At 74.2% G+C, this 199,594-nt stretch carries 154 protein-coding genes, 2 pseudogenes and 3 riboswitches; of the genes and pseudogenes, 73 read left to right on the top strand and 83 right to left on the bottom strand.

The window, feature by feature from the left end; translation table 11 throughout:
* Both NX801_RS18145 and NX801_RS18140 read left to right on the top strand, forming a co-directional pair.
* The coding region (locus NX801_RS18145) for a tetratricopeptide repeat protein (protein WP_258788798.1) at positions 1–404 on the top strand (404 nt) is incomplete at its 5' end.
* Between the two features lie 76 nt (positions 405–480).
* Positions 481–1,926 (top strand): NB-ARC domain-containing protein, encoded by a 1,446-nt coding sequence (locus NX801_RS18140; protein ID WP_258788797.1) that lies wholly within the window; start codon positions 481–483, stop codon positions 1,924–1,926.
* Between the two features lie 48 nt (positions 1,927–1,974).
* On the opposite strand, the gene NX801_RS18135 is transcribed toward NX801_RS18140, so the two are convergent.
* Positions 1,975–2,319, bottom strand: coding sequence for a hypothetical protein (locus NX801_RS18135; protein WP_258788796.1), 345 nt, complete (start codon positions 2,317–2,319; stop codon positions 1,975–1,977).
* A 248-nt stretch (positions 2,320–2,567) separates the two neighbouring features.
* Here NX801_RS18135 and NX801_RS31020 point away from each other — a divergent pair.
* Positions 2,568–3,632 (top strand): annotated as a pseudogene (locus tag NX801_RS31020) (IS630 family transposase).
* A 154-nt stretch (positions 3,633–3,786) separates the two neighbouring features.
* Here NX801_RS31020 and NX801_RS18120 read toward each other — a convergent pair.
* Positions 3,787–4,860, bottom strand: coding sequence for a hypothetical protein (locus NX801_RS18120; RefSeq protein ID WP_258788794.1), 1,074 nt, complete (start codon positions 4,858–4,860; stop codon positions 3,787–3,789).
* Between the two features lie 868 nt (positions 4,861–5,728).
* Between NX801_RS18120 and NX801_RS18115 the strand changes: the two genes are divergently transcribed.
* The gene (locus NX801_RS18115; RefSeq protein ID WP_428986175.1) at positions 5,729–5,923 is read left to right on the top strand and encodes a hypothetical protein; all 195 of its coding nucleotides are present in this window, start codon (positions 5,729–5,731) and stop codon (positions 5,921–5,923) included.
* A gap of 271 nt (positions 5,924–6,194) precedes the next feature.
* Here NX801_RS18115 and NX801_RS18110 read toward each other — a convergent pair whose 3' ends face one another.
* Positions 6,195–6,686: a DinB family protein gene (locus NX801_RS18110; RefSeq protein ID WP_258788793.1), complete on the bottom strand. Its 492-nt coding sequence runs from the start codon at positions 6,684–6,686 to the stop codon at positions 6,195–6,197.
* A 168-nt stretch (positions 6,687–6,854) separates the two neighbouring features.
* Between NX801_RS18110 and NX801_RS18105 the strand changes: the two genes are divergently transcribed.
* From NX801_RS18105 to NX801_RS18085, 5 genes are all read left to right on the top strand, one after another.
* Positions 6,855–9,578, top strand: coding sequence for a helix-turn-helix transcriptional regulator (locus tag NX801_RS18105; RefSeq protein WP_258788792.1), 2,724 nt, complete (start codon positions 6,855–6,857; stop codon positions 9,576–9,578).
* Between the two features lie 690 nt (positions 9,579–10,268).
* Positions 10,269–11,312: a hypothetical protein gene (locus NX801_RS18100; protein ID WP_258788791.1), complete on the top strand. Its 1,044-nt coding sequence runs from the start codon at positions 10,269–10,271 to the stop codon at positions 11,310–11,312.
* Positions 11,313–11,359: 47 nt separating this feature from the next.
* Complete coding sequence (locus NX801_RS18095; RefSeq protein WP_258788790.1) at positions 11,360–11,878, top strand: nitroreductase family protein; 519 nt, start codon at positions 11,360–11,362, stop codon at positions 11,876–11,878.
* Positions 11,865–12,179, top strand: a complete 315-nt coding sequence (locus tag NX801_RS18090) for a DUF6092 family protein (protein ID WP_258788789.1) — start codon at positions 11,865–11,867, stop codon at positions 12,177–12,179. Before NX801_RS18095 ends, NX801_RS18090 begins: the two co-directional genes overlap by 14 nt.
* A 215-nt stretch (positions 12,180–12,394) precedes the next feature.
* The gene (locus tag NX801_RS18085; RefSeq protein ID WP_258788788.1) at positions 12,395–13,153 is read left to right on the top strand and encodes an alpha/beta fold hydrolase; all 759 of its coding nucleotides are present in this window, start codon (positions 12,395–12,397) and stop codon (positions 13,151–13,153) included.
* Positions 13,154–13,315: 162 nt separating this feature from the next.
* On the opposite strand, the gene NX801_RS18080 is transcribed toward NX801_RS18085, so the two are convergent.
* A complete protein-coding gene (locus NX801_RS18080) occupies positions 13,316–13,702 on the bottom strand; it encodes a peptidase inhibitor family I36 protein (RefSeq protein WP_258788787.1) in 387 nt (128 codons plus the stop codon).
* Positions 13,703–14,070: 368 nt separating this feature from the next.
* On the opposite strand from NX801_RS18080, the gene NX801_RS18075 reads away from it, so the two are divergent.
* On the top strand, positions 14,071–17,445 hold the full coding sequence (locus NX801_RS18075) for an RHS repeat-associated core domain-containing protein (protein ID WP_258788786.1): 3,375 nt from the start codon (positions 14,071–14,073) through the stop codon (positions 17,443–17,445).
* Positions 17,446–17,749: 304 nt separating this feature from the next.
* Here NX801_RS18075 and NX801_RS18070 read toward each other — a convergent pair whose 3' ends face one another.
* The 16 genes from NX801_RS18070 to NX801_RS17990 all read right to left on the bottom strand — a co-directional run bounded on the left by NX801_RS18070 (position 17,750) and on the right by NX801_RS17990 (position 36,206).
* Positions 17,750–18,574, bottom strand: a complete 825-nt coding sequence (locus tag NX801_RS18070) for a polysaccharide deacetylase family protein (protein WP_258788785.1) — start codon at positions 18,572–18,574, stop codon at positions 17,750–17,752.
* 161 nt (positions 18,575–18,735) lie between these two features.
* Positions 18,736–19,074: an STAS domain-containing protein gene (locus NX801_RS18065; RefSeq protein WP_258788784.1), complete on the bottom strand. Its 339-nt coding sequence runs from the start codon at positions 19,072–19,074 to the stop codon at positions 18,736–18,738.
* Positions 19,071–20,366 (bottom strand): PP2C family protein-serine/threonine phosphatase, encoded by a 1,296-nt coding sequence (locus NX801_RS18060; RefSeq protein ID WP_258788783.1) that lies wholly within the window; start codon positions 20,364–20,366, stop codon positions 19,071–19,073. Before NX801_RS18060 ends, NX801_RS18065 begins: the two co-directional genes overlap by 4 nt.
* Complete coding sequence (locus NX801_RS18055; protein WP_258788782.1) at positions 20,366–21,169, bottom strand: alpha/beta fold hydrolase; 804 nt, start codon at positions 21,167–21,169, stop codon at positions 20,366–20,368. The genes NX801_RS18060 and NX801_RS18055 overlap by 1 nt, the downstream gene beginning before the upstream one ends.
* A 163-nt stretch (positions 21,170–21,332) precedes the next feature.
* Positions 21,333–22,985 carry a transposase gene (locus NX801_RS18050; RefSeq protein ID WP_258788781.1) on the bottom strand — a complete coding sequence of 551 codons (1,653 nt, stop codon included), beginning with the start codon at positions 22,983–22,985 and terminating at the stop codon, positions 21,333–21,335.
* Positions 22,982–23,548: a phage tail protein gene (locus NX801_RS18045; protein WP_258788780.1), complete on the bottom strand. Its 567-nt coding sequence runs from the start codon at positions 23,546–23,548 to the stop codon at positions 22,982–22,984. Before NX801_RS18045 ends, NX801_RS18050 begins: the two co-directional genes overlap by 4 nt.
* Positions 23,545–25,503 (bottom strand): putative baseplate assembly protein, encoded by a 1,959-nt coding sequence (locus NX801_RS18040; RefSeq protein WP_258788779.1) that lies wholly within the window; start codon positions 25,501–25,503, stop codon positions 23,545–23,547. The genes NX801_RS18045 and NX801_RS18040 overlap by 4 nt, the downstream gene beginning before the upstream one ends.
* Entirely contained in the window at positions 25,503–25,973 is a 471-nt protein-coding gene (locus tag NX801_RS18035; protein ID WP_258788778.1) for a GPW/gp25 family protein, read from the bottom strand. The genes NX801_RS18040 and NX801_RS18035 overlap by 1 nt, the downstream gene beginning before the upstream one ends.
* Positions 25,974–26,118: 145 nt before the next feature.
* Positions 26,119–28,026: a VgrG-related protein gene (locus tag NX801_RS18030; protein ID WP_258788777.1), complete on the bottom strand. Its 1,908-nt coding sequence runs from the start codon at positions 28,024–28,026 to the stop codon at positions 26,119–26,121.
* On the bottom strand, positions 28,026–28,748 hold the full coding sequence (locus NX801_RS18025; protein ID WP_258788776.1) for a CIS tube protein: 723 nt from the start codon (positions 28,746–28,748) through the stop codon (positions 28,026–28,028). The genes NX801_RS18030 and NX801_RS18025 overlap by 1 nt, the downstream gene beginning before the upstream one ends.
* 84 nt (positions 28,749–28,832) lie before the next feature.
* The gene (locus tag NX801_RS18020) at positions 28,833–29,255 is read right to left on the bottom strand and encodes a phage tail protein (RefSeq protein WP_258788775.1); all 423 of its coding nucleotides are present in this window, start codon (positions 29,253–29,255) and stop codon (positions 28,833–28,835) included.
* A gap of 93 nt (positions 29,256–29,348) precedes the next feature.
* On the bottom strand, positions 29,349–29,822 hold the full coding sequence (locus NX801_RS18015) for an extensin (RefSeq protein ID WP_258788774.1): 474 nt from the start codon (positions 29,820–29,822) through the stop codon (positions 29,349–29,351).
* A 3,546-nt stretch (positions 29,823–33,368) separates the two neighbouring features.
* Positions 33,369–33,527: a DUF6760 family protein gene (locus NX801_RS18005; RefSeq protein ID WP_258788773.1), complete on the bottom strand. Its 159-nt coding sequence runs from the start codon at positions 33,525–33,527 to the stop codon at positions 33,369–33,371.
* Positions 33,524–34,024, bottom strand: a complete 501-nt coding sequence (locus tag NX801_RS18000) for a hypothetical protein (RefSeq protein WP_258788772.1) — start codon at positions 34,022–34,024, stop codon at positions 33,524–33,526. Before NX801_RS18000 ends, NX801_RS18005 begins: the two co-directional genes overlap by 4 nt.
* The gene (locus tag NX801_RS17995; protein ID WP_258788771.1) at positions 34,024–34,470 is read right to left on the bottom strand and encodes a phage tail protein; all 447 of its coding nucleotides are present in this window, start codon (positions 34,468–34,470) and stop codon (positions 34,024–34,026) included. The genes NX801_RS18000 and NX801_RS17995 overlap by 1 nt, the downstream gene beginning before the upstream one ends.
* 134 nt (positions 34,471–34,604) lie before the next feature.
* On the bottom strand, positions 34,605–36,206 hold the full coding sequence (locus tag NX801_RS17990) for a phage tail sheath family protein (RefSeq protein ID WP_258788770.1): 1,602 nt from the start codon (positions 36,204–36,206) through the stop codon (positions 34,605–34,607).
* A 307-nt stretch (positions 36,207–36,513) separates the two neighbouring features.
* Between NX801_RS17990 and NX801_RS17985 the strand changes: the two genes are divergently transcribed.
* Positions 36,514–37,908: an RICIN domain-containing protein gene (locus NX801_RS17985; protein WP_258788769.1), complete on the top strand. Its 1,395-nt coding sequence runs from the start codon at positions 36,514–36,516 to the stop codon at positions 37,906–37,908.
* 80 nt (positions 37,909–37,988) lie between these two features.
* On the opposite strand, the gene NX801_RS17980 is transcribed toward NX801_RS17985, so the two are convergent.
* The 3 genes from NX801_RS17980 to NX801_RS17970 all read right to left on the bottom strand — a co-directional run bounded on the left by NX801_RS17980 (position 37,989) and on the right by NX801_RS17970 (position 41,603).
* On the bottom strand, positions 37,989–40,076 hold the full coding sequence (locus NX801_RS17980) for an ATP-binding protein (protein ID WP_258788768.1): 2,088 nt from the start codon (positions 40,074–40,076) through the stop codon (positions 37,989–37,991).
* On the bottom strand, positions 40,073–40,747 hold the full coding sequence (locus NX801_RS17975) for a Pvc16 family protein (RefSeq protein WP_258788767.1): 675 nt from the start codon (positions 40,745–40,747) through the stop codon (positions 40,073–40,075). Before NX801_RS17975 ends, NX801_RS17980 begins: the two co-directional genes overlap by 4 nt.
* 187 nt (positions 40,748–40,934) lie before the next feature.
* The gene (locus NX801_RS17970) at positions 40,935–41,603 is read right to left on the bottom strand and encodes a helix-turn-helix transcriptional regulator (protein ID WP_258788766.1); all 669 of its coding nucleotides are present in this window, start codon (positions 41,601–41,603) and stop codon (positions 40,935–40,937) included.
* 788 nt (positions 41,604–42,391) lie between these two features.
* Here NX801_RS17970 and NX801_RS17965 point away from each other — a divergent pair.
* Positions 42,392–45,208 carry an AAA family ATPase gene (locus NX801_RS17965; protein WP_258788765.1) on the top strand — a complete coding sequence of 939 codons (2,817 nt, stop codon included), beginning with the start codon at positions 42,392–42,394 and terminating at the stop codon, positions 45,206–45,208.
* A gap of 198 nt (positions 45,209–45,406) precedes the next feature.
* On the opposite strand, the gene NX801_RS17960 is transcribed toward NX801_RS17965, so the two are convergent.
* Entirely contained in the window at positions 45,407–46,228 is an 822-nt protein-coding gene (locus tag NX801_RS17960) for an alpha/beta fold hydrolase (protein ID WP_258788764.1), read from the bottom strand.
* A gap of 100 nt (positions 46,229–46,328) precedes the next feature.
* Entirely contained in the window at positions 46,329–46,595 is a 267-nt protein-coding gene (locus NX801_RS17955) for a flavin reductase family protein (protein WP_428986174.1), read from the bottom strand.
* Between the two features lie 29 nt (positions 46,596–46,624).
* On the opposite strand from NX801_RS17955, the gene NX801_RS17950 reads away from it, so the two are divergent.
* Positions 46,625–46,897, top strand: coding sequence for a hypothetical protein (locus tag NX801_RS17950; protein WP_258788763.1), 273 nt, complete (start codon positions 46,625–46,627; stop codon positions 46,895–46,897).
* A 292-nt stretch (positions 46,898–47,189) separates the two neighbouring features.
* Here the strand turns inward: NX801_RS17950 and NX801_RS17945 are convergent, their stop codons facing one another.
* From NX801_RS17945 to NX801_RS17925, 5 genes are all read right to left on the bottom strand, one after another.
* Positions 47,190–48,305 (bottom strand): response regulator, encoded by a 1,116-nt coding sequence (locus tag NX801_RS17945; RefSeq protein ID WP_258788762.1) that lies wholly within the window; start codon positions 48,303–48,305, stop codon positions 47,190–47,192.
* Positions 48,298–48,528: a hypothetical protein gene (locus NX801_RS17940; RefSeq protein WP_258788761.1), complete on the bottom strand. Its 231-nt coding sequence runs from the start codon at positions 48,526–48,528 to the stop codon at positions 48,298–48,300. The genes NX801_RS17945 and NX801_RS17940 overlap by 8 nt, the downstream gene beginning before the upstream one ends.
* Positions 48,529–48,819: 291 nt before the next feature.
* A complete protein-coding gene (locus NX801_RS17935; protein ID WP_258788760.1) occupies positions 48,820–49,206 on the bottom strand; it encodes a VOC family protein in 387 nt (128 codons plus the stop codon).
* Positions 49,207–49,301: 95 nt separating this feature from the next.
* Positions 49,302–50,066, bottom strand: a complete 765-nt coding sequence (locus NX801_RS17930; RefSeq protein WP_258788759.1) for a transglycosylase SLT domain-containing protein — start codon at positions 50,064–50,066, stop codon at positions 49,302–49,304.
* 3 nt (positions 50,067–50,069) lie between these two features.
* A riboswitch (cyclic di-AMP (ydaO/yuaA leader) is annotated at positions 50,070–50,227 on the bottom strand.
* A 919-nt stretch (positions 50,228–51,146) separates the two neighbouring features.
* The gene (locus NX801_RS17925) at positions 51,147–51,914 is read right to left on the bottom strand and encodes a peptidoglycan recognition protein family protein (RefSeq protein WP_258788758.1); all 768 of its coding nucleotides are present in this window, start codon (positions 51,912–51,914) and stop codon (positions 51,147–51,149) included.
* 356 nt (positions 51,915–52,270) lie between these two features.
* On the opposite strand from NX801_RS17925, the gene NX801_RS17920 reads away from it, so the two are divergent.
* Positions 52,271–53,704 carry a WGR domain-containing protein gene (locus NX801_RS17920; protein WP_258788757.1) on the top strand — a complete coding sequence of 478 codons (1,434 nt, stop codon included), beginning with the start codon at positions 52,271–52,273 and terminating at the stop codon, positions 53,702–53,704.
* Positions 53,701–54,171 carry a hypothetical protein gene (locus NX801_RS17915; protein WP_258788756.1) on the top strand — a complete coding sequence of 157 codons (471 nt, stop codon included), beginning with the start codon at positions 53,701–53,703 and terminating at the stop codon, positions 54,169–54,171. Before NX801_RS17920 ends, NX801_RS17915 begins: the two co-directional genes overlap by 4 nt.
* A 39-nt stretch (positions 54,172–54,210) precedes the next feature.
* Here NX801_RS17915 and NX801_RS17910 read toward each other — a convergent pair whose 3' ends face one another.
* Positions 54,211–54,633: a DUF350 domain-containing protein gene (locus NX801_RS17910; protein WP_258788805.1), complete on the bottom strand. Its 423-nt coding sequence runs from the start codon at positions 54,631–54,633 to the stop codon at positions 54,211–54,213.
* A 258-nt stretch (positions 54,634–54,891) separates the two neighbouring features.
* Here NX801_RS17910 and NX801_RS17905 point away from each other — a divergent pair, with 258 nt between their 5' ends.
* Entirely contained in the window at positions 54,892–55,428 is a 537-nt protein-coding gene (locus NX801_RS17905) for a DoxX family protein (protein ID WP_258788755.1), read from the top strand.
* A 72-nt stretch (positions 55,429–55,500) separates the two neighbouring features.
* Here NX801_RS17905 and NX801_RS17900 read toward each other — a convergent pair whose 3' ends face one another.
* The gene (locus tag NX801_RS17900; RefSeq protein WP_258788754.1) at positions 55,501–55,965 is read right to left on the bottom strand and encodes a hypothetical protein; all 465 of its coding nucleotides are present in this window, start codon (positions 55,963–55,965) and stop codon (positions 55,501–55,503) included.
* Positions 55,966–56,257: 292 nt separating this feature from the next.
* Here NX801_RS17900 and NX801_RS17895 point away from each other — a divergent pair, with 292 nt between their 5' ends.
* Positions 56,258–57,187: an arylamine N-acetyltransferase family protein gene (locus NX801_RS17895; RefSeq protein WP_258788753.1), complete on the top strand. Its 930-nt coding sequence runs from the start codon at positions 56,258–56,260 to the stop codon at positions 57,185–57,187.
* A gap of 21 nt (positions 57,188–57,208) precedes the next feature.
* Here the strand turns inward: NX801_RS17895 and NX801_RS17890 are convergent, their stop codons facing one another.
* Entirely contained in the window at positions 57,209–57,436 is a 228-nt protein-coding gene (locus NX801_RS17890) for a DUF5133 domain-containing protein (protein ID WP_258788752.1), read from the bottom strand.
* Between the two features lie 236 nt (positions 57,437–57,672).
* On the opposite strand from NX801_RS17890, the gene NX801_RS17885 reads away from it, so the two are divergent.
* Positions 57,673–57,864 carry a DUF6381 family protein gene (locus tag NX801_RS17885; protein ID WP_258788751.1) on the top strand — a complete coding sequence of 64 codons (192 nt, stop codon included), beginning with the start codon at positions 57,673–57,675 and terminating at the stop codon, positions 57,862–57,864.
* Between the two features lie 152 nt (positions 57,865–58,016).
* Here NX801_RS17885 and NX801_RS17880 read toward each other — a convergent pair whose 3' ends face one another.
* The 3 genes from NX801_RS17880 to NX801_RS17870 form a co-directional block, all read right to left on the bottom strand.
* Entirely contained in the window at positions 58,017–58,262 is a 246-nt protein-coding gene (locus NX801_RS17880; RefSeq protein WP_258788750.1) for a hypothetical protein, read from the bottom strand.
* Entirely contained in the window at positions 58,259–59,005 is a 747-nt protein-coding gene (locus NX801_RS17875) for a DUF2470 domain-containing protein (RefSeq protein WP_258788749.1), read from the bottom strand. The genes NX801_RS17880 and NX801_RS17875 overlap by 4 nt, the downstream gene beginning before the upstream one ends.
* Before the next feature lie 672 nt (positions 59,006–59,677).
* The gene (locus NX801_RS17870; RefSeq protein ID WP_258788748.1) at positions 59,678–61,519 is read right to left on the bottom strand and encodes a siderophore-interacting protein; all 1,842 of its coding nucleotides are present in this window, start codon (positions 61,517–61,519) and stop codon (positions 59,678–59,680) included.
* A 513-nt stretch (positions 61,520–62,032) separates the two neighbouring features.
* On the opposite strand from NX801_RS17870, the gene NX801_RS17865 reads away from it, so the two are divergent.
* Positions 62,033–63,955, top strand: coding sequence for an ABC transporter ATP-binding protein (locus NX801_RS17865; protein WP_258788747.1), 1,923 nt, complete (start codon positions 62,033–62,035; stop codon positions 63,953–63,955).
* A gap of 226 nt (positions 63,956–64,181) precedes the next feature.
* A complete protein-coding gene (locus tag NX801_RS17860; RefSeq protein ID WP_258788746.1) occupies positions 64,182–65,834 on the top strand; it encodes an ABC transporter ATP-binding protein in 1,653 nt (550 codons plus the stop codon).
* Positions 65,835–66,147: 313 nt separating this feature from the next.
* Here NX801_RS17860 and NX801_RS17855 read toward each other — a convergent pair whose 3' ends face one another.
* Genes NX801_RS17855 through NX801_RS17840 form a run of 4 tightly spaced genes read right to left on the bottom strand, consistent with a single transcriptional unit; the run spans position 66,148 to position 70,353 of the window.
* Positions 66,148–67,203 (bottom strand): ABC transporter substrate-binding protein, encoded by a 1,056-nt coding sequence (locus NX801_RS17855; protein ID WP_258788745.1) that lies wholly within the window; start codon positions 67,201–67,203, stop codon positions 66,148–66,150.
* Positions 67,200–68,069, bottom strand: a complete 870-nt coding sequence (locus tag NX801_RS17850; RefSeq protein WP_258788744.1) for an ABC transporter ATP-binding protein — start codon at positions 68,067–68,069, stop codon at positions 67,200–67,202. The genes NX801_RS17855 and NX801_RS17850 overlap by 4 nt, the downstream gene beginning before the upstream one ends.
* Positions 68,066–69,310, bottom strand: coding sequence for a FecCD family ABC transporter permease (locus NX801_RS17845; protein WP_258788743.1), 1,245 nt, complete (start codon positions 69,308–69,310; stop codon positions 68,066–68,068). Before NX801_RS17845 ends, NX801_RS17850 begins: the two co-directional genes overlap by 4 nt.
* The gene (locus NX801_RS17840; RefSeq protein WP_258788742.1) at positions 69,307–70,353 is read right to left on the bottom strand and encodes a FecCD family ABC transporter permease; all 1,047 of its coding nucleotides are present in this window, start codon (positions 70,351–70,353) and stop codon (positions 69,307–69,309) included. Before NX801_RS17840 ends, NX801_RS17845 begins: the two co-directional genes overlap by 4 nt.
* A 121-nt stretch (positions 70,354–70,474) precedes the next feature.
* Between NX801_RS17840 and NX801_RS17835 the strand changes: the two genes are divergently transcribed.
* Together NX801_RS17835 and NX801_RS17830 are read left to right on the top strand one after the other, a co-directional pair.
* Positions 70,475–71,275, top strand: a complete 801-nt coding sequence (locus NX801_RS17835) for a helix-turn-helix transcriptional regulator (RefSeq protein ID WP_258788741.1) — start codon at positions 70,475–70,477, stop codon at positions 71,273–71,275.
* A gap of 246 nt (positions 71,276–71,521) precedes the next feature.
* Positions 71,522–73,516 (top strand): hypothetical protein, encoded by a 1,995-nt coding sequence (locus tag NX801_RS17830; protein WP_258788740.1) that lies wholly within the window; start codon positions 71,522–71,524, stop codon positions 73,514–73,516.
* Positions 73,517–73,555: 39 nt separating this feature from the next.
* On the opposite strand, the gene NX801_RS17825 is transcribed toward NX801_RS17830, so the two are convergent.
* On the bottom strand, positions 73,556–75,310 hold the full coding sequence (locus NX801_RS17825; RefSeq protein WP_258788739.1) for a translation initiation factor 2: 1,755 nt from the start codon (positions 75,308–75,310) through the stop codon (positions 73,556–73,558).
* 171 nt (positions 75,311–75,481) lie between these two features.
* Here NX801_RS17825 and NX801_RS17820 point away from each other — a divergent pair, with 171 nt between their 5' ends.
* Positions 75,482–75,973, top strand: a complete 492-nt coding sequence (locus NX801_RS17820; RefSeq protein ID WP_258788738.1) for a hypothetical protein — start codon at positions 75,482–75,484, stop codon at positions 75,971–75,973.
* Positions 75,974–76,145: 172 nt separating this feature from the next.
* A complete protein-coding gene (locus NX801_RS17815) occupies positions 76,146–78,317 on the top strand; it encodes a tetratricopeptide repeat protein (RefSeq protein WP_258788737.1) in 2,172 nt (723 codons plus the stop codon).
* Here NX801_RS17815 and NX801_RS17810 read toward each other — a convergent pair.
* Positions 78,298–80,115, bottom strand: a complete 1,818-nt coding sequence (locus NX801_RS17810; protein WP_258788736.1) for a hypothetical protein — start codon at positions 80,113–80,115, stop codon at positions 78,298–78,300. The genes NX801_RS17815 and NX801_RS17810 overlap by 20 nt on opposite strands.
* Before the next feature lie 151 nt (positions 80,116–80,266).
* Here NX801_RS17810 and NX801_RS17805 point away from each other — a divergent pair, with 151 nt between their 5' ends.
* The 3 genes from NX801_RS17805 to NX801_RS17795 are packed head-to-tail and all read left to right on the top strand — an operon-like array spanning position 80,267 to position 84,611.
* Positions 80,267–80,872 (top strand): flavodoxin family protein, encoded by a 606-nt coding sequence (locus NX801_RS17805; RefSeq protein WP_258788735.1) that lies wholly within the window; start codon positions 80,267–80,269, stop codon positions 80,870–80,872.
* A 47-nt stretch (positions 80,873–80,919) separates the two neighbouring features.
* The gene (locus tag NX801_RS17800; RefSeq protein WP_258788734.1) at positions 80,920–83,502 is read left to right on the top strand and encodes a phosphoketolase family protein; all 2,583 of its coding nucleotides are present in this window, start codon (positions 80,920–80,922) and stop codon (positions 83,500–83,502) included.
* On the top strand, positions 83,490–84,611 hold the full coding sequence (locus NX801_RS17795) for an acetate kinase (RefSeq protein WP_258788733.1): 1,122 nt from the start codon (positions 83,490–83,492) through the stop codon (positions 84,609–84,611). Before NX801_RS17800 ends, NX801_RS17795 begins: the two co-directional genes overlap by 13 nt.
* A gap of 216 nt (positions 84,612–84,827) precedes the next feature.
* Here NX801_RS17795 and NX801_RS17790 read toward each other — a convergent pair whose 3' ends face one another.
* Entirely contained in the window at positions 84,828–85,547 is a 720-nt protein-coding gene (locus NX801_RS17790) for a nitroreductase family protein (protein ID WP_258788732.1), read from the bottom strand.
* 92 nt (positions 85,548–85,639) lie between these two features.
* Positions 85,640–86,449, bottom strand: coding sequence for an ABC transporter ATP-binding protein (locus tag NX801_RS17785; protein WP_258788731.1), 810 nt, complete (start codon positions 86,447–86,449; stop codon positions 85,640–85,642).
* Between the two features lie 156 nt (positions 86,450–86,605).
* Here NX801_RS17785 and NX801_RS17780 point away from each other — a divergent pair, with 156 nt between their 5' ends.
* Positions 86,606–87,613 (top strand): ABC transporter substrate-binding protein, encoded by a 1,008-nt coding sequence (locus NX801_RS17780; RefSeq protein WP_258788730.1) that lies wholly within the window; start codon positions 86,606–86,608, stop codon positions 87,611–87,613.
* 206 nt (positions 87,614–87,819) lie between these two features.
* Here the strand turns inward: NX801_RS17780 and NX801_RS17775 are convergent, their stop codons facing one another.
* Positions 87,820–89,004, bottom strand: a complete 1,185-nt coding sequence (locus NX801_RS17775; RefSeq protein ID WP_258788729.1) for a M20 family metallopeptidase — start codon at positions 89,002–89,004, stop codon at positions 87,820–87,822.
* 188 nt (positions 89,005–89,192) lie between these two features.
* On the opposite strand from NX801_RS17775, the gene NX801_RS17770 reads away from it, so the two are divergent.
* The 3 genes from NX801_RS17770 to NX801_RS17760 are packed head-to-tail and all read left to right on the top strand — an operon-like array spanning position 89,193 to position 98,265.
* Positions 89,193–96,587 carry an amino acid adenylation domain-containing protein gene (locus tag NX801_RS17770; RefSeq protein WP_258788728.1) on the top strand — a complete coding sequence of 2,465 codons (7,395 nt, stop codon included), beginning with the start codon at positions 89,193–89,195 and terminating at the stop codon, positions 96,585–96,587.
* 5 nt (positions 96,588–96,592) lie between these two features.
* Positions 96,593–96,805, top strand: coding sequence for an MbtH family protein (locus NX801_RS17765; protein WP_258788727.1), 213 nt, complete (start codon positions 96,593–96,595; stop codon positions 96,803–96,805).
* The gene (locus NX801_RS17760; RefSeq protein ID WP_258788726.1) at positions 96,802–98,265 is read left to right on the top strand and encodes a DHA2 family efflux MFS transporter permease subunit; all 1,464 of its coding nucleotides are present in this window, start codon (positions 96,802–96,804) and stop codon (positions 98,263–98,265) included. Before NX801_RS17765 ends, NX801_RS17760 begins: the two co-directional genes overlap by 4 nt.
* A gap of 140 nt (positions 98,266–98,405) precedes the next feature.
* On the opposite strand, the gene NX801_RS17755 is transcribed toward NX801_RS17760, so the two are convergent.
* The 3 genes from NX801_RS17755 to fhuB form a co-directional block, all read right to left on the bottom strand.
* Positions 98,406–98,972 carry a DUF4291 domain-containing protein gene (locus NX801_RS17755; protein WP_258788725.1) on the bottom strand — a complete coding sequence of 189 codons (567 nt, stop codon included), beginning with the start codon at positions 98,970–98,972 and terminating at the stop codon, positions 98,406–98,408.
* 344 nt (positions 98,973–99,316) lie between these two features.
* Positions 99,317–100,537: an enterochelin esterase gene (gene fes / locus NX801_RS17750; RefSeq protein WP_258788724.1), complete on the bottom strand. Its 1,221-nt coding sequence runs from the start codon at positions 100,535–100,537 to the stop codon at positions 99,317–99,319.
* Positions 100,538–100,856: 319 nt separating this feature from the next.
* Positions 100,857–103,058, bottom strand: coding sequence for a Fe(3+)-hydroxamate ABC transporter permease FhuB (gene fhuB / locus NX801_RS17745; protein WP_428986173.1), 2,202 nt, complete (start codon positions 103,056–103,058; stop codon positions 100,857–100,859).
* A gap of 171 nt (positions 103,059–103,229) precedes the next feature.
* Here fhuB and NX801_RS17740 point away from each other — a divergent pair, with 171 nt between their 5' ends.
* The 6 genes from NX801_RS17740 (at position 103,230) to NX801_RS17715 (ending at position 109,398) form a co-directional block, all read left to right on the top strand.
* Positions 103,230–104,060: a 2,3-dihydro-2,3-dihydroxybenzoate dehydrogenase gene (locus tag NX801_RS17740; protein ID WP_258788722.1), complete on the top strand. Its 831-nt coding sequence runs from the start codon at positions 103,230–103,232 to the stop codon at positions 104,058–104,060.
* A gap of 233 nt (positions 104,061–104,293) precedes the next feature.
* Entirely contained in the window at positions 104,294–105,499 is a 1,206-nt protein-coding gene (gene dhbC, locus NX801_RS17735) for an isochorismate synthase DhbC (RefSeq protein WP_258788721.1), read from the top strand.
* Positions 105,500–105,654: 155 nt separating this feature from the next.
* A complete protein-coding gene (locus NX801_RS17730; protein ID WP_258788804.1) occupies positions 105,655–107,265 on the top strand; it encodes a (2,3-dihydroxybenzoyl)adenylate synthase in 1,611 nt (536 codons plus the stop codon).
* Positions 107,266–107,561: 296 nt separating this feature from the next.
* Positions 107,562–108,194, top strand: coding sequence for an isochorismatase family protein (locus tag NX801_RS17725; RefSeq protein WP_258788720.1), 633 nt, complete (start codon positions 107,562–107,564; stop codon positions 108,192–108,194).
* A 5-nt stretch (positions 108,195–108,199) separates the two neighbouring features.
* Entirely contained in the window at positions 108,200–108,433 is a 234-nt protein-coding gene (locus tag NX801_RS17720; protein WP_258788719.1) for a phosphopantetheine-binding protein, read from the top strand.
* A gap of 230 nt (positions 108,434–108,663) precedes the next feature.
* Positions 108,664–109,398: a 4'-phosphopantetheinyl transferase family protein gene (locus NX801_RS17715; protein ID WP_258788718.1), complete on the top strand. Its 735-nt coding sequence runs from the start codon at positions 108,664–108,666 to the stop codon at positions 109,396–109,398.
* Between the two features lie 367 nt (positions 109,399–109,765).
* Here the strand turns inward: NX801_RS17715 and NX801_RS17710 are convergent, their stop codons facing one another.
* Both NX801_RS17710 and aceA read right to left on the bottom strand, forming a co-directional pair.
* Positions 109,766–111,352: a malate synthase gene (locus NX801_RS17710; RefSeq protein ID WP_258788717.1), complete on the bottom strand. Its 1,587-nt coding sequence runs from the start codon at positions 111,350–111,352 to the stop codon at positions 109,766–109,768.
* 240 nt (positions 111,353–111,592) lie between these two features.
* Positions 111,593–112,882, bottom strand: coding sequence for an isocitrate lyase (gene aceA / locus NX801_RS17705; RefSeq protein WP_258788716.1), 1,290 nt, complete (start codon positions 112,880–112,882; stop codon positions 111,593–111,595).
* Between the two features lie 381 nt (positions 112,883–113,263).
* Here aceA and NX801_RS17700 point away from each other — a divergent pair, with 381 nt between their 5' ends.
* A complete protein-coding gene (locus NX801_RS17700) occupies positions 113,264–114,670 on the top strand; it encodes a short-chain fatty acyl-CoA regulator family protein (RefSeq protein ID WP_258788715.1) in 1,407 nt (468 codons plus the stop codon).
* A gap of 158 nt (positions 114,671–114,828) precedes the next feature.
* Here the strand turns inward: NX801_RS17700 and NX801_RS17695 are convergent, their stop codons facing one another.
* The 8 genes from NX801_RS17695 to tsaD all read right to left on the bottom strand — a co-directional run bounded on the left by NX801_RS17695 (position 114,829) and on the right by tsaD (position 125,602).
* Positions 114,829–115,656 (bottom strand): enoyl-CoA hydratase, encoded by an 828-nt coding sequence (locus tag NX801_RS17695; protein ID WP_258788714.1) that lies wholly within the window; start codon positions 115,654–115,656, stop codon positions 114,829–114,831.
* The gene (mmsB, locus tag NX801_RS17690) at positions 115,653–116,558 is read right to left on the bottom strand and encodes a 3-hydroxyisobutyrate dehydrogenase (protein WP_258788713.1); all 906 of its coding nucleotides are present in this window, start codon (positions 116,556–116,558) and stop codon (positions 115,653–115,655) included. The genes NX801_RS17695 and mmsB overlap by 4 nt, the downstream gene beginning before the upstream one ends.
* Complete coding sequence (locus NX801_RS17685; protein WP_258788712.1) at positions 116,555–117,679, bottom strand: enoyl-CoA hydratase/isomerase family protein; 1,125 nt, start codon at positions 117,677–117,679, stop codon at positions 116,555–116,557. The genes mmsB and NX801_RS17685 overlap by 4 nt, the downstream gene beginning before the upstream one ends.
* Positions 117,676–118,833, bottom strand: coding sequence for an acyl-CoA dehydrogenase family protein (locus NX801_RS17680; RefSeq protein ID WP_258788711.1), 1,158 nt, complete (start codon positions 118,831–118,833; stop codon positions 117,676–117,678). Before NX801_RS17680 ends, NX801_RS17685 begins: the two co-directional genes overlap by 4 nt.
* A gap of 5 nt (positions 118,834–118,838) precedes the next feature.
* Positions 118,839–120,347, bottom strand: coding sequence for a CoA-acylating methylmalonate-semialdehyde dehydrogenase (locus NX801_RS17675; protein WP_258788710.1), 1,509 nt, complete (start codon positions 120,345–120,347; stop codon positions 118,839–118,841).
* Positions 120,348–120,690: 343 nt separating this feature from the next.
* A riboswitch (cobalamin riboswitch) is annotated at positions 120,691–120,873 on the bottom strand.
* A 153-nt stretch (positions 120,874–121,026) separates the two neighbouring features.
* The gene (locus NX801_RS17670) at positions 121,027–121,389 is read right to left on the bottom strand and encodes an antibiotic biosynthesis monooxygenase family protein (protein ID WP_258788709.1); all 363 of its coding nucleotides are present in this window, start codon (positions 121,387–121,389) and stop codon (positions 121,027–121,029) included.
* Positions 121,390–121,696: 307 nt separating this feature from the next.
* Entirely contained in the window at positions 121,697–124,342 is a 2,646-nt protein-coding gene (gene alaS / locus NX801_RS17665; RefSeq protein WP_258788708.1) for an alanine--tRNA ligase, read from the bottom strand.
* A 186-nt stretch (positions 124,343–124,528) separates the two neighbouring features.
* Positions 124,529–125,602, bottom strand: coding sequence for a tRNA (adenosine(37)-N6)-threonylcarbamoyltransferase complex transferase subunit TsaD (gene tsaD, locus NX801_RS17660; protein WP_258788707.1), 1,074 nt, complete (start codon positions 125,600–125,602; stop codon positions 124,529–124,531).
* 216 nt (positions 125,603–125,818) lie between these two features.
* Positions 125,819–126,017, top strand: a riboswitch (cobalamin riboswitch).
* 193 nt (positions 126,018–126,210) lie between these two features.
* On the opposite strand from tsaD, the gene metE reads away from it, so the two are divergent.
* The 6 genes from metE to NX801_RS17630 all read left to right on the top strand — a co-directional run bounded on the left by metE (position 126,211) and on the right by NX801_RS17630 (position 133,392).
* On the top strand, positions 126,211–128,529 hold the full coding sequence (gene metE / locus NX801_RS17655; protein WP_258788706.1) for a 5-methyltetrahydropteroyltriglutamate--homocysteine S-methyltransferase: 2,319 nt from the start codon (positions 126,211–126,213) through the stop codon (positions 128,527–128,529).
* A gap of 336 nt (positions 128,530–128,865) precedes the next feature.
* A complete protein-coding gene (cobF, locus tag NX801_RS17650) occupies positions 128,866–129,717 on the top strand; it encodes a precorrin-6A synthase (deacetylating) (protein ID WP_258788705.1) in 852 nt (283 codons plus the stop codon).
* Between the two features lie 135 nt (positions 129,718–129,852).
* On the top strand, positions 129,853–130,005 hold the full coding sequence (locus NX801_RS17645; protein WP_258788704.1) for a hypothetical protein: 153 nt from the start codon (positions 129,853–129,855) through the stop codon (positions 130,003–130,005).
* Between the two features lie 82 nt (positions 130,006–130,087).
* On the top strand, positions 130,088–131,368 hold the full coding sequence (locus tag NX801_RS17640) for a hypothetical protein (protein ID WP_258788703.1): 1,281 nt from the start codon (positions 130,088–130,090) through the stop codon (positions 131,366–131,368).
* Positions 131,365–131,898: a glycine-rich domain-containing protein gene (locus tag NX801_RS17635; RefSeq protein WP_258788702.1), complete on the top strand. Its 534-nt coding sequence runs from the start codon at positions 131,365–131,367 to the stop codon at positions 131,896–131,898. Before NX801_RS17640 ends, NX801_RS17635 begins: the two co-directional genes overlap by 4 nt.
* 45 nt (positions 131,899–131,943) lie before the next feature.
* Entirely contained in the window at positions 131,944–133,392 is a 1,449-nt protein-coding gene (locus NX801_RS17630) for an MFS transporter (RefSeq protein ID WP_258788701.1), read from the top strand.
* A gap of 270 nt (positions 133,393–133,662) precedes the next feature.
* Here the strand turns inward: NX801_RS17630 and NX801_RS17625 are convergent, their stop codons facing one another.
* Positions 133,663–134,871, bottom strand: coding sequence for an MFS transporter (locus tag NX801_RS17625; RefSeq protein WP_258788700.1), 1,209 nt, complete (start codon positions 134,869–134,871; stop codon positions 133,663–133,665).
* 109 nt (positions 134,872–134,980) lie between these two features.
* Positions 134,981–135,391: a DUF5997 family protein gene (locus NX801_RS17620; RefSeq protein WP_258788699.1), complete on the bottom strand. Its 411-nt coding sequence runs from the start codon at positions 135,389–135,391 to the stop codon at positions 134,981–134,983.
* Positions 135,392–135,491: 100 nt separating this feature from the next.
* On the opposite strand from NX801_RS17620, the gene NX801_RS17615 reads away from it, so the two are divergent.
* The 6 genes from NX801_RS17615 to NX801_RS17590 all read left to right on the top strand — a co-directional run bounded on the left by NX801_RS17615 (position 135,492) and on the right by NX801_RS17590 (position 142,528).
* The gene (locus NX801_RS17615) at positions 135,492–136,346 is read left to right on the top strand and encodes a LysR family substrate-binding domain-containing protein (protein WP_258788698.1); all 855 of its coding nucleotides are present in this window, start codon (positions 135,492–135,494) and stop codon (positions 136,344–136,346) included.
* Between the two features lie 230 nt (positions 136,347–136,576).
* Positions 136,577–137,638, top strand: a complete 1,062-nt coding sequence (locus NX801_RS17610; RefSeq protein WP_258788697.1) for a 3-oxoacyl-ACP synthase III family protein — start codon at positions 136,577–136,579, stop codon at positions 137,636–137,638.
* Complete coding sequence (locus tag NX801_RS17605; RefSeq protein ID WP_258788696.1) at positions 137,635–138,375, top strand: glycosyltransferase family 2 protein; 741 nt, start codon at positions 137,635–137,637, stop codon at positions 138,373–138,375. Before NX801_RS17610 ends, NX801_RS17605 begins: the two co-directional genes overlap by 4 nt.
* Positions 138,376–138,765: 390 nt before the next feature.
* Positions 138,766–140,292, top strand: a complete 1,527-nt coding sequence (locus tag NX801_RS17600; RefSeq protein ID WP_258788695.1) for a class I adenylate-forming enzyme family protein — start codon at positions 138,766–138,768, stop codon at positions 140,290–140,292.
* A complete protein-coding gene (locus tag NX801_RS17595; RefSeq protein WP_258788694.1) occupies positions 140,289–141,596 on the top strand; it encodes a cytochrome P450 in 1,308 nt (435 codons plus the stop codon). Before NX801_RS17600 ends, NX801_RS17595 begins: the two co-directional genes overlap by 4 nt.
* Positions 141,593–142,528: an NAD-dependent epimerase/dehydratase family protein gene (locus tag NX801_RS17590; protein WP_258788693.1), complete on the top strand. Its 936-nt coding sequence runs from the start codon at positions 141,593–141,595 to the stop codon at positions 142,526–142,528. The genes NX801_RS17595 and NX801_RS17590 overlap by 4 nt, the downstream gene beginning before the upstream one ends.
* Here the strand turns inward: NX801_RS17590 and NX801_RS17585 are convergent.
* The 3 genes from NX801_RS17585 to NX801_RS17575 all read right to left on the bottom strand — a co-directional run bounded on the left by NX801_RS17585 (position 142,523) and on the right by NX801_RS17575 (position 146,401).
* Positions 142,523–144,388, bottom strand: coding sequence for an ABC transporter ATP-binding protein (locus tag NX801_RS17585; protein WP_258788692.1), 1,866 nt, complete (start codon positions 144,386–144,388; stop codon positions 142,523–142,525). The genes NX801_RS17590 and NX801_RS17585 overlap by 6 nt on opposite strands.
* A gap of 462 nt (positions 144,389–144,850) precedes the next feature.
* On the bottom strand, positions 144,851–145,297 hold the full coding sequence (locus tag NX801_RS17580; protein ID WP_258788691.1) for a subtilase-type protease inhibitor: 447 nt from the start codon (positions 145,295–145,297) through the stop codon (positions 144,851–144,853).
* A 471-nt stretch (positions 145,298–145,768) separates the two neighbouring features.
* Positions 145,769–146,401, bottom strand: a complete 633-nt coding sequence (locus NX801_RS17575; RefSeq protein WP_258788690.1) for a TetR/AcrR family transcriptional regulator — start codon at positions 146,399–146,401, stop codon at positions 145,769–145,771.
* 139 nt (positions 146,402–146,540) lie between these two features.
* Between NX801_RS17575 and NX801_RS17570 the strand changes: the two genes are divergently transcribed.
* The 7 genes from NX801_RS17570 (at position 146,541) to NX801_RS17535 (ending at position 153,506) form a co-directional block, all read left to right on the top strand.
* The gene (locus NX801_RS17570) at positions 146,541–147,992 is read left to right on the top strand and encodes an amidase (protein WP_258788803.1); all 1,452 of its coding nucleotides are present in this window, start codon (positions 146,541–146,543) and stop codon (positions 147,990–147,992) included.
* A gap of 384 nt (positions 147,993–148,376) precedes the next feature.
* Complete coding sequence (kdpF, locus tag NX801_RS17560; protein WP_258788689.1) at positions 148,377–148,466, top strand: K(+)-transporting ATPase subunit F; 90 nt, start codon at positions 148,377–148,379, stop codon at positions 148,464–148,466.
* Positions 148,467–148,760: 294 nt separating this feature from the next.
* Positions 148,761–148,913, top strand: a complete 153-nt coding sequence (locus NX801_RS17555; RefSeq protein ID WP_258788687.1) for a hypothetical protein — start codon at positions 148,761–148,763, stop codon at positions 148,911–148,913.
* 2 nt (positions 148,914–148,915) lie between these two features.
* Positions 148,916–149,017: a K(+)-transporting ATPase subunit F gene (gene kdpF, locus NX801_RS17550; RefSeq protein ID WP_258788802.1), complete on the top strand. Its 102-nt coding sequence runs from the start codon at positions 148,916–148,918 to the stop codon at positions 149,015–149,017.
* Positions 149,018–149,025: 8 nt separating this feature from the next.
* Positions 149,026–150,690 (top strand): potassium-transporting ATPase subunit KdpA, encoded by a 1,665-nt coding sequence (kdpA, locus tag NX801_RS17545; RefSeq protein ID WP_258788686.1) that lies wholly within the window; start codon positions 149,026–149,028, stop codon positions 150,688–150,690.
* The gene (gene kdpB / locus NX801_RS17540) at positions 150,687–152,828 is read left to right on the top strand and encodes a potassium-transporting ATPase subunit KdpB (RefSeq protein ID WP_258788685.1); all 2,142 of its coding nucleotides are present in this window, start codon (positions 150,687–150,689) and stop codon (positions 152,826–152,828) included. The genes kdpA and kdpB overlap by 4 nt, the downstream gene beginning before the upstream one ends.
* 6 nt (positions 152,829–152,834) lie before the next feature.
* Entirely contained in the window at positions 152,835–153,506 is a 672-nt protein-coding gene (locus tag NX801_RS17535) for a potassium-transporting ATPase subunit C (protein ID WP_258788684.1), read from the top strand.
* 99 nt (positions 153,507–153,605) lie between these two features.
* On the opposite strand, the gene NX801_RS17530 is transcribed toward NX801_RS17535, so the two are convergent.
* Positions 153,606–154,187: a helix-turn-helix domain-containing protein gene (locus NX801_RS17530; RefSeq protein WP_258788683.1), complete on the bottom strand. Its 582-nt coding sequence runs from the start codon at positions 154,185–154,187 to the stop codon at positions 153,606–153,608.
* 178 nt (positions 154,188–154,365) lie between these two features.
* Here NX801_RS17530 and NX801_RS17525 point away from each other — a divergent pair, with 178 nt between their 5' ends.
* Positions 154,366–155,511, top strand: a complete 1,146-nt coding sequence (locus tag NX801_RS17525) for an aryl-sulfate sulfotransferase (RefSeq protein WP_258788682.1) — start codon at positions 154,366–154,368, stop codon at positions 155,509–155,511.
* On the top strand, positions 155,481–156,965 hold the full coding sequence (locus NX801_RS17520; RefSeq protein ID WP_258788681.1) for a uracil-xanthine permease family protein: 1,485 nt from the start codon (positions 155,481–155,483) through the stop codon (positions 156,963–156,965). The genes NX801_RS17525 and NX801_RS17520 overlap by 31 nt, the downstream gene beginning before the upstream one ends.
* Before the next feature lie 60 nt (positions 156,966–157,025).
* Here NX801_RS17520 and NX801_RS17515 read toward each other — a convergent pair whose 3' ends face one another.
* From NX801_RS17515 to NX801_RS17480, 8 genes are all read right to left on the bottom strand, one after another.
* On the bottom strand, positions 157,026–158,198 hold the full coding sequence (locus tag NX801_RS17515) for a 4-hydroxybenzoate 3-monooxygenase (protein ID WP_258788680.1): 1,173 nt from the start codon (positions 158,196–158,198) through the stop codon (positions 157,026–157,028).
* 2 nt (positions 158,199–158,200) lie between these two features.
* The gene (gene pcaDC, locus NX801_RS17510; protein WP_258788679.1) at positions 158,201–159,373 is read right to left on the bottom strand and encodes a bifunctional 3-oxoadipate enol-lactonase/4-carboxymuconolactone decarboxylase PcaDC; all 1,173 of its coding nucleotides are present in this window, start codon (positions 159,371–159,373) and stop codon (positions 158,201–158,203) included.
* On the bottom strand, positions 159,370–160,776 hold the full coding sequence (locus NX801_RS17505) for a lyase family protein (protein WP_258788801.1): 1,407 nt from the start codon (positions 160,774–160,776) through the stop codon (positions 159,370–159,372). Before NX801_RS17505 ends, pcaDC begins: the two co-directional genes overlap by 4 nt.
* Positions 160,777–161,017: 241 nt before the next feature.
* On the bottom strand, positions 161,018–161,632 hold the full coding sequence (gene pcaG / locus NX801_RS17500) for a protocatechuate 3,4-dioxygenase subunit alpha (protein WP_258788678.1): 615 nt from the start codon (positions 161,630–161,632) through the stop codon (positions 161,018–161,020).
* Positions 161,629–162,402 (bottom strand): protocatechuate 3,4-dioxygenase subunit beta, encoded by a 774-nt coding sequence (gene pcaH / locus NX801_RS17495; protein ID WP_258788677.1) that lies wholly within the window; start codon positions 162,400–162,402, stop codon positions 161,629–161,631. The genes pcaG and pcaH overlap by 4 nt, the downstream gene beginning before the upstream one ends.
* 7 nt (positions 162,403–162,409) lie before the next feature.
* Positions 162,410–163,624 (bottom strand): thiolase family protein, encoded by a 1,215-nt coding sequence (locus NX801_RS17490; RefSeq protein ID WP_258788676.1) that lies wholly within the window; start codon positions 163,622–163,624, stop codon positions 162,410–162,412.
* A complete protein-coding gene (locus tag NX801_RS17485) occupies positions 163,621–164,268 on the bottom strand; it encodes a CoA transferase subunit B (protein WP_258788675.1) in 648 nt (215 codons plus the stop codon). Before NX801_RS17485 ends, NX801_RS17490 begins: the two co-directional genes overlap by 4 nt.
* Complete coding sequence (locus NX801_RS17480) at positions 164,268–165,038, bottom strand: CoA transferase subunit A (protein WP_258788674.1); 771 nt, start codon at positions 165,036–165,038, stop codon at positions 164,268–164,270. Before NX801_RS17480 ends, NX801_RS17485 begins: the two co-directional genes overlap by 1 nt.
* 136 nt (positions 165,039–165,174) lie before the next feature.
* Here NX801_RS17480 and NX801_RS17475 point away from each other — a divergent pair, with 136 nt between their 5' ends.
* Positions 165,175–166,830, top strand: coding sequence for an IclR family transcriptional regulator domain-containing protein (locus NX801_RS17475; protein WP_258788673.1), 1,656 nt, complete (start codon positions 165,175–165,177; stop codon positions 166,828–166,830).
* A gap of 50 nt (positions 166,831–166,880) precedes the next feature.
* Here NX801_RS17475 and NX801_RS17470 read toward each other — a convergent pair whose 3' ends face one another.
* Complete coding sequence (locus tag NX801_RS17470) at positions 166,881–167,333, bottom strand: helix-turn-helix domain-containing protein (RefSeq protein WP_258788672.1); 453 nt, start codon at positions 167,331–167,333, stop codon at positions 166,881–166,883.
* Here NX801_RS17470 and NX801_RS17465 point away from each other — a divergent pair.
* A pseudogene (locus NX801_RS17465) lies at positions 167,314–167,916 on the top strand (tyrosine-type recombinase/integrase); the annotation flags it as partial. The gene NX801_RS17470 and the pseudogene NX801_RS17465 sit on opposite strands and share 20 nt — an antisense overlap.
* 255 nt (positions 167,917–168,171) lie before the next feature.
* Here the strand turns inward: NX801_RS17465 and NX801_RS17460 are convergent.
* The 5 genes from NX801_RS17460 to NX801_RS17440 all read right to left on the bottom strand — a co-directional run bounded on the left by NX801_RS17460 (position 168,172) and on the right by NX801_RS17440 (position 176,126).
* Positions 168,172–171,543 carry an NACHT domain-containing protein gene (locus NX801_RS17460; RefSeq protein WP_258788671.1) on the bottom strand — a complete coding sequence of 1,124 codons (3,372 nt, stop codon included), beginning with the start codon at positions 171,541–171,543 and terminating at the stop codon, positions 168,172–168,174.
* Between the two features lie 974 nt (positions 171,544–172,517).
* Positions 172,518–173,759 (bottom strand): hypothetical protein, encoded by a 1,242-nt coding sequence (locus tag NX801_RS17455; RefSeq protein ID WP_258788670.1) that lies wholly within the window; start codon positions 173,757–173,759, stop codon positions 172,518–172,520.
* Between the two features lie 289 nt (positions 173,760–174,048).
* Positions 174,049–174,462, bottom strand: a complete 414-nt coding sequence (locus NX801_RS17450; RefSeq protein ID WP_258788669.1) for a hypothetical protein — start codon at positions 174,460–174,462, stop codon at positions 174,049–174,051.
* Between the two features lie 118 nt (positions 174,463–174,580).
* Positions 174,581–174,994: a hypothetical protein gene (locus NX801_RS17445; protein ID WP_258788668.1), complete on the bottom strand. Its 414-nt coding sequence runs from the start codon at positions 174,992–174,994 to the stop codon at positions 174,581–174,583.
* A gap of 43 nt (positions 174,995–175,037) precedes the next feature.
* A complete protein-coding gene (locus NX801_RS17440) occupies positions 175,038–176,126 on the bottom strand; it encodes a hypothetical protein (protein WP_258788667.1) in 1,089 nt (362 codons plus the stop codon).
* A 223-nt stretch (positions 176,127–176,349) separates the two neighbouring features.
* On the opposite strand from NX801_RS17440, the gene NX801_RS17435 reads away from it, so the two are divergent.
* The 3 genes from NX801_RS17435 (at position 176,350) to panD (ending at position 179,698) form a co-directional block, all read left to right on the top strand.
* The gene (locus NX801_RS17435; RefSeq protein WP_258788666.1) at positions 176,350–176,541 is read left to right on the top strand and encodes a hypothetical protein; all 192 of its coding nucleotides are present in this window, start codon (positions 176,350–176,352) and stop codon (positions 176,539–176,541) included.
* Positions 176,542–178,139: 1,598 nt separating this feature from the next.
* The gene (locus tag NX801_RS17430) at positions 178,140–178,469 is read left to right on the top strand and encodes a hypothetical protein (protein ID WP_258788665.1); all 330 of its coding nucleotides are present in this window, start codon (positions 178,140–178,142) and stop codon (positions 178,467–178,469) included.
* An 800-nt stretch (positions 178,470–179,269) separates the two neighbouring features.
* On the top strand, positions 179,270–179,698 hold the full coding sequence (gene panD, locus NX801_RS17425) for an aspartate 1-decarboxylase (protein WP_258788664.1): 429 nt from the start codon (positions 179,270–179,272) through the stop codon (positions 179,696–179,698).
* 734 nt (positions 179,699–180,432) lie between these two features.
* On the opposite strand, the gene gndA is transcribed toward panD, so the two are convergent.
* Positions 180,433–181,872 carry an NADP-dependent phosphogluconate dehydrogenase gene (gene gndA, locus NX801_RS17420; RefSeq protein ID WP_258788663.1) on the bottom strand — a complete coding sequence of 480 codons (1,440 nt, stop codon included), beginning with the start codon at positions 181,870–181,872 and terminating at the stop codon, positions 180,433–180,435.
* 415 nt (positions 181,873–182,287) lie between these two features.
* Between gndA and NX801_RS17415 the strand changes: the two genes are divergently transcribed.
* The 3 genes from NX801_RS17415 to NX801_RS17405 all read left to right on the top strand — a co-directional run bounded on the left by NX801_RS17415 (position 182,288) and on the right by NX801_RS17405 (position 185,844).
* Complete coding sequence (locus NX801_RS17415; protein ID WP_258788662.1) at positions 182,288–183,619, top strand: transglycosylase family protein; 1,332 nt, start codon at positions 182,288–182,290, stop codon at positions 183,617–183,619.
* A gap of 224 nt (positions 183,620–183,843) precedes the next feature.
* Positions 183,844–185,328, top strand: a complete 1,485-nt coding sequence (locus NX801_RS17410; RefSeq protein WP_258788800.1) for an SDR family NAD(P)-dependent oxidoreductase — start codon at positions 183,844–183,846, stop codon at positions 185,326–185,328.
* 345 nt (positions 185,329–185,673) lie between these two features.
* Entirely contained in the window at positions 185,674–185,844 is a 171-nt protein-coding gene (locus tag NX801_RS17405) for a hypothetical protein (RefSeq protein WP_258788661.1), read from the top strand.
* A gap of 145 nt (positions 185,845–185,989) precedes the next feature.
* On the opposite strand, the gene NX801_RS17400 is transcribed toward NX801_RS17405, so the two are convergent.
* The 3 genes from NX801_RS17400 to NX801_RS17390 all read right to left on the bottom strand — a co-directional run bounded on the left by NX801_RS17400 (position 185,990) and on the right by NX801_RS17390 (position 189,175).
* Positions 185,990–187,444, bottom strand: coding sequence for a lipase maturation factor family protein (locus NX801_RS17400; protein ID WP_428986172.1), 1,455 nt, complete (start codon positions 187,442–187,444; stop codon positions 185,990–185,992).
* 106 nt (positions 187,445–187,550) lie between these two features.
* Positions 187,551–188,183, bottom strand: a complete 633-nt coding sequence (locus NX801_RS17395; RefSeq protein WP_258788660.1) for a DUF1990 domain-containing protein — start codon at positions 188,181–188,183, stop codon at positions 187,551–187,553.
* A 110-nt stretch (positions 188,184–188,293) separates the two neighbouring features.
* The gene (locus NX801_RS17390; protein ID WP_258788659.1) at positions 188,294–189,175 is read right to left on the bottom strand and encodes a YndJ family protein; all 882 of its coding nucleotides are present in this window, start codon (positions 189,173–189,175) and stop codon (positions 188,294–188,296) included.
* 371 nt (positions 189,176–189,546) lie between these two features.
* Here NX801_RS17390 and NX801_RS17385 point away from each other — a divergent pair, with 371 nt between their 5' ends.
* From NX801_RS17385 to NX801_RS17365, 5 genes are all read left to right on the top strand, one after another.
* Positions 189,547–190,809 (top strand): DUF6777 domain-containing protein, encoded by a 1,263-nt coding sequence (locus tag NX801_RS17385; protein ID WP_258788658.1) that lies wholly within the window; start codon positions 189,547–189,549, stop codon positions 190,807–190,809.
* A gap of 329 nt (positions 190,810–191,138) precedes the next feature.
* Positions 191,139–193,226 carry a SpoIIE family protein phosphatase gene (locus NX801_RS17380; protein WP_258788657.1) on the top strand — a complete coding sequence of 696 codons (2,088 nt, stop codon included), beginning with the start codon at positions 191,139–191,141 and terminating at the stop codon, positions 193,224–193,226.
* Positions 193,227–193,527: 301 nt separating this feature from the next.
* Entirely contained in the window at positions 193,528–195,054 is a 1,527-nt protein-coding gene (gene gad / locus NX801_RS17375) for a glutamate decarboxylase (protein ID WP_258788656.1), read from the top strand.
* A 171-nt stretch (positions 195,055–195,225) separates the two neighbouring features.
* Positions 195,226–196,095 carry a class II glutamine amidotransferase gene (locus tag NX801_RS17370; protein ID WP_258788655.1) on the top strand — a complete coding sequence of 290 codons (870 nt, stop codon included), beginning with the start codon at positions 195,226–195,228 and terminating at the stop codon, positions 196,093–196,095.
* A gap of 84 nt (positions 196,096–196,179) precedes the next feature.
* Complete coding sequence (locus NX801_RS17365) at positions 196,180–197,040, top strand: Fpg/Nei family DNA glycosylase (RefSeq protein ID WP_258788654.1); 861 nt, start codon at positions 196,180–196,182, stop codon at positions 197,038–197,040.
* Positions 197,041–197,439: 399 nt separating this feature from the next.
* Here NX801_RS17365 and NX801_RS17360 read toward each other — a convergent pair whose 3' ends face one another.
* Positions 197,440–198,090 (bottom strand): anti-sigma factor, encoded by a 651-nt coding sequence (locus NX801_RS17360; protein ID WP_258788653.1) that lies wholly within the window; start codon positions 198,088–198,090, stop codon positions 197,440–197,442.
* Between the two features lie 124 nt (positions 198,091–198,214).
* Here NX801_RS17360 and NX801_RS17355 point away from each other — a divergent pair, with 124 nt between their 5' ends.
* A complete protein-coding gene (locus NX801_RS17355) occupies positions 198,215–198,991 on the top strand; it encodes a LytR/AlgR family response regulator transcription factor (RefSeq protein ID WP_258788652.1) in 777 nt (258 codons plus the stop codon).
* The last annotated feature ends 603 nt before the right edge of the window (positions 198,992–199,594 follow it).

The following is a 199,594-nucleotide window of genomic DNA, read 5'->3' as shown; positions in this document are numbered from 1 at the left end:
GCAACCTGGCAGCCTCCTACCACGAGACGGGGAGACTCACCGAAGCTCTCACCCTCCGAGAGCACGTTGTAGCCAACTACGAGCGCGTCCTCGGCCCCGACCATCCGAACACCCTGGCGGCGCGGAACAACCTGGCAGCCTCCTACCACGAGACGGGAAGACTCACCGAAGCTCTCACCCTCCGAGAGCACGTTGTAGCCAACTACGAGCACATCCTCGGCCCTCATCACCCGGAATCGCTCAACGCGCGACATGACCTTGCTCTCGCCTACAAGGACAATCAGCAGCACGGCAAGGCAAGAGTACTGGCCGAGCAGTTGCTCGCCGAGCATCAAAGTATCTACGGCCCAGACCATCACCGCACCATGCGAGTCCGCAGTCTCCTCGCCGAGCTGGGAATTTGAGCATGAATGCCCGCCGAACTGAGCGCATCGAAGCGCTCGAGCCCAGCTGTCCCATGTGTATCGCAGGAGCCCGGCTATGACTGCCGACCGCGTTCAGCGGGCGCGGATGTCTGCTCGTAAGGCCAACAAGGTGACGCAGGTCTTTGGCGACCAGTACAACCAGACCGGGGCCGACGACGAGCAGACGATTCCGGAAAAGGTCCAGTGGCCAGTGTGGGTTGGAGGTCTCCCCCATCCGGCCAGCGCCTTTCAGCGCCGTGCCCTAGTGGAGCAGGAGATCATCGGTCCCCATGTCGGGGAATCAGACGACATTCTCTGCCGAGTGTTGGTGGGTGACGGAGGCGTCGGTAAGACTCAACTCGCAGCTTCCATCGCCCGCAATCAACGAGATACCCCTGATGCACAGGGCCGACGTCTCGAGCTGCTTGTCTGGACAGATGCTTCAGATCCTGAACTGATCACGGCTTCCTACGCCCGCGCAGCAAGGAAGCTATGCCTACCCGAGGCGAATGAGTCCGATCACGCAGCAGCGGAGGGATTTCTCCGTTGGTTGCCCACGATGGAACTACGTTGGCTGATCGTCCTCGACAACATCACCGAACTTCGGCACATGGAATCATGGTGGCCGGATGGCCACCACCGTAACGGTACCGTTCTTGCCACCACCCGCCACCGGCACGCTCTCGTGTCGGGAGGCAACCGCCGTTTGGTACCCATCGGTCTGTATGACGACGAGCAGGCCACGGCGTACCTGTACAGGCGGCTCGCCGATGCGCAACGCCCTCGACTCTTCGAACAGAAATCCGCGGTCGAATTGGTTGGGACCCTGGGACATCTTCCACTCGCCTTGAGTCACGCGGCGGCATACATGATCGACAGAGGGTGTGATACTGCCGCCTATCTGCATCTCTTTCGTGACACCCGCAACCAGCTCCCTGATCTCCTTCCGGTCGAGGCTGACACCGATTCCTACGGCCAACCGGTAGCTACCGCGCTGCTTCTGTCCCTCAAATCCTTGGAAGCCCGGGAGGCAAGTGAGGCAGCCGGCGCCCCCGGACTTTCCCGATCCCTGCTTCAGCTGATCGCCCTGATGGACCCCATCGGCCACCCTAAGGACCTGTGGATGACACAACGTGCACTTCTCCACCTTCAGCCCTCGCCTAAGGGATGGCAGCGCCTTTTCATTCGGAGAGCACCGGACGTCGACAGCCAAGCGGTCGAAAACGCACTGGTACAACTACACAACTACGCCCTGATTAATCAAGACACTGCCCAGTCCCCAATCCGCCTGCACGCTCTCACACGACGCGCAATCTTCGACGGCATCAACGCTGGGCAGTTGCCTGTCCTCGCACGTGTCGCGGCCGACGCCATTCTCGACATCTGGCCTCACCCCGAGGAAGGAAACAGCGAACTCGCGACTCTCCTTCGCACGAACGCGGCTTTCCTAATCAAGGAGACTCATCCTCACTTGCTGACCGAACCGCAGCATGGGTGCGTCCGCAAAGTGGGGCGTGAATGACAGGTCAACACTCCGCGGAGACGCTGGCTGGCTCACGTCTCTACATCCTCAGGAGCGGTTGCCTCCGACCTGGTTGATGTTGCCGCCGCCCTTAGCCTTCTGGCGGACGGACGCGGGCGAAGAGCCTGCAGTACCGCCCCGGTTGCCGCCGATCTGCTCGATATCGCCTGTGCCGGTCGTTTCAGCGGACTGGTAGACGTTACCCGAGCCGCCCTGAGCGGCCCACCAGCCGAGCCCCGCCAGAGCACCGGCTGCAAACACACCGGCGACCGGGGCAATCACGTCCCACGGGTCGTCCCCGCCGGGGACAACAAGCGCCCAAGGCACTGCGATGAGGAAGAAGACCAGGACAGAAGCAGCTACTGCCAGGAACCACCGGACGGCTACAGACATGACACGACCCCCGATGCACGTCGTCAGACAGGTTCACGACCAAGATGCCACATATTCGAGGTTTCGGGTGCGAGTCGCAGATCTGGGCGGCACAGCAATAGTCACTCGGTGTGCATCCGGACCCTTCACCAATACGCCCATGGCGGCTTCCATCTGACCTGTCCTCTCCCATGGGGCGTCCTACTGAGGTTGAACTCGTGGTGTCGTAGGGGCTGGTGGGCGGCAGTCTCCTGCGGTATCACCGGGGCATGCGGTATCCACAAGGGGGCGGGCTGACCGCCGAACGGCAGCAGTTCCGCGAGGGGTTACGGCTCCAGGCGGCCGAGCGGTTCGCCGGGGGTGAGGCGAGTTCGGTGATCGCCAAGGACCTTCGCGTCAGAGTTCGGTCGGTGCAGCGGTGGCGGCAGGCGTGGGAGGAGGACGGGCCGCGTGCTCTGCGGTCGCAGGGGCCGGCGTCGCTGCCGAGGCTGAGCGAGAAGCAGTTCGCGCAACTGGAGGCGGAGCTGGCCAGGGGGCCGGCCGCGCACGGCTGGCAGGGCCAGCGCTGGACCCTGAGCCGGGTCAAGACCGTGATCGGCCGGCGCTTCCACCTGACTTACACCATTCAGGGTGTGCGCAAGCTGCTGGTGCGTAACGGCTGGTCCTGCCAGATCCCCGCCCGCCGGGCCCTGGAACGCGACGACGAGGCCGTGGCCGGCTGGGTGAAGGAGACCTGGCCCCGCGCGGAAGACTCGCGGCGGCCTATGGAGCCTGGCTCGTCTTCGAGGACGAAGCCGGCTTCTCCATGACGCCGCCGCAGGCGACGACCTGGTCACAGCGCGGCCGGACCCCGGTGGTGCGGGTCCGCGGCCGCTCCCGCAGGCGCATCTCCATCGCAGCGTTGACCTGCTACAAACCCGGTCACCGCTCGAGGCTGATCTACCGGCCCCGCCGCGACGACGGCAACCGCGGCGGACGCAAGAGTTTCTCCTGGCGCGACTACCGCGACCTGCTGATCGCCGCACACCGGCAGCTCGGCGGCCCGATCGTCCTGGTCTGGGACAATCTCAACGTCCACAAGGCCGCCGGCCTGCGGGAATGGGCGGCCGCCCAGGACTGGCTGACCATCTACTACCTGCCGCCCTACGCACCCGACCTCAACCCCGTCGAAGGTATCTGGTCGCTGCTGCGGCGCGGCCTGGCCCTCCAACGTCGCCTTCAGCACCCCCGAACACCTCGTCCAGACCATCCGACGCGGTCTCCGCCACATCCAGTACCGCAGCCACCTCATAGACGGCTGCCTCACCGAGACAGGACTGACCATCAACCCCTGATCACCGAAGACGCCATCACGAGTTCAACCTCAGTAGGCGCTCTTATCCGCGGGAGGGCGGCTTTTCGCGCGTCCCGGGGCGTGGTGGTCGCAGCTGGGCGGGCCGGCCGCACGGTTGGCCGTCTGCTCGGCTCCCCTGAGTACGTGAGAGGCGGTCATGAGAGGTTGAGCCCCGCGTGGTCCCACTGATCGAGCAACACCTCTGCGGGTAGCGCGCTGCCGTCGGGAGCCAGGCGCTGGACCGGCATGTCGTCGGAGGCGCATGCGAGCAGTTGCTCGGCGACGAGGTGGGGAACGAGTAGCGCTGTGGTGCCGGCCTTCCGGTTGAAGGCCACCTGGTAGGTGGCGATGACCGCTGCTTCCCACAAGGTGAGGGGGTCGCGTTCCCGCTCGCCGTGGTGAGTACGGGGGAGGGCGGGCGCCTTTACCGCCATCAGCTGCCATTGCGTACTGGCGGGGCGGCCGGCTTCTTCGCGTGCCTGGCGGATCCAGTCGGCGGTCAACCGGCGGAACTCGGCGTGAGCCTCGGGCTTCCCTTTACGGCGACGCCCGAAGGTGTCGCTGACGACGGTGTAGACCGAGAAGTCCTGATCTTCCAGGCGGCGCCAGGACCAGATGGCTCGCCGACTCCACTCGTACCACGCGCGCCGGAAGGTCTTCTCCGCCTCCGCTCCCAACCCGGCGAAGCCGGGATCGTCGGAGAACTTCGGCGTGGGCAGGACACGTACGGCAGCCGCCTCCAGCAGGCGGACCGGCTGCACGAGGGTCGCGAAAGCCCGACGCTCCTCGTCGAGGACCGTGGCGAGGCGACTCTGCAGACCATCGGCCCAAGGGGCGAGGAAGGGGTACTGGGACACGGCCTCGTTGCTCCGTGTCAGGTAGGAGTACAGCCGACGCCAGTGCTCGTGACGTCGGGAGCGGAAGTTGCGGGCGCGGTCGTACCGCTCCCATTCCTCGTCGCGCCCGGCCTCGTCGTCTTCTTCCTCCTCGTCGCCGGATTCGGTGGCGCGGGGCGGGTACTCGCCGGCGGCGAGGGCGATGGCGGCGTCACGCTCGGCCTCGAGGTCCTCCTCGTCCTTGGACTCCCGATCGAGCCAGATGGTGAGCGAGTCCACCTCGCTCACAGCGGCGCCGAGCGGCAGGATGAGGCTGTCTGTGGGCAGAGGCCACCGACAGCTCGCGCAGAACTGTTCCACAGCTTCGCCGAATGGGACGTCGATCTGGTCCACAGAGGCGGCTGACCGCAGCGTGCGGCACTCGGGGCTTCCGTGGAGCTTGCCCTTGCCTGTTGCCGAGACGTAGCAGGCAAGGAGTATGTCCCGGGCTGGTCCCAGGGGAACCTCAGGTGTGAAGAGGGAACCGAGCATGACGTGGCGAAGCTCATCGCGAGTCGAGGGCATGTCGGCAGGCTATGCGCGGGCACTGACAGTCCGCCGGTCAATCCGCCCTCTCCACCCTGCAGGACCAGAGATGCCAGAGCGTGCCTCGTCGCCAGGACGGTGATCCTGGGGACCAGTTGGGGACCACACGCTACGCGCGGTGGTGCACTATGCCTGCTTCCACGCACAACTTGCGCCCGGATTAAGTCCGCTATATCCAGAAAATACCCTTGACCCTCACTCCTGGGGGTCAAGGGGTCGCAGGTTCAAATCCTGTCGTCCCGACTTGCGAAGTCGCAGGTCAGGGCCGGTTTCGGAGATATCCGAAACCGGCCTTTGGTCGTTCCTGGGGCCCGTTGGGGGCCGGCGTCCTTGACCGTGGTCAGAGGGTCACGGCGATCGCTCGGCGGCGAGCGCGGTGCGCGGAGATCGCGGCGGCACGCGTCCGCGAGCAGGGCTCCGGATCGGGCCCGGTCATCACGTCGGCGGTGATTCCCCGTGGTCCGCGCCGCCGCCCCGCCACTCGACCAGCTCACGCGCGGCCGGATCGGCCGCCCTGCGGCTCCAGGCCGACCCGCCACCGGAGCTCTGGTGCCGGTGACGGCCGACCCGCCGGAATGGAACCGCGGCACCACCTCGAACACGGTGGTGCTGTCCACGGTGCTCTCCCTCCGGTGACCGTTCCCGGCCGCCCGGTACGGCCAGGAAATGCCCGGCGGTGGCATCGGCCGGGCGATTCCTCCACGGCCGCGACGGGCTCTACCTGGAGGACTGCGACGTCGCCCGCGTTTCCGGCCCCGGCACCCCCATGGAAGACGGCGGCGCGCGCACGTACGCCATCGATCCCGACGAGGCCGCTCGGCTCTGGGACCTGTCCGTCGCCGTGACCGGCGTCCCGCCGATCACCCGATGAACCCGCGCTCAGCAGATCCCGCGCTGCCTCCACTGCGGCACGCGGCACGGTACGAGCCGCTCCTGGGCTCGTCATGGCTGCGCCGAGCCGACCTTCCTGGCGACCCCCCGTCGGGCGCGGAGCGATCCAGGAGCTCATCACGTCGGCCAATGCGACCGTGCCCGACATCAACGTCCGCGTCGTGCACGTCGTAGCGGCTGGACCCAGACCGCCGGTGACGTACCGGAGGTGCTGGTACCGCTCGATCAGCACCTCCTCGATGCGCTCGGGCTCACGTCCGACCGGAGGCGTCGATCTGCTCGCGCAGGATGTCGCCGTGGCCGGCGTGGCGGGCGAACTCCTGGATCATCAGCAGATAGATCCATCGCAGGCTGACGGTGCCGAAGAGGGGGTGGTGCCGGACGGCGTCGAGACCGATGTCCGCGGCGATCGTCCGTGCGCGGTCGCCGGCGCGCTCGAACTCGGCGATCACGTCGGCCACGGTCTCGTCGTCACCGACCTCGAAACTGGCCTCGCCCACCATCGCGCCGTCGCACTCGGCGTCCGGCAGCCCGGCCAGGACTCGCTGGAACCAGTTCCGTTCGGCGAACGCGGCGTGTTTGATCAGCCCGATCGGCGTCGTCACGGAGGGGACGAGACGGCGGCGGGCCTCGGCTTCGGACAGGCCGCGCACCGTGTCGACCAGCTCGGCCCGATGGTGATCGAGCAGGTACTCGAGCAGCTGACGCTCGGAGCCGACGGTGACGCGCGTCGGGTTTTTCATGACTGATGTCCTTTCGCGGACGCGTGGGGGTGCATGGTGCCGATCGACTGGCCGGCGGAGTTCCGGATCGAACGCCGCACGCGGTCGAGCTTGTCCGCGACGCCCGGCAGACTCGCGACGCCCGGCAGATCCGCGACTCCCGGCGGAGCGGATCCCTAGGATGAGCGCATGCAGAAGCCTCGGGTCGGGGACAGGCCGGTTCCGGTGCGGTTCGTCGCCCGGCGTGCGGAACTGCGGCGACTGGAGAGCCTGTTGGTCTCGGCGGCTGCCGGGCGCGGCGGGGCCCTCGTCATGGACGGTGAAGCGGGGATGGGCAAGTCCACGCTCATCGACACCGCGGTGGGACGGCTGGACGGGTTCGAGGTACTGCGGGCCGCCGGCGCGGAGTTCGAGCAAGATCTCCTCTACGCGGTCCTGCATCAGCTGTGCGCACCGGTGCTGGAGTATCGCTCGAGGCTGCCTGAGGTGCAACGGGAAGCTCTGGAAGCCGTCTTCGGCCTCGGCGTACATATATCGCCGGACCCGTTGACTGTCAATCTCGCCGTTCTGGGGTTGCTGAACGAGGCCGCCGGAGAACGACCGGTCTGCTGTGTCGTGGACGATGCCCAGTGGATCGATGAGGCATCGCGGCGAGTGCTGATCTTCGTGGCCCGACGGGTGGCCGGTGACCGGATCGCGATGGTGTTCGCCGCCCGTGATGTCCGTTCCCTGGCGGGCTTCGTCGATCTTCCCCGGCTGACTCTGACGGGTCTGGGGCACGAGGACGCCCGGGCCCTGCTCGACATGACCGCTCATGTCGGCGTGAACGACGAAGTGTTCGACCGGATCTTGGCCGAGGCCCGTGGCAACCCCTTGGCGCTGCACGAGTTCGCCCACGAGGCGGAGCCGTTCGGTGTGACCCGTCCCCGGCGGATTCATGTCAGTGTTCTGGAGGCGCTGGAGCAGCGATTCGCCCAGCGCTTCGGACGATTACCGGACGCCACACGGCTGCTTGTGGTGCTCGCCGCCGCGGAACCGGTCGGCGACCTCGCGCTGCTGCGTCGCGCGGCGCGCCTCCTGGAAGCGGACGCCGCGGGACTCGTACACGCCGAGAACGCCGGGCTCCTGGCTCTCGGCCCCCGGCTGCGCTTTCGCCATCCACTCGTCCGCTCGGTCGTCTACGCGTCGGCCACCTCGGGAACGCGCCGGCAGGTGCACGGTGCGCTCGCGCAGGCGACGGACGCGGAGACCGACCCCGACCGGCGAGCCTGGCACCGGGCTCACGCGGTCGTCGACGCCGATGAACACGTCGCCGCGGAGCTGGAGAACTCGGCCGACCGCGCATACGGCCGGGGCGGATTCGCCGCTGCCGCGGCGTTCATGGAGCGAGCGGGGCAACTGACACCTGCTCACGACCGGAAGGTCGAGCGGCTCCTCGCCGGGGCGAGGCTACGACTGCTGGCAGGGGCTCCGGCCGCCGCCCGTGAGCTTGTCGCCGAGGCGGAGCGCCACCACCTGGGCGCCCGGGCCCGTGCGGCGGCGGACCTGCTGCGAGCCCGGATCGACTTCCAGTTCTCGCACACTCCGGAGGCGACCACCACCCTGGTCGACGTCGTCGGCCGATCGGCGCCTGCCCAGGCCCCGGAGACCTACCTGGAGGCGTTCGCGTCGTTCATGTACAACGAGCACCGGCCGGGCCGTCTCAGGGAACTCGCCCTGCGCATCCGCGAACAGTCGCGGCAGGACACCTCGGTCCGCCCCTGCGAGCTGCTGCTCGACGGCCTGCTCGACCAGACGCTGCTGCCCGCGGCGCGGGCGGTACCGGCGATGCGCGCCGCCGCGAGATCGTGCCGTGCGGCTCCCCGGGCGACAGGCCCGTGGCGGAACCTCCTGTGCCAACTCGTGATCGATCTGCGGGACGACGAGGCGATGGAGGAGATCCCGGACCACCAGGTCGACGTGGCGCGTCGGCAAGGCGCCCTTGCCTCACTGCCGCAAGCGCTGCGCTACCAGGCGATCGCCAGGATCTCGGTCGGTCTGTTCGACGAAGCGACCGCCATGCTCATGGAGGCCCGGCACATCGACGAAGCGGCGGGCACGCCCCCTCTCGTGGGCGCCGAACTCGTGCACGCCGGCTTCCGTGGCGACGTCGACCGGTTCCGTGAGTTGCAGACGCTGCTGGGGCACAGCGGACGACCTTTCGAAATCGCCGGCGAGCACTACGCGAGTGCCGTGCTGAACAACGGACTCGGCAACTACGAGGAAGCGCTGGGCTCCGCACTCGCCGCCCAGCGCCGTCATCAGGCCGGGTCGTACACCATCTGGGCGGTCTACTCCGAACTGGTCGAAGCCGCCGCACGTGCCGGCCGCGGTGAGGAGGCCGCCGCCGCCATGCACCACCTGGAGACACTGGCCCGGGCCAACCCCCTTCCGTGGGCTGTCGCCGAATGGCGGCAGGCCCAGGCGCTGCTCGGGCACGACGCCGACCGGGAGGGCCTGCACCGGGCTGCGATCGACGCCTTCGCCAAGACCCGGGTCCGCGTGCTCCATGCGCGCGCCCGCCTCACCTACGGAGAGTGGCTCCGCCGTGAGAACCGGCGCGCAGAGGCCCGAACCGAGCTCCGGGCCGCGCACGAGATGCTGTCGGGCATGGGTGCCGACGCCTTCGCCGAGCGTGCGGGTCGTGAATTGCGCGCCACCGGTGCTTCGCCGCGTCGACAGGGCGCCGGCCCGAGCAGCGGGCTCACCGCGCAGGAGCGGATCGTCGCGGAGAGAGTCGCCTCCGGAGCGACGTCCAGGGAAGTGGGCGCGATGCTGTTTCTGAGCCCGCGTACGGTCGACACGCATTTGCGTAACGTCTACCGCAAACTGGGCATCTCGTCGCGCCGGGAGCTGCGCGGCATCTCCTGGTGACCGTCCGGCACCGGACTACGTAGCCGTCCCTCTACGTAGTTCCTGCCGACGCGGCGGTGTCCCGCGCCGCGCCATGGTGAGTGTGGCGATCAGAAAGCCGGAGACGAGGGACGAGCGCGACGGAGAGACGATCTCGTGCTCTCGGCCTCCCGTTCACGGCGGGCAGCCGCCCATCGTCTCGCGTACCCGCCCGAAGTCCCGGCCGGGGGCCCTTCCGTGCCGGCTGCTGCCCGGCTGGTCGATCGTCCGGTGCCACCGCCGCCGCGCGATGCGAGAAATCGACGCCACCGCCACCCCCCTTACGGCCCGCTCTCACAGAATGGATGCGTGTGGATGACGTCCCATGAGTTGCCCCGCCGACCGGCCGCCGTCCCCCAGCAGCAAGGACTCCCCGGAGCGGAGTCTTCGGCTGTCGTCGGCGGCCCGGAAAGTTCCCCGCAGGATGTATGGGCCCTTCACCCGGAGAGGAGCGGCACGGGGCAGTACGTGCTACGCCGCCACCGTCCGGAAGCCGGACCGGGCCAGTGCCCGGTGCCCGGAGTGGAAGGTGTCTGGCACAGCGTGCTGCCGGACCATCGGCAACAGACGGACGGCCACGAGGCCGCTCCCTCGCTCGTCCGGCGGGCGGGCCACCGGGCGACGCGGTTGGGTGCCTTCCTCGGTACCGGACGGGTACGGAGCGGGCGAAGCGTGCTCGTTCTGGACAAGGGCGGCAACGGCAGCCAACTGGCGTTCGCCGAGACCCGTTTCGGCGCACGGCGGCACCGTGTGCACATCAGGGGCGTCCGGCAGCTGCAAGGCCGGGTGGAGGACACGTCCGGAGTCAACATAGTCACCGGCGTGTGCTTGTTCAGCACGGGATCGCTTCGCGCGTGGGGCCCGCGAGGCCGCCCGGTGAACCTGCTGGAGAACAAGGCCGCCCACATCGCCGACCGCGTGGACGAGTTCACCGTGGAGGACGACCTCTCGCTGTACGAATACGAGAGCCTGGTGCAGCACGTGGCGGTGACCGCCGACCTCGTGGCCGCACTGCCCGGCTCAGTACCCGTGACCATCACGATCGACATCCCCCGGGTGCAGTATTACCTGTACCTGAACGACCGGCTCCTGAAGCGGCTGGTCTCTCCCGAACTGGCGCAGCGCTGGTACGAGGAGGTCGACACCCGGCATGCGCGTGTCACCGCCCTGTTCCACACCCGCCTGTCCGCCGCTCTGGCCGGAGTCGGCCGTCCCGATGTCCGCGTGCGTCAGGCGGCGGGGCTCGAACCGCTGGCCGGGCCGCTGCGCTCGGCCGTCCGCCACGGCGGGGTTCCCGACCACGAGGAACTCCTGAACCAACTCCTCGCGACCGGCGACCCGGTGTGGCCGCTGGCCGACAAACTGGCTCAGCCCGACAACCACCGTGAACTGGTCCGGACCAGCTACGTCGTCGAGTACCTGCGAGCCGTCGGCCTGCCGGACACGGATGTCCCCGGCCCGGTCGCCGTCGCGATCGACACCTACTTCGAGATGCCCATCCTGAAGAGGGCCCGCCAACTGATCGACGCACTGGGCGGTTCCGCGTCCGCCCGGCCCATCGTCGGCCTCTACCCGGTCGAGGGCCTGCTGCGCCTGGACGACGCCGGCGTTCCCGGCAAGCCGTACGCCTGTGACCGGGGCCGGTACGCCGCGACCGATACCGACGCGCACACCCGGACCGATCTGTTCTCGGTCGTCGACGCACTCCACGCCTGACCGCCGCCCCGGTATCCAGGGCACCGCCCCTTCACTGGAGGATTCTCGTGGATGGAGCAGAAGACCTTCTGCACGTCTTGCGCACCCGTTGTGTGACACGCCGTTTCACCCCGGAACCCATCGACGCCGCCGCCCTGAACGACATGCTGGAGGCGATGCTGACCGCCCCCAGCGCCGGCAACACCCAGGCATGGGCCTACGTAGTGGTACGCCGGCCGGCACCCCTCCGCCGGCTGACCGCCTTCTGCCCGGGCATCCGCAGCACCCCGGCGGTCGCCGTCGTCGCCTGCGTCGATCACGAGCGTCTCGGAGACGATCCCGGCGGCCTGGCTCCGGGAGCCATGTGCATCGCCATGGCCGTGCAGAACCTCCTCCTCGCCGCCCACGCCCTGGGGCTCGGCGGCTGCCCGACAGCGAGCTTCCAGCCCGCCGCCGTGCGCGTACTCCTCGAACTGCCACCCCACCTCGAACCCGTACTGATCGCCACCCTGGGGCACCCGGCGCACGAGCTGCGCCACAGAAACCGCCGTACCGTCGACGAGGTAGTCCACCATGAAACCTGGTAATGACACCAACACCCTGGACCAGCAGCTCATCCACCTGACCGCCTATCTCCTGAGCGCCGGCCACGGACTCATCGGGGAGCCCCGCGAGTACGCTCCCATGCGCTGTGCGGACGGGGCTCGCCGCACCCTGCGCATCCTGGAATCCGTGGGCCCGGTCGACCCACGCCTGATCGCCATGCGAGAGCGCCTGGACAGGCTTCTGTTCACACCGGACCACGAGGGCCACTGGGCGGAGACTCTCGACGAACTGTGCGAACAACTGGCCACCTGCATCTCCACGCCCCCTGAGCCCGCTCCATGACCCCGGGCGTCGAAGTGCTCCCCGAACTGACCCGCTGACCTGGGGGCCTTGGGACACCGAGGCGGCCCTCGCCCGATCACGTGCACCGACCGAGGCGCACGTGATCGGGACCGAGGCCGAGCATGAGTGCCGGAGCGGAGCGGGTGCGACGGAGCCCCGGCTGCCTCGTCACAGCGGCCCGTCGTCTCCCGCTCGGCGCCGCTATGCTCGTCTCCGTGGGCGAGATCGTGGTGGTGCGCGACGGCTCCGGGCCGGAGGTCCTGCTGGTGCACGGCGGCGCCGGCCCGCGGACGACGTGGGGCGCTGTCGCTCCGCTGGCCGACCGGTGGACGCTGGCATACGTCCACCGCCGTGGCTATCCGCCGAGCCCACCACCGCGGCAGGGCCAGGACTTCGAGGCGGACGCCCTGGACCTGGCGCCGCTGCTCGTCGGCCGCCCGCATGTGGTCGCCCACTCCTACGGCGTACTCGGGACGTTGATCGCGGCCGCCGCCGCGCCGGACACGGTGCGTTCGCTCACGTTGATCGAGCCGCCGCTCAACTACCTCGTCCCCGGCGATCCCGAGGTGGCGCGGCTCGAGCGCATCGGTGACGCGGTCCTCACCCACGGGATGGACACGGACCCGGCCGAGCTGCGCTGGTTCCTCCGTCTCGCGGGCGCGCCCATCGGTGACGGACCGCTTCCCGAGGAGGTGATCGCCGGTGTCCGGCGGGCGCACGGTGGCCGGCCGGCCGGCGAGGCGCGTCCACGGCTCGACATGATCCGGGACGCCGGCGTCCCGGTGCTCGTCGCGTCCGGCGGCCACGCGGCCGCGCTGGAGCGGATCTGCGACGCTCTGGCGGCCGCGCTCGGTGGCGAGCGCAGTGTGCATCCGGGCGCCGGCCACTTCGTCGCCGCGGCACCGGGCTTCGCCGCACGGCTGGAGACCTTCCTGCGCGAGAGCGCCACGGGGCGGGGACAGTCCACCAGGTGAGTGGCGCGGCGGAGCGGGAGCTTCTTCGGGGCGCCTCGCCCGCGGCCCGGGCGACCGGGACGGCGCGCCGGGCCCCGGCCGGGCTGGTCCGCTTCCGGCGCCGCCGCCGGGCCGCGCCCACGGGGGGCGGCCCGGCGGCGGGTTGTGAGGAGCGCGTGGCCGTCATGTGCCGGACGGGCACTCCCCGCGCCAGGTCGCCCTGGTGAAGGTCACTCCCTCGGCGAAGTTCATCTTGTAGTCGCCGGGGCCGGGGTTGTAGTGCACGCACTGCTCGTAGGTGTGCCCCTGATAGGTGTAGGTCAGCTGGATGTGGTCGGCGTTGGGATAAGGGATTCCATTGTTGAAGACCGACCGGCCGCTGACGCTTCCGGACCAGTTGCCCTTCGACTTCACCAGGAGTTGGCCGGTCTGGCCCTCGCCCGCGTATATGCAGAAGTACTCCTTGTCGCAGCCGGGAGGATTGGGCTCCGCATGCGCGGTGGGCGCCAGGGTGACGGCACACGTCAGGGCGGTGGAGGCGAGCAGGGGCACGAGAAGGCGCTTGCGCACGGGTACTCCGATCTGGGCGCTGCCGGGCCGGAGCGCCGGTCCGGAGAACGAGGGAGAGGTGTCGAGCCGAGTGAGGGAAGTGCCGGCTCACTCCCACCTGTTGTACCGGCTGGGAGTTTTGGAAGAAGTCGTTCCAACCGCTGAATCCGGCCGTTGTCGGACGGCGTCGGACGGATATCTGCGCACGTCGGCGCGGTCTCGGGAGTGACCAGCAAGAATTCCCCTGGTCGTGTTTGGCTTTCTTTGGTCCGCTTACGGCGTTCGATACGGGGAATGGGCCGCGGTCGCCCGGCGGGTGCATGTCACCTTGAGGGAGCCCGGCGGCCACTGTGGCCGTCGTGGCACCGTGTTCTTCCAGGGGGGAAACCATGTTCCTGCCGCGCGCCGGCACCAGACGCTCGCACTCCGGACGGCACCGGGCCGCCCGCTCCTTCACCGCGGTGTTCGCCGCTCTCGCCCTCGGCGCTGCCACGGCCCCCGCCCTCGCCGCGCCCAGCCCCTCGCCCGCCGGCGGTTCGCACTGGGGTGACCACGGCCGCTCCGCGATGCCCCCGGTCCTGGACGGGACGACCCGGCCGCCCCGCACAGTCCCCTCCACCGCCCCCACGGCCGCCGAACGGGCCTGGTGGCAGCGGGAGTCGGAGCGGCTGCGCGATGCCGGCCGACGCTCCGCGCCCCGACCGCTCGCTCCCACCGCGGGATTCGTGCCGCGCGGGCAGGGCGACGTGCCCTGGCACCGCGTCTTCGGCTTCCGGATGACCGACGCGCTGACCGGCCGGATCGACTATTCCACCGGCAACCTGATGCTCGCCACCACCGACTTCGACGTCGCGGGGGTCGGGCAGAAGCTGCAGCTCAACCGGACGTACAACGCGTTCACCGCGCCGAACGGCCAGGTCAGCCGCCCGTGGTGGCTGAACTGGGAGCGCAACCTCGACGTCTCCGGCGCGAATTCCGTGCTCGATTACGACGACACGGGCGCCACGGTGGAGTTCGGGCGCAAGGCCGACGGTACCTTCACCACTCCGACCGGCTACTCCAAGGACCTGCGCAAGAACGCCGACGGCACCTACACCCTGACCGACCGCGGATCGGGTACGGCCGACACCTACGACGCCGGTGGCCGCCTCACCAAGTCCACCGACCGCAACGGCGGTGTCCTGAGTGTCACCGCGCACCTCGATCCGGCGACGGGCGCCTCGGCGGGCTTCAAGCTGACCGAGACCCGCTCCGGCCGCTGGATCGACCTGACCAAGACCAGTGCGATCCGCTGGAGCGCCAAGGACAGCACCGGCCGCACGGTCACCTACGACCTGAGCGCCGAGCACGGCAACATCACACGCACCACCGACACCACCGGGCAGACCACGGCCTTCGGCTACGACGGCGACGGCCGGGTGGTGAAGGTGACCAGCGCCGAGGGGCGCTCGACCGCGTTCACCTACGACGCCGCCGACCGGATCACCTCCATGCGCCGCTACGCGGAGAACGGCACCGGCGGCAGCGGGCCCACCCACACCTACGCCTACAGCGCCGCCACCCCCGGGGAGCAGGGGACCACGACGGTGACCGACCCGCTCGGCCACAGGACGACGTACGAGCACAACGCCGACGGCGAGATGCTGAAGGTCACCGACCCGCTGGGCCACGCCCGGGCCTCGACCTACCAGAACCACCTGCTGCAGAGCGCCACCGACGCCATGGGCACCGGGAGCGGCGGCTCCGGCGGCAATGTGACCAGCTACGGCTGGGACGACCGCAACAACCCCAAGTCGATGAAGCTGCCCACCGGGGCGACCGCCACGGCCCAGTGGCAGACGGTGGCCGGCGCCGAGCGTCCCCAGACCGACACGGGCGCCGACGGCGAGAAGACCGACTACACCTACGACACGGCCGGCAACACCAAGTCTGTCGCCAGCACCGGCACCGGCGGTGGTACCCGGAACTTCACCTACAACGAGGCCACTCCGCGGTGCGGCGGATTCCAGGGACAGGTGTGCACCGCCACGGACGGGAACGGCAAGAAGACGGAGTTCCACTACGACGGCGCGGGCAACCTGGACAGCGCCGCGCCGCCCGCTCCGCTGGGCAGGACCACCTACACCTACGACGCGCTCGGACGCACCACCAGCACGACCGACGGACGCGGGGTGAAGGTCACCTACACCTACGACCGGCGTGACCGGGTGACCGCGGTGACGGCGACCGGCTCCCCGGACGTCACCTACACCTACGACGGCGACGGCAACCTCGTCGCCCGTACCGACGCCACCGGCACCCAGCGCTATCAGTTCGACGCCCTGAGCCGGGAGACGGTCCGCACCCTCCAGGACGGTTCGCAGACCGTCCTCGCCTACACCGCCGACGGAAACGTCGACACCTACCGCGACCCGGGCGGCACCACGGCCTACGAGTGGGACGCGGCCGACCGGCTGACCCGGCTCACCGGCCCGCAGGGCAAGAAGACCGCCTTCGAGTACGACAACGAGGACCGGCGCACCAAGACCACGTATCCCGGTGGCACCGTGCAGAGCCAGGCGCTGGACGCCTCGGGCCGCCCGCAGGACATCCGGGTCACCGCGCCCTCCGGCGTCGTCCTCAGCCACCTCGCCTACACCTACGGCTACTCCGCCGGCGGCACCGCGACGGACGGCACGAAGATCCGCAGCCGCACCGACGCCCTGACCAAGGTCCGTACCGACTACTCCTACGACGGGGCCGGACGGCTGTCGCTGGCCAGGGAGACCGAGCCGACGGGTGTTCAGAGGTCGTGGCAGTACTGCTTCGACCCGGCCGGCAACCTCACCTCGCGGGGGGACACCCCCGGCTGCCCGGCGTCCACCGCCTACACCTACAACGACGCCTCGCAGCTGACCGCCCGCAACGGCATCACCACCGGATGGTCCTACGACACGGCGGGCAACGAGACCGCGGGCGCACCCACCTCCCAGACCGCCCGCACCAACGAGCAGTACACCGCGTACGGCCAGCTCAAGTCCCTGACCACCGGCGGTACCTCCTATGCCGCGCAGTACGCCAGCACCGACAGCAGCGAGCGCACCCGCCTGGGCGACACCGTCTTCCACAACGGACCCCTCGGGCTGTCCGGCCAGACGACCGGCGGCAAGGACACCGAGTTCATCCGCGAACCGGGCGGTACCCTCAACTCCGTCTCCACCGGCGGCGGCAGCCACTACTACCTCACCGACGCCCTCGGCTCGGTCATCGGCCTGGTCGACGAGTCGGGCAAGCGGGTCAACACCTACCTGTACACCCCCGGCGGTGAGGCCAGGGCCGGCACCGCCGAGACGGTGCCCCAGCCGTTCCGCTTCACGGGCGGCCAGCAGGACCCGACCGGCCTCTACCACTTCGGGGCCCGCTACTACGACCCGCAGACCGTCCGCTTCACCCAGCCCGACCCCTCCGGCCAGGAGGTCAACCCCTACCTCTACGCCGAGGGCGACCCCGTCAACCGCATCGACCCCACCGGATACATCGCCTGGGGCAAATACGCCAAGTCCTGCCTGAAAGGCGCCGGTCAGGGGCTCCTCGTCGGATTCATCACCGGCGCCGCGGCGACGGGAGTGGGCGCGGTCGGGGCGGCCGTCAGCGGCTGCGCCCAGGACGTCGCCGTCGACGTGGTCGAGGACTATGTGAGCCCGAAGCTCGGCAAGACCCTGGACGGGGCAGGAAAGCTGAAGGACATCTACCAGGTCGGCAAGGCAGTGACCAAACTCGTCTGAGCGACCGATGAGAAGCGACCGGGGCGCCCCCACCGCGGGGGCGCCCCCTCGGAAGGGGGCCCACCGTGGTACCAACGATCATCGTGATTCTCGCGGTAGCCGCGCTGGTGTTCTACTCCTGGGCCACCTCGGAGAGTTTCCGCGACTTCTTGCGCCGCCGCAGGCGTCGATAGGCACTCGGCACGTCCCTGGGCCCCACCCGCCTCGCGGGCGGGGCCGCACATGCCAGCGTCCCGCTGCCGGAGGCCCGCTGAGACGCGGACAGCGGCCCGGCGGCGGGCGGGCGGTCGCCGGGCCGGCCGGGTCAGCGTTCCGGAAAGCCGAATTCGCGGCCCTGGTGCTTGAGCCACGGCAGGATCTCGCGCAGGGCCGCCACGGTCTGGCTCCGGTCGCCGCCGGCGTCGTGGAAGAGGACGGTCGGGCCGTTGGACAGCTCGTTCTTGACGGTCCGTACGATGGCGGCCGAGCCGGGCCGCTTGAAGTCCTTGGAGTCCACGTTCCAGCCCAGGGGGCGCATCCCGTGGGCGGCGGCCAACTGGCGGCTGTAGGGGGTGAAGGCGCCGCCGGGAGCGCGGTAGTAGAGCGGCTTGACGCCCCCCGAGGCCTCGGTGATCATGCGCGCGCTCTCCAGGACCTCCTTGGCCTGGTAGTCGCGCGACTTGTGGTCCATCGCCGTGTCGTGGGAGAGGGAGTGGGCGCACAGCAGGTGCCCGGCGGCGACGACGTCCTTGACCAGGCCGGGGTGGGCCTCGGCCTGGGGACCGACCATGCAGAAGGTCGCCTTCACCCCGTTGTCCTTGAGCAGTCGCAGGACTCGCGGGGTCCAGACCGGGTCCGGACCGTCGTCGATGGTGATGTTCACGCCCCGCGCGCCCTTGTCCGAGTCGTGCGAGAGGTCCATGCTGACCAGCGGCGCGGGCAGGCTCGCGTCCGGCCGGGAGGTCTGGCCGGGTATCGGGCGTATCCCGGCCTGGGCGGACGGCTTCCCGGGCGAGCCGGGCGCGGCCGGCGCCGGGCCGGTGTCCCCGGGCCGGGTGCCGCATCCCGTCGCCGCCGCCGTCAGGAAGGCCGCTCCGGTGACGGCCGCCAGTACCCGGCTGTACGCTCCCCCTGCCTTGCTCCACACCATGCCCGCTCGGCTCCTCGTTCTCTGCTGCGTCGTTCGGTCGTCGGGTGAGACGGAATCTTGCAGGCCGAGGTGCCGTTCTTACAGACCTGTGACGAACTTGACGGTACGGAGACGTGCGGGCCGGGGGAAGGCACCGCCTCCCGCCTCGGGGTGAGGCCGGGTCAGGGGCGGGTGGCGGCCCCGCTGTCGGGGTGGATGGCGAAGACCTGGTCCAGGCCGACGACGCGCAGGACGCGCAGGGTGTGGGCGGGTACGGCGGCCAGGGCGATGTCGGCCCGGGCGGCGTGGGCGTGGTTGCGGGCGGCGAGCAGGGCGGTGATGCCGGTGGAGTCGCAGAACTCCATACCGGCGAGGTCGATCACCAGACGCTGCCCCGGCCGGAGGTCCAGGCCGGGCAGCTGGGCGTGCAACTGGGGGGCGTGGGCGTAGTCGAGATCGCCGGCGATCTCCAGGACGGGACCGGTCGGGGCGGTGCGGGTGATGAAGTTCAGCGGGCTCATGAGGGGTTCTTCGTTGCCGGGCCGGGGGCGGGACGGGTGGGGACGCCGAAGGCGAGCAGGGCGGTGTCGTCGTCCAGCCCCTCGCCGAGCTCGTCCAGCAGGCCGGTCAGCGCGAGGACGAGGGCCGGGGCCGGCTCGCCGGCACGGTGTGCGCAGAAGTCGCGCAGGGCCTGGTCTCCGTAGAGGGCGGTGCGGTCCTCGCCGGTACGTGCCTCGGTGAGGCCGTCGGTGTAGAGGAGCAGATTGTCGCCGGGGCCGAGCGTGGTGGCGGCGGCGGTGAAGTGCGGGTCGGGGAGCACGCCGACCAGCAGGCCGCCGGGGGTGGCCAGGAAGTCGGCCTGGCCGTCGGCCCGTACGACGAGCGCCGGGGGATGGCCGCCGGAGGCGAGGCGGACGGCCACCCGCCCGGTGACGGGGTCGGGGTCGAGGACGCCGAAGATCGCGGTGCAGTAGCGGGGGTCGCCGCCGGTGTACCGCTCGTGCAGCACCGTGTTGAGTGTGGACAGCGCCGAGACGGGGTCCGGGTCGTGCAGGGCGGCGGCGCGCAGGGTGTAGCGGGTCAGCGAGGTGAGGGCGGCGGCCTGGGGGCCCTTGCCGCACACATCGCCGAGGAAGAAGGCGAAGCGGGTGCCGTCCAGGGGGAAGACGTCGTAGAAGTCGCCGCCGAGCCGGTCGGGGGAGGCGGTGTGGTAGTGGGCGGCCGTGTCCACCCCGGGGACCGGCGGCAGGGTGGCGGGCAGCAGCGACTGCTGGAGCACGGCGAGAGCGTCCTGCAGCCGGGCGCGGTCGGCCCGCGCCTGCCGGGCGGACTCCTCGGCGGCCTTCCGGCTGCGCAGGAGCTCCTCCTCGTACGCGCGGCGCTCCCGGGCGTCGAAGACGGTGAGGCGGGTCAGCAGCGGCTCGCCGGTGCTGCCGTACTTGACCGCGCCGGAGACCAGGACCGGCATCCGCCCGCCGCCGGGCCGCCTGATCTCCAGGGCGATGCCGTTGATCTCGCCGTGCATCCGCAGCAGCGGCGAGAGGTGCGTCTCGTGGTACAGCCTGCCGCCGACGGTCAGCAGATCGGTGAACCGCTTCCGGCCCACCACCGCCGTCCGCTCAAGGCCCAGCCAGTTCAGCAGCGTGGTGTTGACCTTCGCGACGGTGCCGTCCATCAGCGTCGACAGGTACCCGCAGGGCGCGCTCTCGTACAGCTCCTCCGCGCTGTCCTCCAGCAGCGCGGCGAACGCCGTGTCGGAGGTGTCGCCGCGCTCCGGTTCGTGCGGGTCGGGCCGGTGCCCGGTGCGGCACATCACCGCGACCCGGCCAGGAAGCCGGTGATCGCCGCGTTGGTGGCCTCGGGCGCCGACAGCTGCGGGCAGTGCCCGGTGGCGTCGAGGGTGACCAGCTCCGAGCCGGGGATCGCCCGGTGGACGAAGGCGCCGACCTCGCGGGGAGCGATGAGGTCCTGGGCGCACTCCAGCACCAGCGTCGGCACGGCGACCGTCCTGAGATCGTCGCGCGAGTCCGACAGGAACGTGGTCCGGGCGAAGACGCGTGCCATGTCCGGGTCGGTCGCGCAGAAGCTGCGGGTCAGCTCGTCGCCCAGCTCGGGCCGCTCCGGGTTTCCCATGATCATCGGCGCCATCGCCGCCGACCAGCCCAGGTAGTTCGACTCCAGGGAGTCGAGCAGCTCGTCGATGTCCTCGGCGCTGAACCCGCCCCGGTAGTCCTCGTCGTCGATGTACCGCGGCGACGGGGCGACCATCACCAGCGCCCCGATGCGCTCCGGCGCCGCGGCGGCGGCGAGCACTCCGACCATGGCGCTGACCGAGTGCCCCACGAACACCGCGTCGCGCAGATCGAGCGCCTCGCAGACCTCCACCACGTCCCGCGCGTACCCCTCCAGGGAGGCGTAGCGGTCCTCGCGGAACGCCGACAGGTCCGAGGCGCCCGAGCCGACGTAGTCGAACAGCACCACCCGGTGGTCCTCGGCCAGCGCGGGCACCGTCAGCCGCCACATGTTCTGGTCGCACCCGAACCCGTGTGCCAGCACCACCGCCCGCCCCTGCGGGTTGCCGGTGACCGTGACATTGTTCCTGCGGCGGATGTCCATGTCCGCCATTGTCCCAGGTGCCCCTCGTTTCTCTCGCGGCGCCTCCGTCACCGCCGGGCGCCCGCCGCCCGGCCCGGCGGCGACCCGGCGGGGCGGCGGACTCCGCCGCCCGGCCCCGTCCGGACCGCCGGGCGGCGGCGCGGGCGGGGCGGGCGAGAGCGGGTCAGACGCGGTTGGCGCTGGACGGGCCGAAGAACTCGATCTCCGCGATGGCGACCTGTTTGTCGGCCGAGGTCGCGTAGGCCGATTCGACGGTGAAGCGGACTCTGGTGACCTCGCCGACGGCGAAGGGCCGGCGCTGGCCGCCTGCGCCCTGGTCGAGCACCAGGTCACGGGTCTGGGTCTTCCCGTCCTTGGTGGTGATCGTCGCCTTGACGCGGTGCGGCAGCGCCGATTGGCTCAGCTTGTCGGGGCGGCCGGAGACACCCGGGGTGATGATCACGTCCAGCAGACGGGTGGGCTCGCTGAAGGACGCCTCGATCCACTCGCCCTGGCCGGACTGCGCGACGCCCGGGCCCCACCAGGTGTTGCTCCGGGTGTCGAAGGCGAGCGACGGCTTGTGCCCGGGGAACGAGCGGGAGGCCCGGGAGCCGTCGGGGGCGACCGGGGCGCGTTTGGCGAAGTGGTCGCGGGTGGCCTGGATCCCGTCGGGTACGTAGCGGACGGCGAGCACGACGAGGGTCAGGGCGACCGCCACGCCGATCCAGGTGCCGACCCGGTGGAAGGCACGGCGCAGCGGGGGCCGGTCACCCGCCCAGGGGACGTCCCGGTGCCGGCCGCCGAGGAGACGGCGCCACCAGGGACGGCGGCCGGCGGGCCGCGCGGCCGGGTCCTCGGCGAGCGGCATGGCACAGCGCACACAGAAGTGCCGGTCGGGGTGGTTGGGGGTGGCGCACCAGCGGCAGGGCGGGCCGTCCCCGGTGTCCGGCCGGTGCCCGGGGGCCCGGACCTGCGGCCGTCCGGCGTCGGGACGGCCGGGCAGGACCGGCGCGACGGCCGGGGGCGGCCCCTGGACCCCGGGGTCGGCCACCGGGACCAGCAGGGAACGGGCGCGGTCGGCATCGGCCGTCGGGGAGGCGGGCTCGCCGCCGGTCGCCGGGAGCGGCACGGTGCGGGCGGCGCTGTCCGCGCCGGGGGCGCCGGGGGTGCGCGGCAGCTCGTCGGTGTCCCGGTCGTCGGCGCTTGCCGTACCCCTGGTGTCGGCCCGGTCCGCCGGGCGTGCCGGATCCGGGGCGGCCGGGTGGTCCAGGCGGTCCGGGTAGTCCGGGTGGTCCGGGCGCGACGGCTCGCCGGTGGTCGCCGCACGATCGCTGAAGCCGGAACCCGCGCCCGAGCCGGAGCCCGCGCCGGAACTGGAGCCCGAGCCGAACCCGGCGCCGGAACCCGCGCCCGGGCCGGAGCCCGCGCCGGAACCCGCGCCTGAGCCGAACCCGGCGCCGGAACCCGAGCCGGCAGCGGTGCCGGGCCCGGTGCCGGTGGCCGCCCGGCCGGTACCGCCACCGGCCCGGCCGTCACCGGCCGTATCGGCACCGTACCGGTCACCGGCAGAGGCAGAGGCAGAGGCAGAGGCGGAGGCAGAGGCGGTGGCCGGGGCGGGGCGCCCGTGCGGGGCGGGGGCCGGGCCGCCGCCGGGGGAGCCGGGGCGGTCGAGGGTGTCCCGGGCGGCGTCCCGGCCGGCCGCGCTTCCGGCGGGGGCCGCGGGGCGCGGGGCGCGGGCGCCGGCCGGGTCCCAGCCGAGTACGGCGCCGCAGGCGTCGCAGAAGGACTGGCCCGGTTCCGCGCGGGTTCCGCACTCGGCGCAGTTCTGGCTGGTCATCGCTCCGGGGTCCTTTCGGCGGCGGTCACTTCGACGGTGTAGGGCATATGGGCGGGGCGGGCGGAGGCGACCAGGGCGTCCAGGCGGTGGAGGTCCGCCGGAGCGGGCTCGGGCAGCCGCAGGGAGACATGGAGGCGGGGGCGCGGGGCCCCGGGGAACGGGCCGAGCGGGCGGGCGTTCCAGTCGGCGCCGCCGCTCTCGCTGATCTCGGGCGTGACGCCGAACGCGAGCCGTACCGCCTCGGCGAGGCCCTGCCGGGTGCCGCGCACCCGGTGCAGCCGGGCGGCGGCGGCCACCGCGGCCCGCAGCCGGGGCTCGGGTTCGGTGCCGTCGGTCTCGGCGCCGACCCAGGTGCCGAGCCACTGGGCGAAGTCGGCCGGGGTCAGGGCGGGATCGAAGTAGCTGTCGAGACAGTCGAGCACATTGAGAATGGGGGCGAGCACCTCGTCCAGCCCGGCGACGAAGCGCTGGGCGAGGTCGTCGTCGGCGTAGACGGCGGGGAGCATGGCGCCGATGGGGGCGGAGGAGCCCAGACCGTCGATGGAGCCCCGGTGGCCGGTCATGCGCCGTCCCCGATGACCCGGACCCGGTGGTCGTAGGAGAAGACGAGGGACGGGGGCGCGAGATCGATGCGGTCGGTGGCGTCGCCGCGCTTGCCGGTGAGCGGGTCGGCGGGGTGCAGCACCACCTTGTCGACCAGCTCGACGCCGGGGACGCGCTGCAGTACGGCGAAGACCTCACCGGACTGGACCGGACGCCCGAACGGCCAGCCGCGCCCGTCCGCGCCGCCGGTCAGCGGGTCCAGATGGCGGTAGAGGGCGTCGTGGGCCCGGCGGCGTACCCGGTCGGTGTCGACGCCCCGGAAGGCGTGCACGGTGGCGACGACGGTGACGCCCTGGTAGTAGGGCGGCCCGACGGCGAGACGGGTGCCGATGAGCCGGCGCTCGTCGAGATGGCGGGTGATCCGGGCGAGCAGGGCGTCACCGGGCACCAGCTGTTCGAAGCGGAGCCGGCCGCCTGGGTCGGCGACGGCCTGCGGGACGACCAGCACCCGGACCGCGTAGGCGCCGTGCTCCCCCTCCTCGCCCTCCAGGCAGGTGATCCGGGCGGTCTCCGGCGCGGCCCGGCGGGCGAGCTCCTCGTAGTCGCGCAGGGTGACGGCGCGTTCCTGGGCGCGCAGGGTGATGGGGGCCCGGAGCTTCGCCTCCTCCACCGTCTCGCCGTCCACACCGCCGCGCGCGGCCTCGCGGTTGACGACCTCGGAGACGTACGGGATGGAGGTGCGCAGCACCTGCACGGCGCCCCGCGCCACATTGCCGGCCCGGCCCCCGCCGGTGCGGTAGCGGCGGGCCCGGACGACCGCGCCCTTGGGGGCGACGGAGCCGTACTGGCGCAGGCTGCCGTCGGGTTCGCGGACGGCGGGGCCGAAGGCGATCTCCCCGGTGGTGGCGTCCAGGGTGATGTGGTGGTCGTCGGGGCGGGAGCCCGCGAAGTGCGGGACGACCCGCCAGTCCTGCCAGCCGTCGTGCCCGGCGGTCTGGAGCAGCAGCGGCGGGTCGTCGGCGACGACCGGGGCGTGGGCGAGGCGCAGCCGCTGGCCGGGCAGCCCGGTGGACTCCCCGAGGGCCTCGTCGTACACCGTCTCGGCGTGCACGGCGCCGGTGGTGCCGCCGATGGTGTAGGCCTCGGCGGACCGGATGGTGGGGGAGGTGGTGTAGAAGGGCTGGCCCGGCAGCGGCTCGGTGACCCGGCAGCGCAGCCACCCGGCCTCCTGACCCCCGTTGCGGGACAGCACATGGCCGCCGGGGAGGTGCAGCACGATGTCACCGGGGCGGTTGAGACCGCCGGTGCCGTCGCGGTCGACCTCACAGGGCCGCCAGCCGTCCTCGGTCCACGCCTCCCAGGCGAGCGGGGGCTGCCGGGGGTCGACGCCCACACCGTCGACGCGGCTGTCGAGTTCCAGCGCGAGCGCGCAGTGCGGGGCGGCGGCGGAGAGGCCGAGCAGCATGCAGTCACCGGGCCTGGGTGCCTCCGAGAAGCAGAACAGGTCCTGGCCCTCGGCCAGTTCGGTGGTGCGGTCGGTGACGGGCTCGCCCTGGTGCTGGACCACCAGACGGCTCAGCGAGCACGGGACCACGGTCAGTTCGCGCTCGGTGGCGAAGACGACCGCCTCGTCGCGCTCGGTGCGCAGGGTGGCGACCTCGGTGCCGACCGGCACCGCCACCGGCTCCTCCTGCGGCGCGGACAGCCAGAAGGTGACCTCGGTGCGGGCGGCCGACGGCGGGAAGAGGGTGATCCCGGCGAGATCGAGGAAGGCGAGGTGGTTCTTCTCCGGAACCCGGTTGAGGCGGTAGACGATCTGGTCCGCCATGTGCGCGACCGTCTCCACCAGGGTGACGCCGGGGTCGGAGACATTGTGGTCGGTCCACTCGGGGGCGCGCTGCTGGATGTAGCGCTTGGCGTCGTCGACGAACTGCTGGAAGCGGCGGTCGTCGAGATTGGGGGAGGGCAGGGACATCAGCGTTCGCTTTCGGGGTGGAAGCCCGGGCCGGCCGGGCCACCGGGACCGTCCGAGGAGCCGGGCGGACCGGGCTCCTCGTGAGAGGGGATGACATAGAAGGGGAAGACCAGGCTGCGCGGGTTGTTGGTCCCGCGGATGGCGTAGCGGACGTCGATGTACAGCACACTCCGGTCGGTGCCGGCGGTGACCTCCACGTCCTGGACCTCGATCCGGGGCTCCCAGCGGTCCAGGCTGGACAGGACCTCGTGCTGGATCCGGCCGGCGGTCTCCTCGTTGACCGGCGCGAAGACCAGGTCGTGGATGGCACAGCCGAACTCGGGCCGCATCGGCCGTTCCCCGGGCGCCGTGGCCAGGACGAGCCGGATGGCCTCCTCGACCTCGCGCTCCCCGCTGACCAGGGCGATGCCGCCGGTGGGCCCGATGCGCAGCGGGAACGCCCAGCCGGAGCCGACGAATTGTTCGGCCATCACACAACCACCCCTCGATCAGTGGACACTTGAGCCGGGCAGGGCGTCGTCACGGTTGTTGACACGGTCGCCGTCACGGCCGTCGTCGTGGCTGTTGTCACGGCTGCCGTCAGGGCCGTCGACACGGCTGTTGTCAGGGCTGCTGTCATGGCAGCGGATAGGGCTTGTTGTTGACGAGCACCACGCCCTGGAGCATGAGCGAGGCGGCCCGGATGCCGACATTGGCGGCGGCGGTGAGCTGGATCGTCCCGACCGAATTGATCACGGTGGCGCCCAGCGCCTTGAAGCTGAGCGCGCCCATCGCGTCGACCGAGACGGCGCCGCCGAGCGATCGGAGGTTGACCACCCCGCGGCCCTGGATGTCCAGGAGCCCGCCGCTCTTGATGCTGATCCGGCGCTTGGCGCTGAGGTTGAGGTCGGTGCCCGCGTCGATCGACACCGAGCGGCCGCCCTTGATGGTGACGGCGCCGGCGCTGTCGACGGTGATCTCGGTCCGGGTGCGGTCCAGGTTGACGACGAGCCTGTCGTTGCCGGTGGAGATCCGGACGCCCTGCTTCCGGCGGCCGGTCCGCTGGCTGAGCAGGTCGACACGGTTGCCCTGCCGGTCCGACAGAGTGTGCCGGACGGCCTGCTTCTTCAGCCCGTCGTGCAGCGGCACGTCACCGACCGGGGTCGGTTTGTCGCGGCCGTTGTAGAGCCCGCCGATCACGAACGGATGGTCCAGCGCGCCGCGGTCGAAGCCGACGAGCACCTCGTCCCCGACGTCCATGGGGAAGACGCCGCCACCGCCCTTGCCGCCCAGCTGCACCGTGCGCGTCCAGTCACTGACGTAGGCGTCGTCCAGCCAGGGGAAGTGGAGTTTGACCCGGCCCTGCCGGAGGGGGTCCTGCACATCGGTGACCAGGGCGTTGGCGACGCCGGGCAGCCGGGAACCCGCGCCCTCCCCGCCGCCGCCCGAGGTCAGACCGTACAGCGAACGCCACTGGCGTCCGCTGACGGTCACCCAGGTCTCGTAGTGCTTGCCGTCGCCGAAGACATGCCGGACCGAGGTGGCGGTGTACTTGCCTTCGAAGGGTTTGCCGACATCGGCCAGCGCCACCGGGACACCGGGCCGCAGCCGGGGATTGCCGCGGGCCACGACCTCCAGTTCGGCGAAGGAGGAGGTGATGTCGGCGGCGAGCGCCTCGGCCGCGTGCCGGACCTCGGGCTCCTTGTCGTACGGCGCGTCGGTCTCCACCAGTTTGGCCGCCTTGAACTTCCCGGCGATCTGACCGGGGCTGGTGCCGATGCCGATACCCGGATCGGTGGTGACGGAGTGGATCTGCTTGATCTTCTTCTTGGTGGTGACGTTCCAGCCGCGCGACTCGACCTTGCCCACCTGGTCGGCGGCGGTGACGGCGGCCCGCAGCCGCAGGATGTCGTGGCCGGCCTGAAGGACGAAGGGGCTCGTCTCGCCGTCCGTTTTGGGCGAGGGGGCGCCGGAGGACGGCTTGGGCGCGACGAACTGGAACCGGCCCTTGGCGTCGAGGGACATCACCCGCTGGTTCTCGTCGGCCAGCCGGGCCAGGAAGTCCCAGTCGGTGACATTGGGCTGACTGAGGAACTCGTAGAGCGTGTCGGTCGGTTGGATCCGGCCGAGGGGTACGCCGTCCCGGGCGGCGAGGGTGCGGGCGATGTCGGCGGCCGTCTGGTTCTGGTACGCGGCGACCCGGCGCTGGCGCATCAGGCGGTGGCCGTAGTCGTAGCCGCGGATCACCGTATAGCTGCCGTTGCCGTCGTAGTCGGCCTCCATGCCGGTGACCTCGCCGGTCAGCAGCGGGTCGCCGGTGCCCTCGCCGTCGGCCACCGGGGTCAGCACCACCTCGGTGCCGAACTGCACCCCGAGCTCGCCCAGGACCAGCCGGTAGGGATCGCGGAAGGTGAGCCGGAACGCGGCGGGCACACCGGCCCCCTGGTCGACCCAGCCGTCCACGAGGAGCGGGGCCATCTCGGGCGACAGCCGCGCGCCGCCGATGGTGACCCGGATGATGCTGGAGAACGCGGTCCTCACCATCAGCGGCGCACCTCCTCGGCGGCGGGCATGACCAGTTCGGTGCCGGAGGGCAGCGCGGCCGGGTCGTCGATGCCGTTGGTCTCCGCGATCGCCCGCCAGGCCGTGGCGTCGCCGTACTCCCGCCAGGCCAGCGACTGCAGAGTGTCGCCCGCGACGACCCGGTGGACGCGCTGCGCGGTGAGCGCGCCCGATGTCGGGTTCTGGCGCTTCGTCAGGGAGGGGATCTCGTGCAGCCGCATCTGGCAGGTGGCGCGGATCGGCACACCGGTGGTGCCGAACAGGGTGTAGGAGGCGTCGACGGAGGAGACGTACGCGACGAACCGCGCCGTGGAGAACGAACCCCACTCGAAGACCACCCACGGCGGTGACGGCTGATCGGCGGCGATGCTCTTGGTGGTCGTCTCGCAGCAGCTCAGCAGCGCCTCCACCTTCTTCAGGACCGTGTTGCCGGTCGGCTCGCCGGAGGAGTCGAGAAAGATCTCGACCGTCATCTCACGGGGCTCGGGACCCATGAACTCCGGCTTGGCGCCGTCCCGTACGGCAGGGGTGGTGGTCACCTGCCACTGGGCGCGGCGGCTGATCGAGAGCTGCGCCGGGTTGAAGTCGAAGCCGAATCGCCGGATGAGCCCGCGGGGTGTGGTGCTGGTGCCGACCGGCGGTTCGAGAATGGCGAGGGTGGCGCGCACCAGGCTCTTGCCGGCGCCCTTGTTGCTCTTGGCCATGGGGTCTTCCTCTGCGGGTCCTTGCTTCCTGGAGGCTGCGCGTTCGTTCCGGGGCCGCCGGGTGCGGCGGGCCCGGCGGCTCCGTCAGTCGGTGAAGCCGTGGTGGGCGATCTCCAGGACTTCCGTGGCGACGGCGGGACTTGCCGGGTCGAGCCGCGGCCCCTGCCAGCTGACGGGCAGCACGTCGATCAGTCCCCAGCGGGCGACCTCCGACCCGTCCGCGCGCAGCGCCGCGATCTGCGCGGTGGGCCGCTTGATCCCGGTCTGTACGGAGGAGATCCACTTGGCGACCTTGGTGGTGTCCGGGGTCAGCGGGCGGGTCAGCCGGATGGTGGAGAAGGTGACACGGGTCGGCAGCGCCCAGACGAAGCCGTTGTTGCCGCCCTCCTGCCGGTGCTCGACCTCCACCTGGGACGACAGGCCCTCGCATCCGTTGAAGAAGCCGAGGCTCTCGCCGTCGATGGTGAGGGTGAACCAGATGGTGGAGCCCGGGTCCTGGCGGGGCATCGGGGGTGCGCCTCTCTGTCGTGTCCGTGGTGCCGGCCGCTCCGTTGCGGGGTGGCCGGCCCGTGGTGGGTCGGGTGGGTCGGTGGTGCGCGGTCAGCGGCGCGGGTCGCGGAGCCGGCCGATCCGTTCGCGGTCCAGGCGGAGTTCGGTGCGGAGGAGCCGGGTGACGCGGCCGATGATCCGGTGCGCCAGTTCGTCGAGCTGGAACTCGGTGAGCTCGCGCGGGTCGAACCCGCCGGGGCGGACCGCCGTGTACGCGGGCGGCGGGGCTGCCTCCGCACGCGGCGCCGGGTCGTCCACCGCGTACGGCGGCGGTGGGACACCCGGGGTGTACGGCGGCGGATCACCGGCCGGTGACCCGCCGGGGCCCGGGAGCGGACTGTAGGCGGGGGGCGGGTCGTCCGGCCGGGGGACCGGCGGGTTCTGCTGGCGTTCCAGGATGCCGGCCAGGGTGGCCGCCGTGGCCGAGGCGAGGGCCCCGGTGGTGCGGTGGCGGTCGCGCGTGGGCAGGCGCTGGACGGCGGTTCCGCCGTCGGCGCCCGCCGGCCGCGGGGACGGCGGTGCCACCGGAGCGCCGGGCGGCGAAGGGAGCGGGGGCGGCGACAGGGGCGCCACGGGGAGCCGGGCCTGTCCGGCGGCGGTGGGCGGGGTGGAGCGGTGCAGGGGTACGGGCGGAGCCGGCGCGGGGCGCGTCGCCGGGGCGCGCTGGACCGTGGCGCGGGAGGCGCCGGAGGTGGTGCTACTGGTGTGGATCGGTGCGGGGGCGGCGGGCGGTACGGGAGCCGGTACCGGCGCGGACGCGGGTGCGGCTGCGGGCGGTACGGGAACCGGTGCCGGTGTGAGCACGGGGGCGGTTGCCGAGGGCACGGTGGTGCCGGGCGGGACGGTGGTGCCGGGCGGGCTGGTCGGGTGGGGTACGGGGACGGCCGGCGGTACGGATGCCGGCGCGCTGCGGGTGGCGGCGGCCCGCTGGACCGGCAGGGAGGCAGGGCCCCCGGTACGGCCGGGGCCGCCGCCCGGTCCCGTGGCCCGCCCGGCGAGGGGCGCGGCCCCGGAGGGCGCGGCGGCGAGGGGCGCGCCGAGCGGCGAACGCCGTACGGCACGGGTATCCGGTGCCGGGACAGAGGCGGCCCGCACCGGGCCGGTGGCGACCGGTGCCGGGGCGGCCGGTACCGGGGCGGCGGCGCGGGGCGTGTGAGCCGGTACCGAGCCGGTGGCGTCGGGCACTCTGGGCGGGCCCAGAGGTACGGGCGGGGCCAGAGGTGCGGCCAGGGCCGGAGGTGCGGGCAGGGTCGGAGGTGCGGGCGGGGCCGGCCGGGGTGCGGGGCTCGACGGGGCGGGGGCCCCGAGCCCCGTGCGGGGTGCCGTGGCGCCGCGCCGGCTCCGCTGTACGGGCGCCGGGTCGGGGGACTGCCGGGAAGAGGCCCGAGCGCTCACCGGCCCGGGGGCGGCCGGGAGCGGCCGCCCACCGGGGACGGCACCGTGGCGGGAGGCGGGGGCGGGGCCGGCCGTGGGCGAGCCCGGCGTGGCGGCCGGCTCTTCCGTGGAGCGCCGCACCGGGGCCGGTGCCGGGCGCGGTGGGACGGCGGAGCCGCCGGCGCCCGGGTTCGGAGCCGTACCGGATACCGGGTTCGGAGCCCTACCCGATACCGGGGGAGCCGGAGTGTCCGGCGCGCGGCGCACCGGTGCCGGTGCGGCTGTCGGTCCGAGACGGGGCGCCTCCGGCCGGGGGGAGGCCGTCGACCGCCGCTGGACGGGCGGGGGCGTGCCGGCGGTGCCGGGCGTGCTGTGCACGTCGGTCCGGCCGGAGGCGGGCACCGGCGCGGAAGCGGGACGGGCGTGGTGGTCCGTGCGGCCGGCCGGCGAGGGGGTGGTGCCCGCCGGCCGGGTGGCGCCCGGGGCTTCCCCGGCACCGGTGGAGCCCGGCGCGGGGCCGTCGCGGACGACGCCTCGCCGGTCCGCCGCGGGCGACGGCGGCGGACCGGATGCCGCGCCGGCCCGGTGGCCGCCATGGCCGGCGGTACCGCCGGGCTCCCGCCGGACGGGGGCGCCGCCACCGCTGTCGCCGCCCGGCCGGGGGTCCCCGGCCGGGCGGTCCGGGTGAGCCGGGCGGTCCTGCCGGGGCACCGCTCGCTGCACCGGCCGGCCGGGCGCGGTGTCCCCGCCCGGCGCGGAGGGATACCCGCCCGGAGGCAGCGCCTGGCGGCCCGGGGTTCCGGTCCGCGCGTCGCCGGCGGGGGCGGTGGCGGGGCCGGTCGTGGGGACGGGCGCGGGCGCGGCGGTGTGCGGGGGCGCCGGCCGGGACGCGGGTGCGGTGGCGGGGCCGGGGGCCGGGGAGGCAGGGGCCGGACCGTGCGGGGGCGCCGCTCGCCGGGCCGGGGCAGTGGTCCCCGGGCCCGGGACGGCGTCGGGCCGGGCCACCGCCCGCTGTACCGGGGCGCCGGCCGGCGGGGTGCTGGTCGGGGTGGCACCGGCCGGCGAGGTGCGGCCGGCGGCGGGTGCCGTCCGGGCACTGGGCAGGCCCGGTCCGGGCGCGGTGGACGCGGGCTTGGTCCCCGGGGCCCCGGGGACGGACACCGGGCCGGTGACCGGGTCGGGTGCGGGGCGGCCGGGTGGGGGTGCTGTCCGTCGTGCCGGGGAGCCGGTCGTGGTACGGCTCCCGGGCGTGGTGGTGGCGCGGGTGGCGGGGGGAGCGGGCTGCCGGGCGGGCGCGGGGGACGCCGGCGCGGTGGACGCGGGCTCGGTCCCCGGGGCCCCGGGGACGGACACCGGGCCGGTGACCGGATCGGGTGCGGGGCGGCCGGGCGGGGGTGTTGTCCGTCGTGCCGGGGAGCCGGTCGTGGTACCGCTCCCGGGCGTGGTGGTGGCGCGGGTGGCGGGGGGAGCGGGCTGCCGGGCGGGCGCGGGGGACGCCGGCGCGGTGGACGCGGGCTCGGTCCCCGGGGACCCGGCGACGGGGGCGGGTCCGGGCGGGGAGGGCGTCCGCCGTGCCGGGCGGGGGGCCGTCGGCGTACCGGCAGGAGCTGACCCGGTCCGGGTGCCGGTGGGGCCCGGCCGCCCGGCGGGTGCGGGCGGTGGGAGCTGGGGCGAACGCACCGCGCGCTGGACCGGGGCGCCGGCGGGCGCGGACGTCCGGTCACCGGAGGGACCGTTGCCGGACCCGGCGCCCGGGGGAGGGGAGCCGGGCGCGTCCCGGTCGCCGCCGTCGGCCCGAGGAGCGGCGCCCGGTGAGTCCGGCGGGACCTCCCCGGACCGGCGGGTGGCGGGCAGTGTCCGCCGCCCGCCGGCCACCGGCGCCGCCGGGGCCCTGGTCAGCGAGGGCGCCGACCGCCGCGGGGCGGGCGACGCGGGCGGTACGGGCGCCACCCGGACGCCCCGCCCGGACCCGGACGGTGCGCCCGCCGGCGTACTCACCGGCGGGCGCACCGGTACGGCGGAGGGCACCGGGCGCGCCCGCGGCCCGGACGCGGCCGAGGCGCGGGACGCGGCGGCCGGACCGGGCGTGCCGGAGGTAACGGGCGTGGCCGGGCCGGGCCCGCCGGGGGACGGGGGCGCGGTCGGCGCGGGCGCCGCCGGTATCGCCCGCAGCGGCACCACCGGCAGTCTCCGTTGCACCGGGTCACCGGCGGACGGGGCCGACGGCAGGGCGCGCGCGGGCCGTTCGAGCCCGGTGACCGGCCCGGCCGGCCGGGCCGGCTCGCCGAGCGCCCCGGAGAGCAGGCCGCCGGACACCGCCGGGTCCAGCACCGCCGGCGACGGCGCCCCGGTGAACGACGGGTTCTGCCAGGTCGGCAGCCGTCCGCCGAACCCGGCGTCCGCGACACCCGGGCGGGTGTCGCCCGCCGCCCGGCGGATCGGCGGCAGCCCCGGCCAGCCGGCGACCGCCGGGGACGCGGGCACACCGGTGCCCGCCGCGCCCGGATCCGTACCCCGGTCCGGTGCGGCGACGACAGCTCCGACCACGCTCCCGGTGACGACCGGAGCACCGCCCGGGCCACCGCCCGGGCCACCGCCCGGGCCACCGCCCGGGCCACCGCCCGGGCCACCGCCCGGAACGCCGTTCGTCCGGGTCTCCTCCCGCCGGCTCCGCAGCCGGTCCCAGAATCCCACCGCTCAGCCCTCCGCCGCGCCGCGCGTCACCAGGGACGCGATCCGTTCCGTGTATCGGCGGCGGTCGGGGTGTTCCAGGTCCAGAATCTCCTCCAGGCTCCAGTGGAAGTGGTAGGCGACGTACGCGATCTCCTCGTGCAGCCGGTCGGTCGCGTACGTCACGATTCCCCCAGGCGGCTCCCGCCGAGTTCCACCTCGAACGGCTCCGAGCAGTGCGGGCACCGGACGGCCGCCCGGGTGTGGCCCTCCGCGTTGATCTGGCGGTAGAAGTCCTGGAGGAACGCCAGGTCGGAGGCGAACATGTTCTCCACGATCCCGTCGTGCACCATCGGCAGCGTGCCCAGCCGGGTGATGACCCGGCCGAGCAGCACCACCGACAGATAGGCCGGGTTCTCCTGGACGCGCACATCGCGCAGCGGTACGAGTTCGTCCCGGGCGGTCGACAGGCGCATCACCCCGTCCCGGTGCACCGTGCCCGTGTCGTCGACATAGCCACGTGGCAGTTCGAAGGGGAACTCGGTGCGCAACTGCTCCCGGTGCACCGTCCCGGCCGGTTCCGGCGCGGGGGGTGCGACGGCGGGAGCCGAACGGGGGAAGTCCGCTCCCGCCGCCGCGATCTGGGGGGCCGTGCTCGGTGCTCCGGCAGCCGTACGGCGCATTACTCGATGACCAGTTCTTCGAACACGATGGTGACGGTCTCGGTCAGCGCGGCGGCCTCGCCGGCCTTCACCGTGCTGGTGTCGATCTTGCTGCACCAGGCGTTGCGCAGGTTGTACCGCTTCACCGGGTTGTCCTCGAAGTCCATCACGATGATCGAGGCGTTCTTCCGGGCCGTGGACATCCGGCCGTTGATGGAGTCGTTGATCCACTGGGTGAACGACGCCGACTGGGTCATGCCGCGCACCACGGTGCACTGCCCGTCCTTCTGCGTACCCGGCAGCAGGGCGACCTCGGACTTGCCGGTGGACCCGTTGTTCTGCTGGTACTTGATGACGTCCTGTTCGAGGGTGAGGCCGCTGACCTCGGCGAGGTACTCGACCATCACGCCGTCGATCTGCAGACCGAAATTGTGTGAGGTGAGGGCGTCACCCGGCTGGAGACTCATCTGTTCGCTGTCCTTCGTGATGCTCTGGATGCATGGGGGATTCGGGGAGCTCCGGGAGTTCCCCGGGAGGCCGGGCCGTGATACGGGCCCGGCGACCTACGGACGTCCCGCTGGGTACGGAGGCGAGGTGCGGCCTACTCCTCCAACTCCCCGCTGCCGCTGGAGAACTGGGCCAGCCGGAAGATCACGAACTCGGCGGGCTTGACCGGCGCGATACCGATCTCGCACACCACCCGGCCGAGGTCGACCGACTCCGCCGGGTTCGTCTCCTCGTCGCACTTCACGTAGTACGCCTCCGCCGGGCTCTGGCCGAAGAGCGCGCCGTTGCGCCACTCGGTGACCAGGAACGCCGAGACATTGCGGCGGATACGCGCCCACAGATTGTGGTCGTTGGGCTCGAACACCACCCACTGGGTGCCGATCAGGATCGACTCCTCCAGGTAGTTGAAGTACCGCCGGATGTTCAGGTAGCGCCAGGCCGGGTCGGAGGAGAGGGTGCGGGCACCCCAGACGCGGATGCCCCGGCCGGGGAAGGCGCGGATGCAGTTGACGCCGATGGGGTTGAGCAGGTCCTGCTCGCCCCGGGTGATCTGGATCTCGAGATCGACGGCGCCGCGCACCACCTCGTTGGCGGGGGCCTTGTGCACACCGCGCTCGGTGTCGTTGCGGGCCCAGATGCCGGCGATGTGGCCGCTCGGCGGGACCAGCCGGGACTGGCCGGTGGCCGGGTCGAAGGACTTGATCCAGGGGTAGTACAGAGCCGCGTACTTGGAGTCGTAACCGGCCGTCTCCTGGCGCCAGACCCGGATCTGGCGGGCGTTCTGCCCGGGCGGCGGGTCGATGATGGCGACCCGGTCGCCCATCAGCTCGCAGTGCGCGATCAGGCCGAGCTGCACGGCCTTGACGGCCTCCAGGTCGATCGCGCCGTGCTGATAGGCGGCCATCAGGTCGGGCACCGCGACCATGGAGATCTCGTCGATGGCCTCCAGGCCGCCGAAGCCGGTCCGGTCGGCGGAGTCGCCCAGGTACTGCGCGGGACCCGGGTGCGTGGGCTCCTCCGGCGCGGTGGCCACGGGGGCGACGGGCGCGGCCGGCACGGGCAGCGCCACCGTCTGGTTCTCCGGCCGGGCCAGCTGCGCGGCCGGCGCGGCCTCGGTCACGGAGATGAGCCGGGAGCTCTCCTTGACCTGGGTGACGACAAACGAGCGGTTGCCCTTCTTGGCGCTCACGTCGAAGGTCTCGACCGGCTTGCCGCCGTCCTTGACGATCAGCCGGAACCGCTCGGCGGGGCCCTCCCCCTCGGGGTCGGCGACCTCGACGCTCAGCGGGCCGCTCGTGCCCGCGGCGGTGGCCGTCACGGCGAAGGTACCGAGCTGCACGGGCTCGGCGGCGGGCAGGGCGGCCGGGGCGTTGGTGCCCCGCACCGCAGCCCGGCCGGTGGCCGGACGGCTGTCCCCGCCGACGCCGCCGGCGGAGCCGCCGACCCGGACCACATAGGCGGCCGAGCCGCCGTTGTTGAAGAAGCCGTAGACGGAGTGCGCGAGGTAGTAGCCGTCGGTGAAGTCGCCGAAGGCCGCGACGTACTGCGTCCAGTTGGTCACCAGTACGGGCTCGTTGAGCGGGCCGGTCGGGGCCAGTCCGACGAAGGCGGCCACCGAGGTGCCCACCCCCTCGATGGGACGCGAGCCACTGGCCACCTCCTCGACGTAGACGCCGGGCGACAGATAGGACGGCATGCTCTGCTCTCCTCGGGGTACGAGACAGGACACCGCCCATCCTCGGGCGCGCGCAGGCGTGCCGGAACGGCCGTGAGGGCCGGCGCGGGGGCAGCCGTCGCGGCTCCGCCCCTGCCCTCGGGGGCAACCTCCGGTGCCCGGACGCGCACCCGGGCCCGCCGGGCGCCGCCGTCGTCGCCCCGGCGGCTGGCCACCGCGCCGTACGACCGGGTGCGCCGGGGCAACCGGGTCTGCCCCAGGGGCTCATGACGGGCGGTGGGACCGCCTCTAGCGTGAGGGCGTGAGCCTTTGGACTTCCCTGGAACCCGTGTCGGCAAGCGTTGATCCCGGTAGCGGTACGCGGGTGCGGCTGCGGGTGCGCAACACCGGTGACGTGGTGGACGAGTACCGGTTCGAGCCGGTCGGCGGACTGAGCCCCTGGACGCGGGTGGAGCCGCAGACGCTCCGGCTGTACCCCGGCACCACGGGGACGGTGGAGCTGACGTTCGCGCCGCCCCGCACCCCGGACGCGACGGCGGGACCGAACCCGTACGCGGTGCGGATCACCCCCACCGAGCACCCGGAGGCGGTGACCGTCGCGGAGGGGAACCTCACCATCACGCCGTTCACCGAGGTGCGCGCGGAGCTGGTGCCGGTGACGGTGAAGGGACGGTTCCGGGGGCGGCCCCGGCTCGCGGTGGACAACCTCGGCAACACCAAGGTCACCGCGTCCCTCGGCGGAAGCGACAACGGGGACCACCTCTCGTACGAGATCCGGCCGGCGAACGTGCAGATCGAGCCGGGCCGGGCCGTGTTCGTGGACACCACGGTCAGGCCGCGGCAGATCATCTGGTTCGGATCGAAGGAGGAGCGGCCCTTCACCCTGGCGCTGCGCCGCTCCGGTGCCGAACCCGCGGAGGTGGAGGGCACCTATGTGCAGCGTGGCTTCCTGCCCCGCTGGCTCGCCACCTTCCTCGGGGCCGTCACCGCCCTGGCCATCACCTTCGTGATGCTCTGGATCGCCTACAAGCCGCAGGTCAGGAGCAGTGCCACGGAACTCGTCGAGCAGGTCGGCAGGACCCTCGCCCCCAGTCCGAGCCCCAGCCTCGCACCACAGGCCCCGGCCGGCCCCACCGCGGAGCCCGAGCCCGAGCCGACGAAGAAGGAAGAGCCCGCGGGCGACGACGGTGGCGGTGGTGGTGCTCCCGCACCGTCCTCCGAGCCCTCCGGGGAGCCGGACGTGGTGCCGGCCATGAACGTCCTGCTGCGCAACACCACCACCCGGATGTGCGCCGAACTCCCCGGGCACGAGAAGGGACAGCTCAACGGGCCCGTCCAGCAGGCCAGCTGCCAGGAGACGGGTGACAACCAGCTCTGGAATCTGGACGTGAGGTATCCGGACAAGGGCCCCGGCGGGAAACCGCTCTTCCAGATCCAGAACACCACCGACGAGCTCTGCATGGACCTGCCGGGCGAGGGCAGCCAGCCCATCCGGACGGCCATCTCCGAGTTCACCTGCGAGGGCACGACCGCCGACAACCAGCTCTGGTGGATCGACAAGCAGGAGAGCGGCGCCTACTGGATCCGCAACTACGCCAGCAACAACAAGTGCCTGGACGTGTCCGGTTACAGCACCGGCGGGGTCGGCGCCCGGCTCACCCTCTTCGACTGCAGCCACACCGACGACCAGGAGTGGGAGCTCGTCCACCCGGCGGAGGGCTGACCGGCCGAACGCCCCCGGCGGGTTCGGCGGACCGGCCGAGCGTCAGGGGCCGGCGGCGGACCGGCCGGCCGGGGGCCGGGTCACCAGCGGCCTTCCCCCGGCACCAGCCGGCCCGCCTTGCGGTACTCGCGGCGGGCGCCCTCCAGCAGATCGTCCGCCGTCACCGGGGTCCCGCGCCCGGCGGCCAGGTAGGCGGCGGTGACCACCGCGCTGCGGATCGACCCGCCGGCCAGCTCGAAGTCCCGTGCCAGGATGTCGAACGCGATCCCCTCCGCGGCCGGGACGTGCGCCAGCCCGTGGCGCCAGAGGGCCAGGCGCTGCCCGGCGTCCGGGAACGGGAAGTCGACCACCAGGTCCAGCCGGCGGGTGAACGCCTCGTCGATGTTGGCGCGGAGGTTGGTGGTGAGCAGCGCGATGCCGTCGAAGGACTCCAGCCGCTGGAGCAGATAGGCGCTCTCCATGTTGGCGTACCGGTCGTGCGAGTCCTTCACCTCGGAGCGCTTGCCGAACACGGCGTCGGCCTCGTCGAAGAGGAGCACGGCATCGGTGCGGTCGGCCTCGGTGAAGATCCGCTCCAGGTTCTTCTCGGTCTCCCCGACGTACTTGTCGACCACCGACGACAGCTGGACCACATAGAGGTCGAGGCCCAGATCGGCGGCGACCACCTCGGCCGAGAGGGTCTTGCCGGTGCCCGACTCGCCCGCGAACAGGCCGAGTACGCCCCGGCCGCGCCCGCCACCCGCGCTGAGCCGCCACTCGCCGAGCACCCGGTCGCGGTGGCGGGCCCGCAGGGCGAGTTCGCGCAACTGGACGAGCGGCCCCGCGGGCAGCACCAGGTCCCGCCAGTCCACGGCCGGCCGGATCCGCCGGGCGTGCCGTTCCAGGCCCGAGGCCGACTGGCGGCGCGCGGCGAGCCGGACATGGCCGGCGGTGACCGGGGTCCCGTCGAACGCGGCGAGGGCCCGGGCGGCCCGCGCGGCCCGCTGGATCCGGTCGCCGCCGAGCCGGTAGGGCGCGACGGTGGTGGCCAGGTCGAAGCTGTCGGCGTCCGCGCCCAGGGCGGCCCGCCAGGCGGTCACCCCGCCGGCCTCGCGGCCCGGGGCGTCGAGGATCAGCGGGACGTCCGGGGACCAGCGCGGGTCGTACGGGCGGGGGTCCGTCAGCAGTACGGTCACGTCCGGGGCCGAGACCAGCGCCCGCACCAGCGGACCGGGCTGCTCGGGCAGGCCCGGCACCACGACGGCCCGCCCGCCCAGGCGCGCCTCGCGCAGCAGCTCGGGCACCCGCCCCTCGGGGTCCGGGCAGCAGAGCGCGCCCATGCCCGCCGCGTCCAGGGCGGCGGCGACAGCCGCCGGGCCGTCCCCCTCCCGGGGTTCGCGCAGATAGGCGGTGACCGGGCCGTCCGCCAGCCGGGCGGCCAGCCGGCCCGTGAACTCCCCGGCGCCCGGCCCGGCCGGCACCGGCTCGGGCAGCGGCCGCAGCCGGCCGAGCAGCGCGGCGTCCGGGGTGTCATCGCCCAGCAGATGGCCGATCAGCCGGTCGGGCACGCGCAACGAGCGGGTCAGGAAGGGGCGTTCGGGCTCCTCCACCTCCAGCAGGCCGAGCGCGCGCAGCGGCGCCGAGACATGGAGCCGGGCGCGGGCCGCCGCCGTGTGCGCGGGCACCCCGCACAGCCCGAGGGCCAGCCCGGCGGTGGCCCGGCGCCGGCTCACATCGTCGTTGAGATAGCCGTAGAGCGGTTCGACGGCGCGGTCCACGTCCGGGGCGAGGGCGATCAGCAGGACGGCGGTGTCCAGTCCGGTCAGCCCGGTCCGCGCGGCCAGCCGCGCCAGCCGGTCCCCGGGGCGGTCCGCACCGCCGTCCGGCGCGAACGGCCCGGGGGCGTATCCGTCCGGTGCGAGCGGCCCGGGGTCGTACCCCTCCGGTGCGAGCGGCCCGGCCTGCCAGGTGTCCAGCAGCCGCTGTACCGCCTCCTCGGACAGATACAGACCGCGCAGCGGGTCGTCCGCCGTGGGGTCGGTGGCGGCGCGCCGCTCGACCAGCGCGGCCACCCGCTCCCGCAGTACGGCGAGGCGGGCGAGCAGGCACCCGGCGGGATCCCCGTCCGGGCCGGGTGGCGGCGCGCCGGGGGAGGCGGTGGCCGGCACCTCGGCGTACCGGGCGTTCATCGCGGATCCGGGCGGGTCGCCGCGGCCTCGCGGGCGGCACGGGCGGCCGCCACCTGGTGCGGCCGGTGGGAGCGCCCGGCGGACTCCGGCGGCTCGCCGTCCAGGCCGCGCACCCGGACCGTCGCCCCCTCGGTGACCGGGGGCCCGGCGTCGTACTCCGGGAAGGCGGGGAAGGGCACCGTCAGCACCAGGTCGAGCGCCGGTTTCAGCTCGCCGCCCAGGGCGGACCAGATCTCGGCGAGGGAGCGGGCCTCCGTCTGGATGCCGGCCACCGTCAGCGGCACCGACAGGCCCAGCGCCCGCAGTGGACCGGGGAGTTCGGCCGGTGGCAGCAGTTCGTGGGGCAGCAGCGTCGCCAGTACGGCGGACAGCAACCGGTGTTCGTCCTGCGGGGTCTTCGTCCAGGCCGTCACCAGGTACGACAGCCGGAACCAGCGCGGTGGCCGGCGGCGGCGCACCACGATGTCCCGCTCGTCGAGCACCGGAAGGTGGCCGCGCTGCCGCCGGCCCACGTCCTCCCGGATGTCGTACAGATAGGAGTTGACGGTGGGGGCGTTGCGCCGGGCCGCCCAGTCACGGGTGGGGGCCTCGAAGGACACGGCGATGCCCGAGTCCTTCAGTGCCCCGCCGGTCAGGAGGTTCCTGAGGACCTCGTCCACCTCGTGGATCACGCTCGCGCTCCCGCTCTGCCCTGCCCGTACCGCCGTTCGGCCGGCCCTTCGCCGGCTCTCGCCGCCCGGGCCTGCCGGGAATTCTTCCCCGGGCGCCGTCCCGTCCGCAGGCGGCGCCGGGGACGGCGGCGGGGCAGAGTGCGGTGCCCGCGCGGCCACGGCGGGCCGCCTTCGGCTGCCCGTTCGATCAGATGTAGCCTTCCCGGAGGGCATGGGCCACGGCATGGGCACGGTTGCGCAGATGGAGCCGTGTGGTGAGCCCGTGCATGACGTTCTTGACGGTCCGTTCGGAGTAGGACAGCTTGCGGGCGATCTCCCCGGTGTCGAGCCCCTCGGCGATCAGGCGCAGGACGTCCACCTCACGCGGGGTGAGACCCAGCGAAGGCACGCCGGGGCGGTCCACCGCGCCCCGGTGCATGCTGCCCACCTGGCTGATCAGTCTGCCGAGCAGGTCTCCGGGCAGGTCGCCTTCGCCGCGCGAGGCGGCCAGCACCGCCTGCACCAGCCGGTGGGCGGTGGCCTCGTGGCGCCAGACGATGGCGCCGACACCGCACTCGACCACGCTCAGCAGTTCGTTCTCGCGGATCGCGCCGACCACCAGGACGGCACGCGCGCCCTCGCTGCGCACGACCCGGCGCAGCCGCGTGAGCGCCGTCTCGTCGAGGGCGTTCTCGATGAGCAGCGCGACCGTGCCGGGCCCGGACTGCTCGCGCAGCTCGATCTCCGGATGCCGGCGTAACTGGCTGATCGCGCCCTCGTGGCTGATCGGATCGGGAGCCGTCACCGCCACCGGGACGCGCCGGCCACCGCCGGCCTCTGAAGCGGACGCGATGCCGGTCCTGGCTGAGTCGAGCAACCGTCTTCCCCTGTCCACGAGCCCGCCGTCCGTTCCCGGGCGACGGTGGATGAGCGTTCTCCACCCTCCAGGACCCGCGGGGCCGCGCGCCATCGTGGAGCACCACGAACCACACCACGAAACCGGGCCGGACAACCGCCGCGCCCGGTTCCCGGGGCGCGCGCCCCGGCCGTCCCGCGGGGCCGCGCATGGACCGGCTGGCCCCGGCGCGGTCCCGCGCGGACGCCCCGCGAACAGGGTCGCCCCAGCCGGCACCGTCGTCCTGGCCGGCACCGTTGTCCTGGCCGGCACTGCCGTCCCCACGGGCACTGTCATTCCCGTCGGTACTGTCGTTCCCGCGAGCACCGTTGTCTGCACGGGTACTGCCGTCCCCGCGAGCACCGTCGTCCCCACGGGCACTACCGTCCCCACGGGCACTACCGTCCCCACGGGCACTGCCGTCCCTGCGGGCACCGCCCGGCGACAGCCGGCGCGCACCACCGGCTCCGCCGGTACCGCCACCGGCCCGGGGCACCGCCACGCCCGCGAGACCTCACCCGACGCCCGGCACCACCCGGGCGCGGGCGGCACCCTGGTGCCCGGCACCACTCCGGTCCCGGGCAGGCCCCCGACGGCGAGCGGCGGCCCGGTCCCGGGCGGCACCCCGACGGCCCCGGGCCCCACCGCCCCCACGGGTCCCGCACGGGCACGTCATTCCTTCCCCACGTGGCCCATCTCACCCCCACCTCCATGGGCGATCCCACGTCTCACACGCGGGAAGCACCGACCAGTTGTCGCAGGAGGCACCGATGACCGAACCGCTCCGCGAACGCGACGACGCCCACGCGCTGGTCGCCGCCGAGATCGAGCGCGCCCGGACCGGCACCGGCGGCTTCGTCCTGCTGCGGGGTGCCACCGGCACCGGCCGCACCGCCGTCCTGGAGACCACCGCCCGGCACGCCGGGGACCGCGGGCTGCGGGTGCTGCGGGCGCGCTGCTCGCCCGAGGACACCGGGGTGCCCTTCGCCACGGTGCTCCATCTGCTGGGCCCGGTACCGGAGTTCGCGGACCTGACGCCCGGCGGCGACGACCGCGGCAGCGCCGCCCGGCTGTGGCGGCTGCTGCGCTCGTACGCGGCGGAGGGCCCGCTGCTGGTGGCGGTGGACGACGTCCACCTGGCCGACGGCCCCTCGCGCCGCTGGCTGCTGGAGGCGGCCCGGCGCCTCGACCGACTGCCGGTGCTGCTGGTGGCCACCGAGCGCAGCCAGTACGACATCGAGCCGGGGCCCGCCGGGCTCGCGCAGCCGCTGTCGCCCTCCCTGGTGCGCACCCACACCCTCGCCCCGCTCAGCGACACGGCGGCGGCCGGGTTGGTCCGGACCGCCTTCCCCGCGGCCGGGCCGCGCTGGACGGCGGAGTGCGTCCGTGCGAGCGCGGGCAGCCCGCTCCTGCTGGGCGCCCTCCTCGACGACCTGGGCGGCACCCCGGGAGCCGGCGGCTTCGCGCCGGGCGCCGTGCCGCCGCTGCCCGCCACCTGCGCCGCCCTGTATCCCGGCTCCTATCCGGCGGCCGTCTCCTGGTGGCTGCACAGCGCCGGGCCCGCCACGACCGAGGTGGCCCGGTGCCTGGCGGCCCTGGAGGAGACCTGGGCCCCGGGCCCGGCCGGCGACCCGGTGGACCTCCTGGCCGCGGCGGCCGGCGCCGACCCCGCCCGGATCTCCGGCTGGCTCGCCGCGATGGTCCGGCTCGGCCTGCTGCGCCCCGACTCCGCCGGCCGACTCCGCTACGCCCACCCCCTGTTGCGTGACGCCGTGCTCACCGGTTGGCCCGAGGCACGCCGGCGGGCGGCGCACCGGGCGGCGGCGGAGGCGATGCTGCGCCGGGGCGACCGGGCGGAGGCGGTCGCCCGGCAGCTGCTGCGGACGCCGGCCGTCGGCCTGCCCTGGGCGCTGCGCGCCCTGCGGGACGCGGCGACGGACGCCGTCCACGCCGACCGGCCCGGGGACGCCGCCGGCTATCTGCGCCGGGCGCTGGACGAGCCGCTCCCCGGCGACCTGCGACAGGGACTGCTGACCGAACTGGGGTCCCTGGAGTACGCGTCGGCCGACGCCCCGGCGGCCATCGCCCGGCTGGCCGAGGCGCAGCATCTGTCGGCCGACCCGGGCCACCGGGTGCGTACCGCCGTCGCCCTCGGCACCGCCCTGGCCGGCCTGGGAGAGATCCGTACCGCCATGGAGGTGCTGCGCCGCACGGAGGGCGGGGTGTCCGGCCACCCCGGCCTGGCCCGCACCGTACGCACCGCCACCCTGCTGCTGTCCGACCAGGACCTGGCGACCCGGCAGCAGGTCTACCGGGCGCTGCGCGAGGCCGGGGCGCGCTCCCCGGAGCTGGTGGGCACCGCAGGACAGGCCCTGCTGGTGCGGTACGCGGCCACCGCCGGGCTGATCTCCGCCCGGGAGGCGATGACCCGGGTACGGGACCTGCTCGCCCGGCCCACCGACCCGCTGGCCGAGCCGTTTCTGCTGGGCACGGCCGCCGCGGTCGCCCAGTGGGCCGACGAACTCGACGAGGCGGACCGGCTCGTGGAACGCGGCCTGGCCGGGCAGCACCCCGCGCTGCTCCACCCCATGCACGACGCGCTCCTCAACACCCGGGCCGACATCGCCGGGGCCCGTGGGGCGTACGACCGGCTGCTCGCTCCCGGCCCGGGAGCCGGCGACCCGGCGGACTCCCGCACCGGGCCGTCCAACCGGGACGCCCACACCCTGCTGGCGCTCGTCCGCACCGGCCGCGCCGACGAGGCGCTGCGGTTCGCCGCCGGATTCGACCTGGGCGCGGCACCGGAGAACTGGGAGCTGAACCGCTTTCTCTACGCGCGTGGCGTGCTGCGGTCCGCCACCGGTGATCCGGCGGGCGCGCTGCACGACTTCCTGGAGTGCGGGCGGCGCCAGACCGCCCGCGAGGTGGTCAGCCCCGTCGTCACCCCTTGGCGCACGGCGGTGGCGGAGTGCCGGCTGGCCCTGGGCGGCGGGCGGGAGGCGCTGGACCTGGCGGCGGAGGAGCTGCGGCTGGCCAGGGTCTGGAACACCCCGCGCACGGTGGGCCGCGCCCTGCGGGTGCTCGGCACCGCGACCGGTGGGCGGCGCGGCCTGGAACTGGCCGAGGAGGCCGTAAGGACCCTGCGGAACGGGCCCGACGGCACCGACCGGGAGCTGATCCAGGCGCTGCTGGCACAGGGCCGCCAGCTCATCACCGCCGGGGAACGCGCCCGTGCCCGCGAGTCGCTGCGCGAGGCGGCCGCACTGGCCGAACTCCGGGGCGACCTCCGGTCGTTCGAGCTGGCCGGGGCGGCCCTGCGCGAGGGCGGAGCCCGGAACCCGGTGGCGGTACGCACCGGTTCGGGCTCACTGACCGGCAGCGAGCGCCGGATCGCCGAACTGGCCGCCGACGGCCGGACGAACACCGAGATAGCCGATCTGCTGCATCTGGCCCGGCGCACTGTGGAGACCCACCTGACCAGCACCTACCGGAAGTTGCGGATCAGCCGCCGGACGGAGCTGCCGGGCGCCCTGCGGCGGGACCGGCCCCGGGAGGCGGGCTGCGGCGCCCGGGGCGAGGCGGGGTGAGCGCCACCTTCCGCGCGGGGCGGCCGCCGGCGGCGCTCGGCGCCACACCGGCCGAGCGCGCCGGGCCGTGCCGGTCGGTGACGGCGGGTGACGGCCGTCGGCCTCGCCGCCGGTGAACTCGTCCGTCCGTACGGTCGTTCACCGGGGCGGCCCGGCCGTTCGCGCGACGGCCCGTCGTCCACGGGGCACCCCGGTCGTTCACGGGGCGAGCGGCGCCCCCCAGCCGGGCAGCCCGTCCAGAAAGCCACGGACCGGGGGCGCCATCGTCCGGGCGAGGTCGCCCGGGGTGCGCAGCTCCCGGGAGACGGCGACCGGGGCGAGCCGCCCGTGCGGCAGTGTCTCCGCGACCCGCTCGGCCAGCGCGGTGGGATGCCGGACGTCCGTGCCGGGGACGACGAGCACCGGGGGCACCACCTCCCGCAGCTCCGCCACCCCGCCGAAGGCCCGGTCGCGGCCGATGGCAGCGGCGGCGGCGACACTGGCGGGGTCCGACCGGGGGATGGCGTCCCGTACGGTCGCGCCGACGACCGGCGGGAACAGGTCCAGCAGTGGCGCCCAGGCCGCCTCCAGGCCCTGGCCGAGGGCTCGTTCGGCGAAGGCGTCGAGCAGGGCCGTCTCGGCCTCCTTGCCGTCGTCGTCCTCGATGTCCTCCACCCCGATCAGCACGGCCGCCGCCACCCGCTCCGGGTGATGGAGCGCCGCGCGCAGGGAGATGGTCGAGCCCAGCCCGGTGCCGCCGGCCACCGCCCGGTCCGCGCCCAAGTGGTCGAGCAGGGCCAGCAGATCGCCGGTGTACCGGAGCCAGGTGTGCCGGGCCGGGTCGGCGCAGCGGGAGCGCCCGTACCCGCGGATGTCCGGCAGGGCCACCGTGTACCGGTCGGCCAGCGCCTCGCCGAGCGGCAGCAGACTGTGGTGATCGGGGCCGCCGCCGTGCAGCAGGACGACCAGGGGTCCGCCGGTGCCGAGCAGCGCCCCGGAGAGCGGGGTGCCGTCGGCGGCCTCGAAGGTCAGTCGGTTCATGGCGGTCAAGTGTGCCCGGGAGCACGGTCGGAGTCATCCCCGGTCCGCCGCACGGCGGTCGACCCGGCGGCCGGGCGCCGGAGCCGGCGGTCCGGCGCCGTCACGGCAGCCGCGGGGTCAGTCGTACGGCCTCGGCCCAGCCGCCGTCGTGATGGACCAGCGCCGGCTGGCCGGCCCGGGCGTCGCCGTCGCCCACCTCGCCCACGACCAGCCAGTGGTCGCCCAGCCGCTGCCGGACCCGGACGGCGGCCACCAGCCAGGCCGGCACACTCGTCAGCAGGGGTGCCCCGGAGCCGGGACCGGTGAAGCGGTCGGCGCCGCGCCGGGCGAACAGGGCGGCGAGCCCGGCCTGTTCGGCACCGAGCACATGGACGGCGAAGTGATCGGCTCATCGGGGTGCTGGAGCCGCTCCAGTTCCGCACCATGCTGGCCTTCGTCTCCATCATGATGACCGCCGAGCCCGCCGGCTGGGAGTCGCACCGGATCCTGCGCGACGCCGTGGCCCGCCGCGACGGCGCCGCCGCCTCGGCGGAGATGTCCCGCCACCTCGCGGAGGTGGTGGAAGCCCCGCGGCTGCCGGGCAATGTGGTCTCCTCGACCGCCGGCCGCCCCGCCCGCCGCCCGGTCAGCCGCGGACTCGCCTCCCTCCGCCTGGACGCGAACCCCTGACAACCGGCGGCCCGCCGGCCCGCCGGCTCCCCCCCCGGGGGCCTCCGGGCCGGTGTCCGGCGCGGTGCGCCCGGGCCCGAGCACGGCGGTACCGCTCCGGGCACGGCGGTACGGCCCCGGGCACGGCGGTACCGCTCCGGGCACGGCGGTACGGCCCCGGGCCGGTCACCCGGCGCCGTATCGGAGCCGTACCGGTACAGGCCGGGCCTGCGGTGGTACGCGCCTGACGGCGGTGGACCGCGCCCGTCGGGCGGTCTCCGGTCCCGCCGGGCGGGCAGGGACCGTCCTGGCCTCAGGGACCTTCGTGGCCCCCGCGTGCCCGGCGGCGTTCCAGGTGGATGCCGGTGAACACCGCCACCTTGGCGCGCAGCACCCAGGGATCGACGGGCTTGCCGATGTAGTCGACCGCGCCCGCCGCGTAGCCCCGCGCGGAGTGCTCCGGGTCGGTGCCCATCGCGGTGAGAAAGATGATCGGCACATCACGGGTCCGGCTGCGGCGCTTGATGTGCGCCGCCGTCTCGTAGCCGTCCATGTCCGGCATCTGGACGTCCATGATGATCACGGCGAAGTCGTCCCGGTCCAGCAGGGCCTTCAGCGCCTCCCGCCCCGAGGAGACCGCCACCAGCTCCTGGTCGAGCCCGGCCAGCACCGCCGTCATCGCCAGCAGATTGTCGGCCTGGTCGTCCACGAGCAGGATCCTCGGCAGCCCGGGCGACGCCTCGGGCACGGCGGCCGGTGAGAGCACCCCGCCCTGCCGTACCTCCTCGATCGCCTCCAGCTGGCGTTCCAGCAGCGTGCAGCGGTCCTCCGCCTCGTCCCGCTGCTTCTGCGCCGCCAGCAGGTCCGCCGAGAGCCGGGCCACCTCGCCCTGGAGGGTGTCCCGCTCCCGCAGCAGTTCCGAGATGTCCGGCCGGGCGGCCGCCAGCAGATCGGCCCGCTCCCGCTCGGCGCTCCACTCCGCCTCCAGCTGGCTGAGCCGCACCTCCAGATCGGCGATCCGGTGCTTGCGGTCGAGCAGCGCGTCCTCCAGCACATCGCCCCGGACCGTCGAGCGCCGGGACACCCGGTCCGCGTCCGCGAGCTGGCGCTCCAGCACCTCCACCGCGTGCCGGGACGAGCCGCCGGTGGAGACGGCGGCGCGGTGCAGCGCCCGTACCAGTTCGATCGCGTCGGGGGTAGCCGCGGTCCCGCGGTGTTCCGCGAGGTCGGTGAAGAGATCCGTCACCACCTCCCACGGCGGCACCCTGGTTCCGCCGAGATACCGGGAGAAGGTGCCGGGATCGCGGCTGCGGCGCGCCGCGTACCGGCGCACCGACACCCCCAGGCCGGCGAAGAGTTCACGCAGCGCCTGCGCCAGGGCGCGGCACTCGGGCGGGAGGCCGTCGCCCAGCGGCCGCAGCTCACCCACGCCGCCGCCCGCCCCTGCCGCCGCCCCGGCCCGGGGCACGGGGATCGTCCGCGATCAGCCGGTCGAAGAACGGCACCGCGAGTCCGGCCGCCGCCAGTCCGCACAGAGTGCCCCGGGCCGCGCCCTCGCCGGCCAGCGCGGTGAGCACGCCCGCGCCCACCCCGGCCAGAGCGGCGAGTAAGAGCACCAGCGCGGCGCGCAACGACAGCAGTGAACGGTCCATCACATCCCCTTCGCGGCCCGGCGGACTCGCTCCGGCCGGGACAGGCGGACCCGCCCGGCGAACGCCGGTGAGTGAGGGACAGCATGGAGCCGGAGCGGGGCGTTGCGCCGGGAGAACGGCCGATCGGCAACACCCGGGACCGTTGCCGGGCGCGCCGCACCGGGCGGTGGGAACCGTTCGCGCAGGCCGGGGCGGTCGGCGGGGGAGGGGAGCGGGGTGCCGATGCGGCAACACCCGGGACCGGCCACGAGGGCGGTCCCGGGTGCGGGAGGGGCGGTGGGGGCGGTGGTGTCAGGGGCGGTAGCGAATGGGATGGTCCTCCGGGACCTCCACGACGGCGATGGGCACGCCGTCCGGGTCCGCGATCCACATCTCGATCAGGCCCCAGGGCTCCTTCACCGGCGGCCGCACCACCTCGACCCCCCGGGCGGCCAGCTCCTCATGGGCGGCGGCCGCGTCGGGCACCTGGAGCCAGAGACGGACGGTCGGCGGGGGCGGGGAGTCCGAGCGGCCCGAGAGCTCCAGATAGCCGCCGCCCAGGAAGTACACGGTGCCCCGCTCGGGGCCGGTGCCGAACTCCCGGTAGACACCGAGCCCGAGGGCTTCGCCGTAGAAGGCGCGCGAGCGCTCCGGATCCGTGGGGCGCAACAGGATCCGGCTGCTGAGAACGTTCACCATGCCCGCCACCGTAGACGATGGACGGACCGGGCGGGGGTGCGGCCGGGACGCTTCCCGGCCGCACCCCGGGATGCCGAGGGGTCGGCGGTCCGGAATTAGTACGGACCGTTGACGTTGTCGATGGAGCCGTACCGGTCGGCCGCGTAGTTGCAGGCGGCGACGATGTTGGCGACCGGGTCGTAGCTGTCCAGCGAGGTGCCGGCGACGTGGTACGCCTGGAAGGTCGGGTCGATCACCTGGAGCAGGCCCTTGGACGGGGTGCCGGCCACGGCGTTGGAGTCCCAGTTGTTGATCGCCAGCGGGTTGCCGGAGGACTCCCGCATCACATTGCGGTGGATGCCGTCGTAGCTGCCCGGGATGCCGTTCTTGGCCATGATGTCCAGCGCCTCCTTGATCCAGCCGTCGAGGTCGTTGGTGTACGTCTTCGGAGCGGCGGCGGGGGCGACGGCCGGGAGGGCTCCGGCCGCGGCGCCCTGGGCCACGGCGGGAGTGGCGGTGGTGCGCGCGGAGCGGTCGGCCCGCTCGGCCGCCGGGGCCTTGGCGCCGACGGTCAGCTTCAGGCCCGGCCGGATCAGGCCGGGGTCGGCGCCGACGACCTGCTTGTTGTCCTCGTACAGCTTCTTCCAGCCGCCGCTCACCGCGTGCTCGGTGGCGATCTTCGACAGGGTGTCGCCGGCGACCACGGAGTAGGTGACGGGGGCGGCGGCCCGCACGACGGCGGGCGCCTGCTGCGGCGCGGCGGTGGCCGTGGCGGCACCGATCAGCGGCAGAACGAGGGCGACACCGCCCGTACCGGCGACGAGTGCCCGGCGGACGAGCGGACGGGCGTGGGAACGGCTGTGCTTACCCTGAGCGCGCATGGCGAAATTCCTCTCCGGCGCCTGCGAGGTGAGCTGTCGGGTTCGGACGGGAGATGTCCGGCCGCGCCGTGGCGCGACTTCACCCCGAGCCGTTCCGTGTTCCGGACCGGCGGCCTACCTGGTTCCCCCGCTCCTGCCGCGAAAGTGAGTGGGTGCGGATACCGGGAGGCGGCAGGATTCGGCGTTCCACCCGGAGTGAGGGTGACCGTAGGCGAGCCGAACCGTACGGAACAAGTCCCGAATTGCGGATGTGCCCCCTTTTGGGAGATCAATTCGGGGAATTCCGCAACATCGTTTACCGCCGGTGGCCGTCAACTTTCCTTGCGCGACAACGGAACCGGCCGGTTCCCCGTTTCGGCCGGGGCCGGGCGGCCGAGTGATGGACATCACCGGGGTGCTGATGCCTCGGCGGGCGGTCGCGTCGACCGGCAAATGGGTTGCTGTGCCCACCAAGAGCCTCGTAGCTACCAAAACGGACTAAAAGGGCTTCCCCTTCCATTACCTCCCGCCTGGTGTGATGTTCTTCGCCCGGTTCGGTCGCTTCCTGCCCCGGTGAGGGGATCGTTCCGCGCGTGGACGGCCAACGGCAGTCGAGGGTTGCCCGGCATGTGGCACCCGTCGGGGCGCTGTCGCGGGCGGGCACGGATCCCGGTGGCGGGGAACTCCCGACCGCAGGAACCGGGCGGCGGCCGGGAATTCCGGCGGTCCGGGAATCGGTGCGGGCGGACAAGGCGGCGGACCGGGCCCGGTGAATGATTTCCCGGCGCGTATGGACTTCTGGACGGATGCGAACTTCCGGGCGCGTGCGGACTGGCGGGCGGTACGAACTCACGGGTGGTGCGGAGTCGGGAGTGGTGCGGACTGGCGGGCGGTACGAACTCGCGGATGACGCGAACTCGCGGGCGGTGCGAACCCGCGGGTGTGTGCGGACCGGGGAATTCGGCCCGCCCGCCGGAGTCGGCGTGCCGCACCGGGAAAGGCGCCAGGGAGTATGTGCCCCCCGTGTGCCCGCTGACCATTTCTCAATACCGGTTCGGTACGGCGCGGTTGGTGTCGGCGCCGTACGGAGTGGTTCCGCTCTCAGCGCTTCTGGAGCCGGGCCACCCTGGCGCCGATTCCGGCGAGTTCCGCGTACAGGGCGGCGCCCGGACAGTCCGTGGGATAGCCGTCCCGGTGGCCGCCGATCACCGGGAGGACGGCCGAAGTGCCCTTGGGGTAACGGGCCTCGTCGTTGGTGGAGACCAGCGTGACCGAGCCGCGCGGGTCGGGCCCGTCGGGATCCAACTTCCAGGCGGCGAGCCGGGCGATCGCCTCCAGCGCGGGCGCCGGTACGGTCTCGCCCCGGGTGAAGGTGCCGATGGCCGCGACACCGACCGTGCCCTCGTTGAACCCCTTGGTGTGCGCGCCGATGACCGGCCGGCCGGCACCGCCCGCCCGTCCCTCGTAGATGGTGCCGCAGGAGTCGACGAGGAAGTTGTAGCCGATGTCGTCCCAGTGCCGGCCGTAGGCGTGCCCCGCGTACAGCCCGCGCAGGATCTCCGGAACGGTCGCGCAGTCATAGCCGTTCGGTGTGCTCGTGTGATGGACGACGACCGCCTTCACCTTCGGGGCGTACCGCGCCCCCGGCACGGAGTCCGCGCCCTCCGCCTGCCAGGCCGAACGGGGCACGATCACCGGCCGCTCGACATGGTGACGCGACGGCCGGGGCTGGTGCCCGGCCGCCCGCGACGCCGCCGCGGTGCCCGGTGTGCCGCCGAGCGGGACGAACACCGGACAGGTTCCGCACAGCAGGGCGAGCACCGCCACGGCGACGGCGGTGGGGGACCGGTGCCTCGGCACCTGACGCATGCGGCAACCTCCGGTCGTCGGCCCGTGGCCACGGGACCGTGCCGGCGCGGCGCCGGCCCGCGCCGGGACGGGCTTCTGCCACGAAGGTCCCGGCCCGCCGGAGGCCGTCCGCCGCGCCGCTCCCATCGTGGCGTGCCCGCGCGGGACACGCCCGCCGGACTGCTCCAACCGGCTTTCGTGCCGCGCCCCGCGCCCCGCGTCGCTCCTCGGGGGCGCTGGGCGGTGTTGGGGAGGGTGAGGTGTCGACGGTGTCGTCAGCGTTGCCGGCGTCGGCGGCGTTGTCAGTGGAGTGCTCTACGTTTCTCGCAATGGGACCCGCGAACGAGGGACGGGTCCAGCCCGGGGAGGGGTCTGCCATGACCACGACGTATCTGGAGCTGTCGCAGGACGGCGGCGGTGCGCACAAGTTCTACGAGGTGACGGTCGACGGGACGGTGGTCTCGGTGCGCTACGGGCGCATCGGGGCCGCCGGGCAGCTTCAGACGTCCGCGTTTCCCACCCCCGAGAAGGCCCGGGCCGCCGCCGAGAAGAAGATAGGCGAGAAGGTGCGGAAGGGATACGCGCCGGCCGTCCAGGGACAGCGCGCGCCCCGCTCCGTGACCCGCCGCCAGGTCACCTCGGCGCCGTCCACCGCGCGGGCGGTGGCCCCGGTGCTCTGGCGGTTCCGGACCGGCTCCTCGGCGTTCGGCATCCATGTGGACGAGGACCGCTGCTGGGTGGGCAACCAGACGGGCGATGTCTACACACTGAGCCACCAGGGCGAGGTGCTCGCCCGCTACAACCTGCCGGACGGCGTCAAGTGCCTGGTGGCGGACGACTTCTGGATCTACGCGGGCTGCGACGACGGCCGGGTGTACGACCTGTCCTCCAAACTGCCGTTCGCCGCCTATGAGATCGCCCATGATGTGGACATCTTCTGGCTGGACATCCATGAGGGCGTGCTGCATGTGTCGGACCGCGCCGGCCGGCTGACCGTCATCGACCACGAGGACGAGCACCAGTGGGCGCGTACCGGGCGCGGCGAGCACGCGTGGCTGGTCCGGGCCGACGACCGGGCTGTCTACCACGGCGGCGAACGCGGCGTCACGGCCTACGCCCACGGTTCCGGCGCGGAGCTGTGGCACACCGCCACCCGGGGCGCGGTGCTCTTCGGCTGGCAGGAGGAGGACGCCGTCTACGCGGGTACCGCCAACCGGGTCGTCCAGCGGCTGGCGAAGCGCGACGGCGCGGTGGAGGCGACCTTCACCTGTGACGCGCCGGTCTACTCGTGCGCCACCTCGCCGGGCGGCCGGTTCGTCTTCGCCGGTGACTCGTCGTCCTCGGTGTACTGCTTCGACCGGCACGGCACCCGGCTGTGGAAGCTCGGCACCGGCGGTGGTTCGGCGCTCTCGATGCAGTATCTCGACGAGCGGCTCTACCTGGTCACCACGGACGGCTCGCTGGTCTGTGTGGACGCGAGCGAGCAGGCGATCACCGCCGCCCAGCAGGGTTCGGTGCCGGTGGCCCGGGACGTCAAGCTGGCGGCGGCGCTGCCCACCTACGCCCCCGCCACCACCGCCGCCTCGGTGACCGCGGTGGCGGCGGCCCCGGCGGGCGCGATCGTCGTGGAGTGTGTCCAGGACGCCGGCCGGCTGCGGGTCCGGGTGGTCTCGGAGGGGTACGACCCCACCTGGCGGGTCCAGTTCCCGCGCGCCATCCGGGAGCCGGGCGTCCGGTACGTGGTGGACGCGCTGCACCCGGCGTCGGGCGGCTTCTACCGGGTGCGGGGTGACATCAGGAGGCTCCGATGACCGGCGCCGGGTTCGCCGCCGCCTCCGGGGACGGCCCGCCGCCACCGGACGACCCGGAGGGCCGCCGGGCCGCCGAGGTCCGGGTCGCCTTCGAGGGACTGCTCCAGATCAGGCGGCTGAGCAACACCGGGAGCGGTGACCCGCGCGCCCGGCCGGCCCGCTGGGAGCGGAACCGGCCGGAGCGAGCGGTGGCGCTGGCCCTGGAGGCGGCCGGGACGGCCCCGTCGGCGGTGGACGCCACCGGGGCCCGGACCGCCACCGGCTACCGGGTCGGCCCCGGCGAGCGGCCCGGCGCGGTCCGGGTGGAGTGGCTGGGCCCGCCCGGTTCCGGGGCCGTCGCGGAGGAGGAGGCCAGGCTCACGGAGTGCGCCCGGACACTGGAGCGGCTGGGCTGGGAGGCGCTGCTCTACCGGGGGCCGCGGAAGCGGCGGTTCCTGGAGGTGGAGCCGATGCCCGGCCCGGAGTGAGCGGCCGGGCCCGTCCGGAGGCGCGCCGGGTGGGCCCGGTCAGGCGATCGAGGCGGCGATGATCGCCGACACGGCGATGTTGCAGGAGGCCGTCACCCAGACCGCCGGGTGCGGCTCGGGTTCGACCAGCGTGGCGCCCAGCCGCCCGGGTGTCACCAGATCCACCAGCAGGAACGCCACGGCCATCATGACCAGCCCCAGCACACCGAAGACGGCCGTCGACACCAGGCCCTTGCCGAAGTCGTCGTACGTCGTCCAGATGGAGGTGAAGACGATGCCGCCGATACCCAGCAGCGCCGAGCTGAGCAGAACCGCCGCGTTGCGGTTCCGCTCCTCCCATATCTGCCGGCCGAGCCTGCCGGGCGTCAGCACGTCCACCAGGACCATACCGAGCATCAGCAGGACGACTCCGAGCGCTCCATAGGCGGTGGCGCGGCCAAGTCCGTTGACGATGTCGCTCAGTGAGTCGCTCATGTGAAGTGCCGCTCCAGATATGAGGGTCGGACGATGGCGGTCAAGGAGAGGTAAAAGTAGCGCAGCGCGGACGGCCGGGGGACAGGGGGTACGAGGGAGGGCCGGCGACGGCGGTCCGGGTGGCCCGCGGGGCCGGAGGCGGTGGCCCGGCGTCACCCGGCCGGCGCAGCGGCCTGGTCGCCGGGGCGCGGCCCGCGCAGAGTGGAGGGCGTACATCCGGCCGTACCGTCCGCCGAGGAGCCCGTCATGACCTGCCTCAACCGCCGTGATATCGGACTGCTCGCCCTGCGCGCGGGCACCGGCGCGGTACTCGCCGCGCACGGCACCCAGAAGCTCTTCGGCTGGTTCGGCGGCGGGGGACTGGAGGGCACCGCGCGGGCGATGGAGTCGATGGGATTCCGGCCCGGACGGCAGAGCGCACTGGCCGCCGGGCTGGGCGAGGCGGGCGGCGGCGCGCTGCTCGCCCTGGGGCTGGCGACCCCGGCGGCCGGAGCGGTGGCCGCCGGGGCGATGGCAGGGGCGGTCGCGGTGCACGCGCCCGCCGGGTTCTTCGCCCAGTCCGGGGGCTACGAGTATCCGGCGTTCCTCGGCTTCACCTCCGCCGCCATCGCCCTCACCGGAGCGGGCCGGTACTCGCTGGACCATCTCACCGGCCATCCGCTGGACCAGCGCTGGACGCTGGCGGCGGCCTTCCTCGGCAGCGCGCTCGCCGCGGCGGCCGTGGTGGGCCGGCGCGCCAGGGAGCAGGCCCGGCAGGCCGAGACCGGGACGCCGGGCGCCTGACGGCGCGGTACTCCGGCGAAGACGGACGGGGAGGGACGGGGGAGCACGGGGGTGGGACGGTGACGGCGGCGCTCAGCGCCCGTACGCCTCCTGGCACACCCGGGAGATGGCCGGGTCGGTGATGCCGTGGGAGGCCCGGCAGAGGGCGGCCATGTCGTAGCCCGTGCCGGTGCGCGGGGCCGGCCGGACGGCCGGCGACCGGGGCGGCGGTACGGGCCGTCCCCTCGCCTCCCCCCGCTCCGGCGCCGGACGGCCGGGCGCGGGCGCCACGGCGGTGCGGGCCGGGGCCCGGGGGGTGTCCGCCTCCGCCGGGGGCGGGGGTGGCTTCCGGGCGGCGGGGACGGCCGGTCCGGTGCCGGCCAGCTCCTCGACGGCCGGTGGCTCGACCGGGCGGACGGAGGCGGCTGTTGAGGAGGACGCCCCGCCGGCGGGTGCCACCCGGGGCGGGGCCGGGTGGGGGGCGGGCGCGGAGGGCACGGAGACGCACCCCGTCACTCCGAGCAGACCACCGAGGGCGAAGAAGACGATCCGACGCATGCGCCTACTGTCCCGTCCTGCGGAGGCCGGGGGCGCCAGTGACCCGCCGAGCCACCGGCACGAGTGAACCGGGGGACGCCCCGCGCTGACGCGCCCTTCCGGGCGGCGCGGTGCGCACGGGTGGTCCGGAGCCCCCGGCCCGGAGGAGGACCGGAAGGCCCCGGGCGCACCCGCTGCCCGGGGACCGGGCCGAAAACCAGGACCAGGATGCGGGGCCTGGGGGCCAGGGGACCGGGGAGACGCCGTCCACCTGGGGAACCGTGGTGCGCGGGCCCGGGCATACGGTGGAGCCATGCCCGACAGCACCACCGCCACCACGACAACCACGCCCGCCCCCCACACCTCTCACCCCCCTCTTGACGTGACGGCCTATCTCCGCCGGATCGGCTGGAGCGGTGCGCCACGGCCCGACGTGGCCACCCTGCGAGCCGTCCAGACCGCTCATCTGCTCGCCGTCCCGTTCGAGAACCTGGACGCTCTGCGGGGGATCGCCCCCTCGCTCGCCCTGGCCGACCTGACCGGGAAGCTGCTCGACCGGCCGCGCGGTGGCTACTGCTACGAGCACAACACGCTGTTCGCGGCGGTGCTGGAGGCGATCGGGTTCCGGGTCACCCGGCTGGCCGCCCGGGTGGTGGTGGGCGCGGTCTCCTGGAACAGCCGGCCGCGTACCCATATGGCACTGCTGGTCGAAGTACCGGGAGAGCCGGAGCCCTATCTGGCCGATGTCGGCTTCGGCTCCATCGGCGCGCTGCCCACGGCGGTGCCGCTGGTGCCGGAGACCGAATTCCGTGCCGGGTCCCGGTGCCACCGGCTGGTGCGCGCCCCGCATCCGGGGCCGCTGCCGCTCTGGGTGCTCCAGGCCCGTCACCCCGGCGCCGGGCCGGGCGGGGCGGCCGGTGACTGGGAGGCCCAGTACGTCTTCACCCTGGAGCCCTTCGAGCCCGCCGACTTCGAGGTCATCAACTGGCACATCGCGACCAACCCCCGCTCCCCGTTCACCAGCGCCCTCCATGTCCAGCGCACCCTGACCGCCGAGCACCGCTCGCTGGCCGGCCGCCAATTCCGGGTCACCCGGGCCGACGGCACCGTGACCGAGCGGGAGCTGCCGGACGAGACGGAGGCGCGCCGGGTGCTCGCCGAGGAGTTCGGCATCATCGCACCGGACGGGATGGTGTTGCTGGGCGGCCGGCCGACGACTGAGCTGCCGCCCGCCGGCGACTGACCGGCTGGTGACGCGATGGGGTCAGGCGGGGAGCAGCGAGTCGTCCTCGGGGCGCGCGCCGGGCAGCCGGTGCCGGGCCGCGATGAGCGCGGTGTCGATGTCCCGGGTGCCGGTGGAGACACAGAGGGTGTAGGCGAGGTCGTCCATGCGCCGCTGGACATCGGGGCCGCCTTCCCCGGCGTTGAGCGCCCTCAGCGTCTCGTACTGCTCGATCAGGTTGCTCAGGACCGCGGGGTGGGCCATCAGCACGGCGGGACTCCTTCTACACCTCTGGGCGGCGGGCGCCTCGAACACGGCCTCTCGTACCCCCTGCCTCCCCGGACACTCCTCCGTTCGGGTGAACCGTCGTCCGGGTGGCCGGAAGCGCTCGGTGGCCGGGCGCGGGACGCGGAGAGGGGCACGGCCCGAGGTGCGCCCGCGCGGGCGCACTGCTTCCCTGGTGGGGGTGGGGCCGGTTCATCTCCGTCTGTTGCAGGGAGTACGTGATGAGTACCGCCGATGAGTCGCGCGCACGGGTGCGGCAGATGCGTCAGAAGGCCCAGGACCTGGACCGGGCCGCGGAGGGCGTCGACGATCCCCAGGAGCGGCAGCGCCTGCGGGACAAGGCGCGCAGGCTGCGGGACCAGAGCGAGCAGGAGGCCGGGATGGCCAGCGGGGACATCGACCCGATGGTCTGACCGGCGGTCCGGGTGCCCCCGGGAGAAGCAGTGCGGGCAGGCGAAGGCGGGTGACGGCAGGCGAAAGGGCCGGGCATGGGTGACGGCGAGGGTCACCGGCCGTCCGCCGGGCCGGAGACGGCCCGTCGCCGGCCCGGCGGACGGCACGGCGGTCAGGGGCGGCGGCCGGCGGCCACCGGTCCGGTCGCTGCCGCACGGCGGCCGGACTCCGGGGTGTCCGGGGCTCCGGCGGCGCGGTCGGGCTGCCCGGGCGCCGCGCCGGGACGGGGCGGCGGGGGAGCGGGGGCCGGGGGTGTGTAGAGGGCCCGGGCGGCGTCCGCCGCCCGGATGATCGCCGCCACGTCGACCCCGGAGCGCGCCGGGGCCGGCTCCGTCAGGGTGCGGGGTGCCGTGGTCACGGGCGCGGCGACGAGCGGTGCAGATGCCGGCAGCCGCGCGCGGCGGCGAGCAGCTGCTGGACGCCGTTGCCGACGTGCGCGGCCTCGCGCAGCGGCTTGGGGAAGACCAGCCGGGCGTCGACATGGCCGCGCTGGTACTCGTACCGCAGGGTCAGCCCGTACCGGTCCAGGGCCACCGGCATTGTCCGGGTCGCGTCCTCGGTGACCCGGGGGTCGACCAGCCGGGTCAGCTCGGTGACCACATCCCGGTGCGAGCCCGCCAGATGAGTGAGGAGTGCCGCCTCCTCGACGGCCAGCGGGTCGACCTCGGCCAGCACCAGTTCGTCGAGCCCGGCGGCGGTGATCTCCGTCGCCGTCTCCAGGGTGGCCCGCGCCATGTCGAGCCGGAGCACGGCGGCGGCCGAGCGGGGCAGACCGGGCCGGCCGATGGCGCGGGACCGGGCGAGCCAGCCGGAGAGGGTGACCCGGGCACGCACCCGGTCGCGGAGGGCCACCGGCGCGATGTCGGTGAACTCCAGCAGGACCGCGAGCGAGCCGCGCGGCGCGCACGCGGTGAGCGCGGGCAGCGCGCTGTCGGCCGGCAGATGGAGCCGTACCTGCCCCCGCGCGTCCACGGTGTGCTGGCCCGCCAGGTCGAACCGGTGGCCGTCCGAGACGAGACTGAGCGACACCGCACGAGCCAGGACCGAACGAATCTGCTCCGCGGTGGTCGGTTCGGCCGGGGCGGCCGGTACAGCGCTCATCGAGACCCCTCCATTAGGTTAGGCTTGCCTAACTTAGCCGATGGAGTGGATCAGCGCCACCCGGTGTGGCGAAAACCGGGAAACCCGGAAACCGGGGCACGGGGGGCCGGTTGCCCAGGAGTCCGGAAACCGGCAGCCGGGGAGCCGGAGCGGCCTGAGAGGCCGGCAGAAAACGTCCGACGACCCTGCGCGCCGCCCAGCGGCCCCGCGGTGGACACCGAACGAACGGCACGGCGGCGACACGCCGGACGGGCCGACGGGCAGACCGGCGGACGGCTCACGGAGGGAGCGCCGGACGGGCGGCGGTTCGACGGCCGGCGGCTCGACGGGCCGGCGGTTCGACGGGTCGACGAGCTGCGTTTCGAGGCGCCGAGGTGCCGAGGGGCCAACGGGTTGCAGTTCGACGGTTCGACGGGGCGGCGGAGAGAACGCCGGAGAGGCCGAGAAGAGAACGCCTGACAGGCGGCCGATGGGAAGACCGCCGGACGGGCCGGCGGAGAGGACGCCGCCCGCCCGGCCCGGAGCATGCCGGGCCCGGAGACCGCCCGGCCCGGAGCATGCCCGACGGCCCATGAGAACGGCCGGCTTGGTGCCGAGTTCGTCTCATGGGCCGTCGGGGACGGGCAAGCCGCCCGCCGCCGCACCCCCGTGACAGCGGCGGGCGGTGGTCTGTCAGGCGCCGCCCCGCGCGGGTTCCAGCACCCAGAGCCGGTGGTCCCAGCCGAGATCCCGCCGGTCCCGGGCCACCAGCCCGGCGCGCCCGGCCAGTTCCTCCAGCTCCGCGACCGAGCGCAGCCCGGAACCGAAGGCGGAGAGCAGACGCAGATGGTGCAGGGCCACGTCGACGTCCCCGAGGTCGCCCGGGCGCACCGCCTCCACCAGCAGCAGGGTGCCCCCGGCCGGCAGCCCGGCCGCCACCTCGGCCAGCGTCTGCACGGCGTCGTCGTCGGGCAGCCAGTCCAGCAGATGGGAGACGAGCAGCGGCTCCGTGCCCGCGGGCACCGGACCGGCCGACGGTACGAGTTCCACCCGCGACAGCGCCTCGGTGTCGAGCACCCGCTCCTCCAGCACCCGCAGCGCCGACGGCAGGCCGCCGATCCGCACCCGGAGCTCCGGAGCCGCCTTCACCAGCGCGTTCACCAGGGAACCCACGCCGTTCCCGGCCACCGTCAGCGAGGAGAGCGCCGCCCAGTCGTACGCGCCGACAAGACCCGGTGCGACCCAGCGGACGTCCTCCTCGACGGCCGGCCACGCCTCGGCGCCCAGCCGCGCGTCCTCCCGGATCGCCGCGGCCAGCGGCCGGCCGTCGGCGGTGCGGTAACCGGACGCCCCGGTGCGCGCCGCGCCCGGCAGCGCGAGCAGCGAGAGATCCAGCGCGGCCCGTGCCCCGTCCAGGTGGTACTCCTCGGTCGCGTGGTCGTCCTCGGCCAGCTCGTCGCCGACCGGGGTGAGCCGGTAACCGCCGTCCTCCTCGGCCAGGACGCCGTACGCCACCAGCGCCGACGCCAGCGCGGCCAGGACGGACGGGGCCACGTCGCACCGCCGGGCCAGCTCGTCCCCGTCGCACACCCCGGCGGCCAGCAGCTCGATCAGGCCCAGGGTGACGGCCGACCGGATCAGCAGCCCCGGGGCCAGGTCGGTCAGCTCGTACAGCCGCTGCCGGGCCTCGTCCTCGTCCGGTACGGCTCCCGCCGCGCCGGGCGCGGGCTCGGTGCGCCGCCAGTAGCCGGTGATGTGCGTGTTCTCGCGCGGCACCCAGCGGTCGTTCGACAGATGGCGCCGGACACCCTTGAGCGTCACCGCCTCGCCGGCCGCCCAGACGAACACCGTCCCGGGCAGCCACTCCATCTCCCGTACCGCCCGCTCCAGCAGATCGGTGGTGCCGGCCGGTGCGCCGTCCCGGCAGAGCCAGGTCACCTCGGCGTCGGCCTCGGTCGGCAGCTCCTGCCGGTGACTCGGATCCGCCACCTCGACGAACACCCGGGCCCGGGTGCCCCTGGGCATCTCCCCCAGCCAGCGGCCGATCGCCGGCAGCGCGGTCTCGTCACCCAGCACCAGCAGCCAGTCGGCGCCCTCCGGGTGACCCTGCGACATCTTCGGACCGGCGATCCAGGCGGACTCGCCGGGCCGCGCCCGCTCCGCCCACCCCGAGGCGACACCGCCCGCGTGCCGGACGAAGTCGAAGTCGATCTCCCCGGCCTCCGGATCGAAGCGGACCGGTGTGTAGTCCTTGGCGACCGGACGCCCCTCCGGCGGCCAGTCCAGGCGGTTGACGTCCTGCCGGGGCAGTACCAGCTTTCCGGCGGCGTCCGGGAAGAAGAACTTCACATGGTCGTCGAAGCCCTCGGTCCGGAGCGCCGGCAGGTCGAGGCCGTCCCGCCGGAAGGCGCGCAGCTGTTCCCCGCCGAGGGTGATCCGGAGCATGCCCGGGGTGACCTCGGCCGTGCGGACCACGGTCAGTTCCCGCAGCACGATGGGGAAGGTGACGACCGGGCGGGGACTGCGGGCGGACATCGCTGCCACTCCTCGGGACTGATTTCGGGGACGGTTTCGGGACTGCGGCACTGCTACGGGCACTGCTGTGGGCACCCGGACCGCCGGGCGACCGCTCGGCACGGCCCGGACCGCCAGGGACCACCGACCCGTCTGGTGCCGGTGAGCCGGGCCCCGTCCGTCCCCGGTCCGGACGAACCGGAGGGGGGCGGGACCCGGCCCACCGGCGAACCCGGGGGGATCCGGTGGACTCGCCCAGGCTAAGCGGAACCACTGCCACCCGATCCAACCAGCTGACCAGCTCATGCCACCCGGTGGGTCTCTCCCGTCCCTCCTCCCACCCGTCGCCCCCCGGCCCCACCACCGGTGTGCCCGGCGGACGGGGTGCCCCCCGGGGTCCCGGTCCGGCCGCGTGCTTCCACCACGGCGCTCTCTGCCTTGGACCGGGGGACGGATCCGGCTCCTAGCGTGGAGGCTCCCACCCCGCCCGCACGCCGCACGCCCGAGCACCACCCCGAAGGACAGCCGCCGCCCGTGAGACCCCCGACCCCGTCATCCGCGCACCGGCTGCTCCGGCGCTGCCTCCGCGAGGTACGTCCCTGCCTGCTCCGCTCCGTCGCCTGGGCCGCGCTCCGGCAGTGCGCCTTCCTCGCCCTGCCCTGGCTGCTCGGCCGTGCCGTCGACGCCGGCGTACGCCAGGGCTCCCCGGGTGCGGCGGCCTGCTGGGCCGGCGCGTTCCTGGCCACCGCGCTGGCCGAGTACGCCGGTATGCGTGGCTGGCAGCTGTGGGCCAACCTCGCCGACGCGCGCACCGGGAGCCTGCTGCGCGGCCGACTGCTCGGAGCCGTGCTGGCGGTGGACACCGACACCATGGAGCGCCGCACCGGCAGCCACGGCGAGCTGACCACCCGGGCGACCCGGGACGTGGACACCGTGGTGGAGTGGGTGCACGGCCTGACGGCGTGGGTGGTCATCTCCGTGACGGTCCTGGTGCTCGTGCCGGCCCTGGCCGGGCTCGATCCGGCGCTGCTCGCGGTGGCCGCGCTGACCGTGCCCGTGCTGCTGGTGGTCAGCCGGGTGTTCCCGCCGCTCGTCGGGCGGCTGGTCGGCCGGCTCTCGGAGGCGCACGACCGGCGGAACTCCACGGTCGAGGAACTGCTGTCCGCGCTGCTGCCGCTGCGCGGCGCGGGCGGGGACCGGCTGATGACCGAGCGCCACCACCGGCAGAGCGCCGGAGTGACCCGGTCCACGCTCCGGCTGGCGTCCGTCGCCTCCGCCTGGGAGGCCACCGCCTATGTGGTGCCGCTGCTCGCCGTGACGGCGGGGCTGCTGGCGGGCGGCACGGCCGTCGCCGACGGCCGGATCACGGTCGGCGCGCTCACCACCTTCGTGCTGTGGATGGGCACGGTCTCGCTCGCCGTCAGTGTCGCCACCGCCCGGCTCGGGGACCGCACCGAGGCACTGGTCGCCGCCGGCCGGATCGCCACCATCCTCGCCCTGGCGCCGGAGCCGTCCCCGCGTCCCCCGGCCGCCGGGCGGGCGATGGCCGAAGGAGAGGCGGTGGCCGGAGGGGAGGCGGGCGCCGGAGGGGAGGCGGGCGCCGCCCGTCCGACCGCCGGGCCCCTTCCCGTACCCCGGCCGGCCGCACCGGCCGACCCGGTCCCGGCCCTCCCGGCCCCGGCCGCCTCCCTTCCGACCGCCCATGTGCCGGCCGCCCCTCCCACCACGGTGCCGGACGCCGCCGCCCCGGACACCCCGGTCCTGGTTCCGGGCGCCGGTTCCGCCGGGCCCGTACCCGGGGGGCTGTATGTCAGCGGCCTCACCGTGCGCCGGGCGGACCGGCCGGTGGTCGGGCCGCTCAGCCTGACGGCGGCACCCGGCGAGTGGGTGGCGCTCACCGGCCCCACCGGCGCGGGCAAGAGCACCCTGCTGCGGGCCCTCGCCCGGCTGGTCCCCGCGACCGGGGAGGTCCGCCTCGGCGCCGCCGACCTGTGGGACGCCGACCCGGACGAGCTCTACCGGACGGTCGGCTTCGTCCCCGAGGGCCCGCTGCTGATGCGGGGCACCGTCCGGGAGAACCTGCTGCTCAGCGGCGACCGCCCGGAGACCGCCCTGCTCGCCGCCGCGGCCACCGCCGGGCTCGATCTGGCCCTGGCCGGGCTCGCGGACGGCTGGGACACCCAGGTGGGGGAGCGCGGCGGAGCGCTCTCGGGCGGTCAGCGCCAACTGGTCACCCTGGCGCGCGCCCTGCTCCGCGACAGCCCGGTTCTGCTGCTCGACGACGTGACCTCGGCGCTGGACGCCCGAACCGAGGCCACCGTGCTGGCCCGGCTGCGCGCGGCCACCGCGGACCGGGTCGTCGTCTTCGCCACCCACTCGCCCGCCGTCCGTGCCCTCGCCGACCGCGAGGTCACCGTCTCCGGCGGCGCCCTCGATCTGGAAGCCCCGCATGTCTGACGTGCCCGAGATCCCCGGCACCCCCACCGTCCCCACTACCCCCACCATTCCTCCTGTCCCCGTCATTTCCTCCGGCCCCTCCGGCCCCTCCGGCCCCTCCGGCCCCTCCGGCCCCTCTGGCCCTTCTGATCTTTCTGACCCCTCCGACCCTTCTGGCTCCTCCGACCCCTCTGACCCCCTCGTTTCCCTCGTCCCCCGGCTCGGTGAATCGCCCGAGGGGCGGGCGGTGTTCCGCCGTGCCGTCCCCTTTCTGGCCGGCCACCGGGCCGCGCTCGGCCTCGCCGTGCTCCTCAATCTGGCCGGGGCCGGGCTCGCCGCCGGTGTCACCGCGCTGATCGGCACCGTGGTGGACGCGGCGAGCGCCGGCGACCACGCGGCGCTGGGCCGTCGGGTACTGCTGCTGCTGGGCCTCGTCGCCGCCGGGGGAGTGCTCACCTGGCTGGCCCGCTACTGGCTGATCCGGGTCGGGGAGCGCGTCCTCGCCGGGCTGCGCGAGCGGGCCACCGAGGCCGTGGGCGCGGCGCCGCTGCGTTTTCTGGAGACCCATCCGCGGGGCGAGTTGCTGCGTCGGCTGACCGGTGAGATCAACGGACTGGGCTCGTTCGCCGGGACCACCCTGCCGGATCTGGTGACGGCCGGTCTGGTGCTGGGCGCCACGGTCCTGATGCTGGGCCTGCACTCCTGGCCGCTCACCGCCCTGCTGCTGGTGGTCTTCGTGCCGCTCGCCCTGCTCGTGGTGCGGGGCTTCCACCGCGCGGCCGGCCCCGCCTTCGAGACGGTCGCGGAGGCCGAGGCGGCGGTGGCGGCGACCTTCACCGAGACGCTGCCGGCCCAGGAGCAACTGCGGATCAGCGGCGCCGCGCCCCGCTGGCTGGCCCGGTTCGGCCGGGAGAACGACCGGCTGCTGGCGGCCAGGACGGAGGCCGTCCGGGGCGAACTCCGGCTCAACCGGCTGGTGCTGCTCCAGGCCGGCTGTGTGGCCGGGCTGCTGGTGCTCGGCGCCGTCCTGGTCGGCCGCGGGGCGCTGAGCGTCGGCGCGGCCGTGGTGTTCGTGCTGGCCACCCGGGACCTGGGCGCCCGCTTCGAGGACCTCGCCGGGGCGATCGGGGAGGCCAAGGAGGCGCGGGTGCGACTGGCCCGGCTGCTCGACCTGCTGCGGGTGACCGGGGCCGCGGCGGACCGGGTACGGCGGGAGCCCGGCGCCCCGGTGCCGCCGGAGCGCGGCGCGCTCACCCTGACCGGTGTCGGCTTCGCGTACGGTCCCGGGCGGCCGGTCCTGGACGGGCTCACGCTGACCGTGGCGAGCGGGGAACGGCTGGTGGTGGCGGGCCCCACCGGGTCCGGCAAGTCGACCCTGGGCAAGTTGCTGGCCGGGCTCTACGTCCCCGACCGGGGGACCGTCGCCTTCGCCGGCCACGACCTGTCCGGCCTCGACCCGGCGCGGCTGCGGGAGCGGATCGTGCTGGTGCCGCAGGAAGTGGTGCTGGTGGCGGGCACCCTGGCGGAGAACCTGGCGATGGTGCCGGGCCGGCCCGGACGGGCCCGTATCGAGGAAACGGTCGGCCGGCTCGGCCTGGCCGCCTGGGTGGCCGCGCTGCCGGACGGCCTGGACACGCCCGTGGGCACCCGGACCCTCTCGGCGGGCGAGCGCCAGCTGGTCGCGGTGGTCCGGGCGGCGCTCGCCGACCCGGCGGTGCTGATCCTGGACGAGGCGACCGCCGGGGTCGACCACGAGACCGCCGCCCGGATCGAGGAGGCGCTCTCGGTGACCGCCGGCGACCGGACCCTGATCGTGATCGCCCACCGGGCCGACACCCTCGGCCGGGGCCGCCGGCTGCTGACCCTGCCCGGCGGCCGGCTCACCGACGTGGCGCGCTGAGCCCGTCCGCGTACGACCACTCACCCTCATCCGCGCATGACTCCCCGCGCATGACTTCGCGTACGACTCCCCGCGTACGACCAGCCAGGTTCATTCGCGCACGTTCGTCCGCGGACGACTGTCCGTGTACGGCCGTTCGCCGCCCCCGGCGGCCGTCCGGCACACCCGCCACCGTCCGGAACGGTCCGGCACCGTCCACACCGCCCGGCGGCGTCACAGCCGGAAGGGCCCGGGTCCCCCCCCGTGCGGGGAGGACCCGGGCCCTTCCTGGTCCGGCGGTCCTTCGGCAACCGCGTCCCCACCGGGTGCCCGGTTACTTACCGGCCGTGGCCTTGGCGAGGATCGGGGTCAGCTTCTCCACCAGCCAGGCCGAGTTGAGCGCGTCCGGGTAGGCGAGGGCGGAGGCGAGGTTGTTCTTCGACGGGACCACCGCGTAGTGCTTGCCCTTCACCACCTTCAGCGACTGGAAGAGCTTGTCGCCCTCCAGCTCCGGAGCGCTGAGCAGCCCCTCGTCACCGAAGGGGTACGTCATCAGCAGTACGTCCGCCTCCAGCTGGTCCAGGGTCTCGCGGCTGACCGCGTTCTTCTGGGCGGAGAACTTCGCCGCGTTGGGCGCCTTGCGGAAGCCCAGGCCCTCGAAGACACCGGCGTCCTGGCCGGAGTTCGACATGTAGGTGATCTGCTCGGGGTGGACCACCGCATAGGTGTACGTCTTGCCCTTGAACTCCGGGTGGGCGGCGGCCGCGTCGGTGACCGCCTTCTGGTTGGCGGCGATCACCTGGTCGGCCCGGCCGGTGAGCCCGAGCGCCCGGGCGGCGGCCTTCAGCCGCTCCTGCCAGGTCAGGGTGTCGGCCTGCTTCTTGTCGGTGAAGGTGACGACCGGCGCGATCGGCGACAGCTTGGCGTAGTCGGTGTCCATGGACCAGGTGTTCATGCCCAGGATGACGTCCGGCTCCTCGGCGGCGACCGCCTCGTAGTCGGTGCCGTCGGTGTCGTCGTACGTCTTCAGCTTCTTCACGCCCAGCTTGTCCAGGGCGCGCTGCTTGTACTCCGGCACCGGCCCGCCGTCCTCGGCGTCGGGAGTGATCACCGGGATCACGCCCAGGGCGAGGGCTATGGAGGTGTCGCCGTCCGAGACCGTGGCCACCTTCAGCGGCTTCTTCTCGACCGTGTCCTTGCCCCAGGCGCTGGTGAGGGCGACCGGGAAGGCGTCGCCGGCGCCGTTCTTCTCCGCGCCCTCGGCGTTCGCGGTGTCCTTGCCGTCCTTGTTGTCCTGGGTGCCGTTCCCGCCGCAGCCGGCGAGCAGGGTGAGGCAGGCGGTGGCGGCCAGCAGGGCCGTCGCGGTCCGGCGGCGGATCGCGCTGTTCATGAGGGTTCTCCTGGGATGAGGGTGCGGGGGGCGGACGATGTGGGGGCGAGGGTGCGGCGGCCCAGCGGGAAGATCTGCGGGCGGCCGGTGTACGGATGCGGGACGACGACGCACGTCAGGCCGAAGACCTCGGCCACGGTCTCCTCGGTGAGCACCTGCTCGGGCGGACCCTGGCACACCACCCGGCCGTCCCGCATGGCGATCATGTCCGAGGCGTACAGCGCGGCCTGGTTGAGGTCGTGCGAGACCAGCACGATCGTCTTGCCCGCCTGCTCGTTGAGCTCGGCGAGGAGGTCCATCACCTCTATCTGATGGGCGACGTCCAGATAGGTGGTGGGCTCGTCGAGCAGCAGCGTGGGGGTGTCCTGGGCGAGCGCCACGGCGATCCAGACCCGCTGCCGCTGGCCGCCGGAGAGCTGGTCGACCGGCCGGTCCACCAGCTCGGCGGTGCCGGTGGCCAGCAGCGCGTCCGCGATCACCGTTTCGTCGGCGGCGGTGCGCCGCTGACCGAACCTCCGGTGTGGATGGCGGCCCCGCCAGACCAGGTCCCCGACGGTGATGGACTCCGGCGCGATCGGGGACTGCGGCAGGATGCCCAGCCGGCGCGCCACCTGACGGGTGGGCAGCGAGCGGATGTCGGCGCCTTCCAGCAGCACCGAGCCGGCGGCGAGCGGCAGCAGCCGGGCGACCGACTTCAGCAGGGTCGACTTGCCGCAGGCGTTGGGACCGACCAGGGCGGTGATCCGGCCGGCCGCGATGCCGACGGAGAGGCCGTCGATGATCAGGGACGAGCCGTAACCGGCGCTGACGGCCCGGGCCTCCAGCCGGTGCGCCGGGTGCCGCCCGGGGGAGTGGGGGTCGGTCATGGAGTGGCCTCCTGCCGGCGCCGGAGCAGCAGCCAGACGAAGTAGGGCGCGCCGAGCAGCGCGGTGAGGACCCCGGTCGGGACCGGGCTGACGAGAGGCGCGTGCTGGGCCAGCACATCCGCCCCGAGGACGATGACCGCGCCCACCGGCACGGCGAGGGCCACCGCCCGGCTCGGTCCGGCCAGCCGTACCGCGATGGGTCCGCTGATCAGCGAGACGAAGCCGACCGGACCCACCACGCTGGTGGCCAGCGCGGCGCCCGCGGCGCCCAGCAGCAGCGCCGTCGTCCGGGTGAGCCCGACCGGGGTGCCGAGCCCGGTGGCGAACTCGTCGCCCAGCGCCAGGCAGTCCAGCCGCCGGCTCAGCAGCGCCGTACCGGCACCGCAGACGGCCAGTCCCCAGGCGAGCGTGGTGACGCCTGCCCAGTCGGCGCCGTTCACACTGCCGATGGTCCAGCGCATCATGGCGGCGAGAGTGTGCTCCTCGGCCAGTGTGAACAGATAGTTGGTGTACGCGGAACAGACCGCGCTCAGTCCGATGCCCACCAGCACCAGCCGGTAGGTGTCCACGCCGCCCCGCCAGCTGAGTGCGTGGATGGCGCCCACCAGGAGGAAGGCCCCGGCCACCGCGGCGAGCGGGGTGCCCAGCGGCAGGGCGGGCAGCAGCACCAGCACGGTGGTGGCGCCCGCCGACGCGCCGGCCGAGATACCCACGATGTCGGGGGTGGCCAGCGGATTGCGCACCACCCGCTGGTAGAGCGCCCCGGAGAGGCCGAACAGCGCGCCGGCGAGCAGCGCGGCCAGCGCGCGGGGCACCCGTATCCGGTGGATGGTGTAGTCGGCCACCCCGTCCCGCAGCCCGAGGGCGGCGGGCAGCACATCGCCCGGCTCGATCCGGCGCAGCCCGCCCAGCAGCACCGAGGCGACGAGGAGGCCGGCGAGCAGCAGCCCCAGGACGACGGCGGTGAGTGTCACCCGGCGCGACCGGGCCCGGTACGTCCGGCGGAGCCGGCCGAGCAGCTCCGCCCGCGCCGGGCCGGTGGCGTCCGGCTCCGCGCGCGTCGGGTCGGTGGCGGGGCCGCCGGGGGTGGTGGGGGCAGCGGCGTCGCCGGGAGCCGGGCACACCGAGTACGGCGGGGGCGCCGGGCGCGCGTCGGCCCCGCCGGTCTCGGCGGCCTGGCCTGCCCCATCGGCCTTGTCGGCCTGGTCGGCTTCATCCGTCTTGATGGTCTTGTCGGTCACACCCGCACCAGGTCCCTGCGTCGGGCCAGCCACACGAAGAACGGCGTGCCGACGGCGGCGGTCATGATCCCGACCTGCACCTCGCCCTGGTCCAGCACCAGTCGCCCCGCCGTGTCGGCGGCGAGCAGCAGCACCGCCCCGCAGGCCATGGAGACCGGCAGCGACCAGCGGTGGTCGGCGCCGGTCAGCAGCCGGGCGCAGTGGGCCGCGACCAGTCCGACGAACGCCACCGGGCCGACCGCCGCGGTGGCCGCCGCGCAGAGCAGCACCGCCACCGCTGCGGCGGCCAGCCGGGCCCGCTCCACCCGGACGCCCAGGCCCCGGGCCGCGTCGTCGCCGAGGCCCAGCAGATTGAGGGTGCGGCCCAGCGGCAGGGCGAGCAGCAGTCCGGCCGCCATGAAGGGCACCGCCTGGCTCAGCACCCCGGCGCGGCCGGTCAGCTGACCCACCGACCAGAACCGCAGATGCGCGTAGACCGCCTCGTCCCGCACCACCAGCAGGGTGATCAGCGAGGACATCACGGCGGCGACCGCGACGCCCGCCAGCACCAGTCCGATGGTCGAGCTGCCCGTCGTGGCACGCAGACCGATCAGATGCACCAGTACGGCGGTGACCGCGGCCCCGACGAGCGCCAGCCAGAAATAGCCGCGCACCCCGGTGATCCCGAAGCACACGATGCCCAGCACCACGAACATGGACGCGCCCTGCTCGATACCGAGGACCCCCGGATCGGCCAGCGGGTTCATGGTCAGCCCCTGCATGATCATTCCGGAGCCGCCGAGCGCGGCGCCGACCGCGAGGCCCAGCAGGGTGCGCGGTATGCGCTCCGCCCACAGCACATGGGTCTCGTAACCGCTCCCGCCGGGGTGCGCCAGGATCCGGACAATCTCCAGCGGGGCGATGTCACGGGCGCCGAGCCCGACGCTCGCGACGACCACCGCGGCCAGCGCGGCGACGGCCAGCACGCTCACCGCCGTACCTCGGGAGAACCCGGTCCGGACCGGCGGGGGCGGCGCCGATACGGGCGGGGAAGAATCAGACATGGGTGTTTCCTGGGCTCGAAAAACGGGGTGAAGGCCGGGTTAGGTTACCCTTACTCGGCTCGCTGTCATCCAAAGCCGGGGCGAGTCGTTCACACTGAGGGGTCAGCTGTCCCGACCCCGCATGGAGGTTGCCGTGATCGAGTGCGTCGTTTCGATCGGACCCGAGACCACCGAAGGAACGGGGCGCCGTCCGGTCCTGTCGGCCGTCGCCGACGACGACTTCATCGCCGCCGGCGGCCACCCCACCCATGTTCACGACTTCCATCAGTTCCTCTTCGTTCCGCTCGGCTGGATCACGGTCACCGCGCGCGGACACGAGTACCGGCTCTCGCCCTCGGTGGCCCTCTGGGTGCCCGCGGGGCTGCCGCACAGCGCGCGCTTCGACAGTGACTCCATCGTCGTCGGTGAGAGCTTCGACGCCGACCGGCACCGACTGCCGCACACCGACGCCACGGTCGTCAACGTCACCGTCGCCCAGCGCCGGCTGCTGCTCGCCCGGATGCGCAGCTCGGAGGAGCGCGACGACGACGCGGCCGTCTTCGCCACCCTGTCCGCCGGGCACCAGGACTCGCTGCCGCTGCCCCAGCCCACCAGCCGTACCGCGGCGATCGTCGCCACCGAACTCGGCCGCCGGCCCAGCGACCCCCGTACCGCCACGGAGTGGGCCCAGAGCCTCTTCATCAGCTCGACCAGCCTGCGCCGGGCCTTCCGCTCCGAGACCGGGCTGCCCTTCTCGGAGTGGCGCACCCGGCTCCGCCTCAACCACTCCCTCGACCTGCTCCAGCAGGGACTGCTGGTCAGCACCGTCGCCGCGCGGGTCGGGTTCGTCTCGACCAACGGCTACATCCTGGCCTTCCGCCGCTACTTCGGCGAGACCCCGGGTGCCTATGTCCGGCGCGCCGCCGAGCGGGCGGCCGGCTGAGGTCCCGGCCGGGCTCGGCCCCGGACACACCGGACCGGACCGCCCCGACCCCGGGGCCTGCCCGGGTCCGGTCCGGGTCCACCCGGGGCCCGGTCCGGCCGCTGCTTCCGGGGCTTGCCGCCGGTCCGTGTCCGGTACCCGCCCACCCGGCCCGCCGCACTGCATACAGTGGCAGCCTCGGAGCGGGCGACGGGGTGTTCCCCGCCGCCCGGCCGGCCAGGAGACGGGGAACGGGGAAAAGGGCGCATGACGTACCAGGTTCCGCCGCAGGCGGCGCACTTCGTGGACCGGGAAGGGGAACGGGCCAAGGCGTTCCGCGCCCTGACGGAGCGGGACGGGCGCGCCCGGCCGCTCTGCCTGGCGCTCAGCGGGCTCGGCGGCACCGGCCGCACCGAGCTGGCCTTCGAGCTGGTCCGGGAGGTCTCCGAGCGCTACCCCGACGGCGTCCTCTACGCGGACCTGGACGATCTGCGGCGGGACGGGGCGGTGGACACCGGCGATGTGCTCACCCGGCTGCTGCGCGCGCTCGACGTGCCCCCCGAGTGGATCGAGGGCACCTTCAAGAACCGCTGCACCCAGTACTGGAGCAAGACCCACGGCAAGCGGCTGATCGTCGTCCTCGACAACGCCCGCACCGCGGCCGAGGTGGTACCGCTGCTGCCGTCCTCCGGCGACAGCCTGGTCCTGGTCACCAGCCAGGGACCGCTGTACGAGCTGGAGCGCGGCGCCGTGGTCGAACTGCCGCTGGCCCCGCTGGCGGACGAGCACGCCGGGGAGCTGCTGCGGCGGCTGGCCGACGACCCCAGACTGCCGGCCGACCCCGAGCTGACCGGTCGTATTCTGCGGCTCTGCTCGGGGCTGCCCGCCGCCCTGCACGTCGCCGCCGGCTGGCTCCGCCGGCACCGCAGGCGCCCGCTCGACCGGCTGGTGCGGGAGCTGACCGCCGACCTCCACGACAGGGGCGTGCCCGTGGTCGAGGGACTCTGGGACGCCGCCTGCGCCGGGCTCGGTCCCGACGCCGCCGCCCTCTACCGGCTGCTGGCCGTCCACCCGGCCCCGGCCGTCCCGGTCGCCTCCGCCGTCGCCCTGCTGGGCCGGGGCCCGGAGGCGACCGACGACGCGGTGGACGAACTGGAGGCGGCGGGGCTGCTGTCGGTCACCGGCGAGTGGCTGCGGCTGCCCGAACTGCTGCGGGCCCACGCCCGCCGCTGGGCCGACCGCACCGGCGACCCGCGCGAGGCGGCCGAGGCGTTCGACCGGCTGGCGCACTGGTACCTGCGGCAGGCGCAGCGGGCCGATCTGCTGGTGGCGGGTGCCCGGCTGGTCCTGGCCCCGCGGGCGGCCGCGCTCCCGGGCACCCCGGACGCGGAGTTCACCGGTGAGGACGGCGCCCGGGAGTGGCTGGAGGAGGCGGCTCCGGCCCTGCACGGCTGTGTGCGCGCCGCCCACGCCCGGGGGCTCGACACCCTGGCCTGGTCGCTGTGCGAGCCGCTCTGGACGCATCACCTGGACTTCCCGCACCCCCGGCTCACCGAGGAGCTCTACACCACCGGGCTGGCCGCCGCGCTCCGGGCCGGTGACTCGGCCGGGGCGGTCCGGATGTGCTGCCAGGCCGCCCGGAGCGCCTGGGAGTCCGGCGACCTGGCCGGTGCCGCCCGCCTCCTCGACCGGGCGGAGAGCACCCTGCCGCTGCTCGACGCCACGCCCCCGCACCGCAAGCTGGGCGCCTCGGTCACCGAGTTCCGCGGCATGCTGCTGTCGGCCCGGGCGGCGGCCACGGTGGCCGAGGACCCCGCCGGGGCGCACGCGGAGTGGGCCCGGGCCGCGCAGTGCTTCCAGAGCTCCCGTGCCATCCATCTGGCGCTGGAGAACGCCTACGGCGTCCTGGTGCAGACCTACCGCTGGGGCGAGGTGGCCGCCCGGCTCGGCGATCTGGAGCGGGCCGCCGCGCTGCTGACGGAGGCGTACGCGTCGGCCGCCGCCGACCGGCGCGGCCGGCTGACCGGCCGCATCCAGTACGCCCTGGCCGGGGTGGAGGCCCGGCGCGGCCACCGGGAGGAGGCCGGCGCCCACTACCTGGCCGCCCTGGACCGCGCCCGGGCGCGGCGCGCCGGCCGGGAGGAGGAGCGGGTGCTGATCGCCCTGGCCGGGTACGCCGAGGAGGGCGGCGACCCGGCCGGCGCCGAGCGCTACCGGGAGCTGGCCCGCGCGGTGCGCGAACGGAACGGCGGGCTCGCGTAGCACTGCCGGACCGGCACGGTACGGTCCGCCGGGGGTCCCTCACACCTCCCGGCCGGCCACCTCCGGGCCCGCCCCGGCCAGCCGCACCGGATACCGGCGGCCGCCGATCCGGCAGCCGGTCAGCTCCTCGGGCGCCCGGCCTCCGGCCAGGAAGGCGTGCACCCCGCAGAGCACCGCCACCGGGTCGGGGCGCACCACCCGGCCGCCCTCCGAGGCCGCCCGCACCCGGACCGCGAGCGGGTCCCCGCCCCGTACCCGTACCAGGCACAGCTCCGGCGACAGCACCACTCCGGCGGTACGGCAGCCCGGGTACTCCTCCAGTACGTGCGCCGTCCAGGCGGCGGCGGTCCAGGCCGCCCGGTGCGGCCCGCCGGCGGGCGGGCACCCGGCCCGCCGGTGCAGCAGGTCCGCGCTCCGCACCTGGTGCTCCGCCGCCACCCCGTGCTCGGCGCAGCGGAAGCGCACCGGCAGATCGGTGTGGACGGGCAGCCGCTCCACCCGTGCCTCGCCGTCCGCCACCTCCGCGCGGACCGCGAGCGCCGCGGGGCGGCGGGGCCGGGCCGACGGCACCGGGAGCGCCCGGGCCGTCACCGGGGCCCGGGAGACCGGTTCCAGCCCGAGCTGTTCGTAGAGGCCGTCCCGCAACAGGTCGAGCACCCGCCCCTGTCCGGCGAAGGCCGCCCGGGCCGCCGCCCCGATCCCGGGCGGCCGGCGGCCCCGGAGCGCCGCGTCGATGCTCTCCCGGCCGGCCAGCCGGGGCGCCGCCGCCAGCAGCGCGGCCATCGGGGAGCCCTCGATCAGTTCGCCCCCGCCCTCGCAGGCCACCAGCACCGGGCCGGTACCGGCCGCCGCGTAGTACAGGCCGGTCGAGCCGTGGTCGCAGACCACCACGTCCGCCGCCACCAGGACCGCCGCCCACTCCTCGAACGGCCGGGCCAGCACCAGCCCGGCCGCCAGTGCCGGTTCCAGCCGCTCCCGGAGATCGAAGGCGCCCAGCCGGCTGTACTCGTTCGGGTGGACGACCAGGGCGAGTTGGTAGCCGTCCATCGGAAGCCGGGCCGCCAGTTCCGCGGCGAGCCCCGGACGGCGGCTCAGCAGCGAGTGCGGCCCCCAGGTGGACGCGAGGACGACCAGGGTCCGGTCACCGGTGCCGAGCGCCGTCCGGTAGGCGTCCCGGTGCGCCGCCGACTGGAGCATCCGTTCCAGGGTGGGGTCCCCGACCACGGTGGCCCGGGCGGCGGCGGGTGCGGACGCCGCCGCCAGCCGGTCGAGCTGGCTCGGGTGCGCCAGCGCGTGGACGGTGGGCAGCGCCCGGCCGGCCCGCAGCAGGAACGCGGGGTCGAGACCGGACGGCAGCCCGGGCGAACCCTCGCCGGGCAGCGACTTGTTGAAACCGGCCCCGTGCGGCAGCAGCACCAGCGGGCCGCTCAGCCGGTCGAGACCGCCCTTGGGGCTGGCGGCCAGAATCAGGTCGAACGGCCGCCGGACCGCGTCCTCCCAGCCGATGACGCGCGCCTCGGCCCGGGCCAGGACGTCCAGCGCGTCCACGTCGAAGTCGGAGCCGGGGACGAGGGTGAACAGCCGCTCGATCCGGGAGTCACCCGCGAAGACCGGCAGTACGTCGAGGAGCCGGTAGAGCGCGGCGGCCGACCGGATCGCGAACAACACGGACCACACTCGCTGCCCCTGCCTGCTGCCTGCTGCCTGCTGCCTGCTGCCTGCTGCCTGCTGCCTGCTGCCTGCTGCCTGCTGCCTGCTGCCTGCTGCCTGCTGCCTGCTGCCAAGGTTGTCCATCCTACCGGGCGCGGGATCGTCGGAAGTGCCGTTTTCGCAGTTCAGCGGCGGTGTGGGGGCGTCTTCCGGCGGCATGCCCCCGATCGTACCCGGCTGCCGTCGTCCCCGATCTTCGCCGACTTGCGACAAGCCGGCCACGCGCCGGCCGCCCCTGTGTGAGGATCGTGGACCATGGGCGAATGGGGGGCGGCGCTGATGGCCGCGCTGGCGGCGGTCGGGGGCGGCGCGGTGACCGGCTGGTTCACCCGGAGCGCGGGACGGCGGCAGGCCGACGCGGCCCGGCACGCCGGGGACCGCCAGGCGGACGCCCTGATCGCCACCGTACGGGCGACCCTGGACGACGGACGGGCCGCCCGCGCGGCCGCGCTGCGCCGCCAGACCTACGTCGAGTTCCTGGCGGCGGCCGGCGCCGCCGTGCTGGCGCTGCGCACCGGGGCGGCCGGCACGGACCGGGCCTCGCTGCAACGCGCCCTCGGCGCCGTACTGCTGGAGGGCCCGGAGGAGGTGGCGGCGGCGGCCCGGGAGCTGGCCGCCCGGATCGAGGCGGGGGCGCCGCTCGACGCGGTGGAGGGCGCCCGGGCCGCGCTGCTCACCGAGGCCCGCCGGGCTCTGCGCGAGCAGGAGGCGCCCGGGGAGCCGGGGGACTCCGGGCAGCCCGGGTGACCCGCGGGGCGTACGGCCGGTGACGCCCCGGTATGGCCGGTAATCCGCCCCGGCCGGGACCGGCCGTGGGCCGCTGGCGCTACGGTGGGGCGGGGCACGCGTCCGTGGCGCGAGCGGCGCGAGCGTCTCCGTACCGCCCCGCGGGGCGACAGGACATCAGGGGGAGACCGGGATGCTGGATCCACTGTCTCTGGCGGCCATCACCAGCGCGCTGGGCGCGGTGGGACTCGGCATGGCCAACGAGGCGGGCAAACGGGCCTGGGAGTCGGCCGGCGGCCTGGTGCGCAGGGTCACCGGGCGCCCGGTGCCGGCGCCCGCCGGGCCGGCCGACCGCGCGGCGGTGGCCCGGGCGATCCACGAGGGGGTGCACCGCGACCCGGCGCACGCCCGGGAGTGGCTGGCCTTCACCGCCGGCCTTCCCGCCCCCGCGACCGCCACCGCCGTGCCCCGGCTGCCGCCCTCGGTACGCCACTTCACCGACCGCGAGGACCGGATGAAGCTCATCGGGCGGGAGGCGTTCCGGCCCCCGGACGGCCGGCCCCGGCTGGCGCTGCTGCACGGACCCGAGGGCATCGGCACCAGCGCCCTCGCCGTCCACTGGGGCTGCCGGGAGGCCGGCCGCTTCCCGGACGGCCAGCTCTACGCCGATCTGCGCGGCGACGACTCGGCCGGCGGCGCCCTGCGGGCGGGCCCCGCGCTCGGCTCGCTGCTCCGGCAGCTCGGGGTCACTCCCGGCGAGGTGCCGCCCACCGCCGACGACCGGGCCGAACTCTTCCAGCGGCTCGTCTCCGGGCGGCAGTTGCTGCTGGTGCTCGACCACGCCCACTCGGCCGCGCAGGTGCGTCCGCTGCTCACCAGTGCGCCCGGCGTCTTCACCCTGATCGCCGCCCAGCGCCCGCTGCCCGGCCTCGACACCCTGGACATCCCGGTCGGCCCGCTGGGCGAGCGGGACGCGCGGCGCCTGCTCGGCGCCGTGGCGGGCAAGCAGGCGATGAGCGCCGCCAAGGCCACCCTGCCGTCGCTGCTCGCGGAGTGCGCGGGTTCGCCGTACGCGCTCCGCACCGCCGCCCAGCGGCTCGGCGCGCCGGCCCCCGCCCCCGGCGCGTCCCCCGCGCTCGCCGGCGACCCGCTGGTCCGGGCGGCCGGGGCGGCGTACCGGAGCCTCGATCCCGCGACCGCCCGGGTGTTCCGGCTCGCCGCACTGCGGCCCTGGCCCGCCGTCACCCCGGCCGTCGCCGCCGGTGCCGCCGGACTGACCGGCGCCGAGGCGCTGGACCGTCTGGACGAGCTGGCCGACCGTCAGTTGCTGCTGCCCTGCGGCGAGGCCCGCTACCGCTACCGCCCCGCCGTACGGGAGCACGCCAGGGAGCTGGCGCTGCGCGAGGACGGCTACACCGGCTGCGCGGCGGCCGAGGGGCGGACGCTCCGGGGACTGCTGGAGCTGGCCGAGGGCGCGGCCCACGCCGCCCTGCCGCAGAGCTGGCGGGTGCCCGCGCCGGCGTCCGCCCCCGGCCCGGCGGGGACGGCGCCGGACACCGGCCCGGCCGGTCCGACGTACCCGGACAGCGGCGCCGCGCTGCGGGCTCTGGAGGCCGAGGCGGAGAACCTGGCCCATGCCCTGGACGCCGCCGAGGAACTGGGCGACCACCAGACCGTGCTGCGCCTCGCCCGGTCCCTCTGGCCGGTGCAGCTGAAGGCCGGCCGCCACGAGGAACTGCTGCCCGGGCTGCTGCTCGCCGCGCGCACCGCCGACGCGCACGCCCCCGGCACCCGGGCCGCCGGAGCGGTCCACGCCCAGCTGGCCCACACCCTCACCGAGCTGCGGCGCTTCCCCGACGCCGAGCGGCACGCCCGGGCCGCCGTCGGCGCCGAGGAGGCGGCCGGGCACCCGCGCGGCCATGCCTCGGCCGTCGAGTTCCTGGGCCTGCTCCGGCTCCGGGAGTGGCGCTACGACGAGGCGTACCCCTGCTTCGAGGAGGCCGGCCGGATCTACGACTCCGTGGACCCCGGCGACGAGGGCGCCGCCGACCTGCCCCGCGCCCGCGCCCTGCTGGAACGCCACCGGGGCCGCGCGCTGCGGGGCATGAGCCGGTACGCCCGGGCGCGGGAGCTGCTGGAGAGCGCGGTGAACCGGTTCGGTGAGCTGGGGGACGCGTACAACACCGCCCGGGCGCTCACCGATCTGGCGGAGACCCACGCCGAGGCCGGAGACCCGGCGGCCGCGCTGGCCGCCATCGACCGGGCGGTACCGGTGCTGGAGGCCGAGCGCGCCACCTACGCGCTCGACCATCTGCGGGGCCTGCGGGCCCGGTGCGTGGCGGCCCTCAGTCGTCCTCCGGAGTGACGGTCACCCGGTGCTCCGAGGCACCGGTGCGCACGGTCAGCCCGTGCCGGAGCAGCTCCCCGAGCGGGGTGCCGCCGGCCAGCCGGGCGTACAGGGCGGCGGCGTACGCCAGCGGGTCGGCGTCCGCACCGGGGCCCGCGCCCAGTCGCAGGGCCGGGCCGCCGTCCCGGCCGCGCGCCACACAGCTGTCCGGGCCGGTGACATGGACGGCGAGGCCGCAGTGCGGATACCGCTCCAGCGTCTCGGCGGTCCACCGGCCGGGCGGGCCGAGCCGGGGGTCGTCCGCCCCGCCGCGCCGGTGCACCACGTCCGCGACCTCCAGCGCGGCCCGGTCCCGGGTCTCCTCGTGCACGGCCGTGTGCACCGCCTCCGGAGCGGCGCCCGGTTCGTACTCCGCAGCCCCGGAGGGCCGGCCGGGCCCGGCCTCCGCGTACCGCCGCACCGACACCGCGCCGCCGGGCAGCGGCCGGGTCAGCACCCGCAGCGGGGCGGTCGGCGACGGCGGCTCGTACGCGGGCAGCGGCAACGGCTCCAGCGTGGCCGGCCAGTCCGGTTCGGGGAGGCCCAGCAGGTCGTAGAAGACCGCGCGCAGCCGGGTGGCCGACTCGCCGGGAAACGCCGTGGTGAACTCCCGGGGCCCGGGCAGCGGCACATGGGCGGCGCGCACCCTGTCCAGCTGGGCGCGCAGCGGCGCCCGGGTGTCCAGCCGGGGAGCCGTCCGGACGAACTCCGCGACCGGCGCCCGCGGGTCCAGCCCGTCGAGCGGCGCCGCCCCGAGCAGCACGGGGGTGCCGAGCGCGGCGGCGTAGTAGGAGACGGCGCCATGGTCCCCGATCACCACGTCGGCCGCGATCAGCGCCTGGCGCCAGCCGTACAGCGGGTCGACCAGGGCGAGCCCGCCCCGCCGGGCCCGGTCCAGCCAGGCGCGCACCTGCCCGGGGCCGTGGCCGTGCCAGATGTTGGGGTGCAGCACGGCCGCGGCGCGGTACTCGTCGGCCGGCAGCTCGGACGCCAGCCGCGACAGCAGCCAGGGCAGGACGTCCTCCGCGCCGCTGTCCCCGAACAACGACTCCGGGTTCCAGGTGGAGTTGAGCAGCACCAGCCGCTGGCCGCGCCGCACCCCCAGGGCGCGCCGGAACCGCGAACGGTCGGCGCGGGCCGCGAGCAGCCGGTCGAAGCACGGGTCACCGCCGAACACCGCCGAGGGCACGGCCTCCGGGCAGGCGTCCCTGAGCCGGTCGAGTTGCTCGGGGTGGGAGAGGACCAGGGCGTCGGTGAACGGGACGCCGTCGGCCAGCAGCCAGTCCGGCGACAGCCCGAAGACCGGCACCGGAGCGGCCACAGAAGTAAAACGAGGGTGTTCCGGTGTTCCGGTGTTCCGGTGTTCCGGTGTTCCGGTGTTCCGGTGTTCCGGTGTGGCCAGCTTCTTAGTGTATCCAACGCCGTGCGACAGTACGGCCAATCTGCCCTTGAAAGCGTCGAGTTGACCGCCGAAGCTGGCCGACAGGGCGAGGTCCACCGGAGTCTCCACCGCCTGCTCCCAGGGCAGTACGGGCAGCTCAAGACCGGCGAACAGCTCCGCCACACCGGCCTGGAACGCCGAGGAGCCGGTGCAGGTCACCAGCGCCTGGATCCGCACGTCGCCGTCGAAGAGCGGCAGTACGTCGAGCAGCCGGGTCGCGGAGGTGACGTTGTGCACGATCAGCAGCACCCGGTGGCAGCGCCCCCGGGTGGACCAGCGGGCCGCCTCGTCCCCCACCGGCACCCGGATCCTGCCGGGCTTCCCCCACCCCTGCATCCCTGTCCTTCGTCCTTCCCCGAGGCCTGTGCCTGGGTCAGGATAGACAACCCGCGCTCCGCGCCTCCCCGCCCCGGCGCCGCCCGCCGCCGTCACCCGGACGGCCGCGCCGGGCCGTCTGACGGCAACGGTCCTGGGTACCAGTGGACGCATGAGAGCACTGGTGATCAACTGCACCCTCAAGAAGTCGCCCGAGCCGTCCAACACCCATGCCCTCGCCCAGGTCGTGGCGGACCAGCTCGTCTCGTACGGCGTGGAGGTCCAGTTCGTACGGGCGGTCGACCTCGCCGTCCACCCCGGGGTGACCCGGGACGAGGGGGACGGCGACGAGTGGCCGGAGGTGCGGGACAAGGTGCTCGACGCGGAGATCCTGGTCGTCGCCTCGCCCACCTGGCTGGGCCGGCCCTCCTCGGTGGCCCAGCGGGTGCTGGAGCGGATGGACGCGATGCTCTCCGAGACGGACGACGAGGGCCGCCCCGTCGCCTACAACCGGGTGGCCGGCGTGGTGGTCACCGGCAACGAGGACGGCGCCCACCACGTCGTCAGCGAGATCACCGGCGCCCTCGGCGACATCGGCTACACCATCCCCGGCCAGGCGTGGACCTACTGGCACCTGGGCCCCGGTCCCGGCCCCGACTACCTGGACGAGGAGAAGGGCCGCGACTGGGCGCACAAGACCGGCCGGGCGATGGCCGCCAATCTGTACGGCGCCGCCAGGGCGCTCCAGGTCACTCCGCTGAACGCCCCGCCGAGTTGACCGGCCCGAGGGGCAAATCGATGGAAGCGACGGAAACGACGGAATCGATGGACACTTCGACGGAAGCCGCCGGACACCACCCCACCGAGATCACCGGTCCCGATCCCGGAGACACCTCCGGGGACACCGGCCCCGGGGCGACCCCCGAAGCCAACCAGCCGGGTAACACCCCCGGAAACGCCCCCGGGAACACCTCCGAGGAGACCCCCGGGGGCACCGGCTCCGAGGAGACCACGGAGATCATCGCCCCCGGTCCGCTCGGTGACACCGGCCGGGAGGCCGGGGCCGGCGGGTCCACCCTGGCCTACCGGCGGGCCGCCGACTACGTGGCCGCCGCACTGATCTTTCTGCGGGACAATGTGCTGCTGCGCGAGCCGCTGCGCCGGGAGCACCTCAAACCCCGGCTGCTCGGGCACTGGGGCTCCTGCCCCGGCATCACCCTGGTGTACGCCGCGCTCGACACCCTGATCCGGGAGCGCGACACGGATGTGCTGCTGGTGACCGGGCCGGGCCACGGGGCGCCCGCCAACCACGCCAACCTGTGGCTGGAGGGCACCCATGAGGCGTACGACCCCGCGCTGGCCCGCACCGAGGAGGGCCTGCGGGCGCTGGCCCGCCGCTACTGCGCCCCGGACGGCTTCCCCAGCCATCTCTCGCCCGCCGTGCCCGGCACCATCCACGAGGGCGGCGAGCTGGGGTACGCGCTGGCCACCGCCTTCGGGGCCGCGTTCGACGCCCCGGACCGGCTGGTGGCGTGCATCGTCGGGGACGGCGAGGCCGAGACCGGGCCCACCGCCGCCGCCTGGCACTCCACCAAGTTCCTGGACCCGGTGACCGGCGGCGCCGTGCTGCCGATCCTGCACCTCAACGGCTACAAGATCTCCTCGCCCACGGTCTTCGCCGCCATGTCCGACCGGGAGCTGACCGACCTCTTCCGGGGATACGGCTGGGACCCCCGGATCGTGGACGTCACCGCCGACCCGGACGGCGAGCTGGTCACCGACGCCGTACGGGACGCCCACACCGCCGTCCGGGCCATTCAGCGCGCGGCCAGGCACGGCGGCCCGGACGAGCTCCCGGAGCGGCCCGCCTGGCCGATGCTGGTGCTCCGCAGCCTCAAGGGCCAGGGCGCCCCGGCCGAGGTGGGCGGCAAGCGGATCGAGGGCACTTTCCACGCCCACCAGGTGCCGCTGCCCAAGGTCCATGACGACGACGAGCAGTTCGCGGCGCTGGAGGCGTGGCTGCGCTCGTACGGTCCGGAGGAGCTGTTCGACGAGCGGGGGCGGCCCCGGCCCGAGGTGCTGGCGGTCTGCCCCGAGGGCGACCGGCGGATCGGCGCCCAGCCGGCCGGGGACGGCGGGCGGCTGCGCGAGCCGCTGGACCTGCCGCCCCTGGAGCCGTACGCCGTGGATGTCCACGCGGGCCCCGGCTCGGCCGGTGCCAGCCCCAACCGGGTGCTCGCCGCCTGGCTGACCGAGGTGACCCACCGGACCCAGCGGAGCCGCGACTTCCGGATCATGTCCCCGGACGAACTGGCCTCCAACAAGCTCGACTCGGTGCTCGGCGCCACCGGGCGGGGCTTCGCCTGGCCGGTCGGGGAGTACGCCGAGGACCTCAGCCGGGACGGCCGGGTCCTCGAAGTGCTCTCGGAGCACAACTGCCAGGGCTGGCTCCAGGGATATCTCCAGACCGGGCGGCACGGGCTGTTCCCGACCTATGAGGCGTTCGCCTCGGTGGTCGACAGCATGCTCAACCAGTACGCCAAATGGCTGAAGATGTCCCGGGAGGTGGCCTGGCGCACCCCGGTCAGCAGCCTCACCTATCTGCTGACCAGCGAGGGCTGGCGGCAGGAGCACAACGGCTACAGCCACCAGGGCCCCGGCTTCATCAACAATCTGCTCACCAAGAAGAGCACCGTCACCGGTGTCTATCTGCCGCCCGACGCCAACACCCTGCTGGTCACCATGGAGCGGCTGTTCACCGACACCGGCCGGATCAACCTGGTGGTGGCCGGCAAGCACAACGCCGCCCAGTGGCTCGGCCTGGAGGACGCCCGCCGCCACTGCGCGGCCGGGGCCTCCGTCTGGCGCTGGGCCTCCACCCACGGGGGCGAGGACCCGGAGATCGTGCTCGCCTGCGCGGGCGGCATCCCGACCGTCGAGACGCTGGCCGCCGCCCAGCTGCTCCGCCGGGACCTGCCCGATGTCCGGCTCCGGGTGGTCAATGTGGTGGACCTGTGCGCCCTGGCCCCGCCGGACCGGCACCCGCACGGATTGGCGGACGCCGAGTTCCGGGCGCTCTTCGGCGACGACACGGAGGTGATCTTCGACTTCCACGGCTACCCCTCGGCCGTCCACCAGCTGCTGCACGGGCGCCCCAACCCCGGGCGCTTCCATGTGCGCGGCTACATCGAGGAGGGCACCACCACCACGCCCTATGACCTGCTCGCCAGCAACGGTGTCTCCCGTCACGACCTCGCCGTCGCCGCCCTCGCCCGGCTGCGCGGCCGGCCCGCCGTCACCGGGGACCTCGCCTCCGCCTACGCCGGTCACCGGGACCGGCTCCGCGCCGAACTGCGCCGTACCGGGGTCGATCCGGCCGAGATCACCGAGTGGGCGTGGCAGCCGTGACCGCCGGTGACATCCTGGTGGTGGACGCCGGTTCGTCCAGTCTCCGGCTGTCGGTGTACGGCTCCGGGGGCGAGGAACGGGCGAACCGGAGCTTCGGTGAGCCACCCGGCGAACGGGCCGGCGAGTCCCTGGCGGAGTTCCTCCGGGACGCCCCGCCGGTGGTGGCGGCCGGCCACCGGCTGGTGCACGGCGGCCCCGGGATCACCCGGCCGTCCGTGGTGGACGACACGGTACGCGCGGAGCTGGACCGCGCCGCCGGGCTCGCCCCGCTCCATGTGCCGCCGGCGCTCGCCGCCCTGGACGCCGCGCGCGAGCTGCTGCCCGAAGTGCCGCACGTGGTCTGCCCGGACACCGCCTTCCACGCGGAACTGCCGGAGGCGGCGCGGGCGTACGGGCTGCCGAAGGAGTGGACCGAGCGGTACGGGCTGCGCCGGTACGGCTTCCACGGCCTGTCCTGCGCCTGGACGCTGGAGAGGGCGGCCCGGCTGCTCGGCCGCCCGGCCGGGGAACTGCACCTGGTCATCGCCCACTTGGGCGGCGGCTGCTCGGCGACGGCGGTGCGTGAGGGGCGGAGCGCCGACACCACCATGGGCCTCACCCCGCTGGAGGGCATGGTGATGAGCAAGCGGAGCGGCTCGGTCGATCCGGGTCTGTTGCTCTGGCTCCAGACCTCCGCCGGTCTCCCGGCCGGGCGGCTCGCTGAGGTGCTCAACCGGGAGTCGGGGCTGCTGGGGCTCTCCGGTTCCTCCGGCGACACCCGGGAGCTGGTGGCGGCGGCGGGGCGCGGCGACCGGGACGCCGCCTTCGCCCTGGAGGTGTTCACCCTGGAGGCGCGGCGGGGCGTCGCCCGGGTGGCCGCCTCCCTGGACCGGCTGGACGCGCTGGTCTTCACCGGCGAGATCGGGGAGGATCAGCCCGAGGTGCGGGAGGCGGTCTGCGCCGGCCTCGGGGTGCTGGGCGTGCGCGGCGGACTGGCCCCGGGTAACCCGGAGTCGGACGCGATCGTCAGCCCGGCGGGCGCGGCCGTGCCGGTGCTGGTGGTCCCGGTGGGGGAGGCCCGGCAGATCGCCCTGGAGACCCGCGCGGCGCTGGCCGGCCGGGCGGGCTGAGCGCGCCTCCCGGGGCCCGCCCGCCGGAGGCGGACCCCCGCCCGCCCCGGGCGGGCCCGCCGCTGAACCGCCGGGTGCCCGGCTGAAGCGGCGTGTGCCCTGCGGTGGTTCCGGGCCGCCGGCGGTTCCGGAGGAGCCTGCCACCGGCGATCCCGGCGATCCCGGCGGTCCCGGCGTTCCGCCTGCGGAGCCCGGAACCACCGGCCCGGGAGCCGGCTACCAGCGGTTCCGGTGGATCACCTCGGTGACCGGGCGGCGCCGGACCGGGCCGAAGGTGCCCCGGGGCCATCCCACCGGAACGGCGGCGAAGGTGTGCGTCTCGTCCGGAATGCCGAGCTCCCGCTTCCACTCCGTCTCCAGCATCAGATGCCAGATGGTGAGGTTGGCGGCGAGCCCGAGACCGCGCGCCGCGAGCAGCAGGTTCTGCACGCCCGGGTAGACGCAGGAGCCCTCGGCCAGGGCCTGGAACCGTTCCCGGCCGGACACCTGGCCCTCGGTGGCGGCCGGGCCCAGTGCCTCGGCCGCCGCCCGGAGCCCGGCCTCGTCCACCCGGGGCTCCGGGAAGCGGTAGCAGGGGACGACCAGGGCGGGGGTGTCCGCGAAGTGGTCGCGCTGGTACCTGATGGCGGCGACCATCCGGCCGTACGCCGCCTCGTCCATCCCGGCCGGCGCGTGCTTGCCGGTGGTCGCCAGATACGCGTCCACACAGCGGCGCCAGAGCGGGGCGAGCCGGGCCATCACCGCGCGGTCGGTGACCACCACGTACTCGTACCGCTGCATATTGCCGCCACTGGGGCCCCAGACCGCCGCCTGGATCAGCCGGTCCAGCAGCTCGTCCGGAACCGGGTCCGGCTTGAGCCGGCGCATGGCGCGCATGGTGGACATGGTGTCGAAGAGGCCGGGTTCGGCGCCGGTGGCGCGGGATTCGGTCGTCATGATCACCAAGTCTAGGCAAGCCGCGACCGTTTGACACCGGGGGGTGACGCTCCGTCATGCGGCCTTCGGCGCGCACCCCGCCGGGTGCGGGTTCAGCCGGACACGGCCGCCGCCGCGTCGGTCCGGACCCGGGTGGTGGCGGGGACGACGACCGGGGAGCCGTCCGAGGGGGCGAAGAGGATGTCGGTCTCGATGCCGTACAACTCCCGCACCAGCGCGGTGTCGATGGTCTCGCGCGGGGGGCCGGAGGCGATGACCCGGCCGTCGCGCATGGCGACCACCAGATCCGCGTAGCGCGCGGCGGCGGCCAGGTCGTGGACGACCATGACGATGGTACGCCCGGCGTCGGCCACCTCGCGGACCAGGTCCAGGACCTCCACCGCGTGCCCGATGTCCAGCGCGCTGGTCGGCTCGTCGAGCAGGACGACCGGGGTCTCCTGGGCCAGTGCCATGGCGAGCCAGCAGCGCTGCCGCTGCCCGCCGGAGAGCTGGTCGAGCCGGCGGTCGGCCAGCCCGGTGGTGCCGGTGGCGGCCAGCGCGTCGGTGACGGCGCGCTCGTCCTCGTACGACCACTGGCGGAACAGCCCCTGGTGCGGATGGCGGCCGTAGCGCACCAGACCGGCCACCGTCACCGCCTCGGGGGCCTGCGGGGACTGGGGAAGGAGCGCGATGCGGTGGGCCGCCTCGCGCTGCCGCAGCCGCCAGACGTCGGCGTCCCCGGCGAACACCCGTCCGGCGGCCGGCTGGTGGAGCCGGGCCATGCAGCGCAACAGGGTCGACTTGCCGCAGCCGTTGGGGCCGACGACGGCGACCACTTGGCCGGACGGTACGGTCAGGTCGACACCATCGACCGCGGTGTGGCCGGGATAGCCGGCGCTGAGCTTCTCGACGCGGAGTTCCACTGGGTCCGGCCCCTCCCGGGTAACGAATGAGGCATTCCCCTTGCCTCTTTGTCATAAGGTAAGGCTAACCTTAACCTCCGCACACGGGTTCGTGGCGGCCGAAAGGCCATCATCCACCCGTGTCGCCTCATGTCCCAGTGAAACCCGGAGTCCTCGATGACCCTGTCCCGTCCCCACCTCTTCGCGCCGCGCCGTGCGGCTCAGGCCGTCGCCGTCCTCGGCGCGGCCGCCGTACTGCTCACCGGCTGTGGTTCGGACTCCGGCTCCGACAAGTCCAAGGACACGTCGGCCAAGGACAAGGCGCCCGCCGCCTCCGCCCCGCGCACCGTCAAGGACGCCACCGGCAAGGCGGTCGAGGTCCCGGCCAACCCGCAGCGCATCGTCACCCTGACCCAGGAGGACCTGGACGCGGTGCTGGCGCTCGGCCTGAAGCCGGTCGGCATCACCAACGGCCAGGGCCTGGACAAGCCGCCGGCCTACCTGGCCGACAAGGTCAAGGGCATCGACGTGGTCGGCAACCTGCTCCAGCCGGTCATGGACAAGGTGGTCGCGGCCAAGCCCGACCTGATCCTCGCCGGCGACATGCAGGACGAGCAGGTCCTCAAGCAGCTCCGCGAGATCACCCCGGCCACCCTGGTCACCATGGCGCCGACCGACGACTGGAAGCTGACCCTCCGGGGCATCGGCAACGCCGTCAACAAGCTGGACGCGGCCAACAAGGTCATCGCCGACCATGAGACGGCGGCCAAGGCCGAGGGCGCCAAGCTGGGCGCCGACAAGGGCGCCGAGGTCTCCATCGTCCGCTGGAACCCGGACGGCCCGAGCTGGATGGAGAACAAGCAGTTCGCCAGCGGCGTCGCCCTGGAGATGGGGCTGAAGCGGCCCAAGGCGCAGAACAAGGACGGCAACGCCCACACCCCGTCGCTGAGCCTGGAGAAGATCAACGAGATCGACGGCGACTGGCTGTTCCTCTCGACTCTCACCTCCGATGGTGAGAAGGCGCTCAAGGACGTCCAGGCCAAGCCCGCCTACAAGGAGCTGGGCGCGGTGAAGAAGAACCACGCCGTCACGGTGGACGGTTCGGTCTGGTCGACCCGTGGCGGCCCGCTCGCGGCCGATGTGGTCATGAAGGACTTCGCCAAGGCGCTGGGCGCCTCCTCCTGACCGGAGCGGCGCCCCGGCGCGCGAGGCGGTGTACGGCGGGACCGGTGGATACCGGTGCGGCCGTGCACCGCCGTGCGGTGCGCCCGGCCCCGGACGCCCGGCGGGCTCCGGGGCCGTCGGAGCCGGAGCCGGAGCCGGAGCCGGTGCCGCAGTCGGTGTCCGAGCCGGTGTCGGTGCCGCCCGGGTCGCCGGGCGGCACCGGGGCGTCAGGCGGGATCCGCCGGGCCGGTCCGGCGGCCACGGGCGTACGCCAGGTCGGCGGCGGTCCAGGCCATCGCCACCGCCCCGTCCAGCAGGGCCCGCTCGGCCACTGGGGAGACCGCCGCTTCGGCGAACTCCGGCTCGTGCGGCCCGCAGGTGCCACCGCTGATGTCCAGCACCGGATGGATCGACGGCACCGCGTGCGAGACATTGCCCATGTCGGTGCAGGCGAACGGGGCCCGCTCCACCGGCTCCGGCCGGCCGAGCTCCCGGGCGTTGGCCGTCCAGAGCCGGATCAGCTCCGGGTCGCCCCGGAAGTCCAGGTAGTCGGGCTCCGGGCGCTCCAGCGTCACCTCGCAGCCGGTGGCCAGCGCGCCCGCGCGGAAGCACGCCTCCACCCGCTCCCGCAGCTCGCGCAGGTCCTCGGCGGCCAGCGCCCGGATCTCGTACTCGGCGGTGGCCCGGGCCGGAATGGCGTTGGGCGCGGTGCCCGCCTCGGTGGTGATGCCGTGCACCCGCCACTCCGGCGGCAGTTGCTGGCGCAGCAGCCCCAGCGCCACCTGGGCGACCGTCAGGGCGTCGGCGGCGTTGCGGCCCTCGTGCGGGTTGAGGCTCGGATGGGCGGACCGGCCGGTGTAGGTGATGGAGAGGGTGCCCAGGGCGAACGACCGGAAGTCGGACATCTCGAAGGGGCACGGGTGCACCATCATCGCCGCGTCCACCCCCTCGAAGGCGCCCGCCTCCAGCATCAGCGCCTTGCCGGCGCCCCGCTCCTCGGCGGGGGTGCCCAGCACCCGCACGGTGAGGCCGAGTTCGTCCGCGTACGGGGCGAGCCCCAGTGCGGCGCCGATCCCGGCGGCGGCGATCAGGTTGTGCCCGCAGGCGTGGCCGAGCCCGGGCAGGGCGTCGTACTCGCAGGCGATGGCCACCGTGAGCGGACCGCTGCCGGTGGTGGCGGCGAAGGCGGTGTCCAGGCCGTACGCGGGCGCGGTCACCGCGAACCCGGCGTCGCTCAGCGCCCCGGCGCACCAGGCGGCGGCCCGGTGCTCGGTGAAGGCCGTCTCCGGGTGGCCGTGGATGCGCCGGCTGAGGCCGGTCAGCGAGGCGCCGAGCCCCGCGATGTGCCGCTGGATCGCGGACTTGAGCTCGGGGTCCGCGCCGGGGGCGCGGTCGGGGGCGGGGGTGGTCATTGTCTCCTCATCGGGGGTGGTCGTCCTCGCCGGGGCGCCGCCCCCGGGCGGGAGCGGTGCCCCGGTGGGGGCGGTGCCGACGGGCCGGTCGGCGTCGGCGCAGCAAGCAAGATAACTTAGGCTTACCTAAGTGCGCACTGCCGGTGCGGTGCGGCGGGGGCCGTCATTCTCAGGGGAGTTGTCACACCATGCACCAGCGTCCGGACACGTTCGCTCTGCTCACCGCCCAGGCGGGCATCCGCTATGCCCAGCAGCTGGCTCCGGAGAGCACCGCGTACCACACCGCCGACGTGGTGGAGATCGACGGCCCGCTCGACCCGGAGCTGTTCGAGCGCGCGCTGACCCGCACCGTCGCCGAGGCCGACACCCTCCGGCTGCGCATCACCGAGCGGGACGGCGAACCGCGCCAGGAGATACGCCCCGTCCCGACCGCCCCGCTGCGCCGGCTCGACCTCCGGGACACCGGGGACCCGGTCGCCGGGGCCGAGGCGTGGATCGCGGACGACCTGGCCCGCCGCCCCGTCCTGGAGGCGGACGGCGGGCTGATGACCCAGGCGCTCATCCGGGTGGGGGAGGACCGCCACTGGTGGTACCAGCGGATCCACCACATCGCCGTGGACGCCTACGCCCTCCAGCTCATCGGGCAGCGGGTGGCCGAGCTCTACACCGCGTACGCCGCGCACGCCCCCGGCGGGGCCGCCGGTACGGACGGGGCCGCCGCCGGTACGGACGGGACCGCCGGTACCGGCGAGGACGCCGCGCCGGCCGGCCGGTTCGCCCCGCTCCGGGAGCTGGCCGAGGACGAGGCCCGCTATCTGACCGGCGAGCAGTACGCCACCGACCGGGCCTTCTGGGCCGGGCGCACCGCCGCCCTCCCGGCGCCCGCCACCCTCGCCACCCGGGAGGCCGCCCCGGCCCCCGGAGCCGGCACGTGCCCGGCCGCGGCCGCCGGAACCGCCCGTGCCGCCGGGTCCGCCGCGACCGGTGCGGGCGCCCTCGCCCCGGCCGGCGCCGCGCTGGTCAAGGACGGCGCCGAACTGTCCGCCGCCGCCATGGAGCGGCTCACCCGGGCCGCCGAGGCGGTCAAGGCCACCTGGGCCGAACTGCTCGTCGCCGCCACCGCCGGCCACCTGCACCGGGTCACCGGGGCCACCGAGGTGGTCCTCGGACTGCCGCTCACCAACCGGCGCGGCCAGGCCGCCCTGCGCACCCCCGCCATGACGGTGAACGTGCTGCCGCTGCGGATCGCCGTCCGCCCCCAGGACACCGGGGCCGACCTGCTCCGCCGGGTGGTCCTGGAGATCCGCGCCGTCCGCCGCCACCAGCGCTACCCGCAGGCCGACCTCCGCCGCGACCTCGGCATCCCCTCCGCCGCCGCCCCGCTCACCGGCCCGATGGTGAACATCAAGCCGTTCGGCGCCGACCTGGACTTCGCCGGGCTCACCGGCACCGTCCGCAATCTGGCCGCCGGCCCCGTCGAGGACCTCGCCGTGGGCGCCACGCCCACCGCCGGCGGCGGACTGCGGCTCACCCTGGACGCCGACCCCGGCCGCTACGACACCGCCGAACTCGCCGGTCACCGCGCCACCTTCCTGCACTATCTGGAGTCCCTCGCCGGGCTGCTGCTCACCGACCCGCAGCGCCCGATCGGCACCCTCGACCTGCTCCCCGCCGAGGAGGTCCACCGGGTCACCGCCGGGCGCGCCGAGCCGCCCGCCACCACCACCGTGCCCGCCGCCTTCGCCGCCCGGGCCGCCCGCACCCCGGACGCCACCGCGCTGCGCGCCGGCGACACCGCCCTGACCTTCGCGGAGCTGGAGACGGCGGCCAACCGGCTGGCCCGCGAGCTGACCGCCGCCGGGGTCGCCGCCGGCACCCCGGTCGCCCTCGCCCTGCCGCGCGGTCCCGAGATGATCGTCTCGCTGCTCGCCGTGCTGAAGTCCGGCGGCGTCTGCCAGCCGCTCGACCTGGGCCACCCGGCCGCCCGCACCCTCGCCGTCCTCGAGGACGCCCGCCCCGCCCTGGTGCTGGGCACCGCCGCCGCCCTGGCCGCGCTCCCCGACCACGGGCTGCCGGTGCTCACCCTGGACACCCCGGAGACCGCCGCCGCCCTCGCCGCGAGACCTGGCACCGCCCCGGACACCGCCCCCGCGCTCGGCGACGCGGCCTACATCATCCACACCTCCGGCTCCACCGGCCGGCCCAAGGGCGTCGTCGTCACCCACGCCTCCCTCGCCAACCTCTCCGCGGGGCACGCCACCGACCACATCGCGCCCGCCACCGAGCGCACCGGCCGCGACCGGCTCCGGGTCACCCACAGCGCCTCCTTCGCCTTCGACGCCTCCTGGGACCCGGTCCTCTGGATGGTCCACGGCCACGAACTCCACCTGCTGGACGACGCCACCTACCGCGACCCGGCCGCCCTCACCGCCTATGTCGACCGCCACCGCGTCGACTACCTGGACGTCACCCCCTCCTACGCCGAGGCGCTGCTCGCCGAGGGCCTGCTCGCCGAGGGCCGGCACCACCCCGCCGTGCTGGTGGTCGGCGGCGAGACCGTGCCCGCCCCGCTCTGGCGGCGGCTGGCCGGCCACCCCGGCCTCCACCCGGTCAACCTCTACGGGCCGACCGAGACCACCGTGGACGCGTACTACTGGACCGGCCCCGAGGCCACCGGCCACCCCGTCCGCGCCTCCCGCGCCTATGTCCTGGACACCTCGCTGCGGCCCGCCCCGGACGGCGTCCCCGGCGAGCTGTACATCGCCGGCGCCTGCCTCGCGCGCGGCTACCTGGGCCGCCCCGACCTGACCGCCGAGCGGTTCACCGCCGACCCGTTCGCCGCCGCGCACGGCGAGCCCGGCGGCCGGATGTACCGCACTGGCGACCTGGTGCGCCGCCGCGCCGACGGCTCGGTCGAATTCCTCGGCCGCACCGACGACCAGGTCAAGATCCGCGGCTTCCGGATCGAACTCGGAGAGATCCAGGCCGTCCTGGCCGGCCACCCCGCCGTCGACCGGGCCGCCGTCATCGCCCGGGACACCGCCCACGGCAAGCGCCTCCTCGCCTACGCCGTGCTCCGCGCGGACGCCGCCGCCGGGCCCGCCGCCCTCCGCGGCCACCTCGCCGCCGCGCTGCCCGAGCACATGGTCCCGGCCACCGTCACCCTTCTCCCCGAACTCCCGCGCACCGCCAACGACAAGCTCGACCACCGGGCACTGCCCGACCCCGAGCCGGAGACCGCCGCCGCGCCCGCCGAGACCGGCCCCGGCGACCCGCGCGCCGACATCATCCGGGGCCTCTTCGCGGACCTGCTCGGCCTGGACACCGACCCGGCGGCCGGGGCGGGCTTCTTCGACCTCGGCGGCCACTCCCTGCTGGCCGCCCGGCTCGCCGCCCGGATCCGGGAGACCTTCGCCACCACCACCGGCGTGGCGGACGTCTTCCGCAATCCCACCCCGGCCGCGCTCGCCGCCCTGGTCGCCGCCGAGCACCCGGACGACCTCCCGGCGCCCGGCGCGGACCTGCCGCTCGTCCCGGTGCCCCGCACCGAGCGGCTCCCCCTCTCCTCCGCCCAGCAGCGGCTGTGGTTCCTGCACCGGCTGGAGGGCCCCAGCCCCACCTACAACATCCCGCTCGTCCTCACCCTGGACGGCCCGGTCGACCATGACGCGCTCACCCTGGCGCTGCACGATCTGACCAGCCGCCACGAAACGCTCAGAACGGTATATCCCACCACCGACAACGGCCCCGAGGACCAGCCCCACCAGCGGATACTCGACCCGGCGCACCCGCTGGCCCGGCCCCGGCTGCACTTCGCCGCACCCGGCGACGGCCTCGCCGACGCGGTCCGCCACTGCTTCGACCTCGCCGCCGAACCGCCGCTGCGCGCCACCCTCTTCACCGAGGCCCCGGACCGGCACACCCTGCTCCTGCTGCTCCACCACATCGCCGGCGACGGCGCCTCCACCACCCCGCTCGCCAAGGACCTCGCCACCGCCTACACCGCGCGCCTCGCCGGCGGCCCGCCGCCGTTCGAGCCGCTGCCGGTGCAGTACGCCGACCACGCCGCCCGGCAGCGCCGGCTGCTCGGCACCGCCGCCGAACCCACCCCGTACGCCGCCGCGCAGCTCGCGTACTGGAAGGAGGCCCTGGCCGGCCTGCCCGACCAGCTGGAGCTGCCCACCGACCGGCCCCGCCCGGCGGTCGCCTCGTACACCGGCGACACCGTGCCCTTCGAGCTGACCCCCGAGGCCCACGCCGCCCTGGTCCGGCTCGCCCGGGCCACCGGCACCAGTGTCTTCATGACCGTCCAGGCCGGTCTGGCCACCCTGCTCACCCGGCACGGCTGCGGCACCGACATCCCGCTCGGCACCCCGGTCGCCGGCCGGGACGACGACACCACCGCCGGGCTCGTCGGCTTCTTCACCAACACCGTGGTGCTGCGCACCGACACCTCCGGCGACCCCGCCTTCCGCGAGCTGCTGCGCCGGGTGCGCACCGCGACCCTGGCCGCCTACGAGCACGACGCGCTGCCCTTCGACCACCTGGTGGAGGGCGTCAACCCGCCGCGCTCCCTCGCCCGCCACCCGCTCTTCCAGACCATGCTGGCCTGGCAGTCCGTCCCGGACACCGCGTTCTCCCTCGGCCCGGACACCCGGGCGAGGCTGGGCGCCGTCCCGTCCGGCACCGCGAAGTTCGACCTCACCCTCAACGCCGGCGAGCTGCCCGGCGGCGGGATCGGCGGCTTCCTGGAGTTCCGTACCGACCTCTTCGACCGCTCCACCGCCCAGGCGCTCGCGGACCGCCTCGCCCGGCTGCTCACCGCCGCCGCCGAGGCCCCCGACACCCCCCTCGGCCTGCTGCCGCTGCTCGGCGCGGACGAGCGCCGCCGCGCCCTGGTCGACGGCAACCTCCGGCCCCGCCCGGTGACCCCGGCGACCGCCGAGACCGCGGAGACGCCGGCGAGCCGCGCCACGCTGGCCGAGGTCTACGAGACGGCCGCCGCCCGCCACCCCGGCCGCGTCGCCGTCAGCCACGAGGGCGAGACCCTGACGTACGCGGAACTCTCCGCCCGCGCCCACCGGCTGGCCCGGCTGCTCGCCGCCCGGGACATCGGCCCCGGCTCCGTCGTGGCGCTCGCCCTGCCCCGCTCCGCCGAGCTGGTCACCGGGCTGCTCGCGGTCTCCCTGGCCGGTGCCGCCTATCTGCCGCTCGACCCGGACTACCCGGCCGACCGGCTGGCGTACATGCTCGGGGACGCCCGGCCCGCCGCCGTGGTCACCGACACGGCCACCGCCTCCCGGCTCCCTGCCCACGAGCTGCCGCTGATCACCGTGGACGGCGACGCCGCCGACTCGTACGACCCCGCGCCGCTCGCCCAGAGCGACCGCACCCGGCCGCTCGCCCCGGACGACCCGGCGTACGTCATCTACACCTCGGGCTCCACCGGCCGGCCCAAGGGCGTCGTGGTCTCCCACCACAACGTCACCCGGCTGATGACCGCCACCGACCACTGGTTCGGCTTCGGCCCCGAGGACGCCTGGACCCTCTTCCACAGCTACGCCTTCGACTTCTCGGTCTGGGAGCTGTGGGGCGCGCTGCTCTACGGCGGCAAGGTCGTCGTCGTCCCGCACCTGGTCAGCCGCGACCCCCACGCCTTCCTGCGGCTGCTCGAAAGCGAGCGGGTCACCGTGCTCAACCAGACCCCGTCCGCCTTCTACCAGCTCGCCGCCGCCGACCGGGAGGACCCGGGCCGCGAACTCGCCCTGCGCTATGTCGTCTTCGGCGGCGAGGCACTGGAACTCGGCCGGCTGGACGACTGGTACGACCGGCACGCCGAGAACGCCCCGGTGCTGGTGAACATGTACGGCATCACCGAGACCACCGTCCATGTCACCTACTTCCCGCTGGACCGGACGACGGCGGCCGGCGCCACCTCCTCCACCATCGGCGTCAACATCCCCGACCTCCGGGTCTACGTCCTGGACGAACGGCTCCAGCCCGTCCCGCCGGGCGTCACCGGTGAGATGTACGTGGCGGGCGAGGGCCTGGCCCTCGGCTACCTGGGCCGCCCCGACCTCACCGCCACCCGCTTCGTGGCCGACCCCTACGCCGCGCTCTTCGGCGAGAGCGGCACCCGGATGTACCGCTCCGGCGACCTCGCCCGGCGCCGCGCCGACGGCACCCTGGAGTACTTCGGCCGCGCCGACCACCAGGTGAAGATCCGGGGCTTCCGGATCGAACTCGGGGAGATCGAGGCCGCCCTGGCCGCGCACCCCGGGGTCGCGGACGCCGCCGTGGTGGTCCGCGAGGACACCCCCGGCGACAAGCGGCTGGTCGGGTACGCCGTGCCCGCCACCGGCCGGGAACACACCCTCACCCCGGCCGAACTGCGCGAGCACACCGGCCGCGACCTGCCCGTCCACATGGTGCCCTCCGCCGTGGTGGTGCTGGACCGGCTGCCGCTCACCAGCAACGGCAAGCTCGACCGCAAGGCGCTGCCCGCCCCCGACCGCCCGGCCGGCAAGACCGGCGGCCGCGCCCCGCGCACCCCGCGCGAGGAGCAGCTCTGCGCCATCTTCGCCGAGGTGCTGGGGCTGGCGAAGGTCGGCGTGGAGGACAACTTCTTCGACCTGGGCGGCCATTCGCTGCTCGCCGTGCGGCTCGCCGCCCGGGTCCGGGACGCGCTCGGCACCGAGGTCTCCATCGGCACCGTCTTCCAGTCCCCGACCGTCGCCGCGCTCGACGCGAGCCTGGACACCGACCGCGCGGACGACCCGCTGGACGTGCTGCTGCCGCTGCGCCCCGCCCGCCCCGGCGACCGCGCCCCGCTGCACTGCGTCCACCCGGCCGGCGGACTGAGCTGGTGCTACGCGGGCCTGATCCGCCACATGCCGGCCGATGTGCCGATCTACGGCCTCCAGGCCCAGGGCGTCGGCGCCGCCACCGCCGGGCAGCCGCTGCCCGCCACCCTGGAGGAGCTGGCCGCCCACTACGCGGGCCGAATCCGCGAGGTCCAGCCGGCCGGACCGTACCGGCTGCTCGGCTGGTCCACCGGCGGCATCATCGCCCAGGCGGTCGCCACCCACCTCCAGGACGAGGGCCAGGAGGTCGAGCTGCTCGCGATCCTCGACGCCTACCCCGCCGAGGGCTTCCGCGACCTGCCCGTCCCGGACCACGCCGAGGCGATGGAGTCCCTGCTCACCATGGGCGGTTACGGCCCCGAGAGCCTGGAGGGCAAGGCCCTGACCACGGCCAACGTGGTGGAGGTGCTCCAGCGCGAGGGCAGCCCGCTCGCCGCCCTGGAGACCGGCACCATCGAGGCGCTGGGCGACATCTACCTCCATGTCAACGATCTGGTGCGGAACTTCGACCACCGGGTCTTCCGGGGCGATGTGCTGTTCTTCCGGGCCACCGTCGACACCATCGACGACACCCTCACCCCCGACACCTGGACCCCCTACGCGACCGGGCGGATCGACAACACGAACGTCGCCTGCTCGCACAAGGACATGACCCTGCCCGAGCCGATCGCGCACATCGCCCGCGTGGTCGCCGACCGACTGACCGAGCTGGAGAAGTGAACCCGATGGCCGCCCACAGCGACGCCCCCGTCAACCCCTTCGACGCGGACGGGGAGTTCGCACAGTTCCTGGTGCTGACCAACGAGGCCGGACAGCACTCCCTCTGGCCCTCCTTCGCGGACGTGCCGGAGGACTGGACCGCCGTCCACGGCCCCTGCGGCCGCCAGGAGGCGCTGGACCGGATCACCGCCTCGGCGCCGGAGCTGCTGGCCCGGTGAGCGGACTCCTGCCCCTGCCCCGTATCCGGCCACGGATCGCCGTCGTCCTGGTCTATCTGGCCGCGATGTGCATGAACGGCCTGGACTCGACCATCGTCAACCCGGCGCTGTTCACCATCGCGGGCGACTTCGGACAGCCCGTCTCGGCGGCCAACACCGTCGAGACGGCCTTCCTGGTCGCCCTGGCGCTGACCCTGCCGGTGGCCGGCTGGCTGGGCGACCGGTACGGCACCAAGCGGATCTTCCTGGGCTCGCTCGCCGTCTTCACCGCCGCCTCGGCGGTCTGCGGGCTCGCTCCGGACCTCGCCACCCTGGTCGTCGCGCGCGGCGTCCAGGGCCTGGCGGGCGGACTGCTCACCCCGGTCGGGATGACGCTGCTGTTCCGCGCCTTCGCCCCGCACGAGCGGGTGCGGCTCTCCAAGGTGCTGATCGTGCCGACCGCCCTGATGCCGGCGCTCGGCCCGCCGCTCGGCGGCTTCCTCACCGAACACCTCTCCTGGCACTGGCTGTTCTTCGTCAACGTCCCGGTCGGCGCCGCCGCCGTGCTGCTCGGCCTGCTCGGGCTGCGCGAGCATGTCGAGGGCACCGGGGGGCCGTTCGACCGGACCGGCTTCCTGCTGGCCACCCCCGCCCTCGGACTGCTCACCTACGCGCTGGGCTTCGGCCCCTCGCGGGGCTGGACCAGCCCGGCCGTGGCCGCCTGCGCGGTGCTGGGCACCGGACTGCTGGTCGCCACCGCCGTCCACCAGTGGCGGGCGCCCGAACCGCTGCTCCGCCTCCGGCTGCTGGCCGACCGCGCCTACGGCACCGCCTCGGTGCTGGCCGTGCTCACCGCCGCCGGGCTGATGGGTGTGCTCTTCGCCGTCCCGCTGCTCTTCCAGGCCGCGCTGGGCGCCTCCGCCCTGGACGCCGGGCTGAGCGTCTTCCCGGAGGCGATCGGGCTGATGCTCGCCTCCCAGGTGGTGGACCGGCTGCTGCCGCGCGTCGGCCCCCGGTGGCTGGTGGCGCCCGCGCTGCTGCTGGCCGGCGTGGTCTTCGCCGCGCTGGCCGTGCCGGGAGTGGCGGAGAACGCCTGGTGCGTCCGGGGGCTGATGTTCCTGATCGGCCTGGTCCTCGGCACGGCCGTACTCACCGTGCAGCTGGCCGGGTTCGAGGACGTCGCCCCGCCGGACATGGGCCATGCCATGGGTCTGTTCCAGATCACCCGGACCCTCGGCGGTGCCCTCGGCATCGCCGTCTGCGCCGGGGTGATCGGCGGCGGCGCCCACGGCCCGGGCGCCGCGGGACCGGGGCCGTACCGGCTCGCGGTGTGGGTGACGGCCGGATTGGTCGTGCTGGGCGCCCTCGCCGCGCTCCGGCTGCCCAAGGAGCCGCCCCAGCCACCGCCGTTCGGCGACGACGGCCCGCCCCCGGCGGGCGGTGCCACGGAGAACCCGGCGGGGACGCCGGCGGCGGCCTGAACGGCCCGCCGGAAAGACCACGGCCGGGGGCCGGCGCGACGCGCACCGGCCCCCGGCCGTGGTGGCTGACACGGTCCGGAACGGGTACCGGAAGTACTCGTGAAGTGGTGGGCGGTGGGCGGCTCCTCACCCGTTTCCCGTCATGCGTCCGGGGAGACGACGCCTCGCAGGCTTTGCGGCACGGGGTAGGCGCGCTCCGGGGGAAACAGCCGGTGCGCCTGGGCTGCGTGCCCGGTCCGCGTCAGCGCCGAGGCCTTGCGGACCTGCGGGGTGAGGTCGGTGAGACCGACGATCCAGTCGTCGGTGAACGCGCGGATCAGGTGGCGGCCGATGCCGACCTGGATGCTGTAGTGGTTCAGTGCCGCTCCGCGCGGCGAGCGTTCCGGGTCCCACTGGACATGGACGGCCGCCCCGGCCACCGCCGCCGGACCGGCGGTCGTCAGCACGGCCCGGGACAGGGCCTCCTCCCAGCTCTCCCGAGTGATCCGCACCGCGAGAACACGCTCCTGGCCCGGCTTGCGGGCCCAGTTGCTGCGGTGCATCAGCCACCTGAACGACGGCTTGATCCACGTCATCCGGTGGAACGAGAACGGCGCGACGAAGCGGCCCGCCCGCAGTGCCGCGTCAGCGATGGCAGGCGAGTACGCCTGATAGACCACGATCGTGCGAGCGTCGAAGTCGGCATGGATCTGATACGGGGGCGTCATGCGCCGCACCCTGCCATCCGGTCCGCCGGCGCGGCGAGCCGATTTCGCCGCACCGCCCCCGGAACGCGCCGCGCAGCGGACGGCGTGCTTGTCGCCGCGTGTGGCGGACGGCCCGGTGTCTCCCGAGGTGGTCGACGGCGCACCCGACCGCGAGCCTCGTGGTCCCGCGGGCCGGACTCCGGCGGGGCGGCCGCCGGGGACGGTCGCCGCGCAGCGGACGGCGTGCCCGGCCGGCCCTGTCCGGGGTGGTGCGGGGGCTCCCGAGGCGGTACGGCTCCCAGGGCGTATGGCCCGGCAGCCGTACGCCTCCGTCGCGCGTCCCCCCGGCGGCCGGCCGGCGGCGGTCAGCGGCCGGAGAGCAGCTCGGCCAGGCCGGAGGCGAGCCCGCCGCGCCAGCAGGCGTAGTCGTGGCCGCCGTTGAACTCCTCGTACGCCACCTGGTAGCCGCGCGCCCGCAGCACATTGCGGAGCCGGCGGTTCTCCGTGACCAGCATCCACTCCTGGGCGCCCACCTCCAGCTTCAGCCGGACCGGGCGGCGCTCCCCGGAGGCGTACTGCCGGGTCAGCCACTCGCTGCCGCGCTCGGTGTCGTCCGGCCACCAGAAGGACCCGGACTGGGAGAGGGCGAGCCCGAACCGGTCGGGCCGGTGGAAGGCGGCGAAGGCGGCGGTGAGGCCGCCCGCGCTCTGCCCGGCGATCGCGGTGCGGGCCGGGTCGAGCCCGGCGCCGTACTCCCGTGCCGCCCACGGCAGCAGGGTGTCGGCCAGCCAGTCCACGAAGGAGCCGTTGCAGGAGAGGTCGGCCATCCGGTCGTCCATGGTGTCCACCAGCAGTGCCACGGTGGGCGGCAGCGCGCCCTCGGCACCCAGGCTGTCGAAGGTGTCCCCGACGGAGAGCACCGGGCCCCACATCTCCCCGTCCATCAGCACCGCGACGGCGTACGGCCCCCGCTCGGGGTCGTGGCCGGCCGGCAGTCGGACCGTCACGCCCCGGCCGTCCAGGACGGTACGGACCGAGGCGCCGCGCGGGATGCCGGGGCGGCGGCCGGCGTGCGGCTGCTCCGGGGCGTCCGGCAGGGCCAGCACCGAGGCCGGGTGGCGGCCGTCCCGGGAGGGGAGGGGGAGGCCCCGGTTGAGCGGGTCGGGCACCGCCCGGTCGAGCACCGAGCGCCAGGCGGGCCGGTCGGTGCGCAGCAGTTCCTCGCGGCGGCCGTGGCCGGGGAGGAACTGGTACGAGGCGCGATGGTCGGCGCGCAACCGGTGGCTGATCGCCCAGACGGAGGTGCCGTCGAGCCGGGTCATCAGGTGCGGCGTCAGGTCGCCGGCGTGGCGGTCCCGGTCGGTCACCGTGTGGACCAGGGCCAGCACGTCGTCGGCCGGGTGCGCGGGGTCGTCCCGCCAGACCAGGGTGACCAGCCGGTGGCCGGGGTCGCCCTCCGGATCGGGCTCCACCAGCGGGGTGCCGGACGCCTCGGCGCGGAGCCAGAACTCCTCCTCGGCGCCGGGGACTCCGGCCCGGACACCGGCGGCGAGGGTGCGCAGCAGGGGACTGCGGACAGGGGACACGGTGGGACTGCCTTTCGGGAGGGATCCGGGAATCCCGGGATCGGGGATCCGGGGATCCGGGGACGGGGGGTCCGGGGGACGATGGCGGGGAAGCGGCGCGGGTGGGCGGCCGGGGAGGGCCGAGCGGACCGGAGCGGGTGCCGGGGCGTCCCGCCACGCGGCCCGGAGGGGCGGGGCCGGCGGCGGGTACGGGCCCGGCCGGCGGACGGGTGTACGGGCCTCCCGGCCGGCGGACGGCCGGCACCCGTGCGGGGGACGGCCGGCGGACGGTCCGGCCGGCGCACGTGCGGCGGACGGTACGGCCCGGTCGGCCGCCGGGTCAGACGCGGGTGGCGGCGGACCGGCCGAGCAGCACCCAGAGCAGGAACGGCCCCCCGAGCACGGTCGTCACCACGCCCACCGGCAGTTCGGAGCCGTCGAAGGCGATCCGGCCCACCGTGTCGGCGGCCACCACCAGCACCGCGCCGGTCAGCATGGAGCCGACCAGCGGCACCCGCAGCGGGCCCGCGAGCCGCGAGGCGATCACCGGCGAGGCGAGCGCCACGAAGCCGACCGGCCCGCAGATGCCGACCGCCAGGCCGGCGAGCGCCACGGCGAGCAGCATGCAGAGCGCCCGGGTCCGGCCGGGTCCCGAGCCGAGCGAGGCGGCGGTGGCGTCGTCGAAGCGGAGCACCGCCAGATGCCGGGCCACCGCGAGGGCGGCGGGGACCAGCACGGCCAGCCCGAGCAGCACCGGCACGGCCACCTCGTAGCTGCGGCCGTTGAGGCTGCCGGAGGTCCAGACGTACAGCGAGGAGGAGGAGTTGAGGGAGCGCCGGGAGAGCACCACCTGGGTCACCGCCGAGGCGAGCGCCGACATGGCGAGGCCGACCACCAGCACCCGGTAGCCGCGCTGTCCCAGCCCGCCGGAGACGGCCGTCACGATCAGCACGGCGGCCAGCGCGCCCAGCGGTCCGGCCCACCAGGCGCCGAAGGTGCCGGAGGCGCTGAGCGTCACGGAGAGCAGCACGGCCGCGGTGGCGCCGTCGTTGACGCCGAGCAGCTCGGGCGTGGCGAGCCGGTTGCGGGCCAGGGTCTGGGTGAGGCAGCCGGCCAGGCCGAGCGCGGCGCCCGCGGTGAGCCCGGCGACGATCCGGCCCAGCCGGAACTTCTGCACCAGCAGCACGTCGAAGCGGTCGCCCTGCCCGAAGACGGCCCGGAAGGTGCGGCCCACGCCCATCTCGCTCTGGCCCGCGTAGGCCGAGAGGACCACGGCGGCGAGCAGCAGCGCGGCGAGCAGCAGCGCGGCCAGGGTGGCCCGGCGGGCGACCAGCAGCGAGACCGGGCCCCGCCGGAGCACGAAGGTGTCGGCGGGGCGCCGGAGTTGCTCCCGGTGCCCTCCGCGCAGCTTGGCGGGGAGGGACGGCAGCACCCGGCGGACCCGGCCGGCCGGGCGCTCCTCGGTGGCGGGGTCGGTCATGCCCATCGCGGCGAGGTGCCGGGAGCGCACGATGCCGATCAGCACCGGGGCGCCGATCAGCGACACGATCACCGACACCGGCGCCTCGAACGGCCGGGAGACCACCCGGGCGGCGATGTCGGCCACCACCAGCACACCGGCGCCGATCAGCCCGGCGAGCACCACCCGGACGGCGAGCCGGGTGCCGGCCAGCGCCCGGGCCACGAAGCCGGCCAGCAGGCCCAGGAAGGAGATCGGCCCGGCGAGGGCGACGGCCGCGGCGGTGAGCAGGGTGACCCCGGCGGCGACCACGGTCCGGATGACCGGCGGCCGGTGGCCCAGGCTGCGGGCCAGGTCGTCCCCGAGCGCCAGCGCCGAGAGCGGACGGGTGACCAGCAGCGCGACCACGAAGCCGACCACCAGCACCGGCAGCAGCCGGCCCAGCTCTCCGTACCCCTCCACCCCGGCGAGCGAGCCCAGCACCCAGAAGCGGAACTTGTCGTAGGTCTCCGCCGAGTTGACCACGATGACGCTGGTGAGCCCGCCGAAGGTGGCGCCCAGCGCGGAGCCCGCGAGCACCAGCCGCATCGGCGAACCGCCGCCCTTGCGGCCCGCGATGAGCAGCACCAGGCCGCTGGCCACCACCGCGCCGGTGAAGGCGCAGACCAGATAGGCGTATCCGGAGTCGAGGCCGAGGAGGGCGATCCCGGCGACGACGCCGAGCGAGGCGCCCGCGTTGACGCCCAGCAGGCCGGTCTCCGCGAGCGGGTTGCGGGTCACCGCCTGGAGGAGACAGCCGGCGACGCCCAGGGCGGCGCCGACGAGCAGACCGGTGAGGGTCCGGGGCATCCGGAGGTCCCCGACGACGAGCGAGAGCCGGGCGTCGCCCCGGGCACCGCCCCGGTCGAGCAGGTAGTCGAGCACGCCCCGGAAGCCGACCTCGCCCGCGCCGACGCCGAGCGAAATGGCCGAAAGCAGCACCACGGCGACCGTGAGACCCGCCACCGCGAGCACGGCGGTACGACGGGTGGGATCGGCGGGCCGGCGCACCCCGGTCCCCGGCTCCACCGGGCTCGGCGTCAAGTCTCTGCCGGAAGGGGACTCTTCGGGAGGTGCCTCGGTTATGCCCGTATGCTGCGTCTGCATAAGGTGAGGCTAGCCTAAGCGTTGGCCGGAGATGTATCCGGAGTCACGTCGGGCTAGGCGCCGGATTTGTATTAGGTTAGGGTTGCCTAACCAAAGGGGAGGTCGCTCATGCCTGAGCACATACCGGACGCACGTTCCGGATTCACCGGCCGGGTGGCTCTGGTGACCGGCGCCGGACAGGGCATCGGAGCAGCCGTCGCGGAGGCGCTCGCCGCCGAGGGGGCCCATGTCGTGGCCGCCGACCGGACACCGGCGGGGGTCGGGAGACTGGCCGCCGAATGGCGTGAACTCGCCGCCAAGGACGGCTCCGACGCACCGCGCACCGGCACCGTCACCGCCCTCGCCCTGGACGTCACCGACCGCTCCGCCGTCGAGGCGGCCGTCGAGCGGATCGAACGCGACCACGGGCCGGTCGAGATCCTGGTCAATGTCGCCGGCATCCTCCGCCCCGGCGCCGCCGCCGAGATCACCGACACGGACTGGGCCGACACCTTCGCCGTGAACACCACCGGCGTCCTGCACACCGCCCGCGCCGTCGCCCCCCGGATGGCCGCGCGCGGCCGGGGCTCCGTCGTCACCGTCGGCTCCAACGCCGCCGGTGTCCCGCGCACCGGCATGGCCGCCTACGCCGCCTCCAAGGCCGCCGCCGCGATGTACACCAAGTGCCTGGGCCTCGAACTCGCCCGCACCGGCGTCCGCTGCAACATCGTGGCCCCCGGCTCCACCGACACCGCGATGCAGCGCGCCCTGTGGACCGACGACGAGGCACCCCGCCGGGTCATCGAGGGCGACCCAGGGACCTACCGCACCGGCATCCCGCTCGGCCGCATCGCCGAACCCCGGGACATCGCCGAGGCCGTGGTCTTCCTCGCCTCCGACCGTGCCCGCCACATCACCATGCAGGAGCTCTACGTCGACGGCGGCGCGACCCTGCGCTGACCCTCCCCGACCACCGGCCACCCCGCACGACGGCCACCGGACCACCGGTCACCCCGCACGGCGGCCGACGGTCCGACCGCGCACCGCACCGCACACCGGTCCCGTACCGCACCGCACACCGGCACCGCACCACCCGCGGGCCCCGCACCGGCCCGCGTCCCGCACCTCACCCGCACCCCGTCACCCCACCCGGGTCCGTCTGCCGACGGGCCCGTCCGAGAAATGGAGTTCCCGTGTCGACGGCACCCGAAGTCGCCACGCACGTCCCGCTGGCCGAGCCGGCGCACCCCGCCGTTGGAGCCGCGACCTCGCTCCTGAGCGACTACACCCCAGGCGCTCGCTTCCTCGGTACGCCCACCAGGACCCTGCTCGCCCGCGGCGTCCACAGCGAAGTGCCGCACGACGAGAGACCCCTGCACCAGCGAGTGGCCGCCACCCTGGAGGCGGCCCGCGCCGCCGGCCACGGTGCCCCGGTCGTCGTCGGTGCCGTCCCGTTCGACCAGACCGCGGTGGCCGCCCTCGCCGTTCCGGCGACCCTGCGCAGCGCCCCGCCGCTCACCGCCGACCCGCTGATCGCGCTGCCCGCCGACCCGCCGGCCCCGGTCGAGTGGACCATCCGCCAGGTGCCCGAGCCCGAGGTGTACGGCGCCGGGGTGGCCGCCGCCGTCGACCGGATGTGGCGCGGCGAGTTCAGCAAGGTCGTGCTCGCCCGTACCCTGGAACTCGACGCCCCGGAGCCGCTGGACATACCCGCGATGCTCCAGCGCCTCGCCCGCCGCGACCCCTCCGGCTACACCTTCGCCCTGCCCACCGGTCCCGGCCGCACCCTGCTCGGCGCCAGCCCCGAACTGCTGGTCTCCCGGCGCGGCCGGCGCGTGGTCGCCAACCCGCTGGCCGGCTCCACCCCGCGCAGCGCCGACCTCGCCGAGGACGTCCGCCGGGCCGCCGCGCTGCTCCAGTCCGCCAAGGACCTCCACGAGCACGCCGTGGTGGTCGACTCGGTGCACCGGGCGCTCGCCCCCTACTGCGCCGACATGACGGTGCCGGCCACGCCCACGCTGATCCGCACCGCCACCATGTGGCACCTCTCGACCACCGTGACCGGCACCCTCGCGGTGCCGGACGCCTCCGCGCTGGAGCTGGCCTCCGCCCTCCACCCGACCCCGGCGGTCTGCGGCACGCCCACCGACATCGCCCGGCGGGTGATCCGGGAGACCGAGCCCTTCGACCGCGGCTTCTTCACCGGCATGATCGGCTGGGGCGACGCCTCCGGCGACGGCGAGTGGGTCGTCACCATCCGCTGCGCCGAGGCCGAGGAGAGGTCGCTGCGCCTCTACGCCGGCGCCGGTGTGGTCTCCGCCTCCGAGCCGGAGGCCGAGACCGCCGAGACCGCCGCCAAGTTCCGCACCTTCCTCAGCGCCGTCGGGGCCGAGCTGTGACCACGACCCATCCCGCGCCCGCCGGCCCGGAGCCCGCCCCGGGGACCGCGCGCGACGGCGCCACCGAGGCGGCGGACGACCGAGCCGTGCGCGACGGCGCCCCCGGAGGCGCGGACGACCGGGCCGCGGCGGACGGCGCCCGGGACGGCGACTGGGTGCCGTATCCGGCCGAGTTCGCCGAGCGCTACCGCGCCCGGGGCTACTGGCGCGGCGAGACCTTCGGCGCCATGCTCCGCGAACGCGCCGCCGCCCACCCGGACCGGATCGCCGTGGTGGACCCGGCGGACGACCGCCGCTGGACCTACGCCGGACTCGACCTGCGCGCCGACCGGCTGGCCGCCGGCCTGGTCGCCCGGGGCATCGGCAAGGGCGACCGGGTGGTCGTCCAACTGCCCAACATCGCCGAGTTCTTCGAGGTGATCTTCGCGCTCTTCCGGATCGGCGCCCTGCCGGTCTTCGCGCTGCCCGCGCACCGGGAGACCGAGATCCGCTACTTCTGCGAGTTCACCGGGGCCGCCGCCTATGTCGTCGCAGCCGAGCACGGCGGCTACGACTACCGCGAACTGGCCGCGAAGGTACGGGCGGAGGTGCCGACGCTCCGCCATGTCTTCGTCGCGGGCGGGGAGGCCGGTCCCTTCGAGGCGCTCTCCGACGTCCCGGACGAGCCCGTCGAACTGACCGGCCCCGAGCCGGGGGACCTGGCCTTCCTCCAGCTCTCCGGCGGCAGCACCGGGGTGCCCAAGCTCATCCCGCGCACCCATGACGACTACATCTACTCGCTCTGGGGCTCCAACGAGCTGTGCGGGGTGGACCAGGACAGCGTCTTCCTCTGCGCGCTGCCCGCCGCGCACAACTTCCCGCTCTCCTCGCCCGGTTCGCTGGGCGCGCTCTACGCGGGCGCCCGGGTCGTGCTCTGCCCCCAGCCCAGCCCCGAGGTCGCCTTCCCGCTCATCGAGCGGGAGCGGGTGACCCTCACCGGCCTGGTGCCCCCGCTGGCGCTGGTGTGGACCGAGGCCGCCGCCACCACCCCGTACGACCTCTCCAGCCTCGACGTCCTGCTGGTCGGCGGCGCCAAGTTCAGCGAGGAGGCCGCCCGGCGGGTGCGCCCGGCGCTCGGCTGCACCCTCCAGCAGGTCTTCGGGATGGCCGAGGGCCTGGTCAACTACACCCGGCTGGACGACCCCGAGGAGACCATCGTCTCCACCCAGGGGCGCCCCATCTCCCCGGACGACGAGATCCGGGTGGTGGACGACCACGACGAGGACGTGGCGCCCGGCGGGACCGGACACCTGCTCACCCGGGGTCCGTACACCATCCGCGGCTACTGGCGGGCGCCCGAGCACAACGCCCGCTCGTTCACCGCCGACGGCTTCTACCGCACCGGCGACATCGTCCGGCTCACCCCCACCGGCCACCTGGTGGTCGAGGGACGGGCCAAGGACCAGATCAACCGGGGCGGCGAGAAGATAGCCGCCGAGGAGGTGGAGAACCACATCCTGGCCCACCCCTCGGTCCACGACGCCAATGTCGTCGGCGAGCCCGACCCGTACCTCGGCGAGCGCACCTGCGCCTACGTCATCCTGCGGGCCGGTGCCGAGCCGCTGAAGCCGGTCGCCGTCAAGCGGTTCGTCCGTGAACGCGGGCTGGCCGCCTACAAGGTGCCCGACCGCGTCGAGTTCGTGGACGCCTTCCCGCAGACCGGCGTCGGCAAGGTCTCCAAGAAGGACCTGCGCGCGGGCGCCGCGGCCCCCGAGCCGCGCACCTGACCGCCGCGGCCCCGCACCAGCACCGCGGGGCCGCGGCTTCCGCGCCCGCACCGGCGGTCCGCACCGCGACCCCGGCCACGCCGCCCGTGGCCGGGGCAGCGGTACGCCCCCGGCCCGGCGGTACGCCCCCGGGCGCGCCCCCGGTCCGGCGGACCGCCCGCGCCCGGCCGGACACCGGACACCGGCGGCCGGACCACTGACACCTGTCAACACCTCTGATCAACGCCCCTGAACCCGCAACCCCTCAGCCCCTGAAAACCTCAACCCCTCGACCCCTGAACGGAAACCCACCCGCCATGGCCCTGCCCGCGATCGCTCCCTACCCCATGCCGGCCGCCGCCGAGCTGCCCGCCAACCGTGTCGACTGGAAGGTGGACCCGTCGCGGGCCGTGCTGCTCGTGCACGACCTCCAGAACTACTTCCTCTCCGCGTTCGACACCACGGCCTCCCCGGTCACCGAACTCCTCGTGCATGTCGGTGAGCTGAAGCGGAAGGCGGCGGCGCTGGGCGTGCCGGTCGTCTACACCGCCCAGCCCGGCGGTCAGACCCCCGAGGAGCGCGGTCTCCAGCAGGACTTCTGGGGCCCCGGGCTGCCCGCCGACCCGCACGCCGAGGCGATCGCGGACGCCGTCGCCCCCGACGCGGCCGACACCGTCCTCACCAAGTGGAAGTACAGTGGCTTCGTCCGCACCGACCTGCTGGAGCGGCTGCGCGAGCAGGGCCGCGACCAGCTGGTGATCACCGGGATCTACGCGCACATCGGCGTCCTGATGACCGCCTGCGACGCCTGGATGCAGGACATCCAGGCGTTCCTGGTGGCCGACGCCGTGGCGGACTTCTCCGCCGAGGACCACGCCATGGCCCTCCGCTGGGCGGCCGGCAAGTGCGCCGTCGTGACCACCACCGACTCCGTCTTCGAGGGGAACTGAACACCGTGGCACTGACCCTGGAACAGCTGCGCGGCGATGTCGCGGACGTCCTCGGCGAGGACCCCGAGGACATACCCGTCGACGAGAACCTGGTCGACTACGGCCTCGACTCGGTGCGGCTGATGGCGCTCGTCGGCCGCTGGCGCGAGGCGCACGGCATCGAGATCTCCTTCGCGGATCTGGCGGAGAAGCCCGCCCTGGAGGAGTGGGCGGCCCTGCTCGCGGCCGCGCCCCGCTGACCACCCCCGGCCCGGACGGTGGCCTCCCCGCCGGGCCGGTGCCGCGCCGGTGCCGGCCCGGAGACTCCCGGCGCCCCGGTCGCCCACCGGCCGGGGCGCCGGGACGGGTTGGGGCGCCGCCGGCCGGTCCACCGGACGCTCCCGGCCGGTCCACCGGCCGGCCCGTCGGCCGGGACCCGGATCGGTCACCGGCCGGTGAGGAACGGACGTCGCGTGATTATGATCGTTCCGTGACCGCAGCCGACGCCCCGCTCCAGCCGCAGGAACTCGATCTCCGCCACCCCCTGGAGCCACTCTCCCCGCCCGCCGGCGGCACGGTCGTGCTCCGCACCGCCGACGCCCGGACCCAGGGCGAGGCCGCCGCCCGGCTGGCCCCGGGGCTGCTCGACGCCGAGGAGAGCCGCCGGGCCGCCGCCTTCGTCCGGGACGCGGACCGGGCCGCGTACATCACCGCCCATGTCGCCCTGCGGCTGCTGCTCGGCCCGCTGCTGGACACCGCGCCGGCGGCGGTACGGTTCGCCCGGCAGCCCTGCCCGGTCTGCGGCGGGCCCAACGGACGACCGGTGTCCGTGCCCGCCGGGACGCACTTCTCGCTCTCGCACAGCCGCCATCTGATCCTGCTGGCCTTCGCCGCCGTTCCGGTGGGCGCCGATGTGGAGGCCCTCCCATCCGCCCGCTCGCTGAGCGATCTGCGCGCCTTCCTCCACCCGCGTGAGCAGGCGGAGTTGGCCGCGCTGCCGGAGAGCGGCCACCCGGCGGCGTTCGCCCGGGCCTGGGTGCGCAAGGAGGCGTATCTGAAGGGCACCGGCACCGGCCTGGCCCATGAGAGCGACGGTTACGCCGGCACCGGACCGGTCCCGGCCCAGGAGCGTCCGGGCTGGCTCCTCCGGGACGTCGTCGCGCCCGAGGGCTTCACCGGCGCGATCGCACTCCGCAGCGCCGGGGAGACGGCCCCGGGCCGCTGACTCCGGGCCGCCGGACGGAAGTTCGTCCGTGGGCCACCGACTCCCGGCCCCTGGAGGCGAGTTCGCCCCGGGGGACACTGACTCCGGCCCACCGGTCGGGAGTTCGCCCGGTTCCCCCGCCGGGCCGCCGATGTGCCGGGGCGCGGAACGGCAGGGGCGCGGAACGGCACCCCTGCCGTTCCGCGCCCGTTCTCCACAGCAGCCTCGGGCCCCTCAGCCCCCGGCCGCTCACCCGGGCCCCTCAGCCCGAGTCGTACCCGGGGCACATGGCCCCGGACATCCATGGGACGGATCGCCGTCCGTCCCCGTACCCGCCGCCGTTCCCGGCTCCCGCGCCCCGGCCGCACCCGGCTGGACGGGGCCGGGCTCACACCGGCTCGGCGGCCCGCCGCACCAGCCGGGCGGCGTACCCCGCGGCGGTGAAGAAGGGCGGCAACTCCCGCGCCGTCACGGTCTCTTCGAAGAGCGCCCGGATCTCGTCCAGCGCCGCCCAAGGATACGCGGCGCCGAGCGCGGCCAGCTCCTCGTCCAGGATCTCCCGCACCTGCTCGGGCCCGACGGCGCCATGGCGCAGCCACTGCCAGACCTGCGCCCGGGCGAGTTCGGCCCCGGCCGCGTCGAGCCGCAGCCCGTGCAGCTCCACCGTGCCCTGCCCGCGCAGCCAGGCGCCGAAGTAGCGCACGGTGGCGGCGACGGCGGTGCGCACCCCGGCGTCGCTGGGCGGCCCGGCGGTCCGGCGCACCGAGAGCAGCGCGGCGGCGGTGGTCTCCAGATCGTCCCGCAGCCGCTCGATCTGGTGCGGCCGGTCGCCCAGCACCCCGGTGAACGCCGCCCGGCAGACCGGGACGAGCTCCGGACCGGTCACCCCGGAGCCGTCGAAGCCGTCCTCGGCCTCCCGCTCCTTGTCCAGCCGTACGGCGGCGAGCGCGGCCTCGTGGGCCGCCGGGTCCGCCCCGGGCACCCGGTCCGCCGGTGCGCCGATCGCATGGGCGCCCCGCCGGTGGCAGGTGCGGACCAGCAGATCGGCACGGGCCCGCAGGAACGGCGCGGTCGCGGTGATCCGGGCCCGGTCCGGCAGGCTGAAGTCCGGCCGGTGGGCGAAGTTCTTGATCAGGCTGAACAGATAGTCCGGGTGCCCGAGGGCGAGCCCGGCACTGTGCTCGCGCAGCTCGTGGAGGATCTCCTCCATCTCGAAGGCGGCGGTGACCGTGTCGATCACCACGGTGGCCCGGATCGTGCCGCGCGCCAGCCCCAGTGACTCCTGGGCCAGCAGGAAGACATCGTTCCAGAGCCGGGCCTCGGAGCGGTTCTCCACCTTGCCGAGCGAGAAGTACGGGCCGCGCCCCGCCTCGATGGCCGGGCGGGCGCAGTGGAACACGTACAGCCCGAAGTCGACCAGCGCGGCGGGCAGCGGCCGGCCGTCCACCACCAGATGGTCCTCGGTGAGGTGCCAGCCGCGCGGCCGGACCAGCACGGTCGCGGTCCGGTCCGCGGCCGTCGCCCCCGGCCCGGCGGGCCCGATCCGGCCCAGCACCGCCTCCCGCAGGACCAGTTGGCCGCCGATGACGTTCTCCCAGGTGGGCGCGGTGGCATCGGCGAGGTCCGCGACCCAGGTGCCCGCTCCGGAGCGCAGCGCCCCGGCCGCCGCCCGCCGCTCGGGCGGCGCGGTGATCTCCACCCGGCGGTCCGCGAGGCCGGGCGCCACCGGGGCGACCCGCCAGACCCGTTCGGCCCGCACGGCGGCCGTGGCGGGGGAGAAGTCCAGCGGCATCCCGGAGGCCAGCCGGGCCGCCCTGCGCCGCCGCTCCGCGAGCAGCCGTTCGCGCCGGCCGGTGAACGCCGCGTCGAGCCGGGCGAGAAAGCCGAGCGCGGCGGGGGTGAGGATCTCGTCGAAGCGGTCACCGGGGGCCCCGAGGACCTGTACATGGCCGGTGCTGGTCGCGGTGATGGTCATACGGATCTCTCCTCGGCGGGAGCGTGTTGAGGGGGAGGGGAGGGCGAGACGAGGGGGAGGGCCTCGGGAGGCCGCACGGGATCGCGGGGGCCGCACGGGGTCACGCGACCGCACAGGATGGCGCGGGACCGTACGGGGGAGGTGGCCGGCGGGGGCCGCACGGGCACGGTGTGCGGCCCCCGCCGGGTCGTCGGAGGCCCGGAACAGCCGCGTGGGCGGGTTCCGGAGGGGCGGGCCTCTTCAGTGGAACTGCTCCTCTTCGGTGGAGCCGCTGAGCGCCGTGGTGGAGGAGGCCGGGTTGACGGCGGTGGAGACCAGGTCGAAGTAGCCGGTGCCGACCTCCCGCTGGTGCCTGACGGCGGTGAAGCCCTGCTCCTGGGCGGCGAACTCCCGCTCCTGGAGGTCCACATAGGCGGTCATGCCGTGCTCGGCGTAGCCCCGGGCCAGGTCGAACATGCCGTGGTTGAGCGAGTGGAAGCCGGCCAGCGTGATGAACTGGAACCGGTAGCCCATCGCGCCCAGCTCCCGCTGGAACTTGGCGATCTGGTCGTCGTCCAGCGCCGCCTTCCAGTTGAAGGACGGCGAGCAGTTGTAGGCGAGCAGCTGGTCGGGGTACTCCGCGTGGATCGCCTCGGCGAACTCCCGGGCCTGCGCCAGGTCCGGGGTGCCGGTCTCCACCCAGAGCAGATCGGCGTACGGGGCGTAGGCGAGGCCGCGGGCGATGACCGGACCCATGCCGTTCCGCACCCGGTAGAAGCCCTCGGCGGTGCGCTCCCCGGTGACGAACGGGGCGTCCCGCTCGTCCACGTCGCTGGTGAGCAGGGTGGCGGCGAGCGCGTCGGTACGGGCCACGATCACCGTCGGCACGTCCGCGATGTCGGCCGCCAGCCGGGCCGCGTTGAGGGTGCGCACGTGCTGGGAGGTCGGGACCAGCACCTTGCCGCCCAGGTGGCCGCACTTCTTCTCGGAGGCGAGCTGGTCCTCGTAGTGGATGCCCGCGGCGCCGGCCGCGATCATCGCCTTGGTGAGCTCGAAGGCGTTGAGCGGACCGCCGAACCCGGCCTCGGCGTCCGCCACGACGGGCGCCAGCCAGTCGGTGGTGTCGGCGCCGCCCTCGGCGGTGGCGATCTGGTCGGCGCGCAGCAGGGCGTTGTTGATCCGCCGCACCACCTGCGGCACCGAGTTGGCCGGGTAGAGGCTCTGGTCCGGGTAGGTGTGGCCGGCCTGGTTGGCGTCGGCGGCGACCTGCCAGCCGGAGAGGTAGATGGCCTGGAGGCCCGCCTTCACCATCTGGACGGCCTGGCCGCCGGTGAGCGCGCCGAGGGCGTGGAGGTAGTCCCGCTCGTGCAGCTGCCGCCAGAGCCGCTCGGCGCCGCGCCGGGCGAGGGTGTGCTCCTCGCGGACGCTGCCGGAGAGCCGGAGCACGTCCGCCGCGTCATAGGTGCGCTCGACACCCCTCCAGCGCGGGTCCTCGGCCCACCGCCGGGCCAGCTCCTCCGCCGTCCCCGCCGTCGTGCCCGTCTCTGCCATGACCGTCTCCCGGTTCGCCGCGTGCTCGCCGTGCGAGCCCCTCGTCCAACGGTGCCAACGAATGGCATCCAGTGCCGTTCACTTTCTCGCGGCCCGCCGGCCCGCCCCCTGGCGCGGAGCTGAGCAATGCTGCGGGGCCACCGGCCCGGCACCCTGGATTGCCGACGTCAGGGCAGGAAATCCGCCCGGAGGTGCCGTTCCGGCTCGCCGGGTCCGGCGGGCCGCACTACGACTGTGTCAGTGGCACGGAGTGTCATCAACCATGGGTCCATGCCAAGATGTGCGAATCTTCGCGGCGACTTTTGCCAACTTTGCCAAGGCCCGTTCCGGGGATTCCCCGCATAGGCTGATCACCGGCGAGGGGCACGGGAGGGAACCACGGTGGCCAGGACCTACGCGGGCGCGCGGCTGCGCCGGCTGCGCGAGGAGCGGCGGCTCAACCAAGCCGAGCTGGCCCGGCTGCTGGCGATCTCGCCCAGCTACCTCAACCAGATGGAGCACGACGCCCGCCCGCTCACCGTTCCGGTGCTGCTCCGGCTCACCGAGACCTTCGGCGTGGACCCCGGCTTCTTCTCGGAGCGGGACACCGGCCGGCTGGTCGCGGACCTCCGCGAGGCGCTGGCGTCCGAGGTGACCGCCGCCCGGGTCTCACCGTCCGACCTGACCGAGCTGGCCTCCCGGATGCCGGCCGTGGCCGGGGTCCTGCTCGACCTCGGCCGGCGCAACCAGGCGCTCGCGGAGCGGCTCGCCCAGGCGGCCGAGGGCCGGGACCGGGACGAGGAACTGGTGCCCCGCTCCCCGCACGAGGAGATCCGGGAGTTCTTCTACCGCCGGCAGAACTACCTGCACGACACCGATCTGGCCGCCGAGGAGCTGGCCAGGGCCGCCGGCGTCCGCCCCGGCGAGACCGTACGGGCGCTCACCGTCCGGCTGGCCGACCGGCACGGCGTCCGCCTCGCCACCGGCACCGACCGCCTCCACCACTACGACCCGGCCACCCGCACCCTCCACCTCGCCGGAAGGCTCCGCCCCGGCCAGCAGGCGTTCCGGATGGCCACCCAACTGGCCTTCCTGGAGTACGACGAGGAGCTCTCCCGGCTCGCCTCCGAGGACTTCGCCGCCGGCTCCACCGCCTGGTCGCTGGCCCGCATCGGGATCGCCAACCACTTCGCCGCCGCGCTGGTGCTCCCGTACCGCGCCTTCCACACGGCGGCCGAGGAGTTCCGGTACGACATCGAGCGCCTCTGCGACCACTTCGGCCTCGGCTACGAGACGGTCTGCCACCGCCTCAGCACCCTTCAGCGCCCCCGGCTGCGCGGGGTGCCGTTCTCCTTCGTCCGGGTGGACCGGGCGGGGAACATGTCCAAGCGCCAGTCCGCCACCGGCTTCCACTTCTCCCGGGCCGGCGGCACCTGCCCGCTGTGGAACGTCTACGAGGCGTTCGCCGCGCCCGGCCGCATCCATGTCCAGATCGCCGCCATGCCGGACGGGCAGCGCTACCTCTGGACCGCCCGTGCCGTCACCCGCCACCGGGGTGGCTGGGGCGAACCCGGCAAGACCTTCGCCATCGGGCTCGGCTGCGAGCTGCGCCACGCCTCCCGGCTGGTCTACTCGGACGGCCTCGACCTCGACAACGCGGCGGCGGCCACTCCGATCGGCATGGGCTGCCGGGTCTGCGAGCGGCTGGACTGCCCGCAGCGGGCCGTACCCCCGCTCGGCCGTCCGCTCGCGGTGGACGAGCGCAGCAGCACCTTCGTCCCCTACCCGGTGGCCGGCGATCCCGGGTGACCCACCCGGCCCCCGGCCCTGACCCTTGATCCCCGGCCCCGGCCCCCGGTTTCTCCCGGGGCACCAGCGGCCGCCGGGGCGGCCGGCCCGGCGCCCGGGTACGGGCCGGAGGCCCGGCCCCTGGCCCGTACCCGCCGCCCTGACCGCTCGGCGGTCGGTCAGTGGTGGGTGAACTCCGGCGGGCGCTTCTCGGTGAACGCCGCCATGCCCTCCTTCTGGTCGGCCGTGGCGAACAGCGCGTGGAACAGCCGCCGTTCGAACCGGACGCCCTCCGCGAGACTGGTCTCGAAGGCCCGGTTCACCGCCTCCTTGGCCATCATCGCCACCGGCTTGGACATCCCGGCCACCGTCCGCGCCACCGCCAGCGCCTCGGCCCGCAGTTCCCCGGCGGGCACGATCCGGGAGACCAGACCGGCCCGTTCGGCCTCCCCGGCGTCCATCGTCCGGCCGGTCAGGCAGAGTTCCATCGCCTTGGCCTTGCCGATCGCCCGGGTGAGCCGCTGGGACCCGCCGATGCCCGGGATCACCCCGAGCTTGATCTCCGGCTGGCCGAAGACGGCGGTGTCGGCGGCGAGCAGGATGTCGCAGAGCATGGCCAGTTCGCAGCCGCCGCCCAGCGCGTACCCGGAGACCGCCGCCACCGTGGGCGTACGCACCTGACCGAGCCGGTCCCAGGCGGTGAACCAGTCGGTGAGATACATCTCCGGGTAGCCCCGCGGCCGCATCTCCTTGATGTCGGCCCCGGCCGCGAACGCCCGCTCGGAGCCGGTGATCATCAGGCACCCCACGCCCGGATCGCGGTCGAGCGCCTCCGCGGCGGCCACCACCTCGTCCATCACCGTGAGGTTCAGGGCGTTGAGCGCCTCGGGGCGGTTGAGGGTCAGCACCGCGACCCGCTCGTTCTCCGGATCCCGCTCGACCAGGATCGTCTCGTACGGCGCCGTCGCCGGCTCCCGGACGCCGCTGTGGTCCCTCTCCTCGGTCATGCCGGCTCTCCGTCCTTCCGTTCGCGAATGGCCCGGACGATGCCGGAGAAGTCCTGGCCGGCGCCGTCACCGGCGGCGAAGGCCGCGTACAGCTCGGCCGCCTTCTCGCCCAGCGGCGCCGACACCCCGCCGGCCCGCAGCGCACTGGCGGCCAGCCCGAGGTCCTTGGCCATCAGCGGGGCGGCGAAGCCGGGCCGGTAGTCCCGGTTGGCGGGGCTGGTCGGTACGGGGCCCGGCACCGGGCAGTTGACGGTGAGCGCCCAGCACTGGCCGGAGGCGGCCGAGGCCACGTCGTAAAGCGCCTGATGGCTCAGACCCAGGCTCTCGCCCAGCACGAACGCCTCGCTCACCGCGATCATCGAGACGCCCAGGATCATGTTGTTGCAGATCTTCGCGGCCTGCCCGGCCCCGGCCGCCCCGCAGTGCACCACCCGGCGGCCCATCAGCGACAGATAGGGCTCGGCCGCGGCGAACTCGGCCTCGCCGCCGCCCGCCATGAAGGTCAGGGTGGCCGCCTCGGCGCCCACCACCCCGCCGGAGACCGGCGCGTCCAGCGAGCGGTGCCCGGCCGCGACCGCCGCCTCGTGGGCGGCCCGGGCGTCGGCCACGTCGATGGTCGAGCAGTCGATGAACAGGGTGCCCGGCCGGGCGGCGGCGAGCGCCCCCTCCTGCCGGTAGAGCGCCAGCACATGGCGTCCGGCCGGCAGCATGGAGATCACCACATCGGCTCCGGCGACGGCGTCCGCCGCCGAACGGGCCGGCTCCACCCCCGCCGCACTCGCGGCCGCGAGGCAGTCGGGCACCAGGTCGTAGCCGGCCACCCGGTGGCCGGCCCGCACCAGATGAGCGGCCATCGGACCGCCCATGTGACCGAGTCCGACGAACGCGACGACGCTGCTCACCACGGCACCTCCTGATCCGGACCGGGACCGCCCAGGCGCAGTTCGGCGGCGCCGAGCGGGGCGAAGAACCGTGCCACGTCCGCCTCGGAGACCTCCGCGAGCGTGGCGGGGGACCAGCGCGGCGACCGGTCCTTGTCGATGACCTGGGCGCGTACGCCCTCCACCAGGTCCGGGGCGGTCAGCGCCGCGCACGAGACCCGGTACTCCTGCTCCAGCACCCGCTCCAGCGGCCCGAGTTCGCGGGCCCGCCGGAGCGCGGCCAGGGTGACCTTCAGCGAGGTGGGCGACTTGGCGGCCAGGGTGTCCGCCGCCTCCTTGGCGGCCGGCTCGCCCGAGGCACGCAGCCGCCGGACGATCTCCTCCACCGAGTCCCCGGTGTAACAGGCGTCGATCCACTCCCGGTCGGCCGCCAGGGTCCCGGGCGGCGCGGTCCGCACATGGCGCTCCAGCACCTCGTGCACCGGCTCCCCGGCCAGCTCGGCCGCCAGCGCGGCCAGCTCCCCGGACGGTACGAAATGGTCGGCTAGCCCGCACAGCAGCGCGTCCGCCGCGCCCACCGCCGTGCCGGTCAGCGCGAGATGGGTGCCCAGCTCGCCGGGGGCCAGCGCCAGCAGATACGTACCGCCGACGTCCGGTACGAAGCCGATGCCGGTCTCCGGCATGGCCACCCGGGAGCGTTCGGTGACGACCCGGACGCTGCCGTGCGCCGAGACCCCGACCCCGCCGCCCATCACGATGCCGTCCATCAGCGCCACATACGGCTTGGGGAAGCGGGCGATCCGGGCGTTGAGCCGGTACTCGTCCCGCCAGAACTCCGCCGACCCGGTGCCGCCCGCCACGGCGTCGGCGTGGATGGCCCGGATGTCACCGCCCGCGCACAGCCCGCGCTCGCCCGCCCCGGAGATCACCACGGTCTCCACGGCCGGGTCGTGCTCCCAGGCGGCGAGTGTCTCGTCCAGCCGCCGCACCATGGCCCGGGTCAGCGCGTTGAGCGCCCCGGGCCGGTCGAGCAGCAGATACCCGGCCCGCCCCCCGGTCCGTACCCGTACGTGCTCCCCGGGGGCCCCGCCGGCTCCCGTGGCCTCTCCGGCCCGGCCGGCTCCGTCGGTCCCTCCGCTCACCGCAGGACCTCCGTGAGTCCGCGGGCGACGATCAGGCGCATGATCTCGTTGGTTCCTTCCAGGATCTGGTGGACCCGCAGGTCGCGGACGATCTTCTCGATACCGTACTCACTCAGGTATCCGTAGCCGCCGTGCAGCTGCAGGGCGCGGTCCGCGACGGTGAAGCCGGTGTCGGTGGCGAACCGCTTGGCCATGGCGCAGAGCTGCGGGGCCGCCGGGTCGCCCCGGTCCACCGCCTCGGCCGCCTGCCGGACCAGGGCACGGGCGGCGGCCAGCTCGGTGGCCATGTCCGCCAGCCGGAACTGCAGGGCCTGGGCCTCCAGCAGCGGGGCGCCGAACGCCTCCCGGTCGGCCAGATGGGCGAGCGTCCGGTCCAGGGCGGACCGGGCGCCGCCCAGCGAGCAGGCGGCGATCCCGAGCCGGCCGCCGTTGAGCCCGCGCATGGCGATGCGGAAGCCCTCGCCCTCCGCGCCCAGCAGCCGGTCGCCGGGGAGCCGGACACCGTCCAGGATCACCTGGGCGGTCGGCTGGGCGTTCCAGCCCATCTTCCGCTCATTGGGCCCGAACGACAGTCCCGGGTCGTCCCGCTCCACCACGAAGGCGGAGATCCCGCCGGGGCCCCTGCCACCGGTCCTGGCCATCACCAGATAGACGTCGGTGGCCCCCGCGCCGGAGATGAACTGCTTGACGCCACTGAGGACCCAGCCGTCCCCGTCCCGCTCGGCACGGGTGGCCAGCGCCGCCGCGTCCGAGCCGGCGCCCGGCTCGGTGAGGCAGTAACTGCCCAGCAGTTCGGCCCGGCAGAGGGCGGGCAGCCAGCGCCGCCGCTGGGCCTCGTCGCCGTACTGGTCGATCATCCAGGCGACCATGTTGTGGATGGAGAGGTAGCCGGCGATGGAGGGGCAGCCGGTGGCGAGGGTCTCGAAGACCAGCACCCCGTCGGCCCGGCCGAGCGCCGAACCGCCGTGCTCCTCGCGGACATAGACCCCGCCGAGGCCCAACCCGGCCGCCCGGCGCAGCACATCGACCGGGAAGTGCTTCTCCCGGTCCCAGGCGACCGCGTGCGGGGCCAGCTGCTCCTGGGCGAAGTCCAGGGTGACCCCGGCCAGCGCGAGCTGGTCCTTGGTGAGTGAGGTGTGGGTGGTGAGGGTCATGGCGCTCACCCCATCGTGGGGAGGGTGAAGCTCGCGCCCTCCTTGACCCCGGAGGGCCAGCGCGAGGTGACGGTCTTGGTGCGGGTGTAGAAGCGGATGGCGTCGGGGCCGTGCTGATTGAGGTCCCCGAAGCCGGACCGCTTCCAGCCGCCGAAGGTGTGGTACGCCACCGGCACCGGGATCGGCACGTTGACCCCGACCATCCCGGTGTTCACCCGGCGGGTGAAGTCCCGGGCGGTGTCCCCGTCCCGGGTGAAGATGGCCACCCCGTTGCCGTACGGGTGCTCGCTGGGCAGCCGCAGCGCCTCGTCGTAGTCGGCGGCCCGGACCACGGAGAGCACCGGGCCGAAGATCTCCTCCCGGTGGATGCGCATCCCCGGGGTGACGCGGTCGAAGAGGGTGGCCCCGGCGAAGAAGCCGTTCTCGTACCCGGGCAGGGTGAAGTCCCGCCCGTCGACCACGAGTTCGGCACCCTCGTTGACGCCGATGTCCACATAGCGGCGCACCCGGTCCAGCGCGTCCCGGCTCACCAGCGGGCCGAAGTCGGCCTCCGGGTCGTCCGAGGTGCCGATGCGCAGCCCGGCGATCCGCTCCTTGAGCCGGGCCACCAGCGCGTCGCCGGTCTCCTCGCCCACCGGGACGGCCACCGAGATCGCCATGCAGCGCTCCCCGGCGGAGCCGTACCCGGCGCCGATCAGCGCGTCCACCGCCTGGTCCAGGTCGGCGTCGGGCATCACGATCATGTGGTTCTTGGCGCCGCCGAAGCACTGGGCCCGCTTGCCGTGGGCCGCCGCCGTGGCATAGATGTGCGCGGCGATCGGGGTGGAGCCGACGAAGCCCACCGCCTGGACCCGGGGGTCCTTCAGCAGGGTGTCCACCGCCTCCTTGCCGCCGTTGACGACATTGAGCACGCCCGGCGGCAGCCCCGCCTCATGGAAGAGTTCGGCCAGCCGCAGCGGCACCGAGGGGTCCCGCTCGGACGGCTTGAGCACGAAGGCGTTGCCGCAGGCGATGGCCGGGGCGGCCTTCCAGAGCGGGATCATGGCGGGGAAGTTGAACGGGGTGATACCGGCGACCACGCCGAGCGGGCGGCGCAGCGAGTGCACATCGATCCCGGTGCCGGCGTTGTCGGTGAACTCGCCCTTCAGCAGGTGCGGGATGCCGGCCGCGAACTCCACCACCTCCAGTCCGCGCTGGAGGTCGCCGTGCGCGTCGGCCACCGTCTTGCCGTGCTCCGAGGACAACAGCCGCGCCAGGGAGTCCCGTTCGCCCTCCACGAGCTGGAGGAAGCGGAGCAGCACCCGGGCGCGCCGCTGCGGGTTCCACTCGCCCCACTCCTCCTGGGCGGCGGCCGCGTCGGTGATCGCCGCCTCGGTCTCGGCGTGTCCGGCGAGCGGGACGCGGGCCCGTACCTCGCCGGTGTTGGGGTCGTACACATCACCGAAGAGGCCGGAGGTGCCGGGCACCCGCTTGCCGCCGATGTAGTGGGTGAGTTCGGTGAGTTCACTGACCATGGAAAGCCTGCTCTCGTCAGGGAGGATCCGGGGATGGCAGGGCAGGGCAGGGCCCGGCGCAACCCGGTGGGCGCGGCGCGGCCGGCGTCCCGCACCGGTGGGTGCGCTCGCCGGGGCGTGCCGCGGGACGCGTGGGCGCACGGCAATCCGCCCGCGAGCGCGCGGAGTTGCCGGAAGCGGGGTCAGGTGCGGGAGGCGGACGCGGGCCGGGGCCCGGGGGCTCGCCTCCCGGGCTCAGGTGTGCCGCTGGGGGCGGGGCCCCGTACGGGCCGGGTGCTTCGCCGGGTCACCGAGGTCGTGGTCGCGTACCGGTGCCATGCGTGTCTGCTCCATCCTCGTGGACAACACGGATCACGCCGCGGTCGGTATCCTGACTCCCGGATCCCCGCGTGCCGCCCGCCTTCCCGGCAGACCTCGCCAGTGGCGCGTGACGGCGGCACACTCCCCGGTCACAGTGGCGGGACCGTGCCGGATTCACACCGGCTTCCCTGCACCGCGGCCTTCGCCCCCGACGATATAGTTGGACGTCCTAGTAAGTCCACCCCCCGCGGCCCCCGGGGGTGTTGCCCCACCGCCCACCGCCGGCCGCCGGCCGCCCGGCCCCGACCCCCGGCCCGGACGGTCGGGTGCCCCCGGTCCCGTACGGCGGGGGACCGGGGGCACGCGGGGGAGAGCGGCGTCAGACGGCGCCGGCGGGGGCGGACCGGGGGACCGGGGCGTGCGAGGAGTGCACCAGGAACAGCCGGGGCTGGACATCGGTGGCGATGGTGGCGGCCTGGTCCATGTGGACCCGCGCCTCGGGGTTGGCGAGCATCGCCCGGTAGTGGTCCTCGGTCTCCCACTGGGCGTAGTTGACGACCCGCTCGCCGTCGGAGCTGAGATGGAAGTTGGCGCAGATGAAGCCCGGCTGGCGCTTCATGGTCGACTCGGTGGCGTGCGCCAGCAGAGCGACCAGCTCCCGCTGCCGTTCCGGGGCGACGGTGAAGACGTTGATCAGCGTCGCCACGGGACGGGTGGAGTCGATGTGGGCGGTAACAGTCATGCAAGCATATGTATCCTTACCGACTGAGGGTTTGCCCTCTCTTCTGTGCTTTCGCCCGGTTGGACCCCGGTCGGCGTGAAACCGCCCGGACACGGACCCGGCCGGACACCGACCCGGGCTGGACACGGACCCGGCCGGGCACCGACCCGGCCGGGCGTTCGTCGTCCCGGGGCACCCGGCCAGGCCTCGTCACCACCGGTGCCATCCACTGGACGCCGAACGCACGCGGCTCACCGGACGGGCCGTCCCTCGCACCGGGCCGCCGGAGGCGAGGCCCCGCCCCGCCTCCGGCGCCACACCCCCCGGCTCAGCGGTCGGCCACCAGCCGGGGCAGCTCCGCCAGCGCGGCCGGCACCCGGTCGGCGGCGAGGCCGCCGCCCTGGGCCAGCTCGGGCGAGCCGCCGCCCCGGCCGTCCAGCAGCCGCTTGACCAGCTCGGCCGCGTGCAGCCCGGCCTCCCGGCCCGCCCGGTTGACCGCCACCACGGCGGCCCCGCCCGGGGTGCCCACGGCGACCGCGCCGGCCCGGCCGTCCGGCAGCCGGTCCCGTACCGCCGTCGCCAGCGCCCGGGCCTCGTCCGCGCCGCCCTCGGCGGTGGCCGTCACCACCAGGACGCCGCCGGAGTCCACCGCGCCCCCGGCCAGCTCGGCCGCCCGCGCCACCGTCTCCCGCTGCCGCAGCCGGGCGTTCTCCCGGTCGGCCGCCTTCAGCCGGTCCAGCAGCCCGGCGATCCGGTCCGGCAGCTCGGCGCGCGGCGCCTGGAGCTGCTCCGCGATCCGGCCCACCAGGTCCCGCTCCCGGGCCAGGTACCGGAAGCCCTCGATGCCCACGGCCGCCTCGATCCGGCGCATCCCGGCACCCACCGAGCCCTCGGTGGTCACCGCCACGGTGCCGATCTGGGCCGCGCGCTCCACATGCGTACCGCCGCACAGCTCGCGCGACCAGGCGCCGCCGATCTCGACCACCCGGACCTGCTCGCCGTACGTCTCGTCGAAGAGGGCCAGCGCGCCCTGCTCCTTCGCCTCCGGCAGCGTCATCCAGCGCACCCCGACCGGCAGGTCCCGGCGGAGCGCCCGGTTGGCGGCCTCCTCCACATCACCCCGGACGGCCGGCGAGAGGCCGCCGCGCCACGGGAAGTCCAGCCGCAGATAGCCGGGCCGGTTGTACGAGCCGGACTGGAGGGCCGTCGGGCCGAGCACCTCGCGGAGCGCGGCGTGCAGCACATGGGTGCCGGAGTGCGCCTGCCGGGCACCGAGCCGCCACTCCGGGTCCACCGCCGCGTGCACCGTGTCCCCGGGCGCCAGCTCACCGGCGGTGATCCGCACCTGGTGGGCGACGAGCCCGGGCAGCGGCCGCTGCACATCCAGCACCTCGGCCTCGAAGGATGCCCCGGAGAGCAGGCCCGCGTCGCTGTCCTGGCCGCCGGACTCGGCGTAGAACGGCGTCCGGTCCAGCAGCACGGTGACGATCGCGCCGGTCTCCGCGGCGGGCAGCGGCCCCTCGGCGCCCAGCACCGCCAGCACCCGGGACTCGGTGGTCAGCGCCTCCCAGGCGCGCCAGTCGGTGGGCCCGTGCGCGTCCAGCACCGCCCGCAGCGCGGAGGTGTCGGCGGCCCCGCCCGACTTGCGGGCCCGGGCGTCGGCCCTGGCCCGTTCCCGCTGGGCGTTCATCAGCGCGGTGAAGCCCTCCCGGTCCACCTCCACACCCTGCTCGGCGGCCATCTCCAGGGTGAGGTCGATGGGGAAGCCGTAGGTGTCGTGGAGCAGGAACGCCTGGGCGCCCGGCAGCGAACGGCCGCCCTCGTCCTTGACCTTCGCCACCGCCGTGTCCAGCACCGTGGTGCCCTGGCGGAGGGTGGCCCGGAAGGCGTCCTCCTCGCCGTACGCCCGGTCCGCGATCCGCGCGAACCCCTCGGCCACCTCCGGGTAGCTGGGCGCCATGCAGTCCCGGGCCACGGTCAGCAGCTCGGGCAGCGCCGGGTCCTGGAAGCCCAGGCTGCGCACCGAGCGGATGGAGCGGCGCAGGATCCGCCGCAGCACATAGCCGCGGCCCTCGTTGCCGGGCGTGGTGCCGTCGGCGAGCAGCATCAGCGCGGTGCGGACGTGGTCCGCCACCACCCGCAGCCGTACGTCGTCCTCCGGGTCGGCCCCGTACCGGACACCGGCCAGCTCGGCGGCCCGGTCCAGGATCGGCCGGGTCTCGTCGATCTCGTAGAGGTTCGCCTTGTCCTGGAGCAGGGTGGCCATCCGCTCCAGGCCCATCCCGGTGTCGATGTTGCGGCGGGGCAGCTCGCCCAGGATCGGGTAACCGGACTTGCCGGGCCCCTCGCCCCGCTCGTACTGCATGAAGACCAGGTTCCAGAACTCCATGTAGCGGTCCTCGTCGACCGCCGGGCCGCCCGCCCGGCCGAGCGCGGGGCCCCGGTCGTAGTACAGCTCCGAGCAGGGACCGCACGGCCCGGGCACGCCCATGGACCAGAAGTTGTCCTCGTCGCCCCGGGCCACGATCCGCTCCTCCGGCAGCCCCGCGACCCGCCGCCAGATGCCGCGCGACTCGGTGTCGGAGTGGTGCACCGTCACCCAGATCCGGTCCGGGTCCAGCCCGTACCCGCCCTCGGCCACCGGGTTCACCGACAGCTCCCAGGCGAGGGCGATGGCCTCCTCCTTGAAGTAGTCCCCGAAGGAGAAGTTGCCGTTCATCTGGAAGAACGAGCCGTGCCGGGTGGTGCGGCCGACCTCTTCGATGTCCAGGGTGCGCACGCACTTCTGCACACTGGTCGCGCGCGGCCACGGCGCCGCGCTCTCCCCGGTCAGATACGGCTTGAAGGGGACCATGCCCGCGTTGACGAAGAGCAGCGTCGGGTCGGGCGTCGGCAGCGGAGCGCTGGGCACCACGGTGTGCCCGCGCTCGGCGAAGTGGTCCAGGAACCGGGAGCGAATGTCGGCGGTGCGCAAGGGTTACTCCGTAACGTCAAGGCGTCAGGCCGGTCCGAGGGCGTCGGACCGGTTCGGAACGGCGGCGGGACGGCCGGCCGTACGGCGGACAACCGGAACCGCCGGAGCACCGGGTTCCCGGAAATCCGCCGGTCACCGGGGTGTCCGGGGCGGGGCCCGGCCCGGGGCCCGGCCGCCCGCCGGCGGTCATGCCACGGCGGCCTGGCGGGCCACCGGGTGCAGCGCGGCGTACTCCAGCGGGGCCGACGGGTCGATCGAGACGTCCGCCGGGGCGGGTTCGGCGCCGGCCCGGACCAGCAGGTCGCCCACGGCGGCGATCATGGCGCCGTTGTCGGTGCAGAGCCGCATCGGCGGCACCCGCAGCTCGATACCGGCGGCGGCGCACCGCTCCTCGGCCAGCCCCCGCACCCGGGAGTTGGCCGCCACGCCGCCGACCACCACCAGGGTGCCCACGCCGTGCGCCCGGCAGGCCGCCACCGCCTTGCGGGTCAGCACGTCCGCCACCGCCTCCTGGAGCGAGGCCGCCCCGTCGGCGAGCGGCGGCTCCTCGCCGCGCAGCCGGTACCGCTCGGCCCAGCGGGCGGCGGCGGTCTTCAGCCCGGAGAAGGAGAAGGCGTACGGGTCGTCGCGCGGCCCGGTCAGCGGGCGCGGGAACGCCACCGCAGCCGGATCGCCCTCCCGCGCCGTCCGGTCGATGGCCGGCCCGCCCGGGTAGGGCAGCCCCAGCACCCGGGCCACCTTGTCGAAGCACTCGCCGGCCGCGTCGTCCACCGTGTCGCCCAGGTGCACGATGGGGTCGCGCACCAGGTCCCGGACGAGCAGCAGCGAGGTGTGCCCGCCGGAGACGATCAGGACCACACAGGGGTCGGGCAGCGGCCCGTGCTCCAGGGTGTCCGCCGCGACATGGCCCGCCAGGTGGTGCACCCCGTAGAGCGGCACCCCCAGCGAGTACGCCAGCGTCTTGGCCCCGGCCACCCCCACGTGCAGCGCCCCGGAGAGCCCGGGGCCGGTGGTCACGGCCACCGCGCCGATGTCGGAGAGCCGCAGTCCGGCCTCGTCCAGCGCCTGCCGCACCACCGGGTTGAAGGAGTGCAGATGCGCGCGGGCGGCGATCTCCGGGACCACCCCGCCGAACCGCGCGTGCTCGTCCATGCTGGACGCCACCGCGTGCCCGAGCAGCCGTCCGTCACGCACGAGTCCGGCGCCGGTCTCGTCGCACGAGGACTCGATGCCGAGCACGACACGCCCGGTTTCCGGCATGGGCTTCTCCTTAGGTCACGGGGCCGCGGCGCGCGTCCGCGCCCCAGGCGTTGTTGCCCCTCCAGTGTAGGTGTGATCACCGCGCCACCCCGGCCCCGGCCGTCCGCGCGGCCGGGGCCCCGGTGGCCCGCCCCATGTGACCCGCGTCTCATGACGCGGTCCGGAATGCGGGCAGTACTGTCCGTGCCGCCTCCGTTGCCCCTAGGCTGGCCGGCGCAGCTGGTTCGCCCCGTCCGCCAGGCGGGAGCGTCGTAAGAGGGAACCCGGTGGGAATCCGGGACTGCCCCGCAGCGGTGAGCGGGAACGACCGCCGTCATACGCACTGGGTCCGCGAGGGCCCGGGAAGCGACGGCCAGTAGGTGTCCCCGGCGAACGCCCGGTGGACGTGCCCGCGAGTCCGAAGACCTGCCCGCTGCCCGTGCCCGGCCGTCCGGGCGCGGAGCACCGGTGACCTCGTGGGCGGGTCGGAGGGAACCCCGGATCACCTCCGGGGACGTACGGAGCAGGTGAGCAGCGCACCCCGTCGCGGTGCGTCCGCCCCGCTCCGCCGTACCTTCGCGCTCCCGGCACGTCACCGGCCCATGGAGATACTCGCGAAGGAGAGTTCCGTGACAGGCAAGTCCGCAGCCGCGGCAGCACGGGCCACCGTGTACGGCTACCCCCGCCAGGGCCAGAACCGGGAACTGAAGAAGGCGATCGAGGGCTACTGGAAGGGCCGCGTCACCGCCGACGCCCTCCGGGAGACCGCCGCCGGACTGCGCCGGGAGAACTGGCGCCGGCTCGCCGAGGCGGGCGTCCACGAGGTGCCCACCGGCGACTTCTCGTACTACGACCACGTCCTGGACACCAGCGTCATGGTCGGCGCCGTGCCCGGGCGGCACCGCGCGGCGGTCGCCGCCGACGCCCTCGACGGCTACTTCGCCATGGCGCGCGGCACCCAGGAGGTCGCGCCGCTGGAGATGACCAAGTGGTTCGACACCAACTACCACTACCTGGTCCCCGAGCTCGGCCCGGACACCGTCTTCACCGCCGACTCCGCCAAGCAGGTCGGTGAGGTCTCCGAGGCGCTCGCCCTCGGCCACACCCCCCGCCCGGTGCTGGTCGGCCCCGTCACCTATCTGCTGCTCGCCAAGCCGGCGCCCGGCGCCCCGGCCGGGTTCGACCCGCTGACCCTGCTCGACCGGCTGCTGCCCGTCTACGCCGAGGTGCTCGGCGACCTCCGCGCCGCCGGCGCCGAGTGGGCCCAGCTGGACGAGCCGGCGCTGGTCCAGGACCGCGCCCCGGCCGAACTGGACGCCGCCGCCCGCGCCTACCGCGAGCTCGGCGGCCTCACCGACCGGCCCAAGCTGCTGGTCGCCTCCTACTTCGACCGGCTCGGCGAGGCGCTGCCGGTGCTCGCCAAGGCGCCGGTGGAGGGCCTGGCCCTGGACTTCACCGAGACCGCCGCGGCCAACCTGGACGACCTGGCGGCGGCCGGCGGACTGCCCGGCAAGCGGCTGGTCGCGGGCGTGGTCAACGGCCGGAACGTCTGGATCAACGACCTGGGGAAGTCGCTCGCCACCCTCGGCACCCTGCTCGGCCTGGCCGACCGGGTCGACGTGGCCGCCTCCTGCTCCCTGCTGCACGTCCCGCTGGACGTCGCCGCCGAACGGGACATCGACCCGCAGGTCGCCCGCTGGCTGGCCTTCGCCCGGCAGAAGACCGCCGAGATCGTCACCCTGGCCCGCGGACTCGCCCACGGCACCGACACCATCGCCGCCGAACTCGCCGCCAACCGGGCCGACCACGCCGCCCGGGCCGGCTCGGCGCTCACCCGCGACCCGGCCGTCCGGTCCCGCACCGGGGCGGTCACCGACGCCGACGGCCGCCGCTCGCAGCCGTACGAGCAGCGGGCCGCCGCCCAGCGCGCCCACCTCGGGCTGCCGCTGCTGCCGGTCACCACCATCGGCTCCTTCCCGCAGACCGGCGAACTGCGCACCGCCCGCGCCGATCTGCGCGCCGGCCGGATCGACACGGCCGGCTACGAGGAGCGGATCCGCGCCGAGATCCAGGAGGTCGTCTCCTTCCAGGAGAAGACCGGCATCGACGTCCTGGTCCACGGCGAGCCCGAGCGCAACGACATGGTCCAGTACTTCGCCGAACAGCTCACCGGCTATCTGGCGACCCAGCACGGCTGGGTGCAGTCGTACGGCACCCGGTACGTCCGGCCGCCGATCCTCGCCGGGGACATCTCCCGTCCCGAGCCGATGACGGTGCGCTGGACCACCTACGCCCAGTCGCTGACCGCGCGTCCGGTCAAGGGCATGCTCACCGGCCCGGTCACCATGCTCGCCTGGTCCTTCGTCCGCGACGACCAGCCGCTCGCGGAGACCGCCCGCCAGGTGGCGCTGGCCCTCCGCGACGAGGTGACGGACCTGGAGGCGGCCGGCACCTCGGTCATCCAGGTGGACGAGCCCGCGCTGCGCGAGACGCTTCCGCTGCGCACCGCCGACCGCCCCGGCTACCTGGCCTGGGCGACCGAGGCGTTCCGCCTGGCCACCGCGGGCGTCCGGCCGGACACCCAGATCCACACCCACATGTGCTACGCCGAGTTCGGCGACATCCTCCAGGCCATCGACGACATCGACGCCGATGTGATCAGCCTGGAGGCGGCCCGCTCGCACATGCAGGTCGCCCGGGAGCTGGCCACCACCGGCTACCCGCGCGAGGTCGGCCCCGGGGTGTACGACATCCACTCGCCGCGCGTCCCGGACGCCGCCGAGGCCGCCGGGCTGCTCCGCGAGGGCCTGTCCGCCATCCCCGCCGAACGGCTCTGGGTCAACCCGGACTGCGGCCTGAAGACCCGCGGCTGGCCCGAGACCCGGGCCTCCCTGGAGAACCTGGTGGCCGCCGCCCGCGAGATCCGCGCGGACCTGTCCGCCGGCTGACCCCCCGGGCGGGCCTCCGGCTTCCGGCCCGGGGCCCGCCCGACCGGCCGGTCCACCACCCCCCGGGCCCGGGCCACCGGCTCGGGCCCCGGTCCTGGGCCCGTTCGACCGGTCCATCACTCCCCGGGCCCGGGGCGGGGCCGCCTCCCCGGGCCACGACCCCGCCCCCGGGCCCGGGGCCCCGGCCGGCCCGCCCGCCCACCGGGGCGGGCCCACCGACCCGCCGCCCCGGGTCACCGCCCGCCGGGGCGGGCCCGGCAGCGCCCCGCGCCACCGGCCCCGCCCCGCCCACACCCCCACAGCTCCACCCCCGCCGCCCAGGAAAGGCGCGTCACCGTGCGCACCACCGACAGCCCCCGCCACCTCCTCGTCATCGGCATCGGAGCCGGCGATCCGGACCATCTCACCCTGGGGGCGGTGAAGGCGCTGCGCCGGGCGGAGGTGTTCTTCGTGCTCGACAAGGGCCCGGAGAAGTCCTCGCTCACCGGACTGCGCCGCCGGATGCTCGACGAACACGTGCCGGGCCCCTACCGGGTCGTCACGGCCGACGACCCCTGGCGGGACCGGGCCCGGGACGACCGGGCCGGCTACACCACGGCCGTCCACGACTGGCGCCGGCGCCGCGCCGACCTCTGTGAGCGGCTGATCCGCGAGGAGCTGGCCCCCGGACAGACCGGTGCCTTCCTGGTGTGGGGCGACCCGGCCCTCTACGACAGCACCCTGGCGGTCCTCGCCGAGGTGGCCGGCCGGGGCACGGTCGCCTTCGACCACGAGGTGGTCCCCGGGATCACCAGCGTCTCCGCGCTGGCCGCCCGGCACCGGATCGCCCTCAACCGGGTCGGCCGCCCGGTGCACATCACCCCCGGGCGGCGGCTGGCCGAGAGCCTGGCGAGCCTGCCGAACGACGACGGCGACATCGTGGTGATGCTCGACGCCCAGGAGAGCTTCACCCGGATCGCCGGCGAGGACGTCCGGATCTACTGGGGCGCCTATCTCGGCACCCCGGACGAACTCCTGGTCTCCGGGCGGCTGTCGGAGGTCGCGGACCGCATCACCCGACTGCGCGCCGAGGCCCGGGCCCGGCACGGCTGGATCATGGACACCTATCTGCTCCGGCTGCCGGACGGCACCGAGGACGGCACCGGCGACCGTCAGGGCGACCGGCACCGGGGGAGCGGCCCCGCATGATCTCGGCCAAATGCCCAGCCGGCACGTCCGATTGACGGCCTCGCACTGGTGCGTCATTGACCAACCCTTTACCTTCTTGAGTGGCGAAGCGGGGAGTCTTCCCCGCGCCATCCGTCATATCCTGGAGGTTTTCCCATGGAGCAGTTGATCGCGAAGATGGCCCAGGACGAGGTCTGGCAGGGCTGGGTCGCCCTCAACTCCGCCCAGGGCGCGAAGGACGGCTGCATCAGCTCCGCGCCCAAGGAGGGCTGCATCAGCGTGGCCGGCAAGACGGGCTGTATCTCCTGACCCCAGCCCCCGCCACCCCCCGGGCGTCCCGATTCCGGGCGCCCGGGTCCCGCGCACCGGCCCCGACACCCTACGGAGGACCATGACCGGTCAGCCGTCACCCGACGTCATCGCACACGTCCGGGACATACCCCTCTACCGCCCGTCCGTCGCCCGAGGCCACTTCCCGATCCTGGAGAAGGCCGACATCGCCCGGGACTTCCCCGACAACTGGATGACTCCGGCCCTCGCCGAAGCCCTGGAGACCGGCGAGGCGGAATACGTGCTCTCCACCGGCACCAACCACGCCCGGATGCGGATCATCCGCCCGCCCTACTTCCTGCTCCGCTCCTACTACCGGCTGTGGAGCGAACACCCGGACATCTCCGCCACCTGGCACGAGGGATGCCACCGGGTCTCGCTGACCACCGTGCTCGCCACCGAACACGTGGCCAGGGTCAACGCGGCCAAGCGCGGTGCCACGCCGTCACCGGTGCCCACACCGGCCGACCGGAGGCTCGACGAGCGCACCCTCTACCTCAACCTCCGCCTCGATCCCGCCGAATGGACCCGGGGCGACGTCGAACGCATGCTGGCCGAGATCCGGAGCGTCCGCGCCGGACACCCGGCGGGCCGCTACCACCTCGACTGCTCCGGATACCATCTCGCCCACCTCCTCCGGAAGGTGGCGGAGTGGGACCTCCAGGACGCCTTTCCCGCGCCCGCCAGTGTGATCCACGCGTACGAGTACACCCCGCGCAACGTCCGGCGGATGCTCCGCGAACACCTCGACTGCCCGGTGATCGACCTCTTCGGCAGCACCGAGCTCGGCTACCTCTACTACAGCGACCGCGACGGCCGTTACCGGCCCTACCTGGAGCGGATGAGCGTCGAACTGATCCCCGTGCCCGGCGCGGCGCCCGGCAGCGGGATCCACAGCCTCATCGTCACCAGCGTGCGCAACCCCTACATGCCGCTGGTCCGTTACCGCTCGGGCGACTGCGTCCGCACCCTCGACGGTACGCCCGATCCGGAACGGGTCGCCGCCTTCTGCGGCCGGGAGAAGGAACTGCTCCCCACGCCGCGCGGACTGGTGGCCCAGGCCGACCTGGACGACCGGATCGCGGCCGTCTCGCCCCGGATCTTCCTCCACCAACTCCGGCTCACCGGCGCACGGGACTGCCGGCTCGCCTACACCACCTTCGACGGGCACCCGCTGGACGCGTCCGAGGCCGCCGACCTGGCGGAGAGTGTGGCCGCCCTCACCGGACGGCGCTGCGCCCCCGACCACCGTGCCCGCATCCCCATCGGCCCCTCCGGGAAGTACGGCTGGCTGGCCACCCCCGGCCGCCCGGCCACCGGCGCAGGACAGGACAGCCCGTGACACCACCGACCACCACTCCGGCGGACGGCACCGGCCGTCTCACCGGCGAGGATCTCAGGCAACTGCTCGGCCTCACGCTGCACGACGAGACGGTGGAGCACACCGCCCGGCGGACCGGGGTGCCGAGGGAGTACGCCGAGCGCCAGGTCCTCGAATGCCTCCGCTACCTCTACCTGGTCTCCCGCCACCGCGACCGGCTCAGCGGGCTCTTCCTCCCGGTGGAGCAGGACATCGACGAGATCTGGCACTACCTGATCCTCCAGACCCGGGAGTACCGCGCCCTCTGCGAAGAGCGCCTCCCGGGGCGGTACTTCGTCCACCACCGCAGCGTCTCCTACGAGGAGTACCAGCGGGAGCCGGGACGCGAGCAGGCGATCGAACAGGCGCTGCGCTGGATCCCGCTCTACTGCGCGGCGTTCGGGCCTTTCGACGAGGGCGCCCTGCCGCACTGGACCATCGTGCGCTTCCTGCACCAGCGCATGAACATGCCGCTCGCGGAGATCTCGGCGCTGGCGCCGCTCCCCGGCTGAGTCCCGCCCCGACCCGGCACCGAACAAGCCGAGAGAGGCCCGGAGATGGCCACCACACCGACCGAGCGCACCACCGGCACCAGGGTGTCACCCGCCCCGCACCCCGATCAACGGCGGGTGCTCACCGTCCTGGTGGCGGCGCAGGCGCTCAGCGGAGCGGGCATGGCGGCCGGCATCACGGTGGGGGCGCTGCTCGCCCAGCAGATGCTGGGCACCACCGCCCTCGCCGGTCTGCCGGTCGCCCTGTTCACCACCGGGGCCGCCCTGGGAGCCTTCGCCATCGGGCGGCTCTCCCAGCGCCGGGGCCGCCGCCCCGGACTCGCGCTCGGCCACGCCACGGCCGCCATCGGCAGCCTCGGTGTCGTCGCCGCGGCCACCCTGGGGAACGCCCCGCTGCTGCTGGCCGCCCTCGCCCTCTACGGCGCCGGCTCCGCCACCAACCTGCTGGCCCGGTACGCCGGAGCGGACCTGGCCCCGCCCGAGCGCCGGGGCCGGGCGGTGAGCACCGTACTCGTCGCCACCACCCTCGGAGCCGTCGCCGGTCCCAACCTCACCGCCGTCACCGGCGATCTGGCCCACGCCTGGAACCTGCCCCGCCTCGCCGGCCCGTTCCTGCTGGCCGCCGTCGCCTACGCCGCCGGCGCCCTCGTCATCCAGACCCTGCTGCGCCCCGACCCCCTGCTCCTCGCCCGCGCCGGGACGGCTCCCCCTGCCGGCACCCCGGCACCGACCGGCCCGGCCGCGTCCGCGTCCGCGCCCCGACTGCTGACCGGCGCCACCGTGATGACCGTCGGCCAACTGGTGATGGTCGCCGTCATGACCATGACCCCGGTGCACATGGCCGGGCACGGCCACGGCGACCACGCGACCGGCCTGGCCATCGCCGCCCATGTGGCCGGGATGTTCCTGCCCTCGCCCCTCTCAGGGCTGCTGGTCGACCGGGTGGGGGAGCGGCGTACCGCGATGGCCTCCGGCGCGGTCCTGGCGACCGCCGCCGGCCTCGCCGCGCTCGCCCCGCCGGAGAACGCGGCCCTGCTCATCACGGCCCTCGCCCTGCTCGGAGTGGGCTGGAACCTGAGCCTGGTCAGCGGTACGTCCCTGGTCACCGATGCCGTACCCCTGGCCCGCCGGGCATCCGTCCAGGGCCTCGCGGACGTCGGCCTGGCGCTCGCCGGAGCCTCCGGCGGCATGCTCTCCGGCCTGTTGGTCGCCGCCACCGGCTACCCGGCCCTGGCAGCGGGCGGCGCCGCCCTGTCCCTGGCCGTCGTCCCCCTCCTGGCCCTGATCCCACCCACTCACGCGCACCCGGCAGACGGCATCAAGCCCGGGATCCCACCCACCCACGCGCACCCGGCAGACGGCATCAAGCCCGGGATCCCACCCACCCACGCACACCCGGCAGACGGCATTAAGAAGGGATGTCCACCCACTCACGCGCACCCGGCAGACGGCACCAAGACGGGGGAACCCACCCACTCACGGACGGATGAGTGACGGCCGGGGTGGGGGCGCCCAGGGTCGCCCCCGCAGGAGACGGCGGTCATACCCGGCCCACCACACCCGTAACGGTTGTTCCGCCGGCTCCGAGGAGGTGAGCCCGGAGGGGCCACGCCCCCACCCCACCGGCAGCACACCACCCGCACCGGCACGGACTCCGGGACGCGGCTCCCCAGGGGCCACAAGGGAGGGACGGACGGACGAGCCCCCGCCAGCAACCCCTGCCTCAGGCCACAAGCATCAGGCCTCGGGACCCAGGGCACGGACTCAGGACTCGGCGGGCGGGTGCCGCAGCAGATACAGCCCGGTTCCCGCGGCCAGCACCGTGGCGCAGGCGGTGAACGTCAGCCCCGCGCCGACCAGCCCGAGCCCGAGCGTCAGCGCGCCCACCCCGACCACCGGCAGCGAGATCCCGGTGTAGGCGACCACGAAGAACGAGGAGACCGTACCGCCCCGGTGCGCCGCCGGAGCCGCGCCGCTCACCGCGCTCAGCGCCGCCCGGAAGGCCATCCCCTGCCCCGTACCGCCGCACACCGCCCCCGCCACCAGCAGCGCCAGGGACCGCACAGCCAGCGAGGAACCGACCAGGATCAGCCCCGCCACCAGCACCGCGCAGCCCAGCGGCAGCGCCCGGCGCACCGGCGTCCGGCCCACCAGCGACTGCCCCAGGGTGGAGCCCAGGAAGATCGAGAAGACCACCAGCCCGGAGACCGCGTGATTGCGCACCCCCAGCGTCTCGGCCACGAAACTGGGCGCGACCGAGGTGAACAGGCCCAGCAGCGAGAACCCGGCGAAGGCGGCGAGCCCACACGGCACGAAGACCCCCCGCACCTCCGGAGGCACCCGCAGCCCCTGCGGCTTCAGCGGCGGCCGGCGCCGGGGGTGCTCGACCGTCTCGGGCAGCAGCAGCACCAGCACACAGCCGGCGGCGATCAGCACCAGATGGGCCAGGAACGGCAGCAGCAGCGGCAGCGGGGCGTACTCGGCCAGCACTCCGGCGAGCAGCGGCCCGCAGCCCAGGCCGCCCATGTTGGCGGCGGTGGCCGCGAACCCGGCGCGCGCCTTCTGCCCGGGCCCGGCCAGCTCCAGCACGCTCACCGTGCCGACCCCGCTCAGCAGCCCGGCCGAGAACCCGGAGAGCAGCCGCCCCGCGAACAGCAGCGGCAGGCCGCCCTCCAGCAGGAAACAGCCGGCGCTCAGCGCCCCGAGGCCCAGCGCGCAGAACAGCACCGGCCGGCGCCCGGCCTCGTCCGAGTAGTTCCCGGCGACCAGCAGGGTGACGATCACGCCCAGCGCGTAGACGGCGAAGACCACCGTCACCATCAGCTCGGAGAACCCCAGCTCCTGCCGGTAGAGGCCGTACAGCGGGGTCGGCAGCGTGGTCCCGGCCATGCCGATGGCGAACACCGCCGCCGCGCCCGCGTACCCCGGCCGGTGCCGGCCACGGGTCGCGGGCGAACCGATCATGCGTGTCATGGGAACACAGTAGGCGTGCCCGCTCGTCCCGTCCGGTGACCGCCGCCGGAGCGCCCCGTACGGCGGGCAGCGCCCGCCCCGGCGCCTCAAGCCGTGGTTCAGCTGCGGCTCAGCCGCGGGCGGGCCCCGGCTGCTCGTCGCCCCGCTCCGCCTCGCGCTTCTCCTTGAGCCGCACGGTCTCCTTGCGGACCTCCGCCTGGGTGGCCCGCTCCCGCTGGAGCCACTCCGGGTTCTCCTGCTTCAGGGCGTCGATCTGCTCCGTGGTCAGTGCCTCGGTGATGCCACCGCGCGCCAGACCGGAGATCGAGACGCCCAGCTTCGACGCCACCACCGGCCGGGGATGCGGCCCGGTGCGGCGCAGCTCCTGCAGCCACTCGGGCGGGTCGGTCTGGAGGGCGTTCAGCTCGGTGCGTGAGACGACGCCCTCCCGGAACTCGGCGGGGGTGGCATCGAGGTACACACCCAGCTTCTTCGCCGCGGTGGCGGGCTTCATGGTCTGGGCGGTCTGGTGCGACTTCATGAGGTCAAGGGTATCGACCGCGCACGCCCCCCTTCGCCACCGCGTGCCCCTTCTCCCCGCCGCGTACGCCGCCCCTGGCCAGGGCCGATACCCTGAGGGGGTGACTGGCTCGGAAGCTCCCCCCTCGTTCCGTCTCGCCTACGTTCCCGGGGCGACCCCCGCCAAGTGGGTGCGGGTGTGGAACGAACGGCTGCCCGGGGTCCCCCTCACCCTCGTCCCCGCCCCGGCCGGTGAGGTCCCCGCGCTGCTGCTCGCCGGGGACGCCGACGCCGGTCTGGTACGGCTGCCGGTCGACCGTACGCGGCTGAGCGCCATCCCCCTCTACACCGAGACGACCGTGGTGCTGGTGCCCAAGGACCACGCGGTGGCCGCGGTGGACGAGGTCGCCGTCGGGGACCTGGCCGACGACATCGTGTTCAGCCCGCTCGACGAGACCCTGGAGTGGGAGCGCCCGCCGGGCCGCCCTGCCCTGGAGCGTCCCGCCACCACGGGGGACGCCGTGGAACTGGTGGCGGCGGGTGTGGGCCTGCTGGTCGTCCCGCAGTCCCTCGCCCGGCTGCACCACCGCCGTGACCTCACCTACCGTCCGGTCACCGACGCCCCTCGGTCGAGCGTGGCGCTGTCCTGGCCGGAGGAGACGACCACCGACCTGGTGGAGGAGTTCATCGGCATCGTCCGGGGCCGTACGGCCAACAGCACCCGGGGCCGCCAGCAGTCCGAGGCCCGGGCCGGGCGCACCGCCAAGTCCGGCGGCGCGTCCGGCAAGGAAACCTCCGGAGGCCCCGGCGGCAAGGACACGTCCGGCAAGGAGAAGTCCGGCCAGGGTGACAAGGCCCGGCGTTCCGGCGCCTCCCGGGGCAAGCCGGCCTCCCGTACCGCGTCCGGCCGCTCCCGCCGTACGGGCTCCGGCAAGGGCTCCCACGGCGCCACCGGCCGCCCCCGCCGCCGCTCCTAGGCCCCGGCCCGTACGCCGCCCCCCGGCCGTCCGACCCCGTCGGGCGGCCGGGTCTTTCGGGATCGCCGGAACCCTCGGGACCATCGGAACCGCCGGAACGGCGAACCGCCGGAAAACGCAAGCGCCGTGCGCGCCGCCGGTGCCGTCGCAGGCACGGTCGCCCGCACTCACTCGCGAATGAGTACGAACACTCATGCGGGTGGATTCGGCCAGGCCCTAGCGTCCACGGCATGCACAGAGAGCACTCCCCGGGCGACCGGGACCACCGCGTCGGCGGCCCGGCCACCGACCGGGAACGCCGCGTCGGCATCACCGCCGTCGCCTCCTGCCTGCCGGACCGGGTGGTGACCTCCCGGTGGCTGGAGGAGTCGATCACGGCGGCCTCGGGGACCCGGCTGCCCGACCGGCTGCTGGAGCGGGCCACCGGCATCACCGAGCGACGGGCGGCGGCCGAAGGGGAGTACGCCTCCACGCTCGCCACGCGGGCGGCACGGACCGCGCTGGAGCGGGCCGGTCTGGCGCCGTTCGACGTGGACCTGCTGGTGTTCGCGTCGGCCACCCGGGACATGGCCGAACCGGCCACCGCCCACCTGGTCCAGGCCGAACTGGGCTCCCGGGCCCACGCGCTGGACGTGACCAACGCCTGCAACAGCTTCGTCAACGGCATCGACACGGCCCGCGCGATGATCCTCGCGGGCCGGGCCCGCCGGGCGCTGGTGGTGACCGGCGAGACCCCCAGCCGGGCGGTGCGGCACGCGCCCGCCACGGCCGCCCAGTTCCGCGACGGATTCGCCGGCTACACCCTGGGCGACGCCGGCGCGGCGGTCGTCCTGGAGCCGGTCGGGCGCGGCGGCATCCTGGACGTGGAAACCGAGACCCGCTCCGAGCACTGGGCCGTCGGCGGCATCCCCGGCGGCGGCTCGCGCCACCCGCGCGGGGACGAGCACACCTACTTCCGCGGCGACGGCGCCGAACTGCGTGAGGTGTTCGAGAAGGTCGGCACCTCGGTCCTGGACCGGACGCTCCGGCGCAACGGGCTCACCTGGACGGACTTCCGCCATGTCCTGGTCCATCAGGTGACGGTGCCGTACCTGGAGCGGTTCACCGAGCTCTCCGGGGTGCCCCGGGACCGGCTCGTCGTCACCGTGCCCGAGCTCGGCAACATGGCGAGCGCCACGCTCGGCGTGCAACTGGACCGGGTGTACGCCGGGTTGCGGTCCGGCGACCGGGTGCTGTTCGTCGGGCTGGGCGGCGGCGTGAGCATCATGACGCTGGTCTGGGAGAAGGCATGACCGCCCTGTGGGTGGTGGTGCCCGCCCACCAGGAGGCCGCCCGGATCGGCGCCACCCTGGAGGCGCTCGCCGCCCAGCGCGACCGGGACTTCACCCTCGTCGTGGTGGACAACGCCTCCACCGACGGCACGGCGGCCCTGGCGTGCGAGTTCGCCCGCTGGGCACCCTTCCCCGTCCATGTGCTGCACGAGCGGGAGAAGGGGGTCGGCTGCGCGGTCGACACCGGCTTCCGGTACGCGATCGAGCGCGGCGCCACCCTGCTCGCCCGCACCGACGCGGACTGCCTGCCGCGCCCCGGCTGGACCGGCGCCGCCCGGGAGGCCCTGGGCCGGGGCGCCGGTCTGGTGTGCGGCCGGATCGACGCCCGGCGCGACGAGCACGGGCCGCTGGGCCGGGCCGCCTTCCGGGCGCTGGTGCGGATCGCCGCCTTCTTCGGCCGGATCCGCCCGGCCCACCGGCGCCGGCACGGCTACCTCGCCCCCTACCGGATGCACGCGGGCAACAACATGGCCGTCACGGCCCGGCTCTACGAGGCGGTCGGCGGCATGCCCCGCCGCCCGTCGCCCACCGACCGGCTCTTCCTCAACCGGGTACGCCGCCACACCACCGCCATCGTGCACGCCCGCGCCATGGTGGTGGAGAACTCCACCCGCCGGCTGCGCGCCTACGGCCTGCTCGGCACCGCCCGCTGGTACCTCGACCGGGGCAGCGGTCACCAGGGGGAGGACCCCCGCTGACGCCCGTACGGCCGTCCCGCCCGGCCCGCCGTACGGGGTGCGGGCACCCGGCGCCCGTACCGGCATCCGCCCGCGCGTCGGGACCCGGCCGGGCGACGGGATCCGCCGCGGCGGAACCGGCCCGCCGCCCGCCGGGCGTACCGGTGCCCGTCCGCCCCGCCCGGCCCGTACCGGTGTCCCTCCACAGCCCCATGGCCCCACAGCCCGGCAGCCGTACCACCGCCCGCCCCGCGCTCGGCACCCGGGGCCGGCGGCCGCCCCCGCTCGCCGGAGGACACCCCCGTACTCGTCCCGACCACGACCACCACCGCCCGCCACACCACCTACCGCCCACCACACCATCCATCACTCACCGCCCACCACCCACCACCCACCGGAGGTTCCGCGCCGATGCTCGACGCCCTCGCCCGTGATCTGCGCCGCGAGCCCCACCGGCCCGCCGTGCTCACGACCACCCGCACCGGGGCCGTCCGGGTCCGGGCCACCCGGGGCGACCTCGCGGACCTCGCGGACGCCTGCGCCGTCGCCCTGCACGCCCGGGGTATCGGGCGCGGCTCCACCGTCGGCGTCGCCGTACGGCCCGGGCCGCGCGCCCTGGCGGTCCTGCTCGCCCTGCACCGCCTGGGCGCCCGGGCCGCCGTCCTCGATCCGGGCGCCGGTCCCGAGGTGCTGCGCTCCCGGCTCGCGCTGGCCCGCCCCGACCTGGTGCTCGCCGACGCCACCGCCCAGGCCGTGGCCGGCTGGGCCCGGCCGCTCGCCCGCCGTGCCCGGCTCGCCCTGCCCGACCTGGCGGAACTGGGCCCGGTCGCCACCCTGGGGCCCCGGCTGCCCGGCTGCGCCCCCGCGCTGGGCCTGACGGCCGCCGCCGGGCGCGTGACGCCGCCCCGGCCGGTGGACGAGGACGGGGACGCGGTGATCGTCTTCACCTCCGGGACGACCTCCCGGCCGCGTGCCGTCGTCCACACCCGTTCCTCGCTCGCCGCCGGAATGGCGACGGTGACCGAACTGGTCCGTCCCACGCCCGGCCGACCGGTGCTCGGCGGCACCTTCTTCGTCCTCGTCCCGTCCCTGGCGAGCGGCGCACCGGTCGCGCTGCCCGCGCGCTCGCCCCGAGTGCTCACCCGGCAGCTGCGCCGGCTCACTCCGGACGCCACCTATCTGACGCCGCCCCAGCTGCGGGCCGCCCTCGCCGCCGGGGCCCGGTTCACCGGACGGGTGTGGACCGGCTCGGCCCCGGCGAGCGCCGTCCTGCTCGGCCGCGTCAAGGAGAGCGGCGCCGACGAGGCCTGGGGTGTCTACGCGCTCACCGAACTCTTCCCGGCGGCGGCCGTCGAGCAGAGCGAGAAGGCGGCCTTCACCGGCGACGGCGACCTGGTCGGGGCGCCCCTGCCGGGTGTCCGGGCCCGGCCGGGCCCGGACGGCGAGCTGTTGCTCTCCGGGGCCGCCGCCCGCCACCGCTACCTGGGCGAGGAGCCCGACCCGTGGGTGGCCACCGGCGACCGGGCCCGGCTGGAGCAGGGGCGGATCGTGCTGGCCGGCCGCTGCAAGGACATGGTGCTGCGGGCCGCCGAGAACATCTACCCGGGCCTCTACGAGCCCGCCCTGCATGTGCCGGGCGTCGAACTGGCCCTGCTCGTCGGCGTACCGGCCGGTGACGGCGACGAACGGCTGGTGGCGGTGGTCGAGCCCGCGCCGGGCGCCGACCCCGCCCGGGTCCGGGCCGCGCTCGCCCGCCCCCTCGCCCGGATGGGCACCGCCCGGCCGGACGCCGTGCTCCTCGCCCAGGTGCCGCTCGCCGGCCGCTCCCGCAAACCCGACCGGGCCGCCGCCGCCCGGCTGGCCGCCACCCGGCTCTCCGCCATTCCGCACCCGCGCCGCCCGCACGGCGCCGACGACCCAGAGGCCGGCCTCCGTTGACCCACCTCAAGACCGACCGCCCCACGCGCCTGTTCCGCTCGACGCGCCTTCGCCGTCCGGCCCCCGGGCGGCCGGACGGCGAAGGGCCGCCCGCCCGGAGCGCCCGCGTCCCCGCGCCCACCCCCGCCCCGGCCCCCTTCCCGGACCCGGCCGCTATCCCGGCCCCGGACCCGGCCGGGACCCGGGCCGCCCGCCGCCGGGACCGCCGGGTCTACACCCGCTCCCACCCGGTGCTGTTCGCCCTGCTCGCCGCGGCCCGCCGCCGGCCCGTGGTACGCCTCGGCTCCACGGTCCTGGTGCACGGCACCGAGGCGTACCGGGAGACCCTCACCCAAGTGCCGCTGGACCGGACGGCCGCCGGCACCACCGGGGGAGCGGCCCGTCAACTGTCGGGCGCCGGAACGCTCTTCGACCAGGACGGCACCGGACACCGGCAGGCCCGCCGCTCGGTCGCCGGCGATCTGGGCGCGACCGGCACCGAACGGCTGCGCCCGGCGTGGCGGGCGGTGCTCGACCGGCGCCTCGCCCCGCTGGCGGCCGGCCGGCCGGTGGATCTGGCCGAGGTGGTACGGGAGCTGGCCGGGACGACCGTCCGCGCCCTGCTGGCGCTGGAACCCGCCACCGATCCCCACGCGCTCTCCGAGGCCGCCGCCCGCGCCGCCGCCACCGCCGTACGCGACCATCTGCCCGGCCCCCGGCGCCCCGGCACCGCACGGGCCGCCGCCACGGCCGCCGCCCGGCTGGAGGCCCTGCTCACCGCCGGCGACGGCGACCCGGACCCCTCCCGTACCGCCGGTGACGCGTCGCTGCGGGCCATGCTGGCCGTCGCGGCGGTCAGCACCACCGTCGCCGCGCTGCCCCGGGCCGCCGCCTGGTGCGCCGACGCCGGGCTCTGGGAGCAGGCGGCCGACGAGGCGCTGCGTCCCGCCCTCGTCACCGAACTCCTGCGGGTGACCGCCGCGTCCCCGCTGCTGCCCCGGGTGGCCGCCGCCGACGCCACGGCCGCCGGCTGCCCGGTACGGGCGGGGGACCGGCTGCTGCTCGTCGCCCGGCACGCCGCCCGTGCCCACAGCGATCCGCCGGACGCCCGCCACCCGGCCCCGCCGTCCGTCGCCCAGCTGGTCTTCGGCGCGGGCCCGCACGCCTGCCCCGGCGCCCGGGTGGCCCGGGCCCAGCTCGACGACCTGCTCGCCGCCCTCGCCCCGTACCGCCCCGTCGTCGTCCGGGCCCGGGTGGACCGGGCCGCCGCGCTGCCCGGCTGGCGCACCCTGGTCGTCCGGGCCACCGCCGGGGAGGTCCGGTGATCACCGTCGCGGTGACCGGCGCGAGCGGCTTCTGCGGCTCCCATGTCGCCTCCCTGGCCGCCGCCCGGGGCCACCGGGTGCTCTGTGTCGGCCGCCGCCCCGGCCCGGTCGGCCGCCACCTCCCCTGGGACGCCGCCGCCGGCACGCCGGACCTCTCCGGTGCCGATCTGGTGGTGCACTGCGCGGCGGCGGTCGGTGACCCGGTGCCCGGCTCGCCGGCCGAGACGGCGATGCGGGCCGTCAACGTGGACGGCACCGCCCGGCTGCTGGCGGCCGCCGGAGACCGGCCGGTGGTCTGGGTGAGCAGCGCCAGCGTCTACGCGCCCGGTCCCGACCGCTCCCGGATCACCGAGGACCACCCGGTGCGGGACCAGCTGAACGCCTACGGCCGCACCAAGGCCGAGGGCGAGCGACTGGCCCTCGCCGCGGGCGCGGTGGTGCTCCGCCCCCGGGCGGTGTACGGCCCGGGCGATCCGCATCTGGTGCCCCGGCTGCTCTCCCGGGTGCGGGCCGGTCTGCTCCTGCTGCCCGGCCCGGACGTGCGGCTCAGCCTGACCGCCGTGGAGAATCTGGCCGACGCCTGCCTGGCCGCCGCCGGCTGGCCGCCCGGCGCGTACAACATCGCGGACCCGGAGCCGTACGGCCGCGACCGGGCGGTCCGGGAGGTGCTCCGGGCCCATGGCGTCCGGGCACGGATCGGCCGTCTCCCGCTGCCGCTCGCCCTGGGCGCCGCCCGGGCCGCCGAGACACTCGCCCGGCTGCGCCCCGGCACCGAACCCGTCCTCACCCGCTACGCCGTGGACCAGCTCGCCCACTCCGTGGTCCTGGACGTCGGCCGGGCCCGGGCCCGGGGCTGGACCGCCTCCCGGACGCTGGCGGACCACCTGCGCGCCCTCCGCCCGGACGGCCGGCCCGGGCCGGCCGGTTCATGAGGCACCCTCCTGGCGGGACGGGCGGCGGGCCGCGGGCACCGGGGCGCCCGGCGCGGGGGAGAGCCCGAACTGGGCGGCCTGGGCGGTGAACATGCCCCGGTAGAGCCCGTCCGGGCGGGACATCAGCTCCTCATGGGTGCCCTCCTCGGCCACCCGGCCCTGATCGAGGACATAGATCCGGTCGGCGTCGGCCGTCGCGGCGAGCCGGTGCGTGACGAGCACCACCGCGTGCCCCTCGCCGGCGAGGGCCCACAGCCCCTGGAACGCGGCGATCTCCGCGTGCGGATCGAGCGCGGAAGTCGGCTCGTCGACCAGCAGGAACGGCGCGTCCCGGTAGAGGGTGCGCGCGGTGCCCAGCTTCTGCCACTGCCCGCCGGAGAGCTGGACACCGCGCTCGTACCCCTTGAACACGATCGAGTCCCAGCCGTGCGGCAGGCCCTCGACCAGCGAGAGCACCCGCGCGCCCCGCGCGGCGTCCCGGACGCGGTCCATGTCCCGGGCGCGGTCGCCCGCGCCGATGGCCACATTGGCGGCGGCGGTCATCTCCCAGCGGGGGAAGTCCTGCGCCAGCAGCCCCACCATGGCGAAGATCCGGGCGCGCTCGGCGTCCCGCAGCTCGACCCGTCCGTCCTCGCGGTCCTCCCACCACACGGCCCCCTCGGAGGGCAGCAGCAGCCCGGCCAGCACCTTGGTGAGCGTCGTCTTGCCGGAGCCGTTCGCCCCCACCAGGGCCGTCACCTCGCCCCGGCGGACCGACAGACTCACCCCCTTCAGCGCCGGGCCCTCGGCACCCGGATAGGTGAACGACACGCTCTCCAGGCGCACCCGCTCCACCCCGGTGGGGAGCGGGGTGCCCGCCGACGGGATGGCGTGCTCGGTGGCCAGTTCGACGGCGGTCTCGGTGTCGGTGAGGAACAGCAGCTCCTCATAGAGGCGGTTGACCTGCTGGACGAGGGACGTCAGGCGCGCCGTCGAGGTGCGGATGGCGATGACCGCGGTGCCGCCCACGGCGAGCGGCAGCCCGCCGCTCGCCAGCAGCCACCACAGGACGCCGTAGCAGGCCAGCGAGGCCAGCCCGGCGAAGGCGCCGGCCACCAGGTCCGTATGGGCCTGCGCCCGGGCGAGCCGCCGCTGCTCCGCCTCGGTCTGCCGGGACATCTCCTCGTAGCCGGACAGCAGCTTGTGCCCGGCCGCGTGCACCCGGATCTCGGCCGCCGCGTGCGGGCGGGTCAGATACGCCAGCAGCGAGGCGATCGCCCGGCGGTGGTCGACCCAGTTCAACCGTGACACATAGTCACGGCGGGCGGAACGGACCGCGCCCCACCCCTTGGGCAGCGCGATGGCCAGCAGCATCGGCAGCAGGGTCCAGTGCAGCGACGCCAGGACGACCGCGGCCGCCGCCATGCCGATGAGCACATTGCCCACGCCCACCGACAGCCGCAGCATGCTCCGGGCGGAGTCGGTGCCGAATCTGCCCGCCTCCAGCACCCGCTGGACCTCCGGCCGCTCGGTCGCCGCCACCTCCACCCGGGTGACGGCCGCGTAGTACCGCGCCGAGACCGCCCGCTCCACCTGCGGCTCAAGACGGCCCGACATCGCCGTCGACCAGGCCGACAGCAGCGCCGCCCCCACCGCGCTGGCGGCCAGCACCACCAGCGAGGGCAGGGCGCCACGGAGCTTCTCCGCCGTCGGGCCGTCCGTGAACAGCTCGGCCAGCACGCTGTTGACCGCGACCAGACCCCACGCGGCCGTCACCCCCTGACCGAGCTGTGCCGCCACCACCCCGGCCAGTGCCCGCCGGTCCGTCCGCCAACCGGTGCGCAGCACCATGCCGACCATGCGCGGCAGCGCGGCCGCCATGTGTCCGAACGAGAGCCTGACTAGCGGGCCCTCATGACGTACGAACGACTGGTCGTAGCGGAGCCGGCCCCCGTAGAGTTCGCGCTCCGCCGCCGAGACGCCTTCCGCGGGTGCGCCCCGGGAACTTCGGCCCTTCTTCCCGCGTGATGGCCGCGGCGGGCCCGACGCGGACGCGGGTGGTGTGGGTGATGCGGACGATGCCAAAGCCCCTCCCCCGTGAGGTAACGGTGTCGTCGGGTTCAACGACGTGGTCCGCACTTCGAACACATGTCTTTCGGCCGCGCTGCGAACTCTCCCGGACACCGGCGGGCGGCGGGACGCGACACCTGGAGGGTGCAACGACCCTTCTCCCGCAACGGACCCGGAAAACCGATTCATGGCCGAAAGGGGAGCGCCCGTGCCCTCTCCATCGGCACGGGCGCTCTGGTCGAGGGGAAAGGAGGGGTGGGCCGGAACGGGCGATCAGAACTCGGTCAGCGGGCCGAACGCGCCCTTGACGCAGTCATTGGGGAAGGAGCGCTCCTCGTTGACACGCCGCCCCTGCCAGGCCCCTTGCAGGGTGACGGTGACGGGACGCAGGTCGAGGGTGCAGGACCGTCCGGAGTCGCGGAGTCCGGAGAGGCGGCCGTCCGCCTGCTGCAGCGCGTCACAGGCGGCGGCGGGCTGCGGGTGCGTCCCGCCGGGGGTGTAGGAGCCGCAGGTCAGGGTGACGGCTCGCTGGGGTGCGGAAGCCGAGGCGGAGGCGCCGTTGTTGACGGTCAGGACCAGTGCGGAGGGCGCGTGGAAGGAGCTGTGGGAGGAGCTGTCGGACCTGGTGAGGGGGTGCTGCTCCAGTGCCGCTGCCGCCGTGACGGCGGCCACGGTGGTCGCGAGGGTCAGCGCGCCGATACCGGCAGTACGAAATTTCATGGGTCCCGTTCTTCCTGATGAGGGCTTTCGGACCGCGAACCCGTCGGCGTCGTACGGACGGGCATCGCCGATATTGCCGCACTTTCCCCGTCGCGTCCGCCGAACGCGGAAGAGCCACTCCAACTGTTGGAAAAAGGCAAAAAAGGACTATATGAAAATGCGCCAGGAAGGCGTCCGGAATGGCCGAAGCGATAAAGCGGTCAGCCGGAAAACCACTCGGCCCCGGGGCTCCCGCGCGGACCCGCCGGCCGGCCCGGGGGCTCCGGTCGCCGGGATCGGCGCGAGGGCCGGGTGGCCGAAGAGCGCGGCGGAACGCGGATCCGGACCGGGTGTCCGAGGGGTGCGGCGGAACGCGGACGGGGGTCGGGCGGCCGAAGAGTGCGGAGGGGCGCGGGCGCGGGCCGGATGGCCGAAGGGCCCGGGCCGCCGAAGGGTACGGCGAAGGGCGCGGGGGACGCGGACGCGGGACGGTCAGTCGGCGGTGCTGGTCGCCCGGGGGGTGCCGGCGGGGGAGCGGTGCCGGTCCACGATCCCCCGGACGATCCGCATCAGCCGGTCCCCCGCCTGGTCGATGCTGCCGTTCTGCGTGCTGACCTGTACGCCTTCGAGCAGAAAGGTGATCTCGGCCGCGACCTGCTCGGGGTCGGGCAGCCCGGCTCCGGCGCACATGCCGACCAGCCGGCGGGTCTGGCGGGCCTTGTGCTCCTCGATCACCTGTCGTGCGGGATGGGACCGGTCGGGCAGTTCCGCGAGAGAGTTGATGAACGGGCAGCCCCGGTGCGAGATCGCCGGCAGCCCCTCGGCGATGAAACGGGCCATGGCCAGGATCTGCTCCCCGGGCCGGCCGGGGTGTTCGGTCTCGACCCGGTCGAACGCGGCCTGGTAGTCGGCGGCCACGATGCGCAGCCACTCCGCGACCAGCGCGTCCTTGGTCTCGAAGTGCCGGTAGATCGCCATCTTGGTGGTCTCGGCCTTCTCGGCGATGGCCTGGACGCCCACCCGCCGGATCCCCTCGCTCTGGAAAAGCTCTTCCGCCGCGTCGAGGATGCGCTCACGGGGCGGCAGTTTCGCCACCCTGCTCGGCCTTCTGGTGGTCGCTGCCATGACTGCTCCGTGACGTCCGGTCGGATACGAGGCCCCCTGATCCCCTGCTACGGTACCAGTCCGTGCCGATCGATACCGCTCGGTATCGTTCGGTACTCAGTGGTATTTCTTTCTTCTCTGAAGGTGACTGGGAGTGGCAGTGGACGTTGCCGAGTACGTGACCCATGACGCGGTCGGACTGGCGGAGCTGGTGGCCGGGGGCGAGGTGACCCCCGCCGAGCTGGAGGCGGCCGCCCGGGAGGCCGCGCGGGCGGTCAACCCCCGGATCAACGCCATCGTGGAGACCTGGCCGGCCGACGATTGGCCCGTCCCCGGCGGTTCGCCCCTGGCCGGAGTCCCCTTTCTGATCAAGGACCTCGGAGTCGCCATGGCCGGGAGGCGAGTGGAGCTGGGCAGCCGTCTCGCGGCCGGCCATGTGGCCCCGGCCGACTCCGCCCTGATGCGGCGCTTCCGGCGCGCCGGTCTCGTGACGTTCGGGCGCACCACCACGCCCGAGATGGCGTACAGCATCGTGACGGAACCCGTGCTCCACGGCGCGACCCGCAACCCGTGGGACCCGGAGCGGAGCGCGGGCGGCTCCAGCGGCGGCGCGGGCGCGGCCGTCGCCGCCGGGGTGGTCCCGATCGCCCACGGCACCGACGCGGCGGGTTCGATCCGCGTACCCGCCGCCTGTAACGGTCTCTTCGGGCTGAAGCCCACCCGCGGCCGGGTCTCCATGGGCCCCGACGTGGACGAGATCTTCAGTGGCCTGGCCGTGCACGGCGGCGTCAGCCGCACCGTACGGGACAGCGCGGCGCTGCTCGACCGGATCAGCGGCCCGGAGCCGGGGGATCCCTACTTCGCCCCGGAGCCGTCCCGTCCGTACGCGGAGGAAGTCACGCGTGACCCCGGCTCGCTCCGGATCGGGGTCCTCGGCCAGGGCTGGGGCGGACGCCGTACCACCGCACCGGTGGCCGACGCGCTCGCCCGCACCGTACGGCTGCTCGAATCCCTCGGTCACCGGGTGGAAGAGGCCACGGTCGGCCTCGGCGCCGACTGGGAGGAGTTCGTCCTGGCCGGTGCCCGTCTGATGACGGTGAATCTCACCGCGTCGGTCGACGGACTGGCCGCCGCGCTCGGCCGGCCCGTCGACTCCTCGACCCTTGAGCCGGTGACCCTCGCCGGCTACCACTACGGGCAGCGGGTCGGCGGCGCCCAGTTCGTGACCGCCCTCGCGGTCCGGAACCGGGTGGCCCGGAGCCTGGCGCGGTCCTTCGGCACCTACGACATCCTGCTCAGCCCGACCCTGCCGGAGCTTCCCACCCCCCTGGGCGCCTACGGCGAGGGCGCGGAGACCCTGGACGGCCACGGCTGGATCGACCGCCTCAACGACCGCTCGCCGTTCACCATGGCGTTCAATGTGGCGGGCACACCCGCCATGTCCGTACCGCTGACGGCCGACCCCGGGACGGGGCTTCCGATCGGTATGCAGTTCGCCGCCGGTTACGGGCGGGAAGGCCTCCTCTTCCGCCTCGCCGGCCAACTTGAACAGGCGAGCCCGTGGGCGGACCGGACCCCCGCGGTATGGGCCGGAAATCATCCGGATCAGTGATCAGTGATCAGTGATCAGTGACCGCTGATCGCTGACCGCTGAGGAGTGCTCCCGGAGGGCCGGCCCCGGGCGCGGATGACGTTTCGTCAGGGCCGCACCCCGGCCGGGCGCGCCCGGGGACCGGCCAGGACGCGGGAAGCAGCAGACGGAAGGTGCAGCCCCGGCCGGGACGGGTGTCCAGTTCGAGGCGCCCGTGGTGGGCGGCCGCGATGGCCGCGGCCCCCGGGACAGCACACCCTGGACCCGTCAAGGATCCATCAGCGTTCACGGCTCACGCGACAGGGCGGCGTCAAAGCGGGCGAGCGGTGGGCCTTCCACCGGTTCGATGGAACCGGGCAACCGCACCTCCGTAACCTTCCGCATGTCCAGAGGAGTTGATCGTTCATGAGCGTGGAGAATGTGGTCGGTCTCATCGTCGCCGCCGCCCTCGTCGGCTACCTGGTGGCCGCGCTGATCCGACCGGAGAAGGTCTGACCGGCACCGTACGCGCGGTGACGGGACACCCGGCGACCGGTGTCCGGAGACCGGCCCGCACGCCGGGCGTCCCGGCCCTCTCAAGGTTCTCGTACGGGCCGGACCCGGAGCCGCCCCGGCTCGCGGTCGAATCACCGGCCGTGGCCGGGTGCCGGATCCTCCCGGTGCGACCTGCCGTGACCGGACTTGCCCACGGCCGGGGCGTTGGCCGCACCGGGCACGGAGCCGGGTCGCGTAGAGGACGCGTCAAGAGCGGCGTCAAGAACGTTAGGGCGACATCAACGCAGGCCGAAAGTGGCTGGAAACGTTGTTTGCTCGTCTGGTCCGAGTATTCGCTCTTTCTTCTTTCACCGGGAGCTCACGATGGCCGATGTGGCCTTCGTCGTCACCACGATCGCGGTCTTCGCGCTGGTGGCTTTCATCGCCAAGGGGGTGGCGAAGCTGTGAACATCGAGAACGCCGCGAACACCGAGAACATCGTCGGTCTGCTCGTCGCCGCCGCCCTGCTGGGATACCTCGTCCTCGCGCTGGTCAAGCCGGAGAGGTTCTGAGCCCCGAGATGAGTCCTGTACTCGCTGGAGTGCTCCAGCTCCTGGCGCTCGTGGCCGCGCTCGGTCTGTCGTACCGGCCGCTGGGTGACCACATGGCGCGTGTCTACTCGTCGGACAAGCACCTGCGGCCCGAGAAGTGGATCTACAAAGTCATCGGTGCCGATCCGTCGGTGGAGATGCGCTGGCCGGCCTATCTGCGCGGGGTCCTCGCCTTCTCCGCGGTGAGCGTGCTCTTCCTCTACCTGCTCCAGCGGGCGCAGGGCTGGCTGCCCGGTTCGCTCGGCTTCGTGTCGATCGATCCCGACCAGGCGTTCAACACGGCGGCGTCCTTCGTGGCGAACACCAACTGGCAGTCCTACTACGGCGAGCAGGCCATGGGCCACGTCGTGCAGAGCGGCGGCCTGGCGGTACAGAACTTCGTGTCGGCGGCGGTCGGCATCGCGGTGGCGGTCGCGCTGGTGCGCGGCTTCACCCGGTCCCGTACGGGCGAGCTGGGCAACTTCTGGGCCGACCTGGTCCGGGGCGTCGTCCGGATCCTGCTGCCGCTCTCCGTCGTGGGAGCCCTGGTGCTCGTCGCGTGCGGCGCGATCCAGAACTTCTCCGGCATCCATCAGGTCGGCCAGTTCACGGGCGGCACCCGGCAGTGGAACGGCGGCGCGGTCGCCTCGCAGGAGGTGATCAAGGAGCTGGGCACCAACGGCGGCGGCTACTTCAACGCCAACTCCGCCCACCCCTTCGAAAACCCCAACGGGCTGTCGAACCTTTTCGAGATCTATCTGATCCTCGTCATTCCCTTCGCGCTGACCCGTACGTTCGGCCGGATGACCGGCTCGCTGAAGCAGGGGTACGCGATCCTCGGCGCGATGACCACCATCTGGCTCGGTTTCACGGCGCTCATGATGTGGACCGAATTCCACCACGGCGCCCCCGCGTTCGACATCGCCGGCGGGGCCATGGAGGGCAAGGAGACCCGCTTCGGCATCGGGGGCTCGTCCCTCTTCGCCGTGGCGACGACACTGACCTCGACCGGTGCGGTGAACTCCTTCCACTCCTCGTACACCGGCTTCGGCGGCGGCATCACCATGCTCGGCATGCAACTGGGCGAGATCGCGCCCGGCGGGGTCGGCTCCGGCCTCTACGGCATGCTGATCATGGCGATCATCGCGGTGTTCATCGCCGGTCTGATGGTCGGCCGCACCCCCGAGTACCTGGGGAAGAAGATCGGTACGCGGGAGATCAAGTTCGCTGCCTGCTACATCCTGGTCACCCCGGCCCTGGTCCTGTGCTTCACCGCGGCTTCGTTCGTCCTGGACACCCCGGCGCACTCGATGACCAACTCCGGTGCGCACGGCTTCTCCGAGATCCTCTACGCCTTCACCTCGGGCGCCAACAACAACGGCTCGGCCTTCGCGGGCCTGAACGCCGACACCCAGTGGTTCAACTCGACCATCGGCCTCGCGATGCTGCTGGGCCGGTTCCTGCCGATGGTGTTCGTCCTCGCGCTGGCCGGATCGCTCGCCGGGCAACAGCCCGTACCCGAGACGGCGGGCACCCTGCGGACGGAGAAGCCCCTGTACACGGGCCTTCTGGTCGGCACCATCATGATCATCACTGGTCTCACCTACTTCCCGGCCCTCGCGCTGGGACCGCTCGCCGAAGGGCTCGCGGCATGACTACCGACGTAAAGAAGCAGCAGGACGCCATGCCCACGACGGCCACGACCACTTCGGCCCCGCACAGCGACCTCCCCACCGGCCACAAGCCGGCGGCGGGCCGGGTCGGCGGCGGCCTCTTCGACCCCAAGCAGCTGGTCGCCTCCCTGCCGGACGCGTTCCGCAAGCTCGATCCACGCTTCATGATCAAGTCACCGGTGATGTTCGTGGTCCTGGTCGGCTCGGTGGTCACCACCGTGCTCGCGGTCACGGACCCCACGGACTGGTTCGGCTGGGCGATCACCGCCTGGCTCTGGCTGACCACGGTCTTCGCCAACCTGGCGGAGGCGGTGGCCGAGGGCCGCGGCAAGGCGCAGGCCGACACCCTGCGCAAGGCCAAGACCGACACCGTCGCCCGCCGTCTCGCCGGCGGCGGCGAGGAGCGGGTGCCCGGGGCGGAGCTGTGCGTCGGTGACCTCGTCGTCTGCGAGGCCGGCGATGTCATCCCCGGCGACGGCGACGTCGTCGAGGGGGTCGCGTCGGTGGACGAGTCCGCGATCACGGGCGAGTCGGCGCCGGTCATCCGCGAGTCGGGCGGCGACCGGTGCGCGGTGACGGGCGGCACGAAGGTGCTGTCGGACCGGATCGTCGTGAGGATCACCACGAAACCCGGCGAGACCTTCATCGACCGTATGATCGGCCTGGTCGAGGGCGCGGCCCGGCAGAAGACCCCCAATGAGATCGCCCTCAACATCCTGCTGGCCTCTCTCACGATCGTCTTCCTGCTCGCCGTCGTGACCCTGAAGCCGTTCGCGATCTACGCCGGCGCCGACGACCAGACCTCCCTGATCGTGCTGACCGCGCTGCTGGTCTGTCTGATCCCGACCACCATCGGCGCCCTGCTCTCGGCCATCGGCATCGCCGGGATGGACCGGCTGGTGCAGCGCAATGTGCTCGCCATGTCCGGGCGCGCGGTCGAGGCCGCGGGCGACGTCTCCACCCTGCTGCTGGACAAGACCGGCACGATCACCCTCGGAAACCGTCAGGCCGCCGAGTTCGTGCCCGTACGGGGAACCACGGAGACGGAGCTGGCGGACGCGGCCCAGCTGTCGTCGCTGGCCGACGAGACCCTCGAGGGCCGCTCCGTCGTGGTTCTCGCCAAGGAGAAGTACGGTCTGCGCGAACGCCGGCAGGGGGAGCTCGCGCACGCCGACTGGATCCAGTTCACCGCACAGACCCGGATGTCCGGAGTGGACGCCGGCGGACGGAAGATCCGCAAGGGCGCGGCAGGTGCCGTCCTGGCATGGGTGAGGGAGCGGGGCGGCGAGGTCGCCGGTGACGCCCAGGAGCTCACGGACCGCATCTCCGGGGCCGGCGGCACACCGCTGCTGGTGGCCGCCGAGGATGAGCGCGGCGCGCGCGTCCTCGGTGTGATCCACCTGAAGGACGTCGTGAAGGAGGGCATGCGGGAGCGGTTCGACGAGCTGCGCCGGATGGGTATCCGCACGGTCATGATCACGGGTGACAATCCGCTGACCGCCCGGGCGATCGCCCGGGAGGCGGGCGTCGACGACTTCCTCGCCGAGGCCACCCCCGAGGACAAGATGGCCCTCATCAAGCGGGAGCAGGCGGGTGGCAGGCTCGTCGCGATGACCGGTGACGGCACCAACGACGCGCCCGCCCTCGCACAGGCGGACGTCGGGGTGGCGATGAACACCGGCACCTCGGCCGCGAAAGAGGCCGGCAACATGGTCGACCTCGACTCCAACCCGACCAAACTCATCGAGATCGTCGAGATCGGCAAACAACTCCTCATCACCCGGGGTGCCCTGACGACCTTCTCCATCGCCAACGACGTCGCCAAATACTTCGCGATCATCCCCGCCATGTTCGCGGTCGCCCATCCGTCGCTCGACAAGCTCAACATCATGGGCCTGTCCTCGCCCGAGTCCGCGATCCTGTCCGCCGTCATCTTCAACGCGCTGATCATCGTGGCCCTCGTCCCGCTCGCCCTCAAGGGCGTCCGCTACCGCCCGTCCAGCGCCGACTCGATGCTCCGCCGCAACCTCGGGCTCTACGGGCTCGGCGGCCTGATCGCCCCGTTCATCGGTATCAAGCTCATCGACCTGCTCCTCTCCCTCGTCCCCGGGATCGGCTGACCGACCATGAACAACTCCGTGAGAAACACCGCCCGCGTGCTCGGGGCCGGACTCCGGGCGCTCCTCGTCCTCACCGTCGTCTGCGGTGTGCTCTACCCGCTCGCCGTCACCGGTGTCGCCCAACTCGCCTTCCCCGGCAGGGCCAACGGCTCCGAAGTGAAGGACACCAGCGGGAAAGTCGTCGGCTCGGAGCTGATCGGCCAGCGCTACGACCTGCCGCCGAAGGCCGGGCAGGAGACAGCGGCCCCGGACCTGCGCTGGTTCCAGCCGCGTCCCTCCAACGGCCTGGGCTCCAACAGTGTCAACACCCAGTACGCGCTGATCCTCTCCGGCGCGACCAACCGCTCCGGTGACAACGCGGACCTCATCAAGTGGGTGACGGACGCCAAAGCCGCCGTCGTCAAGGACAACTCGGTCCCGGGCCACCCGGTGAAGCCCGCGGACGTCCCCGCCGACGCGGTCACCTCCTCCGGCTCCGGCCTCGATCCGCACATCTCGCCGGAGTACGCGAGGCTCCAGGCGCACCGTGTCGCCGCGCGCAACCAGCTCGGTGTCGCGGCGGTCGAGAAGCTCGTCGCCGACCACACCGAGGACCGCGCCCTCGGCTTCATCGGCGAACCCCGCGTCAACGTGCTCATGCTCAACATCGCGCTCAGGGACCTGATGGCCAAGGGCTGATGGCCTTGTCCCGGCAGAGGTGCCGGCGGCCCCGGGTACGTACCGGAGCCGCCGGTTCTCGCTCGCACGAGCGCCGGTGACCGACCCGCGAGCCCGCCGCTACAGACGCGGGTCGGCGGTGACCTCGACGTGTTCCGCCACGGCGACCAGGAGGACCCGGGTGCCGGGGGCCGTGGCCTGCCAGCGGTGACGGATGCCGCCGGTGAGGTAGAGGGTGTCGCCGGGACCGAGGTGGACGGCCCGGCCGTCGGCTTCCACCGTCGCCGCTCCGTCGGCCACGTACATCAGTTCGTCGTTGCGGTGCTGGAACTCACGCGCCCCGTCGTGCTCCCCGGTGAACTCCAGCGCGTGCAGCTGGTGATGGCCGCGCACCAGTGGCCGGGTCCGGCCGGTGGTGCCGGACGCCAGACCGGTCGGGTCGTCCGCGCGGACCACATCCATGCGGCGGGGGCTCTCCGCGGCGGCGAGCAGTTGTACGGCCGTGGTGTTCAAGGCGTCGGCGATGCGCTGGAGCGAGCGCATGCTGGGGCGCGCCCGGTCGTTCTCCAACTGGCTGAGGAAGGGGGAGGACAGGCCCGCGCGCTCCGCCACCTCGGCCAGGGTCAGGTCCAGGGCACGGCGGCGCCTGCGGATGCTCGCTCCGACCCGTACGCCGCCCGGATCGCCGTCTTGCTGACTCATCTCCCGCTCCCGCCCCGACCGCAACCGCCTGGTGCCACCCGGGTGACTCTATCCCCGCGCGCGGCCGGGCCGGACCCCGTCACACGGCGGCCATGAGCCGGCAACATCTCCTCGCTACCGTCAAACCATCTTGATTTCATCAACAAAACTTTGACCGATGAGGACGGGTGGGTGTCGGATGACGGCGCGGTACGGCAGGCTCGACCAGAACACACGCCGCCGGAGGGGGACGGGCCTCATCGCCGTGGACCCCGCCGCCTCGTTCGGGGGCTACACGCTCTACGCCCCGCTCACCGGTGGCGGCGAGGTGTACCTGATCGACCCGCAGGGTGAGGTGGTCCATCAGTGGCGGTTCCCCTACCGGCCGGGCCGGCACGCCCGGCTCCTGGCCGACGGGCGGCTCGCCTACAACGGCGTCCTGCCCGGCCGGCGGGCGCTGTTCCCCATGTGGCACAAGTACCGGGGCGGGATCATGCTGCAGGCGTCCCCCGACGGCACCGTCCTGCGTGAACACCGGGACCCCCTCCAGCACCACGACGCCCACCATGGCGACGACGGACGCATCCTCTACACGGCCCTGGAGCCCCTGTACGGCGCGGACGCCCGCGCCGTACAGGGGGGCGTGGACGGGTCCGAGGCCGCCGGCGGGGCCGTATGGGCGGACACCGTCCGGGAGGTCGACGCGGAGGGCCGTCCCACCTGGTCCTGGCGGGCCGCCGACCACCTCGACCGGGCCGCCTACCCGCTCCACCCGCACTACGCCCGCGAGCACTGGCCGTTGATCAACAGCGTCACTCCGCTCTCCGACGGCAACATCCTGGCCAGCCTCCGCAGCGTCTCCGCCGTCATCGTCATCAGCCGCGCCACCGGCGAGGTCCTGTGGCGCTCGAAACCCGGCACCGTCTCCCAGCAGCACGCTCCCACCGAACTGCCCGGGGGCAATCTCCTCGTCTTCGACAACGGCGTCTTCCGCCCCGGATGCGACGTCCCCTACTCCCGCGTCGTGGAGATCGACACCTCCAGCGGCGAGATCGTCTGGGAGTACCACGACCCGGCGCGGGAAGCGTTCTTCGCGCCCTTCATGGGCAGCGCGCAGCGCCTGCCCAACGGCAACACCCTGGTCACCGACTCGCCCGCCGGCCGCCTCTTCGAGGTGACGGCCGACGGCTACCTGTGCTGGGAGTACGTGGTACCCCACTTCGGCGCGTACCGGGAGGCGGAGGTGCGCTCCCTCTTCCCGGCCGAGCCGAACGCGGTCTTCCGTGCCTACCGTTACGCCGAGGACGAGCTCCCGTGGCAGCCGTCCGCCACCTCCCGGCCGTGACCGGCACCCCGGGCCCGGAGCGGCCCGCCTCCCCTGCGCGTGGCCGAACCCCGCAGGGCCGCGGCACGGACGATTCCGGCCGGCAGCCGCCGGCCGGGGTCACCGCGACGGGTGCCGCCGCCGACCCCGTCGACGAACTTCCACCACCGCGTCGGTTGCTGCCGCTGGCCGCGCAGCACGTCCTGGCGATGTTCGCGGCCCCCGTCTCCACGACCTTCCTGACCGCCGGAACGCTGCACTTGTCCGGGCCGCGCACCGCCACGCTGCTCGGTGTCACCCTCGTGCTCTGCGGCGCGGGCACACTGCTGCAGTCCCTCGGGGCCTGGGGCATCGGTGCCAGGCTGCCGTTCGTCATGCTGCCGGGCGGGGCGGCCACCGCCCTGTTCCTGGCGGTCGCGGACGAACACGGGGCCGCCACGGCGAGCGGCTCGGTGATCCTCGCGGCCCTGGTGCTGCTGGCCGTCGTACCGTTCTACGCCCGTGTCGTGCGCCTCTTCCCGCCGCTGGTCATGGGCGTCACCGTGGTGCTGATCGGCGTCTCCATGGTCCGGGCGGCCGCCGGGCTCATCGCGGGACCGGCCGGGCGCCCGCCGCTGTCGGCGCTGGCCCTGGCCGCCGTGACCATGGGCTGCACCCTGGCGGCACATCTGCTGCTGCGCGGGATCTGGCGGCAGGCGTCGGTGCTGCTCGGCATGGCGGCGGGCACCGTGGCCGCCGTGGCCTGCGGACTCGGCGCGCTCACCCCGCTCGCGCGCGTACCGGCCGAGCTGCCCCGGATCGCCCCCTACGGGGCTCCGCACTTCGACGTACTGGCCGCCCTGCCGCTGCTGGTCTTCAGCCTCACCTCGCTCGCCGAGGCCACCGGCCAGACCGTCCTCAACAGCGAGACCGTCGGACGCGTCCCTCGTCCCGGCCGGGACGTTCCCCGCGTCCTGCGGGCCGACGCGGTCGTCTCCCTGCTGGCGGGGGCGTTCGGTCTCGCGCCCATGGTGACCAGCGCGGAGAACATCGGCATCAGCAACCTCAGCGGCGTACGCAGCAGATTCGTCACCGCCGCGGCGGGCGTCCTCCTGGTCGCCTGCGGTCTCGCGGCCCCCCTGTCGCGGTGGCTGGCCGCGATCCCGCCGGCCGTGGTGGGCGGCGGTGCCCTCACCGTCTACGGCGTGATCACCGTCATGGGGATCCGGATGCTGCACCGGGCCGATCTGGATGACCGGGTGAGCGGGACGGTCGCCGCCACCGCCCTCACCGTCGGTCTGCTGCCCATCGTTTCGCCCACCCTCTACGCCGAAGCCCCTCAGTGGGTGAGAAGCACCCTGGGCAACGCGGTCGTCTCGGGCACCGTCGCGGCCGTCCTGCTGCACGCTCTCTCCCGGCTGCCCCGGCCCCGGGGGCGGTCGGCCGCACCCGCGGCCGCCGGACCGGCCGCCGGCGGCCGGGAGCCACGGCGATGACGGCAGGGCGGGACTCGCGCGTGCGGGCGGCCGCTCGTACGGAAGCCCTGGCCAAAGACCCTAGGGCAGGGGCAGACCGACGTAGTTCAGGGCGAGTTCGGCGGCCGCGTGAGGTGAGGCGGCGATCCGGTCCAGCTGCGAGATCTGCAGGCGGGTGTCGAACTCGCTCTGGCCGGGGCCGGTGTGGAGAGTGGTGGTCATGAAGGAGGAGAAGTGCTCGGTCCGCCAGACGCGGCGCAGACAGGTGTCGGAGTAGGCGTCGAGGAGAGCGGTGTCCCCCGTGCGCTGCCGGTGGGTGAGCGCGCGGGCGAGGACGACGACGTCGGAGACGGCCAGGTTGAGTCCCTTGGCGCCGGTGGGCGGGACGATGTGCGCGGCGTCGCCGGCCAGAAAGAGACGCCCGTGGCGCATGGGTTCGGTGACGGAGCTGCGCAGGGGCAGGACGCTCCTGGACGTGATGGGGCCGCGGGTGAGCGTCCGGCCGTCGAGGGCGGAGCGGGCGTCGAGCTCGTCCCAGATCCGCTCGTCGGACCAGTCGGCCGGATCGGTGCCGTTGGGCACCTGGAAGTACAGCCTGCTCACCTCCGGCGAGCGCATGCTGAGCAGGGCGAAGCCGCGTGGCGAGTGGGCGTAGACCAGCTCGTCGCAGGACGGGGGGACGTCGGCCATGACACCGAACCAGGAGTAGGGGTGGACACGCTCGTGGGTGCGCCGGACGCCGCGCGGGAGGGCCGTGCGGGCGACACCGTGGTGGCCGTCGCAGCCGACGACATAGCCGCAGGTCAGCACCTTCTCCTGGCCCTGGTGGAGGTAGCGGACCGTGGGCCGGTCGGTGTCGATGTGCTCGATCGCGCGGACTTCGGCGTCGAAGTACGGTGCCGCGCCGGCGGCCGTCTGCAGCGCGATGAGATCTTTGACGACCTCGGTCTGCGCGTAGACCCACACCCGGCGGCCACCGGTCAGGGACGGGAAGTCGACGCGGTGGGACCGGCCCGCCCAGCGCAGTTCCACACCGTCGTGCGCCAGGCCCTGGCGGTCGAGGCGTTCGGCGGCTCCGGCCTCCCGCAGGGCGTCGACGGTGGACTGCTCCAGGACACCGGCGCGCTGGCGCCCCTCGACGTAGGCACGGTCGCGGCGCTCCAGGACGACGCTGTCGACGCCGGCCCGGTGCAGAAGACGGGAGAGCAGCAGCCCGGCGGGGCCGCCCCCGACGATGGCGACGGTGGTGTGCATGGTCACTCCTGGGGCGTGCGGGCGAGTTCGGCGAGGACGCGGTCGGCGAGGGCGAAGGCCGCGTTGGCGGCGGGGACGCCGCAGTAGACGGCGGACTGGAGCAGCACCTCCCGGACGTCCTCGGCGGTGAGGTCGCCGCTGGTGAGGGCCGCGCGCAGGTGCATCTCCAGTTCGGCGTGGTGGCCCTGGGCGACGAGCGCGGTGAGGGTGAGGCAGCGCCGGGTGCGGTGGTCCAGGCCGGGCCGGGTCCAGATCTCGCCCCAGGCGTAGCGGGTGATGAAGTCCTGGAACACGGCTGTCAGCGGGGTGGTGGCGGCGATGGCGCGGTCCACATGGCCGTCACCGAGGACCGTGCGGCGGACCGCCAGACCGGCGGCGTGGTGGCCGGCGTCGTCGGTGGCGGCGCCGTCGCCGTCGCCGGTGAAGTGGGCGAGCAGGGCCGATGAGACGGCCCGGGGCCGCTCGACTCCGGCGAGGTGGGCGGCGCCGGGAATCTCGACGAGGCCGGCGCCGGGGATGGCGTCGGCGAGCTCGCGGGCATGGGCGAGCGGTGTGGCGGGGTCGTCGCGTCCGGCCACGACCAGCGTCGGGGCGGTGACGCGGCCCAGGTCGGCGCGTGCGTCGTAGGCGGCCAGGAGCTCGCACAGCCGGGCGTAGGCCTCCGGGTCGGTCGCGGAACGCAGGGCGCCGGTGAGCGTGGTGGCGGCGGGCGACCCCGCGAAGGCGGGGGTGAACCAGCGCCCGGCCGCCGTGTCCGCGAGGGGGCCGGTGCCGGAGGCGCGGACGGCCCGGGCGCGTTCGTGCCAGCCGTCCGGCCCGCCGAAGTGCGCGGAGGAGCAGACCACGGCCAGGCGCGAGACGCGTTCGGGGTGGTGGGCGGCCAGCTGGAGACCGATGGCTCCGCCGAGGGAGATGCCCGCGTAGGCGAAGCGGCCGATGCCGAGAGAGTCGGCCAACTCAAGTACGTGACACGCCAGTTCGGTGATGCCGGCGCCGCGTGGCAGCAGACCGGCGGGAGTGCCGCCGTGGCCGGGCAGGTCGAAGCGGACGACCCGGTGGGTGCGGGCCAGCGCGGCGATCTGCGGGTCCCAGACGGCCAGGGGGGTGCCGAGGGAGGGGCCGAGGAGGAGCGACGGACGGTTCGGGAGGCCGTCCACCTGGTGGTGCGGGGTCATGGCGTTCCTCGGGTGTGCAGCCGGCGCTCGGGGGCGGGGGCGGGAGAAGGGGCGGGGGCGGGGGCGGCGCACGGTCGGCTCAGGGCGCGGTCGACCAGCGCGCCGGCGGCTCCGTGGTACGTGGCGGGATCGGCGAGCGCCTGGAGCTGTCCCCGGGTCAGCAGGCCGTCGAGGGCCGGCTCGTCGGCCAGGACGTCGAGGAGGTCGGCGGCCTCCCGCGCGGCCTGCCGGCCGGCGTGGCTGACGACCTCCCGGGCCCGGGCCCGTCCGGCCCGTGGGGTGAGGGCGGCCACCAGGCGTTCGGCCATGATCTGCCCGTGGGTGGCGCCGAGGTTGTCGTGCATGCGGTCGGGGTGGACGCGCAGACCGGTGACGAGTCCGGCGGCGGTGGCCGCCATGCCGCCGGCGGTGCGCAGGGCGTCCCGCAGCGTCTGCCACTCGGCGTGCCAGGCGCCGGCGGGGCGTTCGTCCTCGGCGGCGAGTCCGGCGTAGAGCACGCCGGCCAGCGCGGGCACCCGGCGGGCGGCGCCCGCGATCAGGGTCGCGCGGGCGGGATTGGCCTTGTGCGGCATGGCCGAGGACCCGCCACCGTTGCCCTCGGTGACCTCACCGATCTCGGTGCGCGACAGGACGAGGACGTCGGCGGCGAGTTTGCCGAGCGCGCCCGCGGCATGGGCGAGGGCGCCGCCGAGTTCGGCGACCGGGACGCGCAGGACGTGCCAGGGCAGTACGGGTTCGGCGAGACCGGTCTCGCGGGCGAACTCGGCCACCAGACGCAGCGCCAGGTCCGGGGGGCCGTCCGCCGGGGCCGCGGCGTTCGTCGTGTCAGCCGTGTCAGCCGTGTCAGCCGTGTCCGCCGCCGTCCCGGCGTACGCGCGGAAGGCGGCCAGGGTTCCGGCGGCACCGCCCAGTTGCGCCGGCAGACGGGCGCGTACGCCTGCCAGCCGGTGCCGGGCGTCGGTGACGAGCCAGTGCCAGCCCGCCGCCTTCAGCCCGAAGGTCGTCGGCACCGCGTGCTGGGTCAGCGTGCGGCCGGCCATTGTGGTGTCCCGGTGGGTGCGCGCCAGGTGGTGAAGGCCGTGGGCGACACGGTCCAGGTCGGCCAGGAGCTGATCGACCGCCCGGGCCGAGACCAGCATCGTGGCGGTGTCCAGGACGTCCTGGCTGGTGGCCCCGCGGTGGACATGGGCGGCGGCCGCCGGATCGGTCGCGGCGACGGCCGCGGTGAGGTCCTCGACCAGGGGGATCACCGGGTTGCCGCCGGCGCGGGCGCGCAGCGCCAGGTCGCGGGGGTCGAACCGGCCCGGTTCCCCGGCCGCCCGGGCGATGGCGCCGGCCGCCTCGTCCGGGGCCAGGCCGAGCCGCGCCTGGGCCCGCACGAGCGCCACCTCGGCCGCCAGCATGGCGCGTACATACGCCGCGTCACCGGTCAGGGCCTCTACCTCGGTGCCGGCCTGGACGGGGGCGAGCAGCCCGGTGTCGGCGCCGGACCGGTCGGGCTCGAATCGGTCGGCCTCGAATCGGCCGGGTTCGGTTCGGTCGCGCCCCGCACGGTGGGGCGCGGTACGGCCGGGCCCGGGGCGGTCGGGCGCGGGGCGACCGGGCTCGAATCGGTACGGCCCGGTTCGGTCGGGCCCGGGAAGGTCAGCCGAAGTCAAGGAAGACCGTCTCCTCGTGCTGGTCGTCGCTCTGCAGACGGATGTCGAAGCGGTGGGTGCGGGGGCCGTCCGGCCGGGTGATCAGGGTGGCCCGGCGGGCGGGGCCGACCCGGGCGAGGAGGGTGTCGCCCGTCAGGCCGGGCGCGTCGTGCAGGTAGGCGCGGGTGTGCAGGTGGTGCAGCAGTCCCCGGGCGAAGACGATCAGGCTGATGTACGGTACGCCGCCGGGGGGCAGGGTGCGCAGGGTGAAGTGGCCGTCGGCGTCGGTGGCGACGCGGCCGAAGCCGGTGAAGGTCACGGTGTCGCGGCCGATGACCGCCCCGGTGACCGGGTCGCGGCGCAGCGAGCCGGGTGCTCCGGTGCGCGAGCCGTCCGGGGCCGGCTGCCAGGCCTCGACGATCGCGTCGGGTACGGGCAGCCCGGCGCCGTCGAGGACATGGCCGTGGAGGGTGAGGGTGTCGGGGTGGCCGGGGGGTGCCAGGTCGCCGCCTCCGGTGAAGGGGAGCGCGTAGCCGTAGAACGGGCCGACGGTCTGCGAGGGGGTGGGGGAGGGCTCCGCCGGGGGTGTCGGGGCCGGCGCGGTGGGCGGGGCGGAGGTCATGCGCGTCCCTCTTCGATCCAGGTGGCGGCCGGCCCGTCCAGGACGATGTCCCAGCGGTAGCCGAGCGACCATTCGGGCACGGACAGCGTGTGGTCGTAGGTGGCGATCAGGCGCTCGCGGGCGGCGTCGTCGGTGACGGACTGCAGGATGGGGTCGTAGGCGAAGAGCGGGTCGCCGGGGAAATACATCTGGGTGACCAGGCGCTGGGTGAAGGCGGTGCCGAACAGCGAGAAGTGGATGTGCGCCGGCCGCCAGGCGTTGGCGTGGTTGCGCCACGGGTAGGCGCCGGGCCTGATGGTGACGAACCGGTAGGCGCCCCGGTCGTCGGTCAGGCAGCGCCCCACGCCGGTGAAGTGGGGGTCGAGCGGGGCGGGGTGCTGGTCGCGCCGGTGGGCGTAGCGGCCCGATGCGTTGGCCTGCCAGATCTCCACGAGCTGCCCGCGCACGGGCCGGCCGTTGCGGTCGAGGACGCGGCCGGCGACGGTGATCCGCTCGCCGAGCGGTTCCCCGGTGTGCTGCCGGGTGAGGTCGTGGTCGAGTTCGGTGACGTCCGTGACGCCGAAGGCGGGGCCGGTCAGTTCGACCATCTCCGGGTCCCCGGCGGCCACCAGCGGCTGCCGGGGGTGGCGCAGCAGACTGCCGCGGTAGGGGGCGTACGCGCGGTCCGGGTGGCTGCTCGGCGCACCGCCACGGGCGAGGTGCTCGCCGTACCGCTCGCGGTGGCCGGCGATCTCGGCGCTGATCGCCTCTTGGGTGAGCGGGATGGTCATGGGGTGCCTACCTTTCGAGTACGAGGGCCGAGCCCTGACCGACGCCGACGCACAGCGTGGCGACCCCGGTGCCGGAGCCGCGGGCGGCGAGCCGGTGGGCGACGGTGCCGGCCAGCCGGGCACCGGAGGCGCCGAGCGGGTGCCCGAGGGCGATCGCGCCGCCGTACGGGTTGACCAGGTCCGGGTCGAGACCGGGCCATTCGGCCAGGCAGCCCAGGACCTGGGCGGCGAAGGCCTCGTTGAGCTCCAGCGTGGCGAGGTCCGCGAAGGTGCGGCCGGCCCGTTCCAGGGCCCGGGTGACGGCCTGGACCGGGGCCAGGCCGAAGTAGTGCGGTTCGCACGCGGACACGGCGTGGGCCGTGATCCTGGCCAGCGGCTCGCGGCCGGTGGCCCGTACGCCTTCCTCGTCGGCCAGGAGCAGGGCGGCCGCGCCGTCGTTGAGCGGCGAGGAGTTGCCCGCGGTGACGGTGCCGCCCTCGGCGCGGAAGGCGGGGGGCAGCGCGGCCAGCGCGTCGAGCGAGGTGTTCTCCCGGATGCTCTCGTCCCGGTCGACCACCACGGACTCGCCCCTGCGGCCGGGGACGGTGACGGGCGCGAGCTCACGGTCGAACAGGCCCGCGCCACGGGCGGCCGCGGCCCTGACGTGCGAGGCGAGGGCGAAGGCGTCCTGCTCCTCGCGGCCGATGGCGTGCTTCTCCGCGACGAGTTCGGCGCTCTCGCCGAGCGGGATCGTCCACCGCGGCTCCATCCGCGGGTTGACCATGCGCCAGCCCAGGGTGGTCGAGTACAGCTCGCCGTGCCCGGCGGGGAAGGGGCGGTCGCTCTTGGGCAGGACGTAGGGGGCGCGGGTCATCGACTCCACCCCGCCGGCGATGACGAGCGAGTGGTCGCCGGCGGCGATGGAGCGCGCGCCCTGGATCACCGCCTCCAGGCCGGAGGCGCACAGCCGGTTGACGGTGACGCCGGGCACGGTCACCGGAAGGCCGGCGAGCAGGGCGGCCATCCGGCCGACATTGCGGTTCTCCTCGCCCGCGCCGTTGGCGTTGCCGAGCACCACGTCCCCGATCCGGGCCGGATCGAGCTCCGGGGCGCGCTCCAGCAGGGCGCGCAGGGTGTGCGCGGCCAGGTCGTCGGGCCGCACGGAGGCGAGTGCCCCGTTGTACCTGCCGATGGGGGTGCGCACGGCGTCGACGACGTACACGTCGCGGGGGCGGGAGATCATACGAGGCTCCGCTCGGGGACACGGACGGGGGCGGCGGTGCGCGAGCGGACGTCGTCCACAGTGACGCCGGGGGCGGTCTCCACCAGCAGCAGACCGGTCTCGGTGACATCGAGGACGGCCAGGTCGGTGATGATCCGGTCCACGCACGCACGGCCGGTGAGGGGCAGGGTGCACTCGGGGACGATCTTGGGGCTGCCGTCCTTGGCGGTGTGGGTCATGGTGACGATGACGCGGTGCGCGCCGTGCACCAGGTCCATGGCGCCGCCGATGCCGGTGACCGTCTTCCCGGGCACGGCCCAGTTGGCGAGATCGCCCCGGGCCGAGACCTGCATGGCGCCGAGTACGGCGGTGTCGATGTGCCCGCCGCGGATCATCGCGAAGGAGAGGGCGGAGTCGAAGAAGGAGGCGCCGGGCAGTACGGTGACGGTCTCCTTGCCCGCGTTGATCAGATCCGGGTCGACGTCCTCGGCCCGCGGGTAGGGGCCGGTGCCCAGGATGCCGTTCTCGGACTCCAGCACCACGTGCACGCCGGCGGGCAGGTGATCCGGGATCAGGGTGGGCAGCCCGATGCCGAGGTTGACGTACTCGCCGTCCCGCAGCTCCGCGGCCGCCCGGGCGGCCGTCTCCTGCCGGGTCCACGCCATCAGACGTGCTCCTTCCGGTCGCGCACGGTGCGCTTCTCGATCCTCTTGTCGGCGGCCTGCTCCGGGGTGAGGGCGACCACTCGCTGGACGAAGACGCCGGGCAGATGCACCTGGTCGGGGTCGAGGGCGCCGGGCTCGACCAGCTCCTCGACCTCCGCGATCGTGATCCGCCCGGCCATGGCGGCCGGCGGGTTGAAGTTGCGGGCGGACCGGTGGAAGACGAGGTTGCCGTGCCGGTCGCCCCGGGCCGCCCGGACCAGCGCGAAGTCGGTCCGGATGCCGCGCTCCAGCACATACGCGGTGCCGTCGAACTCGCGCACCTCCTTGGGCGGTGAGGCGACGGAGACGCCGCCCGCGCCGTCGTAACGCCAGGGCAGCCCGCCGTCGGCGACCTGGGTGCCGACCCCGGCCGGGGTGTAGAAGGCGGGGATGCCCGCGCCGCCGGCCCGCAGCCGCTCGGCCAGGGTGCCCTGGGGGATGAGCTCGACCTCCAGCTCGCCGCCGAGGTACTGCCGGGCGAACTCCTCGTTGGCGCCGATGTACGACCCGGTCACCCGGGCGATCCGGCCCGCGGACAGCAGGACCGCCAGGCCCGAGCCCAGGGCGCCGCAGTTGTTGGAGACCACGCCCAGGCCCGTGACACCCCGGTCGTGGAGGGCTTCGATCAGCCCGCCCGGCACGCCGCTGAGGCCGAAGCCCCCTACCGCGATCGACGCGCCGTCGGGCACATCGGCCACGGCGAACGCCGCCGAAGCGACCACTTTGTCCATAGAGACTCCCGGCCTTGTTCGCCTGGTGAAATTTCTTCCACTGATTTCGCCCGCTGAGTGTGCCGACCGGCTTGCGCGGCTGTCAATGGTCCTGACACGGTGCGTTCACTTCCGGCCACACCCCGACGGAGACCCGATGCCACCGCTGAAGACCACACCGGACCGGACGCCGGCCGAGGCCGTCGCCCCGCTCATGCGCGGCATCGCCCTGCTGCGCGCACTGAGCGGGGCGGACGGCACGCTCAGCCTGAGCGGTCTCCAGCGGGAGACCGGACTCGCCCGCTCCAGCGTCGACCGCGTCGCCGCCACCCTCGCGGCCATGGGGTACGCGCGCGTCGAGGGCCGTCATGTGACGCTCACGCCACGGCTCATGGAACTGGGCAACGCCTATCTGGCGGCGCTGCGCCTGCCCGCCCTGCTCCGCGAGCCGGCCGACCGCCTCGCCGGCGAACTGGACGAGTCGGTCTCCCTCGCGGTCCCCGACGGCGACGCCATCCGCTTCGTCCACCAGGCCACCCGACGGCGTGCCATGTCCCTGAGCTTCCGCATCGGTGACCGGCTGCCCGCCGAACGCACCGCCCCCGGCCCGCTGTTCGCCGCCGCCTGGGACCCGGAGCAGTGGCAGGCGTGGCGCACCCGGCGGGACGAGGACCCCCCGGGCGACACCTTCGCCCTGCCGCCGCACCACCCGGACCCCGACGAGGCCGCCTTCCGGGAACGGGCCGCGATCGCGCGGACGGACGGCTGGGCCCTGGACGACCAGCTGATCGAGCCCGGCCTCGTCGCCCTGGCCGTCCCCGTCCCCCTCCCCCCGGAGCACACACCCTGCGCCCTGAGCGTGGTCAGCCACACCAGTCGCCACAGCGCCGCCGGCCTGCGCGAGCGCCTGCTGCCCCGATTGCGCGCCGCCGCCCGGGAGATGGCCGAGCGCGCCGGCACGGCACCCGACCCGGGGCCGGCGCCCGGCGCCGCCGAACTGGCCTCCTGGACGACCGCCTCCAAGCGCGAACTGGGGCCCGTCTTCATCGAGTCCCTGGCCCGCGGTCTGACCGTGATCACCGCCTTCGACGGCCGCTCACCACTGACCCTCAGCGAAGTCGCCCACCTCACCGGGCTGCCCAGGGCCACCGCACGGCGCGCGCTGATCACCCTGACCCATCTGGGGTACATCACGGCCGAGGGCCGCGACCACCGGCTGACCCCCCGCGTGCTCGACCTCGGCTTCCCGCTGCTGGCCTCCACCACCCTCGCCCGGCTCGCCACGCCCCACCTGCGGGAACTGTCCGCGCGGATCGGGGAGTCGGCGTCGCTGGCCGTCCTGGACGACGGCATGGTCCAGTACATCGCGCGCGCCGCCGCCCACCGCATCATGAGCGTCAACATCACCGTGGGCACCCGGCTGCCCGCCCACGCCACCTCCCTCGGACGCGTCCTGCTCGCCTCCCTCCCTCCCGCCGAGCGCGACACCCGCCTCGCGAGCATCCCCGTCAGGGCACTGACCCCGCTCACCCTGACCCGCCGCGCGGACCTGGATCTCGCCCTCGCCCACGCCGCCGAGCACGGCCATGCCCTGGTCGACGGAGAGCTGGAGGTCGGGCTGCGCTCGCTGGCCGTACCCGTCCGCGACCGCACCGGCACGGCGGTGGCCGCGTGCAACATCTCCATGCACAGTGGCAGCCGCACCGTCGAGGACTGCCTCCACCACGTGCTGCCCCGCCTCCGGGACACCGCCCGGCGCATCGAGAGCGACCTGCACACCGCCGAACGCTTCGCCCGGATCGCCCCCAACTGAGCCGCCCGCGCCGGGGGCACGGGGCCCGGGAGCCCGGTCGGTCCGGCCGGTCACGGCGTGCGGGCGCCCCGGCGGAAATCGGTGGGCGTCCGGTCGGTGTGCTGCCGGAAGAACTTGGCGAAGGAGGCGGGGGTGGCGAAGCCGAGGCGGCCGGCGATGCCGGCGGCGGCGAGGTCGGTGTGCACCAGGAGGCGTTTGGCCTCCAGCACCGTGTAGTCGTCCAGGTACTGCTTGGCGGTGCGGCCGGTGGCGGCGAGTACGGCACGGGTGAGCGTACGGGGGCTGTAGCCCAGGGCCTGGGCGTATTCGTCGACCCTCCGGCTGGTGGCGAAGCTGCCGCGGACCGCGCGGTGGAAGGCCAGGAAGACCTCGTTGCCCTCCGGGCGCGCCTGCTCGCGGGGGCCGAGGTGGGACAGCCGCAGGACGAGCGCGGACAGCAGGTGCCGGACGAGCTCCACCTGGGCGTCGAGCGGCAGGAGGCCCGTGCGCGAGCAGGTCGCCATTCCGTCGCTCGCCTACGTGAAAGAAGGCACTGACGGTCGCCGACGAGGACCTCGCGCTGGAGATCGCCATGATGACGGGGTGCGGCCTACGGAATGGTGAGGCGCGGGCGATGAACGTCCACAATGTCGTGGCCCAGGACGTCTACCGGGTGAGGGAACAGATGCATTCCAACACGCTGAGGCCGGCGAAGCTGAAGCACCGCTAGACGGGGGAGCTCCGGGAGGTGCCGCTGCCACGGTCGGTGCGGGAGGCGATCGAACGGGTACGCGGAGAAACACGGCACCACGCGGGACGGCTATCTGCTGCGCGGCCCGGGCGGCTACTTCACCGAAGGCATGGAGCGGCGCCGGGTGAGGAAGCTCTTCGCGGACCTTCCACCGGAGGAAGGGGGTGGGGATGTACGGCTTCCGACACTACTTCGCCTCGAATGCCTTGGGGAACGGGATCCCGATCACGGACGTGGCGGAGTGGATGGGGCACAAATCCATCGAGGAGACGTACCGCACCTACCGGCACCTGATGCCGGGCAGCATCACCAAGGCCGCCTGGATCCTGGACGCCGGCCTCTGGGAAGCAGCCTGATTTCCGGCTTCGAGAGAATGGCAGATTCTTCGTCCCCTTATGGGACAGCAATTGCACCCACGCTGACGAGGGGAAACGGATGTTGGTGCGGCGCCTCGGCGGTGCGGCTGGTGCCGAACAGCACGGCGAGGGGTTCCGCATCGAGGACGACCCGTAAGGGGAGCACGGTGGCCAGGATCTGGTCGGGGAAGATCATCCGGGACGGGCGGCCGCGCCGGATAGCAGCACCCGGAGCATGTCCGCCCTGCCGTCGGGCTACGCAAGTTCAGGGACAGGGCGATGATGCCCCTCGGGGCAGCGCTCGGCGACTGGGGGGAAGGGAGCCTCGCATTCCATGCATGTCCACCGGTCCGGTGGGACGGCCAGGGCTTCCTTGAGTACGGCGAGATCGTCCGGGGAGGCATCGCGCAGACGGGCCGCCGCGTAAGTGCGGACAAGGAGGTCGGGGTCTCTGAGGATGTCCTGCGCTTCGCTGTGGCGTCGCTCCTTGGCCAGCTTCAAGGCCCGCATACGTGACGCTCCGGCCCGGATGACGGCGTCGGTCCCCGGGAGCGCGAGGTCTGGGCTTCGGTACGTGAGAAGGCCGGCGGTGCTCAGGCGGGCGAACGCGTCGAGGTCGGGAAGGACGTGCAGGAGACGTTCGGCCAGGCCTTGCGGCCAGGTGCGGGCGTTGCCAGCGAGCTTCAGCCCGAGTTCGATAAGCCAGTCGTTGCCGGTGGCGAGCGTGGCGAACGTGAGTTCGGAGTCAACGGTGTCGTGCGTGAAGGTCAGGCTTGGCGTGCGGGTGGCGGCGTAGTAGAGGAGTCCCCAATTCGGGTACTCAGGGTTCTCGTCACGGAGGCTGCGGAGTTGGGCAGCGAGGAGAGCGCGATCGACGTTGTTGGCCGCGGCGGCGTGCCGAAGGAGGGCACGGGTCAGCTCGGCGTGTGGGCCGACGGCCGCGAGGATGTGGGCGGCGGACTGTCGTCTCAAGTTGAGGGCCGCGATGAATGCGGCGGCATCGTCGAGGTGCCAGCGCTGCGCCGGCGCCAACTGCACAGGGGATACGTCCAGCGTCGCCAGACCGTCGAAGACTCTCCTCAACGACTTGGACATTTCAGCAAGTTGCCGCAACGCCCCCCGGGCATTGCTGGCGCCCCACTCGGCGAACGGGCCGGCATGGCCCAGTTTCGACAGCTCGGTCTCGACCCATTCGTAGGTGTCGAGAGTCGTGAGTCGAGCGGCCTTCTTCACATGGGGTAGCACGTGAGGACGCTCGGGGAGGAGGTGCTCGATGGCGAAACGAACGAGTGGATCTGCGCCCACGATGTACTCGTCTGCCTGCCTATCTGCACTCGCTGCTGCGACGAGACCCGCCTCGATGATGTCGAGCTCGTCCGCGGTCGGCGAGCCGGAATGCCGTGCGGCCTGTCGCTGGATACACAGCGCCGTGATCACTGCATGCTGCCCGGGCCCCAGTCCGAGGGCGAACTCGATCAGCTGTCGTGCTTGGTCGGGGTCGAGATCCTCTTCCGCGATCCTGCCGGCGAGTTCTGCGCGCGGCGACAGGCCGGCACTGAGGTCGAAATCGACACCGGGCGATGTTGGATAGTGGTCCGGGACATGCGGAAGGCGGGCCAGCTGGGCCTCCCGGTACCGGTGCAGCGGGCCGCTGTCGAAGGAGGTTCCGTCGGTGAGGGCAGCGTGAACCAGGTCGAGCAGTGTCTCGTCCCCGGCAGCCAGGGCTGATTCGATTAGGCTGTCGGCTGCTTGTGATGACAGGTTCGCGGCCAGCCGGGCGGCCTCCCGGCGTTCGGGGTTCGCCAGCGCCACCTCCATCCATGAGGGAAGCGTCCGGGGGTCACGGACGGCCCAGCGGGCGTCGCCAATCTCGGCGAATAGGCGGGTACGGGCGGTGAGGGCCCCCTGCGGAGTGTGCGTGATGAACACGCCTGCGGTCGCGTCCCAGTACTCGAGTGCGTGGCGGGCAATGGCGGTTGCGACGCCCGGCGGTTTGCCCCAGTGTTGCCGCAGGCGGGCGCCGACCGCCTGATGGGCGTCGTGCCACGACGCCGTGCCGGCCACGGCGACGACGTGGGCGATGTCGTCGAAGCAGTCGATCAGGATCTCGGCGGTCAGGTGAGCGTCCGTGTCCGGCATTGTCGGTGGTGAGCCGCGGCGCATCTCCCATCGGCGGACACTGGCGTCGATGACCTCGGTGAGGAGCTGGGCCCGGCTGCCGGGTAGGGCGGCTGCCGGGCGTTCGGCGATGAGGAGCACCATCAGTGTCGCCAGCAACGGGACGCGCCACAGGGCCCTCTCGGCGCGGCGGGAGTGCTCGACGCGACGCGCACGATCGGCGATCCAGTCCCTTCTGCCCTGGGCTTCCGTGAACCTTTCCGCGAGTGTCTCCAGCAGGTGGTCGAGGGTGTCAGTCAGCTCTTCTGGAGGCAGCAGTTCGTGGACGGGGAGCCGGAGGCGCGTGGCTGCTGCGGCCGACGAGTGGCGGGAGGTGACGACGACGTCGAGTTCGGTGGGGAGCTCGTCGAGCACGTGGGCCACAGCCTCGACCACGGCGTCCTGCCGGTCGTGGACTTCGTCGAGCGCGTCGAGCAACAGCAGGGCGTTGCCCTGCCGAACGTGTGACACCAGGGCCTCGGCCAGGAGGGGCCGAGCGGTTCCGACGGCCGCTCGTACGAGGTCGGCCGGATCGAGCCGGTAAGGACCTGCCGGGGGCAGCAGGGGTACCAGTTCGCGGAGCGGAAGCCACAGCGGAACGGGCGCGTGCGCATGGCCTGCCCAGTGCGCCGCCAGGAGGCGTGATGCCACGGTCTTGCCCGACCCCGGCGGTCCGACGAGGAAGAGTCGGCCCTGACGGCGTACCACGTTGACCAGGGCGTCCCGGCCTCGATTTTGTTCCTTGGCTGGTGTCACGGCTCTCAGGGCCTTCGCCGCGCCCGGCACGGTCATCGACTTAAGGCCCTGGCCGAGATCGGCGAGTGGGAGGACGTCTCGCTCGGCCGCCCACCTCTCCCGGTACGTGGCCACATCCTGGTCCATGGCCTCCAACCGGGCTGTCGGTGCACCCGAAGCGTCGGCGACCAGGGGGAGGTGCGCGTCGAGGAGCCAGCCCCGCCACTGCTGCGGGCCCGAGGCCGTGCGCTGTTCGGCCTGTACCCGTGCCGCCGCCTTCATCGCGCGGAATGCCGCTCTGCCGTGACCTGCCGTGACGACGGCGGCATTGAGACAGGCAGCGCCGAATGCCTCGTCGGGACCGCCGTCGCGAGCGTCCAGGGCGTGCACTCGCGCCGCGGCCAGGAGGCGGTCTGTGTCCGCGCCGCCCAACCCCGCGTCGGCGGCGAGACTGCGCAGACGGTCGAGTTGACGGGACGATGTGGGAGTCGGCGAAGCACCACTCTGGTGAAGTGTGAGGGCATCGGCCGTGCGGCCCAGCCCCGGGGTGCTCCGGGTGACGATGAAGAGGAGTTCGTCACCCGGGCGGCACTCACCGGACGCCACGGCACGGCACCACTGGTCGAACGAGTCCTTGAACGCCTTGTCACCGGCGTTCAGTTTGGCCTGGACGAAGGCTCTCGTGCCATCGGCGAGATCGACGACGACGTCGTCGACGTGCAGATCCGCCTCCATGCGCAGCAGTACAGGCGCTGCTGCGGACCGAAGCCAGGGCACGCACTCGTCCAGTAAGCCGTGGACGGCGACCAGGGCCGCGATACCGGCCCGGTGGTTAGCGCCCGCTTCGTTGCTTGCGCCGCCTAGGGCACCTCGCCTGGCCGTCGACACCGAAAGCTCCTCTCAAGACGCCGGCGTCCTCCGAGGGGCCCCTCTCATCCGGCGCGTCATCGTACGACGGAGCAGGGACAGGGAGGGTGCCTACTTCACGAGATGGCTGACGTCAACCAGCAGGGCGGCGCCGGTGATGTGGCGGGCCTCGCCAGAGGCGAGGAAGAGCACGGCGGTGTCCGTGTCGGCGGGGTCCACCCAAAGGACTGGCGCAGGGCCATGTTCGCGACGGGGGCTGTGGTGAAGGTCTGGCGCGTGGCGTGCTCCGCATCCAGTGCGAAGTGGCGGTACGTCGCCTCGTTTTGGATCGCGGGGAGTGTACCTGGGTCGGCAGGACGCTTCACTGCGAGAATCACATCACCGCCTGCAGCTATGCTGCGGCGTCCTGAAGCTGTCACCTCAGTCAGCCAAGCGTCATTCGACTCAGTCATCGCCCGGGCCCCTTGATCAGCACGCATTGTCGTGACTTCGAAGGTACCGCCAGGTGTCGCGGAGGGCGGAGGCTTCACGGGTCTCCGGAAGCCACTGGGCGGCGAAGATGCGGTGTACTGGCTCCTGCAACTGATCAGGTGACAGCGCGCCGTTGTCCCCGCCGGGCGATTCACCCAGAGACTCAGGGGTCACCCTGCGGCGACGGCGGCTTCGATGCAGCGGGCGATCTCATTCTCGGACTCGCCGCGGGCCCGTCCCGTGCGGATCGCGGCGCCGATCGCACGGGCGCGGTGGGCGGGGCCGCGGAGGTCGGCCAGGGGGCTGCTGGGGTCGCGGCGGCGGGCGAGCCACTCGGACCTGCGGCAGGAACTGTCACTTCTTGGGTGTGCTCACCAGAACTCTGCAGGGTTGGGGGCTTCGGTGCGTGACTCGATGCCTGCCGTGGCGATCTCTTCGCGGCTGCTCAGCGCGAGGCCACAGAAGGGGCATGAGAAGGATTCGACGGTTCCGACATCGACAACATTGCCGGGGTGCTTGCACTCCTCCTCCCACTCCTCACACAGGCATGGCGTGGCGTCGGGGTCCCCGTACACGTTGCCGGCATAGCCGCAGGCCGGGCAGTGCCGCCACCACACGTGCCCGCCTCGTGTCTGGCTGCTTCTGAGCCATCCGGTTGCGTCGAGCTCGTTCAGGCTGGGGATGATGGCGAGATCGGGGTCGAGGTACTGCGTGTCGACGAGTCCCGCCATGACGCCTGACGCGATTATGACCTTCACGGTCACGGCGGTGTGGGCTCGCTGCGCGATATCGGGGTTGGTGGGGAAGTCGTCCGGTCGGACGGGGAGCGGGACGACCTCGTACTCCCCGAGAAGCTGGGTGGCGATCTGGCGGGCCTGGGCTCCGGCGGTCCGCAGCGCGGTGATCAGTGCCGCGTTCAGGGCGGTGCGGGCGACGTCTTCCTGGTGCTCATCGGGTCTTGTTGCCGACTTCCACGAGGCGGCCTCCACGGCCGTGGTGACGGCGGCGGAGACCATGGCGCGGGTCCTGGCTCGTTCGTCGAGCGCGAGTTTCTCGGCGGCGTCTTCGATGTTCTCGCGGTCGGCTTGTCCGGCGGGGGCGGGCATGGCGGCAACCTGGGACAGGTCTGTGAACACGGCCTTGTAGTCGCCCCAGAAGTCACCTGTTTCGACGTCGAGCTCGGCGCGGACGGCGTCGGCCACGCGGAGAGCAGTCGAGACGATCGTCTCCTCGGCCTGCTTGTCGTGGTACGCAAAATGGGCGATCCCGTTGCGGGACTCCATGACGGGCGTGAACTGCTGCAACGTGACCGGCATCGCCCCCCGCATGAACACTGTGGCGTCCTTGAAGGCATCCGCAATGCCGATCGTCCGGGCCTCAGTGAGCGGTTTAACGCTGGGCTGGTCGCCGAACCCCAGCACGTGGAATCTGTGGGCTCGATCTGCCTTGTCGGAGATCAGCAGCGGGTCGTAATGGGTGAGAAGAGCTTTCAGCGCGTGCTCGCAGCCCATGCCCGCGTGTAGGACGGCGAACGTGCGGTTTCCGGCCCGCCAGGAGTCGAGCGCCATGCGCATGAACTGCCCGGCCATATCCGTGAACTTCTGCTCGTTCAATTGTTTTGCTCCCTCGTGTCTACTCCTGTGACGACGGGTGTGATCCGGGCAGACGGATCAGCGGGTGGCTCCGTTGAGTGATCCCTCCTGGGAGGGAATCGTCGTCGTCGGCGTGCAGGGGCCCTGACCTCGCTAAGGGTGGCTCCGGAGAGCTTGAGGACGAGTGCGGCTTGGAGCTCGGCCCTGAGTTCGGGGTCCAGGATTTCACCGGCGAGCTGGATGGCGGTCTCGGTCTCGCGTTCGCGCTTCATGTCCTGGCGGAGACTATCGGTCTGCTTCTGCATGTGGGTCATGGCACTGTCGGCGCCCAGTGGTCCGGGTTGAAAGCCGGCATCTGGTCGTACCCCGTCAGCAGCCCGGCGCTGATGTAGCCAGCACCTGTCTCGCTGCGCATGGAACAACCGAAGGTCACCCCAGCGGCGCCCAGGGTGCTGTACGGGCATGCCTCTTCGAGGAACGGCTGCTCGATACAGGCCGTGCCGGGGCCGAAGCGGGACACGCCCCGCCGCTCCAGCTCGGCCTGGGCCCGGGTGATGACGGTCAGGGCGTCCTTGAATCGGGGGTTCTCCTTGCGGCCTCCGTAGGTTGCCTTCGCCGTGCTCGCGAACACCACATGCCAGCCCAGATCCAGCTCGGGTACCGCCCGCTGGGTGAGGTACGGTTCCCAGGCGCTCCGGTTCTGCTGGGCCACGCTGCTGGTCACCAGTGTGACCTCGACCGCCCGGTCACTGCCGCACATGAAGTCGTAGCGGCCATTGCGGTCAGTCTGTGCATCATGGAAGTCATCACACCGAGGGCAATGGTCATACGGTTCGACGGTCTCACCGGTGCAATGCCAGAGGACGCTTGCCGTCCTCAGCTGCACGGGATCGCCCGCCCTGGGCATGAGTCTCATCAGTCCCAGCGTGCGCGTTCCAGGGCAGTTCAAGCTGTTGCAGCGGAAGACGAGACACCGTCTTGATCAAGTCGCCCCGGCGGTACCCGAGCCCGGCAGCGAGCAGAATCCGAACATGCTGATCCAGTCTCTCGATCATCATCGAGGGCAGGCCGACGGCTTCAGGGATGACCCACGCGTCCCGCAGGAGAAGATCCAGATCGGTATCACCAACCGGCACATGGACATGCAGCTCCCGCGGGGGGACGGCCTGCAGAGAGCCCCGTACCGCCCGGCTCCGCCGCGCGAGCAGCCGGCGGCCAGCGACTTGCAGAGCACGCAGCACCGCCATCTCGGCCACAGCTACCACCACGGTCTCACGAGTGCCCTGGTCCATAATCGTCCTACCGGAGCTCTGAGACGCGCTGCGGCCGGAGGAAAGGCACCAGCGAGGCCGGCATGATCCCGGGGGACTCGAGCAGCTCCCACTGGCAGCCCGGCACCTTCTCATCGAGATCGCGGAGCGCCTGCCGCATCAGCAGCAGCATCAGGGAGTCCCTCGCCCGGTCCGACAGGGACCAGCGCTGATCGCCTACCTCGGCCATCAGCACCATCCCCGACACGAAGGCCCTGCCCATCAGCCACTCGAAGGCCGCATCGCCCAGCTCGTTGGCCGCCAGCTCCGTCTCGACCCGGTCGCACAGGTCCAGCGCCCACTCCCGGGTCGCCCCGCTCGCCGCCCAGGCGCCCCGCAGATCGTTCAGGCTCGCTGTCACCGCCAGACCGACCAGGGTGTCGAGAACAGGCCCGTCGGGGACGGTACTCATCCCGCCGTCGGGGAGGAACACCTCATGGGAGGCATCCGGGACGTCCTCGACCGTGTACTCGACCAGGGACGCCCCTGGGTTGCCCCACCCCGCCGGCTGCATGGCCCGCAGCACATCACCGATCCCCTGCGGCGTGACGGAAGCACCCCCGCGCAGCACCGTGGCCACCGCCGCGGCCGTCACCTCCCCACCGGACGGACTCGACGGCTCCGGGTTCCGGTCCAAGCCGACCAGCTCCGGGGGAGGCCACACCACCCCACGGTCACGCATGTACCGGGCGATGCCCTCGTCGATCCGCCGCGCCCGCGCGGGAATCAGCCGAACCCGCTGCCCGGAGGCGACCACCTCGTCGGCGACACGCTCCGCCCACTCTTCCTCGTCCTCCACGGTCTCCGGATCCTCCTCGCCGAGGCCGGTCCCGTGCCCCCGCACGGCCTTCTCGAAGGCATTTCGTACGGCCGCCTCCGGCACTGGATGCCCCTCGCCGAACAGCGCCAGTGCCAGATGAGAGGGCCGGGCACCCCTCCGTGCCAGCCGGGCGAGCGCCACGACCAGGCCGAACGCCTCATCATTCGCAACCGACGCACTCCCGCGCCCCCGGCCCAGCGCTCGCACCGTGTGCCCCTGCAACAGACCCGCCCGCCGCCACAGCGCAAGCTGCTTCACCGACACCACCAAATCGTGCCGAAGAGCATGGTCGATGAGCTGCTGATCAGCGGAAACCGGATCACCCGTAGAGGACATGCCGCGAACCTACCCACACCGCCTGAAGCAGGACGCGGTTTTGGACATAGAGCCCTCCCACCTTCATCCAGGCGAGGCGCATGGGACCTGGTGATCTAGGGGAACCGCCGGAGCACACGGCCCGGCAAACGACCAGGAGACCACCATGCTCACCACCCTCACCGACATCCTCCCCGCGACCGGACCCCTGCCCTGGGCGCTGATCACCGCCCTGTGCATCTGGATCACCGTCTACATCGTCATTGTCGGCGTCGCCCTGTTCCACCCCCGCCGCGCCCGCCGGCGGGAAGCCCGCAAGATTCTCGACTGCCACTTCCCCCTCTGCGGGACCCTGTGACCTCCCCGGCCAGGTGTCTGTGGGATGGGGACAAGGACCGTACCGGAGCCACCGGCCAGTCGCTGACCGGACATCGCCGGTCATGGGCAGCCACCAGGGGAGCGCACGGGGAGCGGGGACGCCTTTGGGCAGTGCAACACGGACCGGCACCAGTCGTCTGATCAGGCAGAACGGTACTCGGCAACACCAGCCGACACAGCCGGCACGATCACTAGCGTGCTCGTAATGCGTAGGTCTTGAGTTCGAAACCTGAAGACAGCGCTGGCCCAGTTGAGGGTCAGAGCTGCAGGCGCCCCCGTCGACATGGTGGTTTCAGGAACCGGGAGCCGTCTCCTCCAGGAAACGTTCCACCTCGCGGGCCATGCCGGAATCAGCCGCTGACGCGCGAGAGTTCCTTCCCGTTAAGCCCTCGTGGATGCCGAGTCCGCCGACCCAGACGTATCCGAATGCTTGCTCACCGTCGATCTCTGGACTGATTTGGATGTCCAGTTGCCGCAACTGCGCGTGGGTGCAGCGGCGTATACGGTGGCCGTCGCCCGCCGTTGCGGGTAGAGGCTGAAGCCTCGGATGTCGCTGGAGCCGTACTCATCCACGAAGGCGCCGTGGTCGTCTCGTCTCACACGGACGTCAATGTGGCGGGGATGGTCGCACAAATCGATGGAGAGGTGTGTGGAACGACAGTTCTTGAACGCTGCCTGGTACGAGACGTACGTCAGCCCCTTCGCCTCGTCCCTACGACCCTGCGGAGGGACTCCCCTCGTGAGGGTGTACACCCGTACACGCAGGCCGAGCCCACTCATCGGACAGATAGTCCTGCCAGTCTCCGATGACGTTCGGCGCTTCCATGATCCCCCATTGACTGATTACGGCAGCTTACGTCCCGCGTTCGTCTCCCCGCTGCGTGGAGCGGAGGAGAGGGCCTCGAACATTATGACGAGCGGTGGCTTCGCCGGTCTCTTCGAGGGATTGGGGCCCTGATCCCGGGCCCAGGAAGGCTGCTTGCGCAGGGATATCCTAAGAACTTTTCAGGGACTTTCGCGTCTTTCCAGGGCCGATCCAGGGACTTTCCGCCGTGCAAGCAAGGAAGGCCCTGACAGCGCTGAAAGGTATGAACGCGCTGGTCAGGGCCCAAATCCTCAGCACTCGATGATGTTCACCGCCAGCCCGCCCCGGGCCGTCTCCTTGTACTTGACGTTCATGTGCCCACAGGGGCGTCGTGGGGTCTGGGCTGTCCGCTGTCGAGGAAGAGGTCACCCCTCAGGCGCGACGGCCTGCCGGTCGCGTCCTTCACGGGGCGGTCTGTTGGGGGGCAAGGGGCGATCCCTCAGCCTTGGAGTTTTCAAAGTCATATGCCTAACGAAGGTTCAGATGCCTGGGAACGGGTGATAACGGTGCGAGAAGGAGGAACTAACGGTGAAACAGGAGACTTTGGGGCAACTGCTTGAGGATGCCCGGCGGGCAGTTGGTCATGGGTTCAGACGACCGCTCTGATCGTGCCCGTCATCGCGCTGCTGGGTGTCTATGTCACGTACACCCTCAACCAGCGTGCGGCCCGTCGGGAGCGGCGAGCATAGACCTTCGCCGAAGCGCTGACCGCGGTGGAGGAGTACCTGGAGATGCCGTACCGGATACGGCGGCGCCCCGACTCAGCCGATGCCCGGAGGGAACTCACCGACCAGGTCAATTCCCTCCTCGCCCGCATAATCTTCCATCACGCATGGCTTCAGATCGAGGCGTCCGCGGTCGCCGAACCCTACGCGGCCCTGGTGTGGGCAGCTCGTTCTGAAGCCGGCATGCACATGAGTGAGGCGTGGACGCAGCCGCCGATCCAAAGTGACGACGGCGTGAACCTGGGGCAGGCGTATGCCCGGGACCGGTCCGCCGCCGCGCGTGCTGTGTGCATCGAAGCCATGAAGTCCAACCTCTGACGGCGTCCTTCTGCCGCAGGCGTGTCCGTGCAAGGAAGCTGTTGCTGTAGCTGCGGGATGATCTCTCAATAGATCTTCTGCTGTTCCAGCCACTTGAAGACCTCGGTCCTTTTGTACAGCACCTTGGCGTTCTTGCCTCGGCCGAGCTTGTACACCTTCAAGCCCAGCTTTGACACTTCTCTGTAGACCCAGCTCGTCGACATGCTCAGCATCACGGCGACCTCGGAAGTTTCCATGAGGATGGGGTCGACGGGTGGGCGCCGTCGGGGGTGGGTGGCGTCGAAAGGCTGTGGTTCCATGACTGAGACGACTCCTTCGAGGCTGGGCTGAGCGCGATCACGGTGCCGAATTGCCTTGCGCTCTGGCGGGTTCCGATGTCGTTGCCGGCCGCCTTGCGGAACTGGCCAGAGCCACCGGTCCGGCTAGGCCGTGGCCACGAGAAGAGCCGGTTTTGCTCAGCCGGAGATTACTGCTAGACGGCCTCGTTGTTTGCGACTTCCGGCGGCGAGTCCTCGCGTTCGCACGGATCGTGTGCCGCCGTGCCGCGAGAGTGACGGTGGTCGCGAGGGCTTCTGCGGGTGCACTGCGTAGGCTAGCGAGGCCGTCGCGGTGAATCCGGGGGATGCGTATGCAACCCCTCGGCATCGCCTGATGATGAGACAGGAAAGTCAGCAAGTGGTCAGCATGAGTCCTGAAGAACCCGGGGGCAGCTGCCTGGCCATGCGACTCGTTGTAGAGTGGCGAAACAGCCTTTGACCTGCAAAAACGCAGGCAGGGAGCCTAAGTTCGGGAGTACCTCGATGCTGCGCACCATGTTCAAGTCCAAGATCCATCGCGCCACCGTCACCCAGGCCGACCTGCACTATGTCGGGTCCGTCACCGTGGACGCCGAGCTCATGGAGGCGGCGGACCTGCTGCCCGGCGAGCTGGTCCATATCGTCGACATCGACAACGGCGTCCGCCTGGAGACGTACGTCATCGAGGGGGAGCGCGGGTCCGGGGTGATCGGGATCAACGGCGCCGCGGCCCATCTGGTGCACCCCGGGGACCTGGTGATCCTCATCAGCTACGCCCAGGTCGAGGACGCCGAGGCGCGGGCGCTCGTGCCGCGCGTGGTCCACGTGGACGCGGCCAACCGGATCGTGGAGCTGGGCTCGGACCCCTCGCAGCCGGTCCCCGGCGGCGACGCCGAGCGCGGCCCCCACGCGGTGCCGGCGCCACGCGGCTGAGCCCGGGAGCCATCGGGGCGCGGGAGGCACCAGAACGCGGGAGCCAACGGGGCGCGGGAGGCACCAGGACGCGGGAGCCGCCGGGGCGCGGGGGTGGCGGCGCGGGGAAAGGGGTACGGCGGTGGGGCCCGGTGTGCTGGTCCCGGTGGCCGGATGCGTGATCCCGCCGCGCGCGGGAAGGCGCCCGGCAGGAACCCGAAGGGGAGCCCGGCCGGGGCTCCGCACGGGCCCGGCGGAACCGCGAGCGGCGCCCGGGAAGCGTGCGGAACGACCGGTCGGCCCCCGACAGGTACGGCAGAACCAGCCAGGGGAGCACGCCATGACCAACCCGTACCCCGACCCCGTCCCGCCCGCGCCGACGCCGGGCCCGCCGGACCCGGTGCCACCGACACCGGTACCGTCCCCCGGGCCCGGGGGACCGGAGCCGGGCCCCGCACCCGGGCCGGTGCCCACTCCGCCGCCGGCGCCCCCGCAGCCGGGACCGCCCCCGCCCGGCCCCGCGCCCGATCCGGTGCCCACCCCGCCGGTGCCCCCGCACCCGGGGCCTCCGCCGGGGCCCTCGCCTGACCCGGTGCCCAAGCCCCCGGGCCCCGAGCCGGTCCCGGGACCCGAGCCGGAGCCCGGCCCGGCGAGCTGAGCCGGGAGAGCGGCGGCAGCGCACACGGCCGGCCCCGGTCGCGGAACGACAGAGTTCCGCGACCGGGGCCGGCCGCTGTCGTCGGGCCGTCGGGCCGTCAGGCCGTCACCTCGGACCTGTCACCGCCCCAGAGCGTGTGGAAGGCCCCGTCCCGGTCGGTGCGCCGGTAGGTGTGCGCCCCGAAGTAGTCGCGCTGCCCCTGGGTGAGGGTGGCCGGCAGCCGGGGTGCGCGCAGGGCGTCGTAGTACGCCAGCGCCGCCGCGAACCCGGGTGCCGGGACGCCCTGCCGGGCCGCCGTCGCCACGACCTCGCGCCAGTCCTCCTGCGCCGCCCCGATCTCCGCCGCGAAGTCCTTGTCGGCCAGCAGGCTCGGCAGCTCGGGCCGTCCGTCGTAGGCGGCCCGGATGCGGTCGAGGAAGGCCGCCCGGATGATGCAGCCGGCCCGCCAGAGCGCGGCCACCGCGCCCGGGTCGACGCCCCAGTCGTACGCCTCGCTGCCCGCCTGGATCTGGTGGAAGCCCTGGGTGTACGAGACGACCTTGGACGCGTACAGCGCCTGCTCCACCCGGTCCGCGAACCGCGCCGCCGCCGCCTCGTCCAGCGGCTCGGCCACCGGGCCGGGCAGCGACCGGGACGCCTCGCGCAGCTCCGCGTGGCCGGAGAGGGAGCGGGCGAACACCGCCTCGGCGATCCCCGAGACCGGCACCCCCAGGTCCAGCGCGATCTGCACGGTCCAGCGGCCGGTGCCCTTCTGCTCCGCCCGGTCGGCCACCACGTCCACGAACGGCTTGCCGGTCTCCGCGTCGGTGTGGGCCAGCACCTGGGCGGTGATCTCGATCAGGTACGAGTCGAGCCGTCCGTCGTTCCAGCCCCGGAAGGTCTCCGCGATCTTGGCGGGGGAGTAGCCCGCCACCTCCCGCAGCAGGTGGTACGCCTCACCGATCAGCTGCATGTCGGCGTATTCGATGCCGTTGTGGACCATCTTGACGAAGTGTCCGGCCCCGTCCGGGCCCACGTGGCTCACACAGGGCGTGCCGTCCGGCGCCTTGGCGGCGATCCGCTCCAGCAGCGGGCCGAGCGACTCGTACGACTCCGCGGGCCCGCCCGGCATGATGCTCGGCCCGTTGAGCGCGCCCTCCTCGCCGCCCGAGATCCCGGCACCGACGAAGTGGATGCCGCGCTCGCGCAACTCCCGCTCCCGGCGCCGGGTGTCCTCGAAGTGCGCGTTGCCGCCGTCGATGATCACATCGCCCGGCTCCAGCAGCGGGACGAACTCCTGGATCACCGCGTCGGTCGGCTCACCGGCCTTCACCATGATCACCAGACGGCGGGGCCGCTCCAGCGCGGCCACGAACTCCTCGGCGCTCCCGGCCGGGACGAAGGTGCCTTCCGAGCCGAACTCCTCGACCAGCGCGTCCGTCCGGGAACGGCTGCGGTTGTGGACGGCGACGGTGAGCCCGTTGCGGGCGAAGTTGCGTGCCAGGTTGCGGCCCATCACCGCGAGCCCGGTGACGCCGATCTGGGCAGTGCCACTCATCTGTGTACTCCTGCATCTCGATATGCGCCCGGCGTACCGCGAGTGCGCCGGGCGCACGCATGTGTCAACCGCACCGTAACTCCTGCCGGTCATCGCCCGTCATCGGTACGCACGGGCACCGGCCGGCCGGGCACCGGACACCCCGGTGGGCGGTGCCGTGCGCCTCGGCCGCCGGCGGTGTGCCTTCCCGTACCCCGCACCGACGCACACCCGCTGAGCGGCACGTTCACCGCAACGCCGGTCCGCCGGGCCGGTCCCGGCCGGGAGTCCCGGCCGGAACAGCAGGCCCCCGGGGAGCGTCATCACCCAGGGTGATCCCCTCGGCCGCCCCTTGTCACGGGCCACCGCCACCCTCTAGCTTGGCCGCCGCCACCCTCTCGTACGGGCGGCTGCTGACGTACCGAGGGGGGACCCCATGGCCGTACGCGGACGACACCGCCGGTATCAGCCCAGCCTTGTCAACCGGGCGTCGCTCGGCCTCACGGCCGGCGGCGCCGGTATGGCGCTCCCCCTGATCGCCGCCGGCCCGGCGGGCGCGGCGTCGGCCGACACCTGGGAGAAGGTCGCGGCCTGCGAGTCGACCAACAACTGGGACGTCAACACCGGGAACGGTTACTACGGCGGTCTCCAGTTCACCCAGTCCACCTGGAAGGCGTACGGCGGTACCCGCTACGCGCCCCGCGCCGACCTGGCGAGCCGGGCCGAGCAGATCGCCGTCGCCGAGAAGGTGCTCGACGGCCAGGGGCCGGGCGCCTGGCCGCACTGCTCGGTGGAGGCCGGCCTCACCCGGGGCGGCGCCGACCCGGAGGTCGCCCTGTTACGGGCGACCCGCGCCGCGGAGAAGCCCGCCGCCCGCCAGGCCGTGGCGACGGCCGGGACCGCCCGGCCGACCGACGTCCCCACCCGGCGGGAGGGGTACACCGTCCGGCACGGCGACTCGCTCTCCGGGATCGCCGCCACCGAGCACGTCCGGGGCGGCTGGCCGGCGCTGTACGCGCACAACCGCGCGGTCATCGGTGCCGACCCCGACCTGATCATCCCCGGCCAGCGGCTCACTCTCCGGGGCGCCCCGGCCGCCAAGCCCGACACCCGGCCCGGCCCGGCGGAGTCCAAACCCGCCACCGCCAAGCCCCGCCCCGCGGGATCCGGCACCGCGTCACCCGTGCCCGCCAAGCCCCGGCCCACGGCCACCCGGCACCCCGACGCGCAGCCCGCCGCCAAGCCGCGCCCCACCAAGACGCGCCCCGCCGAGCGGCCGCACCGGACCGCCGAGCCCCAGGCCGCCAAGCCCGGGCCCGCCAAGCCCCGGCAGGCCGCCCGGCCGGCCCCGGAGCGGCGCGACACCGGGTTCAGCGCCCCGGTCGACGCGGGCCCCAGCACGGCCTACCGCAAGGCCGGCTCCTCCTGGGCCAGCGGCTACCACACGGGCGTCGACTTCCCGGTGGCCACCGGGACCTCGGTACGGGCCGTGGCCGCCGGCCGGGTCGTCTCGGCCGGCTGGGCGGGGTCGTACGGCTATCAGATCGTCATCCGCCACCAGGACGGCCGGTACAGCCAGTACGCCCATCTCTCCGCGCTCACCGTCCGCGAGGGCCAGAGCGTCGGAGGCGGCCAGCGGATCGCCCGCTCCGGCTCGACCGGCAACAGCACCGGGCCCCATCTGCACTTCGAGATCCGCACCGGGCCGGGCTACGGCTCCGACATCGACCCGCTCGCCTACCTCAGGGCCGGGGGAGTCAGCATCTGAGCCACCCGCCCGCCCCGCTCCGGCTCGGCCCCGCTCCGGCCCGCACCGTCATCGCCCCCGTCCGTCCCACGACGGGCGGTGTCGCGCCCGCCTCACCCCGGTCGTCCGGGGAGGCGGGCGTTTGGCGGGTCGGCACCCCGCTGACGTACCATTCGGCTTTTGAAACGTGGCAAACGAGTGATCGAGGAACGGCGACCGCCATGACGGTGACAGACGAGAACGCCATGACGGTGACGGAGGAGGCCCGGGCGCAGGACCTGGCGCAGGAGTGGGGCCCCGGGATCGACCCCGAGCGCCTGGCGGTCTGCCTCGGCGTCCTGGCCGAACTGGACACCCTGGAGGTCGACCACCCGGACGCGATCACCGTCCGCCGCGCGACCGCCGGGATCTACCGCACGGTCAAGCAGCGCCGCCGCCAGGAGCGCCGCGCCGCCAAGACCGCGCACGACAAGGCCGTCACCGAGGCCACCGCCACCGGCTCCGCCGACCGGATCGACGACGAGACCCAGGGGCTGCTGCCCTCGTCCTCGGTGGCCGGCGAGATCGCGGGCGTCCTCCGGCGCCCCCGGTCCTGCTACATCTGCAAGGGCCGGTACGTCGAGGTGGACGCGTTCTACCACCAGCTGTGCCAGAAGTGCGCCGCCGAGAACCGGGCCCGCCGGGACGCCCGCGCCGACCTCACGGGCAAGCGCGCCCTGCTCACCGGCGGCCGCGCCAAGATCGGCATGTACATCGCCCTGCGGCTGCTGAGGGACGGCGCCCACACCACCATCACCACCCGCTTCCCCAGTGACGCGATCCGCCGCTTCAAGGCGATGCCGGACAGCGATGAGTGGATCGGCCGGCTCAAGGTCGTCGGCATCGACCTCCGCGACCCGGCCCAGGTGGTGGCGCTGGCGGACGAGGTGGCGGCCGAGGGCCCGCTGGACATCCTGATCAACAACGCCGCCCAGACCGTACGCCGTTCCCCGGGCGCCTACCGGGAGCTGATCGCCGCCGAGTCCGCCCCGCTGCCGGCCGGCGAGCTGCCGCCCGCCCGGGTCATCGGGGCCTTCGGCAGCGGCGCGGTGGAGACCATGGCCGCCCTGCCCTCCCCGCGCGCCGGGGACACGCTCACCGCCCAGGACGTCACGGAGCTGGCCCTGGTCGGCGGCTCGGCCTCGCTCGCCCGGATCGCGGCGGGCACCGCCATCGACGCCGGCGGACTCGTGCCCGATCTGCACGACACCAACAGCTGGGTGCAGACCGTGAGCGAGGTGGACCCCGTGGAGCTGCTGGAGGTGCAGCTCTGCAACTCCACCGCGCCGTTCATCCTGATCAGCCGGCTCCGTGCCGCGATGGCCGCCTCCCCGGCCCGCCGCACCTACATCGTGAACGTCTCCGCCATGGAGGGCGTCTTCGGCCGGGGCTACAAGGGAGCGGGCCACCCGCACACCAATATGGCCAAGGCGGCGCTCAACATGCTCACCCGCACCAGCGCCCAGGAGATGTTCGAGTCCGACCGCATCCTGATGACCGCGGTGGACACCGGCTGGATCACCGACGAGCGGCCGCACCCCGACAAGGTGCGGCTGGCCGAGGAGGGCTTCCACGCCCCGCTCGACCTGGTCGACGGCGCGGCCCGGGTCTACGACCCGATAGTCCGGGGCGAGCTGGGCGAGGACCTGTACGGCTGCTTCCTCAAGGACTACGCCCCCGGCAACTGGTGAGCCACGGCTGAGCCGGAGGGCCGGCCCCCCGGTCCTCCGGGGCGAGGCGCACGCCGGAGTGCGCCTCGCCCCGGGAACGCCGCCTTGGTGAACTCTCCGGTAACTTCTCCGCTTTGCGCCTCCGCTGTCCGGAACCGTCCGGTGTGACGCGTTCCATCGAGCGCGACCGTGCTCATGTGGTTACTCTGAAGCGAACGGCCGGCCAACGGGGGGCCCACCCGCCCTCCTGCTCCGGCCCTGGGACAGGCCTGCCACCTGAGGCCGCGGTCCCGCCCGACTTCCGGCGCCACCGCGACCGAACGGCACACAGATGTCCCACAGGTTCGCGACACGGAGGAGTGCGCGGTGACACCAGAAGTGACGACGCAGGAGCAGACACCCGGCGAACATGACGAGCGGCCCGGCAGAGCCGAGAAGCTCGGCAGTCTGGACGTGTGGGCCCGGTCCGCTCCCATCCGGCTGGCCGGCTACGAGGACGATCTCGCGGAGCCGCACATCCTGCCCGGCATCGACTGAGCCGCGCGCCCGGCCCCGCCCGTGGTACGACCGTGCCCCCTCGCCGTCCGGCCGGGGGCACGAGCGTTTCCGGCACCGTCTCCGCCGGGGCGCGGCGGTCGGGCAGGGCGGGGCGGGGCCCGTACCGCGCCGGGGCCACGTTCCGCTAGGGGGTCGCGCCCTCCCCGGCGGCCGGGGAGGCCGGGGCCGCCAGCCGGGTGGGCGGCAGGAACTCCCGTACCAGGGTGCGGTGCCACCAGGCCCCCGTCTCCCGCAGCTCGCGCCAGGTGGTGAAGCGGTAACGGTAGAGCCGGGCGCGGATCCTGGCGGGCGGGACGCCCGGGAACGGGTTGTGGCGCAGCAGCCGCAGGGTGTCCCGGTCCCCGTCGAGCAGCCGCTCCACCAGCGGCCCGAACCAGGGGCGGGCGTAGGCGGGGGAGAGGGCGGCGAACCACATCATCCAGTCGAGCCGCAGATGGTACGGGGCGAACTGGCGCGGCAGCCGCCGGACATCACCGGGCTTGCCCCGGAAGCCGTACTCCCGCCACACCGTGTCCGGCCCGTCGGCCGGGCTGTCGGTGCCCTCCACCACGATCTCGTCGCGCACCCGGCCCACCGAGCCGAACGCCCCGTAGGTGTTGACCAGATGCAGCGGGTCGAACGAGCGGTTCATCGCCTGGTTCCGGGAGAGCAGATTGCGGGCGGGGCCCCAACTGCGGACCAGGACCAGGACGGTGACGGCGAGGACCAGCACCCCGTACCAGAGCGGCGGTTCGGGCAGCACCGGGGGGTCGGCCACCAGGGAGCCGTCCACCGCGGCGAGGGCGAGCACGACGGTGAGCCAGTTCAGCCAGGCGAAGTTGCCCGACAGCACCAGCCAGAGCTGGGTGACCACCACCAGTCCGGCCGCCACGCTTGCCACCGGCTGCGGGGTGAACAGCAGGAACGGGACCACCAGTTGTGCCACATGGTTGGCCGCGGTCTCCACCCGGTGCAGCGGCCGGGGCAGCCGGTGGAAGAACCAGCTGAGCGGTCCGGGCATCGGCTGGGTCTCGTGGTGGTAGTAGAGACAGGTCAGATCGCGCCAGCAGGAATCCCCGCGCATCTTGATCAGCCCGGCGCCGAACTCGACCCGGAACAGCAGCCAGCGCAGCAGCAGGAGCACCAGCAGGGGTGGCGCGGTGTCCTCGTTGCCGAGGAAGACGGCGAGGAAACCGGTCTCCAGCAGGAGCGATTCCCAGCCGAATCCGTACCAGGTCTGGCCGACGTTGACGATCGACAGATACAGCCCCCAGAGCACCGCCCAGAGGAGCATCGACACGGCCAGCGGCACCGCGTCCCCGGCCCCCGCGACCAGGGTCAGTGAGAGAGCGGCCCCGCCCCAGGCGCAGAGCGCGAAGAACCGGTCCGAATACCGCCACCGGAAGAGACTGGGCGCCCGGCGCGCCGGAACCCGCCGCAGGAACTCCGGTACGGGCAGGATGCCCCGCTCGCCGATCAGCGCGCGGAACTGGAGCGCCGCGCTCAGGAACGCGACCGCGTACACACCGGCCAGCGCCCGCTGGAAGACCAGCCGGCTCAGCCAGTAGTCGGACGAGGCGAACCACGGGATCCATTCCACCGTCCCCAGTATCCGGCCCCGGCCGGGCAGCGGCGATCGGATGGGCGTCCGCCCGGCCCCGGTACGGCCCCGCCGGCGCCGGTGCCGCACCGGGGCCGGCGCCGGGTCACCGGGCCAGCCGGCGCAGTACGCGGCCGAGCCGGCGGGCGTACGCGCGCTGGCAGGGCGGCACCAGCGGCCCGGCCAGCCGGGTGTACCAGCGGGCCGGGCGGCTGAAGGCGGTGACGGTGAACCAGACGGAGCCGTCCGGCCGCAGTTCCACCAGGAACGCCTCCTCGCCGCACTCCGGGTGCCCGGGCAGGGTGCCGTACGCGAAGCCGGTGCGCTCCGGCTCGTACGCCGTCCAGATCACCCGGCAGGGGGCGACGAGCCCCACCGGCGGGAACCCGAGCGCGACCTTCACCGCCACGCCCGGGGCCGCCCGCTCGGCCCCGGCCCGGATCCGGGCGCCGGAGGCGCGGTGCATGCGCCAGGTGGTGACGGCCGCGCCGGCCGCCGCGAAAGTCTCCTGGCCCCGGCCGATCCGGGTGGCGTACCGCAGCTGGTGGTAGCCGTCCGGCAGCACGGCCGACCGGGTGGCCCCGACCTCCGGATAGCTGAAGCCGGGCCCGCCCCCGGAGGCGCCGGTGCCGCCTGCGCCGCCGGTGCCGCTCTCTGCGCTCTCCGTGCTCTCCGTGCTCTCCGTACGGTCCGGGCGTGCCGCCGGAGTCGTACGAGGGGTGTGCGGGGGCCGGTTCATGCGGCCGTCTCCTTCGTCGGGTCCATCGGATTCATCGGATTCATCGGTACAGCGGGGCACCGGTTCACCGGGCCGGGCCGGGCCGGGCCGGGCAGGGGGGCGGGGCGGGATCAGCGTGGGGCGGCCCCGGCGGGTGCCGTGCCGGAGCCCGCCGGACGGCCGCTCCCGGCCGGGCGGAGGCCGGGTGCCCCGCCGAGCCGCAGCCAGGCCAGGACCGAGCAGAGGGCGAAGCCCAGGGCGTTGCCGAGGCCATGGGTGGCGGCCATCCAGGCCAGGCCGGGGTGCGGAAGCCCGGTCGCCTCGCCCAGCGCCCACCACAGCGCGAGCAGCATGGTGACGACCAGGACCGCCGCCGCCACGGTGAGCAGCGCCCGGGTGGTGCGGTCGCCGCCGGGGCTCACCTCCCGCCGGGTGACCAGCGCCACCGCCCACATCCCGGCGGTCAGGACGAGCGCGCCGGCCAGCTCGGCCCAGTCGTCCACGAAGTAGCCCAGCAGCACCAGCAGGGTGCCGGCGGGCACGCTCAGCGCGGCGAACCGGGCGAGCGGTCCGGCCGCCGCCCGGCAGACCAGCCCGGCCACCAGGGCGGCGGCGAAGCCGGCGAAGTGGAAGTGCGGCACGGTCAGCGCCAGGATGCCCAGGCCGAAGCCGAACAGCGGGTGCCCGGCACGCTCCGCGACCAGCGCGAGCGCGGCGATCGCCGGGCACCCCAGCGCGGTCGCCACGGCGAGGTCGTACGGGGTGAGGGAGCGGTCCCGCAGCACCCGGAGCCCGGCGCAGAGGAGCAGGCCCGCCGCGCCGAGCGCGTAGCAGAGGGCGAGCGTGGTGGCCGGTGCTCCGCGCGGCAGCCAGAGGCAGACGGCGCCCGCCACCGCGCCGGGCGGCCACAGCCGGCGCGCGGTCGGCAGTCCGGGTGCCTCCAGCAGCCGCAGCCCCAGCGGCACGATCACCAGCATCCCGAGCATCACGATCAGGCCGACCAGTACGGACACGCCGCGCGCCTCTCCGGGCCCCTGGGGGAGCCCCGCATGTTGAACACGTTCAATTCACTGTCACGCCGACCCTAGACCCTCTTTTGAACGCGTTCAAGACAAGGGTCGTCCTGTCGGCCCGGCAGCGGTCCGGCGGGCGGCCGTCGCCGTCCGGGGCGGGCCTCGGGCACCGGCCCCGGGCGCCGAGGAGAGGCCCGGCCGGCCGCTGGGCCGTACCGGTGGCCGGTGCCCCGTTCGGCGTCCTTCCGGTGGTGCGACGCCCCCGGGTGCGGCAGACAGGGAGATCCGATCAAGGCGAAAGGTCCGGACGGGCCGGGAGCCGGACAAGAGCACAGACGAGAGTGCAGACAGGTCGAAGAGGGAGATTTCGCGTGCGTTCACCGACACGTCGCCGCCGGTACCGGGTGCCGGCCGTCCTCGCCGTCGTCCTCGCCGGGCTGCTGAGCGCGGGCTGCGGCAGCGAGGCCGAACAGGGCACGGCCGGCACCGAGCGGGTGGCCGCCGGCAAGGAGCTCTACCTCCAGGCGGCCGACGTTCCCGGCCCCGACCCCTTCACCTCGTCGACCGCCGTCGCGGCCCCGGCGCCCCGGGCGGTGCCGCCCCGGGCTCCCGCCGGAACCGCGCCGGCCGACGGCACGACCTCCGGCCCCGACGTCTCGGGCGCCACCCCCGGCCTGTACGGCGGCACCCGGGGGGCCGCGAGCTGCGATCTGGCGCGGCAGACCCGTCTGCTGACCGAGGACCAGGCCAAGGCGCGGGCCTTCGCCCAGGCCGCCGGGGTCGCTCCGGCGGGGCTCGCCGGCTGGCTGCGCGGCCTCACCGCCGTGACGCTGCGGGCCGACGCCCGGGTGACCAGCCACGGCTACCGCGACGGCGCGGCGTTCCCGTTCCACGCCGTCCTCCAGTCGGGCACCGCGGTGCTGGTGGACCAGTACGGGGCACCCCGGGTGCGCTGTGCCTGCGGCAATCCGCTGCGCCAGCCCTCGGGCGGCGGGGGCGCGGTGGAGCGCGGCAAGCGGTGGGAGGGTTACCGGCCCGACCGGGTCATCACCGTCGCTCCCACCCAGCAGATGATCGACAATCTGATCATCGCCGACACCGCCGCCAACACCTGGATCGAGCGCAGGACCGGCACCTCCGGTGACCAGGACAAGCAGCCTGCCACCGCGCCCCCGGGCTCCCCTTCCGACCGGGACGTCGCGGAGTCCTCGGTGGCCCCGGTCCCGGTGCCCACCCGGCCCGGCGCTGACGAACCCGCCGGCTCCGGCGCCACCGCGCCCGGCTCCGCCGTGCCGGCCCCGGACGCGGGCGGGTCCACCGGGGCCGACCCGGTGCCCCAGGACCCGGCGCCCGAGCCGGACGCCGGGTCCGGAGCGGTGCCCGGGGAGCCGGAGGGTGGCGGCGGCATGGAGCCGGACTCCCCGGAGCCGGACGACCCGGGCGCTCAGGCGCCGGACGCCCAGGACCCGGAGTTCGCCGTGCCCGGGATCTCCGGCGGCGACGTCCCCGAGCCGGACGCGGAGTCCGGCGGGGCGGACGGCTCCTCCTCGGCCGGACCCGGCCCGGACGGCGGGGGCGCCCCCGGTGCGCCGGGCGAGGGCGAGGACGCCGGAGCGGTGGTCATCGAGGGCTGAGCCCGCCCCGGGGCGGGTGCGCCCGCGCCGGACCAGGGGCTGAGCCCCGCCCGGGGCGGTGCGGCCCTTGCCGGGCCCGGGGACCGGGTCCGCCCGGAACGGATGCGCCCGTGCCGGACCGGTCTGCGCCGAGCCGTCCCGGGACCCGGCTCGGCCATGCCCGTCCCTTCCGCCCCGGACCGGGGCCGAGGCCGCCCGGGAGGGGGCGCCTGGCCCGCCCTTCCCGGGTCCGACGGAGGCCGGATCCGCCCCGCGCCGGCCCTCCGGCCCGCCCCTCCCCGCGCCGGACCGAGGTCGATAAACCCGACAAACAGTGGCAGAGTGGCCCCATGGTTGATCCGGCGGCGGACGCGCTGTCGCTCCCCGAGGACTGGCCCGCCCAACCGGATCTGAGCCTGTCCCTCAATCGCATGGGCTGCTTCGACTGGGACCTGGCGAGCGGGCGGATGCACCTCGGCCAGGCGGCGCTCGAGGTGTTCGACATGGACCCGGCGGCGTACGACGGCCGACCCGCGAGTCTCGCCGCCCGGGTGCCGCCGGACGAGGCCATCCGGCTGGACGGCCTGGTGGCCCAGGCGCTCAAGAGCGGGGACGCCGAGTACGGCACCTACTTCCGGGTCCGGCGCCGCGACGGAAGCCTGCGCTGGGCCCATACCCAGGGCGTCGTCCGCCGGGACGAGACCGGCCGGCCGCACCGGATCATCGGGGTCGTCCGGGACGCCACCCGGGAGCTGGCGGAATCCACCGCCCGGGCCGAGGTGGACCTGGAGCGGCGGCGGCAGACCAGCGTGGTGGAGGCCACCACCGCCGCCCTCGCCCACGCCCGGACCGTGGGCGACGTCATCGACGTGCTGAACGACTCGCGCGGGCTCGCCCACCTCGGCGCCACCAGTGTGGTGATGGGGCTGCTGGAGACCGGCCGGATCCATCTGGTGGCCGACGGCCCCGAGGGCGCCCATGTGCCCGGCACCCGTTACACCCGGGTGGACGAGCAGTATCCGATGAGCGAGGTGGTCCGGACGCTGACGCCCCGGTTCATCGAGTCGCCCGAGGACTTCGCCGCCTCCTATCCGATCCTGTGGCCGCACATCAGCGGGCTCGGGATCACCTCGGCCGCCTATCTCCCGCTGATCGCCCAGGCCCGGCCCATCGGCGCCATCGGGCTGCTCTACGACGACAAGGACGGCTTCACCCCGGACGACCGCAATGTGCTGGTCGCGCTCGGCAGCAGCATCGGGCAGAGCATCCAGCGGGCCATGCTCTTCGAGCAGGAGCACGACCTCGCGGAGGGGCTCCAGCAGGCGATGCTGCCGCGCCGCATCCCGGCCGTCCCGGGCGCCCGGATCGCGGTCCGCTACCGCTCCGCCCGGCTGGGCCGGGACATCGGCGGCGACTGGTACGACATCATCCCGCTGCCCGGCGGCCGGGTCGGCGCAGTCATCGGGGACGTACAGGGGCACGACACCCACGCGGCGGCCGTGATGGGCCAGCTGCGGATCGTGCTGCGGGCGTACGCGGCCGAGGGCCACCCGCCCGCCACCGTGATGGCCCGGGCCTCGGTCTTCCTGCACGAGCTGGACACCGACCGGTTCGCCACCTGCACCTACATGGAGGCCGACCTGGCGACCGGGGTGCTCCAGGCGGTACGGGCGGGCCATGTCGACCCGCTGCTCCGGGACACCGACGGGAGCTGCCGCCGGCTGCCGCTGCCCGGCGGACTGCCGCTCGGCCTCTCGGCGGAGTTCGGCCGGCTCGACTACCCGGTCAGCACCCTGGAGCTGGACCCCGGCCAGGCGCTGCTGCTCTACACCGACGGACTGGTCGAACAGCCGGGCGCCGACCTGGACGAGGGCATGCGCTGGCTCACCGCCCTGGTGAACCGGGGCCCCCGGGACCTCCAGGAACTGGCCGACCGGCTCTGCCAGGTGGTGGACGGCCGGGGCGGCGAGGACGACGTGGCCATTCTGCTGCTGGGCCGGACCGGCGGCGCCCGCCCCGGCGCCGGGGGCCGGCTCCGGCAGCACGTCGGCCAGGGCGACCCGGAGGCGCTCGGCTCCGCCCGGCACATGATCCGCGCCGCGGTCCGTGCCTGGGGCGCGGAGGAGCGGTCGGACGAGATCGAGCTGGCGGCCGATGAGCTGATCACCAACGCCCTGGTGCACACCGACGGCGGAGCGATCCTCACCCTCCGGATGCCGCCGGGCCCCGACCGCCGGCTGCGGGTGGAGGTGGAGGACCGCTCCAGCGCCCTGCCCCGCCGCCGCGACCCGGGGGAGTCCGGGCTCTCCGGCCGGGGGCTGCTCCTGGTGGACCGGCTGGCGGACCGCTGGGGTGTGGAGCCGCGCGGCGGCGGCAAGTCCGTCTGGTGCGAGTTCGCCGTACCCCCGGCGCCGGACGCGGACCACCCGGAGCCATGACCGCCGCCGGGGCGTACCGGCGGCCCCGGCCGCTCCCGCGCCACCGGTGCCACGACGGCCCGGAGCCGCCCCCGTTCGGCCCGGTGCGACGACCGACCCCGGTCCGCCTCCGCGCCGCCGCCGGTGCCACGGCGCCCCGGCCCGCTCCCGCCTCGCCGGTGTCACGACGGCGCGGGCCCACCCCCGCGCTTGGTCCGTTCCGGGCGGATCGCGACCGGGGCGCGGAACCCGGGCGTCCGGGCGGGAAGAGCAGCGGGGACGGCCGGGACGGCGGCCGACCGGCGCGGAAGGACGGGCAGCCATGGCGAGCGAGCAGCACCGGCACCACCCGGAGGGCGGCCACGAGCGCGGCCACAGCGGCCGGGGCGGGCACGGCGGCCACGACCGCCGTCACGGCCGCCCCGGCGCGGCCGGCCGCGCCGGCCCGGGGGCCGAGCGCGACCTGGAGCTGAACCCGCTCTTCAGCCGGGAACCGGTGACCGTGCCGCGCTACGCGCTCCCGGACGGCGAGATGGCGCCCGAGGTCGCCTATCAGCTGGTCCACGACGAACTGATGCTCGACGGCAATGCCCGGCTCAACCTCGCCACCTTCGTCACCACCTGGGCCGACCCGTACGCCCGGCGGCTGATGGCCGAGTGCGCCGAGAAGAACATGATCGACAAGGACGAGTACCCGCAGACCGCCGAGCTGGAGACCCGCTGCGTCCATATGCTCGCCCGGCTCTGGAACGCCGAGGACCCCCGGCACGCCACCGGCTGTTCCACCACCGGCTCCAGCGAGGCCGCGATGCTGGGCGGACTCGCCCTCAAGCGGCGCTGGCAGCGGCGGCGCCGGGCGGCCGGGCTCCCGGCCGACCGGCCCAATCTGGTGATGGGCGTCAACGTCCAGATCTGCTGGGAGAAGTTCGCCGACTACTTCGAGGTGGAGCCCCGGTACGTCCCCATGGCGGGCGACCGCTACCACCTCACCCCCGAGACGGCGGTCGCGCTCTGCGACGAGAACACCATCGGCGTCGTCGCCGTGCTCGGCTCCACCTTCGACGGCAGCTACGAGCCGGTCGCGGAGATCGCCGCCGCCCTGGACGGCCTTCAGGAGCGCACCGGGACCGACGTACCGATCCATGTGGACGGGGCCTCCGGCGCCATGATCGCCCCGTTCCTCGACCCGGAGCTGCGCTGGGACTTCCGGGTGCCGAGGGTCGCCTCCATCAACACCTCCGGGCACAAGTACGGCCTGGTGATGCCCGGCGTCGGCTGGGCGCTCTGGCGGGACGCCGACGCCCTCCCGGAGGACCTGGTCTTCCACGTGAACTACCTGGGCGGCGACATGCCCACCTTCGCGCTCAACTTCTCCCGCCCCGGCGCCCAGGTGGTCGCGCAGTACTACCACTTCCTCCGGCTCGGCTTCGACGGCTACCGCCGGGTCCAGCGGACCTGCCGGGAGGTGGCGACCCGGCTCTCCGCCCGGATCGCGGAGCTGGGACCGTTCGACCTGGTCACCGACGGCTCCGAGGCGCCCGTCTTCGCCTTCCGGCTGCGCGACGGCGTGGACCACTACAGCGTGTACGACGTGTCCGCCGCCCTGCGCGAGCGCGGCTGGCTGGTGCCCGCCTACACCTTCCCGGCCGACCGCACCGACCTGGCCGCCCTGCGCGTCGTCGTCCGCAACGGCTTCGGCCACGACCTCGCGGACCTGCTCCTGGCCGATCTGCGCCGGGCGGTGGAGCGGCTGGACCGGGGGAGCGCCCCGCAGCGCACCGCCGAGGACGCCGGCGGCTTCGCCCACGGCGCCGAGACCAAGAATCCCCGCCGCCCCGGCCGCCACTGACCCCCGCCGGCCGGGGGCCGTCGCGGATTCCGGCTCCGCCGGTCCGGCACGCCCGGACCGGCGGCCGCCCCGGCCGGGTGCGCCCCGGCCGGCCGTCCCCGGCACCGCCCACCGCCGCCGGGGAACCGGCCCGGCCACCTCCATCGATCCGACCACCACCAGGGACATCGCATGTGCCGACTGTTCGGGCTCAGCAGCGCACCGCGCCGCACCCATGCCACCTTCTGGCTGCTCGACGCCCCCGACAGCCTCCGGGGCCAGAGCCACCGTGACCCGGACGGCACCGGGCTCGGCCACTTCGCCGCCGACGGCAGCCCGCGCGTCCACAAGGCGCCCATCGCGGCCTTCCGCGACCGGGAGTTCGCCACCGAGGCCCGGGAGCTCTGCTCGGCCACCTTCCTGGCCCATGTCCGGTACGCCTCCACCGGCGGACTGGACCCGCGCAACACCCATCCGTTCGTCCAGGACGGGCGGCTGTTCGCGCACAACGGGGTCGTCGAGGGGCTGGACGCGCTCGACACCGAGCTGGGGCCGGACCGGGAACTGGTCGCGGGCGACACCGACTCGGAGCGGTTCTTCGCCCTCATCACCCGGGAGACCCGGGCCTGCGGCGGGGACGTGACGGCCGGGATCACCCGGGCGGCCCGCTGGATCGCCCGCCAGCTGCCGGTCTTCGCCCTCAATCTGGTCCTGATCACCCCCGACGGCCTCTGGGCGCTGCGCTATCCGGAGACCCACCGGCTGTACGTGCTCCGCCGGGGCGCCGGCGGCCCGCACGGCGACCGGCACCTGGACCACAGCGGTACGGCCGGCCGGCTGCGCGTCCACTCCGGGGAACTGGCCGGCGCGCCGGCCGTCGTGGTCGCCAGCGAACGGATGGACGACCATCCCGAGTGGCGGCTGATGGCCCCGGGCGAGCTGCTGCACGCCGGACCGGACCTCACCGTCACCTCCCGGATCGTGCTGCCCGACCCCCCGGCGCACCCGCTCACCCTGGCCGCCCTCCGCCCCGAGGCGGCCGCCTCCCAGACGACGGCCTGACCCCCGCCCGGGGCCGGGCGCCGCGCGCGCCCCGGGCCCGCTCCGGCGCGCGCGTACCGCCGCCCGCTGCGGCAGTCTGGAACCATGCCCGAACTCCCCGAGGTGGAGGCCCTGCGCGAGTTCCTCGACGGCCAGCTGGTCGGCAAGGAGATCGCCCGCGCCCTGCCCGTCGCCATCAGTGTGCTCAAGACGTACGACCCGCCGCTCTCCGCGCTGGCCGGCACCACCGTGGAGACCGTGGCCCGGCACGGCAAGTTCCTGGACATCGGCGCGGGCGGGCTCCATCTGGTGATCCACCTCGCCCGCGCGGGCTGGCTCCAGTGGAAGGACGTCCTCCCCTCCGGGCCGCCCCGCCCCGGCAAGGGCCCGCTCGCCCTGCGGGTGGCGCTCACCGGCGGGGACGGCTTCGACCTCACCGAGGCGGGCACCACCAAGCGCCTCGCCGTCCATCTGGTCCGGGACCCGGCCGAGGTGCCGGGGGTGGCCCGGCTCGGTCCCGACCCGCTCGTCCCGGAGTTCGACCGGGCCGCCTTCACCGCGCTGCTGGCGGGGGAGCGGCGCCAGATCAAGGGGGCGCTGCGCGACCAGGGGCTGATCGCCGGCATCGGCAACGCGTACAGCGACGAGATCCTGCACGCCGCCCGGATGTCGCCCTTCAAGCCCGTCCAGAATCTGACCGAGGAGGAGACCGGACGGCTCTACGAGGCGATGCGCACCACCCTGGGCGAGGCGGTGGACCGCTCGCGCGGCGTGGCGGCCGGGCGGCTCAAGGCCGAGAAGAAGAGCGGGCTGCGGGTGCACGGGCGCACCGGCGAGCCGTGCCCGGTCTGCGGCGACACCGTCCGGGAGGTGTCGTACAGCGACTCCTCGCTCCAGTACTGCCCCACCTGCCAGACCGGCGGCAAACCGCTCGCCGACCGCCGGCTCTCCCGGCTGCTGAAGTGACCCGCCGCCGGGCCGCCGCCCCCGTTCGGTGAGCCGGAACGGCCGCCCGGCCGTCCGGGCGCATCGGAACGGCGCCCCGGCCGTCTCCCGCCGCCCCCGGCTGTCCCTGGATCCGTCCGAACGGTGCCCCTGCCGTCTCCCGCCGCCCCCGGCTGTTCCTGTCTGTCCCCGGCTGTTCCTGGATCCGTCCGAACGGTGCCCCTGCCGTCCCCCGCCGCCCCCGGCTGTCCGTGGACCCGTCGCCCCGGCTGCCCCCGTCGCCCGGCCGCCCCCGGACCACTCCCAACAGCCGCCCCCGGCCCGCCCCGGCCGGCCGCCGGCGCCCCGACGGGCCCGGGCGTGAGGCGAGCCGCCCAGCCGGCCGCCTCCGGTGCCGCCCGGGCCCGGGTACCTCCCCGCTTACGGCCGCCAGGTCACCAGCGGCTCGCCGTCGTCCGCCGACCGGACCTCCAGCCGGTCGATCTCGGCGCGCCGCAGGGCGGTGGCGCTCTCCAGCACCGGGGCGCCCTCCGCCCCGTACACGCCCCAGGTCAGCACCGGCTGCTCGGACCCGTCGGCGCCGACCACCACCAGCTCGCAGACGCGCGGTCCGGTCACCCCGGTCATCCGCAGCGCCACCTCGGTGCCCCAGGGCCGGTCCCGCAGCGTCACCGCCGCCGAGGGGCGCGGGGCCGCCGGTTCCACCCGGCCGGACAGCAGCACCGCGCCGGGCACCGCCACGGCCACCGCCGCGACCGCCGCCACCAGCCGCGGCCGCAGCCGGACGACCGGTGTCCGGCGCGGCCCCGGCCCCCGCCGTCCCCGCCGTCCGCGACCACGCCCGCCCGCCCCCGTGCCCCGGCCGCCGCCCGTCCGTACCCCTGGCAGCGGCTCCAGCGGGGCCCGCCCGGCCAGTTGGGCCAGCGCCGCCACCGGCACCGCGAACCCGGCCAGCCGGCCGGCGCACGGCAGGCACCGCGCGAGATGCTCCTCGCAGGCGAGCGCGTCGGCCGGCTCCAGCAGGCCCAGCGCATGGGCGGCGACATCCTGGTGCCGCTCCCGCAGACTCATGGGTGGGTGCCCCTCGTTTCGCGCGTGACCGGTCTCGTCCGGCTGCCACCAGGAGTACGCGTACCGTCCGCTCAACGCTCAACTTTCCACCCCACCGGAACCGCCGGCCTCCTACACTCCGCTCATGCTGCGTGTACTGGCCGTCGACGACGAGGAGCCCGCCCTCGCGGAACTGCTGCATCTGCTGCGCGCGGACCCCCGGGTGCGCGGCGCGGAGGGCGCCGGCGACGCCGCCGGGGCGCTGCGCCGCATCGGCCGGGCCCTGGACGCCGGTCCCGACGGGGCGGAGGCGATCGACGTCGTCTTCCTGGACATCCATATGCCCGGCCTCTCCGGGCTTGACCTCGCCCGGCTGCTCGGCGGGTCCGCCCGCCCGCCGCTGATCGTCTTCGTCACCGCCCACGAGGGCTTCGCCGTCCGGGCGTTCGACCTGCGGGCGGTGGACTACGTGCTGAAGCCGGTCCGGGCCGAGCGGCTCGCGGAGGCGGTGCGCCGGGTGAGCGAGCTGACCGAACCGCCGCCCGCCACCGCGCCGGTGGAACAGATCCCGGTCGAACTCGGCGGCGTCACCCGCTTCGTCCCGGTGGACGACATCGCGTATGTCGAGGCCCAGGGCGACTACGCCCGGCTCCACACCGACGAGGGCAGCCATCTGGTCCGCATCCCGCTCGCCGTCCTGGAGGAGCGCTGGGCGGCGCGCGGCTTCGTCCGGATCCACCGCAGCCATCTGGTCGCCCTGGGCCGGATCGACGAACTGCGGCTGGACGCCGGGGTCACCACCGTCCGGGTCGGCGCCGCCGAACTCGCCGTCAGCCGCCGCCACGCGCGCCATCTGCGTGAGCTGCTGATGAGCCGGGTACGTGGCCGGCGGCGTCCCTACGAGAGCGCCGGCGGTCCGTGACCCCGGGCGGCGGCCGAGCGCCGACGGTCCTGATCCTCGGTCCCGGCCGAGCGCCGGCGGTCCGTGACCCCGGTCCTGGCCGGGCGCCGGCGGCCCTGATCCCCGGTCCCGGCCGAGCGCCGGCGGCTCCTGATCCCCGGTCCCGACCGTTCCCCCGACGGGCTGTTCCGGACCGCCGCCGCTGCGTAGACTCCCCACGCGGCCGGCCCACGTCACTGCCCCGTACCGGCCCCGTGCCCGCCCGTGCCACCGCCCGCCGCCGCACCCCGAGCCACCCACCCCCCCCCCCCCCCCCCACCCGAGCCACTCCCGGATCACGATGCCCGCCGAAGCGGCCCCCCGCGCCCGGGCCCCCCGGGCCCCGGCCCCCCGGGGGGGGCCCCCGGGGCCGGGGGGGGGGCGGGGGGGGGACGGCGGGCGGGGGGGGGGGGGCGCGGGGGGTGGGCCCGGGGGCCCCCCCCCCCCCCGCCCCCGGGGGGGGGGGGGGGGGGGTGCGGGGGGGGGGGGGGGGGCGCGCGGGGGGGGGGGGGGGGGGGGGGGGGGGGGGGGGGGGGGGGGGGGGGGGAGGGGGGGGGGGCGGGGCCGGGGGGGGGGGGGGGGGGA

Origin of the sequence: Streptomyces pyxinae (assembly GCF_024756275.1) — a bacterium.
Lineage (GTDB): Bacteria > Actinomycetota > Actinomycetes > Streptomycetales > Streptomycetaceae > Streptomyces > Streptomyces pyxinae.
This window is presented reverse-complemented; position numbering and strand designations above follow the sequence as displayed.

Excerpts from the sequence above, each read along its gene's own strand:
- NX801_RS18070 (WP_258788785.1), bottom strand. The coding sequence starts at position 18,574 with ATGGTGTGGAGCAAGGCAGGGGGAGCGTACAGCCGGGTACTGGCGGCC.
- NX801_RS17870 (WP_258788748.1), bottom strand. The coding sequence starts at position 61,519 with ATGTCCGCCCGCAGTCCCCGCCCGGTCGTCACCTTCCCCATCGTGCTG.
- NX801_RS17855 (WP_258788745.1), bottom strand. The coding sequence starts at position 67,203 with ATGAACAGCGCGATCCGCCGCCGGACCGCGACGGCCCTGCTGGCCGCC.
- NX801_RS17620 (WP_258788699.1), bottom strand. The coding sequence starts at position 135,391 with ATGAAGTCGCACCAGACCGCCCAGACCATGAAGCCCGCCACCGCGGCG.
- gad (WP_258788656.1), top strand. The coding sequence starts at position 193,528 with ATGGCGAGCGAGCAGCACCGGCACCACCCGGAGGGCGGCCACGAGCGC.
- NX801_RS18065 (WP_258788784.1), bottom strand. The coding sequence starts at position 19,074 with ATGAGCCCGCTGAACTTCATCACCCGCACCGCCCCGACCGGTCCCGTC.
- NX801_RS17610 (WP_258788697.1), top strand. The coding sequence starts at position 136,577 with ATGCACAGAGAGCACTCCCCGGGCGACCGGGACCACCGCGTCGGCGGC.
- NX801_RS17580 (WP_258788691.1), bottom strand. The coding sequence starts at position 145,297 with ATGAAATTTCGTACTGCCGGTATCGGCGCGCTGACCCTCGCGACCACC.
- NX801_RS17415 (WP_258788662.1), top strand. The coding sequence starts at position 182,288 with ATGGCCGTACGCGGACGACACCGCCGGTATCAGCCCAGCCTTGTCAAC.
- kdpB (WP_258788685.1), top strand. The coding sequence starts at position 150,687 with ATGACTACCGACGTAAAGAAGCAGCAGGACGCCATGCCCACGACGGCC.
- NX801_RS17395 (WP_258788660.1), bottom strand. The coding sequence starts at position 188,183 with ATGAACCGGCCCCCGCACACCCCTCGTACGACTCCGGCGGCACGCCCG.
- NX801_RS18075 (WP_258788786.1), top strand. The coding sequence starts at position 14,071 with ATGTTCCTGCCGCGCGCCGGCACCAGACGCTCGCACTCCGGACGGCAC.
- NX801_RS17925 (WP_258788758.1), bottom strand. The coding sequence starts at position 51,914 with ATGCGTCAGGTGCCGAGGCACCGGTCCCCCACCGCCGTCGCCGTGGCG.
- NX801_RS17930 (WP_258788759.1), bottom strand. The coding sequence starts at position 50,066 with ATGCGCGCTCAGGGTAAGCACAGCCGTTCCCACGCCCGTCCGCTCGTC.
- NX801_RS18020 (WP_258788775.1), bottom strand. The coding sequence starts at position 29,255 with ATGCCCCGCCAGGACCCGGGCTCCACCATCTGGTTCACCCTCACCATC.
- NX801_RS17600 (WP_258788695.1), top strand. The coding sequence starts at position 138,766 with ATGCTCGACGCCCTCGCCCGTGATCTGCGCCGCGAGCCCCACCGGCCC.
- NX801_RS17355 (WP_258788652.1), top strand. The coding sequence starts at position 198,215 with ATGCTGCGTGTACTGGCCGTCGACGACGAGGAGCCCGCCCTCGCGGAA.
- NX801_RS17360 (WP_258788653.1), bottom strand. The coding sequence starts at position 198,090 with ATGAGTCTGCGGGAGCGGCACCAGGATGTCGCCGCCCATGCGCTGGGC.
- NX801_RS18110 (WP_258788793.1), bottom strand. The coding sequence starts at position 6,686 with ATGAAAAACCCGACGCGCGTCACCGTCGGCTCCGAGCGTCAGCTGCTC.
- NX801_RS17770 (WP_258788728.1), top strand. The coding sequence starts at position 89,193 with ATGCACCAGCGTCCGGACACGTTCGCTCTGCTCACCGCCCAGGCGGGC.
- NX801_RS17370 (WP_258788655.1), top strand. The coding sequence starts at position 195,226 with ATGTGCCGACTGTTCGGGCTCAGCAGCGCACCGCGCCGCACCCATGCC.
- NX801_RS17895 (WP_258788753.1), top strand. The coding sequence starts at position 56,258 with ATGCCCGACAGCACCACCGCCACCACGACAACCACGCCCGCCCCCCAC.
- NX801_RS17675 (WP_258788710.1), bottom strand. The coding sequence starts at position 120,347 with ATGGTCAGTGAACTCACCGAACTCACCCACTACATCGGCGGCAAGCGG.
- NX801_RS17850 (WP_258788744.1), bottom strand. The coding sequence starts at position 68,069 with ATGACCGACCCCCACTCCCCCGGGCGGCACCCGGCGCACCGGCTGGAG.
- NX801_RS17885 (WP_258788751.1), top strand. The coding sequence starts at position 57,673 with ATGAGTACCGCCGATGAGTCGCGCGCACGGGTGCGGCAGATGCGTCAG.
- NX801_RS17915 (WP_258788756.1), top strand. The coding sequence starts at position 53,701 with ATGACCGGCGCCGGGTTCGCCGCCGCCTCCGGGGACGGCCCGCCGCCA.
- NX801_RS17645 (WP_258788704.1), top strand. The coding sequence starts at position 129,853 with ATGGAGCAGTTGATCGCGAAGATGGCCCAGGACGAGGTCTGGCAGGGC.
- NX801_RS17380 (WP_258788657.1), top strand. The coding sequence starts at position 191,139 with ATGGTTGATCCGGCGGCGGACGCGCTGTCGCTCCCCGAGGACTGGCCC.
- NX801_RS17965 (WP_258788765.1), top strand. The coding sequence starts at position 42,392 with ATGACCGAACCGCTCCGCGAACGCGACGACGCCCACGCGCTGGTCGCC.
- NX801_RS17790 (WP_258788732.1), bottom strand. The coding sequence starts at position 85,547 with ATGACGACCGAATCCCGCGCCACCGGCGCCGAACCCGGCCTCTTCGAC.
- NX801_RS18090 (WP_258788789.1), top strand. The coding sequence starts at position 11,865 with ATGAAACCTGGTAATGACACCAACACCCTGGACCAGCAGCTCATCCAC.
- NX801_RS17935 (WP_258788760.1), bottom strand. The coding sequence starts at position 49,206 with ATGGTGAACGTTCTCAGCAGCCGGATCCTGTTGCGCCCCACGGATCCG.
- NX801_RS17835 (WP_258788741.1), top strand. The coding sequence starts at position 70,475 with ATGGAGGTTGCCGTGATCGAGTGCGTCGTTTCGATCGGACCCGAGACC.
- NX801_RS17875 (WP_258788749.1), bottom strand. The coding sequence starts at position 59,005 with ATGAGCGCTGTACCGGCCGCCCCGGCCGAACCGACCACCGCGGAGCAG.
- NX801_RS18050 (WP_258788781.1), bottom strand. The coding sequence starts at position 22,985 with ATGACCAGCCAGAACTGCGCCGAGTGCGGAACCCGCGCGGAACCGGGC.
- kdpA (WP_258788686.1), top strand. The coding sequence starts at position 149,026 with ATGAGTCCTGTACTCGCTGGAGTGCTCCAGCTCCTGGCGCTCGTGGCC.
- NX801_RS17490 (WP_258788676.1), bottom strand. The coding sequence starts at position 163,624 with ATGATCTCCCGCCCCCGCGACGTGTACGTCGTCGACGCCGTGCGCACC.
- gndA (WP_258788663.1), bottom strand. The coding sequence starts at position 181,872 with ATGAGTGGCACTGCCCAGATCGGCGTCACCGGGCTCGCGGTGATGGGC.
- NX801_RS18055 (WP_258788782.1), bottom strand. The coding sequence starts at position 21,169 with ATGGACATCCGCCGCAGGAACAATGTCACGGTCACCGGCAACCCGCAG.
- NX801_RS17940 (WP_258788761.1), bottom strand. The coding sequence starts at position 48,528 with ATGGACCGTTCACTGCTGTCGTTGCGCGCCGCGCTGGTGCTCTTACTC.
- NX801_RS17840 (WP_258788742.1), bottom strand. The coding sequence starts at position 70,353 with ATGTCTGATTCTTCCCCGCCCGTATCGGCGCCGCCCCCGCCGGTCCGG.
- NX801_RS17535 (WP_258788684.1), top strand. The coding sequence starts at position 152,835 with ATGAACAACTCCGTGAGAAACACCGCCCGCGTGCTCGGGGCCGGACTC.
- aceA (WP_258788716.1), bottom strand. The coding sequence starts at position 112,882 with ATGGCAGAGACGGGCACGACGGCGGGGACGGCGGAGGAGCTGGCCCGG.
- NX801_RS17775 (WP_258788729.1), bottom strand. The coding sequence starts at position 89,004 with ATGACCACCCCCGCCCCCGACCGCGCCCCCGGCGCGGACCCCGAGCTC.
- NX801_RS17710 (WP_258788717.1), bottom strand. The coding sequence starts at position 111,352 with ATGACCATCACCGCGACCAGCACCGGCCATGTACAGGTCCTCGGGGCC.
- NX801_RS17605 (WP_258788696.1), top strand. The coding sequence starts at position 137,635 with ATGACCGCCCTGTGGGTGGTGGTGCCCGCCCACCAGGAGGCCGCCCGG.
- pcaG (WP_258788678.1), bottom strand. The coding sequence starts at position 161,632 with ATGACCTCCGCCCCGCCCACCGCGCCGGCCCCGACACCCCCGGCGGAG.
- NX801_RS18000 (WP_258788772.1), bottom strand. The coding sequence starts at position 34,024 with ATGCGCCGTACGGCTGCCGGAGCACCGAGCACGGCCCCCCAGATCGCG.
- NX801_RS18135 (WP_258788796.1), bottom strand. The coding sequence starts at position 2,319 with ATGTCTGTAGCCGTCCGGTGGTTCCTGGCAGTAGCTGCTTCTGTCCTG.
- NX801_RS17640 (WP_258788703.1), top strand. The coding sequence starts at position 130,088 with ATGACCGGTCAGCCGTCACCCGACGTCATCGCACACGTCCGGGACATA.
- NX801_RS17755 (WP_258788725.1), bottom strand. The coding sequence starts at position 98,972 with ATGACGCCCCCGTATCAGATCCATGCCGACTTCGACGCTCGCACGATC.
- pcaDC (WP_258788679.1), bottom strand. The coding sequence starts at position 159,373 with ATGACCCCGCACCACCAGGTGGACGGCCTCCCGAACCGTCCGTCGCTC.
- NX801_RS18035 (WP_258788778.1), bottom strand. The coding sequence starts at position 25,973 with ATGGCCGAACAATTCGTCGGCTCCGGCTGGGCGTTCCCGCTGCGCATC.
- NX801_RS17435 (WP_258788666.1), top strand. The coding sequence starts at position 176,350 with ATGCTCACCACCCTCACCGACATCCTCCCCGCGACCGGACCCCTGCCC.
- NX801_RS17525 (WP_258788682.1), top strand. The coding sequence starts at position 154,366 with ATGACGGCGCGGTACGGCAGGCTCGACCAGAACACACGCCGCCGGAGG.
- NX801_RS17480 (WP_258788674.1), bottom strand. The coding sequence starts at position 165,038 with ATGGACAAAGTGGTCGCTTCGGCGGCGTTCGCCGTGGCCGATGTGCCC.
- NX801_RS17740 (WP_258788722.1), top strand. The coding sequence starts at position 103,230 with ATGCCTGAGCACATACCGGACGCACGTTCCGGATTCACCGGCCGGGTG.
- NX801_RS17820 (WP_258788738.1), top strand. The coding sequence starts at position 75,482 with ATGGGCGAATGGGGGGCGGCGCTGATGGCCGCGCTGGCGGCGGTCGGG.
- NX801_RS17475 (WP_258788673.1), top strand. The coding sequence starts at position 165,175 with ATGCCACCGCTGAAGACCACACCGGACCGGACGCCGGCCGAGGCCGTC.
- NX801_RS17990 (WP_258788770.1), bottom strand. The coding sequence starts at position 36,206 with ATGCCGTCCTATCTGTCGCCCGGCGTCTACGTCGAGGAGGTGGCCAGT.
- NX801_RS17980 (WP_258788768.1), bottom strand. The coding sequence starts at position 40,076 with ATGAACGCCCGGTACGCCGAGGTGCCGGCCACCGCCTCCCCCGGCGCG.
- panD (WP_258788664.1), top strand. The coding sequence starts at position 179,270 with ATGCTGCGCACCATGTTCAAGTCCAAGATCCATCGCGCCACCGTCACC.
- NX801_RS17365 (WP_258788654.1), top strand. The coding sequence starts at position 196,180 with ATGCCCGAACTCCCCGAGGTGGAGGCCCTGCGCGAGTTCCTCGACGGC.
- NX801_RS17920 (WP_258788757.1), top strand. The coding sequence starts at position 52,271 with ATGACCACGACGTATCTGGAGCTGTCGCAGGACGGCGGCGGTGCGCAC.
- NX801_RS17765 (WP_258788727.1), top strand. The coding sequence starts at position 96,593 with ATGGCCGCCCACAGCGACGCCCCCGTCAACCCCTTCGACGCGGACGGG.
- NX801_RS18040 (WP_258788779.1), bottom strand. The coding sequence starts at position 25,503 with ATGTCCCTGCCCTCCCCCAATCTCGACGACCGCCGCTTCCAGCAGTTC.
- NX801_RS18140 (WP_258788797.1), top strand. The coding sequence starts at position 481 with ATGACTGCCGACCGCGTTCAGCGGGCGCGGATGTCTGCTCGTAAGGCC.
- NX801_RS17505 (WP_258788801.1), bottom strand. The coding sequence starts at position 160,776 with ATGCTGGCGGCCGAGGTGGCGCTCGTGCGGGCCCAGGCGCGGCTCGGC.
- NX801_RS17695 (WP_258788714.1), bottom strand. The coding sequence starts at position 115,656 with ATGACCGAGGAGAGGGACCACAGCGGCGTCCGGGAGCCGGCGACGGCG.
- NX801_RS17725 (WP_258788720.1), top strand. The coding sequence starts at position 107,562 with ATGGCCCTGCCCGCGATCGCTCCCTACCCCATGCCGGCCGCCGCCGAG.
- NX801_RS17485 (WP_258788675.1), bottom strand. The coding sequence starts at position 164,268 with ATGGCGTGGACCCGGCAGGAGACGGCCGCCCGGGCGGCCGCGGAGCTG.
- NX801_RS17575 (WP_258788690.1), bottom strand. The coding sequence starts at position 146,401 with ATGGCAGCGACCACCAGAAGGCCGAGCAGGGTGGCGAAACTGCCGCCC.
- tsaD (WP_258788707.1), bottom strand. The coding sequence starts at position 125,602 with ATGCCGGAAACCGGGCGTGTCGTGCTCGGCATCGAGTCCTCGTGCGAC.
- NX801_RS18105 (WP_258788792.1), top strand. The coding sequence starts at position 6,855 with ATGCAGAAGCCTCGGGTCGGGGACAGGCCGGTTCCGGTGCGGTTCGTC.
- NX801_RS17905 (WP_258788755.1), top strand. The coding sequence starts at position 54,892 with ATGACCTGCCTCAACCGCCGTGATATCGGACTGCTCGCCCTGCGCGCG.
- NX801_RS17630 (WP_258788701.1), top strand. The coding sequence starts at position 131,944 with ATGGCCACCACACCGACCGAGCGCACCACCGGCACCAGGGTGTCACCC.
- NX801_RS17530 (WP_258788683.1), bottom strand. The coding sequence starts at position 154,187 with ATGAGTCAGCAAGACGGCGATCCGGGCGGCGTACGGGTCGGAGCGAGC.
- NX801_RS17815 (WP_258788737.1), top strand. The coding sequence starts at position 76,146 with ATGCTGGATCCACTGTCTCTGGCGGCCATCACCAGCGCGCTGGGCGCG.
- NX801_RS17805 (WP_258788735.1), top strand. The coding sequence starts at position 80,267 with ATGAGAGCACTGGTGATCAACTGCACCCTCAAGAAGTCGCCCGAGCCG.
- NX801_RS17460 (WP_258788671.1), bottom strand. The coding sequence starts at position 171,543 with ATGGAGGCGGATCTGCACGTCGACGACGTCGTCGTCGATCTCGCCGAT.
- NX801_RS18060 (WP_258788783.1), bottom strand. The coding sequence starts at position 20,366 with ATGTGCCGCACCGGGCACCGGCCCGACCCGCACGAACCGGAGCGCGGC.
- NX801_RS17995 (WP_258788771.1), bottom strand. The coding sequence starts at position 34,470 with ATGAGTCTCCAGCCGGGTGACGCCCTCACCTCACACAATTTCGGTCTG.
- NX801_RS17900 (WP_258788754.1), bottom strand. The coding sequence starts at position 55,965 with ATGCGTCGGATCGTCTTCTTCGCCCTCGGTGGTCTGCTCGGAGTGACG.
- NX801_RS17410 (WP_258788800.1), top strand. The coding sequence starts at position 183,844 with ATGACGGTGACGGAGGAGGCCCGGGCGCAGGACCTGGCGCAGGAGTGG.
- NX801_RS17585 (WP_258788692.1), bottom strand. The coding sequence starts at position 144,388 with ATGGCGGCCGCGCTGCCGCGCATGGTCGGCATGGTGCTGCGCACCGGT.
- NX801_RS17825 (WP_258788739.1), bottom strand. The coding sequence starts at position 75,310 with ATGGACAACCTTGGCAGCAGGCAGCAGGCAGCAGGCAGCAGGCAGCAG.
- NX801_RS17780 (WP_258788730.1), top strand. The coding sequence starts at position 86,606 with ATGACCCTGTCCCGTCCCCACCTCTTCGCGCCGCGCCGTGCGGCTCAG.
- NX801_RS17670 (WP_258788709.1), bottom strand. The coding sequence starts at position 121,389 with ATGACTGTTACCGCCCACATCGACTCCACCCGTCCCGTGGCGACGCTG.
- NX801_RS17680 (WP_258788711.1), bottom strand. The coding sequence starts at position 118,833 with ATGACCCTCACCACCCACACCTCACTCACCAAGGACCAGCTCGCGCTG.
- NX801_RS18030 (WP_258788777.1), bottom strand. The coding sequence starts at position 28,026 with ATGGTGAGGACCGCGTTCTCCAGCATCATCCGGGTCACCATCGGCGGC.
- NX801_RS18025 (WP_258788776.1), bottom strand. The coding sequence starts at position 28,748 with ATGGCCAAGAGCAACAAGGGCGCCGGCAAGAGCCTGGTGCGCGCCACC.
- NX801_RS17810 (WP_258788736.1), bottom strand. The coding sequence starts at position 80,115 with ATGCAGGGGTGGGGGAAGCCCGGCAGGATCCGGGTGCCGGTGGGGGAC.
- NX801_RS18045 (WP_258788780.1), bottom strand. The coding sequence starts at position 23,548 with ATGACCGGCCACCGGGGCTCCATCGACGGTCTGGGCTCCTCCGCCCCC.
- pcaH (WP_258788677.1), bottom strand. The coding sequence starts at position 162,402 with ATGACCATCCCGCTCACCCAAGAGGCGATCAGCGCCGAGATCGCCGGC.
- NX801_RS17960 (WP_258788764.1), bottom strand. The coding sequence starts at position 46,228 with ATGAACCGACTGACCTTCGAGGCCGCCGACGGCACCCCGCTCTCCGGG.
- NX801_RS17470 (WP_258788672.1), bottom strand. The coding sequence starts at position 167,333 with ATGGCGACCTGCTCGCGCACGGGCCTCCTGCCGCTCGACGCCCAGGTG.
- NX801_RS17625 (WP_258788700.1), bottom strand. The coding sequence starts at position 134,871 with ATGACACGCATGATCGGTTCGCCCGCGACCCGTGGCCGGCACCGGCCG.
- NX801_RS17800 (WP_258788734.1), top strand. The coding sequence starts at position 80,920 with ATGGACACTTCGACGGAAGCCGCCGGACACCACCCCACCGAGATCACC.
- NX801_RS17830 (WP_258788740.1), top strand. The coding sequence starts at position 71,522 with ATGACGTACCAGGTTCCGCCGCAGGCGGCGCACTTCGTGGACCGGGAA.
- NX801_RS17515 (WP_258788680.1), bottom strand. The coding sequence starts at position 158,198 with ATGCACACCACCGTCGCCATCGTCGGGGGCGGCCCCGCCGGGCTGCTG.
- kdpF (WP_258788689.1), top strand. The coding sequence starts at position 148,377 with ATGAGCGTGGAGAATGTGGTCGGTCTCATCGTCGCCGCCGCCCTCGTC.